The 181,864-nt window shown below is 67.3% G+C and carries 148 protein-coding genes and 4 pseudogenes (1 of these 152 cut by a window edge); 77 read left to right on the top strand and 75 right to left on the bottom strand.

Translation table 11 applies throughout. From position 1 onward, the window contains the following. Positions 1 to 81 precede the first annotated feature (81 nt). Positions 82 to 1,211 (top strand): annotated as a pseudogene (locus CEK29_RS12915) (IS481 family transposase). A 116-nt stretch (positions 1,212 to 1,327) separates the two neighbouring features. Here the strand turns inward: CEK29_RS12915 and CEK29_RS12910 are convergent. From CEK29_RS12910 to CEK29_RS12880, 7 genes are all read right to left on the bottom strand, one after another. Then, entirely contained in the window at positions 1,328 to 2,452 is a 1,125-nt protein-coding gene (locus CEK29_RS12910; protein WP_094858357.1) for an AMP-binding protein, read from the bottom strand. 57 nt (positions 2,453 to 2,509) lie between these two features. Next, positions 2,510 to 3,289, bottom strand: a complete 780-nt coding sequence (locus CEK29_RS12905) for a GGDEF domain-containing protein (RefSeq protein WP_094858356.1) — start codon at positions 3,287 to 3,289, stop codon at positions 2,510 to 2,512. A 334-nt stretch (positions 3,290 to 3,623) separates the two neighbouring features. Further along, positions 3,624 to 5,435 (bottom strand): sensor histidine kinase, encoded by a 1,812-nt coding sequence (locus CEK29_RS12900; protein WP_094858355.1) that lies wholly within the window; start codon positions 5,433 to 5,435, stop codon positions 3,624 to 3,626. A 3-nt stretch (positions 5,436 to 5,438) separates the two neighbouring features. Continuing rightward, a complete protein-coding gene (locus tag CEK29_RS12895) occupies positions 5,439 to 6,323 on the bottom strand; it encodes a response regulator (RefSeq protein ID WP_094858354.1) in 885 nt (294 codons plus the stop codon). Between the two features lie 711 nt (positions 6,324 to 7,034). Continuing rightward, positions 7,035 to 8,423 carry a tripartite tricarboxylate transporter permease gene (locus CEK29_RS12890; RefSeq protein WP_094799934.1) on the bottom strand — a complete coding sequence of 463 codons (1,389 nt, stop codon included), beginning with the start codon at positions 8,421 to 8,423 and terminating at the stop codon, positions 7,035 to 7,037. After that, positions 8,420 to 8,968, bottom strand: coding sequence for a hypothetical protein (locus CEK29_RS12885; RefSeq protein ID WP_255176149.1), 549 nt, complete (start codon positions 8,966 to 8,968; stop codon positions 8,420 to 8,422). Before CEK29_RS12885 ends, CEK29_RS12890 begins: the two co-directional genes overlap by 4 nt. An 84-nt stretch (positions 8,969 to 9,052) precedes the next feature. Beyond that, positions 9,053 to 10,339 carry a hydroxymethylglutaryl-CoA reductase, degradative gene (locus CEK29_RS12880; protein WP_094858353.1) on the bottom strand — a complete coding sequence of 429 codons (1,287 nt, stop codon included), beginning with the start codon at positions 10,337 to 10,339 and terminating at the stop codon, positions 9,053 to 9,055. 112 nt (positions 10,340 to 10,451) lie between these two features. On the opposite strand from CEK29_RS12880, the gene CEK29_RS12875 reads away from it, so the two are divergent. Next, a complete protein-coding gene (locus CEK29_RS12875) occupies positions 10,452 to 11,879 on the top strand; it encodes an aminotransferase-like domain-containing protein (RefSeq protein ID WP_094858352.1) in 1,428 nt (475 codons plus the stop codon). A 159-nt stretch (positions 11,880 to 12,038) separates the two neighbouring features. Further along, positions 12,039 to 12,677 carry a GTP cyclohydrolase II gene (locus tag CEK29_RS12870; RefSeq protein ID WP_094800242.1) on the top strand — a complete coding sequence of 213 codons (639 nt, stop codon included), beginning with the start codon at positions 12,039 to 12,041 and terminating at the stop codon, positions 12,675 to 12,677. A gap of 35 nt (positions 12,678 to 12,712) precedes the next feature. Here CEK29_RS12870 and CEK29_RS12865 read toward each other — a convergent pair whose 3' ends face one another. Together CEK29_RS12865 and CEK29_RS12860 are read right to left on the bottom strand one after the other, a co-directional pair. Next, on the bottom strand, positions 12,713 to 13,126 hold the full coding sequence (locus CEK29_RS12865) for a PRC-barrel domain-containing protein (RefSeq protein ID WP_094799938.1): 414 nt from the start codon (positions 13,124 to 13,126) through the stop codon (positions 12,713 to 12,715). Between the two features lie 164 nt (positions 13,127 to 13,290). Then, positions 13,291 to 18,648: an autotransporter domain-containing protein gene (locus CEK29_RS12860; RefSeq protein ID WP_217903884.1), complete on the bottom strand. Its 5,358-nt coding sequence runs from the start codon at positions 18,646 to 18,648 to the stop codon at positions 13,291 to 13,293. Positions 18,649 to 19,067: 419 nt separating this feature from the next. Here CEK29_RS12860 and CEK29_RS12855 point away from each other — a divergent pair, with 419 nt between their 5' ends. Together CEK29_RS12855 and CEK29_RS23925 are read left to right on the top strand one after the other, a co-directional pair. Further along, a complete protein-coding gene (locus CEK29_RS12855) occupies positions 19,068 to 19,490 on the top strand; it encodes a tetratricopeptide repeat protein (protein ID WP_094858350.1) in 423 nt (140 codons plus the stop codon). A 389-nt stretch (positions 19,491 to 19,879) separates the two neighbouring features. Beyond that, entirely contained in the window at positions 19,880 to 20,017 is a 138-nt protein-coding gene (locus CEK29_RS23925) for a hypothetical protein (RefSeq protein WP_170948444.1), read from the top strand. Positions 20,018 to 20,291: 274 nt separating this feature from the next. Here CEK29_RS23925 and CEK29_RS12850 read toward each other — a convergent pair whose 3' ends face one another. Genes CEK29_RS12850 through CEK29_RS12835 form a run of 4 tightly spaced genes read right to left on the bottom strand, consistent with a single transcriptional unit; the run spans position 20,292 to position 25,927 of the window. Continuing rightward, positions 20,292 to 21,695: a DUF3526 domain-containing protein gene (locus CEK29_RS12850; RefSeq protein WP_094858349.1), complete on the bottom strand. Its 1,404-nt coding sequence runs from the start codon at positions 21,693 to 21,695 to the stop codon at positions 20,292 to 20,294. Then, entirely contained in the window at positions 21,692 to 23,107 is a 1,416-nt protein-coding gene (locus tag CEK29_RS12845; protein WP_094858348.1) for a DUF3526 domain-containing protein, read from the bottom strand. Before CEK29_RS12845 ends, CEK29_RS12850 begins: the two co-directional genes overlap by 4 nt. Further along, a complete protein-coding gene (locus CEK29_RS12840) occupies positions 23,104 to 23,823 on the bottom strand; it encodes an ABC transporter ATP-binding protein (protein WP_094858347.1) in 720 nt (239 codons plus the stop codon). The genes CEK29_RS12845 and CEK29_RS12840 overlap by 4 nt, the downstream gene beginning before the upstream one ends. Before the next feature lie 16 nt (positions 23,824 to 23,839). Beyond that, positions 23,840 to 25,927 carry a TonB-dependent receptor gene (locus tag CEK29_RS12835; RefSeq protein ID WP_255176148.1) on the bottom strand — a complete coding sequence of 696 codons (2,088 nt, stop codon included), beginning with the start codon at positions 25,925 to 25,927 and terminating at the stop codon, positions 23,840 to 23,842. A gap of 779 nt (positions 25,928 to 26,706) precedes the next feature. Between CEK29_RS12835 and CEK29_RS12830 the strand changes: the two genes are divergently transcribed. From CEK29_RS12830 to CEK29_RS12780, 11 genes are all read left to right on the top strand, one after another. Beyond that, a complete protein-coding gene (locus CEK29_RS12830; protein WP_176456901.1) occupies positions 26,707 to 27,612 on the top strand; it encodes a LysR substrate-binding domain-containing protein in 906 nt (301 codons plus the stop codon). Between the two features lie 286 nt (positions 27,613 to 27,898). After that, complete coding sequence (locus CEK29_RS12825; RefSeq protein WP_094858344.1) at positions 27,899 to 29,203, top strand: NAD(P)H-dependent oxidoreductase; 1,305 nt, start codon at positions 27,899 to 27,901, stop codon at positions 29,201 to 29,203. Further along, on the top strand, positions 29,200 to 29,523 hold the full coding sequence (locus CEK29_RS12820; protein ID WP_094858343.1) for an antibiotic biosynthesis monooxygenase family protein: 324 nt from the start codon (positions 29,200 to 29,202) through the stop codon (positions 29,521 to 29,523). The genes CEK29_RS12825 and CEK29_RS12820 overlap by 4 nt, the downstream gene beginning before the upstream one ends. Positions 29,524 to 29,676: 153 nt before the next feature. Beyond that, positions 29,677 to 30,615 (top strand): tripartite tricarboxylate transporter substrate binding protein BugE, encoded by a 939-nt coding sequence (locus CEK29_RS12815; RefSeq protein ID WP_094858342.1) that lies wholly within the window; start codon positions 29,677 to 29,679, stop codon positions 30,613 to 30,615. A gap of 482 nt (positions 30,616 to 31,097) precedes the next feature. After that, a complete protein-coding gene (locus CEK29_RS12810) occupies positions 31,098 to 31,508 on the top strand; it encodes a hypothetical protein (RefSeq protein WP_094858341.1) in 411 nt (136 codons plus the stop codon). 621 nt (positions 31,509 to 32,129) lie between these two features. Beyond that, positions 32,130 to 33,434: a DUF1214 domain-containing protein gene (locus CEK29_RS12805; RefSeq protein ID WP_176456899.1), complete on the top strand. Its 1,305-nt coding sequence runs from the start codon at positions 32,130 to 32,132 to the stop codon at positions 33,432 to 33,434. Positions 33,435 to 33,582: 148 nt separating this feature from the next. After that, positions 33,583 to 35,022, top strand: coding sequence for a DUF1254 domain-containing protein (locus tag CEK29_RS12800; protein WP_094858339.1), 1,440 nt, complete (start codon positions 33,583 to 33,585; stop codon positions 35,020 to 35,022). 199 nt (positions 35,023 to 35,221) lie between these two features. Then, a complete protein-coding gene (locus CEK29_RS12795; RefSeq protein ID WP_094858338.1) occupies positions 35,222 to 36,496 on the top strand; it encodes a carboxylesterase/lipase family protein in 1,275 nt (424 codons plus the stop codon). A 32-nt stretch (positions 36,497 to 36,528) separates the two neighbouring features. After that, complete coding sequence (locus CEK29_RS12790; RefSeq protein WP_094858337.1) at positions 36,529 to 37,491, top strand: Bug family tripartite tricarboxylate transporter substrate binding protein; 963 nt, start codon at positions 36,529 to 36,531, stop codon at positions 37,489 to 37,491. A 74-nt stretch (positions 37,492 to 37,565) separates the two neighbouring features. Continuing rightward, positions 37,566 to 38,510: a LysR family transcriptional regulator gene (locus CEK29_RS12785; protein ID WP_094858336.1), complete on the top strand. Its 945-nt coding sequence runs from the start codon at positions 37,566 to 37,568 to the stop codon at positions 38,508 to 38,510. Between the two features lie 191 nt (positions 38,511 to 38,701). Then, positions 38,702 to 39,169 carry a Rid family hydrolase gene (locus tag CEK29_RS12780; protein ID WP_094799957.1) on the top strand — a complete coding sequence of 156 codons (468 nt, stop codon included), beginning with the start codon at positions 38,702 to 38,704 and terminating at the stop codon, positions 39,167 to 39,169. Positions 39,170 to 39,186: 17 nt separating this feature from the next. Here the strand turns inward: CEK29_RS12780 and CEK29_RS12775 are convergent, their stop codons facing one another. Further along, complete coding sequence (locus CEK29_RS12775; protein ID WP_217903883.1) at positions 39,187 to 40,098, bottom strand: LysR family transcriptional regulator; 912 nt, start codon at positions 40,096 to 40,098, stop codon at positions 39,187 to 39,189. A 265-nt stretch (positions 40,099 to 40,363) separates the two neighbouring features. Between CEK29_RS12775 and CEK29_RS12770 the strand changes: the two genes are divergently transcribed. From CEK29_RS12770 to CEK29_RS12750, 5 genes are all read left to right on the top strand, one after another. Beyond that, positions 40,364 to 41,407: an SMI1/KNR4 family protein gene (locus CEK29_RS12770; protein WP_094858334.1), complete on the top strand. Its 1,044-nt coding sequence runs from the start codon at positions 40,364 to 40,366 to the stop codon at positions 41,405 to 41,407. Positions 41,408 to 41,457: 50 nt separating this feature from the next. Continuing rightward, positions 41,458 to 42,846 (top strand): S41 family peptidase, encoded by a 1,389-nt coding sequence (locus CEK29_RS12765; protein WP_094858333.1) that lies wholly within the window; start codon positions 41,458 to 41,460, stop codon positions 42,844 to 42,846. Between the two features lie 255 nt (positions 42,847 to 43,101). Next, positions 43,102 to 43,614, top strand: a complete 513-nt coding sequence (locus tag CEK29_RS12760) for a sigma-70 family RNA polymerase sigma factor (protein ID WP_094858332.1) — start codon at positions 43,102 to 43,104, stop codon at positions 43,612 to 43,614. After that, positions 43,611 to 44,603: a FecR domain-containing protein gene (locus CEK29_RS12755; RefSeq protein ID WP_094858331.1), complete on the top strand. Its 993-nt coding sequence runs from the start codon at positions 43,611 to 43,613 to the stop codon at positions 44,601 to 44,603. Before CEK29_RS12760 ends, CEK29_RS12755 begins: the two co-directional genes overlap by 4 nt. 131 nt (positions 44,604 to 44,734) lie before the next feature. Continuing rightward, on the top strand, positions 44,735 to 47,212 hold the full coding sequence (locus tag CEK29_RS12750; RefSeq protein ID WP_176456898.1) for a TonB-dependent siderophore receptor: 2,478 nt from the start codon (positions 44,735 to 44,737) through the stop codon (positions 47,210 to 47,212). Positions 47,213 to 47,244: 32 nt separating this feature from the next. Here CEK29_RS12750 and CEK29_RS12745 read toward each other — a convergent pair whose 3' ends face one another. The 7 genes from CEK29_RS12745 to CEK29_RS12715 form a co-directional block, all read right to left on the bottom strand. Beyond that, positions 47,245 to 47,625: a hypothetical protein gene (locus CEK29_RS12745; protein ID WP_141217915.1), complete on the bottom strand. Its 381-nt coding sequence runs from the start codon at positions 47,623 to 47,625 to the stop codon at positions 47,245 to 47,247. 54 nt (positions 47,626 to 47,679) lie between these two features. Continuing rightward, positions 47,680 to 47,922, bottom strand: a complete 243-nt coding sequence (locus CEK29_RS12740; protein WP_094858329.1) for a hypothetical protein — start codon at positions 47,920 to 47,922, stop codon at positions 47,680 to 47,682. Positions 47,923 to 48,101: 179 nt separating this feature from the next. After that, positions 48,102 to 48,704, bottom strand: a complete 603-nt coding sequence (locus tag CEK29_RS12735; RefSeq protein ID WP_094858328.1) for a hypothetical protein — start codon at positions 48,702 to 48,704, stop codon at positions 48,102 to 48,104. 77 nt (positions 48,705 to 48,781) lie between these two features. Then, on the bottom strand, positions 48,782 to 50,755 hold the full coding sequence (locus CEK29_RS12730; protein WP_094858327.1) for an aconitase family protein: 1,974 nt from the start codon (positions 50,753 to 50,755) through the stop codon (positions 48,782 to 48,784). A gap of 9 nt (positions 50,756 to 50,764) precedes the next feature. Further along, positions 50,765 to 51,745 carry a Bug family tripartite tricarboxylate transporter substrate binding protein gene (locus CEK29_RS12725; RefSeq protein ID WP_094858326.1) on the bottom strand — a complete coding sequence of 327 codons (981 nt, stop codon included), beginning with the start codon at positions 51,743 to 51,745 and terminating at the stop codon, positions 50,765 to 50,767. A gap of 232 nt (positions 51,746 to 51,977) precedes the next feature. Further along, the gene (locus CEK29_RS12720) at positions 51,978 to 52,880 is read right to left on the bottom strand and encodes a LysR family transcriptional regulator (protein WP_094858325.1); all 903 of its coding nucleotides are present in this window, start codon (positions 52,878 to 52,880) and stop codon (positions 51,978 to 51,980) included. A gap of 45 nt (positions 52,881 to 52,925) precedes the next feature. After that, a complete protein-coding gene (locus tag CEK29_RS12715) occupies positions 52,926 to 56,432 on the bottom strand; it encodes an indolepyruvate ferredoxin oxidoreductase family protein (protein WP_094858324.1) in 3,507 nt (1,168 codons plus the stop codon). A gap of 99 nt (positions 56,433 to 56,531) precedes the next feature. Between CEK29_RS12715 and CEK29_RS12710 the strand changes: the two genes are divergently transcribed. Then, positions 56,532 to 57,437, top strand: a complete 906-nt coding sequence (locus CEK29_RS12710; protein ID WP_094858323.1) for a LysR family transcriptional regulator — start codon at positions 56,532 to 56,534, stop codon at positions 57,435 to 57,437. Between the two features lie 23 nt (positions 57,438 to 57,460). Here the strand turns inward: CEK29_RS12710 and CEK29_RS12705 are convergent, their stop codons facing one another. The 5 genes from CEK29_RS12705 to CEK29_RS12685 all read right to left on the bottom strand — a co-directional run bounded on the left by CEK29_RS12705 (position 57,461) and on the right by CEK29_RS12685 (position 66,851). Continuing rightward, positions 57,461 to 59,869: an autotransporter domain-containing protein gene (locus tag CEK29_RS12705; RefSeq protein WP_176456897.1), complete on the bottom strand. Its 2,409-nt coding sequence runs from the start codon at positions 59,867 to 59,869 to the stop codon at positions 57,461 to 57,463. Between the two features lie 153 nt (positions 59,870 to 60,022). Next, on the bottom strand, positions 60,023 to 61,168 hold the full coding sequence (locus CEK29_RS12700; protein ID WP_217903882.1) for a BamA/TamA family outer membrane protein: 1,146 nt from the start codon (positions 61,166 to 61,168) through the stop codon (positions 60,023 to 60,025). Next, a complete protein-coding gene (locus CEK29_RS12695) occupies positions 61,165 to 63,729 on the bottom strand; it encodes a fused MFS/spermidine synthase (protein WP_141218345.1) in 2,565 nt (854 codons plus the stop codon). Before CEK29_RS12695 ends, CEK29_RS12700 begins: the two co-directional genes overlap by 4 nt. Before the next feature lie 70 nt (positions 63,730 to 63,799). Then, positions 63,800 to 65,446: an arylsulfatase gene (locus tag CEK29_RS12690; RefSeq protein WP_094858321.1), complete on the bottom strand. Its 1,647-nt coding sequence runs from the start codon at positions 65,444 to 65,446 to the stop codon at positions 63,800 to 63,802. A 262-nt stretch (positions 65,447 to 65,708) separates the two neighbouring features. Further along, positions 65,709 to 66,851 (bottom strand): formylglycine-generating enzyme family protein, encoded by a 1,143-nt coding sequence (locus CEK29_RS12685; RefSeq protein WP_094858320.1) that lies wholly within the window; start codon positions 66,849 to 66,851, stop codon positions 65,709 to 65,711. A 269-nt stretch (positions 66,852 to 67,120) separates the two neighbouring features. On the opposite strand from CEK29_RS12685, the gene CEK29_RS12680 reads away from it, so the two are divergent. The 14 genes and pseudogenes from CEK29_RS12680 to CEK29_RS12615 all read left to right on the top strand — a co-directional run bounded on the left by CEK29_RS12680 (position 67,121) and on the right by CEK29_RS12615 (position 82,566). Then, a complete protein-coding gene (locus CEK29_RS12680; protein WP_094858319.1) occupies positions 67,121 to 68,074 on the top strand; it encodes a SphA family protein in 954 nt (317 codons plus the stop codon). A gap of 201 nt (positions 68,075 to 68,275) precedes the next feature. Then, positions 68,276 to 68,551, top strand: a complete 276-nt coding sequence (gene frmR, locus CEK29_RS12675; protein WP_094799987.1) for a formaldehyde-responsive transcriptional repressor FrmR — start codon at positions 68,276 to 68,278, stop codon at positions 68,549 to 68,551. Positions 68,552 to 68,609: 58 nt separating this feature from the next. Continuing rightward, the gene (locus tag CEK29_RS12670) at positions 68,610 to 69,722 is read left to right on the top strand and encodes an S-(hydroxymethyl)glutathione dehydrogenase/class III alcohol dehydrogenase (protein ID WP_094858318.1); all 1,113 of its coding nucleotides are present in this window, start codon (positions 68,610 to 68,612) and stop codon (positions 69,720 to 69,722) included. 772 nt (positions 69,723 to 70,494) lie between these two features. Next, positions 70,495 to 71,640: a formylglycine-generating enzyme family protein gene (locus CEK29_RS12665; protein WP_094858317.1), complete on the top strand. Its 1,146-nt coding sequence runs from the start codon at positions 70,495 to 70,497 to the stop codon at positions 71,638 to 71,640. A gap of 51 nt (positions 71,641 to 71,691) precedes the next feature. Further along, positions 71,692 to 72,660, top strand: a complete 969-nt coding sequence (locus CEK29_RS12660) for an AAA family ATPase (protein ID WP_094858316.1) — start codon at positions 71,692 to 71,694, stop codon at positions 72,658 to 72,660. A gap of 52 nt (positions 72,661 to 72,712) precedes the next feature. Next, on the top strand, positions 72,713 to 73,615 hold the full coding sequence (locus CEK29_RS12655) for a DUF58 domain-containing protein (protein ID WP_255176147.1): 903 nt from the start codon (positions 72,713 to 72,715) through the stop codon (positions 73,613 to 73,615). Then, complete coding sequence (locus tag CEK29_RS12650) at positions 73,612 to 74,124, top strand: DUF4381 domain-containing protein (RefSeq protein WP_094858314.1); 513 nt, start codon at positions 73,612 to 73,614, stop codon at positions 74,122 to 74,124. The genes CEK29_RS12655 and CEK29_RS12650 overlap by 4 nt, the downstream gene beginning before the upstream one ends. Beyond that, a complete protein-coding gene (locus tag CEK29_RS12645; RefSeq protein WP_094858313.1) occupies positions 74,111 to 75,148 on the top strand; it encodes a vWA domain-containing protein in 1,038 nt (345 codons plus the stop codon). Before CEK29_RS12650 ends, CEK29_RS12645 begins: the two co-directional genes overlap by 14 nt. Then, positions 75,133 to 76,661, top strand: a pseudogene (locus CEK29_RS12640) (VWA domain-containing protein). Before CEK29_RS12645 ends, CEK29_RS12640 begins: the two are co-directional and overlap by 16 nt. Beyond that, positions 76,658 to 78,031 (top strand): BatD family protein, encoded by a 1,374-nt coding sequence (locus CEK29_RS12635; RefSeq protein ID WP_094858312.1) that lies wholly within the window; start codon positions 76,658 to 76,660, stop codon positions 78,029 to 78,031. The pseudogene CEK29_RS12640 and the gene CEK29_RS12635 overlap by 4 nt, the downstream one beginning before the upstream one ends. Beyond that, positions 78,028 to 79,062: an HAD family hydrolase gene (locus CEK29_RS12630; protein ID WP_094858311.1), complete on the top strand. Its 1,035-nt coding sequence runs from the start codon at positions 78,028 to 78,030 to the stop codon at positions 79,060 to 79,062. Before CEK29_RS12635 ends, CEK29_RS12630 begins: the two co-directional genes overlap by 4 nt. A 42-nt stretch (positions 79,063 to 79,104) precedes the next feature. Continuing rightward, positions 79,105 to 80,736, top strand: a complete 1,632-nt coding sequence (locus CEK29_RS12625) for an arylsulfatase (RefSeq protein WP_094858310.1) — start codon at positions 79,105 to 79,107, stop codon at positions 80,734 to 80,736. 67 nt (positions 80,737 to 80,803) lie between these two features. Beyond that, positions 80,804 to 82,063, top strand: a complete 1,260-nt coding sequence (locus CEK29_RS12620) for a cation:proton antiporter (RefSeq protein ID WP_094858309.1) — start codon at positions 80,804 to 80,806, stop codon at positions 82,061 to 82,063. 125 nt (positions 82,064 to 82,188) lie between these two features. Then, a complete protein-coding gene (locus tag CEK29_RS12615) occupies positions 82,189 to 82,566 on the top strand; it encodes a hypothetical protein (RefSeq protein ID WP_094858308.1) in 378 nt (125 codons plus the stop codon). Between the two features lie 34 nt (positions 82,567 to 82,600). Here CEK29_RS12615 and CEK29_RS12610 read toward each other — a convergent pair whose 3' ends face one another. The 7 genes from CEK29_RS12610 to CEK29_RS12585 all read right to left on the bottom strand — a co-directional run bounded on the left by CEK29_RS12610 (position 82,601) and on the right by CEK29_RS12585 (position 87,989). Further along, positions 82,601 to 83,485, bottom strand: a complete 885-nt coding sequence (locus tag CEK29_RS12610) for an FxLYD domain-containing protein (protein ID WP_094858307.1) — start codon at positions 83,483 to 83,485, stop codon at positions 82,601 to 82,603. Continuing rightward, a complete protein-coding gene (locus CEK29_RS12605) occupies positions 83,475 to 84,353 on the bottom strand; it encodes an FxLYD domain-containing protein (RefSeq protein WP_094799992.1) in 879 nt (292 codons plus the stop codon). Before CEK29_RS12605 ends, CEK29_RS12610 begins: the two co-directional genes overlap by 11 nt. 142 nt (positions 84,354 to 84,495) lie before the next feature. Further along, positions 84,496 to 84,906, bottom strand: a complete 411-nt coding sequence (speD, locus tag CEK29_RS12600) for an adenosylmethionine decarboxylase (RefSeq protein ID WP_094799993.1) — start codon at positions 84,904 to 84,906, stop codon at positions 84,496 to 84,498. Continuing rightward, the gene (locus tag CEK29_RS23920; RefSeq protein WP_170948462.1) at positions 84,903 to 85,040 is read right to left on the bottom strand and encodes a hypothetical protein; all 138 of its coding nucleotides are present in this window, start codon (positions 85,038 to 85,040) and stop codon (positions 84,903 to 84,905) included. The genes speD and CEK29_RS23920 overlap by 4 nt, the downstream gene beginning before the upstream one ends. 1 nt (position 85,041) lies before the next feature. Continuing rightward, positions 85,042 to 86,490 carry a DUF4178 domain-containing protein gene (locus tag CEK29_RS12595; RefSeq protein ID WP_094858306.1) on the bottom strand — a complete coding sequence of 483 codons (1,449 nt, stop codon included), beginning with the start codon at positions 86,488 to 86,490 and terminating at the stop codon, positions 85,042 to 85,044. A 16-nt stretch (positions 86,491 to 86,506) separates the two neighbouring features. Then, complete coding sequence (locus CEK29_RS12590) at positions 86,507 to 87,565, bottom strand: SPFH domain-containing protein (RefSeq protein WP_094799995.1); 1,059 nt, start codon at positions 87,563 to 87,565, stop codon at positions 86,507 to 86,509. Between the two features lie 37 nt (positions 87,566 to 87,602). Next, positions 87,603 to 87,989, bottom strand: a complete 387-nt coding sequence (locus tag CEK29_RS12585) for a DUF350 domain-containing protein (protein WP_094799996.1) — start codon at positions 87,987 to 87,989, stop codon at positions 87,603 to 87,605. Between the two features lie 73 nt (positions 87,990 to 88,062). Here CEK29_RS12585 and CEK29_RS12580 point away from each other — a divergent pair, with 73 nt between their 5' ends. After that, complete coding sequence (locus tag CEK29_RS12580; protein ID WP_094799997.1) at positions 88,063 to 89,574, top strand: polyamine aminopropyltransferase; 1,512 nt, start codon at positions 88,063 to 88,065, stop codon at positions 89,572 to 89,574. Beyond that, positions 89,574 to 91,196 (top strand): NAD(P)-binding protein, encoded by a 1,623-nt coding sequence (locus CEK29_RS12575; RefSeq protein WP_094858305.1) that lies wholly within the window; start codon positions 89,574 to 89,576, stop codon positions 91,194 to 91,196. The genes CEK29_RS12580 and CEK29_RS12575 overlap by 1 nt, the downstream gene beginning before the upstream one ends. Positions 91,197 to 91,504: 308 nt before the next feature. On the opposite strand, the gene CEK29_RS12570 is transcribed toward CEK29_RS12575, so the two are convergent. From CEK29_RS12570 to CEK29_RS12555, 5 genes and pseudogenes are all read right to left on the bottom strand, one after another. After that, positions 91,505 to 97,264 carry an AIDA repeat-containing protein gene (locus CEK29_RS12570; RefSeq protein WP_255176146.1) on the bottom strand — a complete coding sequence of 1,920 codons (5,760 nt, stop codon included), beginning with the start codon at positions 97,262 to 97,264 and terminating at the stop codon, positions 91,505 to 91,507. Positions 97,265 to 97,306: 42 nt separating this feature from the next. Further along, a pseudogene (locus tag CEK29_RS24185) lies at positions 97,307 to 97,444 on the bottom strand (ESPR domain-containing protein); the annotation flags it as partial. A 366-nt stretch (positions 97,445 to 97,810) separates the two neighbouring features. Beyond that, positions 97,811 to 98,233 carry a YgiW/YdeI family stress tolerance OB fold protein gene (locus CEK29_RS12565; RefSeq protein WP_094800000.1) on the bottom strand — a complete coding sequence of 141 codons (423 nt, stop codon included), beginning with the start codon at positions 98,231 to 98,233 and terminating at the stop codon, positions 97,811 to 97,813. Between the two features lie 154 nt (positions 98,234 to 98,387). Next, positions 98,388 to 99,764: an ATP-binding protein gene (locus CEK29_RS12560; RefSeq protein WP_094858303.1), complete on the bottom strand. Its 1,377-nt coding sequence runs from the start codon at positions 99,762 to 99,764 to the stop codon at positions 98,388 to 98,390. 133 nt (positions 99,765 to 99,897) lie between these two features. Then, positions 99,898 to 100,554, bottom strand: a complete 657-nt coding sequence (locus CEK29_RS12555) for a response regulator (RefSeq protein WP_094800002.1) — start codon at positions 100,552 to 100,554, stop codon at positions 99,898 to 99,900. A 171-nt stretch (positions 100,555 to 100,725) separates the two neighbouring features. Between CEK29_RS12555 and CEK29_RS12550 the strand changes: the two genes are divergently transcribed. After that, positions 100,726 to 101,673 carry a sensor domain-containing diguanylate cyclase gene (locus CEK29_RS12550; protein ID WP_094858302.1) on the top strand — a complete coding sequence of 316 codons (948 nt, stop codon included), beginning with the start codon at positions 100,726 to 100,728 and terminating at the stop codon, positions 101,671 to 101,673. Between the two features lie 79 nt (positions 101,674 to 101,752). Here CEK29_RS12550 and CEK29_RS12545 read toward each other — a convergent pair whose 3' ends face one another. Further along, a complete protein-coding gene (locus tag CEK29_RS12545) occupies positions 101,753 to 103,075 on the bottom strand; it encodes a hypothetical protein (RefSeq protein WP_094858301.1) in 1,323 nt (440 codons plus the stop codon). Between the two features lie 359 nt (positions 103,076 to 103,434). Here CEK29_RS12545 and CEK29_RS12540 point away from each other — a divergent pair, with 359 nt between their 5' ends. Further along, complete coding sequence (locus CEK29_RS12540) at positions 103,435 to 109,344, top strand: autotransporter domain-containing protein (protein WP_094858300.1); 5,910 nt, start codon at positions 103,435 to 103,437, stop codon at positions 109,342 to 109,344. A gap of 92 nt (positions 109,345 to 109,436) precedes the next feature. On the opposite strand, the gene CEK29_RS12535 is transcribed toward CEK29_RS12540, so the two are convergent. After that, the gene (locus CEK29_RS12535) at positions 109,437 to 109,907 is read right to left on the bottom strand and encodes a MarR family winged helix-turn-helix transcriptional regulator (protein ID WP_094858299.1); all 471 of its coding nucleotides are present in this window, start codon (positions 109,905 to 109,907) and stop codon (positions 109,437 to 109,439) included. A 73-nt stretch (positions 109,908 to 109,980) separates the two neighbouring features. Here CEK29_RS12535 and CEK29_RS12530 point away from each other — a divergent pair, with 73 nt between their 5' ends. Continuing rightward, entirely contained in the window at positions 109,981 to 110,415 is a 435-nt protein-coding gene (locus CEK29_RS12530) for a cupin domain-containing protein (protein ID WP_094858298.1), read from the top strand. 2 nt (positions 110,416 to 110,417) lie between these two features. Here CEK29_RS12530 and CEK29_RS12525 read toward each other — a convergent pair whose 3' ends face one another. Beyond that, positions 110,418 to 111,962, bottom strand: coding sequence for a hypothetical protein (locus CEK29_RS12525; RefSeq protein ID WP_094858297.1), 1,545 nt, complete (start codon positions 111,960 to 111,962; stop codon positions 110,418 to 110,420). Between the two features lie 169 nt (positions 111,963 to 112,131). Here CEK29_RS12525 and CEK29_RS12520 point away from each other — a divergent pair, with 169 nt between their 5' ends. Beyond that, positions 112,132 to 113,352, top strand: a complete 1,221-nt coding sequence (locus CEK29_RS12520) for an MFS transporter (RefSeq protein WP_094800009.1) — start codon at positions 112,132 to 112,134, stop codon at positions 113,350 to 113,352. Between the two features lie 37 nt (positions 113,353 to 113,389). On the opposite strand, the gene CEK29_RS12515 is transcribed toward CEK29_RS12520, so the two are convergent. After that, positions 113,390 to 114,199 carry an SDR family oxidoreductase gene (locus CEK29_RS12515; protein ID WP_094858296.1) on the bottom strand — a complete coding sequence of 270 codons (810 nt, stop codon included), beginning with the start codon at positions 114,197 to 114,199 and terminating at the stop codon, positions 113,390 to 113,392. Between the two features lie 203 nt (positions 114,200 to 114,402). On the opposite strand from CEK29_RS12515, the gene CEK29_RS12510 reads away from it, so the two are divergent. From CEK29_RS12510 to CEK29_RS12490, 5 genes are all read left to right on the top strand, one after another. Continuing rightward, positions 114,403 to 114,852 (top strand): PA2169 family four-helix-bundle protein, encoded by a 450-nt coding sequence (locus tag CEK29_RS12510; RefSeq protein WP_094800011.1) that lies wholly within the window; start codon positions 114,403 to 114,405, stop codon positions 114,850 to 114,852. 166 nt (positions 114,853 to 115,018) lie between these two features. Beyond that, positions 115,019 to 116,053, top strand: a complete 1,035-nt coding sequence (locus CEK29_RS12505; RefSeq protein ID WP_217903880.1) for an acyl-CoA dehydrogenase family protein — start codon at positions 115,019 to 115,021, stop codon at positions 116,051 to 116,053. Then, positions 116,041 to 116,802, top strand: coding sequence for a PIG-L deacetylase family protein (locus CEK29_RS12500; protein WP_170948445.1), 762 nt, complete (start codon positions 116,041 to 116,043; stop codon positions 116,800 to 116,802). The genes CEK29_RS12505 and CEK29_RS12500 overlap by 13 nt, the downstream gene beginning before the upstream one ends. Next, positions 116,799 to 117,383, top strand: coding sequence for a class I SAM-dependent DNA methyltransferase (locus tag CEK29_RS12495; protein ID WP_094800012.1), 585 nt, complete (start codon positions 116,799 to 116,801; stop codon positions 117,381 to 117,383). The genes CEK29_RS12500 and CEK29_RS12495 overlap by 4 nt, the downstream gene beginning before the upstream one ends. Beyond that, the gene (locus tag CEK29_RS12490; RefSeq protein ID WP_094858295.1) at positions 117,380 to 118,069 is read left to right on the top strand and encodes a glycosyltransferase; all 690 of its coding nucleotides are present in this window, start codon (positions 117,380 to 117,382) and stop codon (positions 118,067 to 118,069) included. The genes CEK29_RS12495 and CEK29_RS12490 overlap by 4 nt, the downstream gene beginning before the upstream one ends. Before the next feature lie 18 nt (positions 118,070 to 118,087). Here CEK29_RS12490 and CEK29_RS12485 read toward each other — a convergent pair whose 3' ends face one another. From CEK29_RS12485 to CEK29_RS12425, 13 genes are all read right to left on the bottom strand, one after another. Then, positions 118,088 to 119,407 (bottom strand): MFS transporter, encoded by a 1,320-nt coding sequence (locus tag CEK29_RS12485; protein ID WP_217903879.1) that lies wholly within the window; start codon positions 119,405 to 119,407, stop codon positions 118,088 to 118,090. A gap of 59 nt (positions 119,408 to 119,466) precedes the next feature. After that, positions 119,467 to 119,940: a RidA family protein gene (locus tag CEK29_RS12480; protein ID WP_094858294.1), complete on the bottom strand. Its 474-nt coding sequence runs from the start codon at positions 119,938 to 119,940 to the stop codon at positions 119,467 to 119,469. Continuing rightward, positions 119,937 to 121,004, bottom strand: coding sequence for a DUF4392 domain-containing protein (locus CEK29_RS12475; RefSeq protein ID WP_176456895.1), 1,068 nt, complete (start codon positions 121,002 to 121,004; stop codon positions 119,937 to 119,939). Before CEK29_RS12475 ends, CEK29_RS12480 begins: the two co-directional genes overlap by 4 nt. A gap of 27 nt (positions 121,005 to 121,031) precedes the next feature. After that, positions 121,032 to 122,033: a threonine ammonia-lyase gene (locus CEK29_RS12470; RefSeq protein WP_249279024.1), complete on the bottom strand. Its 1,002-nt coding sequence runs from the start codon at positions 122,031 to 122,033 to the stop codon at positions 121,032 to 121,034. A gap of 217 nt (positions 122,034 to 122,250) precedes the next feature. Further along, positions 122,251 to 123,174, bottom strand: a complete 924-nt coding sequence (locus tag CEK29_RS12465; RefSeq protein ID WP_094858293.1) for a LysR family transcriptional regulator — start codon at positions 123,172 to 123,174, stop codon at positions 122,251 to 122,253. Between the two features lie 62 nt (positions 123,175 to 123,236). Next, positions 123,237 to 123,647, bottom strand: coding sequence for a hypothetical protein (locus CEK29_RS12460; RefSeq protein ID WP_094858292.1), 411 nt, complete (start codon positions 123,645 to 123,647; stop codon positions 123,237 to 123,239). A gap of 101 nt (positions 123,648 to 123,748) precedes the next feature. Beyond that, complete coding sequence (locus tag CEK29_RS12455) at positions 123,749 to 124,159, bottom strand: Zn-ribbon domain-containing OB-fold protein (RefSeq protein WP_094858291.1); 411 nt, start codon at positions 124,157 to 124,159, stop codon at positions 123,749 to 123,751. 2 nt (positions 124,160 to 124,161) lie between these two features. Next, complete coding sequence (locus CEK29_RS12450; protein WP_094858290.1) at positions 124,162 to 125,319, bottom strand: acetyl-CoA acetyltransferase; 1,158 nt, start codon at positions 125,317 to 125,319, stop codon at positions 124,162 to 124,164. A gap of 37 nt (positions 125,320 to 125,356) precedes the next feature. Continuing rightward, a complete protein-coding gene (locus tag CEK29_RS12445; protein WP_094858289.1) occupies positions 125,357 to 126,496 on the bottom strand; it encodes an acyl-CoA dehydrogenase family protein in 1,140 nt (379 codons plus the stop codon). 30 nt (positions 126,497 to 126,526) lie between these two features. Then, a complete protein-coding gene (locus CEK29_RS12440) occupies positions 126,527 to 128,056 on the bottom strand; it encodes an AMP-binding protein (protein WP_094858288.1) in 1,530 nt (509 codons plus the stop codon). A gap of 5 nt (positions 128,057 to 128,061) precedes the next feature. Then, positions 128,062 to 128,937 carry a MaoC family dehydratase gene (locus CEK29_RS12435; protein ID WP_094858287.1) on the bottom strand — a complete coding sequence of 292 codons (876 nt, stop codon included), beginning with the start codon at positions 128,935 to 128,937 and terminating at the stop codon, positions 128,062 to 128,064. A gap of 51 nt (positions 128,938 to 128,988) precedes the next feature. Beyond that, positions 128,989 to 129,972: a Bug family tripartite tricarboxylate transporter substrate binding protein gene (locus tag CEK29_RS12430; RefSeq protein ID WP_094858286.1), complete on the bottom strand. Its 984-nt coding sequence runs from the start codon at positions 129,970 to 129,972 to the stop codon at positions 128,989 to 128,991. Between the two features lie 82 nt (positions 129,973 to 130,054). Further along, the gene (locus tag CEK29_RS12425; RefSeq protein WP_094858285.1) at positions 130,055 to 131,020 is read right to left on the bottom strand and encodes a tripartite tricarboxylate transporter substrate binding protein; all 966 of its coding nucleotides are present in this window, start codon (positions 131,018 to 131,020) and stop codon (positions 130,055 to 130,057) included. A 221-nt stretch (positions 131,021 to 131,241) separates the two neighbouring features. Between CEK29_RS12425 and CEK29_RS12420 the strand changes: the two genes are divergently transcribed. The 10 genes from CEK29_RS12420 (at position 131,242) to CEK29_RS12375 (ending at position 143,665) form a co-directional block, all read left to right on the top strand. Then, positions 131,242 to 131,994 carry a beta-ketoacyl-ACP reductase gene (locus CEK29_RS12420; RefSeq protein ID WP_094858284.1) on the top strand — a complete coding sequence of 251 codons (753 nt, stop codon included), beginning with the start codon at positions 131,242 to 131,244 and terminating at the stop codon, positions 131,992 to 131,994. Positions 131,995 to 132,034: 40 nt separating this feature from the next. After that, a complete protein-coding gene (locus tag CEK29_RS12415; protein ID WP_094858283.1) occupies positions 132,035 to 132,532 on the top strand; it encodes a MaoC/PaaZ C-terminal domain-containing protein in 498 nt (165 codons plus the stop codon). Next, positions 132,529 to 134,658 (top strand): acetate--CoA ligase family protein, encoded by a 2,130-nt coding sequence (locus CEK29_RS12410; RefSeq protein WP_094858282.1) that lies wholly within the window; start codon positions 132,529 to 132,531, stop codon positions 134,656 to 134,658. The genes CEK29_RS12415 and CEK29_RS12410 overlap by 4 nt, the downstream gene beginning before the upstream one ends. Positions 134,659 to 134,703: 45 nt before the next feature. After that, positions 134,704 to 135,858, top strand: a complete 1,155-nt coding sequence (locus CEK29_RS12405) for an acyl-CoA dehydrogenase family protein (protein WP_094858281.1) — start codon at positions 134,704 to 134,706, stop codon at positions 135,856 to 135,858. A gap of 49 nt (positions 135,859 to 135,907) precedes the next feature. Beyond that, entirely contained in the window at positions 135,908 to 136,645 is a 738-nt protein-coding gene (locus CEK29_RS12400) for an IclR family transcriptional regulator (RefSeq protein WP_094858280.1), read from the top strand. A gap of 32 nt (positions 136,646 to 136,677) precedes the next feature. Then, complete coding sequence (locus CEK29_RS12395) at positions 136,678 to 137,808, top strand: CaiB/BaiF CoA transferase family protein (protein ID WP_094858279.1); 1,131 nt, start codon at positions 136,678 to 136,680, stop codon at positions 137,806 to 137,808. Between the two features lie 58 nt (positions 137,809 to 137,866). Beyond that, the gene (locus CEK29_RS12390) at positions 137,867 to 138,694 is read left to right on the top strand and encodes an enoyl-CoA hydratase/isomerase family protein (RefSeq protein ID WP_094858278.1); all 828 of its coding nucleotides are present in this window, start codon (positions 137,867 to 137,869) and stop codon (positions 138,692 to 138,694) included. Between the two features lie 846 nt (positions 138,695 to 139,540). Then, positions 139,541 to 140,542, top strand: coding sequence for a hypothetical protein (locus CEK29_RS12385; RefSeq protein ID WP_094858277.1), 1,002 nt, complete (start codon positions 139,541 to 139,543; stop codon positions 140,540 to 140,542). Positions 140,543 to 140,585: 43 nt separating this feature from the next. Further along, the gene (locus tag CEK29_RS12380) at positions 140,586 to 142,550 is read left to right on the top strand and encodes a LodA/GoxA family CTQ-dependent oxidase (protein WP_094858276.1); all 1,965 of its coding nucleotides are present in this window, start codon (positions 140,586 to 140,588) and stop codon (positions 142,548 to 142,550) included. Continuing rightward, entirely contained in the window at positions 142,550 to 143,665 is a 1,116-nt protein-coding gene (locus tag CEK29_RS12375) for an NAD(P)/FAD-dependent oxidoreductase (protein WP_094858275.1), read from the top strand. The genes CEK29_RS12380 and CEK29_RS12375 overlap by 1 nt, the downstream gene beginning before the upstream one ends. A 361-nt stretch (positions 143,666 to 144,026) precedes the next feature. Here the strand turns inward: CEK29_RS12375 and CEK29_RS12370 are convergent, their stop codons facing one another. Further along, positions 144,027 to 144,737, bottom strand: coding sequence for a hypothetical protein (locus CEK29_RS12370; RefSeq protein ID WP_094858274.1), 711 nt, complete (start codon positions 144,735 to 144,737; stop codon positions 144,027 to 144,029). A gap of 433 nt (positions 144,738 to 145,170) precedes the next feature. Between CEK29_RS12370 and CEK29_RS12365 the strand changes: the two genes are divergently transcribed. From CEK29_RS12365 to CEK29_RS23910, 3 genes are all read left to right on the top strand, one after another. After that, positions 145,171 to 145,467 carry a hypothetical protein gene (locus tag CEK29_RS12365; protein WP_249279025.1) on the top strand — a complete coding sequence of 99 codons (297 nt, stop codon included), beginning with the start codon at positions 145,171 to 145,173 and terminating at the stop codon, positions 145,465 to 145,467. A gap of 277 nt (positions 145,468 to 145,744) precedes the next feature. Next, the gene (locus CEK29_RS23915; protein ID WP_176456894.1) at positions 145,745 to 146,002 is read left to right on the top strand and encodes a hypothetical protein; all 258 of its coding nucleotides are present in this window, start codon (positions 145,745 to 145,747) and stop codon (positions 146,000 to 146,002) included. A 244-nt stretch (positions 146,003 to 146,246) separates the two neighbouring features. Further along, positions 146,247 to 146,402: a hypothetical protein gene (locus tag CEK29_RS23910; protein ID WP_176456893.1), complete on the top strand. Its 156-nt coding sequence runs from the start codon at positions 146,247 to 146,249 to the stop codon at positions 146,400 to 146,402. 455 nt (positions 146,403 to 146,857) lie between these two features. On the opposite strand, the gene CEK29_RS12355 is transcribed toward CEK29_RS23910, so the two are convergent. Further along, positions 146,858 to 147,754 (bottom strand): LysR family transcriptional regulator, encoded by an 897-nt coding sequence (locus CEK29_RS12355; RefSeq protein ID WP_094858273.1) that lies wholly within the window; start codon positions 147,752 to 147,754, stop codon positions 146,858 to 146,860. A gap of 148 nt (positions 147,755 to 147,902) precedes the next feature. On the opposite strand from CEK29_RS12355, the gene CEK29_RS12350 reads away from it, so the two are divergent. Then, entirely contained in the window at positions 147,903 to 149,021 is a 1,119-nt protein-coding gene (locus CEK29_RS12350; protein ID WP_094858272.1) for an NADH:flavin oxidoreductase/NADH oxidase, read from the top strand. A 141-nt stretch (positions 149,022 to 149,162) separates the two neighbouring features. Continuing rightward, on the top strand, positions 149,163 to 149,684 hold the full coding sequence (locus CEK29_RS12345) for a DUF421 domain-containing protein (protein WP_094858271.1): 522 nt from the start codon (positions 149,163 to 149,165) through the stop codon (positions 149,682 to 149,684). A gap of 7 nt (positions 149,685 to 149,691) precedes the next feature. Here the strand turns inward: CEK29_RS12345 and CEK29_RS12340 are convergent, their stop codons facing one another. Next, complete coding sequence (locus CEK29_RS12340) at positions 149,692 to 150,588, bottom strand: LysR family transcriptional regulator (RefSeq protein WP_094858270.1); 897 nt, start codon at positions 150,586 to 150,588, stop codon at positions 149,692 to 149,694. A gap of 146 nt (positions 150,589 to 150,734) precedes the next feature. Between CEK29_RS12340 and CEK29_RS12335 the strand changes: the two genes are divergently transcribed. The 5 genes from CEK29_RS12335 (at position 150,735) to CEK29_RS12315 (ending at position 156,085) form a co-directional block, all read left to right on the top strand. Next, the gene (locus CEK29_RS12335) at positions 150,735 to 151,742 is read left to right on the top strand and encodes a tripartite tricarboxylate transporter substrate-binding protein (protein ID WP_094858269.1); all 1,008 of its coding nucleotides are present in this window, start codon (positions 150,735 to 150,737) and stop codon (positions 151,740 to 151,742) included. Between the two features lie 38 nt (positions 151,743 to 151,780). Then, complete coding sequence (locus tag CEK29_RS12330) at positions 151,781 to 152,728, top strand: amidohydrolase family protein (RefSeq protein WP_094858268.1); 948 nt, start codon at positions 151,781 to 151,783, stop codon at positions 152,726 to 152,728. Between the two features lie 139 nt (positions 152,729 to 152,867). Then, a complete protein-coding gene (locus tag CEK29_RS12325; protein ID WP_094858267.1) occupies positions 152,868 to 154,643 on the top strand; it encodes a putative bifunctional diguanylate cyclase/phosphodiesterase in 1,776 nt (591 codons plus the stop codon). 44 nt (positions 154,644 to 154,687) lie between these two features. Further along, positions 154,688 to 155,323 carry a DUF2625 domain-containing protein gene (locus tag CEK29_RS12320; RefSeq protein WP_094800259.1) on the top strand — a complete coding sequence of 212 codons (636 nt, stop codon included), beginning with the start codon at positions 154,688 to 154,690 and terminating at the stop codon, positions 155,321 to 155,323. Between the two features lie 123 nt (positions 155,324 to 155,446). Then, positions 155,447 to 156,085, top strand: coding sequence for an ankyrin repeat domain-containing protein (locus CEK29_RS12315; protein ID WP_255176151.1), 639 nt, complete (start codon positions 155,447 to 155,449; stop codon positions 156,083 to 156,085). A 27-nt stretch (positions 156,086 to 156,112) separates the two neighbouring features. On the opposite strand, the pseudogene CEK29_RS12310 reads toward CEK29_RS12315, so the two are convergent. Next, positions 156,113 to 156,928, bottom strand: a pseudogene (locus CEK29_RS12310) (SDR family oxidoreductase); the annotation flags it as partial. A 93-nt stretch (positions 156,929 to 157,021) separates the two neighbouring features. Here CEK29_RS12310 and CEK29_RS12305 point away from each other — a divergent pair. Next, positions 157,022 to 157,999 (top strand): LysR family transcriptional regulator, encoded by a 978-nt coding sequence (locus CEK29_RS12305; protein ID WP_094858265.1) that lies wholly within the window; start codon positions 157,022 to 157,024, stop codon positions 157,997 to 157,999. Between the two features lie 84 nt (positions 158,000 to 158,083). Here the strand turns inward: CEK29_RS12305 and CEK29_RS12300 are convergent, their stop codons facing one another. Next, the gene (locus tag CEK29_RS12300; RefSeq protein WP_094858264.1) at positions 158,084 to 158,971 is read right to left on the bottom strand and encodes a LysR substrate-binding domain-containing protein; all 888 of its coding nucleotides are present in this window, start codon (positions 158,969 to 158,971) and stop codon (positions 158,084 to 158,086) included. Between the two features lie 193 nt (positions 158,972 to 159,164). On the opposite strand from CEK29_RS12300, the gene CEK29_RS12295 reads away from it, so the two are divergent. Both CEK29_RS12295 and CEK29_RS12290 read left to right on the top strand, forming a co-directional pair. Next, on the top strand, positions 159,165 to 159,950 hold the full coding sequence (locus CEK29_RS12295; RefSeq protein WP_094858263.1) for an SDR family oxidoreductase: 786 nt from the start codon (positions 159,165 to 159,167) through the stop codon (positions 159,948 to 159,950). Between the two features lie 17 nt (positions 159,951 to 159,967). Next, positions 159,968 to 160,906 (top strand): dihydrodipicolinate synthase family protein, encoded by a 939-nt coding sequence (locus tag CEK29_RS12290; RefSeq protein WP_094800035.1) that lies wholly within the window; start codon positions 159,968 to 159,970, stop codon positions 160,904 to 160,906. Between the two features lie 72 nt (positions 160,907 to 160,978). Here CEK29_RS12290 and CEK29_RS12285 read toward each other — a convergent pair whose 3' ends face one another. The 5 genes from CEK29_RS12285 to CEK29_RS12265 form a co-directional block, all read right to left on the bottom strand. After that, positions 160,979 to 162,640, bottom strand: a complete 1,662-nt coding sequence (locus CEK29_RS12285; RefSeq protein ID WP_094858262.1) for an ABC transporter permease — start codon at positions 162,638 to 162,640, stop codon at positions 160,979 to 160,981. A gap of 19 nt (positions 162,641 to 162,659) precedes the next feature. Continuing rightward, positions 162,660 to 163,610: an ABC transporter substrate-binding protein gene (locus CEK29_RS12280; protein ID WP_094858261.1), complete on the bottom strand. Its 951-nt coding sequence runs from the start codon at positions 163,608 to 163,610 to the stop codon at positions 162,660 to 162,662. Between the two features lie 57 nt (positions 163,611 to 163,667). Next, entirely contained in the window at positions 163,668 to 164,363 is a 696-nt protein-coding gene (locus tag CEK29_RS12275) for an ABC transporter ATP-binding protein (protein ID WP_094858260.1), read from the bottom strand. Further along, positions 164,363 to 165,484, bottom strand: a complete 1,122-nt coding sequence (locus CEK29_RS12270) for a porin (RefSeq protein ID WP_094858259.1) — start codon at positions 165,482 to 165,484, stop codon at positions 164,363 to 164,365. Before CEK29_RS12270 ends, CEK29_RS12275 begins: the two co-directional genes overlap by 1 nt. Positions 165,485 to 165,824: 340 nt before the next feature. Further along, positions 165,825 to 166,466 carry a LysE family translocator gene (locus CEK29_RS12265; protein ID WP_170948466.1) on the bottom strand — a complete coding sequence of 214 codons (642 nt, stop codon included), beginning with the start codon at positions 166,464 to 166,466 and terminating at the stop codon, positions 165,825 to 165,827. 220 nt (positions 166,467 to 166,686) lie between these two features. On the opposite strand from CEK29_RS12265, the gene CEK29_RS12260 reads away from it, so the two are divergent. Both CEK29_RS12260 and CEK29_RS12255 read left to right on the top strand, forming a co-directional pair. Beyond that, positions 166,687 to 167,862 (top strand): DUF1624 domain-containing protein, encoded by a 1,176-nt coding sequence (locus CEK29_RS12260; RefSeq protein WP_094858258.1) that lies wholly within the window; start codon positions 166,687 to 166,689, stop codon positions 167,860 to 167,862. Positions 167,863 to 167,909: 47 nt separating this feature from the next. Then, positions 167,910 to 169,025, top strand: coding sequence for a porin (locus CEK29_RS12255; RefSeq protein ID WP_176456892.1), 1,116 nt, complete (start codon positions 167,910 to 167,912; stop codon positions 169,023 to 169,025). Positions 169,026 to 169,087: 62 nt separating this feature from the next. Here CEK29_RS12255 and CEK29_RS12250 read toward each other — a convergent pair whose 3' ends face one another. Both CEK29_RS12250 and CEK29_RS12245 read right to left on the bottom strand, forming a co-directional pair. Beyond that, positions 169,088 to 170,245, bottom strand: a complete 1,158-nt coding sequence (locus CEK29_RS12250; RefSeq protein ID WP_141218343.1) for a hypothetical protein — start codon at positions 170,243 to 170,245, stop codon at positions 169,088 to 169,090. Continuing rightward, positions 170,238 to 170,783 (bottom strand): hypothetical protein, encoded by a 546-nt coding sequence (locus CEK29_RS12245; RefSeq protein WP_255176145.1) that lies wholly within the window; start codon positions 170,781 to 170,783, stop codon positions 170,238 to 170,240. The genes CEK29_RS12250 and CEK29_RS12245 overlap by 8 nt, the downstream gene beginning before the upstream one ends. Here CEK29_RS12245 and CEK29_RS23905 point away from each other — a divergent pair. Then, positions 170,782 to 171,045, top strand: a complete 264-nt coding sequence (locus CEK29_RS23905) for a hypothetical protein (RefSeq protein WP_176456887.1) — start codon at positions 170,782 to 170,784, stop codon at positions 171,043 to 171,045. The genes CEK29_RS12245 and CEK29_RS23905 overlap by 2 nt on opposite strands. Before the next feature lie 125 nt (positions 171,046 to 171,170). On the opposite strand, the gene CEK29_RS23900 is transcribed toward CEK29_RS23905, so the two are convergent. Together CEK29_RS23900 and CEK29_RS12235 are read right to left on the bottom strand one after the other, a co-directional pair. Next, complete coding sequence (locus CEK29_RS23900) at positions 171,171 to 171,641, bottom strand: DUF6644 family protein (RefSeq protein WP_094858255.1); 471 nt, start codon at positions 171,639 to 171,641, stop codon at positions 171,171 to 171,173. 2 nt (positions 171,642 to 171,643) lie between these two features. Then, on the bottom strand, positions 171,644 to 172,036 hold the full coding sequence (locus tag CEK29_RS12235) for a DUF6152 family protein (RefSeq protein ID WP_094800044.1): 393 nt from the start codon (positions 172,034 to 172,036) through the stop codon (positions 171,644 to 171,646). Positions 172,037 to 172,171: 135 nt separating this feature from the next. Here CEK29_RS12235 and CEK29_RS12230 point away from each other — a divergent pair, with 135 nt between their 5' ends. After that, on the top strand, positions 172,172 to 173,632 hold the full coding sequence (locus CEK29_RS12230) for a hypothetical protein (RefSeq protein ID WP_141218342.1): 1,461 nt from the start codon (positions 172,172 to 172,174) through the stop codon (positions 173,630 to 173,632). A 47-nt stretch (positions 173,633 to 173,679) separates the two neighbouring features. After that, positions 173,680 to 174,018 carry a hypothetical protein gene (locus CEK29_RS12225; RefSeq protein ID WP_094858253.1) on the top strand — a complete coding sequence of 113 codons (339 nt, stop codon included), beginning with the start codon at positions 173,680 to 173,682 and terminating at the stop codon, positions 174,016 to 174,018. An 18-nt stretch (positions 174,019 to 174,036) separates the two neighbouring features. On the opposite strand, the gene CEK29_RS12220 is transcribed toward CEK29_RS12225, so the two are convergent. The 3 genes from CEK29_RS12220 to CEK29_RS12210 all read right to left on the bottom strand — a co-directional run bounded on the left by CEK29_RS12220 (position 174,037) and on the right by CEK29_RS12210 (position 177,587). After that, a complete protein-coding gene (locus CEK29_RS12220; protein ID WP_094858365.1) occupies positions 174,037 to 174,975 on the bottom strand; it encodes a S66 peptidase family protein in 939 nt (312 codons plus the stop codon). Between the two features lie 265 nt (positions 174,976 to 175,240). Next, positions 175,241 to 176,215 (bottom strand): Bug family tripartite tricarboxylate transporter substrate binding protein, encoded by a 975-nt coding sequence (locus tag CEK29_RS12215; protein WP_094858252.1) that lies wholly within the window; start codon positions 176,213 to 176,215, stop codon positions 175,241 to 175,243. 40 nt (positions 176,216 to 176,255) lie between these two features. Next, the gene (locus CEK29_RS12210; protein ID WP_094858251.1) at positions 176,256 to 177,587 is read right to left on the bottom strand and encodes an arylsulfatase; all 1,332 of its coding nucleotides are present in this window, start codon (positions 177,585 to 177,587) and stop codon (positions 176,256 to 176,258) included. Positions 177,588 to 177,687: 100 nt separating this feature from the next. Between CEK29_RS12210 and CEK29_RS12205 the strand changes: the two genes are divergently transcribed. Both CEK29_RS12205 and CEK29_RS12200 read left to right on the top strand, forming a co-directional pair. Further along, the gene (locus tag CEK29_RS12205) at positions 177,688 to 178,581 is read left to right on the top strand and encodes a LysR family transcriptional regulator (RefSeq protein ID WP_094858250.1); all 894 of its coding nucleotides are present in this window, start codon (positions 177,688 to 177,690) and stop codon (positions 178,579 to 178,581) included. A gap of 183 nt (positions 178,582 to 178,764) precedes the next feature. Next, positions 178,765 to 179,046, top strand: coding sequence for a peptidylprolyl isomerase (locus CEK29_RS12200; RefSeq protein ID WP_094800050.1), 282 nt, complete (start codon positions 178,765 to 178,767; stop codon positions 179,044 to 179,046). 178 nt (positions 179,047 to 179,224) lie between these two features. Here the strand turns inward: CEK29_RS12200 and chrA are convergent, their stop codons facing one another. The 3 genes from chrA to CEK29_RS12185 form a co-directional block, all read right to left on the bottom strand. Then, entirely contained in the window at positions 179,225 to 180,595 is a 1,371-nt protein-coding gene (chrA, locus tag CEK29_RS12195) for a chromate efflux transporter (RefSeq protein ID WP_094858249.1), read from the bottom strand. A gap of 46 nt (positions 180,596 to 180,641) precedes the next feature. After that, positions 180,642 to 181,337, bottom strand: coding sequence for a nitrogen fixation protein NifQ (locus CEK29_RS12190; RefSeq protein ID WP_094858248.1), 696 nt, complete (start codon positions 181,335 to 181,337; stop codon positions 180,642 to 180,644). A gap of 142 nt (positions 181,338 to 181,479) precedes the next feature. Beyond that, positions 181,480 to 181,864: the 3' portion of a DedA family protein gene (locus CEK29_RS12185; RefSeq protein ID WP_094800053.1), read on the bottom strand. It continues 152 nt past the right edge of the window; only the last 385 of its 537 coding nucleotides appear in the window; its start codon lies off the right edge, out of view — the gene reads right to left on this strand; its stop codon occupies positions 181,480 to 181,482.

The raw sequence follows: 181,864 nt of genomic DNA, 5'->3' as shown, positions 1-181,864 counted from the left end.
GTGTATGGACCGGACAGATAGGTAACAGGTGTACGAGGACATGGGTGACACTTTTCCGGACTAGATGCCCGGGAGAGTTCCATGCCTTGGAGTGCTGTTACCGTGAGCGATCAGAAGACGGAGTTTGTGGCGTTAGCCACACAGCTCGGCGCCAACGTGAGCGAGTTATGCCGACGTTTCGGCATCAGTCTCAAGACCGGATATAAGTGGCTGGGCCGCTACGAAGAGCGGGGGTCAGCCGGACTGGAGCCCTTATCGAGGCGCCCTAGGCGTACGCCTGGGCGCACATCTGAGGCGCTTGAGGCGCTGGTGCTCGAGGTCCGGCAGCGTCATCCCGCCTGGGGCGGCCGCAAGATCGCTCACGTATTGCTGCGCGATCAAGGGGTGATGCTGGCACCCAGCACTGTCACGGAGGTACTTCGCCGTCATGGCCGCTTGGCAGATACGTCTTCTGGTGCAGGACGACCCTGGCAGCGGTTCGAGCATGAGGCGCCCAACGACCTATGGCAGATGGACTTCAAGGGTCACTTTGCCACTGATCGGCAGCGATGCCATCCGCTCACGGTCATCGACGATCACTCCCGCTACAACATCGTTTTGCAGGCCATGGCTGCCGAGCGCTTCGAGCCCGTTCAGGCTGCGCTGGTGCAAGCGTTCTCCCGCTACGGTCTGCCCAGGCGCATCAACACCGACAACGGCACGCCCTGGGCGGCCTCAGGCATGGACACGCTGACGCGGCTGGCCGTCTGGTTCATCAGGCTCGGCATTGATCTCTCACACAACAGACCGGCGCATCCGCAGAGCAATGGCAAGGACGAACGGTTCCATCGCACCTTCAAGGCGGAAGTGCTAGGCACCCGGCGCTTCCGTGACCTTGACGATGCCCAGCGTCAGTTCGATCCCTGCGCTGGATCTACAACCACGAACGCCCGCACCAGGCACTGGATATGCAAACGCCTGCGCAACGATACCGACCCAGCCCGCGCACGATGCCGCGCGTTCTGCCGCCCGTCGTTTATGCCCCGGACACCCTGGTACGCAAGGTGCAATATGGTGGCTGGGTCGATCTGCAGGGCAGGCAGCTGCGCCTATCGGTCGGCCTGCGCGGCCAGTACGTCGCCTTCAGGCCAAGGGCGCAAGCAGACGGCACGTTCGATATCTTCTTCTGCCATCACTGCCTCGGGCAGATCGATTTAAGGACCGTAAAGTAACCTGGTCAACCTGTTACCCATGTCCCCGCACACCTGTCACCCATGTCCCCGGTCCATACAGCGCGCCCCCTCGGGGGGCAGCAAGCGCGCAACGCGCGCGCGGCGTGGGGGCCACCTTATTCAGGGGTCGACGACTGGGCCTGCCAGAAGACGAGGCCGCGCTCGTCGATCATGCCCCAGTGGCCGGTGCGATACGCGGGCCGGCCGCGGTGCTGGAACATGCGCACGCGGTTGATGTCGGGCGCATTGATGTAGCCGCGCATCACGGTAGGCCCCGCGACGCAGATCTCGCCGTTGCGCAGGAACACCTCGCCGCAGGACCGCGCATGACCCAGCGTGTAAGTGTTGGCGAGCGGGTCGTGCATCGAGGCGTCGATCTCGCTCCACGTGGCCGCGCCTGTCACTTCGACCCGGTCGTAGTTGCGGACGATGCGCACGCCGGGAAAGCGCTGGCGCAGCGCCATGAAATGCGGCGGCGTGATCGGCTCGGCGCCCAGGATCAGGGTGTGTAGCGCCGGCAGATGATGGCCGCCGAAGGCGGGATCCTTGAGCTGCTGGCGCAGGAACGACGGCTTCGCCACCAGCACGCTGACATGGTGGAGAGCGAGGTGGTGCGCAAACGTGCCGTGCTGCGGCTCGTCCACGGCGGGCCGCAGCACCAGCGTGCCTCCGGTCGCCATCGGGCCGAGCAGGTCCAGGATCGAGCGCCCGCACATGAACGAGGCGGGGCCCATGAACACCGGCGTGGGGCCCAGGCGGGCCTGACGTCGCAGCCATTTGGCCTGGGCGGCAATGCTTTCGCGGCCGATCTGCGCGCCCAGCGGCTCCTGCCCGCCCGAGGGCGAGAACATGATGCAGGCGAGCTTGGCCTCGGTGAGCGGCCGCGCACCGGCCGGGCCGACGATGAAGCGGTCGGTGGCGGTGTCGTAGATGAGCGAGGCGCAGGAATGGTCCACGATGCGGCGGATGCGATCCACGGTGTCGCGGCTGTCGGCCGGCACGTAAGGCACCCCCAGCACCAGGCAGCCCAGCATGGCAGTCACGATCGAAGGCTCGTTGTGCCCCAGGATCACCAGGGCCTGATCGGTGCGCGCGCCGGCGGTGAGCGCACGATGAATCCAGCCGCGGGTCTGCGCATGCAGCGATTGCCAGCTGAGCACCCCGTCCGCGTGGACGACAGCGGGGGCCTGAGGGGCGTGGCGCAGATGGCCGAAGGTGCCATTGTCGAAGTCGAAGTGCATGTGCCGTCGTTCAGGGTTGTCAACGTCGCGTCACGCGCCCGGCCGCCGCCGGCCAGGCTAGCCGAGGGCGCGGCTGGCGATATCCCAGACGGGCGCGTCCGCCGCGCGGCCGGACATGACCTGCAATCGCACGCGATTGCGGCCTTCCTGCTTGGCGGCGTACAGCACGGCGTCGGCCGCCGAGTAGATCTGCTTGGCGTCCACGCCATGCGCGGCCGGCGTGGCATGCCATGCCAGGCCGAAGCTGGCCGTCAGAAGCTTGTGCTGCCCGCCGGGATGCGCGATCCGCAGCGCATCGACGGCGGTCTGGAAGCTGCGCGCCCGCTCGAGCGCCTCTTCGGCGCTGGCGGCACGGAACAACACGCCGAACTCGTCGCCGCCGAAGCGGAACAGCCGGTCGGATCCGCAGCGCAGCATGTTGGCCACCGCGTGGCTCACCGCCTGCAGCGCCATGTCGCCGCGGGGGTGCCCGAAGGTGTCGTTGTAGGTTTTGAAATAGTCGATGTCGAACAGGCACAGCGCGATCGCATCCCCGCGCGCCGCGGGCGCGCCGCTCAGATGCACCAGCTGCGCGTAGCTCGTCGAGAAGTGGCGGCGATTGAAGGCGCAGGTGAGTTCGTCGGTGATGCTCAGATGGCGCAGACGCCGGTTCTGCGATTCGAGCTGCCGGATCCGGGCCAGCATGTCCTGCGTGGCGGGGTCGTCGGCCGGCTGCATCTCGGGATCCGTGTCGCGCACGCCGCCGGGCAAGAGGGCGCGCAGTCCGCCGGGCGTCAGCAGCACGTCCTGACTGGTCAGCGAGAAAAAGGGTTCATGTCGCGGGTGAATGTCTTTCATGGTTTCCCTACCGGCCTGATAAAAGAACTTTCAAGACGTCGCGGACCTGCCGCACTGCAACGCCAGCGTCATGGCATGACAACGCGCCACGATGCGAGTGTTGCGTCCGGGGCCTGCGCCCCCCTTTTTATGGCGGGCAAAACACTTTGCCCGGCCGAAGTTTTTGTCGATACCTACACGCGGGCGCGCGCGCGGGCCGATCGGCGCACGCCGATACTTGAAGATTGAACGAAATAAAGCCGGGGTGATAACGCTGCCAGCGAGCACCGGGCAGGCAAGCCCGCGGCGATGAGGCGCGCGCCGGCGGCGCATACCGTCAGGCGAAACGTGGACCTCAGCCGCGCGCCGTGCCGTGCAGCGCGAGCGTCTCGAGCCGGTGCAGATCCAGCGACTCCATCGCCTTGTGCACTTCGTCGTAGAACGCGTCGAAGCCCGGGTGGGCCTGCGCGGTGCGCGGCAGCCACTCTTCGATGTCGCTCAGCTGGCCATCGCGCGCCAGCATGGCGAGCTCGAGGCGGGCAGGCGCGGGCGGCGCGTGCGGCGGCGGGGCGAAGGGGAAGGGCGCCGTGATCACGGCATCGTCGCTGGGGTGGGTCGGCGCGACGACCAGCGTGCCGTCGATCTCATCGACCTCGATGGTGAACGAGAACGTGCTGCCGGCGCCGGGCGCGCTGCGCACGTGCAGGCTGCCGCCCATGTTTTCGACGATGCGCTGTGCGATGAACAGGCCCAGCCCGACGCCGCTGCGTGAGCGCTCCAGCTGCAGGAAGGCGTCGAAGATGCGATCCTGCAGCTCAGGCGCCATGCCGATGCCGTCGTCCTCCACGCTGAAGCACAGCTGCCACGCGCCGCGGTCTGCCTGGGGCCGAGCCTGCAGCCGCAGGATGATGGTGCCGTGCGGCGTGAACTTCGCCGCATTCGACAGCAGGTTGAGCAGCACCTGTTGCAGCCGGTTGCCGTCGAGCGCCACGCTGGTCGGCAGCACGGGCGGCGGACGTAAGCAGAACCGATTGCCCGTGGCGGTCGCCAGCATGCTGGCATAAGGCACGACCTCATCGAGCAGGTCGGTGAGGCGGGTGGGTGCGGGCGCCAGATGCAGCGGCTCGAGCTCCGCCTTGGCGTAGTCGAGCACATCCTCGATCAGGCTGAGCTGGAATGCCACCGAGCGGTCGATGGCGTCGAGATGTTCGGATTTCGGCGGATTGGCGCTCTCGCGCAGCAGGCGCACATAGCCCTGAATCGTGGCGAGCGGCGCACGCAGATCGTGGCCGACATAGCTCAGCGTCTCGATCTTCTGGCGCGTGAGCGCGTCGTCGGCGCTGCTCGGCGCGTGCTCGGCCGACACGATCTCCAGCGGCGCCGCGGCCGGCGGTGCAATCCGCTGGGGCGCGAGCTCGGTGGCCCTGCCGAGGCGGCGGAACCAAAGCGTCAGGATGGCGAGGTTGAACACCGCGCTGAGCAGCCGCGCCTCGAGCGTATCGCCCAGGAACCACAGACGCTCGGCGTAGCCCTCGCCGAGCATCTGCGCATCGAGCCGGGGCAGCAGGTTCACCAGTGCCGCGACGGCGGTGGCGATCATCAGACCCGCCACGTTGCTGCTGCTGCGATGCCGTACGAACAACAGCAGAAAGCACACGCAGGCGGCGATGGTCGCGAGCAGCCCCCATTGCCCGAGCTCTTCGGAGAGCCACCAGGCCGAGATGTTCATCGCCACCAGTGCCATCGTGGCAAACGCGAGTTGTGGCAGGGCCGCGAACCGGCACACCCGCCGCCCCGACAGGCTGCAGAACAGGCCCATGAGGCTCAGCACGACGAGCACGCCGGCCGCGGGTTCGACGAACGGCGCCAGCGACGCGAGCGCTGGCGAGAGGCCGGGGTTGTCATTGGCCATCGCGAACTGGAACAGCGCGGCCGCCAGCGCGGCCAAGGCCAGCCATGCGAAGGGCCAGGCGCGCGAGTGCGCGAAACTCACAACCGCGCCGCAGGCGAGCGCGGCGAAGGCGCCGCTGAAGGCGCCTTGCACCATCAGCGGCAGGATCTCCACCTCCGCCATCACGGGCGCCGGCGCGAACGCCAGCACGCGCAGCGCCATCATGGCGGAGGGCGCGTGCACGGCGGCTTCGGCGGCCAGCGCATGGTGCGGCATCGTCTAGCTCGCGTCCGGCAGACCGGTGGTGCAGGCTTCGTCCGCGTCGCTTCCATCGCCGTCGTGACGATCCTCGTGCCCATGTCCCGCCGCGTCGATCAGGCCCACATGCGCGGTCGCGCCCGCGCCGCAGAGGCCGGCGCGGAACTCCGTGGGCGTGAGCCCCGCCTTCTTGCGAAAGGCGGTGGCGAAGTTCGCCGCATTCGAGAACCCCGTCTCGGCGGCGATGTCGGTCACGCTGAGCCGCGTGTCCGACAGGAGCTGTTGCGCACGATCGAGGCGCGCATCGCGCAAGTGCTCGAATACCGTCTTGCCCAGTTGGCGCCGAAAGGCGAGCGAGAGCTTCTTCTCGTAGGTGCCCACCTTGCGCGCGAGTTCGGCGAGCGTGGGCGGCGCGGCCAGGCATTGCGCCAGATAGCTCTTCGCGGCGTTCACGATGACTTGCTCCGCGCTCAGCCGGGGCCGCGCGGAAGGCTGGACGGCCTGCTCGCGCCGCTGGGCGCCGCGCTTCAGATGGATCTGAATGCGCGCGAGCACTTCCGACGGCGCGAAGGGCTTCTGAATGAAGTCCACACCGCCGTTCTGCAGCACGTTCAGACGCTCGTCGAGACTGCGGCTTGCCGACAGGAAGATGATCGGAATGTTCGCCGTGACCGGGTCATGTTGCAGCAGCCGGCACGCGGCGAAGCCATCGGTCTGCGGCATGCGCAGATCCATCAGGATCAGATCGGGAGAGATCGCGGCGGCGCGCTTGTATCCCTGGGTGCCATCGAAAGCGAGCGCGATGCGAAAATTCGCGCCACGCAACAGTTCGATCAGAAGTCTCAATTCGTCAGGGTTGTCATCGACCAGCAGTACGTGGTCGCGATGGGCACTTGCACGTAACATCGTCCGGCATCCTTGATATTCACATTATCGAACACCTGATTTTCAGTCTGTCACATGATAGGCCGGTCGTGCGGGCCGCGCTGCGCTTAAAACGGCTAGTCCTTTTGGGCTGCACCTAAATCACAACAATGGGCCAAAAGGTTGATTGCCGCGATTATTCGCAGGCGTTGCAACATGTTCTGCGAGACAGGTGTCGCATAAGCGCGGGCTGGCGCGCCTCGCGCAAAGTGTGTCGCAGCGCAGCGTGCGCGACGAATGCGTGCGGGGCGGGGGCAGCTACGCGGAGGAGCGGGCTGGCCCGGCGAGGCGACGCCGCCGCCTCGGTACCGCGCAAAGCCTTATAGGACGTGGCTTGCCGACGCGGTGGCCGCGAGCGGCCCGGCAGCCTGCGCCGCGGACGAACGATCTTTTGCAGCGCCGCGACCGATGCCGTTCGGGGCCCGCGCGGCCACCACCGAGCGCGCGAAACGCGTTATGCAAATGCGATAGGATCGGTAATCTTCGTAGGTTTTTGAATATAGGTCGGGCGAGATAATGCAATGTTTGAGGACATCAGTTTCAAAAGTTGCACTTCCGATAACTGTGCCCGTCAAACGCTGAAATAAAAAAGACCCGGCAGGCCGGGTCATAAAAATGTTGCTCTGGTCCGCCAGGGCCTGCGCGGCCGTCCGGAGCGTTGCTCCGCGCCAACGGCCGCGCCCACGGTCACGGTCAGGCGATCAGCTTGACCAGCGCCGGCACGGTCAACACGGCCGTGTAGTAGCCCATGAACTGCACGCCGGTGTTGAAGCCGAAACGGCGCGACAGCAGCCCGCCGAACAGGCCCATGGTCAGGATCACGAGCAGACCGAGCAGCTGGCCTTCCCAGACGCTGATCACGATGATCAGACCGACGAAGGTGGCGATGATGGCCTCGTGGCTGACCCGGCGCGACACGAACAGCGCGGCGCGGCGGGCGAAGTTCATGGCGAACGGATAGGACACGATGGCGGCCAGGATCACGGCCATCATGCCGTAGCCCAGAAACTCCCAGTGGCTCAGCAGGTTGTGCAGATTGTGGGTCTCGCCGGTGGCCGCGTCCACCGTGAAGCGGGGCGGTGCATTGAAGAGCGGCGCGGCCGGGCCCGCGGCCACCGGGCTGAGCGGCAGGCCGAACGCGATCAGCGGGATCAGGGCTTCCGCCACGTAGGTGGCCTCGGTCACGCCGTTGCGCGCGCTCAGCACGGTGGTGAGCCGGTGATAGGCGTGCTTGATGCGCGAGCCCACGAGTTCGCCCAGCACCACCGTCATCGCGACCGGGCTGAACACGAAGGTGGCGCTCGAGATGGCCGCGGTCGTGAGGGTCCAGCGCGTCTGCACGGCGTCCATCACCTTGAGCGGGTTCGGGAAATATCCCGACCAGCCTTTTACGTCCGGCGCGAGCGAGAACGTGCGCACCTTGTCGCGGCGCATCTTCTCGCGGCCCTGCGGCGAGCTCACCGAGAACAGATCGGCGATCAGCGGCCCGATGGCGATGCCCAGAAAATAGCTGATGCTGAGTTTCACGCCATACTTGGCGGTCAGGCTCTGCAACGCCACGATCACGACGACAAAGGGCACGAGCAGGGCCACCGCGGCCCAGCGTCCGGCGGAGAAGTACGCGATCAGCAGCGCGGCCGCCAGGAAGATCCAGGGCGCGGTCTGCGTGATCACGCTGCCGAACGGTGCCAGCAGCACGGCGAACAGCACCGCGAGCGGCACGGCGACGAAGGCCGCCACGATGCCGCCGGACACCATCTTGCGCAACGCAATGTGCGGCACGCCCAGACGGCGCAGCGTGTTGGCGTCCTGCAGCAGCGGCGTGGCGAGCGTGTCGCCCGGGATCCCGAGCAGGGCGGTCGGCACCGCATGGGTCATGTGCTTGGCGACCGCGCCGGCCAGAAAGAACGTGAAGACGCCGGCGGGCGGCACGCCCAGCAGCACAACGAGCAGCGTGAGCGGCGCCAGCGTGGTGGTCTCGTCCGTGCCGCTCACGAGGCCGATCGCGGCGAAGACCACCGCGCCGATCAAGCCCATCGCGAGCGCGACGAGAAAGGTGTCGATAAAGGCGGGATCGCTCATGTCAGGGCCTCCTGGCGGGTGGCGCGGGCCGTGTCGCCCGACGGGGCCGCGGCGGTGCGTGCCGCTTCCTGGCTGGCCGCATTGGCGGCCACCGCGCCGGCAGCCGCCGCGCCGGCGGCCGCCCCATCCGGCTGCTCGGCGAAAAGATCGTAAAGCCCAAGCTCGCGCAGTTCCTGCACGGTGGCGGGCGGCAGGTCGGAAGCGCGCCCCAGGCCACCGGGTTGCGCGGCCAGCTCGGCCAGCACCTCGGCGCGCCAGGCGGGATCGCTCGCGGCATTCTCTTCGTTGACGATGCGCTTGGGCGGGAAGCGCCTGGCGCAGATCACGCCCGCGAGCACGCAGCCGCCCAGCCCCGCCAGCATGGCGTAGGCATGCGCGAGCTCCGGCGTGGCCACGACCGTCCGCAGCCAGCGGCTCGCCAGAAAGAACGCGGTCACGCTGATGCCGACGCCGATCACGATGGCCCAGGCCAGCTGGCGCAGGTCCACCGTGTCATTCCAGACTTCGGCCAGGCGCCACTCGGACGCCCCGTTATCTTGCTTCATGCTTGGTCTCCTCTCGGTGCGGACGCCTTCTGCGAGGCGTCGCGGGATGGGCGGGCGCTGAAGGCGCGCCGCCCGGTCGTGCTGCTAAACCGTCTGGCGCAGTTCCTCCAGCAATGCGAGCGCACGGTCGGTGCGCACATCGTGTTCTTCGGCCATGCGCCGCGCCACCGTATCGACCTCCGCGCCGGTCGCGCCGGCGGTCAGTGCGATGTTGCGGGCGTGCAGGGCCATGTGGCCGCGCTGGATGCCTTCGGTGGCCAGCGCGCGCAGGGCGCCCAGATTCTGCGCCAGACCGACGGCCACCGCCACTTCGCCCAGCTCCTGGGCCGACGACACCTCCATCATGCGCAGCGCGAGGCGCGCGAGCGGATGGGTCTTGGTGGCGCCGCCGACCAGACCGACCGGCATGGGCATCTCGAGCGTACCGACCAGCGCGCCGGTGCTGTCTTTTTCCCAATGGGTCAGCGAGGTGTAGCGGCCATCGCGGCTGGCATAGGCATGGGCGCCGGCCTCGATGGCGCGCCAGTCGTTGCCGGTGGCCACGATCACCGGATCGATGCCGTTCATGATCCCCTTGTTGTGCGTGGCGGCGCGGTACGGGTCGACGGCGGCGAAGACATAGGCGTCGAGCACGCCCTCGATGATCTCGGCGCCGCTGCGTTCGGGCGTGTCCAGCACTTGCGGAGTGAGGCGCACGCGCGCCCGCGACAGGCGCAGATCGGCCAGATTCGACAGGATGCGCAGACGCACCCGGCCACCGGTGATCTCTTCGACCAGCGGCGCGACGGCCTCCGCCATTGTGTTCACCGTGTTGGCGCCCATGGCGTCGCGCACGTCCACGATCAGGTGCATGACCAGCATCGGGCCGCGCGGCGTGTCCGGGAACACGTGCACTTCGATGTCCTGGCAACCGCCGCCCAGCTGGATCAGAACCTTGTCGCGGCTGTTGGCCAGGGTCAGGATGCGATCGCGTTCGCGCAGCAGCGCCAGGCGGGCGCCTTGCGGATCGCCCAGCCCCAGCACCTGGACCTGCGCCCGCATCAGCGGCCGCGTGCTGGACGTCTGAAAGCCTCCGCAGGCGCGCGCCAGCTTGGCCATGTACGAGGCGGCCGCCACGACAGAAGGCTCTTCCACGGCCATGGGCACGAGCACGTCGCGGCCATTGATCTGGAAGTTGCCGGCCACGCCCAGCGGCAGCTCGAACGTGCCGATCACGTTTTCGATCATGCCGTCGGCGCGCGCGAGCTCGAGCGCGCCCGGACGAGCCAGCAGGGCCTGCTCGTCGGCGGTGAGACCGAGCTTGGCGGCGAGGGCGGACAGGCGCTCGGCGGGAGCGAGCGCACGGAAGTTGGGGAGGCGGGAATCAGCCACGGCCTTATGTCTCCTTGTGAGTATCGTGGGCCTGATTCTAGGTAGACTGTACCAATCAAGAGAGGTACAGTTTGCGCAAACAGTACCGCTGCACTGCACCAATCAAGCCGCCATGAACGCTCCGCTGGATCCCTCCGACAGCCGCCCGCGTCGCCCCGCGCCCATCGCGGAAGGCCTCGCGCGACTGATCGGCGAGCAGATCGCCGAGGGGGTGTACCGCCCGGGCGACAAGCTGCCCTCGCTGCGCGAGCTGGCACAGTTGCACCGCTATGCCAAGAACACCGTCGTCGTGGCCTTCGAGATCCTGGTGGCCCGGGGGCTGGTCGTGCCGCGCCGCGGCGCCGGCTTTTACGTGTCGCCGCAGGCGCAGGCGCGCAAGGGCCAGGACGAAGAGGCGGGCCAGTTGAGCCGGGCCATGGACATCGTGTGGCTCATGCGCGAACAGTTGCGCACGCAACCGGATGCCGTGGCGGCGGGCGATGGTTTTCCGCCGGTCGAGTGGCTGGCCGACATGCGCATGGATCGTTATCAGCAGCGCGTCACCCGCACCGGGCTCGGCGCGTTGTTCCGCTATGGCAGCCGGTTCGGCTACCGGCCGCTGCGAGACAGCCTCGTGCGCAAGCTGGGCGACGTGGGCATCAGCGCGGCGCCCGGGCAGTTCGTGCTTACGCACGGCGCCAACGAGGCCATGGACCTGGTGATCCGCTACTTCCTTCAGCCAGGCGCGGTGGCCCTGGTGGACGACCCCGGCTACTACCCGCTGTTCGGCAAGCTCAAGCTGGCGGGCGTGCAGATGGTGGGCGTGCCGCGGCTGGCCGACGGTCCGGACATGGCGGCGCTGGAGGCGAGCCTGCACCGGCACAAACCGCGGCTCTTCTTTACCCAATCGATCGCGCACAATCCGACCGGCTCGGACCTCGCGCCCGCCAAGGCCTACAAGCTGCTGCAGTTGGCGGAGCGCCACAACCTCATGATCGTCGAAAACGATCCGCTGGCCGATTTCAAGCCCACGGCGGCCGTGCGTCTGGCCGCGCTCGATCAACTCGAGCGCGTGATCTACCTGGGCAGCTTCTCCAAATCCTTTTCCGCCGCGTTGCGCGTGGGCTTCATCGCCTGCGGCGGGGCGCTCGCCAGCGACCTGGCCGATCTGAAGGCGCTGGTGCACGTGAGCAGCTCCGAGTACAGCGAGCGCATGGTCGACGTGATGCTGCGCGAAGGCCACTACGCGCGCCACCTGGTGCGCTTGCGCCAGCGTCTCGAACAGGCGACGGCGCAGGCCCTGCAGGTGCTCGACGGGCTGGGCGCCGAGGTGTTCACCCGCCCGGCCAGCTCGCTCTATCTATGGTGCCGCTTTCCGGGGCAGGACGACTCGCTCGCGCTGGCCCAGGGCCTGATGGAAGAAAAAGTGATGATGGCGCCCGGGCGGGTCTTCAGTGTGGATTCGAACGCGCGCTCGCCGTGGTCGCGCTGCAATGTCGGCGCCGTGATCGAGCCGCGCTTCGAAGCGCGGGTGGCGGCATACCTCGAACGAGCAGAATAGAGCGTCATGCGTTACGCTGTCGGCTCGCCGCGGTACCCATGACGGCCGCGGCCACCCGACCAGACCTTATTGCGGTCGTGGCGCGCGGGCATTTATCCGCGTCCCGCCGCTGGCGCCCGGTCTTTTCTTACCGAGTTGTTGTTTGCCGTGAATCCCGTATTGCCTCCCCGAGATGCTGCGCCGCAGCCTGCCGTTTCCCTCCGTGCCACGGTTCAATTGCCCGTGCGCCTTGCCGACGGAACGGAGGCGCACGCGCTGGCGCACAGTTTCCATGGCCTGATCGACGGCAAAGAGCATATGGCGCTGCAGTTCGGCGAACCCGGCGCGCTGCCGCTGGTGCGCATGCATTCGGAATGCCTGACGGGCGATGTGTTCGGCTCGTTGCGCTGCGATTGCGGGCCGCAGCTGCAGGAGGCCCTGCGCGTGCTGAAGGAAGAGGGGGGTTATCTGCTCTACCTGCGCCAGGAAGGCCGTGGCATCGGGCTGTATCCCAAGCTCGACGCGTACCGGCTACAGGAGCAGGGGCTGGATACCTATGCAGCCAACGTGCATCTGGGCCATGGCCAGGATGATCGCGATTACACCGCCGCCGCGCAGATGCTGCAGGCGCTCGGGGTGTCGCGCATCGAGCTGCTCAGCAACAATCCGGATAAAAAACAGCAGCTCGAGCGGCTCGGCATCGAGGTCGCCGCGTGCCGGCAGACGCGCGTGCACGCCAACAAGCACAACCTCGGCTATCTGCGCGCCAAGGTCAACCTCACGCACCATCTGCTGCAACTCGATCACGACGATAGCTGACGGCGGGGCGCCTGCGCGCACCCGCCGCGTCAAACTCAGTCCTTGGCGTAGCGGAATTCCGCGAGCGCCTTCAGGCTTTCCTTGGTGGCGCCGTCCATGTGCAGACGCTTGTCGGCCACCTTCAGCTGCTTGAACGGCACCGCCACCAGGCGCGTGCCCATGCCGAGGAAGCCGCCCACCGAGACGATCGCGTAGGGCTGCTGGTCCGTGCTCACGATCACGTCGTCGACGGTACCGATCTTGTCTTTGTCGTTATTGAAGACGTCGGCGCCGATCAGCTTGGACGCGCGGTAGCCCGTCGCCAGCTGGACGACGTCCACACGCTGGGCGGTGACCGACTGCGGCGCGCCCTGAGCCAGGGCAGCCCCGGCCGGCAGACCGATGGCGAGTGCCAGGGCAAGGGCGCAGCGGCGCATGGCGATCGAGGAATGGCTAGTGTTTTTGTTCATGAGGACTCTCCCTGCGGGACGGCACGCTCGGTGCCGAAGTTGCCGGTATCACCCTCGCGCGGGGCGTGCGGGGTGCCGGCAAAATCGCATAGAGCAAGTATCGGGCCCGACCCGCGCCAGAGGGTGCGGGGAGGTCGGGGCAGCCCGGGGGGCCGCCCCACGCCTCAGAAGCGCCAGCGCAGATTCACCTGGGCCCCGTGTTCGCGGCTGTCGCGGGCCAGTTGTCCGGTGTAGCTCACCCCCAGCGTCGTGTTGCGGCCCACGGCCACATCGGCGCCCAGCTCGAGCAGCGCCGCGTCACGGGCGATCGGCGCGCCGGCCACGGTAAAGGTCTGGCTGCCCTCGAAGGCCAGCCGCGACGACGGGCTGAGATCGCCGAACGCATGGCGCCATCCCAGCGTGGCGCGCAGCTGACCCGCCATGCCGGCCGCCTCGAAGCCCTGCGTGCCGCGCAGGCCCAGCGTGGTGGTGGTCTGAGTGGTACTCGTGGACTGGCCCGACAGCGCTGCCGCGCCGCCCGACTCGGAGAACGAGCGCGTACGCAGATCGCTCCAGGCCACGCCGGCGAAGGGTTCGAGCGTGGCGCGGTCCGTCACGCGCCAGCGGTAGCCCAGCTCGGTGAAGAGCTGCGCCGTGCTGGCGCCGTAATCGGCGGTCAGCTCGGCCGTCTGGCTCAGCGTGTTGCGGCGCGTCGAGATATCGTGCCAGGTGTAGCCGCCGCCCAGCATCAGATTCCAGGCGCCCGGGCCGGCCTCGAATGCGCGGCCGCCGTAGATCAGCGCGCTGTAGCTCGACACGTCCGCCTGCGAGGCGCGGTCGCGGACCTTGACCTTGCTGTCGGTATAGCCGAACGCGCCGCCCAGACGCCAGCCGGCGCCGATCGGCTGGTCGGCGCCCACGAACACACCGCCGGTATGTTCGCGCACGCTGGCCGCGTTGCCGTTACCGTCCTGCGTGCGCCAGTTGCCGATGATCTCGGCCCAGACGGGCTGGGCAGCCGAGGTGGGCAGGGCGCTGGTGGCGGGAGCCAGGTCCGACATGCCTGCCGCGGCGGTGGGCGCGCCCGCCGTCATACCGGCATTCAGATTGTTGCGCAGGCGCGCCATGGGCAGCTCGCGCACCTTGGGCGCGCCCTGCGCCAGCGTGGCGCCGAGCGCCGCGTGGGCCTCGCCCGACAGGCTGTTGAACACCGCGGGCGGCGCGCCGTCCGGCAGGGTGAGCACGAATTCATGCAGGGCAGAGCCCGCGGGCAGACTCTCCAGTGCCCGGGCCACCGAGCGCTGATTGCCACTGCGTGCGGCATCCTCGAAGGCGATGGGACGGGTCGGCGCCGGCTCGGGCGGCGCGGGGGTGACGGGCGGCTCCGTCGGGACGGGCGGGACCGGCGGGGCCGGCGGGTCGACCGGGTCGACCGGGACTTCGGGATCGACCGGCACGCCGGGCTGGCCCGGATCGACCGGCACCGCCTTGCGCTCGAGCGTGAGCTTCACGTTGTGCGCGTCGTAGCTGAGCGCGGGCGTCAGGAACGCGAAGTCGGAGCTGACCGCGCCAAACGTGCCTGCAATCGTATTGGAGGTAAGGATGGTGTACTCGCGGCGGCTGCTGAAGCCCCCATCGGGACCGACATGCAGGACCGAGCCCGCCAGACTCGAATGGCCCGCGACATCGATCCGATCGCTCGTGCTCGAGTCGGGGTCGGCTTCGACCTCGTAGACGGCGCCCGCTCCGAACGTCAGGTTGCCATTCACGGTCAGGGTGCCGATCCCGTTGCCGGGTTTGATGCGCGCGCCGTTCGCCAGGGTGGTGTTGCCCACGGTGCCGGAGCCGGCAATAGCGCCGCCGTTGGCGACCAGGAGCGTGCTGCCCAGAGCGCCCGCGCCGCCCGCGCCCACCACGAGCGTGCCCGCCTGGACCAGGGTGGTGCCGGAGAATGCGGTGCTGTCTCCGGTGAGCGTCAGGGACGCGCCGCCGGTTTTGATGAAAGCGCCCGTGCCGCCAAGCATGCCGGCGTAGGTCGCCGGCGACGCGCTGGACAGGTTGAGCGTGGCCCCTCCGTCGATATGGGTGTCACCCGTGTATTGCGTGGCGTCGGCAACGAGCGTGCCGGCCTGGATATCCCATCGCCCGGCACTGGGGCCGCCCAGCGTGAGGCTGCCGATGCCGCGCTTGTACAGCGTGCCGTTGCCGGTGATCGCGCCCGCGAAGGTGGCGTTGCCGCTTTCCTCGAACTCGACGGTCCCGGCATTGTAGAGGTTGCCGCGGATGGAGCGCGCGTCGCCGATGAGCGTTCCATCCGCCACGTAGGTGTCTCGATACTGCTGATTCCCGGCGAGGCGCAGCGTGCCGGCGCCGAACTTCGACAGATCGCCACCGACCAGCACCTGATCCACCAGAAAGGTATGGCCGGGCTCGGCGATGTCGAAGCCCCCGCCGTTGGCGCTCCAGTCGATGCCCGCCGTCAGCGTGGGCAAGAGGGTGCCCGCGATGCGCAAGGTGCCGCCGTTGAACTGCACCCGGGTGCCGATGCCACCGAGATTCTCGCGCCGATCGATCTCGAGCACGCCGCCGCTCAGCAGGGTGCGGTCGCCGTAGGTGTTGGTGCCGCGCAGAACCAGCGTGCCGCCTTCGGTCTTGTCGATCCCGCCCGCGCCGACGATGGGCGTGTCGATGACGGCCCTCGCGCCGCTGAGCACGCGGATCTCGCTGCCGGCGGCCGCGGTCTGCAGCGTGCCGCCGTAGAGCTGATTGCCGTCGCTCACGAACTGCAGTCCCGCGAAAGCCTGCGTGCCTGACACGTTCACCGCATCACCGCCGGCGGCGTTGAAGACGGCATGGTTGCCGGCCCAGGTGGTTCTGAGCGGGCTGCCGTCGTCGCTCCAGTTCGTGCTGCTCGCGTTCCAGGTGCCCGAGCCGCCTTGCCAGGTCTGCAGCAGATTGCTGCCCGCGGCGCCGACGCGCAGGTCTACGTGACCCGCGAGATCGTAGAGGATGTCGACGGGCTGGTTCGCCAGGCTGGGCGCGTAGTTGCCGGGCTGAAGCCCGCCGCCCAGGCGCGAACCCGCGTGGGTCATGAGCCGGTAGTAACCGACCCGCCCCAGTCCGCTCGGATCGTTCAGATCGAGCCGGCCGTCGAGCGTGACATTGCCTGCGACAAACATGTGCACGCCACTTTGCGGGTCGCTTGGTGCCAGCGTCGGGCTGCCCAGCGTGTAGACGTAGCGCGACTCCGCATTCATCACGAGGTTGCCGTTGATCTGCATTCTGTCGGCAAGCAGGGCGCCCCCGGCGTTCACGGTCAGGTTGTTCACGCTGCCGTCGCCCATCAACGTTCCCCCGCTGTTGACCTCGACGTTGCCCTGGTGGGAGCCCATGATCTGCACTCCGCCCGCTTCGACGCGCACCGCGGCGGCTGCGGCGGACGTCACGCCCGTGAGCGCCAGCCACCCCGCACCTCGCTTGATCAGCGTGCCTGTGCCCGTAATCGTGCCGGAGTAGGCGGCCTGCGCCGTGTCGGACGTGACGATCAGTTCGCCCACGTCGGTGATCGTGCCCCCGCCGGCGAGCGTGGATACCGTCTGCGTGGTGCCCCCGAGGTGCAGCGTGGCGCCCGCCGTAACGTCGAGCGTGCCGCTGCCGAGAACCTCGGACGCCGTGGTCCACAGGGCGCCGCTCTCGACGCGGGTCCCGCCCCGGTGGATACTCGAACCGCCCAGGCGTACCGATCCGATCGTCGAGATGGCGCCGTCACCGCTGAAACTGCCGTTGAAGTCTGTCTGATTGAGCGACCCAAAAGTCAGTCGGCTGGCGTTCAGGACGACGCGCGTGCCGGTGTCGCCCGTAAGCGCACCGACCTGGCGCGCGCCATCCGCTGCGCTCAGATCGAGCGTCGATCCGGCGTTGAGCAGGGCGACGGCGCCCGCCTGGGGCAGCGCCCCACTCGTCGTCAGCGCCAGGGTGCCGCCGGTGATAGTGGTCCCGCCGGTGTGCGTGTTGGCGCCGCCCAGTCGCACCGTGGCGGCGCCCTGTTTGACGATGCCACCCGTGCCGGAGAAAGCGCCATTGAACTGCGACGAGCCCGCGGGGCCGCCGAACGTGAGACTGTTCGCGCCCAGCTGAATCTGCGACCCCGTTGCGCCCGCCAGCGCCCCGATCGTGCGGCCGCCCGAGGCGCCGCCGATGGCGAACACCGAACCGGGGCTGGACAGCGTAAGCCCGCCTTCCGGCGCCAGGGTACCCGCACCGTCGAGCGCTACCGTGCCGGCCGTGATCGTCGTGCCACCCGAATACGTATTCGCACCGGTCAGGGTCGCGGTGCCTCCTCCGTCCTTGCGCAGGCTGCCCGCCCCGGTGATGGCGCCGCCGAGCGTATAAGTGTTGTTCTGTACCAGCGTGAGCGCCGATCCGGTGGTCAACGTCATGTCGCTCGGAAACACCAGTCCGTCGGCGACCCGCAAGTTGGAGCTGCCGCCGACCGTCAGGGCGCCGCTCCCGATCGCCTGGGCATTGGACACGCTGATGCCGCCGTCGGTGAGATAGGTGCCGCCGGTATAGGCATGTGCCTCGGAGAGAAACAGCAGGCCCGAACCGGTCTTGCGCAGCGCGCCCGTACCCGTGATGCCGCCGTTCAGCACCGAGATATCGCCCGCGCCGAAGGTCGTGATGCCGCTCTCGAGCGCGAGTCCCTTGGTGAAGCCCATCGTGGAGTTCGTCACCGAACTTTCGATGGCCCCCCCGCGCGACGTGACCGTGCCGGCGGTCAGCGCATCACCGGAGGCAATGCGCACGGTGGCGCCGTTGAACAAAGTCGTCGCGGGAGTCGACGCGTTGCCGGACAAGCTCCAGATGCCACCTTCGACATCCATCGTGGAGAAGTTGAGGTAATTGCCGACGTCCATGACGCCGACGGTTGTCCCGCCCTGGATCAGCCGCAGTCGGCTGTTGCCCCCCGCGCCAGCGTCGACCACGCCCCGGCGGGCGAAGGCGAGATTCTGGCCGCCGTACATGAGCGATGCCGCGGCGGCGGAGCCGCCTCCGGTCGTCACCGACGAATCGGTACTCGCGACAAACTGGTGTCCGCCACCCGGCCCGAGATGCACGCTGCCCTGGATGATGCCGAGGTTGTTGACGGTGTTGCTGCCGGTGCTGGACAACGAAACACGCCCCGTGATCGTGCCTCGGTTGATCAGCGTGACCTGGGCCCCCCCGAACGCCGCGATCGCAAGAGCGTCGGACGGCAGGATATTGGACTCGTTGCCACTGGCCTTGGCCGCGATCACCCCGCCACTCGCATTCTCGATGACAGTTCTGCCGCCCGCACCGTTCCTGACCACCATTGCCAGGCCGTCCACGCTCTGGTCGCCGGTATACGCGCCAAAGATCTTGCCCTGGTTGAAGATGATCTGATTGCTGCCCGCCGCGTTACTCATGAACACGCCCTGGTGTGGCACGGGCAGCGCGGTCAGCGCCTGGGGATCGATGACGCCGCCATTGGTAAGGGTCAGTCCCGTGCCTGTCAGTTGCAATGCGCTGTTTCCGCCCATTGTCGGCGAGGCGAGTACGCCGTCGCTCGTCACCGTGAGGAACAGGTTACTTAACGAGCTTTGGAAATTCGGCTGTACGGGGTCAGGCGCGCCGGAACAGGTCGCGGTGGAGCCCCCCACGGTGCATGCCGCCTGGACGGGCACCCAGGCCAGGGCCGCGAGGGCCGCGACGAGGGCGCTCAGGGCGAAGGGGGTGGCGGACAGACGACTGGCGGTCGGGCGCGGGAAGGGCATGAGGTCGAAGCTCCGGGGCAAAAGCGGGCAGGCGGCACGGCCAGAGCGGAAGGGGGCGGCGCTGGCATTTTTCAGATGACGGTTCGGCCATGAGTAACGTGCGACGCGTATTCGTTCCATCCGCCGCTACACTGTCGCCTCTTCCCGAATCCCTAAGTGATAACCCCATGCAGCTCGACGACGCCCTCCACGAACAGATCAAGACCCTCTGCGCCCAGGGTGACGCCTGCGTCGAAGCGGGCGAGCTGGACGACGCGCTCGATGCCTACGACGAAGCCTGGGACCTGCTGCCCGAGCCCAAGCAGCGTTGGGAAGCCGCCACCTGGATCCTCGTCGCCATCGGCGACACCTGCTTCATGGCGGGCGACGAAACGGCCAGCGCCGAAACCTTCGGCCTGGCGCTGCAATGCCCCGGCGGCGTGGGCAATCCGTTCATCCACCTGCGCCTGGGCCAACTGGCTTTCGATGCCGACCAGCTCGACACGGCCGCCGACGAGCTGATGCGCGCCTACATGGGCGCCGGCGCGGAGATCTTCGAGGGCGAAGCGCCGGAGTACCTGGCGTTTTTGAAAACCCGCGCGGACATCTGAGGCGGGGAAGGGCGCAGCGAGGTCGACGCTCCGGCCGGTGCCTCCGGTGCGCAATGACGGCGTCGGCCAGCCAAGACGCGCCTGATGGCCAGGCGCGTCACCGCTCCGGGGGCGGCCGGAGCAGCTCTGCATGTAGGGACATTTTCCAGGCTGGTCGTGGCTAAAATGCATACAAGAATGAAAATTCAACAACTTGTATGGATTGGGCGGTAGAATTTGTCGAATGCATGGCGCCTGGAAGGCCGCCGCCTACAGACCGGCTCGGTCAGGCGGCCGCTTCAGCAGCCTCGCCATGCCACCGCGGGCCCAAGCCGCGCCGGCGCCGGCGCTGTCCCGGCCAGGCTCGCGCCGGGTAGATGAAGCTGCTGACGCAGCGTGTTGAGGAAGTTATGAATTTTTGGATCCCCGTCATCTTCGGTACCTTCAAGCTCGCCGTGCTGGGCACGTTCGGCTATCTCGCCATCAAATCTCACTACGACGGCGAGAAAGAGGAAAAGGCGAAGAAGAAAGAAAGGGAAGGCCGGTAAGACCCGGCTTCGTCGCCAGGGGGCAGAGTCTCTGCCTGACGACGGAAGCAGGTCGGGGGGCGGGGCGCTCGTACATTGGCAGCGAGCGCGGCCTGCCTCGAGATCGCGGAGTAGGCTCACGCCACGCACGCCTGACCCCGAACTCGGCTCTCGTCACGCACGCGTTACCGCACAGCCGGCTCACGCCACGCACGCGCGATCGCGGATTCGCCTCACGTTACAGCCTCACGGCAGCGTAGACGCCACGTCCGTCGCGCGTGGCCCGTGCCGCGTGTCATACACGGCGCCCCAAGCGCGTCCTGAGCAGATACAGCAGCGTCGTCAACGCTGCCGCCGCCACTAACAGTTGCACGGCCAGCCACGCCACCGCGTGCGAGGGGGCGCGCTGCGCCGCTTCGAATGACGGAATCCGCGCGTAGTCCGCGCTCGACAGCCCCCGATAGCCCATGATCCGCGGCACGAAGAAGCCGCGCCACGTCGCTTCGTACGTATCGACGGCGTCCAGGAACGCGCTATGTTGCCCGGCGCCGATGCCCGCCAGATCGTCCGACACCTGCAGCAACGCCAAGGGCGGAGACAGCCACGCCCAGCGTTGCACGAACTCGGTTTGCGCCAGCCGTTGCCGATCGAAACGCCGCAGCGCGGGATGGATCAGACTGTCCTGGTGCTCGAAGCGGGGCAGGAAAGTCACCGGCCAGGTATGCCGGCCCGTGAACAGCGGCGCCGATTCCGGGTGGTTGGCGTACCAGCGCTTGGTCAGGGCAGGCATGCGGACTTCCGCTTCCTGCTGCGCCTGACGCAGTTCCACGATGAAGGCCAAACGCGACGGCATGGGATGCCGCGCGCCGGCCGCCGTCTGAAGGCCCGCGGGAACCACGAAGGTCAGCAAGAGCCACCCGGCCAGCGCGGTCAGCAGGGCCGCGCCGGACGAGATCGCCAACGCCGCCAACGCGCCGCATAGCGCCACCCAGAACCCCGCGTACGCGGCCAGGCACAAGGCCCACCACGCCGCGGCCGGCGCGGCGCCCGCACTGGCGCTCGCAGCAATTGCCACGCTGCAGGTCAGCGCGGCCGGCAACCACAGCACCAGCGCGCGGATGCCCAGAGCGGCATAGGGCGGCCGCCACGGCCGCACGGTCTGAACGAGCGTCGTGCGCCAGATGCCGCGTTCGCGATCTTCCTGGAATGCGCCCGCGCACAGACCGATCGCCACCAAGGGCAGCAGCAGCGCCAGCACGGCGCCCAGATCCAGCGCGCGATACTGCGCGAGCATGGGATTGCTCAGCGCATCGCTGCGCCGTCCGTCCGCCTGACGACTCTCCACGGAGACCGCAATGCGGGTGGGCAGGGTGCGGTAGGGCGACAGGCTCAGCGCGAGGCCCGGGCCGGGCGGCAACTGGGCCAGGCCCGCCGTCGACCGGCCCAGATTGAATGCCTGCGCGGCCCGCCCGGGATCGACGGGCGCGTCCGCGCCGCCGGCTGGGTGGCTCGCTCGCGCCTGCTCGATCACGGCGTGTTGTGCGGCTATCTCCCGGTCATCGGCAAGGCGCTTGTCGCGCGCGCCCTGCATCGACCAAAGCGCGCAAACCGCCAACAGCAAGCAGTAGCTGAACGTGATCGCGAGGTTGGCGCGGCTGCGGCGAAAGCGCAGCCACTCGGCCCAGAGTATCAGCCTCATGGTCGCCACCGCCTTGCGGCCAGGGCCAACAGTCCTGCCGAAGCCACGACCCAGGCGGCCAGCGACAGCAGGTCGGGCCCGGCCCGCCTGACCGCGAAGCCCAGCGAGGGCGGCGCGTACTGGAACTCCGGAATGCTCTGCCACAACGAGTCTGCCGCATACTGAGTCTCGTAGGAGACGTTGCCTCGGGTATGGGCCACGTCCCACTGGTCGAGCGCCGTATTGACCTCGCGCCGGTAGTGCTCCGCCGCCTCCTCGAAATGGCCTTGATGCGCCAGCGATGTGCCCGAGAGCGAGGCCGACGAGGCCATCAGCGCGAGGGTCGGGCTGAACAGACCCGCCCAGCGCAACAGCTGCTGCTGCCGTTCATAGCGAGCCCACAGCGCGTCGAAATGATGCGCATGGACCCGGTCGGCGTGCGCATCGCGCACCAGCCGCCTCGCGGCATTCACGCCGATCGGCACCTCGCTGAGCGAGGCCACCCCATACTGACGCAGGAGTCCGGCCTCGAACGCCCGCACCTGGGTCGCGAGGCTTTCGCCACCGGGCAGACCCTGCGTGTAGTCGTGGGCGATGTCGGCCCAGAATTGGGACGAGGAGGGCAGGGGCACACGGGCCTGCGCCACGGCGCTGGCAACGCGCGGCGCGGCCAGCACGAACAGGGCCCACACCAGCACCAGCACGAACAGCGCGCCGCGGCTGCCGGCGCTGAGCGCGCCAACGGCGAGGCCGAGCGTGGCAAGGCACAGGTAGTAGAGCAGATACACGCCCGCCAGGCTGGCGACGCGGAGCGTCAGCCCGGCGGATTCGGGCAGCCAGAGGGCGCCGATGCCGAGCAAACCGAAGATGGGCAGAAACGCCAGCGCGACGCACGTCATGATGGCGATCAGCTTGCCGCCCAGCAAGGCGGCGTTCGACACCCCCATGCTCTGCAGCATGCGCAGGGTGCCTCGCTCGCGCTCCTGCGTTGCCTGGCTGAAAGACAGCGCCATGATCAACAACGGAAACAGCCCGGCCAGCAGATAGGCCGGCACGATCTGGCCGAAGCGCGCGCCCGGTCCGCTATCTGCGTCGGGATTGAAACGCGCCATGTTGCGTCGGTGCGGTTCGAGCCATATCGCTTGCCCCACATAGGGCTCGATGCCGGGATCGAAGGCCCACAAGGGGGCGTCCGGACGAAACACGTAGATGCCGAAGTGGGCCCCGCGATGCGGATGCTTGATGCCCTGTTTTTCCCATTGCGCCCGGGTGGTGTCGCCGATCTGCACGCGCTCGGCGTGCAGACGGCTTTGCTGCGCGAGCGCGGCCACGTACAGCGTCGCCCACATGGCCAGGAGCGCCACGGCAAGAATCAGCACACGGCGGTCGCGGTACAGCCCCAGCAGTTCCTTGCGGACAATCACGCCGATCATGGCACGGCTCGCGCATGCGCCAGATAGGTCGCTTCGAGCTCCGCATGGCTGACGCGGTGCGCGTCGAACTCGTCCAGCAGACGGCCGGACCGCATGATGCCGATGCGGTCGGCGACCTCGACCGCGTTGAACAGGTCATGCGTGGCCATCAGGATGCCCAGGCCATCGGCCGCCGCACGGCGCAGCTGCGTCGAGAAGTCGTGCGTGGCGGCCGGATCCAGGCCCGAGGTCGGCTCGTCCAGCAACATGGCCACGGCGCCCTTGGCGTAGGCGATGGCCAGGCCCACCTTCTGGCGCATCCCTTTGGAGTAGCGCTCGACCCGCTGGCCGTGGGCGCCGCACTGCAGACCCGCCTGCTCGAGCCGGGCGGCGGCCTCGACCGCGGACAGTCGCAAACCCGCCAGCGCACTGAAATAACGCAGGTTCTCGATGCCGCTAAGGTAGGGGTACAGGGCCACGTTCTCGGGCAGATAAGAGACCAGGCGCCGCGCCGCGTCGGGATCTTTGTCGACCCGCGTGCCGCCCACATGCACCTCGCCCGCGGACGGCGGGACAAAACCCAGAAACACGCTGAGCGTCGTGGTCTTGCCCGCCCCGTTGCCGCCCAGCAGGGCATAGATGCACCCCGCGGGCACGGTCAGGCACAGGCCATCGATCGCACGCCTGGCCGCGAAGTCCACGGTCAGATCGTGCGCTTGCAGCGCAGGGGCGCTCATGGCGATCTCCCGCGCGTCAGAAGAAGTAGCGCACGTTCACGCCGACGAGATTCTTGGGCTGCGGCGAGATCCAGAGCCCGGCGTTGGTCGCATAGGCCGCCTCGCTGGCGTAACGGTGCGGCTGCAGAATCCAATACGCCGACATCTGGTAGCGCTGGTAGTCGTAGGTCACGCGGAAGTCGTAGCGGGTGTAGGTCGGCATCGACTTTTCCGCCAGGGGCGAACCGCTGTAGTACGGGATGCCGCGCGTGAGATAAGCGTCGGCGTTGAGCGTGAGGTGCCCCTGGGCAAGCGGCATGCCGTACTCCACGCCCGCCTTGATGATGTCCTTGGGCACGGACAGACGCGCGCCGGTGCCGGGGAGGGGGTTCTTGATCTCGGCTTCCAGGATGCGTCCATAGCTGGCATACACACTGAAGCCGCGCGTGGCACGCCAGCGCGCTTCCAGTTCGAAACCCTTGCGTGTCGTCTCGCCCACCGACGAATACGTGTCGGGCGCGGTCAGCACGATCTCGTCTTCGTTTTCCGTGTAGTAGACGGCGCCGGCCACGGCCAGATTCTCGGAGGGCGACGCGGTGAAGCCCAGGTCATAGGACCGCACCTTGGACGGCGCGATCGACGTATTGGCGGCGCCGCCGCGCGCGCCGAGCGGGCCCAGCGTGCCGCTGGGGCTGATCTGCTGCGCCGCCGGCGAACGAAAGCCCTCGGCCACGTTCGCATAGAGGTCGAGCGTGGGCAGGGCGCTCCAGACCACGCCGAGCTTGGGCGTCGCCACGGAATCGCGATACTTGGTGGAAGCGTCGGGCAGCTTGCGGTTCTCGATGTCGTAGTCGAACGCGTCGTAACGCAAGCCCGCCAGCAGCTTCAGATTCTCGGTGGGCTTGTACTGCCCCTGCGCGAACACGCCGTAGGTCACCAGATCCATGTTCAGGTTGACCAGATAATTGTCGGTGGGATCGCCGTTGACATAGCGCTGGCGGATGCCATCGCCCTTGTCGCGCCGAAAATCGGCGCCCACGAACAACGCGCCCCGGTCGCCGAACACAAAGTTGTTCGCGACGCGGCCGCCCGCGAAATAGCGGTCGTCGCTGCCCACGTTATGCTGATCCACAGCGGCGGCAATGCCACGCTCGCGCTCGAGCTTCTGCGCATAGACGGTGGTGTAGAACCCCGCCTCGCTGTTGAGCGGACGGCGGTTGAACACCAGACCGGTCTGCGTGTTGCGTCCGAAGCCCGGCGTGTCGTACTGCACATCCCGAAAATCCGCCGCGCCCGACTGCAGGCTCGACTGCAGCAGGTATCCCGCCGCATGAAAGCGCGCGTGATAGTGGTTCACGCTCAGGCTGTATCGGCCGCCGTCATAGGGCGTGGACAGCTTCCAGAAGAAATTCTGCCGTTCGGTGTCGGCCTCGTCACGGTAACTATCGGCGCGATACACATCGGCCACGAACAAGGATTGGATGTCTTTGTATTCGCCCGAATGGACCAGCGAGGCGCGTCGTCCGCCGTAGCTCTCCACCGTCAGCCCGATGCTCGAAGGTACCTGGCCCCACGGCGAGCTGATGTCCACGGCGCCGGCGCGATGCTGATCGCCATATAAGGCGGACACCGGGCCTTTGATCACCGCGACGTTGCCGATCATGTCCGGCGTGAGCCACTCCAGAAAGGCCGGCCCGTGTCCCGCGCCCGCCTCGCTCGAAGGCAGGTTCTGCGGGACGCCGTCGACGTAAACCGCCGTGTCGGCGCCGTGCGTGCCCTGGGTGGCAAAGCCGCGCATCCGGAAGCCGTTGCCGGTATCGCCCTGATCGATGTTGTTGGCCACTACACCGGGCACGCGCCGAAAGATGTTCGAGATATCCCGGCCCACGTTGATCGTCTGCAACTCGGCCGGGGTGATCACGGTCATGGCGGCCGGCAGGCCGGTGCTGTCCAGCGTGACCCGATCCCGCTCGCCCAGCAACTCCCGCGCAACGTCCTGCCCGCTGACCTCGATCGGCGCCAGCGTGGCGGTGGAGGAGGAGGGCGCCGCGCGCTTCTCCTCGGCCCAGGCTTCGCCGGCCGTCAGGCCGGTGGCCATGGAGAGGACGACAAAAGCGGTGCGCAAAGCAGGGTTGTCGCCAGGAATGCTGCAGGAAGGTCGCGTGGACATAGGGTCGGAGTGGAGTTCGATCGGGGATGAGCGCGGGATGAAACCGCGTGAGTGCGACCGGGGCCTAGGCAGCCTCGGCGCAAAATTAGAACGTTATATTATTCTATTTCGTGGCGGTGCGGAGGTGGGCGGTGGTCTGTCCGAGGTTTGGGTGAGGGCGCGTGTATGCCTGGCGCGGAGCTCGGTCGAGAGAGGGCAAGCGGATGGGACGGCCCCGGCGTGGCCTCGCGGCGCGATCAACGCCGGCGAGCACGCTAGCGCCCACCGGCGACAAGGGCTGGCCTTTGTGGCCCCCGAACGCGTCGGTGTTACAGCAGCCGGGCAGTCGGTGTTTTGCCGTGACGGCCAAGGCTATGACGTCACCGAGCGAAGGAAGGCCTGCCTGCTAGATAAAGTGGATCAACTTCTGACGCTAGGCATGGCCGCTTAGAACTTTATGCGGTTGCGGGCGTTGGCATAATTGCGTGTGCCGTGCGCAAACCAAGAACGACGAAAGTCAAAACGGGTCTGTGCGGCGGTAATTGCTACGTATCGCACAAAAACAATAGAAATAATCTCGCTGTTATTGTGTGTCTTTGGTTTTTCAACATACTGCTAATCAGCGACACCGCGTCATTTTCCCGCCCGTAGCTTCACGGCCTTCTTCACGCTTGATGACAACACTCCACGCTTTAATGCCTACTGTAAGATGAACCCCATCTCGCCGGCATGATGGCATGCATCTCAGGACAGTAATGGCCTTTAAGCTGCGTCAAATGGAAGTTTTCCGCGCCGTCATGCTCACAGGGAGTGTGAGCGGTGCCGCGCGCATGCTATATGTTTCGCAGCCAGCAGTGAGTAAGCTATTGGCTCATACCGAGACTAGTTTGGGGATCAAGCTTTTCAATCGTATTGGCGGGAAACTACAAGCGACAGCCGATGCGCACTTGCTGTATGAGCAAGTGCAAACAGTTTATTCGGCGGCTCAAAAAGTGGATCGCTTTGTCGAGAATTTGGCTGTAGCGCATGCCTCTGAGATAAGCATCGGCAGCAGCCCAAGCCTCGGCTTGTCATTGATGCCCAAGATCATCGACCGTTACCTGCAACGGGACCCCGGAGTCCGAGTCCACTTCAACACAACCATGGTCCAAGACGTTCCGTTGGAAATTTTGAGCGGAACCTTGGATGCCGCAGTCACGGTTCTACCCGTTGAGAACGCAGGGCTAACCGTTGAGCGTTTATTCTCGGGCAGAATGGTCTGTGCTATGCGATTGCAACATCCATTAGCGGCAAGACCCGCTATTCGACTCCGCGACCTGACCGCGCACAAAACCATTTGTTATTCACTCAGCATTCCATTTGAACGACTCATACGCGAAACAATGGAAGCGCATGGTTTTGACATAAAACCGGCGATTGATGTGCCGCGCGCCGAGTTGGCCTGCGCCATGGCCCAGCGAGGCCTCGGCGTTGCGATAGTTGACGAATTTTCCGTCGCGGACAAGCTCTGGAGCGAGATAGTCGTACGCCCCATCGTTGAAGAAATAAGTTTCGACGTCTACTTGATCACGCCGCGATTTCAATCCATTAGCCCCTCACTGAACATCTTCGTCGAAGTACTCCGTGAATGGGCGAAAGACCTCCCGCAAATTTCTTCATAGCAAGGCAGACTTCGCTACCGAATGGCCTATGAGCAAAGGTTATAGGTCACGATAATCCGATATACGACAGTTGTGGTTGTGCTTGCTAGCATCCTCACATCAACGAGCCCATCGGAATTATCGCGCAGCGGCATGAGGTCGACATGCGCAATCGCTATATTTTCTTGATCGAAAATATCCGTCGCACTAATTAATGCTTTCCCGGGCGATTTTCATCGACGCGGGGGAGGGCCCGCGACCCCATTGCGCCTATCGAAAATCACCAGAGATCAGACGGAGATAGCATATGAGTTTTAGCTACGGTTTTGCTGGCGAATCAAATGGTAGACCGGTACGAGTCGGGTTGATCGGAGCAGGTAAATTCGGATCGATGTTTCTCGCGCAAGTTCCGACAAGTAAAGGTTTGACGGTTACGGTGATCGCTGACCTGGACGAGCATCGTGCACGTAATGCCTGCCTGAACGTAGGCTGGACCGAAACGATGGCAGACAGGGTGCGCTTTACCGCGAATGCTCTATCACTTATCGAGGATCCCGACGTCGACGTAGTGATCGAAGCCACAGGTCACCCGTCAGCCGGCATACGACATGCTCGCGCAGCTATCGCTTCACGCAAGCACATTGTGATGGTGAATGTAGAGGCGGATGTTCTCGCTGGCCCACTGCTGGCCCGACAGGCGCGTGAAGCGGGTGTTGTTTACACGCTGGCATATGGCGATCAGCCAGCGTTGATTTGCGAAATGGTCGAGTGGGCGCGGGCATGTGGATTCGAAGTGCTCGCGGCAGGAAAAGGCACACGCTATCTACCTTATTTTCATCAATCAACTCCTGAGACGGTTTGGCAGTATCGAGGAGTTAGCCCGGATGATGCCAAGAAAGGTGGAATGAACGCGCAGATGTTCAATTCATTCATTGATGGAACAAAATCGGGCATCGAGATGGCCGCAGTCGCAAATGCGACTGGCCTTGCACCTGCGCCCGATGGGCTTGGTTTCGTACCTACATCAGCTGAAGAGCTTGCCAATCGAATCAACCCAAGTACGTTGCATCATCGCGGACAAGTCGAAGTCGTCTCAAGCGTCGAGCGCGATGGTTCTGTGATTCCTGGCAATCTACGCTGGGGCGTCTATGTTGTTTTCGCAGGCGGCAACGACTACACGAGGCGATGCTTTAAAGAGTATGGCGTCAAGACTGACCCCACAGGGGATGTGGCGGCACTTTATCGACCATTCCACCTCATTGGGCTGGAGTTGAACGTATCCATCTTCTCGGCCGCGTTACGCGGGCAAGCGACCGGCGCACCCACTGGATTTGTCGCTGATGTAGTGGCCACCGCCAAGCGCGATATTTCGCCGGGGGAGATTCTTGACGGTGAAGGAGGCTATCTCGTGTGGGGAAAGCTCATGCCTGCTCGCGACAGTCTGCTCAAAGGCGGGCTACCTATCGGTCTGGCGTCGAATGTTCGCGTTAAACGAAAGGTCTCGGAAGGGCAAACGCTCACATGGGAGGACGTTGAAATGAACGCTGACGACGAAGCCTTTCGCTTCAGAAAACAGATGGAGCGTGAATTCTCAGCGGAGAGCACAGCATGATTCTCGAGATCGCGGATATCAGTATCAAACCGGAGATGCAACGACAATTCGAGCAAGGGGTCGCCCAAGCCTTGCCAATATTTCGTAGCGCAAAGGGATTCGTTGACCTCGAACTTAGGCGCGGAATTGAAGACCCTTTTCGTTATCACCTGATGGTTAACTGGAATAGCGTCGCGGACCATGTCGAACATTTCCAAGCCTCAGAAGGGTTTCGGGAGTGGCGTAAGCTGGTAGGAGCATGTTTCTCCAAGCCACCTTTGGTCGATCACAGCGAGCGATTATTGAGTACGGCAATCTCCGATTCTTCGGAATCAAGATGAATATGCTGACACTTAAAACTTCATAAACGGCGGCGCGTAGTTCTGCCATCCGCAGTACTCGATGTCAGTTCGCAGCAGCTACAAGGGGAGACATCCATGAAACGCACACTGCAATATTCAAATTTAATAGCTGCAGTAACCGCTCTGTGTGCCATGAGCAGCACATCAATCGCGCACTCTGCACAGAGCTACCCGAGCCAACCGATCCGAGTCATAGTTCCTTTCGCTCCAGGAGGCTCGACCGACATTGTCGCGCGCATAGTGACGCAGCGAATGGCCAAAGAGTTAGGTCAGCCGTTGATTATCGAAAATCGAGCCGGGGCTGGCGGGGCAATCGGTGCCGCCGAAGCTGCCAAAGCCGCTCCAGACGGTTACACCCTATCTATCGCGACCGTCTCTACGATGGCCGTCAATTCAGCTTGTCGCCCCAAGGACTTACCGTATAACCCTATCGCAGACTTTGCGCCAGTGACGAACTTCGTGAATGTTCCTTTCGTCATTGAGGTTAATAATGGATTTCCGGCGCAGAACTTCGAGGAATTTCTGAAGGAACTCAAGCACAAGCCCAATCACTACTCCTACGGAAGTTCGGGTACATGTTCAGTGCTTCATTTATTCGGCGAGTCGTTTAAATCAGCTACCGACGTTGATATCATGCACGTTCCGTACAAAGGAGCTGCCCCAGCGGTCCAGGACACTGTCGCAGGCCAGATCCAGATTATGTTTGACAATCTGCCGGCTTCGATGAGCCAGATTCAGGCCGGAAACCTTCGTCCCATCGCTGTAGCTTGGCCAAATAGATGGCCGACGTTGCCCGATGTCCCAACGCTCGCGGAGGCGGGTTACTCCGAACTTAATCGCCTGGGCTGGTATGGACTGCTTGCCCCTAAGAATACGCCAACCGATGTCATCGATCGTTTGCGTAATGCCGCGGTAATAGCGCTGAAGGATGCGTCGGTCGTTGAGGTTCTCTCAAGTCAAGGAGCAGCCCCTTCGGGTAACACGCCGCAGGAGTTCGCCGTCGAAATCAAGAACCAGTACGACTGGGCACGTGACGTTGTACATCGCAGCAACATCAAACTGCAAAGATAAACGCTTGTCGGCCCCGAGGCTAAGAGCCTGTTGAAATACCGATCTATCGACAGGATGCACATCATCAGCGAAGACAACGCGTCCTGAATCAAAGAGAGGCGATAGAGGAATGGCGGGGCGACCATCGCAGCGACCCGTTGTTCAGGTTCGGCTCATTGAGCATGATGCGACGACTGAGCTTTTTACGAGACGGCCGGGATGGATCCGAAGTTCGCTTTATACGTGAACTCCAACTTGCTCAGCCTTGGCGCAGCGATAGTTGAGCTGTTGGTACAGCTTTTTGTCCACCGGCTATGGGCGTGGGATGGCGGGTTTCCGCCGGCGAAATGCATCCGTGGAGAGGTACCGGAAACCTCCACCCGTCTCTCTATCCATAACACGCATAATGTATATTATGTAAAGTAGCGGATAGAGGCAAACCGTGGAACTTCCGGGCTGGCCCTGTCACTCAGACCGGGTCAGGATCTTCACCGGAACGCTTCATGGCAATCGACTCCCTTCCCGGCGGCATGTCTTCGATTTACCTCGACGCGGCGAAAGCCATCGGGCCCGCTTCTCAGCTCCTGCCTGCGGCCATCCTGCTCGATCGTTATGAGCGTCTTCGTGGCCAAGTGATGGAGCAAGCCAGCCTGGTCAGCGGGCTGAACACCGAATTGCGCGGCCTCGAGCACCAGAAAGCGTTGCTGATGGAACAAGGCCTGCCCGCCGCGGAACTCGACCAGCGGCTCACCGAGCTCTACAGCCAGGGCGCCGAAATCGCCTCACGCGTGAGCGTCGAGATGGCGCGACTCCAGAACATGAGCCAGATGATGTCGCAGGCGTCGGACGAACTGGTACGTGGCATCAAGACGAGTTTCTTCGACCCAGAGGGCACGATTCGCAACCTGCGTTGACGATCGTTCCGGGGCGCGCCGCAGCTCCTGCCTCGTGTGTACGGCACAGTGTTGGCGTTCCGCGGCTTCCGCCTTGCGCCCACGGTTCAGCATCGGCGTTGCGCAGCTTCTACCTTGTGTGCACAGCTCGGCATGGGCGCCCCGAAGCTTCCGCCTCGTGTGCCCGCCTCAACACCCCGATATCCGTCTGAAATCCCGCCTCCGCGCCTTGACGCCAGTCTGCAAATTCTAGTTGACGGCAATATCCGCAAACTAAAGAATAAAAAGACGCGACGCTCGTCGCTTTGCTGGTGCCCAGCAACCCGATTGTTGGCAGTACGAACGCAAGGAACGAGGTCCGCCGCATGTTCATGCCGTCGTTGTATCGATCTCCCCGCCGGTGCCTGTCCGCCGGCGCGCTGCGCCGCCCTCCCCGCGCGGATTCTCTGCCGCCGTGGCGCACCGGCCCGTTCCTCCCGCCTCCCCATTTCCCAAGCGGCACCGCGCCCGCCTGATGATTGATCCTGGCCGCGTGTAAGCCAGGCGAGTTCGACATCGTGTGGGCCACCACGCACGCCAGCGTCGCCGCGCCCTCTCTGGTCTTGTTCACTGGAGCGTCACATGCACTTGAATCGCCGTGCAATGCTTGCTTTGATGGCCGCCGCCGGCACGCTGGCCTGGGGTCGCGTCGGGGCGTCGACGACGCCGCCCAGCGACGAGGTCATCGAGCAGGCGTATCTCTACCTGCTTGGCCGCATGCTGGTGATCCGGCAGGAGCACATGGACCGCGCCGCGCCGAAGTTCGCCTATAACGAGATCGCCTACAACCCGCTGGGGTCGGCGGATTTCGTGAATCCGAATTTCGATGTCGCCTATCTCGAAGCGTGGATCGCGGTCGACGACCGGACGCCGGCGATTCTGACCGTGCCGCAGGTGGCCGAGCGCTATTACACGGCCCAGATTCTCGACGAATGGGGCGAAGTCATCGCCAATATCAATGAGCGCACGTTTGCCTCCCAGCCCTTTGGGACCTACGCGCTGGTCGCGCCGGGATGGCGGGGTGACATCCCTCCGGGCGCCGCGCGCATCGAACTGCATTCGTCCAAGGCCAAGCTGCTCGGCCGCGTCGAGCTCAAGGGCGATCCGCTCGGCGCGGTATCGCTGCAGCGCGGCTTCGAGCTCCGCTCACTGGGCACGCCGCTGATTCAACCGCCCGTGGCCGTGCCGGCCTTCGACAACAAAACGCTGCTGGGGGCCGAGATCTTCGACGATGTCGATGCACGGCTCGGCAGCGCGTTCGATGTGTCGCCCGTGGCGGCCCAGATGCAACAGCAGGTGCGTGCCGTTGCCCGACATGTGGCGTCGTCGCCCGAGGCAAGAGAGGCCGTCGGCAAGCTGCTGCGCGAGCGGGTCGTGCCGCAATTCATCGAATACGCCTTCACCAAGAGCGCGCCCTATCGCAACCACTGGGTGGGCGGCAGCCCCACCGGCAATTACGGCGCCAATTACCGGCTGCGCACGGTGGTGAATTACGCGGGGATCTGGGCGAATACTCGCGACGAGGTCATTTATTTTGTGGCCACGCGGGATGCCAACGAAGAAACGCTGAACGGCGCGAACAGCTACGTGATGCATTTTCCGGCCGACAAGCTGCCGCAGACCGCGGTGAATGCGTATTGGTCGGTGATTCTGGTCGGCGTGCCGGACTATCGCGTCGTGCCTAACGATCTGAAGCGCTACAACTTCAATACCCATTCCGATCTCAAGCTCGAGCCCGACGGCTCCTTGAAAATCGCGATCGGCCCCACGGCGCCGGCCGGCGTGCCGGAATCGAACTGGTTGCCGGCCCCGGCCGGAAAGCCGTTTTCGCTCACCTTCCGCACCTATGTTCCGAAGGACAACGTGAAACAGGGTGACTGGGCCCCTCCTCCCGTGACACGTCTCTGACGTGCCGTCGCCGCGCCGCGGGGCCTGACATGTTTGCTGCCCACGATCGATGGCGCCGTCATCCGCTGAAGAAGCTCTGCCTGCGTATTTCCGGCATCGACCCGCCGGCTCCCCTCCACCGCAAGCCTCTGCTCGACGAGGTGTGCTCATGATCGTTCGCTCTGCCCTGCTCGCCCTCACCTGCATCGCCAGCGTCCAGGCGCAAACCCCCTCTCCGTATCGCTTTGAACGCGGATACCCGACGCCCGCGACCTCGCAGCAGGTGCGCGCCGACCAGCTCATGCAGCGCGCCCTGATCGCCTATCGCTATTGGTATCCCACCGTGTCGATGGAAGGCATCTTCAACGGCAATCGGAGCGCAGGCATCGCCGAGGGCCGGCAATGGGGTATCGCGGCGACCGGGCCGCGGCAGGTGGGCTTCACGCTCAACTCCGACACGCCGTACGGCTCGGCGGTGCTGGACCTGTCGAAGGGGCCGGTGGTGATCGAGCTGCCTCCCGGTCCGCTGATCGGTCTGGTCAACGACCACAACCAGGGATGGGTGCAGGACCTGGGGCTACCCGGGCCCGATGCCGGCAAGGGCGGCAAGCACATCGTGCTGCCGCCCGGCTATGCCGGACCCGCGCCGGCGGGCCATCACGCCGGCCGCTCTCCCACCATCAACAACCTGCTTGCCGTGCGCGCCATGCCGGTCAACGGCGACGTGCCTGGCGCGCTCGACGCGCTGCGCGCGATCAAAATCTATTCGCTCGGCCCCGACGGCACCCCTGGCCCCGCGCTGGCGGCGGTCGACACGACGCAAATGAAGATGGACAGCTCCTCCCTCAAATGGGAAGACAACTTTCAGTTCTGGGAGGTGCTCGACCGCGTGATCCAGCAGGAGCCGATCAACCCCGCGGCCAGCGCCATGTATGGGCTGCTCGCGGAGATCGGCATCGAAAAAGGCAAACCCTTCAAGCCCGACCTGAAGCTGCGCGAGACGCTCACCCAGGCTGCCCGGATCGGCCGCGACCAGATGCTGGTGGCGGCGTTCGACAGCGACCGGCCCGATCGGCGCGCCTGGCCCGACCGGCAGTGGGAATGGGCGGGCCTCGTGCCGGGCAGCGCCCAATTCGAGACCTCGTATGGCGTCGACCTGGACGCGCGAGAGCGGTGGTTCGCGCAGGCGATCGTCACCTCGCCCGCCATGTTCCGCCGTGACCCCGGGGCCGGCTCGCTGTATTGGCTGGGCGCGCGCGATGATCAGGGCGCGTTTCTTGATGGCGGCCAGCGCTACACCCTCACGGTGCCGCAGCCCGTATCGGGCAAGCTATTCTGGTCCGTCACGGTGTACGACAGCCAGACGCGCTCTCAGGTCCAGACGCCGCAGGACAAGGCGGCCTTGCGGTCGCTGTTCGAGTTGAAGGACGTGGACACGTCGCGGCCGCTCACGCTGTATTTCGGGCCGAAGGCGCCGGAGGGCCAGGAGAACCGCTGGATCCAGACCAACCCCGGGCAGGGTTGGTTCGCCTATATCCGCATCTACGGCCCGGAGGCGGCGGCGTTCGACAAGAGCTGGAAGCCCGGCGATTTCGTGCGGGCGCGTTGACCCGGGGCGTCACGCCCAGGGGGTGGAATGTCCTGGAAGTCCACATCCCGCCCTCCGGCCGTATCTGCTGACGGCGGCGGCACGCCGTAACCATTCCGTTTCTGCATGGCTCGGTTCGAAACCCGCATGACCGAGCCCGCGCGTTCGCTCCTACCATGGGACACGGCAGCCACGAGGCTGCGTTCCCGGGGAAGCGCGCATGAACGAATCCTGCACGGCTCGCCTGAAGGCGGGCACGGTCAACGGCCAGCGGCGCGGCGGCGTCTGCCGCTTCGACGCCATTCCTTATGCCGCGCCGCCGGTCGGCCCGCTGCGCTGGGCGCCGCCCCAGCCGGCCGCATGGCAAGGCACGCTCGATGCGACACGGCCCGGGCCGGTGGCGCCGCAGATGCCTTCGCGGCTGCGGGGGGCCATGGGCGACTTCGACGCCGCGCAGTCCGAAGACTGCCTGCACCTGACCGTGTGGACACCCGCGCCCGACGGCGCCCGCCGGCCCGTGGTGGTCTGGTTGCACGGCGGCGCCTGGCAAAGCGGTGGCGGTGCCCTGCCCTGGTACGACGGGGCGCCGCTGGTTACCGCGGGCGATGTGGTGGTGGTCGGTGTGAACTACCGGCTGGCCGCGCTCGGCTGGCTGTGCCTGCCGGGCCAGACCGCCAACGTGGGCCTGCTCGACCAGGAGGCCGCGCTCGACTGGGTGATCGCCAACATCGACGCATTCGGCGGTGATCCCGCGCGCATCACCGTGATGGGTCAATCGGCCGGGGCCTCGTCCATCTGCGCGATGCTGACCCGCGCGCCGCGATTCGATCGCGCCATTCTTCAGAGCGCCGCGCTGGGCCGCGGCTTTCGCGGTGCCGACCAGGCCGAAGCCATCGCGCACGCCATCATGCGCGCCTGCGGCGTCTCTCACCTCGACGCCCTGCGCGACGTGCCGGTGGCCGCGTTGTTGCACGCGCAACAGGACGCCGGCGTCCTCGCCGCCCTCGATGCCGAGGGCGCGCACCGCTCGCTGTTCGGGCCGGTGGCCGACGGTGCGGTCCTGCCGCAAGACATGCACGCCGCGCTGGACGCGGCCGCGGGGCTGGCCGACGTGCTGGTGAGCTACACGCGCGACGAGATGGCGGCCTTTCCCGGCATGGGTCGCGACGGCCCCGGCCAGGCGCTGGGCGAGTCGATCTTCGGGGCTCCCGCGCGAGCCTGGGCGGCCAACGCGGCGCGCCTGGGCCGCCAAGCCTGGCTGGCGCGCTTCGACGTGGCGCCCACCGAGCGCTTCGGCGCCTGCCACTGCATCGATCTGCCGTTCGTGTTCGGCACCCTGCCCGCCTACACGGGCGCGCCCATGCTGGCGGGCCTGGACCCACACGAGGCGCGTGCGCTGGCGGATCGAACGCAGCGCGCCTGGCTGGCCTTCATTCGCGGCGAGGCCCCCGACTGGCCCGCCGCGCCGCACCAGCAGCTGCTCGCGGCGCACTGACTTCACCTCAAACAACTCATAAGGGGAACATCATGATCAAACGGGCGATTCGCGCGGCCTTGGGCGCCGTGTTGCTGGCCGCCGCCGTGCCTGCGCTGGCGGCCTTTCCGGACAGACCGGTGCACATCATCGTGTCGAACCCGCCGGGCGGGCCGGTGGATGTGATGCTGCGCGTGCTCGCGGCCAAGCTGAGCCAGCAATGGAATCAGCCGGTGGTGGTCGAAAACCGGCCCGGCGCGTCGGGCATCATCAGCACCGGCGCCCTGCTCAAGGCGCCGGCCGACGGCTATACCCTCGGCATGGTGGTGGCCTCGACCGTGACCATCGTGCCGTTCGCGGTCGACAAGCTTCCCTTCGACCCACAGAAAGACCTGCAGCCGATCGCGCTGGTCGCCCGCACGCCGTTTCTGTTCATCGTGGCCGCGGACAGCCCGCTGCGCACCTGGCAGGACTTCGTGGCCGCCAGCAAGCAGCGCAACCTCACCATGGGCTCGTTCTCGATCGGCACGGCGTTTCATCTGGTCTGGGAGCAGACGGCACAACGCGCGGGCATCAAGGCTCTGTATGTGCCCTCCTCTTCGTCCGGCAAGACGCAGACCGATCTCGTGGGCGGGCAGCTCGACGTGGCGCTCGATGCATTCTCGAGCGCCAAGGGGCTGATCGACGGCGGCAAGGTGCGCGCCCTTGCAATCACCAGCCCGCAGCGCTTCGGCGGTCTGCCGGGCACGCCCACGCTGGCGGAATCCGGCCTGCCCGGCTACGCGCCGCAGCCCTGGATCGGCCTGATGGCACCCACGGGCGTGCCGCCCGAACGCGCGCGGCTGATCCAGCAGGCGGTTGCGCAGGCGCTTGCGGATCCCGCCATGAAGACCCAGATGGAGACGCTCGGGATGATCCCCATCGGCGGGACCGCCGAAGACCTGGCACAAACGATCACGACCGACCGCGCCGAGATGGAGCCGCTCATCAAGGCGCTGGGCATCCGCCTGCAATAGCGGCTGCGGGTTTTCGCGCCGTTGCCCGCGGCGGGCGGGCCGGGAATAATCGACGGTCAACTTCTCCGATGCCCATGACGCCGTTCAAAGGAAAACTCCGCACCCGCCACCTCGAGATCGTGCTCACGGTGGGCGACCTCGGCAATCTGTCCAAGGCCGCGGCGCAGCTGAACTGCACGCAGTCGTCGCTGTCTCGCGCCGTGGCCGAAATCGAGGATCTGGTGGGTGCGCGCCTGTTCGAACGCACGGTCAAGGGCACCACGTGCACGCCGCTCGGCCTGGCCATGTGCCGGCACGCGCGCCAGCTGCTCAGCGGCTACCGCAAGGCCGAGGTCGACCTGGCCGCGCTCGTGCGCGGCGAGGCCGGCAGCCTCACGGTCGGGTGCTTCACGCTGTTCTCGGGCTGGCCGGTGGCCGAGGCGGCGCTGCGCTTTCGCGAAAACCACCCGCGCATCGTGCTGTCGGTCGAGGTGGGCACGCACGAACGGTTGATCGAAGACCTGGACGCCGGGTCGCTCGACATCCTCATCAGCCGCTTCGCCTCCACCGTGAACCCCCAGATCTACCGCTCGGTCACGCTGATGCAGGATGCCGTGGTGCTGACCTGCGCGCCTTCTCATCCGCTCGTGGGCCAGCCGGACGCCACGCTCTCCGACTATCTCGCGCATCCCTGGATTGCCGCACTGCCCAGCAGCCGCATCCGCGGCGAGCTGGAGTTCGCGCTGCGCCGCCTCGGGCTGCCGATCCCGCGCATGGTCGGGGCGTTGTCGCTGGAGTTCGGCCGCGAGATGATGCGGGCGGGCCAGGATCTCTGGCTGCTGCCGGGCAGCGTGGCGCGCGTGTGGCAGGCGCGCGGCGAGCTGCATGTGCTGCCGGTCTTGCCGCCGGTCAAGCCCTCTCCCCTCGCCGCCATCTGGCGCCGCGACCGCCCGAGCAATCGGCAGATGCGCGCGTTCGCCACGCAGATCGCGCGCGTGATCCAGCGTTCGCCGCAGGCCCAGGGCGGAGCCGGCGCGTAGGCCACTGAGTCGGGCGCGGGACGCGCGCCCCGTGGGTAAACCCAGCGGGCCTCGGGTCGCAGTTCCGGTGCAATTCTGCGCCACCAGAGGCGCAAAATTGCGCGCCGTGCGCTTCGTACGCTTGATAGCCTGTCGTTTCTCAAATCCGTCCGCGCAGAACCCTCGCGGCGGCAACATCCCAAGGAACCGACATGGCCAACACCGCCCACCCGATCAGCAAGCAAACCGCCTATTTGAACGTGCCGTGGGAAGACGCCTACGGCTACGCGCAGGCCGTCAGAGTCGGCAACGAAATCTATGTGTCCGGGCAACTCAGCCACGACGATAGCGGCAATCTGGTTGCGCCCGCGGCGCTGGATGGTCGCGGTGCGCCCGAGGATTTTTCTGCCATGGAGGCGCAGATGCGCCAGACCTATGTGAACCTTTCCAAGGTACTCGCACAGTTCGGCGCCACGCTGGATAACGTGGTCGAAGAAACCGTGTATGTCCTGGACGTGGACGCCGCGTTTGCGGCGGCGGGCAAGGTGCGCAAGGAGGCGTACGGCACCCAGCGGCCGCAGTGCGCAAGCAATCTGATTGGCGTGTCGCGTCTGGCGATGCCCGCGCAGCTGATCGAGGTGGCTTGCAAGGCGATTCTCGGCCCGGGCGCCGATGCGTAATCGTCCGCTGGCCGGAATCAGACAGGCGTGGCGGGCGATCGCCCTTCGATCAGCGCCTTCTGTTCGCGCACCGCATCCGCGCAGAACTGCATAAAGGTCTGTACCCGTGGCGATACCCGGATGTCGGGATGGGTGAGCAGCCAGAGCTCGTCATCGAGCTCTGGCACGACGGGCCCCATGCGCATCAAGCCCGGCATGACATCGCCGAGCATGCAGGGAAGAAAACCGATCCCCATTCCCGCTGAGATGGCGCTGGAGATAGCTGCCACCGAATCCGCCCGATAGAGAATGTCGGACGCCGCGACGCGCGCGTCGACGTACGGCACCGCACCCAGGCCTGCCAATCGCCCTGCGTACGACACCCAGAGCTGTTCGTAGAGGCGGTCGCCTGCCGGCGTATTGTGGGGAAAGTCGGCCCGACGGCCGTACGCCGCCCAGGCGATCGTGGCAAGACGGCGTCCCGCCAGGGTATCGAGCGGATTCTTGGTGGCGCGAAGCGCGATATCCGACTCGTCGCGTGCGAGGTTCAAGGCGTCGTTGCCCACATACACCTCGATCCGTATTGCGGTGTGGCGCCTCCTGAACGCCGCGATGATGGGCGTCAGAAAATGGAGCAGAAGCGAGTCGCTGGTGGTGATTCGCAGGTTCCCGATGGGCTCCTGCGTGGCGCGGCCGACGCGCCGAGCCACGCTGACAATGTCCAGCTCGACGCGCTCGCTTAACGCCCGCAGTTCCTGGCCTTCCGCCGTGAGGGTGTAGCCCGACCGCCGCCGCGTGAAAATCGTGACTCCCAGCGCCTGTTCAAGATGCGCGATCCGGCGCGAGAGCGTAGATGCATTCAACCCCAGTCTGTCGGCAGCGGTCGCACGATTACCCGAATCGCTGAGAGCCTTGACGATCCGAAGGTCGTCCCACGACAGGCTGCTCACGTCTGAATCGCCCGCTCGCGATTGGCCTTCCTTGGGTGGCGCGGTGGCACGGGGGGGCTGATGTCGGACGTTCATAGGCGGTTCATCGGTAAAGTGGCAAGACGCCACTGGCTTGCGCATTCTACGCAACCCTGCCCTCTGCGGTGCCGCTGACGTTTGGCAATACAACGAGCAGAGGACCTGCGATACGATCCCGCATCTTGTGCGCTGCTCCGATGCTGATGCCAGCAAGGGGCGCTCGCACGAACCTTCTACAGGATTATTCATGGTCACCCGCCCGGCGCACGGCTCCGCTTTTGCCGATTTCGATATCGACACCTTCTGGGAAGACCACGCTTACTCACGCGAAAACTATGTCGAGCCCGCGCCCGACGACGCTCGGGTGGCAGCCATCGAGGCGGAACTGGGCTATCGGCTGCCGTCCGCCTACATCGAACTCGCCCGCCACCAGAATGGCGGCGTGGTCGCACGCAACTGCTTTCCGATGGACGAGCCCACGAGCTGGGCCGACGATCACGTCGCCATCACCGGCCTCTACGCCATCGGGCGCGACGCATGCTATTCGCTCTGCGGCGAACTGGGCTCCCCATTCATGATGCGCGAATGGGGCTACCCGGACATCGGCGTGGTGATCGCCACCTGCCCGAGCGCCGGACACGACGTGATCATGCTCGACTACCGTGATTGCGGCCCGCAGGGCGAACCGCGCGTCGTGCACGTGGATCAGGAAGACGACTATCGGATCACCGTCGTGGCGGCCAATTTCGCCGAGTTCATCCATGGCCTGGTCGGCGAAGAAGCGTTCGACGACAGCGAAGCCGAGCGGGCGCAGGCAATCGACATGACCGAGCAAGGATCGCTCTCGCCGATCGTGATCGCCGCGCTGGCCGCGGCCGGCGAGCGCCTGCCCGACGGAGAGCAGGTGCTGCGCGCGCTGGCGCGCCGCATCGTCGAGGCCAAGGGCCACTTCTCGCTGCACACCGACCCGGACTCCCATCTCATGTACGCCCTGATGTTCTGGTTGTACACGCAACTTGCCACGCCCGCGTCGTTCGAGGCCTTCGTGGCGCGGCCGCGCGGCGCCGAGACCTACGACGAGCCCAGCTTCGAGCTGATGATCGTGTTCAATCTGGTGAAAGAGCCGTTCGGGCTGCGCACCGGCGGCTACGCCCAGGACTTCGTGCGCGACTGGTGGAACGCGCGGGTTGCGGCCGGCGATATCGTGTCCGGCGCGGACGGCTTCCGGATGTCGGCGCAGGCCGAGCGCGCGCTGCTGGACGCGCTGACACCGCTGGCCAACCCGGCCTGAGGCCGACCCCCCAGCCCCTTCCGAATACCCTGTTTTGGAGCCTTTTGCCGATGATGCGCCAACGAGTCCTCGCCCTGCTGGTTTCCCTGGCCCTCCCGGGCACGGTGCTGGCCGGGCCGCGCGAAGACCTCGAAGGCAAGCTGACCGCGGCCGTCGTACAGATCCAGGCGCACTACGTCGATCCCATCGACACCCGCCGGGTGGTGATCGCGGGCCTGCGCGGACTGGCGCCGCTGGCGCAGGCGGCCGGCGCGGCGCGGGCCGCGTCGCTCGACGAGGCGATCCGGGCGCAGGACAAGGCGGCGGGCGTCACGCCGCAGGTGCGCCTGCTGACGGATGAGCTGATGCGGTTTCCGGCGCCGCAGGCGCGTGACGCCGCCGTGCAGACCGCGCTCAACGCCATGCTGAACGGGCTGGATCCGCAAAGCCGGCTCATCGCGCCGGTGGAGTTCAAGCCGCCGCCCGCCTCGGTCGGGCTCGAGCTCAAGATGGAGCAAGGCCGCCTGACGGTGGTGCGCGCGCTGCCGGGCGGGCCCGCCGAGAAAGCCGGCTTGCGCCCCGACGACGTGATCACGAGCGTGGACGGACGACCCACCGCGGGCATGGGTCTGGCGCAGGCCGTCTCGCTGCTGCGCGGCGAGGTCGGCACGCTCACGCAGTTGCGGGTGCAACGCGCCGGCGAGGCCGCGCCGCTCGAGATACAGGCCGAACGGGCGCCGGTGCCCGCGCCCGCCGCGCTCACCTGGGACATCGAGGGCCGCGTGGCGCTGGTGCGCATCACGGCGTTCAATGCCACCACCGGCGCCGACTTCCGCGCCGCGCTCGAGGCGGCCGCCGCACAGGCCGGCGCGCCGGTGCAGGGCCTGGTGCTGGACCTGCGGGGCAACGCGGGCGGGCTGCTCGATGTGGCCGAGCACCTCGGCAGCCTGCTGCTGCCGCCGGGCACGGTGATCGCCACGCTGCGCGGCCGTTCGCCCATGAACGAACGCCGCCTCACGGCGCGCGACGGCGACATCCTGCCCGGCGTGCAGATCAGCGTGCTGGTGGATGGCCGCACCGGCGCGGGCGCCGAACTCGTGGCGGGCGCGCTGCAGGACCATGGACGCGCGCTGCTGATCGGCGCGCGCACCACCGGCGCGGGCACGATCCAGACCGTCCTGCCGCTGCCGCGCGACGAGGGTGGCATGCTGCTCACCACCGCCCGCATGCTGCGTCCCTCCGGCACGCCGATCGATCAGGCGGGCGTGACGCCCGATCTGCTCTACGATGCGCCGACCGGCCTGTTCGCGGTGCGCGAGGATCTGGTCTCCGGCTTCAACAAGCGCATCGAACGCCGCATCCAGGCCGCCGTGGCGCGTGCCGAACCGGGCGCCGACCTGCCGCGCGTGGCGGCCGTGGCGGCGCTGGACAACGGCCGCGTGCGCGCGCTCGGTCGCTGAAAGCCGTGGCGGCGCCCGTCAGCACGGCGCCGTCGCTCGCCGCCCTGCTCGCCACGCCCGGCCACGGCCGCGTGCTGCTGGTCGAGGCCGGTGGCGCGGACGCGCCGCACGCGCCTGCCAGCCGGCGGCTGACCGGAGACGTCCGCCACTGCCCGTCGCCGCCAGCGCGGGCACTTGCACGGTTCAAACACAACTGGGGCGCTGATTTCTGTAAAATTAGCAATCATTCCCATTATCGTTTGAACGGAAGCGCCCTTGCCCCCCGCCGACTTTGCGTCCTCCGACGATTTCGTCAGCCTGTACCGAGAGCATCACGGCTGGCTGGTGCAGATGCTGCGCCGCCGGCTCAGCGGCAACACCGACAATGCCGCGGATCTGGCCCACGACACGTTCGAGCGCGTCATGCGCAGCGAGTCGCGCGCCGCGTTCGCCGAACCGCGCGGCTTCCTCACGACCGTCGCCAAGCGCCTCCTGATCGACCAATCGCGCCACCGCGCCGTCGAGCAGGCCTACCTCGACACGCTCGCCGCCCGCAGCGACGCGGTCGAGCCGAGCCCGGAGACCCAAGCCCTGGTCCTCGAGGCGCTGAACGCGGTGTGCCGCATGCTCGAGCAGTTGCCCACGCGGGCGCGCCGGGTGTTCGTGCTGGCGCAGGTCGAGGGCCTGCCCTACCGTGACATCGCCGAGCAGCTCGACATCTCGGTGGCCGCGGTGCAGCGCGACATCGTCAAGGCCTGGGAGCATTGCTATGCGGTGCTCTACTCATGAGCGCGGCCCGCGCCGAACGGCTGCATGCCGACATTGTTCGCGAGGCCGCCCGCTGGATGATGCGGACCGGCGATGCACCCGACGCGGACACCCTGGCGGCCTGTACCGCCTGGCGCCAGGCCGACGCGCGGCATGAGCTCGCCTGGCAGCGCCTCACCGGCATCGGCCAGGAAGTCGGCGGACTCACCGGCGGGCCGGTTTCCGAGACCACCGCCAGCCAGACCATCCTGCGCTATTGCGAGGGGCGCTCGCGTCGCAGCGCGCTGAAGTGGATGGTCGGGGGCGTCGGTCTCGGCGGCCTGACATGGGCCGGCCTGCGCGAGGGCTGGTGGGACGGCTCGACCGTCCATCGCACCGCCGTGGGCCAGCAACAGACCCTGACGCTGGCCGACGGCACCCTGCTCACGCTCAACACCGACTCGACCGTGGCGCTGCACTACGACGCCCGCCAGCGCCGCGTCGACCTGCGCGCAGGCGAGATCCTGATCGCGACGGCGCCCGATCCGGCCGGCCGCCCGTTCACCGTCGAGACCCCGAACGGCCGGCTCACCCCGCTGGGCACGCGCTTCGTCGTGCGGCAACTGGACGACGACGGCGCGGCGACGCGGATCGGCGTGTTCGAGGGCGCGGTGCGCGTGGAACCCCGCGCCCACACGCAGGCAGCGCGGGTGGTGCACGCCGGAGAACAGCTCGAGTTCGATCGCCGCACGCTTGCCCCCGCGTCGCCCATCGAGGGTGGCACACCGGCCTGGGCCGCCGGCATGCTGGTGGCGAACCGCATGCGGCTCGACCGCTTCCTCACCGAGCTCGGCCGCTATCGACCCGGGCTGGTGCGTTGCGACGACGCGGTCGCGCATCGCGAGGTGACCGGCGCTTTCCGGATCGACGACACCGACAAGGCGCTCGAGGTGGTGGCCGGCGTGCTCGATCTCGAGCTGCGCTATCGCACGCGCTATTGGGTCACGGTCGGACCCCGGCAACCCGCCTAGACCTGGCCTCGAAGCGGGCGAAATTGTAACGGCGGCGAAGATTATCGAATCTGGTTCGTTAGACAGAGAGACAGACAGCGAGGCGCCCGCGGTCTGACCCACTCATTCGTCGAACCCCAGGAACTCCAGTCATGGCCGCTCGCCATTCGCCTTCTTCTCCCGCCGCGTCGTCGGCTCCCGGGATGCGCCCCGCGCGCCTGCACCTCGCCGTCCGGATCGCGCTGGCGGCCATCGTGCCGCTTGCCGCGCCCGCCCCGAGCTGGGCCCAGCCCGCCGCTGCGCAAGGCATTCCCTTCGCGATCGCGCCCGCGCCGCTCGATGAGGCGCTGGGCCAGTTCGGCGTCGCCGCGCAGGTGACCGTGGCCGCGTCGCCCGCCCTCACCCGCGGCGTCATGACCCAGGGCCTGTCGGGCCGCTACACGGCCGAGCAAGGGCTGGCGCGTTTGCTGGCGGGCACCGGATTGCAGGCCGTCGCCAACGCCAACGGCGAGGGCTACCACCTGCGCCGCGTGCCGCAGGACGGCGCCTCGATCCTGGCGCCCGTGACCGTGACGGGCCGCCTGGACACGGCCGCGACCGAAGGCTCGGGCAGCTACACCAGCAATGTCGTCACCATCGGCAAGGGCCAACAGACCCTGAAGGAGATCCCGCAGTCGGTCACGGTGGTGACGCGCCAGCGCATGGACGACCAGAATGCCAACTCGCTCGACGACGTGCTCGCCAACAGCACCGGCATGACGCTGTACAAGAGTCCGATGGGCGGCAACTACGTCTTCTCGCGTGGCTTTCGCGTCGACAGCTATCAGTTCGATGGCGTGAACCGCGCCTTCTACTACCCGCAGGCCAACAGTTTCACGAGCAGCACCGTCATCCTGGATCGCGTGGAGATCATCCGCGGCGCCACCGGCCTGTTGCAGGGCGCGGGTTCGCCCAGTGCCGCGGTCAATCTGGTGCGCAAGCGTCCGCTCGCCGAGAACCAGCTCGAGGTGATGGCCAGCGGCGGATCATGGAACAACTATCGCGCCGACATCGACGCGACCGGTCCGCTCAACGAGTCCGGCTCGCTGCGGGGCCGCGGCGTGGTGAGTTACAACGATCGCGACTATTTCTACGATGCCGCGAAGAGCCGCACCGGCGTGCTGTATGGCGTGCTGAGCTACGACCTGAGTCCGTCCACCACCCTGACGGGTGGCGTGAGCTATGAAGAGCTGCGCTCCACGCCGTTTTTCCACGGCCTTCCGCACTATGTGAACGGCGACGATATCGGCCTGAAGCGGTCGACCTCGCTCTCGCAGGACTGGAACCGCTGGAACGGCAAGCAGACGACCGCTTTCGCGGAACTGGCGCACCGCGTCAACGACGACTGGTCGCTACGCCTCACCGGCACGTCCACCCAGGAATCGAACGATTCGAAGTATGCGTTCACCGAAGGCGCGGTCAACGCGATCACGCGGCTCGGCCCCACGATGTACGCGGGGATCTTCGACTTCTCCACCCACAACAAGGCGCTCAATCTCGATGTGGACGGCGCGTTCGAGGCCCTGGGCCGCAAGCATTCGATCAGCGTGGGCGCCAGCATCAACGAGCTCACGAGCAAGAACGACTTCGCGACCGCCCGCCTGAATCGCGCGGTGAATGTCTGGGATCCGGACCACCACGTGCCCGAGCCCTCCGACGACTGGCTGCGCGAGAACGCCTACCGCGGCGCCGCCACCATCATCAAGATGAAGCAGACCGGCGTGTACGGCGTGGGCCGATTCAGCCTGGCCGACCCGCTGACCCTGGTGGCCGGCGCGCGCGTGAGCTGGTACGAGAACACCGGCCGCTACCGTGACGGCGGCGCGGCGTACACCGACCCGTACAAGGAGAACGGTGTGGTCACGCCCTACGGCGGCCTGATCTATGCGTTCAACCCGCAGTGGTCCGGCTATCTGAGCTTTGCAGAGATCTTCGAACCGCAGAACTCGCTGGATGCCTCGGGTCAGCTGCTCGATCCCATCGTGGGCAAGAACTACGAAGCCGGCATCAAGGGCGAGCTGCTCGACGGCCGGCTCAACACTTCGTTCGCCGTGTTCCGCATCGATCAGAAGAATCGCGCGCAGCAGGACCTCACCAGCACCTGCACGGTAGGCGATATCTGCTATGTGTCGAGCGGCAAGGTACGCAGCCAGGGCTTCGATGCCGAGATCAGCGGCGAGATCGCGCGCGGCTGGCAGCTGTTCGCGGGGTACACGTTCAACACGCTCAAGTTCCTGAACGACACCGAGGTGTCGAGCACCAACTTCGGCCGCACCATGACGCCCAAACACATCTTCCGCCTGTGGTCGGACTACCGGCTGCCGGGAGAATGGTCGGCCTGGACCCTGGGCGGCGGCGTGAACTACCAGACCGGCAGCTACACCGAGACGCGATCGGTGCGCGTCTCGCAGGCTCCCTACGCCGTCTGGAACGCGCGGGTCGGCTACCAGATCAACAAGAACTGGTCGGCCGCGCTGAACGTGAACAACCTGTTCGACAAGACCTACTACCAGACCATCGGCGCACCCGGCTGGGGCAGCTTCTACGGCGAGCCGCGCAGTGCCACCTTGACGGTGCGCGGCACCTTCTGACGCAAGGCCCGCGGTGTGCGCGCAGGCATGCGCTAGCGCGGCGGATCGAACGTGACCGTGACCGGGCCCTTGCGGTCCGTCTGCACCGACGGCGGCCAGTACGAGGGCTGCGCGTGCCGCACGCGCAGCTCGGTGTTAGAGACCCAATCGAGCTGCAGCTGCTCGACGGGCCGGGGGCTCAGGAACATGAAAAGCACCGGCGGCATCGCCGAATAGCACTGCTCGTCCGCATCAGAACGCGTGACGATCACTTCGAAGCGGGTTTCAGGCGTGAGCGACCCGCGCACCTGACACTCGCGGATCTGCGCGTGATACTGCCCGTCGGGCGACGGCACCAGCTTGACCTGCTTGTTGGTATTCAGGCAACCCGCGAGCAGCAGGCAGGGCAACAATCCAATCAGAAGTTTCTTCATCGTTGAGCGAGTGATGTCGTCGGTGTGAAACAGGCGCGCGCCCTGCGGCGCGCGTCAATGGCTGTTGACCCAGTCCTGAGTGTCCTGCACGAACCAGGGCAGATTGAGCTTTTCGCCTTCGCCGGACTCGATGGTCAGGCGTTGGCCCGAGCTATCGGGCGAACGCTGTTGCGCCGAAGGCGACGGGCTGCGGTAATCCACGCTCGACGAGCGCGTGCGCTGATCCGCGCAGGCCGTGATCGACGCGCAGGCGATGGCGGCTAGCAGGAGCCGCGGGGCTGAATGAAGGTTCTTCATGGTGTGGATGATCCGGGGCGGCACACGGGCATTGGGCCCGACGATCGGCGCCCTCAGCCCTCACCATACTCGCAATGCGGTATCTGCGTCAGCGCCGCCTGGCGCTGCCCGGTCGGCACTGGCCCATCGGTCCTGCCCCATCCGCCCGCGACCGACACCGGCGCGGGCAGACGGCGTCCTCAGAAGCTCGGCTTGCGGCTGCGGGTTTGATCCATATACGCGATCCGCGCGTGCATCCACGCGGGATCGTTGAGCTGGATGCTCACGCCGCTGTACTTGAGGACCGCCTGGTTCTGGTCGGGCGAGCAGCCCATGCCGGGATTCGTGCTGGCCTTCAGGCACCACTCGAGATTCAGGTCATTGGGGTAATTCGACTGGCGGCCGTACTTGGCGATCACGGCCTCGGCCATGGCGCTCTTGTTGGCCGGCGTCCAGGGCATCTCGTAGCGGATCTGGGACACCGCCAGCGGGCGCTGCTTGTCCACCGGCACGCGCGGCTCGAAGTGCACCAGCAGTTCGACGCCGTCCTGCTTGAAGCTGAAGTTCATCGGCCGCTTGACGTTGTTCACCGGGTCGAGCGCGGCGTAGCCGATGCGAATGTCTTTCTTCGAGACCTTGAAATGCTGGGCGGCCGCGGCCAGGGCTTCGTCGAAGTCCATGCCGGTCTTGACGCCGGCAACATCGAAGGTTCGTGCATCCACGGAGCGCGGGCCCTGGGCCTGCACGGGCGATGCCGTGGCGAAGACAAGGGCAGAAATCAGGAAAGCGGCTTTCAACTTCAAAATGACATCCTAGGTAAGTAGCGCCCGGGATTATGCGATTGGAGCTGTAAGCCGTCCCCTAAAAAAAGCTACAAAATTTAACCCGCCCTCGCCCGCAGCTCCTCGAACGACACCAGCTCTCCCGCGAGCGCGCTGGCCATGACGGTGGGCGGGCTGGCGAGCCAGACCGAGCCTGGGCCCGAGCGGCCGGGGAAATTTCGGTTGATGGCGCTCACGGTGACCTGGCCCGCGTCGGTGGACGAGCCCGGTCCGCAGTTGGCACAGGCGCCGCACGAGGGTTGCAGGATCCGTGCGCCGATGGCGGCGAAGGTCTTGTCGTAGCCGCGTTCGGCGCAGTAATCGCGGACCGCGGTGGTGCCGTACTGCAGGAAGAGCGACACGCCGGGGGCCAGCGCGAGCCCGCGTGACAGCGCCCAGGCGAGCACCTCGTGGTAGTGGTCGAAGTCTTCGCGCTTGCCCGCCGTGCATGAGCCGCCGTAGGCGATGTCGATGCGGGGCCGCTCGCGCAGCGCGCCCAGCGGCATGCCGTTGCCCGGGTCGCCGGGGGCGGCGACCCACGGTGTGAGCGCCGCGCAGTCGACGTGCAGCGTGGCCGCATACGACGCGCCGGGATCGCTCTGCATCCAGGGCTCGATGTCGAACGCGACGCCGCGGCGCTCGCGCAGGAATTGCTGCGTCTGTGCGTCGGGCGCGACGATGCCGGTAAGCCCGCCCAGCTCGGCGACCATGTTCGTGAGCGTGGCACGCTCGTCGATCGCCAGCGCGGCCACGGCCGGCCCGGCGAACTCGAACACTTTGCCCACGCCGGCGCCCGCGCGGATCTCGGGCAACGCCAGCAGATGCAGCACGATGTCCTTGGCCGTGACGCCCGGCGCCAGCGCGCCATCGAGCTCGATGCGCAGACTGGCGGGCAGCGTGAGGCGCACGGCACCCGTGACGAAGGCGTTGGCCATGTCGGTGGTGCCGACGCCGAACGCGACGCAACCCAGCGCGCCGCTGTGCGGCGTGTGCGAGTCGGTGCCGACCACGACCTGCCCTGGCAGGGCGTAGTGTTCGGCCATCATGGCGTGCGAGATGCCGGCGACGTTGCCCTGCCCCTGCGTCACGGCTTCGGCGTCGGTCAGCGTGCGGTGCTGGCGCAGCCCATAATTCGCCACGAAGTCGCGCTGCGCCTGGCACATGGCGCGCACGTTCGGCACGATGCCGCCGCGCACGTGGTTGGGGCTTTCTTCGACGTAGGAGGTGTGGTCTTCGAACACCACGATCCGCTCGGGGTCGACCAGCGCGAGCGGTCTGCCGAAGCGCGCATGCAGCATGTGCGCGGCCATGCCGGTGTAGTACTCGTGGATGAAGCGCCAATCCGAGCGCAGGAACACGCCCTCCCCTTGTCGCGGATCCGCCGGCGTGACCGGGGTGGGCAGCAGGTGCCGGCGCACGATTTTTTCGAACAGGGTGAGCGGGCCGGTGGGTGCCGTGTCGCGCGCGTCGACGCGCTCGCGCAGATGCGCTTCGCCGAAGGCCAGCAGGCCACCGGCCCGCAAAATGGAGGCCGCCAGCGCATCGCGGCCCGCGACCAGCTCGTCGACCGTCACCGTCTCGCCCCGCTGCAGGCGTTCGGGCAGACTCAGGTCGGTGCTGGTAAATAGCCCGATATTGTCGGCATTCTGCCGGTAGATGCGTTCGAAGCTTTCCGCGATCACCAGCCGCACGCCGGCCAGCTTCTCGGCCATCGGGCTGTGTTCGCGCGACGAGCCCTTGCCGTAGCGCCTGCCCGCCACCACCACATTGATCCCGGATGCCAGCAGATCGCCCGCGCCGATCGGACGCTCGCCGCCGGCCACGAAGCCGGTGTAGGGATAGCGCCCGAGCTTGTCGTCGAAGTGCGTGAGAATGGGCACCGGCGTGATCTCGTCGGTGGACACGTCATCGCGCAGCGGCGCTGTCTCGGCGGCCGACGGCCGGGCGCCGCCCACTTGCGCGCGCACGCAAGCGGCATCGTTGGACAGGAACAGCAGGCGCGCCGGCGCGCCCTTCAGGAAAGACTCAGGCATGGCGAGGGTTCATTCAGGCTTCAGCCCGGCCGCGCTGACCAGGCTCTGGGTTTTTGCGATTTCGTCTTTCAGCAGCGTGGCGGCCTGCGCGCTGTCGCCGCCCAGCGACACGAATCCCTGCGGATCGAGGGTCTTGCGCAGCTGCGCATCGGCCATGGCCTGCTGCGTGGCGGTCTGGATCTTCTGCACCAGCTCGGCCGGCATGCCCGCGGGGCCGATCAGCGAAATCCAGGCGTCGTAGGCGTAGTCCTTGACGCCCGCTTCGGCGAGCGTGGGCACGTCGGGCAACACCGCGAGGCGCTTGGGCGTACTCACGGCCAGCGCGCGCAGCTTGTCCGCCTGGATCTGAGCCAGCACCGAGGGCACGGCAAGAAAGGCGGTCTGGATCTGGCCGGACATCACGTCCGTGATCAGCGCACTGCCGCCGCGATACGGGATGTGCACCATGTCCACGCTGGCCTTGGACTTGAGCAGTTCGCCCGCAAGGTGCAGCACGCTGCCCGTGCCCGACGAGCCGTAGTTGATCCGGCCGGGCTGCGCGCGGGCGGCGTCGAGCAGCGCCCCGATGTCGCGATACGGGGAATTCTCGGCCACCACGACCACCAGCGGCGTGGTGCCGATGATGGCCAGCGGCGTGACATCCCGCACCGTGTCGTACGGCATGCTCTTGTACAGGCTGGGATTGATGGCGTGATTGGACGACACCATCGCCAGGGTGTAGCCATCGGGCTTGGCCGACACCAGCTGCCGGGTGCCCGGGATGCCGGCGGCGCCCGCCAGATTCTCCACGATGAGCGGCTGGGCCAGCACCTGGCCGAGCTTGTCGGCCACGATGCGGGCGACCACGTCGGCGGTGGAGCCCGGCGAGGTCGGCACGATGAGCCGGATCGGACGGTCGGGATAGCCGGCGGCGGCAGCGGGCATGGCGCCCGCCGACAGCAAGGCCGCCGCGCCCAGCGCACAAGCGGCCAGGGATGATGCGATCTTCATGGTGTCTCCTCATGTCTGAGCGGAGTCTGTTGCTCCGCCTTGGCGCAAAACGCGCCTTGACTATAAGGAGGACCCGCGGCCCGCCGAAGTACCGTCTGGGCATGGCGGCCATCGCCAAACGAGATGGCTGGGGTGTGGCGGGGGCGCCGGCGTGCCGCGCGCACCGCTGCGGGCCACGGCCGGGTACCCGGAAGCCCGCTGCCGGACGCCCGGTGCCCGCCGCACCGGGCCGCTAAGGCATCTGCCCCAGGAACCGCACCAGCGCCGACGCGCTGGCCGAGAGCGGAGCTTCGGGCACGGACACGATGCAGATATCGCGCTGGGCCCAGGGGTCGGCCAGCGGCCGCACCACCACGTCCAGCGCCTGCACGTACAGCTCGGCCACCTGCTGCGGCATGATCGCGATCCCCAGGCCCGCATGCACCATGCGGCACAGCGCGTCCAGGCTCGCGACGCGGATCTTCACGGCGAGCCGCGTTTCCATGCCTTCGGCATGGGCGGCCAGCAGCTGCGTCAGCGCGCTGTTCTCGCGCAGGCCGACGAAGGTCTCGCCGACCAGCTCTTCGAAATGAAACTGGCGCTGCCCGGCGCGAGGATGCCCCGACGGCAGCATCACGGCCAGCCGGTCGCGCCGATACGGCGTGAGCTGCAAGGCCTGCGTTCCCGCGATGCGATTGCAGATGCCGAAATCGGCGCTGCGTTCGCGCACGCAACGCAGCACGTCGGGGCTGTGCTGCTCTTCGATGTCGATGTCCACATCCGGAAACAGCCGCTGGAACGCCGCGATGTCTTCGGGCAGGAACTGCACGATGGCCGACAGATTGGCGACCACGCGCACGTGCCCCTGCACCCCGCTGTACAGGCGCGAGAGCTCGGCGCCCATCGCCTCGACATTGCCGATGATGCGCTGCGCGTGCTGCAGCACCGTCTGTCCGGCCGGCGTCACGGTTACGCCGCGGGCATGGCGCCGCATCAAAGGCAGGCCCACCAGCGCCTCCATCTCGGCCAGCCGCCGGCTCACCGCCGAAGGCGCGATGAACTCGCGCTCGGCGGCGCGCGCGATGCTGTTCTCCTGGCACACGGCCACAAAGAGCCGCAGCGTCGTGAAATCGAGGCGGCGAAGCAGGTTTTCCATGAGGCAGAGCGTACTACAGCGGGCCGCCGCGCCCCGGCCGCCGCATCACGCCGCCAGGCGCGCGGGCGCCGCGCCGCGGTACGCCGCCAGCAATGCGGCGCGCCGCGCCCGCACGCGCTCGACGTTGCGTTCCTTCACATGCCCGTAGCCGCGGATCTCCTCGGCCTGGCGCGCCAGGTCCACTGCCTGCGCGTGGTTGGCGGCCGTGAGCGTGCGGGCGAACTCGTCCACCAGCTCGAGGTATTCGGCCGCGAGCGCCCGCTCCATGCGCCGCTCCGCCGTGTAGCCGAACAGATCCAGCGCCGTCCCGCGCACGCGCTTGAGCGGGGCGAGCGCGCGGAACACCCATTTCACCCACGGGCCGAACGCGCGCTTGCGCGGCTTGCCATCAGCGTCGCGCAGACCGAGCACGGGCGGCGCGAGGTAGTAGCGCACGCGATAGTCCCGGCCGGGCTCGCCGGCGAACTGCGCCCGCAGCCGAGCCTCGAAATCCGGATGCAGATGCAGACGTGCCACCTCGTACTCGTCCTTGTAGGCCAGCAGCCGGGCCAGTTGCACCGCCACCACGCGCGTAAGCGGCAGCGCCGCCATCGAGAGCGCGGATTCGCGTGCCCGCAGCGCCTGTAGCGCGGCCAGATAGCGGTTCGCCAGCGCGTCGTCCTGGTAGTCGCGCAGATGCGCCGCCTGACGGCGCACGAGCGCGTCGATGCCCTCCGGCAGCGCCACCACGGTCTCGCGGCGCGGCAGCAGCGCGTCCGGGCCGTGGTGCGCGGCCTGCCGGCCGAGCTCCAGCGCGGCGAGGTTCTTTTCGACCGATACGCCGCTGCGCCGGACCGCCTCGCGCAGGCTCTCGAGGGCCAGCGGCAGCGCGCCGCGCTGCCAGGCAAAGCCGAGCAGCATGGGATTGGCGTAGATCGCGTCGCCCAGCAAGGCCTCGGCGAGTCCGCCGGCGTCGAGCCATTCGCACTGGCCGTCGGTGGCCTGGGCCAGCGCCTGCTCGGCGCTCGCGCCCGGGAAGCGCCAGTCGGGATCGGACAGGAAGGCCGCCGTCGGCGCCGCGGTGCGATTGACCACGGCGCGCGCGCCGTCGGGCCGGATGCGCGAGAGCACCTCCGGCGATGCCGCGACGAGCGCGTCGCAGCCGATGACCAGGTCGGCCTCGCCGAGCGCCACGCGGGTGGCATGCAGGTCCTGCGGCCGCGCCGCGATCTGCACGTGGCTCAGCACGGCGCCGCCTTTCTGCGCGAGGCCCGCCATGTCGAGCGCCGTCACGCCCTTGCCTTCGGCGTGCGCGGCGGCGCCGAGCAAGGCGCCGATCGTGACCACACCGGTCCCGCCCACGCCCGCCACCACGATGCGATAGCCCTGCCCGGCGGCTAGACGCGCCGGCTCGGCAAGCGGCGGCTCCGCCAGCGGCGCGGCCCGTGACGGGGCCTGCGGCTTGCGCGGCGTCGCGCCCTCGGCCATCACGAAGCTCGGGCAGAATCCGTCCACGCAGGAGAAGTCTTTGTTGCACGACGACTGGTTGATCCGCCGCTTGACGCCCAGCGGGGTGTCGATGGGCTCGACCGACAGGCAGTTCGACTTGCTCGAACAATCACCGCAGCCTTCGCACACGGCCTCGTTGATGAAGGCGCGCCGCGCCGGGTCGGGATAGGTGCCGCGCTTGCGCCGGCGGCGCTTCTCGGTGGCGCAGGTCTGGTCGTAGATCAGCACCGTGGTGCCTTCCAGATCGCGCAGCGTGCGCTGCACCGCGTCGAGCTCCTGGCGCGGGTAAACGGTCACCGCCGCCGGCAGCAGGCCGGCCGCGTATTTGTCGGGCTCGTCGGTCACCACGACCACCCGCGCCACGCCCTCGGCCAGCGTCTGGGCCGCGATCTGCGGCACCGTCAGCGTGCCATCGACCGGCTGCCCGCCCGTCATCGCCACGGCGTCGTTATAGAGAATCTTGTACGTGATCCGCGCGCCGGCCGCGACGGCCGCCCGGATGGCCAGGATGCCGGAATGGAAGTACGTCCCGTCGCCCAGGTTGGCGAAGATGTGCTGCTCCTGCGTGAAATCCTTCTGGCCCAGCCACGCCACGCCCTCCCCGCCCATCTGGCTGAAGGTGTCGGTATTGCGGTCCATCCACATGGCCATGTAATGGCAGCCGATGCCGGCCACCGCGCGCGAGCCCTCGGGCACGCGGGTGGAGGTGTTGTGCGGACAGCCCGAGCAGAACCAGGGCTTGCGCTCCTCGATCATCTGCGGCCGGCGGGCATCGCGCTCCTTGGCGTCGATCACGGCGAGGCGCGCCGCCACGCGCGTGCGCAGCGCCGGCGGCAGCTCCGCCTTGTCCAGGCGCGCGGCGATGGCGCGGGCGATCAGGGCCGGCGAGAGCTCGTAGCGGCCGGGCAAGAGCCAGTCTCCGCGCGGCGTGGACCACTCCCCGCCGCCGTTGTCGCGCTCGTCGAACTTGCCGTAGACGCGCGGCCGCACATCGTCGCGCCAGTTGTAGAGCTCTTCCTTGAGCGCATATTCGAGGATCTGGCGCTTCTCCTCGACGACCAGGATTTCGTCCAGGCCGGTGGCGAACGCACGCGCATCCTGGGCGTCGAGCGGCCAGATGCAGCCCACTTTCATGAGCCGCAGCCCGATGGCCCGACAGGCGTCGTCGTCGAGCCCGAGGTCGAGCAAGGCCTGGCGCACATCGAGGTAGGCCTTGCCGGCGGTCATGATGCCGAAGCGCGCGCGCGGGCTGTCGATCTCGATGCGGTTGAGCCGGTTGGCCCGCACGTAGGCCAGCGCCGCGTACCACTTGTGATCGAGCAGGCGCGCCTCCTGCGCCAGCGGCGAGTCCGGCCAGCGGATGTTCAGCCCGCCCTCGGGCAAGGCGCCCTCCGGCAGCACGATCGACACCCGGTCCGGCGACACCGACACCGAGGCGCTGGACTCGACCACGTCGGTCACGCATTTCATCGCCACCCAGAGGCCGGTATACCGGCTCATGGCCCAGCCATGCAGGCCGTAGTCGAGATACTCCTGCACGTTGGCCGGATACAGCACGGGAATGCCCGCGGCGATCAGGACATGCTCCGACTGGTGCGCCACCGACGACGACTTCGCGGCGTGGTCGTCGCCCGCCAGCAGCAGCACACCGCCATGCGCGGCGGAGCCCGCCGAGTTGGCATGCTTGAGGACGTCGATCGAGCGGTCCACCCCCGGGCCTTTGCCGTACCACATGCCGAACACGCCATCGCGCGTGCCGCCGGGAAACAGGTTCACCTGCTGGCTGCCCCACACGGCCGTGGCCGCGAGGTCTTCGTTCAGGCCCGGCTGAAACACCACGTCGTGCGCGGCCAGATCGGCCTTGGACTTCCACAGGGCCATGTCCAGCCCGCCCAGCGGCGAGCCGCGATAGCCGGAGATGTAGCCGCCGGTGTCGAGCCCGGCCGCCAGGTCGCGCTGTTTCTGCAGCAGCGGCAGCCGCACCAGCGCCTGCGTGCCGCTCAGGTACAGGCGGTCCTGCGGCGCCTGCACGGTGTCCAGTTCCGAAAATCGCGGCATATCCATGGTGTTGTCTCCTCGTTGCCGATCTGTTTCGAGGCAGTGTAGGAATCCGCGCGGCTATCGTATATTCACATTTTCTGCTGCCAGGTATCCGAAAAACGCATGAGCAAGGACGTCACCCTGCGCCAGTTGCGCTACTTCGCCGCCGCCGCCCGCACCGGCCGCCTGTCCATGGCCGCCGCCGACGAGCACGTGTCGCAGTCGGCCATCACCAACGCCGTGCTTGCGCTCGAGGGGCAACTCGGCGTGCGGCTGTTTGACCGGCATCCGCACGGGGTCACGCTCACCCCCGAGGGGCATCAGTTTCATCAGCGCGCCCGCGACGTGCTCGACACCCTGGACGACGCCCTGCGCGAGCCCGGATTCCAGCGCCATGCGCTGCGGGGTTCGGTCAGAATCGCGGCCTCTTACACGGTGCTGGGATACTTCCTGCCGGAGTTGCTGGCGCGCTTTCGCCGGCGCTATCCCGAGGTGGTGCTCGACCTCGTCGACATGGACCGCCCCGACATCGAAAAGGCGGTTGCCAGCGGCGAGATGGAGCTCGGCCTGGCCCTGCTGTCGAACACGGCGAAACGGGAGCGCTTCGGTCATCAGGTGCTGGTGCGCTCGCGCCGGCAGCTCTGGACGGCCGCGGATCATCCGCTGGCATCGCTCGCCGCGCCCACGCTGGCCGATGTGGCGCGGCATCCGTACATCCTGCTCGAGATGGATGAGGGCGAACGCTCGACGCTCGCCTATTGGCAGGCCCACGGCACACGGCCGGATATCGCGTTTCGGACCCGATCCATGGAGGCACTGCGCGGTCTCGTGGCCCATGGGTTCGGCGTGACCATCCTGTCGGACATGGTCTACCGTCCGTGGTCGCTCGAAGGCCGCAAGATCGAGGCGATACCCGTGGCGGACGCGGTACCGCCGATGGAAATGGGCCTTATCTGGCATCCGCGGGCCGCGCTCAGCCGGCCCGCGGATGCATTCAGGCAATTCATGATCTACGCCTGCGGCGCCTGAGCGGCGGCATCAGCAGGCAGCGCTCAGAATCGCATGCTCAACCCCACCAGCCCCTGCAGGCTGGGCACGCGGCCGCCTCCTGCGCCGGCGCCGATCTGCGTGACGACCCGCGTGGCCGGCGTGGCCTGCCAGCCCAGGCCCAGGGCGAATTCGCCCGCGTTGCGCGGCGCGCCGGTGGCGGGCTGGCTGACGTCCCCCACACCGATGAGCGTGGCGTTCGGCGCCTGCTGCCTGCGCGAGAGCGTGTGCCGCCACGCGGCGGACAGCGTGGCGTCGACGTCGGGCGTGATCTGCCATTCCCATTCCGCGCCGAGCCGGCCGGCCGATTCCGTGACGCCAGACGCGCCCCAGGCGATCGGAAATGGTCCGCCGGATTCCGCGTAGCCGCCGAGCCGGGTGCGTTGCCACTGCAGCTCGGCAAACGGCCTGACGATCACGTGCTCGGTGAGCCGGAACCCCCACCCGACATTCGCCAGGGCGCCCAGCCCCGTGCCGTCGCCGCTGCCTTGCGACGACACGATCCGATCCACGCCATCGAGCGTGCGGCGCTTGCTGTCGACATCGATGCGGCTGGCCGACACGGCCAGCAATGCGCGCGGGCCGGTGGCGTCCGGCACATACTTGGCGAACAACACCGCGCCGGTCATGTCCGCGTCGGAGGCGCCGCCCCGCCGCAATTCAAAGCGATCGAAATTCTGATAGAGCGTCGCGCCCACGCTCAACCCGGCCCGCACCGGCATGTCGAGCGTCACGCTGCCATAACCGCCCTGCCCGCCGCGTTCGCCGCGCCATTTGGCGGCAGCGCCCGTCACCGCCACACAGAGTGTGTCGCCGGATTGCGGCCTGCATTGCCGGTACGCGATGAAGCGCTGGTGGGTCAGTGCGGACATGCCGAGCGACTGCAGCCGCGCCGCGGCGGCCGAGCTGTCGGCGATGGATGCCCCCAGCTCGTTCGCGGACAGAAAACCGACCACGGGCTGAGCGGCCGCCGGACCGGGGCCGGTGGGGTCGGTGGGGTCGGCGGGGCCCGTGGTGCCGGTGGGGCCCGTGGGGTCGGTGGTGCCGGTGGGGCCCGTGGGGTCGGTGGGGCCTGTGGGGCCCGTGGGGCCCGTGGGGTCGGTGGGGCCGGTGGGGCCGGTGGGGCCGGTGGGGCCGGTGGGGCCGGTGGGGCCGGTGGCGCCGGGCGGGCGTGCCGAGACGAGGCGCGCCCACCATCCCTGGGCGTTGCCGGCGGGATCCGTGCCGCCGCCGGCAATCACCGTGCCATCGGCGGACACGCTGGTGCCATCGGTGAGCTGCCAGGTGCCGAGCGCCACGCCCGCGTTTCGCAGATAATTCTGCACGGATTGCATCCGGCCCTGGGATGTCCAGACGAACGCCTCGCGCACACCATTGCCGATGTTGGTCCCCACCACGACGCGGCCGTCGGCGTTGACGGCGTTGGCGACACTCTCTTCACCGGCGACGCCACCGTGCACGAAGCCCAGCCCCTCCATCCGGCCGCCCGCCCAGCGGAACGCCTCGCTGGCGCCCGCGGCGTTGGTGCTGTTTCCGATCACCACCATGCCATCGGCGCTCACGCCCGCGGCCTCGCTCGACGGGCGGCTCCCACCACCGCCGATGAAGCCCAGCCCCTGCATGAGGCCTCCCTGCCAGCGGAACGCCTCGTTCTGATCCTGCGCGTTGCTGCTGGCACCCACGATCACGCTGCCATCCCGGCTCATCGCACGGGCGGCGCTCCACGGGCCGCTTCCGCCACCCGCGACAAAACCCAGGCCCTGCATGACGCCGCCTTCCCAGCGGAACGCTTCGCGCCGATCCTGGGCATTACTGCTGGTTCCTGCCACAACGGCGCCGTCCGCGCTGACAGCCGTGGCTTCGCTCCACGGGTGCGTGCCGCCGCCCGCGATCGTGCCCAGGTCGTGCATCGTGCCGTTTTCCCAGCGGAATGCATGAAAGTCGAAGTCCCAGGTGCTGCCGGCGTGCGTGCTGACACCAACGGCCACGCTGCCATCGGCGCTGACCGCGGTGGCCACGCTGTTGGCCGGCTCAGGACCGACGCCCCGCCCCAGGACACCCAGCCCGGTCATGGCGCCGTTCTTCCAGAGAACGGCTTCGTTCCAGTTCGTAAAGGTCGAGCTGCGCCCCACCACCGTCGTGCCATCGGCACTGATGGCGAGAGCGCTGCTGCTTCGCGGATACAACGCCCCGTCGTTGGGCAGGAAACCCAGGTGCCGAAGCTGCCCGCCCGTGACGATGAACGCCTCGTCGCTGCCGTTGTCGGTGCCAGCCAAGGCATTGCCCGACGCGCTGATGCCGACGATGGTGCCGGGCGCGCCGCTCATCGATGCCTGCGCGGCAAGAGCGGGCGGGGCCCACGCCAATTGGATCATGGCGGCCAGGACCGCCAGGCGAGGAAGATCGGTTTTCATGATGCACACCCACAAAACGAGAGAGGACGATCTCATCTTGTGCGTACATGCATCGTTCTTCGATCGAATAAGTTCTAATTCATCGAAATCCTTCTATCCAATCCCGGTGCCGACGATCACGACCGGCCCCGTCGCGATCAAGGCTGCCCGACCTCAACGCCAGGCGCTGCCCACCTGGATATAGAAGGCGTTCTGATCCTTGCTGTGCGCCACGTCCACCCCGACCGACAGCCCGAGCTTGCGCGCGATCAGATAACGGAAGCCGGCGCCCACGCTCACCACGTTGGAAGCTTCGCTCGCGCTCTTCCAGTTGCCATAGGCCTTGCCTACGCCGGAAAAGCTCAGCAGCGACCAGCGCGGCGTGAGGTTGTAGCGCAGCTCCACCTCGCCCACGAGCACGCTGCGATCCTGATAGCGCCCGCGCGAGACGCCGCGCAGGTCGATGTAGGGCTGGGCATAGAAAGGCACCGTTCCGCTCGTGGTCTGGCCATCGGCGCGCAGGCCGAGATTCCAGCGCGGCGCCACCGGCTGCCAGGTGTAGGCCTTGAGCCGGTAGCTGTCGAAATTCTGGTCGCTGCCCACCCAGCCCCGCGCCCACTGCGCCTCCAGCTCGGCATAGCTGCCGCGCGACGGGAAGAACATGTTGTCGCGGCTGTCGTAATCCACCACGAGGCCCAGCTTGCCGATGCGCTTGTCGAGCTGCGCCCCGGAAAGCTCGCTGGCGCGCTGGCCCGTGAAGCGGGTGTCGGAATGCATGTAGGTGTAGCGCGGCCCCACGTACCAGCGGCTGTCGCCGATACGCGCGAGCAGTTGCTGCATGAAGAAGGTGCCTTTGATCTCGTAGCTGCGGGCCTGGTTGGTGAGCCCGTAGTAATCGAGGTTCATGCGGCCTTGCGCCAGCGCACCCAGATAGCGGTAGCGGTCGCCGTCCCAGGTTCGGAAATGGAACAGACCGCCGCCGCGCGAGCCGTTTTCGGTCATCATGCCGGCCACGCCGGTGATGTTGGGCGGCGCGGGACCGGCGCCGCGCGCCTTGGCCTCGGCGCCCGCCTCCGCCATCGACGAGGAGAAGTACAGCAACATCAGCGCGCCGCCGTAGCCGACCGCGGGCTCCGTGATGATGGCCGGCACCGGCATCACGCCGCGGTGGTTCAGCAGAAAGTCGCTCACATCGAAAGCGCCGTCTTCGGGGTCGCGCAGCGACAGGCCCTCGGCGCCAGCGCCGGCGCTCGCGAGCGCCGCCAGCAGCCACGCCGTGCCCGCCCGCCGCCGCCCGCGGCCCATCCGCGGCAAGCTCATCGCGACTGCCCCCGCAGGAACCAGGCTATGTAAGGGTTGTCGCCCGCCTGGCGCGACAGCGCCACCGCGTCGCGCGCCCACGCTTCGCGGTCGCCGCGATAGGCGGACAGCGCGCTGCGGTAGAACAGATCCAGCGTGACGCGCTCGCGGCGCATGGCGTCGTCGAGCGCGGTGTCACCGCCCTGCAGCGGCGGCGACTCGCGCAGCGCCATCAGTGCGGGCAAGGCGCGCGCGATCTCGCGTGGCCGCACCCAGTCGGCGTATTCGATGGCGGGCCGGTCGTCCGTGACGGGCGCCGTGTCGGCCGCAAAACGCGCCAGCCCTTCGCGGCCGGTCACCCAGGTCGCCAGCAATGCCGCCGGGCTGCCCACGCCGACCTCGGCCAGCGCGCTTTGCACCAGCGGCTGCTCGAGGCGCTGCGCGATACGGGCCACGTCCAGCGTCACGGGTTGCAGCGAGCCGACCAGCAGCATCTCGTGCATCTCGGTGGTCCAGAGCGAGGCGTGCGGAAAGACATCTAGAAAGCTCGCCACGAGCGCCTGTGTGTCTTCCACGTTTTGGGTCGGCAGCGGCAGCCATTGCGCCACGATGCCCTGCGGCTCCAGCCGGCTGGCGGCCAGCGCGTAGAAGTCGCGCGAATAGAGATTGACCACGCCCGCGGCCGACGGCGGCGGTGGCTCCAGCGTGATGAGATCGTAGCGCTCCGCGCTGCGCAGCAGCTCGCGGCGGCCATCGCGCAGCCGGATGTCCAGCCCCGGATCCCGGCTCGCGCCGTAGGTGCCCGAGAACATCGGCCCGGCGTCGACCACGGCGGGCAGCAACTCAGCCACCACCCGCCGCTGCAGGCCGGCATAGCGCGACAAGGCGCCGGCCGTGATGCCCGTGCCGTAGCCGATGACCAGCGCCGCGCGCGGCTCGCCGTTGTGGATCACGAGCGGCAACAGCGCCTGCAGGCGCATGTAACGCAGCGAGGGCATGGCGTCGCCCGAGTTCGACACGCCCTGGATATACAGGCGGCTGAAGCGCCGTTCGCCCTCCCCGCGCTGCACCACCGCCACCGTGCCACCATGCCCTTCGCGGTAATACACGAGGTCCGCGCCCTGCGCACCGGGCAACAGCCGCGCCAGATGGTCGGGCGGCAACCACGCGCCGAGCACGAGCACGGCCGCGCCGAGCGCCAGCGCCCCGCCGCGCGCGGCACGATGCGCGCCCGGCGCACGCCACACCGCCACGGCGCCTACCGCGCAGGCCAGCAGCGCCAGTAGCGCGAGCGTGCGCACCACGCCGAGGCCCGGCAGCAGCACGAAGGCCGTGAGCAAGGTGCCGGCGATGCCGCCGAGCGTGTTGGCGGCCAGCACCGCGCCCGCGGCACGGCCCTCGCCGCCCGCCTGACGCGACACGATGGCCAGCACCGCCGGAAAGGCCGCACCGAGCAAAAAGGTGGGAATCAGGACCACGGCCCCGGCCGCCACGGCGAAGCGTGCGCTCATCCCGGCCAGCCGGCTGTCGCTCGCGCGCAGCACGGTGGCTTCGGCCACGCTCTGCGCGTGGATCAGCCATCGTCCGAGCAAGGCCGCTTCGGCGAGCGCGACGGCGCCCGCCAGCGCGATCAGCAGACCGAACACGCGCCATGGATTCCGTGGCTGCCAGCGGGCATACACCGCGGCGCCGGCGGCGAGACCGGCGAGATACACGGCGAGCACCACCGAGAAGGCGAAGGCGCGGGTGCTCATGAACGGCACGACCATCTGCGACCACACGATCTCGTAGCCCAGCGCGAGCGCACCGGCCACGCCGTACAGCACGATGGCCCAGCGCGCGTCGGCGCAGAGCGGCTCGGCCGCCTGCGCTGGCGCGGCGGGCGGCGCCTGCGTGCGGGTCAGGGCCAGCGCGCCCAGCGCCGCGAGCAGGTTGAGGCCGGCGGCCACGCAGGCCGTACCCCACACCCCGAACGCGGGAATCAGCAGGAATGCCGGCAGCAGCGCGCCCGCGATGGCGCCCGCCGTGTTGGCGGCGTAGAGCGTGCCGCCGGCGCGCGCGGCGGGTGCGCGTCCGCGCACGGCCTGCAACAGCGCCGGCAAGGTGCCGCCCATCAGAAACGGCGCGGCGCCCACCGCCAGGAACAGCAGCATCCACGTCAGCGGGCCTTCGTTGGCCGCGAACCACGGCGCGGCCCGCGCCAGCCCGGCCGTCACGCCCAGCCCGAGGATGGCGATGCCCGCTTCGAGCGCGGCATAGAGACCGAGGCCGCCGGCCGCGCGCCGCCAGCGCGCACGGCCACCTGTGCCGGCCACCGTCGCGCCGGCCCGGTCCGACAGCCGGCCGGACACACGGCCCAGCGCAAAACTGCCCAGCGCCAGGCCCAGGAAAAAGGCGCTCACCGCGGTGGCGATGGCATGCACCTCCACCCCCACGATGAGCGATAACTGCTTGATCCAGAGGATCTGATAGATCAGCGAGGCCGCGCCCGAGACCAGCAGCAGCGCCGCGGGCCAGGCCAATCCCGGCACGCGCTCCCCTGCCTGCACCTTCGCCACACCCGCCATCGTTGCCGTGCGCATCGGCGCATCCTCTGTTGAACGATGACCGCGGCGAGCCGAACCGCGGTCATCCGGTTGGCGCGTGCGCGCCTTACGAGCCGGTCTTGCCCTTCGCCTTGGCCTGCTCTTCGAAGTGCTTCTCCATCGCGCGGTTCACCCGCTCCTGCACCTGATCCACGCTGAAGCTGGCCGGTTTCTGGCTCGGCGGATACTCCATGAAGGTTTCCAGGAATGTGGACGCCTTCATGGTGGCGATGGCGGTCAGGTAGGAATTCTTCGCCAGCCAGTCGTTGTACTGATCCGAGGTGATATCGGCGCGCTCGTAAGGATCCATCCGCAGGTTGAAGATCTTGGGTACCCGCAGGCAGACGAACGGGTCCTGCCAGATATTGAAATTGCCGGGTGCGCGCTGCTCGCAGAACACCGCCTTCCAGTCGCCCCAACGCATGGCCACCAGCATGCCGTCGTCGTTGAAGTAATAGAAGTCGTCGCGCGCGCTCTTGTCGTTCTTGCCGCGCAGATAGTCCAGCTGGTTGTAGCCATCCAGGTGGACCCGGTAGTTCTGCTTGCCGCCCGAGGGTGTCCAGCCCTTGAGCAGGCGCTGCTTGATGTCGGTATCGCCCACGGCGGCCAGCAGCGTCGGGAACCAGTCCAGCCCGGAGACCATGCCGGTCTTCACCTGCCCGGCCGGGAATTGCCCCGGCCAGCGCACCATCGCCGGCACCCGGAACGCGCCTTCCCAGTTCGAATCCTTCTCGCTGCGGAACGGCGTGGTGGCGGCATCGGGCCAGGTGAACTGGTTCGGCCCGTTGTCGGTCGTGTAGACCACGATGGTGTTGTCGGCGATCCCCATGTCGTCGAGCTTCTTGAGGAGCTTGCCCACGTCCTGGTCGTGCTCCCACATGCCGTCGGCGTAGTCGTTGCCCGGCATGCCGCTCTTGCCACGGTGTTCGGGCCGGATGTGGGTGTAGATGTGCATGCGCGTCGTGTTCATCCACACGAAGAACGGCTGCTCGCCCTTGCCGTGCTTGTCGATGTAGTCGATGGCCGCACCCACCGTCTCGTCATCGATCGTTTCCATGCGCTTGGCCGTCAGCGCCCCGGTGTCTTCGACCTTGCCGTCCGCCGTGGCCTTGATCACGCCGCGCGGAGAAAAGTTCTTGACGTAGGGGTCGTTGGGATCTTTGGGCCAGTACGGACGCTCCGGCTCTTCCTCGGCATTGAGGTGATACAGGTTGCCGAAAAACTGGTCGAAGCCGTGCCGGGTCGGCAGATACTCGTCTTTGTCGCCGAGGTGATTCTTGCCGAACTGGGCCGTCACGTAGCCCTGCGACTTGAGCGCCTGTGCAATCGTGATGTCGCCCACCTGCAGGCCCACCGAGGCGCCCGGCGCACCCACCTTCGAGAGCCCGGTGCGCAGCGGCGTCTGCCCGGTGATGAACGACGAGCGCCCGGCCGTGCAGCTGTTCTCCGCGTAGTAGTCGGTGAACATCACCCCTTCCTTGGCGATCCGGTCGATGTTGGGCGTGCGATAGCCCACGACCCCGTGCGTGTAGGCGCTGATGTTCGCCTGCCCCACGTCATCGCCGAAGATCACCAGGATGTTCGGTTTCTTGCTCGCGGCGCCGGCCGCGGGTGGCGGGGAGGTACTCCCCGCCGTCTGTGCGTGCGCGCCGCTGGCGAGCGCGAGCCCGCCCGCCGCGAGCAGCATGCTGCCCATCCACTGTCTGACTTTCATGACTGCTTCTCCTTTGCCCCGCGGGCATACTTGCAACAATCACGGTGTCTCAAAAACGTAGATCCATCGCCGCGCGACACGATTCAGGTCTTGAAGTCGTGCCGGCGCAGGTAGTACGGCAGCCCGGGCGTCGGGGCACAGGCCATGGCGGGTGCGACGCCGCCAGCGCCCGCGCTGGGTCCAATCTCCGTGCGAGATGCCATATCTACCCTCAGGGGAATGCAGGGGCCGGCCCGCGACGGGCCGGCGCGGGGCTGTCGTGTCAGCGGCTGGCGAGTGCGCCCTGGCGGGCGCGGGCCACTTTCCATTGCTCGGACGTCATCACCGTGCGAAAGCCCAGGTGCGACATGCCGTTGAGCGGGTCCGTGCCGCGGCGGGCGCTGGCGCGGTAACTGATGCAGTACGTGTCGCTACACAGGAAGGAGCCGCCGCGCGTGACACGCTTGGGCGCGGATGCCGGCACGTTGCCGTCGTCGGGGTCGAAACTCTGCGTGGGGCCGGCCGGATCGAGCGGCGGCTGGCGATACTGTGCCTGCGCCTGGAAGGCGTCGACGCGATACCAGTCGGCCGTCCACTGCCAGACGTTGCCGGCCATGTCGTACAGCCCGTAGCCGTTGGCCGCATAGGCGCCGACCGGCGTCGTGCCGACCTGCACCTTCTCGTCCTTCACGACCGGAAACGGTTGGGCCTGGCGCGTGTCCCAGATGTTGGCCATGGCCTGGCCCTGCGGCATGGGCTCGTTACCCCAGCTGTAGGTGGCCTGCTCGAGCCCGCCGCGCGCGGCGTACTCCCACTCCGCCTCGGTGGGCAGACGCTTGCCGGCCCAGCGGGCGTAAGCCTGTGCATCGTCGTACGACACCTGCACGACGGGATGATCGTCCTTGCCCTCGATCGAACTGCCGGGTCCGTTCGGATGGCGCCAGTTCGCGCCCGGGACGAAGCGCCACCAGCGGCTGTAGTCGCGCAGCGACACTTCGCTCTCCGTGCCGACGAACACCATGGCGCCGGGTACCAGCAGGCTGTCGTCGGGCCGCGGCGTGCCCGCGGGGAGCTGCGGTTGCAGATCCTCCCAGCGCGGCTTCTGTTCGGCGGTGGTGCGATACCCGGTCGCGTCGACGAAGCGGCGGAACTCGGCATTGGTGACGTGATGCACGTCCATCCAGAAGCCGCTCACTCGCACGGTGTGCGCGGGGCGCTCGTTGGGCTGCGACATCTTGTGATCGTTGCCCATCAGAAACGGGCCGCCTTCGATCCACGCCATGCCGGCAGGGCCTGCCTTGCCGTCACCCAGCTTCACCACCGGTGGCTGGGGCGTGGCGCCCTGATGGCTGGCATAGGCGCCTATGGCGACGGCCGCGAGCAGCGCCGCGGTGAAACCCAGACCGACCTTCAACTTTTGCTTCATGCCTTCTCCACATCTGCTACTGACAGCAATGTCTTGCGGCGTGGTAAAGCGATGACGAATCAAGCAGGATCGTGCGGTAACAACGCAGACTTCGCGGCTCAAAGCCTGGGCTCAAGATAATAAAAATGCGATCAAATTTCTAGAGGGTTTTCGATATTTTTGTGATTATTTTCTTGACCGTCGAAATTTTGTGCGGGCACACTACGTTGCATCCGGGGCCAGTCGCGCCCGCTCGAATTTTTGCGAATCCGTACCCGTCTGGAGTCGACGTGAATCTTCCGCAGCGTGGTGTTTCGCTTCTGTCGTTGCTGCTGTTTTCGGGCGCGGCCCATGCCACCGAGGGTGCGCTGGGCCGGCAGGTCACCGGGGCGGTGGTCCAGCCGAACATCGGCATCGTGTCCCCCGAGCCCATCACCGTCATCAGCCTGAGCGAGCTCTATCTCGACGGCAAGATCAAAGGCGGCCGCGAGACGCCGGTGGGCGGCAACACGACGCTGGGCCTCGACGGTCAGGTGGCGTTCACGCTGGCCACGCTGATGAAAACCTGGGACACGGGCGAAGGCCGCTGGAACTTCGCCTCCAGCATCACCGTGCCGTACGTCTGGACCAAGGTATCGGCCACGCTGACCGGCCCGCGCGGTAACAGCGGCAAGACCAGCGACACGGCGTCGAACCTGTTCGACCTGTACTTCACGCCTGTGATCGCCGGCTATCACTTCTCGAAAACCCAGCACATGGCCCTCAGCCTGAACATCTGGGCGCCCACTGGTAAATACGACCAGAACAATCTTGCCAATCCCAGCCTCAATAACTGGACCTTCGTGCCGCAGGTGGCCTATACCGGCATCTTCCCGGATTCGGGCATGCAACTGGATGCGGTGGCTAACGTGCAGTTTTATACGCGTAACAGTGCCACCGATTATCGCAACGCGCCCGTATTCGGCCTCGACGTGATGGGCCGGAAGATGTTCGGCAATGGCGTGGGGCTCGGGCTGGTGGCCGGCACCCAGATCCAGCTGGGCGACGACAAAGGTCCGACCGCCGACCGGCTGAATGGCTTCCGCGGCCACGACTTCGCGCTCGGCCCGATCGTCACGTACGACCGCAAGCTCAGCGACAAACGGTCGATGTCGCTCAGCCTGCGCTGGGTGCCCACGGTCGCCAGCACGCGCCGCCTCGACAGCGACGCAACGGTGATGGCGACCGCCGCCCTGCTCTTCTGATTCCGCTCCGCTCGCAGGGGCCGAGCGACTTGCCTGGCTGCCGAGCTGGGCCGCGCCGGTGCAAGGTCGTTTCTGCTCGGCGTCGCCGTACACGCCTCGAGATCGACCAGGTATAACGGGAACACGCGCTGCCCGGTCGGGCCGCCACCCGAATCGGGTATACTCCCCCCCCTGTATGCAAGAACGCCCGAGCGTCACCTTATGCCCCACTCACCCGAAGAGAAAAAACGTGTCCTGACACGCGTGCGCCGCATCCGCGGCCAATGCGATGCGCTGGAGCGTGCGCTCGAGGCCGGCGCCGATTGCGGTCCGGTCCTGCAGCAGATCGCGGCCATCCGCGGCGCGATCAACGGGCTGATGTCGGAAGTGCTCGAGTCGCATATCCGCGAAGACCTCGGCAGTCCGGCCGTCTCGCAGGCTCAGCACGACGAGCGCGTGCAGGATCTGCTCGGGCTGGTCCGCGCCTATCTCAAATGAACGACCGCGCCGCGGCCGCCTTGCCGGCAGCCGTGGCCATCTTTACGGAGCTCCACCCATGAAATCCCGCGCCGCAGTCGCTTTTGCCGCAGGCCAGCCCCTGCAGATCGTCGAGATCGACGTCGAACCGCCCCGCAAGGGCGAAGTCCTGATCAAGATCACGCACACCGGTGTGTGCCACACCGACGCCTTCACGCTGTCGGGTGAAGATCCCGAGGGTCTGTTCCCGGTCGTGCTGGGCCACGAAGGCGCCGGCATCGTCGTCGAAGTGGGCGAAGGCGTGACCAGCGTGCGCCCCGGCGATCACGTCATTCCGCTCTACACTGCCGAGTGCGGCGAGTGCCTGTTCTGCAAGTCGGGCAAGACCAACCTGTGCGTGGCCGTGCGCGCGACCCAGGGCAAGGGCGTGATGCCCGACGGCACCACCCGCTTCTCGTACAACGGCCAACCCATCTATCACTACATGGGCTGCTCGACGTTCAGCGAATACACCGTGGTGGCCGAGGTCTCGCTCGCCAAGATCAACCCCGACGCGAACCCCGAACACGTGTGCCTGCTGGGCTGCGGCGTCACGACCGGCATCGGCGCCGTGCACAACACCGCCAAGGTCCAGGAAGGCGACTCGGTCGCGGTGTTCGGTCTGGGCGGCATCGGTCTGGCCGTGATCCAGGGTGCGCGCCAGGCCAAGGCCGGCCGCATCATCGCCGTCGACACCAACCCCGACAAGTTCGGCCTGGCCAAGGTGTTCGGCGCGACCGACTGCATCAACCCCAAAGACTACGACAAGCCCATCCAGCAAGTGATCGTCGAGATGACCGAATGGGGCGTGGACCACTCGTTCGAGTGCATCGGCAACGTAAACGTCATGCGTGCCGCGCTCGAATGCGCGCACCGCGGCTGGGGTCAGTCGGTCGTGATCGGCGTGGCCGGCGCGGGCCAGGAGATCTCCACCCGTCCGTTCCAGCTCGTCACCGGCCGCCGCTGGCTCGGCACCGCCTTCGGTGGCGTCAAGGGCCGCAGCCAGCTGCCGGGCATGGTCGAAGACGCGATGGCGGGCAAGATCGAGCTCGAGCCGTTCGTCACGCACACGATGGATCTCGAAAAGATCAACGAGGCGTTCGACCTGATGCACGACGGCAAGTCGATCCGCAGCGTGGTGCACTACGCCTGATGCCGTCCTGCCCGCGCGCCGGTGCCCCCCGGCGCGTGGATGGACGCATGCACACGGCCCGCTTCGGCGGGCCGTTGTCTTTATGCCTGGCCGCCAGGAGACGAGGCCATTCAACGGCTCTGCCCTGACCAGCGCAGCCACGTATTACACGGGCGACTCTTTCAAAAACTTACGAATAATCCCATTTACACGAATTTCGAACCTATTTAGAGTTGGTCACGTTGCGCTGAACTTCGTCGAAACATTGCCCCGAGCCGGGTAACAGCGAGGAGTTTTTATGCATGCCGCACGAGAAAAAATTGCCGATGCCGCGGTCGAGCCGACCTCAAGCCAAAGGGGCGGCATCGCGATGCGAGCCAGCATTACCGCACCCGAATATCGACGCGTAGCACGCGCCGATCGCCGTCAATAAAGTCCGCCTTCCGGGACGCCCTTCAAATCGATCCTCGACGTCTCCCCGTCCGCACGGAGAAGCGCCGATTGTCGTTCCTCGAAGAATCGTCAGCGGCCTGGCGGCTGGCGAGTCCCTTTGCAAAGACGCGTCGGGCGGCTTCACATGCCGCCAATACACCGCTCTGCAGTTCGCTGGGCATGCGCCAGACGCGAGAAATGCTTGTCTGCCCACTGACCAGATAGCTGTCGCCGTACCCGTTTCGTGACTTGTCCGTAAGCGCGTTATAGGCCCATCGCGGCCGGCACTCTCGGGGCCCATCGCCCGTCGGGCTGCGTGCCGCGTCGTTCGATGTCTCGAGCGTTTCCTATGAGGTGGCATGTGAAGCAATCACTGAAAGTCATCTTCTCGGCAGGTGTCATTCTTGCAGCCGCCGGTGCATTCGGCGCCTATGTTTCGGGATCCTCCCCGGGCGAGGAAAACACGTCGCATGTCAAAGTCGGCGATGGCAAAACCGGCCCGGCGGGCATGGCGTGGGTTCCCGCCGCAGACTTCCTCATGGGCAACGACCATAAGATGTCTCAACCCAACGAACGGCCTGCGCACAAAGTCCGGGTGAGTGGGTTCTGGATGGACGTACACGACGTCACCAACGCGGAGTTTCGGCGTTTTGTCCAGGCCACGGGTTATGTGACCACGGCGGAGCAGAAGCCGCGCTGGGAGGACCTGAAACCGCAACTCCCGCCCGGCACTCCCCGCCCTGCTGAAAACCTGTTGGTTCCCGGCGCCATGGTGTTCGTCGGAACAGAATCCGAGGTGTCGCTGCGGGACCTGAGTCGTTGGTGGCGCTTCATCCCGGGCGCGAACTGGCGACACCCGCAAGGGCCGGAAAGCTCGATCGAAGGCAAGGATGATCATCCCGTCGTACAGGTCTCCTATGAGGACGCGCTGGCGTATGCGAGCTGGGCTGGCAAGCGCTTGCCCACCGAGGCGGAATGGGAGCATGCCGCGCGCGGGGGCCTCGAACAGGCGACATACAGCTGGGGCAACGAGCTCAGCCCCGCCGGGCAGCCCATGGCCAACATCTGGGACACCCAGCAACAGCAGCCGTTTCCTGTCGTCAAGGACGAAAAGATTCAGGTCGGCACCACGGCAGTCGGCAGCTTTCCCGCCAACGGCTACGGCCTTTACGACATGGCCGGCAACGTCTGGCAATGGACGGCCGACTGGTATCGGGCCGACGCCTTCGCCATTCAGTCGCAGTACCGCCGGCCTCCCCTCGATCCCTCCGGCCCCGCCGACAGCTTCGATCCGAGCGATGGCAACGTTCCCGCATCGGCGCCGAAGCGCGTCACGCGCGGCGGGTCGTTTCTCTGCAGCGACACCTATTGCATCAGCTACCGCGCAAGCGCCCGGCGAGGCACGGACCCGCTGAACGGCATGTCGCATCTGGGCTTTCGCACGGTCATGACGCCCGAACAATGGAAAGTCGCGCAGGCCCGGAAGAACAGCATCGCCATTCGATAAAGAAGCGCCGCGGCGCCTGCGCCGCGCTATGACACAGGGGCGGGGAACCTCATGGCTGACAGAGAAGGCGTATTGGAGCTGGAAAAGGCAATCTGTGGGGCGGTGCTGGGCCAGGCATCGGTGGTCCGGAATATTTTGATAGCGCTTCTTGCCGACGGGCATGTGTTGCTGGAAAGCCTGCCAGGCCTGGCCAAGACACGCACGGTCAAAGCGCTGGCCTCGTATCTCGAGGCGGACATGAGCCGCATACAGTTCACGCCGGACCTGCTGCCCTCCGACATCATCGGCGCGGAAGTGCTCAAGCCAGATGCGGAGGGACGCAATCGCATCGAGTACCAGCCAGGCCCGCTCTTTGGAAACCTGATCCTGGCCGACGAAATCAATCGTGCGCCGGCCAAGGTTCAATCCGCCTTGCTCGAAGCGATGGAGGAAAGGCAGATCACGGTCAGCGGCGTGAGTCGCAAGATGCCTCGGCTCTTCATGGTGCTGGCCACGCAGAACCCGATCGAACAAGAAGGCACCTATCCGCTCCCGGAAGCGCAAATGGATCGCTTCCTGATGAAGATCGTTCTCGACTATCCGCCGGTGGACGACGAAGTTGCCATGCTGACGTTGCTCCGGGAGCCGCCGCCCTCCGCCGGCGTGCAGGCGCCACGCATGTCGCAGCAGGCCTTGTTCGAGTGCCGAAACGCGATTTCCGCCATCCACACATCGTCCGCCGTCGATCGTTACATCGTTGATCTGGCCAACGCCACGCGACATCCTGCGGACTATGACGCCGACCTCGCCCGCTGGATACAGATCGGCGTCAGCCCGCGCGGCTCGATTGCGCTGGACAAGGCCGCACGGGCGCACGCATGGTTGTCCGGGGCGGCGTTCACGTCGCCAGACGACGTCCGTGCGGTCGCGTACGCGGTGCTGCGCCATCGGTTCCACCTCTCCTATGACGCCGTCGCAGACGGGATCGATAGCGAAGCCGCGATAGACCGGCTCCTCGACGTCGTGGCCGTGCCCGCGTAAGGCCGATCAGATGCGCGACGCTCACCCGGTCCACCCGTCGTTGAACGAGCTCATGTCGCTGCAGGGCGCCGTGAGCGGCCTGTCGTTCGCTGAGCGTCAGCCGCAGAGAAGCGTGCTGGCGGGCCAGCACGGATCTCGACTGCGAGGCCGCGGACTGGACTTCGCCGAAATCCGGCGCTACGTGCCAGGCGACGACCTACGACAGCTCGATCCGAGAGCCTCACTGCGCTACGGAAAGCCGTATGTGCGCGCGTACACCGAAGAGCGGGATCGTCCCGCGCTGCTTCTCGTGGATCAGCGCATGAGCATGTACTTCGGATCCGTAAGAAATTTCAAGTGCGCCGCGGCGGCGAGGCTGGCGGCACTGACGGCGTGGATCGCCTACCGCGCAGGAGATCGGGTCGGCGGCCTGGTCTTCGATGACGACGGCGTCAGATCCTTCAAACCGTTGCGAAGCCGAGAGCGCGTGCAGACATTGCTCGCCGAAGTGGTGCGCGCGAACTCGCTACTGTCCGCCGAGCGCCCGGATAGGCCGTCGGAACAAGGTCTGAACGACGCGCTGCGCGCCGCGACAGCGCACGCGGCGCACGATTTCCTTGTCTGCATCATTAGCGACTTCGCCGGCGCCAACGCGGAAACCGTCCGTCTCCTCCGACATCTTTCGGCGCACAACGACGTCATCGCGGCGCTGGTTTTCGACCCCATGGCGCAGGATTTTCCGCGCCGAGGCCGTCTGGTCGCGACCCAAGGCGTACTTCAGCTGGAAGTCGCGGTCGGGCGCGCGCGCGAGCGCCAGCCACTGGCGGATTACTTCAGTGGACGTCTGCGAGACGTGGCCGATCTTCTGCGACGATCTCAAGTGCCTTTGCTGTCGATTCACACCGCAGAGGATGAGCTTGCACAACTGCGCCAGGAGCTGGGGCGCAGCACGCGATCGCGACGAGGTTCTCCATGACCCCGGCAACCGATGCATTGCCGGGCCTGGACCAGTTGCGCGACCTGCCACTGCCGCCTCCACCGCCCTACTGGCCCCAGACCTGGGGTTGGATCGTTCTTGCGGCCATCCTTGCCGCGCTGACGATTTACACGGCCTGGGCCTATAGGCGCAATCGCCGGCGCAATCTTTATCGACGGGAAGCGCTGAGAGAGCTGGACGAAATAGCCCTCGCCACCGACGACAACCCGCTGGCTGCGCGAAGTCTGCCTGGCTTACTGAAACGCACCGCGCTGTCGGCAGAGTCACGCACCGGGAAAAACCGCGTTGCCCCCATGAGCGGCCACGGCTGGACGGAGTTTCTGGTGCGCTCCGCCCGCCCTGCCACGTTCCCGCCCGATGTCGCCGCCCTGCTCTCGACGCTTGCCTATGCACCGGACGGCACCGTGCTGGAACTCGACAGTGTGCGCGTAAAACAAGTCTTCGCTGCGAGTCGGCAGTGGATCGAGCGACACCATGTGGCGCCTTGAGTATCCCTGGGTCTTACTGGCCGCGCCGCTGGCGTGGGTTGCCTATCGTTATCTGCCGCCATATGTGCAAGGTCGCACTGCACTGCGCGTGCCCTTCTTCTCGCAGATGGCGCAGGTGACCGGCAAAGCCCCCACGAACCCGGGTGTCCAAATCCGGCGAGCGCAGTTATGGCTGAGCGTCGCGGTGTGGTTGCTCGTCACACTCGCCGTCGCCCGCCCGCAATGGGTCGAGCCGCCGCTGACGCATTCCGAACCCATGCGTGACATCCTGCTCGCCGTGGACATCTCCCAATCGATGGACACAAGAGATTTTCGTGACGCCGCGGGACGCGTCACGAGTCGATGGGATGCCGTTCGACTCGTCGTCGGAGACTTCATCGAGCAACGGAAAAGCGACCGGCTGGGCTTGATCGTCTTCGGGTCGGGCGCGTACCCCCAGGCCCCGCTGACCAAGGACCACCAAGCACTGCGCTTGCTCCTCGACCAGACAGCCGTCGGGATGGCCGGGCCAAACACTGCGCTCGGAGACGCGATCGGCCTGGGCATCCGGATGCTGGACCAAGCCAAAGAACAAGAGAAGGTGCTGATCCTGCTGACGGACGGCAATGACACCGGCAGTGCGGTGCCGCCCGAGCGAGCCGCGGCGCTCGCGCAGGAACACAAGGTCACTGTGCACACGATCGGCATCGGCAATCCCGACGCCAGGGGCGACGATCGCGTGGATTTCACTGCCCTGCAAGACATCGCCAAGGAGGCTGGCGGGCAGTTCTTCCGCGCGCAGGATCTGAACAGCCTGAAGGACGTCTACGCCACGCTGGACCGCATCACTCCCCAAGAGGTTCGTACGCTGACCCATCAGCCCAAGCACGAGTACTTCTGGATTCCGGTCGGGCTCGCCATGCTCTTGCTGACCCTGTGGAACGGCCTCTGCGGCGTGCGCGATTGGAGAAGCCGGCATGCCGACGCCAGGCCAGCAGAAAGCGGCAACTTGGACAGTAAAGGTGGCTCATGGAAGTCGACCTGAACGCGTTCCATTTTTTGCGACCATGGTGGCTGCTGGGGCTGATTCCGGCGGTCCTGATCTGGTGGGCGCAACGGCAGCAGCGCGCGTCGGCGCGACACGGGTTGACGGTGAATCCCACACTGCTACCGTTCCTTACCGTGCGAAGTGCAGGCACTCGCGGCCCGCGGCCCGTCGACCTGCTAGCGCTGACCCTCTCTTTGAGTGCGCTCGCAGCGGCCGGCCCCACCTGGGAGCGCGACAAGCCCGGATATCTGGATGACGTGGCCCCGCTCGTGGTCGCCGTGGACATCTCGCGCTCCATGGACGGGACGGACGTGCCGCCCTCCCGTATCGATGCTGCCAAGAGGCTCGTGCGAGATCTGGGAGCGCATCGAGCAGGCACGAAGACGGGGCTCATCGCCTACGCCGGCAGCAGCTATCTCGTGCTGCCGCCCACGGAAGACACCGAACTCCTGGACCTGTTTGCCCAAGCCCTCGCAACAGACCTGACGTCGCACGAGGGTCGGGACATTGCCGGCACCATCTCACTCGCGGCGAAGGTCCTGTCCACCGAGCGGGCGGGAGGTTCGCTCCTGCTGCTCACGGACGGCGCGAATCCGCAGAACCTGCCCGAGGTGCGCAAGCGCGCCCAGGCTGCCCCGGACTTGCAGATCCTGGTGATGGCGGTGGGCCATGCTGGCGATCCTCCGACCGGCATCGACACGGCGGCAATGCAGCAACTCGCGCAAGCGGCCGGGCTCCTTTGGGCAGCCTCACCGGCACCGGAGATGACCTCGACTGGGTAACGCTGCATGCGGACCGGCACTTCCGCGAAGTGCAGGATGACACTGACCAGTCTGTTCACTGGAAGGACGCCGGCTACTGGCTGTGTTGGCCTCTGGCGATTGCCGCGCTGCTGGCTGTCCGCCGCGGCTGGAGCGTGGCATGGACGGCAACGGTGCTGGTCGTGGCGTTTTCCGTCCCGTCGGCGGACGTCCATGCTGGCCGACTCGCCGATGCCTTCATGACGGCAGACCAACAGGGCCGGATGGCGTTCGACAAGGGCCGCTACGAAGAAGCGGCTGCCCATTTCGAAGACCCCTATTGGAAAGGCCGCGCCGCATACGCGGCCGGCAATTACGCTCTCGCATTGAAGGAGTTTTCCACCCTCCAGACCGCCGAGGCAATCTTCTATGTGGGCAACTCGCAAACCCGTCTGCGGCGCTACGACGCAGCGCTCGCGGCATACGATCGCGCGCTCGAGCTCAGGCCCGGCTGGGAGCCCGCGGTCGTCAACAGAGGCATCGTCACACGACTGCTGGAGGCGATGAGCCAAGAGCAGCAAGGTGAGCCGGCAGAACCACCCGACCAGACCATCATGGACAAATCGGCTGCCGCGGGAAAGCAGGTGCAGGTGCCGGTGGCGAAGGCTGCTTCCGAAGACGTCTGGCTTCGTAACCTGACGATTTCGCCTGCGCGCTTTCTGCAAGGGAAATTTGCTGCGCAAGACAACGCGGCCGGGGTCACACCATGAGCCCATTGCGGAGACTGCTCGCGAAGGCCCTTCTGACACTCGGTGTGGCGGGGGCTGCGACGGCGCAGGATGCCGCCGAACTGCGGGCCCGCGCCAGCCTCACGGACGCATCCACTGCACAGGTAGGCGCGACCATCAAACTCGAGGTCGAGGTGACGACCACCACATGGTTCACCCAGCCCCCCAAATTACCCCCACTGGATCTGAAGGGCATTCTGGTAACCCCTCCTTCGGGCCAAGGTGAGATCGTCCGCAGTACAGAAGGCGCAAAAACCTATAACGGATTGCGATACACCTACTTGCTCAGTCCCACGGTACAGGGCCGGGTTGAGATCCCCGAAATGGAGGTCAGCGCGCAGATCGGACCTGGAAAGACCGAGCTGACGGCGCGCACTGCGCCGCTTAGCCTGGAGGTCGCACCCGGCAAAGGCAACGGGAGCGCCACAGAGGTGGCGGGCGCCGACGTCAGCGTCACGCAAGCCTACACACTGGCGCCCGATCCGTTGGTGGTCGGAGGCCGAGTCACTCGCAGCGTGACGCAGCGCGCAGACGGCGTGGAGCCCATGCTGATCCCGGCGGCGCCGCTTGCCGACGTTCCCGGCTTTACGCGCTACATGCGCGAACCAGAGATCACGGTGCTCAACGACGGCCGAGGCGCGTTCTTGGGCGGCCAGCGAATTGATCGCGCCGACTATATCGCCACGCAGGCCGGCGAGGCGACGTTTCCCACTATTTCCGTGCCGTGGATCGACAAGAGCGGCAATCCTCGCCGCCGGGATCTGGACGGCCGGACTCTGACCGTGCAGCCGGCGCCCGTGACGGCCCCGCCCTTCTCGCTGTCCGACGACCTGGCGCAATTGCGACAAGGCTTGCGCTGGTTCGTCCCGCTTCATTGGATTGCCTGGACGAGCATCGCGTTAGGCGCGCTGGTCGTGCTTTGGTTTGGCCGTCCGTGGCTTGCCCGGGGGTGGCGGCGCGCAGGTGTTTGGGCACGATCCCGGCTGGCGCGTTACCGCATGAGCGAACGTTGGCACTGGAAGGCTTGGAAACGTGAAGCGCATCGTGACGAAGCCGGGCTCACCGCCTTCTATCGCTGGCTAGCCGTCGCCACCGGATCGGCCACCCTGCGTTTTGCGGTAACGCCCCTCGGACCTGCAGAGCGCGCTGCCGGCGAGGACCTGCTGAATCGGCTGTACGGAGATGCGCAGCCGGATTGCGCCACGGCACGCTCTGCACTCCTGGCGGCCTCGCGCTCATGGCGGCGTGAATGGCGGCCGCGCCGCAAACGCGGTGGCGCCAGCGGGCTGCGCAGCAAGCTCAATCCCGCCCTCGCGTCGGGCACAGAAGTATCTGAAAAGGGGAAACCATGAAAGCCGGAATTTTGGATGGAGCTCGGCGCTGGACGGCATCAGCGCTTGCGGCACTCATGACCGTAGTGCTGACCGCGTGTTCGGCTCCCGGGACCACCGGACTGAATCGCGAGCCGCTGCCTTCATGGCGTGAGGGCGCGTCGCGCACGTCCATCATCGAGTTCGTCAGCGCGGTAACCACGGTGGGCAGCCCCGACTTCGTCGAAATCGAAGACCGCGTTGCCGTATTCGACAACGACGGCACATTGTGGAGCGAACAGCCGCTCTACTTCCAGGGCATATTTGCGCTGGATCGGCTCAAAGCGCTCGCACCCAAACACCCGGAATGGAAGACTCAACAGCCTTTCAAGGCAGCGCTCGAGGATGACCAGGAGGCCCTCGCGAAGGCCGGGGACACCGGGCTGCTAAAGATCGTGGGCGCAACGCACGCAGGCGTGTCTACCCAGGCGTTTTCCGAAAGCGTCGCGGCCTGGACCGCATCCGCCAGACACCCTCGCTTCGGTCGCCCATATACCGACCTGACCTATGTGCCGATGCGTGAACTGCTGGATTACCTCCGCGCGCACGATTTCAAGGTCTACATCGTGTCTGGCGGGGGCGTCGAGTTCATGCGCGCATGGGCGACCTCGGCGTACGGCATTCCGCCGGAGCAGATCATCGGCAGCCGTCTGGAAAACCGCTTCGAGTTCAACGACGGCCAACCGCAGATCATGCAAGACCCGAAGTTGAGCTTTCTCGACGACGGGCCGGGCAAACCGGTAGCCATCAATCAACACATCGGGCGCAGGCCGATCCTGGCATTCGGAAACTCGGACGGCGATCTGCAGATGCTGCAATGGACCGCCGCAGGAACGGGCAAGCGCTTCGCCGGCCTGGTTCACCACACCGATGACAAACGTGAATGGGCTTACGACCGGACTTCCAAGATCGGGCGCCTCGATCGCGCGCTGGATGAAGCACGCAGCCGAGGCTGGACAGTTGTCGACATGGAGAAGGAGTGGGAGCGAATTTTCGTATTTGAAGAACCTTGATGTGTTTCTACTTTCGGCCCTCGCGGGGCAAGGAGAGCAGTGATGAAGGCAAGGAAATGGTTGAGGGCGGCACTATTTGCCGCCAGCGGGCTTGCACTCATGAGCGGCGCAAGCGCCCAGACTCAAAGTGCTCAGTCCAAACCCCAACAATCTCAAAGCAACGGAAAGAAGCCCAATATCCTGGTGATCTTCGGTGACGACATCGGCCAGACCAATATCAGCGTGTATGGCGGCGGCGTGGTCGGCTACAAGACGCCGAACATCGACCGGCTAGCCAAAGAAGGCACACGGTTCACGGACTATTACGCTGAGAACAGCTGCACGGCGGGCAGGTCCACCTTCATCACCGGTCAGGTGCCCCGGCGCACGGGTCTCTCAAAGGTCGGCATGCCGGGCGTGCCGGTGGGACTGCAAGACCGCGACATCACCATCGCGCAAGCGCTCAAATCCCATGGCTATAACACCGCTCAGTTCGGTAAAAACCACCTGGGGGACCGCGATGAGTATCTGCCCACCAAGCACGGTTTTGACGAATTCTTCGGCAATCTCTATCACCTGAATGCCGAAGAAGAGCCCGAGCGCCCCTATTGGCCCAAAGACTCTTCGGGCGTAAACATTCCCAAGCCTCGCGGCGTCATCAAGGCGTCCGCAGACGGGAAAATCGAGGACACCGGTGCCCTGACATCGAAACGCATGGAGACGATCGACGACGAGACCGTCGGCGCTGCGCTGGACTATCTGGACAAGCATGGCAAGGGTGAAAAGCCGTTCTTTGTCTGGATGAACACCACGCGCATGCACGTCTACACCCACATCCGCGACGCGCACAAAGGCAAAAGTGGCATGCCAGGCAACGACTATGCGGATGGCATGTGGGAGCATGACCAGGACGTTGGAAAGCTGCTGAAAAAGCTCGACGACCTGGGCATCGCCGACAACACGATCGTCATTTACACCACCGACAACGGGCCTAATCAGTTCAGTTGGCCTGACGCCGCCACGACACCCTTCCGAAACGAGAAGAACTCGAATTGGGAAGGTGCGTACCGGGTCCCGGCCATCATCCGCTGGCCGGGCCAGGTTCCTGCGGACCAGATCAAGGACGGCATCATCTCCGGGCTTGACTGGTTTCCCACCCTGCTCGCGGCAGTGGGCGACACCGACGTCAAGGAAAGGCTGCTCAAGGGATGGACGCCGAATGGGGCGAATAGAAGCTTCAAAGTTCACCTCGATGGCTATAACCAGCTCGATTACCTGACCGGCAAGAGCGATAAAAGTGCTCGAAACGACTTCTACTACTTCAACGACGATGGCATGTTGGTGGCCATGCGCTACGGAGATTGGAAGGCCGTCTTCTGCGAGCAGCAGGCGCCCGGGGGGTTTGCAGTATGGAAGGATCCCTTCGTGTGCTTGCGGGTGCCCAAGCTCTACAACCTGCGCATGGACCCGTTCGAGCGGGCTGATGTCGTATCCAACCAATACTACGACTGGCTGGTGAAGAACGACTATCTCGTGCTGGCTGCATCGATGAAGTCTGCGGAGTTCCTGCAAACCTTTGTCGAATGGCCGCCCAGCCAACGACCCGCCAGCTTCAGCGTCGATCAGATACAGGAAGAGGTCGATCGAAAGGTCGAGCAGTACTTCGAAGACCAAGCCAAGAAGCAAGGCAAGTAACGGCCCGAAGACGAGCGGGGTTTACCTCGCTCGTCTTCCTGCTTCGACGAACAGATGGACTATCCCCATGACCTGGACACAAGCCGCGGTAGACATGTTCTTGCAGCTGGCCCCGTTCACGCGATTCGTCCTTTGGCTGCTCTTTTTCCTCATCCTGCCACTGCTATGCGAACGCCTGCGAATTCCGGGCGTGCTGGGATTTCTGGTGATGGGATTTCTGCTAGGACCTTCCGGCTTCAATCTGCTTCAGCCGGAGATGCCGATCGCGGAGCTGGCGGCAGAGTTGGGGGTGGCGTTGCTGCTCTTTTTTGTCGGATACGACATCGATTTCGCCCTGTTGCGCCGGGCCAAGGCTCAGGTTCTGCTTTTTGGCGTTCTGACATTTGCGCTGCCCATGGGTCTGGGCTACGGGATCGCGCGCTCCGCGGGATACAGCGTCAATGCCGCCTTGTTGATCGGATCACTCATCGCCTCGCATACGCTCCTGGCTTATCCCGTCGTAAATCGCCTCGGTCTGAGTCAGCGCGTGAGCGTCATGGTGGCTTGCGGTGCCACCGTATTCACGGACGTGGCCGCCATGCTCGTGCTGGCGATGTGCCTGATCACCCATGAGCGGGGATTCTCGATCGCCGCAATTGAATTGCAGGTGCTGCAGATCGCGTTCTTCATACCGGCGGTCGTCGTGGGCGGCCCCTGGCTCTTGCGCAGGATTCTGGCGCGCATGAAGCGCGACGAGTCGAGAATCATCGTCTTCTTTCTCGCGGTTGCCGTGGCCAGCCAGGCGGCCGAGCTGTTCGGCCTGGACGGAATCGTTGGCGCATTTCTTGCGGGGATTGCCGTCCGGCAGGCGGCACCTGAGTCCAGAAATGCGGGCGTGATGAAGTTGATCAGCGACACGTTCCTGATTCCCGCATTCTTCATGACGACCGGCATGCTATTGCATCCCATCGATGCACTGATGACCTTCGTCCGCCAACCGCTGCTTGCGTTCGGTCTGCTTTTCGCCCTGGTCGTGGGCAAGGGGCTTGCTGCGTTCGCGCTACGCCCCATGTTCCGCTACGAAACGGCGGACGTCATGCTGGTCTGGAGTCTCACGTTGCCGCAGGTGGCCGCCACATTGGCTGCGGCGACGGTGGCTTATCGCACGCTGAGCCCCACGGGAGCCCCTCTGCTGGATGAGTCACTTCTGAACGTCGTGCTGATGCTCGTCGTGCTGAGTTCTCTGTGCGCACCGTTGCTGACGCAAAGATTTGGCAGGGAATGCCGGGTCCACCCCACCGCCGTCGAGACGGGAGGGCCGCCGCCATCCTCGCGCTTGAGCCCCTGATCCGAGTGATGTCTCGTCCCGATTCGGCTTTGAGCATGACCAGCAAGTGGCATCGCGCAGGCCATCCCGATCAACTCTCGCTCATCCGAGCGAACCATAGTCGTCTCTACGCAAAGGAGAGAAAGATGCGCAGTACCCGATTACTTGCCGGCATCCTGCTCGCTGCAGGCGCAAGCTCGCTCAGCTTCGCAGCACCCACGACCTTTCTGAATTACACCATCATCAACAACATTCCGAAGCAGGATCGGGCCGGCTTCAGGTCCGCAGTGGCGCAGGCGCTGAATGACTCCGCTGACGGCCAAACGACGACCTGGACGAGCTCGCCGCCCCGCCGCGGGACGCCAATCAGCGTCACCCTGACCCCCAGACAAACGTCGCAAACGGAGAAGGCTGACAAGTGCCGCTTCCTCCAAGCTCATTTCGAACAAAGCGGCGGCAAAGAAAACTGGTCTTTCTGGTTCTGCCGCCAACCCGACGGTGGCTGGAAGGCAAGTAGTCATTGATGACTGAATTTCGCGATTCGACCGGCCCGCCGCCCTAGCGCGCCGGCACGTCGTACAGCACCGACACCCGCGTGAAATTCGCGCCGAACTGCTTTACGTCGTATTCGAACGGCGCGCTCTCGCCCGGCGCGAGCCGGGGCAGGCGCAGCGTTTCCGAACGGGTGCCGGTGAGTCGATCCTGCGCGTCGTAGAGCCCGATCCACACCCGCACCTGCTCGACCGGGGCGTCGCCGGTGTTGCGCACCCTGCCCTGCACGGTCACGTACTTGTATCGATACCGGTAGGTGAAGTTCAGCGTGCCGGTGCCGATGCCGGCTTCGGTCTTGTCCACGCTCACGTCGAGCGCGGGACGCGCGCCCGGCAGCGGCGCGCGCCGGGCGGGCTTCCAGTCGGTCTTGATCTCCGTGAACCGCGCGAAATCGCGGCCCACGAACTGCACCGGGATGCGCTCGCCCGGATAGAGCAATGCCGGCAGCGCGCTGTCGAGCCGCAGGTTGAGCGGTTGCGCGCCGTCGAACACGGCCACGCGCAACTGCGGCGACACGGCGATGTACTCGTCGCTGCGATTGACCACCTCGGCAAACAGCAGCGCCCGGCCGATCTCGTCCTCCATCCGGCGCGGGTTGTCGAGCACGAGCTGGCTGCTGTCGAACAGCGCGAAGTTATCGTCCAGCAGCTCGGCAGTGGTCAGGCGCAGGTCGTCGACCACGCGCACGTTGGCTGGGTCCACGCGCACGATGCGCGTGCGCGGTGCTTCCGGTTGCGCTTCGGCCGCGGTCGGCACCGGCGCGGCTTCCACGGCGGGCGGCGGCGTCTGCATGCGCCACCAGGCGTACGCCCCGCCTCCGAGCAAGGCCAGACCGAGAATGCCCGCAATCACGCGCACGGCGGGCTTGGCGGCGCGGCGGTCAGTTTTCACTCTGCACCATGTAGTCATAGGAGGCGATGCGCGCCTCGTGATAGATGTCGCACCGCACATCGAACGACGTGCTGGCCTGCGGCGCCAGCTGATTGGCCGTGGCATAACCGCTACCCGTACCGATCACGCGGCCATCCTCGTCGTACAGCATGACGCTGATCTGGATCGAGCCGGCGACGCCGCTGGCGTGGTTGGTGACGAGCCCGACCAGACGATAGCTGCCGTCGTTGCGCACCAACTGCACTTTGCTGGTCCGCACATCGATCTGCTCCTTGCGCGCCGCGCGCGGCTCGGCCACCGACAGGGTGTACGCGTCGTACGGGTCCGAAGGCAGCATGATCAGCACCGGCGAATACTCACCATGCTGCAAGGTGCGCGCCAGCGGCGAATCGGAACGCGAACCCAGCGTGAGCTCGCCCTGCCGGAAGGTGGCCGTCACGCGCGGGGCATCGATCTTCTGCCCGGCTTCGTTGCGCACCGTGAGCAGCAGATACGAGCGGCCGTTGACCTTCACGTCCTGCGCGGCGCTCAGGCGCACCAGGCTCGCGTCGATCCCGGTTTCGAGGGGCGGCGGCTCGGGCACCACGTCGCGGCCCATCAATCCGATCAGCAGCGGCACAAGAAAGATCGCCGCCACGACCAGCGCGATCGTCAGCAGCACGGCGGGGTGCGGCCGCTGCGGCTGGGCCGGTTGCTGGATGCCGCGCAGGATTTTTTCGAGGCGCTGCGCCACGTCGTCTTCCACCAGCGTGGTCGCATGGCAGTGATTGCAGCGGTACTCATTGAGCGCGATCTTGGTGAACGCGCTGCTGCCGCACGCCGAGCAGGTCAGCGTGACGGTATTGATGGTGGTGGACTTGGACGCCATGGGACGTACGTGAGCGGCACGCGGTGGCGCACCGTGCGGAAGTCTGAACAGGGACGGAAGAATACCGTGCGCCCGGCGTGCATCAGGCGTACGAGCGCATCCATTTATTACCAGGCATGACGAGGCGCTGCCCGGGTCCGGCTCAGCCGCGTTCGACCAGCGTGACCCGCGCGTCGCCGACGGCCAGCGCCTCGCGCACGTGCGCCAGCGCCAGGCGCGGGTCGGCCGCGCCGCACATGAACACGTCGAGCGCCGCATAGCCCACCTCGGGCCAGGTGTGGATGCTGATGTGCGATTCGCTCAGGATCACCACGCCCGTCACGCCCGCCCCGGCGTTGGCCGGTGTGCCGTCGTCGAAACCATGGAAATGCGCGCCCAGCACGTGGGCGCCCGCCGCGCGCGCGGCGGCGATGAGCACCGCCTCGAGCCGGGCCGCGTCGGCCAGCACCGCGGGGGCGATGCCGTCCAGATCGGCCAGCAGATGATGGCCGCGCGTCGGATGCCGGCCCGCCGCCGGTCGCCCGGCTGCCAGAGCGTCGGGTTCCAGGCTCATTTGTGCGATCCGCTCGATGACCAGCCGGAGTGGCTCGAGCTGGTGCCCCAGGTGCTACCGCCACCCGAAGAGCCCACGCCGTTCGAGATGATGATGACGATGACCGCATAGACGGTGTAGAAGAAGCGTCCCATGTCAGTCTCCGGCTCCGCTCAGTTTTTCGGCGATGAGCGCAGGCGCCCACAGGAAAAACAGGCCTGCGATGGCGCTGCCCGTGCCGTTATCGTTGGACAGCACCAAAAAGATCGACGCCAGCAGGGCCAGCGACGAGTAACTCCATTTGCTCTCGGAACGGGCGCTGGACAGCTTGGCCAGCTCCGGTTGCTTGAACCACTTGGCGAGATCGGCGCCGCTCACGCGCTGGCTGGCCGACCAGCCCAGTTCGTTGTCCGCGAGTTCGCTCGACAGACCCGCGCCCTTGCTCGACTGGTAGTCGGTGATCTTGGTCTGGTCGCCGACCCTGACGCGCCAGTTGAAGGCGCCCAGCGCGACATCCACGCGCGAGATGTAGTCCCAGCGCTTGCCGTAGATCACGTTGTTGTAGCGCATGTGTTTGCCGGCGTGCGCGGGCCAGGTGTCGCACACGCGCACCCGGTCCCAGCCCTCGTCGGACTCCACCAGCCACAGAAAGCCCGCCTCCACCGAATACAGCAGGTACTCGACCCAGGACGATCCGTCTTCCGGATCGGGGTCGGTGCATTTGAGCAAGCCGATCAGCGTGTAGTCGGCCCCGTCGATGGTGGCCGTCTGCCCGAGCCTGAGCGTAGTCTCGATGCGGTCGACCTTCTTCTTCTGGGCGATCACGTAGGCCGTGTCGCCCGCGCAGTCCACGGTGGAGCCGCAGCTCGGGCACACCACCTGGGTCGCCATCGCGGTCACGATGCTGATCGGGCCGCCGCAGTTCGGGCAGGCCAGGGCCGTGACGGCGCCACGCACACGGCTGGCGCGCTCCAGCACCTGATCGCGCGTCTTGAGCGTGGCGCGATCCATGAGCTTCAGATCGTAGGCCTTGCCCACGTAGATCACGGCCGGCCCGTCGGAATAATCCAGCGTCAGGAAGGCGTCGATACTGCGGAAGTCGGCCACCTTGGCCTGCCAGCCGCCGGCGAACGCGAACGGCAGCTCGCCTTCGGCCGAGGTCGCGTGGCAGGTGCGGATATCCGCCGCCACGAAGCGCTGGCCATCGAGCTTGAACTCGGAGCCCGGCGCGATCGCGTCGAACGCGGGCACGGGCTGGCGCATCTGGGCGCGGCGTTGATGCGTGATCGCATACTGACCGCTGGCATCCGACAGCCAGCCATCGCTGCCGTCGTCGAACCAGAGATACCACTCGTTCCAGAAGCCGGCCTCGTAGCGCAGCTGAATGCGCCCCACGATCGTGAAGCGGCGGCGCTCGAACGACCCCGCCGCGCCGAGGCACAGCGGGCTGTAGTCTTCGAGCAGCTCGCCGACCTCGCCGATGCGCCGCACGCTGTCGGCATCTTTGAGCAGCGTGCTGCGGCAGGCCCCGCACACGGCCATGACGGACGCGGCCGACAGAAAGCTGACCGGCGCGCCACACTGCGGACACAGAACCTGCTGCATCGGGTCGTCCGCCGCCTCAGCTCGTGAGCTTTTTCAGGATTTCGGCCTTGGCCGCGTCGTACTCGGCCGCCGTGATCAGATTCTGATCGGCCAGCGCCTTGAGCTGCTGCAGACGCTGTACCGGATCGGCCTGCGTCGCGGCACCCGCGGCGGCGCCTGCGGCCGCGCCCGCGGCCGGCGCTGCCGCCGGATTGGCGGGCATGGTTGCAGGCGCAACGGCCTGCCCCAGGCCCTGCGCCATCGTATGGCCGAGCGCGGCGCCCGCCGCCAGACCGGCGCCGATGCCGGCGATGCCGCCCTCGTTCTGCGCGGCCAGCGGGATCGAGCTGGCGGTCTGGTACTGCGTCAGCTTGCCCAGGTCGCCCGACATGCCGATCGAGATCCGCGTGTCCAGCGCCTTTTGAAGCTCCTCGGGCAGGGAGACGTTTTCGACGGTGAAGTTGTCGAGCTTGACGCCATAGCGCTCGAACAGCGGCGCCAGCGACGCCGCGATGCGCTCGGACATCTGCCCTTGATTGGCGGCCATGTCGATGAACGGCACGCCGGAGCTGCCCAGCGCCGTGGTCATGGCGGCCACGACCATGTTGCGCAGTTGCGCCTCGAGATCGTCCACGGTGTAGACGTCGCGCGTGCCGCTTATCTCGCGATAGAACAGGCCCGGATCGGCGATCTGATACGAGTACACGCCGAACGCGCGCACGCGCACCATGCCGAACTCGGCGTCGCGCACCGTGATCGGCTGCGCCGTGCCCCAGCGCCGGCCGAGCTGCAGCCGGGTGCTGAAGAAGATCACATCCGACTTGAAGGGCGACTCGAACAGCTTGTCCCAGTTCTTCAGGTACGTGAGCACCGGCAGGGTCTGGGTCGTGAGCTTGTACATGCCGGGGCCGAACACGTCGGCCACCTTGCCTTCGTTCACGAACACCGCCATCTGCGACTCGCGCACGGTCAGGCTGGCGCCATACTGGATTTCGAAATCCTCCATGGGATGGCGCCAGGCAAGTACGCCCTCGCGATCCTCATTCCATTGAAGGATGTCGATAAATTGCTTGCGAATGAAAGAGCCCAGGCTCATGTCGATTCTCCTGCGTGTTGCGCTCGAGTGAGGCGGTTCAGGTCAGGCAGCCCGCATTGACCACCCCGGCCGCCAGCGAGCTGGCGCCGAGCAGTGCGCCCATGGCGAGATTGTTTTCTTCGATGGCCTGGTTCATGCCGCGCACGCAGAAGCTCAGGCCGGCATACACCACGATCTGCACGGCCATGGCGGCCACGCCCCAGACCAGGAACATCGTGAAGGTGGCGTGCACCGCGATGCCCACGCCCACCGTGAAGCTGAAGCCGATCAGCGCTCCGGCAAAGGACAGCGCCGCGGCCAGGTTGCCCTCGCGGATGAGGTCGAACTCTTTATGTCGGGTGACCGCCGTGTAGATGACGCTGAAGAGGCCCAGCATGAGCAGGCCGGTCACGATGTAGAGCAGGTATGCCAATGCAGGATGCATAGTTCTCCCCAAAGAGTCGCCGAAGTATATCGCCTCGTTCGATATACTGCGGCCACTTGTCACGGACACCCCCATGCGCGACCGCGTTCTTATTCTTTCGGTATTGATCGTCGCCTCGTGCGGCCTGGGCTACGAGCTCGTCAGCAGCGCGCTGGCCAGCTATCTGCTGGGCGACTCGATCCTGCAGTTCTCGTCCGTCATCGGCTGCTACCTGTTCGCCATGGGCGTGGGGTCCTGGCTGTCCAAGTATATTCCCGAGGATCAGGTGCTCGAGCGCTTCATCGACGTGGAGCTGCTGGTCGCCTTGATCGGCGGGGTCTCCGCCGCGGCGCTCTTCATCGTGTATGCCTGGATGGCGGCGCCGTTTCGCACCGCGCTCTATGCGGGGGTGTTCCTGATCGGCCTGATGGTGGGCATGGAGATTCCGCTCGTGATGCGGGTCTTCAACCAGCGCAAGGCCGAGTTCCGCGACATCGTCAGCCGCGTCCTCACCTTCGATTATCTCGGCGCACTGGCCGTCTCGCTGGTGTTTCCGCTGCTGCTCGCACCGCGCCTGGGTCTGCTGCGCACCTCGTTCCTGTTCGGCATGCTCAATGCCGGCGTGGCGCTCTGGACCACCTGGCTGTTCCGCAGCGAGGTGCGCCGCCCGGGCACGCGTGCGCTGCGCGCCAGCATCGTGCTGGGCCTGCTCGGTCTGGGCCTGCTGTACTCCGGCCACATGACGACCTGGGCCGAAAAAGGCCTGTACGGCGATGACGTGATCCACGCCGAGACCACGCCCTACCAGCGCCTGGTGGTCACGCGCTGGCACGACGACATGCGGCTCTACATCAACGGCAACCTGCAGTTTTCGTCTCGTGACGAACATCGCTATCACGAGTCTCTCGTGCATCCGGGTCTGGCCGCCCTGCCCTGGGCGCGCCGTGTCCTGATCCTGGGCGGCGGCGACGGCCTCGCGCTGCGCGAGGTGCTCAAATACCCCGGCATCGAGCACGTCACCCTGGTCGACCTCGACCCGTCCATGACGGGCTTGTTTTCCCGCTCGGAGCCGCTGGTGGCCCTGAACCAGGGCGCGCTGAAAGATCCGCGGGTCACGGTGATCAACACCGACGCCGGCCGCTGGCTCGAAGAGCACAACGACATCTACGACTTCATCGTGGTCGATTTTCCGGATCCGTCGAACTTCGGCCTGGGCCGGCTGTACTCGGTGCCGGTCTACCACCTGATGACACGTCACCTCGCCGAGAAAGGCTATATGGTGGTGCAGTCCACCTCGCCCTACTTTGCGCCGCGCTCGTTCTGGAGCATCGACGCCACCCTGAAGGAAGCGGGTCTGCACACCTGGCCGTATCACGCCTACGTGCCCTCGTTCGGTGATTGGGGCTTCATCCTGGCCGGCAAACGCGACGATTACACGGTGCCCGAGCGTCTGCCCGTGGCCACCCGCTATCTCGACCCCACCACCACCCGCGAGCTGTTCCACTTCCCGGCCGACATGCCGCGCCTCGCCATGCCGCCCAACCGGCTCAACGAGCAATCGCTGGTGCGCTACTTCGACGAAGACTGGCGCAAGGTCATCCGCTGATGCAGCGCCGCACGTTATTGCTGGGTGCGGCGTGGACGGCCACCGTGGGCCTGGGCGGTGCGTTGGGCTGGCACCAGCGCCGGGTAATACGCGCCCAGCCCGAGCTGCGCTATCCCGGCATGGAGGCCGGCCACGCGCTGCGCGATGGCGCGCCGCTGCCAGCCGCAAGCGGCACGCGCGACACCGGGGTGGCCATTCTGGGCGCCGGCGTGGCGGGGCTCGCCTGCGCCTGGAAGCTGGCGCGCGAAGGCCGGCGCGACTTCGTGGTGGTGGCGGGGCCGGAGTTCGGCGGCAATGCCAACGCGGGCGAACGCAACGGCCTCGCCTATCCGCGCGGCGCCCACTACCTGCCCCTGCCCTCGCGCGAATCCACCCATGTGCGCGAGATGCTGGCCGATTTCAGGCTGATCGAGCGCGACGCTCAGGGCGCGAGGCCCTATTACGACGAGCGCGTGCTGGTGCACTCGCCACAAGAGCGCCTGCTGCGAGATGGCCGCTGGGAAGACGCGCTGCTGCCCATGACCGGCCTGCCGCCCGAGCACCTGGCCGAGCATCACCGCTTCGAGGCGCTGGTCGAGCGCCTGCGGACCACGCGCGGCAACGACGGCCGCCGCCTCTTCGCGGTGCCGCTGGTTGCGTCCTCAACGGATCCCGCCTGGCGCGCGCTCGACACGCTGCGCTTCGATGACTGGCTCGATCGCGAGGGCTACCGCTCGCCCGCGCTGCGCTGGTACCTCGACTACTGCTGCCGCGACGACTACGGCGCGGGCACCGACACCGTCTCGGCCTGGGCCGGACTGCACTACTTTGCCAGCCGCGACGGCCACGCCGCCAACGCCGCGGGCGGCGCGGTACTGACCTGGCCGGGCGGGCTCGGCCCGCTGGTGCACCAGCTGCGCGAGGCCATCACCGCCCGCCTCGGCCATGCCGATTGGCTGGTCGGCGGCCTGGCCGCGCGGGTCCGGCTCACGGCCCCGGGCGCGCGCGTGCATTGTGTGGCCGACGGTGGCGCCAGCGAGATCGCGGCCCGCCGCGTGGTGTGCGCCATGCCGCTCGCGGTGGCGGCACGCGTGTTGCCCGATCTGCGCGAGTGGGGCTACGACGCGCGTGCGCACGCCAGCCCGCACGCGGCCTGGCTGGTATCGAACTTCATCATGAAGGGCTACCCGGCCGAGCAGCCGGGCGAATCGCTCGCCTGGGACAACGTGGTGTATCGCGGGCAGGCGCTGGGCTACGTCGTGTCCACCCATCAGCTGCTGCGGGTCGCCCCATCCCCGCGCACGGTGTTCACGGCCTACCATGCGCTGTCACGCCTTGGGCCCACGCAGGCGCGGCAATGGCTGCTCGAGGCCGATCCCGACGCGCTGCGCGACGCGGCCGCCGTGGATCTGCTCACCGCCTACGGCGACGATCTTTGGCGCGAGGTCGAATCCCTGGAGATCACGGCGCGCGGCCACGCCATGGCCATCCCGGTGCCGGGTTATCTGTCGAACCCGGGGCTGGCGGCGCTACGCGACGTGGACGGCACGGTGCTGTTCGCCCATGCCGATCTGTCGGGCTACTCGGTGTTCGAGGAAGCTGCGTGGTGGGGTGTCGCGGCCGCGCAGCGATTGCTGAGCTGATCCGGGCATTCGCCGTCGCCGGGCCAACCGCACAGACGCGGGCGTAGCCCGAAGGCCCTCCGGACTAGCCCCACAACCGCAATCCGATCCGCATGGCCTAGCCGGCGCGCGACGGCCCGACAGGCGCGGCTGGTGGACGGTTCTGCTCGACGCGATCGGTCTCTCTTCAAGCACGCTCTCCCCAAAACAGGCAGACCTCTCCAGAACAGGCAGACCTCTCCAAAAGAACGAGGCCTCCCCAAAAATGAGGAGGCCTCGCCACAGACTAGCGGGCCTCCCCAACATCGGGGAGGCCTGCGTGCCCTCGACTACTTGCTCAGCGGGATCGCCACGTTCAGATTGAGCGAGTAATCTCCACGGTCCGACTTGCCCGCGTAGTCCTGGCTGATGCGGATCTGCGAGGCGCCCGGCCCTTGCATCTCGTAGCCCAGGCCGAAGCGCGTGACCACCCTGCCCGGCTGTGCACCGTTTACCGAGAAGGAGGCGCCGGCTGCGTCCCTGGCGTCGAGCTCGGGCTTCCTGGCCAGGAAGTCGTAGCCCACGCCGCCGTAGGCCGTGACGCGCTGATCGTCCGCAAGCTCGTAGCGATACTTCAGCCCCACGAGCGGCGTCAGTGTCTGCGCATCCTGCTTGCCCACGCTCAGGTTGGACCATCCCGCGCCGCGCTCCTGATACGCGCCCACGCCCGCGCGGCCATACTCGAGCGCCAGCCACGGCGTAACCGTGTGCTTGCCCAGCAGGTGATCGCGTTCGTAGTTCAGCGACAGCACGGCCGTGCGCCCGTTCGGGTTCGACTTGGCATGCGCCTCGTCGCCGATCGTGTCGCGCCGGCTTGCGCTGTTGCGGTCCAGGCCCACCTTGCCGATCACCGACATCCGGCCCAGCGTGCCCAGGTCGTGGCTTGCGTAGCCGGCGAGCTGATAGCTCGCGCCACTGGCCCGATCTTCCGTCGCGCTGTCGCGGCCCTTGGTCGATGCGCCCTGCACCAGCAGCGCCGCGCCGACCCGGGTCTTGTCGCCAAGCGCCCGGTCGGTGCCCACCGCCAGGCCCCCGACCTTGCGATCGAAGCCGGGCGTGGCGGCACCTTGCGAGCCCGTGGACCAGCCGCCGTAAGGCGTCATCCACACCGTGTTGGCGGCGTTGGTACCGAGATACGCGGGGCCCGACATGCGGCTCATGCGATCGCGCACCACGCTCATGCTGGCCTGGGCCTGCTCGAGCGACATCTGCGCGAAGTTGCCGCCGAAGAGCGGCGTCGACAGCGTCGGGCCGCTTGCCCCGGTGACGACCAGATCGAGCTGGTTGCCGTTGCGCTCGATGTAGTAGTTCACGCCACGATACGAGCCACCGCCGTAGGTGCCGTTCAGCCCACCGTGTGCGCGCAGGAAGCCGCTGTAGCGCTCACCCGGCTTGAGCGGCGCCGTCGACGGATTCAGCTTCAGGGCCGCGCCGGCCGCCAGCGTGGCCGACTGGCTCACATCCAGCACGCCGTACTGACCCGCGGCGGTGCCCACCATGGCCAGGTCCAGCACGCCGTTGGCGGTCTGCACGTAGTTGCCGGCGACCTTCAGGGTCTGGTCCGCGCCGATGTGCACCGTGCCATCGTTGGTGAGCGTGTCGGCTTTCAACCCGGCGGCACGCAACGACGGCATCAGGCTCATCAGACCGCCGCTTGCCACCGTGAATGTGGACGCATTGCCTTGCAGCGCCAGATCCCCGCCGAGTTCGACCTCGCCGCCGCTGCCGGCCGTGATCCTGTTCCAGCCCTGCACCGCGATCACACCCGCGCTGCCCGACGTGGAGGCAGTCAGCTTCTGCTTCTCGCCCACGGTCAGTTGGTTGGCATTGGTGGTGTCGCGCAGCACGGACTCGCCCAGCTGCGTCTCGGACTCCAGCATCAGGGTGTTGCCGGATCCGCCCACGTCGATGTCACCGGCCAGCGTGGCGCCGCGCAGTGTGACGGTGTTGGCGTCGCCCTGCACCTGAATCGCGGCCGAAGCCTTTTGTGCCAGCACGGTGTCCTGCGCCTGTACATTGCCGCCGCCGGTCAGCACGGTGTCCACCAGCTCGGAACCCGGCTGCGCGTCGACCACGCCGCCACTCGAGACGGTGTTCGCCTCGGCACGACCGCCCGACGACACCTGCTGCAGGCCCTGCACCGTGGTGTTGCTCACCCGGCCTTCGACCTGCTGCAGGCCACCCGCGAGAATCTTGCTGTCTTCGTCGAGGCCACCCGAGTGCACGCGCTGCACGCCGCCCGAATGGATCGTGGCGCGCGGCCCATAACCGCCCGACAGGATTTCCTCTCGGCCACCGTCGTAGATATCGGTGTCGTAGGCGCTGCCGCCCGACGACACATACTGCACGCCGCCCTGATGGATCTGCGAGCTGTCGGCTCGACCGCCCGACGTCACCAGGTTCGACCCACCCGAGGACACCGTCGTGGCCGTCGCCGTACCGCCCGCGGAGATCGACTGAACACCGCCGGACTGGATTTCCGTGCCGGAGACGCTGCCATGCACCGCCGCGCTACCGCCCATGCTCACGACCGTGGCGTTGGCGGAGCCGCCGGACGACACGGTTTGCACGCCACCGGAGGACACGTGCGTGTCGTTCGCTTGAGCGCCGCTGACCAGGAGCTGGCTACCACCCTGACTGATCGTCGTGGACGTAGCCGACCCGCCCGTCGCCAAGAGTTGAATGCCCCCCGAGGAGACGTTCGTGTTGCTCACGTGGCCGCTGCCCCAGACCGACTGCACACCGCCCGACGACACGTGCGTGTCGATGGCCCGGCCCGAGCCTTCGACCCTTTGAACACCGCCAGCGCCAACGATGGTGGATGTGGCCGTGCCGTCGGTTCCGACCGATTGGGAGCCACCCGATGACACCTGCGTGTTGTTGGCCTGGCCGTGAACCGCTTGGTTACCACCGTCGCCGACGGTCGTCGACGTGGCCGTGCCGCCAGCCGACACAGTTTCACCACCGCCCGAGCCCACTTGCGTATGGATCGCCTGGCCGCCGTCCTCCACGTCCTGATGACCGCCGTCGCTGAGTGTAGTGGACGTCGCTGTGCCACCCGACCCCACGTTTTGACGCCCTCCGGACGAAAGGTGCGTGTGGATCGCCTGGCCGCCACTTTGCACGATCTGCCTGCCGCCATCGCTGACGGTCGTGGACGTGGCCGTGCCGCCCGACGCAACGGTTTGACTACCGCCGGACGACACGCGCGTGTGGATCGCCTGGCCCCCGCTCTGCACGCTCTGCCTGCCGCCATCGCTGACGGTCGTGGACGTGGCCGTGCCACCCGACGAAATGGTTTGAATACCGCCGGAAGACACCTGCGTGGCGATCGCCTGGCCGCCGCTCTGCACCTCCTGGCTGCCGCCGCCAATCAACGCCGTGGACGTGGCCGTGCCGCCGGACGAGACCGTTTGAACACCGTTCTGGAACACCCACGTGTCGCTGGCCGTGCCACCGCCCTGGACCCCTTGGCTACCGCCGCCGACCAGGTTGGACGTCGCCAGGCCACCGGACGACACCGTCTGATTACCCCCGGATGACAGCTGCGTATTGCTCGCCACGCCGCCGCTCTGAACACCCTGGCTACCGCCACTGTTGACAACCGTTGTCGTCGCCGTGCCGCCAGACGACACCGTCTGAGTACCACCTGAAGACACCTGCGTATTGCTCGCCACGCCGCCGCTCTGCACACCCTGGCTGCCGCCGTCGCTCACCGCCGTGGACGTGGTCAGACCGCCGGACGAGACCGTCTGAACAGCGCCGGAAGACACTTGCGTGTCGCTAGTCGCGCCGCCGCCCTGCACGCCCTGGCTTCCGCCCTGCTTCACGGACGTGGACATGGCCTGGCCCCCGGACGACACGGTCTGGTTGCCGCCGGAAGACACTTGCGTTTCGTTGGCCGCGCCGCCGCTCTGCACGCCTTGGCTGCCGCCGTCGCTCAACGTCGTCGACGTGGCCCCGCCGCCGGATGAGACGGTCTGAACGCCGCCGGAAGACACCTGCGTGCCGGTGGCGTGACCATTGGCCTGTATGCCTTGGCTACCACCGCTACTTACCGTGGTGGACATGGCCCTGCCGCCAGACGACACGGTTTGCACGCCACCCGTGGACACTTGCGTGTTGCTTACCCGGGCGCTGGCCCCGACCGATTGGCTGCCGCCCGATGACACGTGCGTGTCGAAGGTCTGGGCAAAGCCGGTCACCGTTTGAACACCGCCATCGCGGACGATGGTGGAGGTGGCGGAACCGCCGTTGCCAACAGACTGGGACGCACCCGACAACACCAGCGTGTTGTCGGCCTGACCGTAGACCACCTGACTACCGCCATTACTCACGGTCGTGGACGTGGCCGTGCCGCCATCCCCCACGGTTTGACTGCCACCCGAGGATATTTGCGTGCCAATGGCCTGGCCGCCGCCCTCCACGCCCTGGCCGCCGCCGCTACTAATGTTTGTGGACGTGGCCGTACCGCCGGACGAGACCGTTTGTACGCCACCCGAAGACACCTGCGTGCCGCTGGCGCGACCGCCGCCCTGCACGCCCTGGCTGCCGCCATTGCTCACCGTTGTGGACGTGGCCGTGCCGCCCGACGATACCGTCTGGTTACCGCCCGAGGAGACCTGAGTTCGATCGGCCTGGCCCCCTTCCGACACGCCCTGGCTGCCGCCATTGCTCAAGGTCGTGGACGTGGCGGTGCCGCCGGACGACACCGTTTGCACGCCGCCGGATGACACCTGCGTGTCGGTCGCCTGACCGCCGCTTTCGACCCCCTGCCTGCCGCCATCGCTGACGATCGTGGAGGTCGCCGTGCCGCCAGACGAGACAGTCTGCACGCCACCCGACGACACCTGCGTGTTGTTCGCCTGGCCGCTGTTCTGCACGGTTTGGCGGCCGCCACTGCTGACGGTCGTGGAGGTGGCAACCGCGCCGCTGTCCCGCACCTCCTGCACGCCGCCCGATGACACCTGCGTGTAGCTGGCCTGACCTTCTGCCCATACCAACTGCGAGCCGCCCGACGAGACCCGCGTACTGATTGCTTGACCGAAGTGCAATATTCGCTGGGAGCCGCCCGACGATATATGCGCGTCGACGGACCGGCCCCTTACATCTTGCAGACCGCCATTGATGGTCGTGGAGGTAGCCGTGCCACCGGCATTTACCCACTGCTCACCACCCGATGACAGCTGCGTGTTGCTGGCCTGACCGGCGCTCTCGACTTCCTGGACGCCGCCACTGGTGACAGTCGTGGACGTAGCGGTGCCGCCTGAAGACACCGTCTGCGTGCCACCCGAGGAAACCTGCGTGCTGGTGGCATCGCCCTGCACACCCTGGCTGCCGCCTTTCAGAGTCGTGGACGTGGTCCGGCCACCGTAAGACACCGTCTGGTTGCCGCCGGAAGACACTTGCGTGTTGCTCGCCGCGCCGTCCCTCTGTATGCCCTGGCTACCGCCGCTGCTCACCGTGGTGGAGACGGCCGTGCCGCCAGACGACACGACTTGCTGGCCACCCGTGGACACGATCGTGTTGCTCACCGTAGCGCTGGCGCGGACCAACTGCTGGCCGCCCGACGACACGTGCGTGTCGGTGGCCTGACCCAAACCACGCACCGTTTGAACCCCGCCATCGCGGAGAATGGTGGAGGTGGCACGCCCCCCGTCTTCGACGGACTGCGCGCCACCCGAGGACACCCGCGTGTTGTCGGCGCGACCGTAAACCCCTTGGCTGCCACCACTGTTGATGGTCGTGGAGGTGGCCGTGCCGCCGTCATACACGCGCTCCTGACCGCCCGATGAGACTTGCGTGTTGCTGACTTGACCGTCGCGCTCGACCGTCTGGATACCGCCATCGCTGACGGTGGTGGACGTGGCCGTGCCGCCCCTGCTGACGGTCTGCCGGCCGCCCGAGGAGACTTGCGTATTGTTCGCCTGGCCTCCGTTGGACACGACCTGGCTGCCGGCGTCGCGCAGCGTTGTGTTGTTGGCGGTGCCGAACACGATCTGCCCACCCGTCGACACGACGCTTCCGGACACCGTCGATCCCGCGGACACGGTTCTGTCCTGCGCGAGGGCCGCAGCCTGAAGCGTCAACCCGAGCGCCACGCCGACGACGCTGGAAGCCGTGCGCACCGACTTCGATGCCTTGCCTCGCCGGGGGCCGTTTTCACTGATGACGACCCATGTTCCTCGCACCACACTCCAGATGACGCGATAAATTCGATTCAAGCCCATAGTTTTCTTTTGCGGATGGATTGTCAGAGCATCCTGAAATCGACGGGGATCTCAGGCTGGCGTGCGGTATGCGTATGGCGTCGTCTCGACGGCCAATAGCTCCTGGAATTCTGAGATACGTGCCAGATCGACGATTTAGAAGATGCTCTAAAACGGAAACCGCACCGAACGAGACGTTCGCCCAAATGACACCCTTCGCGACTGCCCGAACTCACGCGGAGGTGATCGAGGGCAGCGAAGCGTGGCGCGGACGGTGTCTCCACGCGCAGGCGGCGGGCATGAAAAAACCCCCGCAGCCCGGAACGACGTCCGGACTGCGGGGGTCAGCGTGTCGGCGGTGGGCCGCCGTGCTGTGATTCGAAGGGCTTACATCACGCGGATCTTGTCCACGTCGAACTCGACACCCTTGCGCTCGACATCGATCTCGCCGTGCAGCTCGACCTGGGTCTTGTCGTCGATCTTCACGCCGGCCGGGAATTTGTCGTCGTCGATATCGACGCGGATCTTGCCGGTGCCGTCGTCGAAGGTGTAGTGGTCATCGCCATCGTGCGACACGATGCGGCCACGCAGGATCGCGTGCTGGTCGTCCTTGCCCTTCTCGAGCACGTCCTTGACGGACATGACCGGAATCGAGCTGGGGCCCGCATAGCCTTGCTGGGCCGAAGGCTGCGCGGAGCTGGGCCCGGTGTAACCCTGGGCATGCACACCGCCGAAGGCGAGCGCGCCGGCGATGGCGGCGCTGGCCAGCAGGGTGCGGGTGAACGGCTTGCGGATCGTGGACTGGGACATGGTGTGGCTCCTCGCGCTCATCGCGCACTAAGTGTTGAACACAGAACCCATTTGACCCGCCGAAGATTAAGAGAATCTGAGCCGGGTCACTGCTAGTCAAGCATAGCGTCCCGAGTGGCGCCGCACGGCTTTCGCGCAGGCCGCGGTTCGGTCCTCAGCGCGGCTGCGGCAGCGCGAGCACCGCGCCCAGGCCGCGGCCGTCGATCCCCTCGCCGAACCGCAAGGCGCCGCCGTGCAGTTGCGCCACCCGCGCCGCGATCGACAGGCCGAGGCCGCTGCCCTGCACCTGCGTGCCAAGCACGCGGAAGAAACGTTGCGCGAGCCGCTCCCGGTCTTCGGGCGTCACGCCCGCGCCATCGTCGCGCACGCTGAGTTCGAGCTGATTGCCGCGCGCCACGGCGGCGATCTCGACGCGCCCGCCTTCGCGGCCATACACGATGGCGTTGTGCAGCAGATTACGCAACGCGGTACACAGCGCCTCGTGATTGCCCTCCAGGCTCGTCACCCGGCAATCGACGCGCACCGTCACCTGCCGCGCCGCCGCCGCCGGCGCGCAGAGCTTGACCACTTCATCCAGGAGCGCCTGCACGGCGACCGGCGCCACCGGCAGCATGTCGGCCGACTGCGGATCGAGCCGCGCCAGTTGCAGCAGATTTTCGACCAGTGCCGTGCTGCGATTCACGTCGTCGCGCAGACGGCGCAGCTGGTTGACCTCGGCCGGCGGCGCGTCGGCCGGCAGGCTGCGCTGCATCAGCTGGATGCGGGACGCGAGCGCGGCCAGCGGCGTGCGCAGCTCGTGCGCCGCGTCGGCCGTGAAGCGCCGTTCGCTTTCGAGCGCGCCGGCGAGCCGGGCAAACAGGAGATTCAGCGCGTTGACGATGGCGCGCACCTCGTTGGCACGGCCGTCGTACGACAGGGGCGTCAGGTCGGCCGACGACTTGGCCGCCAGCCCGCGCGTCATGCGCTCCAGCGGCGCGAGCAGCCGGCGGATCAGCCACCAGTTCACCAGTCCGAGCAGCAGCCACAGGCCGACGAGCGGCCAGGCCAGCGACTCGAGCATGTCGAGGATCAGGTCGGTGCGGTCGTCCAGCTCCTGGCCGATCTGCACCGAGAACCCCAGCTTTTCATGGCGGCGCACGTACACGCGCCAATCCTCGCCCTCGGCCCGCACCTCGTAGAAGCGCTTGTCGCGCCGGTCCGGATCCACGAAGGGTTTCTTCGGGGCATCCTCGCCCCGCCGCAGCACCTCGCCCTGCGGCGAGACGATCTGATAATCCAGCCGCAACTGCGGGCCGGTGTCGTCGCGGTCGCGCGCGGGAAGCGCGCTGCCCGTGCCCTCGCCCAGCGCCAGCACGAGGCGCGCGCCCTCTTCCAGCGTGTCATCGAATGCGTCGCTCACTTCCTTCCAGGCGATCGCCAGCACGATCACCGTGCTGACGAGGCCGACGATGATGCTGGAGCCGAGCGTGGTGGAGATCAGCCGGCGGCGGATGGAATAGCCGCTGGCGGCCGAGACGGCGGAAGGAGGCATGGCCGCAGGGGAGCCTGCCGCCGGGGAGCCGGCCGCAGGGGAACCTGCCTGCGCGCGTGTGCTATCTGTCGGCGCGCGGCGCGGCCAGCGCAGCGCCTTGATCCGGGCGAGTAGTTGTCGAACCCCGCCCATTTCAATCCGCCAACCGGTAACCCTGGCGCCGGATCGTCTTGATCACGTCGGCCGACAGTTTGCGTCGCAGGTTATAGATGTGGACCTCGATGGTGTTGCTCTCGACCTCGTCGCCCCAGCCATACAGGGCCTCTTCGAGCTGGTCGCGCGACACGACATGGCCGGGCCGGCGCATCAAAGCGTGCAGGACCGCGAACTCATGCGCCGTGAGATCCACCGGCTGCCCCTGGAAACGCACCTGCTTGGCGGCCTCGTCCAATGCCAGCTCGCCATGCACTAGCGCCGTGTCGGGGCGGCCATCGTGGCGCCGGACGGCCGCGCGGATCCGCGCCGAGAGCTCCTCGAGGTCGAAGGGCTTGACCAGATAATCGTCGGCGCCCAGGTCCAGCCCTTCGATCCGGTCGCGCACCGCGTCGCGGGCGGTGATCATGATCACCGGCACCGTATCGCGGCGCGTGCGCAAGGCGCGCAGCAAGGCATCGCCGGTCAGGCCGGGCAGCCCGCGATCGAGCAACACGCATTGATAGTCGTGGGTGGCGAGCGCCGTCTGCGCCAGATCGCCGCGCGTGACGCGGTCGACCACATAACCGTCGAGCGCCAGCCACGACTCAATCGATTCGCCCAGGGAAACGTCGTCTTCGGCCAGTAGGATGCGCATGCCTGGACTATACGCGAGAGGATGAAGCGAATCTTAAGCCGCGCGAGCGCGGGTTTCCCGTGATGGCGCGGCGCGTGCGACCGACTCAGAATGGCTTGCCCCGGCGCAGTGCCCGGGGTCCGCGCCGCGCGCCTGGCATGGCGCCGTTATCCGATCGATGAGAGCGAGTGCATGACCGACGTAAACCCGATTTTCGAAGACCACGCGGTCTACCGCACCCTGCTGGAGTCGACCAAAGCCATTCCCTGGAAGCTCGATTGGGCCACCATGAAGTTCGCCTATATCGGCCCGCAGATCGAGGCCCTGCTCGGTTGGAGCACCGAAAGCTGGGCCACCGTCGAAGACTGGGCGATGCGCATGCATCCCGAGGACCGGGAATATGTGGTCAATTTCTGCGTCAGCCAATCCCGGGCAGGCGTCGACCACGAGGCCGACTACCGCGCGCTGACTAAAGACAACGGCTACGTCTGGATTCGCGACGTGGTGCACGTGGTGCGCAATGACGCCGGCGAGGTCGAGGCGCTGATCGGCTTCATGTTCGACATCACCGAACGCAAGAAAACCGAGGAGAAGCTGCTCAGCCTGCAAAAGGAGCTGGAGGTGCTGTCGTTCAAGGACGGGCTGACCAACATCGCCAACCGGCGCCGCTTCGACGGCAGTTTCGAACTGGAATGGGACCGCGCCGCCGCCGCGCGCACGCCCTTGTCGATCCTGATGTTCGATGTCGATTTCTTCAAGCAATACAACGATCTGTATGGCCACACCCAGGGCGACAACTGCCTCATTGAGATTGCGCAGGTCCTGAGCCTGGCGCTGGACGGCCCGCGTGACCTGGTGGCCCGCTACGGCGGCGAAGAGTTCGTGGTGCTGCTGCCCGAGGCCGATCAGGCGCTGGCGATGAAGGTCGCGGAACGCTGCCAGCGGCTGCTGCAGAAAAAGGCCATCGTGCATGCCCTGTCCCCGCATGGCCGGAGGGTCACGATGAGCATCGGCGCGGGCACCGTCATGCCCAACGGCCACGCCACTCGCGCCGGCTTCATCAAGGCGGTGGACGAGCAGCTCTATCTCGCCAAGAACAACGGCCGAGACCGGGTCGAGCACGTGGCGTTGCCGGCCTGATTTCGACGGCTGAGACTGCGCCGCGTGCAGGGGCACTCGGCCCGCGACGGGTCTCGTTCGAGGCCGGTCCGAGTCCGCGCTAGGGCTGCAACTGGCCCAACACCGCCGCCAACTCGCTGCGCGCCTCGCTCGGCCGGGCGCCGGCGAGCGCGGCTCTGACCGGCGCCACCGCGGCCGGACCGGAACGAACCAGCAGCCAGCTGACTGTCGAGCGCAGCAGCGGGTCGTCGCTGCGCAGCCAGGCCGCGGCCGACGCTTCGATCACTTCTCGGGTGACATCCTCGGGCAAGGGCCAGGTTTCGGCCGCGACCGAGGCCATCATGACGGCCTGGTCGACGAGCCTATCCGTGGACGATGCGGACTTGATGGAGGTGGCGAGGTAGCGGATGCCCTCCGGGCCCGTCTGCGCGATCGCGCGCCATGACACGCGGGACGGCTTCGTAGCCTGCCCCGCGGCCTCGATCAAGGCCGGCCGCACCGTATCGCCGCGCTGCGGAAAGCGGCTGAGTGTCACCATGAGGCGCTCTCGCTCCGGATCCGACGCGGCTTGTTTCAGGTCGGCGATCACCTTGCGCACCACGTCGTCGTAGCCCGAGGCGTCCGGTCCCAGGGTCTGGGCGATCTGCACCTGGATGGCGAGCGAGGATGACGCGGCGCCCGTGGCGTCGAGCTTGCGGCGCACGTCGTCGGGCAGCGCGATCCCGCGTGCGGTTTCGGCGAGGTCGCCGAGCAGGCGTTCGTCGCTGGAATTCCGGATCGCCGATAGGAGGAGCTCGGGCGTTTTGCGGGAGGCCGCCGACAGGGCCGTGCGCGAAAACGCCCTGTCGGAATCGTTTTGCGCCTGGCGCAGTCCGGTCAGCGCCGCGTCGGCCATGCGCGCGCGCCCCGGCGCGTCGAGCAGGATGATGATGCCGATGAGGCCGTAGCGGCGCCCCTCCGGCACCGGGGCGGCCACGTCCGCCGCCAGCGCCTGGACCAAGGCCTCGGGCAAGGTCAGCCCCTGCTGCGGACGGGGTTTGAAGGCGGGTGCCGTGCGCAGGTGCTGGTTCAGCGCGATCGTGGCGGCGGTCTTGTCTTCACCCTCCTGAGCTTGCAGATAGCGGCGCATGACGTCGTCCAGGGCCGCGTCGGGATTCGCCGGCTCGCTGCCTGATGAGGCGGCTGCGTCGAGACGGGTCGGCTCGCTGCCGGACGAGGCCGCAGCGCTGGGACGCGCAGGCCCGCTGCTTGACAAGGTGGCGGCGCTCACACGCGCAGCTCCAGTGCCTGACGAGGCCGTCGCGCCAGGGCCGGCGCGCCCGGAATCGGCGATGGCGGTCCCGGCGGCGCCGAGGATGAGCGCGATGGCGAGCGCAAGCGGCCGGGACAGGCGGGCGGGATAGCGGTCGGGCGAGACGGGCATCGAGTGTCCTTGCAGAGGGTGCGCCCCCAATTTTCCCCGATGCGGGAGGCTCGGGTTGCAACCGTCGGTGAGCCGCCCCGCTGCAGCGTCGGGCTCAAGCGAACAAACAGGGAGGCATGGGGCGTCCGCCCGCGCGCATGGGCGACGCTCGGCGTCCGTCCGCACGGCCGCGCCAACCCGGCCTCTTTTGTTCATTTATTTGTCAGAAAGCAAGCCGCCCCGCGTGGAACCAATCCTTAGTCCGAGTTACTTACCGTAATATCACGGTCACTTTGCTCTGCGCTGGTGCACGGCGCGTAGCTCCCCCCTGTCTTTATTCCATCTGGTGAGCGCTGCTCGCCGCCCCTGGAGTCCGAAGCATGTCTTCCTTCGCCGCCCGCCCGACCTCCCGTGAGGTCAGGCACTTTGCCCTGTCCAGCTTGTGCGCGGCGATCGCCGCCGTGGCCGGCGCACCCGCGTGGGCAGCCTGCGACGATACGGCGGCAGGCGGCACGGATGTGATCTGTGATTCGACGGACCCGCTGCAACCGAATTACGCCAGTGCCCTCGACGAGGTGAGCATCAGGGTCAACCAGGGCGTGACGTTGAGCGCAAGCCAGTCGGGCATGCTCAACCCCCTCGATCTGTCGGGCACCGGCACATCCGTCACCAACTACGGGTCGATCAATCCGCAAGCATCCGGATCCCTGAGCTCCGTGCCCAGTATGGCGGGCGTGACAATGCAGAGCGATACGGCCAGCACAAAGAGCCTGTTCAACTATCAGGCCGGGACGATCTCGAACGCCTATAACAGCGCGACGTCCCCGAGCACGGCCGCGGTCGTGATCCATAACCAGCGCGCGGGCAATCAAGGCCGGACCACGATTTTCAACGGTGGCACGATCAGCGCCCGACCCCGGGTCGGTGTTACGGGCATCGCGGACGCGGACGCCATCGCCGTGGCCGCCACCGGCGGCGCCCAGGTGCTGGTGACGAATAACGGCACCATCATCGGCCGCGTCGGCCTGGGCGGATCTGCGCCGGGCAACACCTTTACCAACGGCGGCACCATCATCGGTAGCGTGTCGCTCGGCGCGACGGGCGGCAACCGGTTCGTCGCCAAAACGGGATCCAGCGTGGAGAGCGGCGGGGGCACGGCATCGAGCTACACCACCACCGTCGGCGCCGGCGCGCATCGGATCGATTTTGCGGCGGCCGGCAAGGTGGACGGCGGCGCGGCCGGCAACAACACGCTCGAGTTGAGCGCGGGCACCGGGACCGACGGCGCCATCGCGCTCGGCAATTTTGTGAATTTCGACAAGCTCAATGTCGATAGCGGCGCCTGGACGCTCTCGGGCTCGATGCCCAACGTTACCGAGACCACGCTGCGCGGCACCGCGATCATCACGGACTCGGCCGCGCTGGGGGACGCCAGCACCAGCGTCCGCGGCACCGGGGGCACCTTGATCAACGGCAGTACCTTTTTTCCGCTAGACCTGACGCAGGACATCGACCTGCAGACGGGCGGGCTGACGTTCGGCGAGGGCACCTTCACCGTGAACGGCCAAGTGTCCGGGACCGGCCAGCTCACGCGCACCGGCTCGGGCACCCTGTATCTGTACAAGGCCAACTTCTACTCGGGTGGCACGCTGCTGCAGAACAGCAACCTTTACGTCTTTACCAATCGCTCGATCGGCACCGGCGCACTGACTGCCGCCGGCGACGCCAGCCTCGACGTGCTGTCGGGCTTGAACGTGGACAACGCGCTGACCTTGAATGCCGCCAGCAATCTTGAGGTCAGGAGTACTGGGGACTTCAGCCTGTCAGGCCCCATCTCGGGCACCGGCGTCTTCACCAAAGCCGGCGCGGGCACGACGACGCTGCTGGGCGACATGACGTCGACCGGCGGCGTGGTGGTGGCGTCGGGCACGCTGCGCGTCGAGGGCGCGGGCCGACTGAGCAGCACGGCGCCGGTGTCGTTGACGAGTTCGACCTCGATCCTGGATCTGTCGCAGGCGGTCGCGGCGCCAACACTCTCCAATTTGTCGGGGACCGGCGGCGCCGAGGTCAGGGCTGGCGTCCATCGGCTCTCCGTCGACTCGACCTCGAGCTCCACGTTTGGCGGCCGGATCACCGGCACGGGCGGCCTGCTGAAACTCGGCACGGGCACCCTGACGCTGCTGGATACGCAAGCCTACACCGGCGGCACCGTGATCCGGGGCGGCACGCTCGCCCTGAGCGGCGTAGGCTCCCTGACTCCCGGGCAGCCGGTCACGCTCGACGGCGCCGGCGCGGCGCTCGACCTCACCGCGGCGGGCGGCGCCCGCGAGATCGGCGCGCTGTCCGGCGTGGCGGGTAGCACCTTGCGGCTGGGCGCGAACAACCTGATCGTGAACCAGGCCGATCCCGCCACCTTCGCGGGCACCTCGACCGGCACCGGCAGCATCGTCAAGCGAGGCGCCGGCACGCTGACGCTGAGTGGCGCCAACGCGACCGGCGGCCTGGTCATCGACAACGGCGATGTCACGCTGGCGCCCGGCGGCAGCCTGTCGGCGAGCACGCGCGTCGCGATCAACCGCGGCACCAGCACCCTGGATCTCAGCGCACCGGGCGCACGCACGCTGAACGCGCTGTCCGGCGTGAGCGGCTCCCGCGTTCTCATCGGCGCCAACACGCTCTATTTCGGCGGCCACACCCAGGAGACCTTTGCCGGCGTCATCAGCGGCACGGGGTCGATCAGTACGAGTGGCCGGGTTCTCCTGAGCGGTGCGAACGAGCACACCGGAGGCACCACCGTGGGCGATGGCGTCCTGACGGCGGGCGCCGACAACGTGCTCGGCACCGGCGCCTTCGGCGTTGCCACCCTGTCGACGTTCGACATGAATGGCACAACGCAGACGGTGGGCAGTCTGTCCGGCGCCGGCAACATCACGAACATCGGCCTGCTCACCGTAGGCGACGACAACGCCCCCGCCCTCTTCTCGGGCTCGTTCGCCGGTGCTGGCGACCTGGTCAAGACGGGGTCGAACAGGCTGACCCTGAACGGCCTGTCGACCGCGCATACCGGCCAGATCCGGGTGGCGGGCGGCGAGCTCCGCGTCATTGGCGTCACGAGCAGCGACGTGCGGGTGCAGGCAGGTGCCCAACTAACAGGCAGCGGCGTCGTCGGCAGTGCCACGCTCGAAGCCGGTGGCACGCTGCAACTCGGTACGTCCTCCGGGCTCAGCGTGACGCGCGACCTGTCGGTGGCGAGTGGCGCCACCGTCGCGTACACGCTCGGGCAAGCGCCCACCACACTGCGCCCCGATCTCGGCACGGCGCCCACCGTCGTCGGCGGCAATGTGACGCTCAACGGGACGTTCGACCTGCTCAATCCCGCGAACCACACCGGCCTCGGCTACTACCGGGTGCTTCGGTATGACGGCACGCGCACCGGCACGCTGCAGATGGGCACCATCGCCCCCGGCCTGTCCGGGCCGGCCAGCCTGATCTACGACGTGCCGAACGTCATCGATCTGCGCATCGGCGTGGGTGGCGCCGAGACGCTGCAACAATGGGCGGGCGGGACCACCTGGAGTACCACGGGGACCAACTGGTTCAACGACGGCGGCACCATCCCGATCGATTGGCAGGGCAACCACGCCGCCTTCACCACGGCGGGTGGCGGCAACGTCGCCGTCGCGGGCACGCAGTCGTTCGCCGGCCTGCAATTCACCACCAGCGGCTACACGCTCGGCGGCACCGGCACGCTCGAGACCAAGCCCGCCGGCAGCGAGATCCGCGTGTTGGCCGACGAGAGTGCCACCATCGGCACCGTGATCTCCGGCACCGGTGGCATCGACAAGACCGAGGGCGGCAAGCTCACCCTCACCGGCACCAATACCTATGCGGGCAGCACCGTGCTGTCGGGCGGCACCCTGTCGGTCGCGCGCGACAGCAACCTGGGCGATCCGGCCGCCGCGCTGCGATTCGCCGGCGGCACGCTGGAGATCACCGGCACGACCTTCACCAGCATCGCCCGGCCCATCGAGTGGACCGCCGCGGGGGGTACCGTCAATATCGCCGACCCGGCCAACACGTTCACGATTGGGCAGCCGCTCAGCGGCACCGGCGATCTGGTCAAGTCCGGCCTGGGCACCCTGCGTCTGTCGGGCACGCAAGCCTATGGCAACACGCGGGTCACCGAGGGCACGCTGATCGGCGATGCCGCCTCGATTCGCGGGGATCTCGTCAATGCCGGCACCGTCGTGTTCGAGCAGGACCTGCCGGGCACCTTCGCGGGTAGCGTGACCAACACCGGTACCCTGCAAAAGGCAGGGGCGGGCGTGCTGACGCTCACCGGCACCTCGTCGGGCAACTGGGATCTGTTGCAGGGCATGCTGGTGGCCGACGCCGGCCGGTTCCAGGGCAATGTGTCCATCGATCCGGTCGGCCTCTTGCGCTTCGAGCAAACCGGCACGGCGACCTACGCGGGCCAGATCAGCGGCGCCGGTAACTTCTCCAAGACGGGCTCGGGCGCGGTCACCCTGACCGGCGACAGCAGCGCCTTCGCGGGCAACACCCGCGTGGAGGCCGGCCGCCTGAATGTCGGCACGTCGGCGGGCGGTGCGTTGGGCGGCACGATCACGGTCGCCAGCGGCGGCACGCTCGGCGGCTCGGGCACCGTCGGCACCACCGTCTTGCTGGACGGCGCGCGCATCGCGCCGGGCAACAGCATCGGTACGCTCACCGTCGCCGGCGACCTGACCTTCGCGCCCAAGTCGGTGTACGAGGTCGAGGCCGATCCCGATTCGAGCGACAGCGATCGCATCGATGTCACCGGCCACACGACCCTCGACGGCTCGGTGCTGCACGTGGGTGCGGGCGGCGACTTCGGCGTGCGCCGCGAGTACACGATTCTCACCAGTGGCACCCTGGCCGGGCAATTCAAGACGGTCCAGTCGAATTTTGCCTATCTGGTGCCCAAGCTCGACTACGAGGCGCAGCGTGTCGCGCTCTCGCTCGAGCGCAAGACCATCCCGGTCGACCCCGTGAATCCGGTCGACCCGGTCGATCCGCCGCCCGCGCCGCCTCCCCCCGAGCCGCCGCTGCCGGGCGAGCCCGCGCAACCGGTGCCGCCACCCGCGCCGACGCGCCCGATCGTGTTTGCCGATCTGGCCCAGACGCGCAATCAGCGCGCCGTCGCCACCGCCCTCGAAACACTGCCCGCCGGCTCGGCGCTGCATGATTTCGTGCTGCTGCTGCCCGAAGGAGCGCCGCCGGCGGTGTTCAACAGCCTGACCGGCGAGGCTCACGCGGGCGTGACGGGCTCGCTGTCGCAGGGCGCGGCGCAACCGCGCAACCTGTCTTTCTCCAAGCTGCGGGCCAATCTCGATGCCGGCCTGCGCCCCGGCGCGCCAACCGCGGCGGCCGGTGTGTCGGACTCGGCGCCCTCGGCCAGCGTGCTGCCCGGCTCCAACGCCCAGCCCGCCTGGGCCGAGGTCTTCGGCAACTGGCGCACGCAGGACCGCACCGGCAACACCGCGAGCACGCGCGAGCGCACGGGCGGCGTGTTCGTCGGTGCCGACCATGCGGTCGGCGTGGGCTGGCGCGCCGGCGCGGCGCTGGGCTACACCGACAGCCACATCGACACCCGCGAGCGCGCCTCGCGCGCCGACGTCTCGAGCTATACCGCAATGCTGTATGGCGGCCGTTCGTTCGAGGCCGGCCCCGGCGCGTGGAAACTGATGCTGGGCGCGGGCTACACCTGGCACGACATCTCGACCGAGCGCAACGCGCTCAGCCAGACGGCCAAGCTCGAATCCGAATACGGCGCGAGCACCACGCAGCTCTTCACCGAGCTGGGCTACCGCTGGGACGCCACGGCGCGCACCACGCTCGAGCCGTTCGTGGGCGTGGCCTGGAGCGACCTGCGCAGCCGTGCGTTCTCGGAATCGGGTGGTGCCGCCGCGCTGTCCGGCAGCGCGACGCGCACCACCCAGACCACCACGACCCTCGGCCTGCGCGGCACGCAGGACGTCGACGTGGGCACGCTGGCGGGCCGGCTGAGCGCCATGCTCGGTTGGCGCCATCTGTTCGGCGACGTCACGCCGACCTCGCGGCTGGCTTTCGAAGGCAGTCAGGCCTTCACGGTGGCCGGTGCGCCGATCGCCCGCGACGCGGCCGTGCTGGAACTCGGCGCCGATCTCGCCGTGGGCCGCGCCACCACGCTGGGCGTGAGCTATACCGGCCAGCTCGCCAAGGACAGCCGCGAACACGGCGCCCAGGTGAACCTGCGCTGGCGCTTCTGATCGAGGCGTAAGGCAGCGCTCCGGGCCTCGCTGCGCCCGGGGCGCTGTCGCCGCGTACGCCCGGGGCGCTAGCCCGTCCGGGCGGGCGCCATTCAGGCGGCGTCCGTGAGGTCCTTCAGCACGGCATAAAACGTCTGGAACCGCGCGCTCCCGACCCGCGCCTCCCATTGCTGCTCGATGGCCCGCACGGTGGCACGCTGCAGCTCGGCCACGCGCCAACCCTTTTCGGTGAGCGACACCACACGCGCGGACGCGCCGTCGATGCTGTGACGCACGAGGTAGCCGGCCTCTTCGAGCTGCACCAGCAGATAGTTCATGGCCTGTTTCGACATGCCGGCGCGCTGCGCGAGATCGATGGGCCGCTCGTTTTCCGGTGGCGGAAACCGAAAGACCTTGAAGTGGGCCACTTGAATGTCGGCAAAGCCGGCCGCGGCGAGCGCCTCGCATAGCTGTTGCTCGACCTGTGTCAGGCAGAAGCGCAGGCGCGCGCCGATGAGCGGATCGTCCGGATCCGGATCTCCGGCAAAGCGCTGTTCGGATTGAGATTGACGAGGAGTAGTCATGTCGATAAAGTGTTCAGTAAAGTCACTTTACCACAACACCTTCGACAACCCGCATCACTCAGGGAGCCTTCTCATGGAAGCTCAGCGCAATGAACTCATCACCATCGGCTCTCTGTCGATGCGATTTCTGGTGGATGGCAACGACACCACGGGCCACATGGTGATGGCGGAAATGGTGGTCCAGCCGCAGGCCAAGGTCCCACCTCCGCATCGTCACACCGATGTCGACGAAACCATCCACATTCTCGAAGGCACCCTGACCTACCGCGTGGATGACTGTGTGCGCGTGCTCGCCGCCGGGGATCACTGTTTCTCGCCGCGCGGCAGCGTGCATCACTTTTCCAACCCCGGCGACGTGCCCGCGCGCGCACTGGTTGTGTTCTCGCCCGCGAACATCGGCCCCGACTACTTCCGCGAAGTGGCCCAGGTGCTGGGCGCGGGCGGCCCGCCCGACATTGCCCAGCTCAAGACGGTGATGACGCGTCATGGTCTGGAACTGAGCGCCTGAGCTCAGAAGTCCCGCACCTCATCCACCGCGCGGTCGAGCGCATCGCGGTCCAGCGTCGCCGCGCCCTCGCCGGCCACTTCGGCGAGCCGTGCCTCGGCGGCGTCCAGGATGCCCATCAACGCCATATAGATCTGGTCGCGCTCCACGGTTTCGATGAAGCCGGTGCGTCGGTCGAGCGCGTTGAAGCCTTCGGTGTAGGCCCGCACGACGGCCGACATCGCCGCCATCAGCGCGGCGGTGTCGCCGGCGTGCGTGGCGGCGGCCTTCAGCGCGTCGCCGCGGGTTTTGCGATACAGCGTGGCGGCCTTCTTGGCCTGCGCGGCGCCGATGTGTTCGCTGCCGTCCCACTCGCGGAACGGATTATCGAGATTGGCGGCGAGCCATTCGGCCTTGCGCGGCTTGCTCAGCTCCAGGTCCAGACCCGCCGCAGCGGCCTTTTTGTAGTCCTTTTTGGCCTGGGCGAGAATCTCGGCCGGCATGCTGGTGAGCCAGAGCGACTGCAGACGCGGCCAGGCGTCCGGGCCCGGCACGCGGGCGTCGGCTGGCGGAAAAATGTCGTTGAGCATGAGCATGGCCAACTCGCGCAGGCCGGCCAGACGCTCGATGCCCGATGCCACGCCTGGCGCGCCCCAGATGTACAGCGAATGCAGATGCGCGAACTCGCGCGCGATCTCGGCGCAGTCCAGCGTCTTCATCCCGCGCAGCGACAGCGTGCCCAGTCGTGCCAGCCCGGCGCCTGACGCAATGGCGTTCTCACGTTCGAGCCGCAGCCACGCGCCGTCGTCCTCGGCGTGCACGACCAGGTCCGGATGCACCTCCCCGCGCAGCGACAGCGCATCCAGCCCGTCGTTCAGATACAGCGCGCGCACGCCGGTCACGTCGATCGCGACCCGGCCGAACGAGGTGCCGCGCAGGTCGACGACCGGCTCGCCCAGGCTGGCGTAGTCCAGTTCGTTGAGGATAGGTCTGGTGCAGATCCAGTCCATCAGGCCGGCCACGGGCGCGTCGATCTGCAGCTTCATCAGCAGGGGCATGTCGTCGAACGTGGCGAGCGACGGCGCGGCGAGCAAGGCCGCGCTGTCCAGGCCCCGCATCGCGCGGGTGATCTTGCGGCCCGGCAGCTCCAGCAGCACGGTCTGGTCGGGCGTGTCGGCGTGGGCGGCGGCCTTGAAGCGTGCCCGGGCGTCGGCATCGATCGCATTCCAACGCCGCTGGTTCTCATGCGAGTCGCCGTCCGACCAGCCGCCCGCGTACGAGCGCGACTCCTCCGTCACGAGCGGTTCGCGCCAGCCCACGTGTTTTGCCTGCGCGGGGACCGGTCCCCGGATCCACATGTGCTCGACGCGGTCGCGCCAGAAATAGAAATCGAAATGGGCGGGTTTCATGGCCGCCAGTGCCGCCGCGTCGGGCAAATCGGCGCCGACCCAGTCCAGCGTCAACACCGCGATCTCACTGCCCTCGTCTTTCAAATGCGTGATCTGCGAGGCGGTCCAGGCCTGGAGGCGCTGATTGAACGTGACGTAGATGTCGCCGGGGGTGAGTGACATGCGGGGCTTCCTGGAGGCTGCGAGGAAGAGGCAGTATACGGTTGTGATCCGTCACCATGAGGCACGGGGCTCGCACCCGTAATCTCGCTGCCGTCACCTGAATGACAGCTGCCCCTACGTACAATGTGGCTGCTGCACCGCAGCAACCCGTTGTTCATCTCTGATTCCCATGTCGTACACCTCTTCTTATCAGCACCGGCCCGGCCTGGTGCTCCTGGCGCTTGCCGTCGGCAGCTTCGCGATCGGCACCACCGAATTCGCCACGATGAGCCTGCTGCCCTACTTCGCCCAATCGCTGGGCATCGACGCGCCGACCGCCGGCCACGTCATCAGCGCCTACGCGCTCGGCGTGGTCGTGGGCGCACCGGTGCTGGCCGTGCTGGGCGCGCGCATGCCGCGCCGCCGTCTGCTGATCGCCCTGATGGCGCTGTTCGCGCTCGGCAACGGTCTGAGCGCGATCGCGCCCAACTATCACTGGATGCTGTTCTTCCGCTTTTTGAGCGGCCTGCCTCACGGCGCGTACTTCGGTATCGCATCGCTGGTGGCGAGCTCGCTGGTGCCCGCCAACCGCCGCACCATGGCCGTGGGCCGGGTGTTCCTCGGCCTCACGGTCGCCACCATCGTCGGCGTGCCGATGGCCAACTGGCTGGGTCAGGTGATCGGCTGGCGCTGGAGTTTCGGCCTCGTGTCGCTGCTCGCGATCCTCACCATGATCAGCGTGCGGCTGTATGCCCCCGACTCGCCGGCGGACCCGCATGCCAGCCCGCTGCGCGAACTGAGCGCGCTCAAGCGCGGCCAGGTCTGGATCACGCTGGCGATCGGCGCGGTCGGCTTTGGCGGCCTGTTTTCGATCTACACCTATCTGGCCGATACGCTGACGGCGGTGACGCAGGTCTCGCCAGCCACCGTGCCGCTGGTGCTCAGCGTCTTCGGCGTGGGGCTGACCGTGGGCAATATGATCGTGCCGATCTTCGCCGACCGCGCGGTGATGCGCACGGCCGGGCTGCTGCTCCTGTGGTCGGCGGTCGTGCTCGCCCTCTTCCCGCTGATGGCCGACAACATCTGGCTCATCTCGCTGAATGTGTTCCTGGTGGGCGTGGGCGGCGCGCTCGGCACCGTGTTGCAAACGCGGCTGATGGACGTGGCCGGCGACGCGCAGGGGCTGGCCGCCGCGCTCAATCACTCGGCCTTCAATTTCGCCAATGCGCTGGGCCCGTTCCTGGGCGGGCTGGCGATTGCCGCCGGCTTCGGCTGGACCTCGACCGGCTGGGTCGGCAGCCTGCTCGCGATCGCGAGCATGCCGCTTTGGCTGTGGGCCGTGACGCTGGAGCGCCGCAAGGGCCTGCCGCAGACCGGCGAGCGCCTGGAGCCGCGGCCCCGGGCGCATTGAGTAAGCCGCGCGCCGGTCCGGCGCGCGGCAAGCACGATCAGTACGTGCCGGGGTACATCCCGCCGTCGATCAGCAGGTTCTGGCCGGTGATGTAGGCCGCCTGCTTGCTGCACAGGAACGCGCACAGCGCGCCGAACTCCGCGGGCGTGCCGAAGCGGCGCGCCGGGATGTCCTGCTTCTGCTCCGAAGCGACCTGCTCTTCGCTCTTGCCCGATTTCTTGGCGGCGAATGCACGCGACGAGGCCAGCCGGTCGGTGTCGAACTTGCCCGGCAGAATGTTGTTGATGGTCACGCCCTTGGCGGCGATCTCGGTGCGGGCCAGCCCCGCCACGAAGCCCGTCAGGCCGCTGCGTGCCCCGTTGGACAGACCCAGGATATTGATCGGCGACTTCACCGAGCTCGAGGTGATGTTGACGATGCGGCCGTAGCCGCGCGCCGCCATGCGGTCGACGGTCGCCTTGATCAGCTCGATCGGCGTGAGCATGTTCGCGTCCACCGCCTTGACCCAGGCGTCGCGATCCCATTCGCGAAAGTCACCCGGGGGCGGGCCGCCGGCGTTCGTGACGACGATGTCGAAATCCAGCCCAGGGCCGCCCGCCACCTCGAACACGGTGGCACGGCCCTCGGGCGTGGTGATGTCGGCCGCCGCGGCCAGCACCTGCACGGGCCGGCCGTTCGCACTGCCCAGCGCCTCGAGCCGCTGGCGCGCCTGCGCCAGCACGGCGGGATCGCGCGCGTTGATCACCACATGAACGCCCGCCTGCACCAGCGCCTCGGCGCAGCCGTAACCCAGGCCTTTGCTCGCGCCGCACACCAACGCCCACTTACCGGCGATTCCGAAATCCATTGTCGATTCTCCTCTGCGTGAGCCCCGGCGGGCACGCGGCGGACTGCCGCGCGCGCCGAGGGCGAAACGACCATCGTACCGGCTTTGCCCCCCGCGCTGGCACGCGGAGCCTGTAACCGGAGGGGTCAGGCACGCCACGTGCTAATGGATTCCATGACAAGTGGCGCTTGGACTGCTTGCTGGACCCTACAAGGAGATAGACCATGGCTGACAAAGTCATCGATGTGCTGAACGACCTGATCGAGGTCTCGAAGAACGGCGAGAAAGGCTTCGAAGCGGCTGCCGGCGATACCAAGAATCCCGAGCTGCAGGCCCTGTTCTCCGCCCGCGCCCGTGACTGCGCTTCCGGCGCGGCCGAGCTGCAAACCGTGGTGACCCGTCTGGGCGGCAAGCCCGAAGACAGCGGCACCGTCGCCGGCGCCGTGCACCGCGGCTGGGTCAACCTGAAGGCCGCCGTGGCCGGTCGTACCGACCTGGCCATTCTCGAAGAGTGCGAGCGTGGCGAAGACGTCGCCAAGGCCGAATACACCAAGGCCCTGAAGGAAACCCTGCCCGAAGACGTGCGTGTGATCGTCGAACGCCAGTACCAGGGCGTGCTGCGCAATCACGATCAGATCCGGGATCTGCGCGACCGCTTCAAGGCTTCGACCTGAGCTTGAGACGAGGGCGTCGCTCCGCCCCCCGGGCGGCACCCTAGTCTGACGGATCGGCCAGGTGGAAAGCGAGCCGCCTGACCGATTCCGGGGTGATCCCGGCCTGCCCGCGATCACCCCTTTTGTTGGTCCATTGCCCGTATTCCTGCCTGCCTTATCCCACACCATGAGTGACATTTCTGCACCCGCGGTCGCGATCGATACCGCGCGGCTGGACACCCTGCTCGACGCCTACGTCTTTCCGGACGCGCTGGACGAGGCCCTGCTCGCCATGCGCGCGGCGGGCTACGACCGCCTGCCCCTGCCCGGCGCCGGCGCCACGCTGCTGCGTTGGCAGATCCTGGCCACCGTGGCACGCCACGACCTGAGTCTGGCCAAGCTCTACGAAAGCCATACCGATGCGCTGGCCATCCTGCACGAGCTCGAAGGCGGTGAAGCGCCCGATGGCTTCTGGGCCGTGTGGTGTGCCGAGCCGCCGACGCATCGCGTCCGCGCCACGCCCACCGGCGACGGCACGCTGCTGAACCTGCAAGGCGCCAAGGCCTGGTGCTCGGGCGCGCGCCGCGTGAGTCATGCCTTGATCAGTGTGTGGGACGGCGAGCAACCGCGCCTGGCGGCGGTAAGCATGAGCCAGCCGGGTGTGCATATTACCGATCAAGGCTGGCATGCCACCGGCATGTCGGCCACCGAAAGTGTCGACGTCGTGTTCGACAACGCCACCGCGCGCGCGGTCGGCGCGCCTGGCGCCTATGTAGACCGCCCGGGATTCATGCACGGCGCCGCCGGCATCGCGGCGTGCTGGTACGGCGCAGCGAGCGCCATCGCCGATCCCGTTCTGGAAGCCGCGCGCCGGCGCGGCGAAGACCCGCACGCCCTCGCCCATCTCGGCGCGATCGACGTGGCGCTCGCCCAGGGCGCCAACGCGCTGCGCGCCGCCGCCAGCGACATCGACGCCCACCCGCGCGAGAGCTGCACCCGTTCGATCCGGCGCGCGCGCCTGGCCGTCGAAGCCGTGGTCGATAAAGTGCAATGGCATGCCGGGCGCGCGCTGGGCGCGAGCCCGTTCTGCAAAGACGCCGATTTTGCGCGCCGCGTGGCCGATCTGCCCGTCTTCGTGCGCCAGAGCCACGCCGAGCGCGACCTCGCCACCCATGCGCAAGAATTGCTGCGTCCCGCGGGGTCCTCACCGTGGCGGCTCTAGCGAACCCCCGGCACATCGCCGGAGAAGGCACCACCGAGACCGCCTGGGCGGACTGGTTTCAGCGCCATGCGCTGCCGGAAGCCGACCCGGCCGAGTTGCTGGCCGGCAGCGACACCCTGCATGTGCTCGCCCCGCATCCCGATGACGAAGTCCTGGCCTGCGCGGGCCTGATGCGCCGCGCGGTGCGGCTGGGCGTGGCCGTGCGCGTCTGGGCCGTCACCGATGGCGAGGCGAGTCACCCCGGCTCCACGCAGTGGCCGTCCGAACGGCTGCGCCAGGCGCGCGCCGACGAGAGCAGCGCGGCGTTGGCCACCCTCGGCGTCTTCGCCAGCCGCGTGCGTCTGGCCATCCCCGACGGCGGCGTGAGCGCGCGCGAGAAAGCGCTCGCCGAGGCCCTGGCGCGCGTGGTCGATCGCGGCGATACGCTGGTGGCGCCCTGGCGGCTCGATGGTCATCCCGATCACGAAGCCGTCGGCCGCGCCGCCGCCGAGGTCGCCGCGCGCCGCGAATGCCGCCTGCTCGAAGCGCCCATCTGGGGTTGGCACTGGGCCGACCCCGCCGATGAACCTTTGCCGCGCGACCGCGCCGTGTGCGTGCCGCTGGATCCCGCCGACCGTCACGCCAAGGCGCGCGCGATGCGCTGCTACACCAGCCAGTTGGCGGCGGACGCCTCGACCGGCCGGCCGCCGATCCTGCCGCCGTTCGCACTGGCCCGTTTCCATCGTCCGTTCGAGGTTTTTCTCCGATGACCGACTTCGAAGCGCTATATCGCGCCGACGCGGACCCCTGGCAGGTCGCGAGCGCCTGGTACGAGTGCCGCAAACGCGCCCTGCTGATGGCGAGCCTGCCGCAGCAGCGCTATGGCCGCGTGCTCGAGCTCGGCTGCGGCACCGGCATCACCACGCGCGAACTCGCGCAACGTTGCGACGACCTGCTCGCCATCGACAGCGCGCCCACCGCGGTATCGCGCTGCCGTGCCGTGCTCGAAGCGGCGGGCCTGGGTCACGCCCGCGTAGAGGAAGGCGAGCTTCCGCGCGCCTGGCCGGTGACGCCGGGCGCCACGGTCGACCTGATCGTGGTGTCGGAACTGGCGTATTACTTTTCCGACGCGGACCTGACGGCCTTCCTCGACCACTGCCACAACTCGCTCGCGCCGGGCGCCGACTGGCTGCTGTGTCATTACAAACGCCCGTTCCACGACCGCATGCAGGACACCGACGCGCTGCATCGCCGCGCGGGCGCCCTGCCCGGCATGCGGCATCTGATCGCCCACGACGAAGACGATTTCCGACTCGATGTCTGGCGCGCGGCCGGCGGGAGCGCATCATGATCGGCATCTGCATTCCCGCGCATAACGAAGAAGCCGACATCGACGCCTGTCTGGCGGCGGTGCAACGGGCCAGCCAGCATCCCGACCTGCACGGCGAACACGTCGAGGTGGTGGTCGTGCTGGATGCCTGCACCGACGGCACCGCGGCGTGCGTGGCGCGCTGGCCGGCGCTGGCGCTGAGCACGCAGCATCGCAACGTGGGCCTGGCCCGCGCCGATGGCGCCGCGCGGCTACTGGCCGACGGCGCCCGCTGGCTGGCCTTCACCGATGCGGACACGGTGGTCTCCGAACGCTGGCTGGTGGAACAGCTCGCGCTGAACGCCGAGGTGGTCTGCGGCACCGTCGCCGTGGCCGACTGGAGCAGCCACGGCACGCTGGCCGAACGTGCCCGCGCCGCGTTCGACGCGTCGTACCTGGATCAGGACGGCCATCGCCATGTGCACGGCGCCAACCTCGGCATCAGCGCCGGCGCGTACCGCGCCATCGGCGGCTTCGAAGCGCTGGCGTGCAGCGAAGACCAGGCGCTGGTCGACCGCCTCGAGGCGGCCGGGGTACCCATCGCCTGGAGCGCCCGACCGCGCGTCACGACGAGCGCCCGCCCCTATTCGAGAGTGTCGGGCGGCTTCGCGACGGCCCTGCGCCAGGGCTGGACCGGCCTGGCGGGCGACGAGGTTGTCGTCGCCTGACAGGCGCGGTCCGGTCGATCAGCGATTGACCAGCTTCTTGGGCAGGGTCAGCGTCAGCGCCGCCCCGACGATCGCCACGCCGGCGATGAAGAGCACGCCGTTGTCGGTGCTGCCCGTCATGTCCTTCACCACGCCCACCACGTAGGGGCTGACAAAGCCGCCGAGTCCGCCGAAGCAGTTGATCAGCGCGACGCCCGCCGCCATGCCCACGCCCGACAGAAAGAGGCCCGGTATGGTGAACAGCATCGACGTGGTGCTGTAGGCGCCGACCGCGGCCACGGTCAGGGACAGCAGCGCGAGACCCATCGATCCGTGGAAGTAGACGCTGCCGGCCAGGCCCAGGCACACGCAGGTGAACGGGCCCACCAGGTGCCAACGGCGTTCGCGCATGCGATCCGAGCTGCGGCCGATCAGGTACATCACGACGAAGGCGGCGGTGAACGGCACGGCCGTGTACAGGCCCACGTGCATCACATCGCCCACGTTGAGCTGCTGAACCAGCGTGGGCAGCCAGAACGAAACCCCATAAGAGCAGATGGCCGAGCAGAAGCAGATGGAGGTCATCTTCCAGACGCGGCGGTCCTGCAGCGTCGCCTTGAGCGATCCCGTGGACTTGTCGTGACGCGTCAGATCGCGCTCGGCCTGCAACTCGCCCTCGACGAGCTCACGCTCGGCGGGACTCAGCCAGCCGGCCACCGCGGGGCTGTCGGCCAGATACTTCAGGCACAACACACCGAGCAGCAGCGAGGGCACCGCCTCGATGATGAACATCCACTGCCAGCCTGCCAGCGAATGCGCGCCGTGGCCCCACTCAATGATGGCGCCCGACAGCGGCGCGCCGATCATGCCCGAGAGCGGAACCGCGCCCACGAACAGCGCCACCATCTTGGCGCGCTTGTTCGCCGGAAACCAGTAGGTCAGATACAGGATCACGCCGGGATAAAAGCCAGCCTCGGCGGCGCCCAACAGGAAGCGCAGCACGTAGAACTGCGTCGGCGTCTCGACGAATGCGAAGCAGGCCGAGATCAGGCCCCACAGGATCATGATCCGCGAAATGGTCTTCTTGGCGCCGATGCGCATCATCAGCAGATTGCTCGGCACCTCGAAGATCAGGTAGCCGATGAAGAACAGGCCCGCGCCGAGGCCATACACGGCATCGCTGAAGCCCAGGTCGTTGAGCATATGCAGCTTGGCAAAGCCGATATTGATGCGATCCAGATAGGCGGCCACGTAGCACAGCATCAAAAACGGCATGATGTGCAGCGCGATCTTGCGATAGACCGCGTTGCGATCCGCCGGATCGGCGGCGCGCACCGGTGTGTCAAGTGTCACTTGCATTGAATTTCCCCTTGGGTGTTATGTCGGAGCGCGCGGGCCGGCCTTCCGGCCCGCGCGCCTCACGTTCTGAGCTGCACGATGGCTTCGACCTCGACCGCCATGCCCGACGGCAAGGACGAGGCGCCGGTGGCGATGCGGACATGGCGTCCGCGCTCGCCCAGTACGTCGGCGAACAGATTGGAGGCGCCGTCGAGCACCTGCGCGTGCGCTTTGAAGTCTTCCGCGCAGTTCACGACGCCTGCGACGCGCACGAAACCCGCCACCCGCTCGAGGTCGTCGTCGCAGGCCTGGGCCAGATGCGCCAGCACATTGAGCCCGCACAGGCGCGCCGCGCGCTGACCGGCCTCTACGTCCAGGTCACGTCCCACCCTGCCCTCGAACTGCAGCACGCCATCGAGGCGCGGCGCCTGACCCGCGATGAACAGCAGATCCCCCACGCGCACCGAGGGCACGTAGCTTCCACGCGGCGGGTTGATGCCCGGCAGATCGAGGCCCAGTGCCCGCAGCCGCGCGCTGAAGGTGTTCGCGCTCATTTGAGCTGCCTCCAGTCGCCCTGCTGGCCCTGCCAGTTGACCGAGTGCCCCAGCGCACGCATCACGCTGCCGCGCAGGGCGCGGACCATGCCCGCGTACTCGTCCATGGCGATGCCGTCATGGGCGGGCTCCGGCGCCATGAACATACCGTCCACCCCGCCGTGCGCGACGCAAAGCTCCGTACTGCGCGTTTCGAGCTCGGGCGTATGGAACACCACGGGATTCTCGAGCAGCGCGGCCAAGGCGGCGACCACCCCGGTGGCACCGAAGTTCGAGACGTTGGCCACCACCAGCCAGTCGGCGGCCGTCACGGCCGCCACGCCGCCGCGCCCGGGCGTACCAGTGTCGCGCGCCTTGGGCGAGAACGTCGGCAGGTCTTCGGCGATCACGCCCATGCCGAGCTCATTGCCGCCATCGCCGATCCCGATAAAGGGAATCGCGGCGTCCTTCACCTTCTCGAACAGATAGTCGAGATTGGCGACCAGCCCGTCGAGCGGACGTCCGCCCAGGCCGTGATAGAGGCCCAGCGCATTGCGCCCGGGCCGTTCGATCGCGATGGCCGCGCAGGGCTGAGTCACTGCAAGCAGCGCGTCGCAGATCGCATGCGCACCCCGGTCGTCTTTCGGCACGGTGCGGATGTACACCGGGCGCAGGAATTCGACCGGCCGGATCACGCCATCCGCGGGGAACGGCATGGGTGCCAAGCCGGCGCCGCGCAGCGTGGCGATCATCATCTCTTCCCAGTCTTCGTCGATGACGATCACCGTCTCGCGGCGCAAGCCCAGGAAGAACGCGCGCGCGAGCAGGGCCGCGCCGATCGGACCATCCGTCTCGGGCGCGCCGCCGCCCTCCGGAAAACCGGTGGCGATCAGGATCGGGCCCGGCCGCTCCTGCGTCGCCTGTACCAGGCGCTCGGCCGCGCCCATGCAGACCGGCCCGGGCTGCCGCGTCTGCAGGGCATCGCTCAGATTGCCGATCAGGCCCACGCCGGTGTAGTCCAGGCGCATGAAGTCGTCGATCGTGCGCGCCACGCGCCGATAGGTATTGGAATCTCGTTTCAGCATGATGTGCGGGAATGAAAGTGTGGGGAGTTAGCTGTTGAGGGCGTCGCTGTAGACCGCGGGGTCGACGTTGCCACCGGAGAGGACCAGCACGACGGTCTTGCCGCGCGCCTCGATCCGGCCCGCCAGCAAGGCGGCCAGCGGCACGGCCCCGCCCGGCTCCACGACCAGGCGCAGATGCTGATAGGCCGCCTTCATGGCGCGACGGGTGTCGTCATCGCTCACGACCAGGCTGCCCGCGAGCAGATGCTGGTTGACCGGAAAGGTGAGCTTGCCCGGCCGCACCACCTGAAGCGCATCGCAGATCGACTGCGCACCCGGCGCGTTGCTCTCGGGTTGGCCCGAGGCCAGCGAACGCGCCAGCTCGTCGAACCCGGCCGGCTCGCCCGCATACACGGCCACGTCCGGCTGCAGACTCTTGACGGCCAGCGCCACGCCCGCGACCAGCCCGCCGCCACTGCATGCGGCGATCACGGCATCGATGCGCGCACCGGCGGCGTCGGCCTGTTCGACGATCTCCAGACCCACCGTGCCCTGGCCCGCCATGATGTGCGGGTCGTCGTACGGCGGCACGATCACCGCGCCCGTCCGGCCCGCGATCTCGGCACCGATCGCTTCGCGATCATCCTTCTGGCGGTCGTACAGAATCACCTCCGCGCCATTGGCACGGGCACCTTCGATCTTGGCGCGCGGCGCGTCGGCGGGCATGATGATGCTCGCCGGAATACCCAGCTTGCGGGCAACCGCCGAGGTCGCCAGCGCGTGGTTACCGGAGGAGAACGCCACCACACCAGCGCGCCGTTGCGCCTCGTCGAGTTGCAGCAGACGGTTGCAGGCGCCGCGGTACTTGAAGGCGCCCGCATGCTGCAGGCACTCCGCTTTGACGAGGATGCGGGCGCCGAACAGGTCGTTCAGCGTCGCGCTTTCCAGCAGCGGAGTACGCACGATGTGATCGCGGATGCGCTCATGCGCCTGCTGGATATCGCCGAGACCGACGGCGAAAGTGGGGGTGGGTTGAGTGACTGCGCTCACGAGAGCTCCTGGCTGAATGCGACATTGCGCAGCCATTACAGCGTGGGCTCTCGATAACCTCCAATCCCGATTTCGGATCGATATCGATTAGATTTTGTTATTCATGCAGAATCTTCCTGGGCGGCATGCGACCGGATGTCGGCCCTAACGATCATCAATCGGGGAAAGCCCTAGGCCGCCTGGGCGGCTCGCCGTGGGTGCCTCGGCAGCGCTCCTATCAGCGCGATGCGGGCGACTGGCGTCGGCGCCTGCGGCCGGCCGTGGAGGCTTTGGCGATGGTCTGCGCCAGCTGGGCGAGCGCTTGCTTGGCGAGCTCGTCGCTGCCCCGGGCATAGGCAACCGCGAAACTGAGGTCACGCAGTTGCATCTGCGTCTGGCGCACCTTCAGCCTGCCCTGCTCCACTTCCTTGAGCACGGCCAGACGCGGCACCACACACACACCGAAGCCGTCTTCCGCCATCCGCACGATCGTCGACAGAGACCAGTTCGTAAAAATGCGCGGCGCACCGCGATCCGGCGTCGTGAGTTCCTGATGGAGGTATGTGTACGGGTAGGTGCGCTTGGGAAACGTGATCAGCGGATGGGCCGCCACGTCTTCGTTCGAGAGCGGCTCTTTGCCGAGCTTGAGCGTGGGCGCGGACAGGAAGTTCAGCGCATAGCTGCAAAGCGCCGTCTCGACCAGATCGCCATCCGTCTGCGGGCCCAGCAGAAAGGCCATGTCGAGCTCGCCCGTGCGCACCGCCTCGCGCAGCGTCGGCGTGATGTCGACGACGATATCGATGATCAGATTGGGATACTGCTGCTGCGCCTGTTCAAGAAACTCGACCAGCCACGTGTGCACGATGGTTTCCGCCACGCCCAGCCGGATCACCCCGCTGACGGCCTGCTCCTCGGCGACCTTGTGCATCATTTCCGCGTGCAGGGCCATGAATCGTTCGGCGTAGTCGTAGAGCACACGACCCTTGGCGGTCAGCTTGACCGAGCGCGAGCTCCGGTCCAGCGCACGAATACCGAGTTCGCGCTCCAGCGTGGCAATACGCTGCGAAACGGCAGGCTGGGTCGTGTGCAGCTTCGCCGCCGCCTTGTTGAAGCTGGCGAGATTCACCACCCAGTAAAAGACTTCAAGACTTTTGAAGTTCATGCTTGCCTCTGCGGCTGCCCCACGGGCCGCCATTGTGGCACTTTCGATTGCGGCGCGGCCCCTCAGCCCGCCACTACCCGCCCGCGCCGCAGCTTCACGACGCCCACGATGATGAGCGCCAGCGACACCAAACCGCCCGGAATACCGAAAATCAGCATGAAGAAACCCAGCGCCGCGCGCTCGTCGCGGTGTAGCGGGCTGTCCTGAAACAGCGCAGGCGCAAGCGCCGCCAACAAATAGGCCGCGATGGTGAGCCCCACGATCACCAGCGCCCAGCCCACCCGCCGGCTGGGCACCACCCGCCGTGCCAGCAGCCAGATCAGCGCCGCGGCCAGACCCAGCGTGATCACACCGGCCACGGGCGTATTGAAGCCCGCCAGAACCTGCACCGGCCAGTAGCCCAGATAGGCGAAGACCAGACCGGTCGCAACCGGCACACCCCAATCGGCAATCGTCGACTTCGCGTGGTCCATGCTGTGCGTGGCTCCCTGTGAGAACGGATGGTGTTTCTTGCTGACGCAGTCTACCGCGGGGAGCCGTGTTGTTACCGCTGTCGAGCCACCGAAAGCGGGAACTAGGCCTCCAATTTGAACTGCGGCAACGTGATCTCGGGGGAGACCTGCTCGAAGCACACTCGCACCCGGGCGCCTATTCTGACCTCATCGACTGAACACTCTACGATGTTGGCCATCATGCGCACGCCTTCGTCCAGGTCGATCATGGCCACGACATATGGCACTTTCTCGCTCAGGGCGGCGTTGCTCGGGCGCCTGTTGACGGTGTAGGTGTAAATGGTTCCCTGGCCAGCGGACTCGATCCACTCGATGCGCTCCGACAGACAAGCGGTGCAGAATTCGCGCGGGTAAAACTGGCGCGTTTTGCAGCAGCCACATTGCTGCACGACTAGGCGATGGTCCTTCGCAGCATCCCAATAAGGCTGGGTGATGCGGGTCGGTTGCGGCAGCGGGCGTTGGGCTTGGTCCATGATCAGACTCCGAGTATCAGGGTGGTGTTGCAGGAGAAAACCAGGCCTGGCGCATGCACCAGGGCCAGCTCAGCCTTGGGCAGCTGCCGTTCGCCGCACTCCTTGCGTAGTTGATGCACGGCCTCGAGCAGCAGCAGCATGCCGAACTGACCGGGATGGTTGTAGGAAAGACCGCCGCCGGAGGTATTGATGGGAAAGTCGCCTGCGGGAGCCAGGCGTCCATCCGCCACGAAGGCGCCGCCCTCCCCGCGTTTGCAGAAACCCAGTTCCTCCAGCGACTGGATCACGCCAATCGTGAAGTGGTCGTAAATTTGCACCACGTCGATGTCCGCTCTCGTGACGCCGGCCATGGCCAGCGCGGCATCCGCCGTCTGCTTCACATTGGTGTCCAGCCAGTCCACCGTATTGAACGGCGTGTAGTGGTGAGAGAAGGACTCGGCAATACCCATCACGTAGACCGGCGGCCGCTTGAGCGTGCGGGCGCGGGCGGCGGACGTGACGATGATGGCGCCGCCGGCGTCGGTCACGAGGCAGCAGTCGCGCTGGCGCAAGGGGTCGGCAATCATTTTGGATGCCATGACTTCCTCGATCGAGGTGTCCTCGCGCCGGTAGGCCTTGGGGTTGAGCTGCGCCCACTTGCGCGCCGCCACCGCCACTTCGGCAAGGTCTTTATGGGTCGTGCCATAACGCTGCATGTGCAGCTGCGCCACCATCGCGTAATAGCCGATGGGGCTCAATTGCCCGTAAGGCGTGATGAACTGGCCGCGCGGCATGCGCATGTCTTCGGGCGTGCCACCCACCTTGCGCGTGCCGTCCGACAGCTGGGTGCTGCCGTAAGCCACCAGCGCCACCTCGCACATGCCGGCCTCGATGGCCGCCATGGCATGGCGGATATGCATGACGCTGGACATGCCGCCCACGCTGGTCGAATCCACGTAGCGCGGCCGTATGCCCAGGTACTCCGCCAGATGCAGGCCGGCGAACTTGTCGTCCACGTGCGCGAACACGCCGTCGACGTCCTGCAGCGTCAGTCCGGCATCGCGCAGGGCGCGGGCCGCCGCCTGCGCCTGCAGGTCCAGCGAGGTCATGCCGGGGACTTTCCCCAGGTCGGATTCGGCGGCGCCGACAATAGCGACCGATTTCGAAAGATGCTTGGTCATGAAGGGATCAGTTCCTGTCGAAGTCGAAGAAGAACGCTCAAAGCGTGCGGGCGATCAGCTCGCGCATGATTTCCGAGGCGCCCCCGTAGATTCGGTTGGGCCGCACGTCGGTGTAGGCACGGGCAATGGGGTATTCGCGCATGTAGCCGTAGCCCCCATGGAATTGCATCAGTTCATCGATCGCGCGGGTGGCTTCGGATGCCCACAGTTTGGCCATGGCCGCCCCGCCGGCGTCGAGTTCGCCGTCCAGGTACTGCTGCACACAGCCGTCGACGAAGGCGCGGGTGGCCGCGGCCAGGGTCTTGATATCGGCCAGCTTGAACCGGATGTATTGGTTGTCGATCAGGGCCTTGTCGAAGGCGCGCCGTTGCTTGGTGTAGTCGACGGTCCATTGCAGTGCGCTCTCCAGCGCCATGGCGCAGCGCACCGCGATCATCAGGCGTTCACGCACCAGTTCCTTCATCAGATAGCCGAAACCCTGGTCCGGCTCGCCCAGCATGTCCTCGTCCGGAACGAACATGTCCTGAAAGAACAGCTCTGCCGTGTCCTGCGCCTTCTGACCGACCTTGTCCAGCAGCCGCCCCCGCGTGAACCCGTTGGCCGTGGTATCGACCCAGAACAGGCTGATGCCACGCGCGCCGGCGCCGGGGTTCGTCTTGGCCACCACCAGCACGCGATCGGCGTGAAAGCCATTGGTAATGAACGTCTTCTGGCCGTTGATGACGTAGCCGCCCTGCGCCCTGACCGCCACCGTGCGTATCGCCTTGACGTCGCTGCCCGCTCCCGGCTCGGTCATCGCGATGGATGCGACGATGTCGCCGCGTGCCATGCCGGGCAGATCGCGTTGCTTCTGGCGCTCGGTGCCGAAGTTCAGCAGATACGGCGCCACGATGTCTGAATGGGTGGTGAAGCCGGTGACGCCCGTGGCCAGCGCGCGGGCGATCTCCTCCACCACGATGATGGTGTGCAGGAAATCGCCGCCTCCCCCGCCGTACTCCTCGGGGGTGCTGGGCAGCAGGATGCCGGCCGCGCCGGCTCGACGCCACAGATCTCGTGGCACCAGACCGTCCTGTTCCCATTGGTCGTGATGGGGCGTGATCTCGTCCGCGATGAAACGCGCCACGGTGTCACGGAACAGTTCATGGTCCGCGGAAAAAAGTCTGCGCTGCTGGTTCATGCCGTCTCCTGATCTGTCATGGTGGGCGGCCTAGGCTTGCGGCCAGTAGCGCTGCTTGACCAGGCGCTTGAGCAGCTTGCCGGTCTCGGTGCGCGGCATGTCGCCGGAAAAATCCACGCTCTTGGGGCACTTGACGGGCGAGATCCGGTCACGGCAATAGGCGATCAACTGCTGCGCCAGCTCGGGACTGGCGGCGGCGGGATCGCGCAATTGCACGACCGCCTTCACCTCCTCGCCGAACTCCTCGTTGGGCACGCCCACCACCGCCACGTCGGCCACCGCGGGATGCGTGCTGAGCAGGTTCTCCGCTTCCTGCGGATAGATGTTGACGCCGCCCGACACGATCATGTTGGACAGGCGGTCGGTCAGGTACAGATAGCCGTCCTGGTCCAGGTAGCCGATATCGCCGTAGGTGGCCCAGCCGCGCGCGTTGTAGGCGCCACGCGTCTTGTCCGGATCCTTGTGGTACTCAAAGGAACCGCCGCCGGAAAAGTAGATGACGCCGGGCTGTCCCACGGGCAGTTCGTTCAGCCCGTCCTCGCTCATGATGTGAGCCTGGCCGAACTCCGGCCGGCCGACCGAGCCGCGATGCGTCAGCCATTCATCGGAGCCCAGCGACGTGCGCCCCACCAGTTCCGTGCCGCTGTAGTACTCGTACAGGATCGGCCCCCACCACGCGATCATCGCGTCCTTGACGTCGGCCGGGCACGGCGCGGCCGCGTGCACGGCATAACGCAGCGTGGACAAGTCATGCTGCTCGCGCACTTCCCGCGGCAGGCGCAGCAGGCGGATGAACATGGTCGGCACCCACTGCGAATGCGTGACCCCATAAGTGGCGATGGCCTCCAGCGCCATTGCCGCGTCGAATTTCTCCATCATCACGCAGCTGCCACCCGCGCGCAGTGCCGCCATGTTCCAGCGCACCGGGGCTGCGTGATAGAACGGCGCGGTAGACAGATAGACCGTGTCGCGGTCGAATGCCTTCCACGCGCTGCTGGGCGCGTCTCCCACCCGGAAATAGCGGTTGGCGACCGATAGCGGACGCTTGATGCCCTTGGGCAGGCCGGTGGTGCCCGACGAATACAGAAAATCCGTGCCCTCCGGGGTTTCTGGCAGCGCCACATCGTCGGCGTGGCGGCCGATCCACGATTCGTAAGAGGCCGCGCCGGCGTCCGCGCCGTCCATGCGGACGCGCAACACGCCGCGCGCATCCAGGCTCTCGGAATCCGTTCCGGCCTGCGTATGGCTCGAATAGAACAGCACCCGCGCGTCGCAGTTGTCGATGATGTAGCGCGCTTCCTCGCGCTTCAGGTGGCGGCTGATGGTGGTGTAGTACAGGCCGACGCGATGCGCGGCCCACAGCAGCTCGAAAAAGCGCGGGTGGTTCTCCAGGAACACCGCGATCACGTCGCCAGCCCGCAGGCCGGCGTCCAGCAAGGCGGCCGCGCATTTGCGGCTGCGCAGCTCCAGCTCGCGCCAGGTCACCGTGGTTCCGGAGGGAATCATTCGATAGGCGATGCGGTCGGGCATCTCCTGGGCATAGGCTTCAAGTGCAGACATGGGTTTCACCTCTCGCTCGCGCAATACGCCAGTCTGGCGACGCCGTTGCTCAGCACTACCGTGCCGCGCTCGTCGGCCAGGGCACGAAATTGCAGGCTGTCGCCGTCGCGCCAGATCTCTACGCGCAGCGTCTCACCGGGGAAAAACGGCGCCGAAAAGCGCGCGGCGATCGCGCCGAGCCGGTGGGGCACTGCGCAGCCGCACGCCTGCAGCAGGGCGCGCGCCGCCATGCCATAGGTGCACAGGCCGTGCAGGATGGGCCGGTCAAAACCGGCGGCACGCGCCATATGCGGCAACGCATGCACCGGGTTCAGGTCGCCGTTCAGGCGATACAGCAAGGCTTGTTGCGGCAGCGTGGCCAGCAACACGACCTGATCGGGTGCGCGCGCCGGCGTAGCTGGCAAGGCCTCGGGCGATGCGTCGCCCGCGCCAAAGCCGCCATCGGCGCGGCAGAACGACACATGTTCGACGGTCGCCAGCGGCGCGCCGCTGTCGGCGTCCGAAATGTCGCGCACGGTCACGACCAGCGCGCCCTTGTCGGCGCCCTTGTCCACCACCCGCGTGACGCGGGTCTGGCTGCGTACCGCGCCGGCGGGAGCAAGCGCGGCATGGAACGTCATGCGATGCTCGCCGTGCAGGATCTTCAGCCAGTCGATGCCGGTGGCGGGATCCGCCGCCCAGCCGTTGGGCGCCCCGATGGTGGCCAGGAAAGTCGGCACCACGGCCGTTTCCTCTTCGAGCACGTAGCGCAGCTCGCTTTCATTCGCAGGATCACTGCCGTAGCCCAGCCCCAACGCATAGATCATGCAGTCGCGCGCGCTGTAGCGATCGACGCGGTCCTCGAACTTCCAGTTGCGCAGGTTTTGATAATCGATTGCCATGGATCATGCCTCCCTGTGCGAACCGGCGGCGCGTTGCCGCCGGCTCGTGGGTCATTCCACCTTGATGCCGGCGGCCTTGATGATTTTTTCCCAGCGGTCTTTTTCCGACCGGATGAAGCGGTCGAACTCGGCAGGCGTGCCACCCAACGGAATGCCGCCCTGCTGCGCCAGCTGCTTCCTGACCTCTTCATCGGCCAGAACGGCGTTGAGCTCCGTGTTCAGGCGCGCGACCACGGCCGGCGGCGTGCGCGCCGCGACCAGTACGCCCAACCAGGCGCCCACGTCGACATCGGGATAGCCCTGCTCCGCCAGGGTCGGCACGTCGGGCAGGATCTGGCTGCGCTCGCGGGTGGTGACCGCGAGCGCGCGCAGCCTGCCGGCCTTGACCAGCGGGGCCACGGTGATCACGTTCTCGACGGTAAAATCCACCTGCCCGGCCACCAGGTCGTTGGTCGCCGGCGCGGCGCCTTTGTAGGGCACAGTGACCGCCGTGAAATCCAGCCGGCTCTTCAGCAGCTCGCCGCCCAGGTGGCCGGACGTGCCGATCATGGAGACGGCCATGGAGAGGTTGCCCTGCTTCTTGCGCGCATAGTCGCGGAATTCCGCCAGCGTCTTGACGGGCGCGTTGGCATTGACGACCAGCGCGTTCGGCATGTTGATGATGCGGATCACCGGAGCGAAGTCGGACATCGCGTAGGGCAGCTTGCTGTACAGGGTGTAGTTGACCGCGTTGGGTCCGCTGCTGCCCATGACCATCGTGTAGCCGTCGGGCTCGGCGCGCAGCAAACCTTGCATGCCCAGGATGCCGGCCGCGCCCGCCATGTTTTCCACCACCACCGGCTGGCCCAGCCGTTCTGACAATTTCTTGCCTATCACCCGGCTGGTGATGTCCAGGATCCCGCCCGGCGAACTGGGCGCGATCAGCCGCAGGGGTTTGTTCGGATAGCCATCCGCCGCGCTCGCCATCTGCGGCAGGGCCAATGAGGTCATCAGGCCGGCCATCACTGCCTGCGCGACTCGCCTGCGTGTGTTCATGTATGTCTCCTGATCGTTTTGTGTTCGCGGGCTTGTGGCGCCCGTTGTGTCCGATCCTGTGAACGGATTCGTTACCGTCGCGTCAATCCACCTTCATGCCGGTGGCGTCGACGACGCCCTGCCACTTCTTCACTTCGGCCTTCAGAAATGCGCGGGCCTCTTCAGGGCCGCCGGTCAGGGGCCGGGCGTAGATCCGGTCCATGAACTCCTGCACGTCGGGCTGCTTGTTGATGTCGGCAACGGCGTCGGCCAGCGTCTTCAGAACCGGCGCCGGCACCTTGGCGGGCGCTGCCATGAAATACACCGCTTCGACGTCGTAGCCCTTGAGGCCGGCCTCCTCGATGGTGGGCAGGTCCGGCATCGCCTTCATGCGTTCGCGTCCGGTCACGGCCAGCGCCGTCAACTTCCTGGACTGCACCAGCGGGATCGCGGTGGAGACGCTGCCGAACATCATGTCGACCAGGCCCGACATCAGGTCCACCTCTGCGGGCGAAACGCCCTTGTAGGGCACGTGTGTCATGTCGACTCCGCCCATGACCTTGAACAGCTCGCCCGCCAGATGGATGGACGACCCCATGCCAGCCGAAGCGAAGGTCAGCTTGTTGCCCGGCGCGCGGGCCTTGCGGATCAGGTCGTCGACGCTCTGGATGCCGGAGCCGGGCGGCACGACCAGGATGTTGGGCGTGGACGCCACCATGCCGATGGGCATCAGGTCGCGCTCCCAATCGTAGGGATTGCGCTTCATGGCGGCGTTGGCCGCCACATAGTTGGCCGCCATCGCGAGGGTGTAGCCATCGGCCGGCGCTTGCGTCAGCGCCTGGATCGCGATGTTGCCGCCGGCGCCCGGACGGTTTTCGACGATGAACGTCTGGCTGAAACGCTCGCCCAACTTCTTCGCGTACAGGCGGGCGAGCAGATCGGTCGCGCCGCCCGGCGCGAATCCCACGTACACCCGCACCGGCTTGTCCGGATACGCACCGGCCCCGCTGGCCGTACCTACGGCAGCAAGCGTCAGTACCGCGGCCAACAATCCCTTCAACTTTGTCATGAGTCGGTCTCCTTCCATTTTTTTAGATAGGGGGATGTCGGGCCACCTAAATCCGACATGCCGAACAGTATACCGAGGTGCCGATATAAATGGTCAATAGTTCCGGCTGTGTGTATATTTCTTCGGAACCTCGGAATCTACTCAGCCCGGCCCGGTCCTCCCGAATATCGGATTTCGGATCGATGGGTCAGGACATTCACCAGCCATGGAAGGGGACGGAGATGGACTTGCAACTCACCGGTAAAGTCGCTGTGATCACAGGATCGGGCCGCGGCATCGGCTATGCGTCGGCGCTGGCCCTCGCGCAGGAAGGCGCCCGCATTGTGGTCACCGACATCAACCCGGAATCCGTGGAGCAGGCAGTGAGCAGCCTGAAGCAGGCCGGCCACGAGGCCATCGGTGCCGTGCTCGACGTCTGCGATCCCGAACAGGTCCAGACCATGGCCGATCTGGCCGCGCACGTCTTCGGCGGCATCGACATCCTGGTCAACAACGCAGGCTTCACCCGCGACAAATACCTGCTCAAGATGCCCGTGGAAGACTGGGATTCGGTGGTGGACACGATCCTGAAGGGGGCCTACTACTGCACCAAGGCCGCCCTGCCCTCGATGATGGAAAGGAAATGGGGCCGCGTCATCAACATTGCATCGCGCGCGCACTGGGGCAACCCCGGCCAGACCAACTACTCGGCCGCCAAGGCTGGCCTGATCGGCTTCACCCGCGCGCTGGCGTTGGAACAGGGCAAGTTCAACATCACCGCCAACGCCATTGCCCCTGGCTTGATCGAAACGCCGCTGGTGCGCGGCCTGTCCACCTACGAAACCCTGCGCACCAACGCGTTGGCGCGCCAGCCGGTGCCGCGCCTGGGTGCGGTCGAAGACATTGCCCACGCCGTGGCCTTTCTGGCTTCCGAGCGGTCCTCGTTCATCACGGGCGAACTGCTGCACGTGACCGGCGGTCGCTACGCCTCGTAAGCCGCCCCACCCGCGCCCCTACTCCGGAATCCGAACAGCCATGCAAAGCGCAAGCCCCGCCAACCCGCTCCCGCTGTCGCCGCCGACCTCCCTGCCATCGCTGGAGGTCGGCCACCGCTTCAAGTCCGCCGGCCGCACCATCACTGAGAGTGACATCGTCAACTTCGCCTGCCTGTCCGGCGACTTCAACCGCCTGCACGTCGACCATGAGTACGCCAGGTCCACGCCCTTCGGCCAGCGCATCGCCCACGGCCTGCTCGTGCTGTCCATGCTCTCGGGGCTGACCACCCAATCCAACGGCTACCGCCAGTTGGAGCCCTACGTGCTGGCGCTGATCGACATCAATTGCCGCTTTCCCAAACCCACCTTCATCGGCGACACCATCGTCGTGCGGGTGACGGTGACGGAAAAAACCGAGCAGTACCGCCCCGGCAAGGACAAGGTGGTGTTCCGGCGTGAAGCCGTCAACCAGCGCGGCGAAGTGGTGGTCCAGGCCGACTTCGCAATGGTGCCGCGGTCCTTGGAGGGCACGGCATGAAACCGTTTGCAGACCTGACCCGCTTCATCAATCCACGCAACGTGGCCGTCGTGGGCGCCTCCGCCCGCGAATCCAGCCAAGGGCGTCGTCTATACGACAACCTGGTGCTGCATTCGAGTGTCCCGGGCGAGGTGTACGCGGTCAATCCGGCCTATCAGGAGATCGGCGGCCGGCCTTGCTGGCCGTCGATCAGCGCCTTGCCCGAGGCCGACATCGACGTGGCCCTGATCATGATCAACGCCTCGCTGGTGCTGGATGCGTTGCGCCAATGCGCGGCGCGCGGCATCCCATTCGCGGTCGTCACGACGTCCGGCTTCTCGGAAGCCGGCGAGGACGGCCAGCGCCTCGAACACGAGATCGCCCAACTGTGCGAGACCACCGGCCTGCACGTCTACGGACCGAACTGCCCTGGCTTCGTCAACGTGCGCGACCGCCTGGGGATGACCTTCTCGCCCGCCTTCAAGGACGATCTGAACACCGGATCCATCGGCCTGGCGACCCAGGGCGGCGGACTGGGCCGCAACCTGCTGCAGGGCCTATCCTATGGCCAGGGTGTGGGTCTGTGGTTTTCCGCCGGTAACGAGGTCGACCTCGAAATCCCGGACTTCATCGCCCACATGGCGAACGATCCGAAGATCAGCGTGATCGCCCTGCTGATGGAAGGCGTGAAGCACGGCAGGCGCCTGACCGCGGCGCTGGAGCTGGCGCGCGCCCACAACAAGCCGGTCGTGGTGCTGAAGGTGGGCCGCTCCGAAGCCGGCGTGCGCGCCGCGCAATCGCACACGGCATCGGTGGCCGGCACGGCCGCCGTCAACAGCGCCGTGTTCCGGCAGTTCGGCGCGATCGAAGTGGATGACCTGGACCAGCTGCTGGCAGTCTCGCGCCTGATGACGCGCATCACCCGTAAAAGCGGCAACGGCCTGTGTATCCATACCTTTTCCGGAGGCACGGCCGCGCTGGCCGCCGACATTGCCGGCGCCGCCGGTCTGCCGATGGCCGTATTCGCCTCCGAGACCAAAGCCGCACTGCGCAAGCTGTTGCCGGATTTCGCCAGCATCGACAATCCGGTCGACACCACCGCCGACATCCTGCGCAACCCCCAAGCCACGGCCGCGTGCCTGCGCGCGATTTGCGCCGACCCGGCGGTAGGCACCGTGCTGTTTCCCATCCCCATGGATTACGGCAGCATCACGGACGACATGGCGCAGGCCGTCGCCACGGTGGCTGCCGAAACCGACACCCTGGTCATCCCGGTCTGGATGAGCCGACGCCTGGGGGGCGGATTCCAGTTGCTGGAAACCGCCGGCCTGCTGCCCTTCCTCTCCTTGTCAGACGCGATCGCGGCCCTGTCCAAAGCCATACCGTGGCAGCGACCCGAAGGCGGGGCGGCTGCTGTGGCCGGGCACGCAGATGGCCCCGTCGTGCAGGCACGCATGCTCAGCGAAGCCGCGGCCAAGTCCTTACTGCGTGAAGCGGGCCTGCCGATTCCTGAAGGGCTGGTGGTCACCAGCGCCGAGCAGGCGGCCCGCGAGGCCGAGCGTCTGGGCTTTCCGGTGGTAATGAAGATCGTGAGCGCACACATCGCGCACAAGACGGAAGCGGGCGGCGTCAAGCTCGGCATCGCCAGCACGGGCGCCGCGCGCGAGGCCTATGAGTCCATCCATGCGGCCGTCGCGCGCCATAGCCCTGGCGCCGTGATCGACGGCATCCTGGTGGAGCGCATGTTGCCGCCAGGAGGGCGCGAGGTGCTGATAGGCGTGCACAGCGATGCAGCCTTCGGCCTGGTGCTGACCTTCGGCCTGGGTGGCATCTTCGTCGAAACCATCCGCGACGTGGCCCACCGCATGCTGCCGCTGTCGCGCGACGATGCGCGCGCGCTGCTGCGCGAGCTCCGTTACGCCGAGGTGTTGCACGGCGTACGCGGCGAGGCACCTGCCGATCTCGCCGCGCTTGAGGCGCTGATCTTGCGGGTCTCGGACTTCGCCTGGAGCCACCGCGACGCCTTGCAGGAAATGGAGCTCAACCCGGTCTGGGTCGGCCCCGAGGGACAAGGCGTGATGCTGCTGGACGCGCTGATCGGCCTGCGGCCCGACGCCGACACCGGCCTGGGGCAGCGCCTGCCGTGACCGCCGCCGGATTCTCATCTCAGACCCCACCCGCCTAGGACCCGCATGGACTTCTCACTGGACTCCACCCAGATCGAATTGCGCGACTCGCTGCGTCGCTACCTGACGGCCGAGGTCGCCCCCATCGTCAACCGCTACGAGGCCGAAGCCCGTGTGGTGCCGCAGGAAATGGTCCGCGCGATGCGCGACTTCGGCCTCTTGGGCGGCATGCTGCAGGAAAAGGACGGCGGCTACGGCTTGCCGATGACGACCTACGGCATGCTGATCGCCGAGCTGGCGCGCGTCTGGCCTTCACTGCGCAGCATCGTCAGCACCAGCAATCTCGCCGCCTCGGTGCTGAGCGACGGCGGCTCGCCCTATCTCAAAGAAAAGTACCTGCCGCGCGTGCTGTCGGGCGAGGCGATCGCCAGCTTCGCGCTCAGCGAACCGAACATCGGCTCGGACGCCGCCAACGTCGAAACCCGCGCCGTCGAGACCGCCAGCGGTTGGCGCGTCAATGGCCGCAAGCTCTACATCAGCCTGGGCACGGTTTGCGAGTTGGGCGTGGTGTTCGTGCAAACCCAGCGTCGAAGCGGCGAACGCGGCGTGTCCTGCCTGCTGTTCGAGCGCGCGATGCCGGGTTTCTCGTCCAGCCCCATCGACAAGATGGGCATGCTGAGCTGCCCGCTGGGCGAGCTGCTGTTCGACGACGTGGATATCCCCGCGGCCAACCTGATCGGCACCGAGGGCAAGGGTTTCGCGCTGGCGAAGAAATACCTCAACATCGGCCGCTGCGTGGTGGCGTTCTCGGCGCTGGGCATTGCCGAGGCGGCCTATGAGGCAGCAGTAAAATATGCCGGCGACCGGGTCCAGTTCGGCCGGCCCATCGGCGGCTTCCAGCTGGTCCAGCATATGATCGCCGACATGATGACGCTGGTCGAAACCTCGCGCCTGCTGTGCTGGCGCGCCGCCGACGCGCTGGACCGCGACGCCGCCGACAGCCAGATGCTATGTTCCATGGCCAAGCGCCACGCCACCGAATCCGTGCTGCGCGTGGCGGAACTTTCGATGCAGGTACATGGCGGCGCGGGCTACACCACGTTGTTTCCCGTCGAGCGTTACTACCGCGACGCCCGCCACCTGAGCATCGCCGAAGGCACCAACCAGATCCAGGCCCTGCTCATGGCACAGAGCGTACTGGGCATTTCCGCGTTGAAATGACCAACTACGCAACCGCCCCGGGCAGGTTCCCACTCAATTCCGACATCCTATGCCGCAAATCCTCCCTACCGCGCAGCGTGTACTACAAGTCTTCGAAGTCTATGCGCGGGAACGCCGTCCCCTGACGAACTCGGAAATGGCGCGCTTTCTCGATCTGGCCGACAGCAGCTGCTCGGACCTGCTCTACACGCTGCGTCAGGCGGGCTACCTGTTGCGCACGCCGAAATCGCGCTACTTCCACCCCACCGGCAGGCTGCTCGACGTGGCCCAAGGCATCTCGGCGGCCGACCCGCTACAGGCCTTCGCTTCGGAAGCGCTGGAGATCCTGACGCGCCAATCAGGCGAATCATCGATGTGCGGCTTGCTGGACGGCAACAAGGTGAAGATCTACGCCAGCCAGGAGAGCCCGCGCGCTTTGCGCTACGTGGTGAAGCCCGGGACCACCTTCGATCTGCAGATTGCCGCATTGGGCAAGGCCCTGCTGGGCGAGATGGACGCGGCGGAACGCAACGCGCTCATCGATACGCTGCCGTTCGAACACGTCACGGCCAGGAGCATCACCGACCCCGGCACCTTGCGCGCGCAGATCGAATCGCAGCTACCCAAGCGCTACTTCATTAGCCGCGACGAAGGCAACGAAGGGGTCTCGGCCGTCGGCATCGCCGGGCGCGTGGGCGGGCAGCTGACCGCCCTTTCCATCGTCGGTCCCACCCACCGCATGGACGCCAACATGGAGAAGTACGTCCAGATCATCCTGGACGCGCGCGCCGAATTCTTCGAATCCTGAGAATCCCGATTCATCATGGAGTGACGATAGACATGGCTGGTCCCCTGGGCGGATTTACGGTGGTGGAAATGGCCGGCATAGGGCCCGGCCCCTTCTGCGCCATGATGTTGGCTGACATGGGCGCGGACGTGATCCGCATCGACCGGCTGACGCCCGGGTTCCTGGGCGGAGGCGGCACCCTCATCGACCGGGGCCGCCGCACGATCGCGCTGGACCTCAAAAAACCCGGGGCGACGGACATCGTGCTGCGGCTGCTGGACAAGGCAGACGCCTTGCTCGAAGGCTTCCGGCCAGGCGTCATGGAAAGGTTGGGCCTAGGGCCCGACGAGTGCCTGGCCCGCAACCCGCGGCTGGTGTACGGACGCATGACGGGCTGGGGCCAGGACGGCCCACTGGCGCAGGCCGCCGGCCATGACTTGAACTACATAGCCATCAGCGGCGCGCTTCACGCAATGGGCCACGCCGGCCTGCCACCGACGCCGCCGCTGCACCTGGTCGGCGACATGGGTGGCGGCGCCATGATGCTGGCCTTCGGCGTGCTGTGCGGCCTGCTCGAGGCCAGCCGCACGGGCAAGGGCCAGGTGGTGGACGCCGCCATCTGCGACGGTGCCTCGCTGCTGGCAAGCGCCTACCACGGCAAGCTGCAAGACGGCAGCTGGGTGAACCAGCGCCAATCCAACATGCTGGACGGCGGCGCCCACTTCTACGGCTGTTATGCCTGCGCGGACGGCAAGTATGTTTCCATCGGCGCGATCGAACCGCAGTTCTATCGCCTGTTGCTGGAACGCTGCGGCATCGACGACCCCGACTTCGAGCAGCAGTGGGAACGCGCGCAATGGCCGCAGCTGCGCGCCAAGCTGGCGGGCATCATCGCTGGCAAGACCCGAGAGCATTGGTGCACGCTGCTGGAGGGCACTGACGCCTGCTTCGCGCCGGTACTGGACTTTATAGAAGCGCCGCTGCACCCCCACCATCAGGCACGCGGCAGCTTCATAGAAACCGGCGGCATCGTGCACCCAGCCCCCGCGCCGCGCTTTTCGCGCACGCCGGGACGTGCGGGCACGGTGCCCGCCCCTGGCGCGCACACGCAAGAACTACTCGCGCAATTGGGCCTGGCGCAAGCCGAGATCCAGGCCTTGCGCGATTGCGGCGCCATCGCCTGACGGCGCGCGACAGCTTGCGGCCAGGCCCGCTTGGCGCGGCCCCGCCATCAAGGAACACATGGAGACCGATACGATGCAACCCAGCGCTAGCGAGTTCCAGACCCTGCTCTATGCCGTGGAAGGCGGCGTCGCCACCCTCACCCTGAACCGTCCAGCGCAGCGCAACGCGCTGGACATGATCATGCGCGAAGAGCTGGCCCATCTGGTGGGCCAGATCCGGCGCGACCGCGGCGTGCGCGTCCTGATCCTGGCCGGCGCCGACGGGGCCTTCTGCTCGGGCGGCGACATCGCCACGATGGGCTCGGGCGGCTCCGCCGAAGAAGCGCACCAGCGCATGGCCGGCCTGCTGCAGACGATAGAAGGCCTGATCACGCTGGACCGGCCGGTGATCGCGGCGGTCGACGGCCCGGCCTATGGCGCCGGACTGGGCCTCGCCCTGACCGCCGACCTGATCCTGGCGTCGCCGCGGGCGCGCTTCTGCCTATCCTTCCTGCGGCTGGGCGCTATCCCCGACTGCGCCACGATGTACACCCTGCCGCGCATGGTCGGCCTGCAGCGCGCCAAAGAACTGGCCTTCTCCACCCGCGAGTTCCAAGCCGAGGAAGCGAAGGAGATGGGCATCGTGTTTGAGATCCAGCCGCAGGAACGGATCCACGACCGAGCGCGGCAGATCGCCGTGTCCATGGCGGAACTGCCCATGGCGGCGCTGGCGATCACCAAGCGCGGCTTTAACGCTTCGCTCAACAGCGACCTGAGCGCCATGCTGGACTTGGAAGCTGCCGGCCAGGGTGTGGCCCGCTCCACTGAATACCACCGCGAGGCGGCAGGCCGCTTTCTGGACAAGGTTGCGCAACGCTTCCAATGGCCGGCCGCGGACGGCATGTAGCGCATGACCCGTCTGATCGCTTGCTTCGAGGGCTGGCGTTCAGCGGGGCGGCTAATAAACCGTGCTTCGCCAAACTGGAAATTAAACGGAGTGCCAGTGCAGACTGACCGCTTGGTTCCGGCGAAAAGGTAGTCTGACACGTTTGTTCGTTTGTTCTCGTTTGTTCGCCTGGGCGCTATCCCGGACTGCGCCACCATGTACACCCTGCTGCGCAGGGTCGGCCTCGAGAATAAGTGTCGGAGAATAAGTGTCAGACTGCCTTTTTACGCGCTCTGCTGCAGCGCGGGGCGCGCGCCAAAAGGTAGTCTGACACCACTGTTGTCCAAGCTTGAAACTGGAGAATATGTGTCAGACTGCCTTTTCTCCGCGCGCCGCTGCCGCGCGGGGCGCGCGCCAAAAGGCAGTCTGACACCACTGTTGTCCAGCAAGGTGTGCTCAGCGAGGTGTCAGACTGCGTTTTCGACAGTCTCGACAAATGCTTAGGCTGCGAGCAGCAAAAATGTAGTCTGACACCATTGTTCACGCGACCGCGCGGGGTCGTAGCGGAAAGGTAGTCTGACACCATTGTTCTGACACGGTCGCTATTCCGCCTGCGATCTACCCCCAGAATCGCCGTTCCATCTCACGCCGCAGCTACCGCGCACCTGCCGAGCGCATCGCTCGCCTACCTTTCAGCGCCCGCCCCCTGCCGATCGTCCTATAAACATCTCCATGATTAAAGGTGTGGCGATGACCCGTTGAATCGGCCCCTATACTCGCTGCCAATCGAATACAGGCGCACGAGCCGACAGCCCGGCACCGGGATAGGCTCGCTTAATAAATGGGCGATGAACAAGGAGTGTTCGCGTGACTGAGTATGCCAAGGCTGCAGACATCGCCTGCATCGAGAATGTCTTCATCGACCAAGTTCAGAAGAAACGTATTGCCGCAGGCCAATGCCCCGCGCGCCGCCCTGTCTTTCTGCGTCTGCACGGTATCGCCCACGCCTATCTCGACGTGTTGCCGGTTCCTGAGGGTATTGCGGCTATCGGGCTGTTCGCAAAGCCTGCCCGCCATACTGCCTGGGTGCGTTTTTCCAGTGATATTCCCGATGGCAAGCCTGACTTCAAGAGCACCGTGGGAGTTTCGTTCAAGCTGTTCGACGTTCCCGGAAAGAAAAGCCTTGAGCCGGACCAGCATGCGCCCACCGTGGATTTTCTGTTCCAGAACTACCCGGTGTTCTTCGTCGATGATGCCGCCGGTTTCTGCCGCTTTCTCCAGGATTCGGAATCCTATACTGCCCAGCACCCGGCGACCGGAAAAATCCTCGCAGAGATGGAGAAAGTCGTGCCCACGGTGCTGGGCGAAAAGGTCTGGAGCGTCATCCCGTTTCGCTTCGGCAATACCTACTGTAAATACCTGCTCGAACCGGAACACGTGCCAGACCCGGGAAGTCCCGATTACAACGATCCCGATTACCTCGCCAAAGACCTGCAGCTGCGGTTGGCCAACCAGTCGTTCCGCTATCGGCTGTTGATTCAACTCCAGCGAGATCCGCTCCGGATGCCGCTGGACCGGGCCACTCAAGACTGGGCCGAGAGCCTTTCCGCGCCAGTGCACGTCGCAACCCTCACTCTGCCGGCCCAGAATATTAATGCCCACAGCCAGGCCGTCTACGGCGAAGGTCTGGCATTCAATCCGGCACGGACGCTACGGGGCTTCGAGGCGGTCGGCAGCATTGCCGAGGCGCGCCAACTCATCTATCGGGTCTCGGCCGACCTGCGTCGTGATGTCAACGGCCAGGTTGTCGGCGAACCTCAGGTTCCCCGCCCCGAGGTGCTACCGGTGACCCCAGCGAACCAGCCATGAAACGGCCCGCCTGACCCGATCACCACGACACGAGGATACTGCCATGCAAGACCAGAACCAGACCCTGGCTCCGACCAGCCGAGCCATCCTGGACAGCGTGGTGCGTGCCGCCATTCACCCAGCGATCGGTATCGCTCGCCTGGGCAACAGCCGCGAGCCTGACGGCTACTTCATCGGACCGGAGGTCGACGACCCACGGCCTAGCGAAGCCGGCACGCTGCGCGATGACGCGGGCGCGATCAAACGCCAGGCGGCGCGCTTCCGGGTATATGGCTACAACGCCGCAGGCGAGGTAGTGGCCGAGCTCACCGGGCAAAACGCCTCGATCGAATGGCAGGTGCATCTGGCCAACCGCAAGGCCCAGTGGTATTCCTTTGTGCTGGCGCTGGACGTGCCCCAGGCCCGTGATCTGCAGGTGCCGCTGCGCAACCCCGACGTGATCGGCGACGCGCGCAAGGCGCTGGCGATTGACCCGGGGCCGCGCACCATCAGCGGCTTCGAGCAACAGGGCGAGGCACACCACTTCGACTCCGGTACATTCCTCGGCGTCCCCGTCCCGCTGGGTGAACTGCGCACCGACCAGGCCGGACGTTTGCTGGTGCTCGGTGGCTTCGGCAATTCGGGCTCACCGCGACATACACCGATCTTCGACCCGGCTAACCCGCAGACCTTTGCCAACGCGCCAGGTTGGCACGATGACACTGCCGATGGCCCGGTCCGCGCCAAGGTCTTCATAGGCGGGCGCTGCATCGAGGCCGAGTCCGCCTGGGTGGTTTGCGCCCAGCCGAACTTCGCGCCAAATACCGTTGGCTGGCGCACCATGCACGATCTGCTGTTCGACACCTATGTGCAGTACGGCTGGCTGCAGGCGCCCGAGCAAGTCTCTTTCACCCGCCACGTGCTGCCCGTGCTGCAGCGGATGAGTGGACTGCAGTGGGTGAACAAGGGGTTCGCGGCAGTATTCGGACCCGGCTGCCCATTCGATTTTCATAACCCCGAACTGCTGCTGAAGCTCTCGCAGAAGCCCCAGTGCGGTGGCTTCGACACCTATGGCCAGTTGCGCCGCAGCGTGTTCAACGCCTTCCGCGCCAGTGATAACGCCCTTTACGACCCGCGCTCCTGGCCGTGGATCTACGGCGACACCTTCGGAGAAGCCGAAACCGCACCCAGCCACATGCTCAGCCCTTCCAGCGTGCGCGGCCAGTTGCTGGCGCGCTGGGTGAGCGGCGACTTCATCGCCGACTGGTGCCCGCAGCGGGCGCCCGTGCACGAACTGGACCAGGTGCCCTTGGCCGACCAACCCGCCATGCTCGACAAGGCAGCGCTGGATTTTTGCGTCGCCGATGCCTTTCACCCGGGCATCGAAATGAGTTGGCCCATGCGCCATCTTTCGATGTACCGCGCGCCATGGCGCATCAAGGAGGCCCATGCGCACATCCCGGAGCCCGACTACGGCCCCCTGCTCTCTCAGAGTCAGGTGCTGTCGCCCGACGGGCCGCTCAATGCCCAGTCGCCTGGGGGCCTGAGCCGCTGGATGGCGCTGCCATGGCAGGTCGACGCCACCGGTTGCCGGTCAGGGTATGACCATACATACGATCCCTACCTGCCGACATTCTGGCCGGCGCGAGTGCCGAACCAGGTGCTGACCGAGGAAGACTACCTGGTGGCCGTGGATACCACACAGCCACGAGAGTTACGGCTCGCCGCGTTCAACCGGCGCGAGCACTGGGACCGCAACCTTGCCGGCACCACCTTCGCGGAAAAAGCCCAATGCATGGCGGAGCACTTCGGTGACATCGGCATCCTGGGCGTGCGCCCCGGCGTGGACGATGACCCGGATCTGCCATCGTGCATGCAGGTCGAGTCGCGCAATGCCGCTCTGCAACGGGCACCGCGCGTACCCGGCGCGCAGTCGACAGGCAATGCGGCGCTCGACAAGTCGCTGCACGAAGCGGGTTGGGAAAGCCTGGAGCACTACCGGCAGGCGCTGAGCCGGTTCCAGCGCTGATGCTCGACGTGCTGGTCATCGGCGCTGGCACCGCCGGCGCCGTTATCGCACGGCAACTGGCCCTGGCGGGTCTACAGGTGATGCTGGTGGGCGAGCCCACCGCTGGCTTCAAGCCCGGCGAAAGCCTGCCCGGCGCAGCCAGACCGTTGCTGCGAGACATGGGGCTCCTCGGCGCGCTGGACGACAGCGCGGCACTGCCCAGCTACGGAAATCTGGTCAGTTGGGAGGATGAAACGTTAAGGGAAACCGATTTCATTCGGGACCCCAACGGCTTGGGCTGGCACCTCGATCGCGCTGCATTCGACGCATACTTGCGGATCGCTGCACAAGATGCGGGCGTGTGCCTGCACCATGGCCGGGTGCGGCATGTGATACGCCGTGCGGATGGCTGGCAGGTGGCGTGGCAGGCCCTGTCTTTTCGAGATGGCCATGCCGCATTGCCGCTCCCGCAGCTCGACCCACGGCCAGGCCAGACTACCGCACGCTTCCTGGTCGACGCCAGTGGCCGTCATGGAGTATTGGGCCGCCGGCTCGGCATCACCCGTACCGTCGATCCGGGCCTCATTGCCGTGTATGCCACCGCCGCGATCGAGGGAGAGGATCTGCGCACGGTGCTCGAAGCCACGCCACAGGGCTGGTGGTACAGCGCCCCCCTGCCCGGCCGCAGGCGTATTGCCGTACTGCACACCGGGCCGCAGCAAGTCTCACGCTTGGCGCATCGACAGACCGAATGGCTGCGGGCCCTGGGTGCGACGCGCCATATCCAGCGCTTCTGCCCGCCAACAGCCGACTGGACCACACTATGCGCCACAAGCGCCGCAGGCTCGGCACTGGATGTGGTGCATGGGCAAGGGTGGCTCGCCGTAGGCGATGCCGCTCTGGCGTTCGATCCACTGTCGTCGCAAGGCATCTTCAATGCGCTGTACACCGCGTTGCGCGGTGCGCAAGCGGTGGTGGCGGAGTTCGAGGGGCGGGATGGCCCTGCGTCCGGTTACGCCGCGCAGCTACAGCGCGTGCGCGAACAGTACCTGCAGCGGGTTGGCCATTTCTACCGGGCTCAGCCGCGCTGGCATGACCAGCCGTTCTGGGCAGCGCAGCGAGCGCGGTACCTTTGAGGTGGACTGCGCGAGCTGGCGCGTTGCGCTGGCAGACATGCGGTCTGCAAGGCGTTGCTACGTGGGTCTTCGATTGAGGCTTGGGGTGATCTGGCTATCTCGGGTATCAGACTACGTTTTCGACAGCTTCATCGAAAAGGCAGTCTGACACCATTGTTCCGCGATGCAACGTAGGCCGTCGATTGCGGCCGGGGGTGATCTGGCTATCTTGGCTATCAGACTACGTTTTCGACAGCCTCATCGAAAAGGCAGTCTGACACCATTGTTCATTGTTCTCGCGACAGCCTCATCGAAAAGGCAGTCTGACACCATTGTTCCGGCTATCGCCTTTGCAATCGCTCAGGCTTCCCCGCTTGCGAACTCAGGCCAATGCCTTCTGAGCAGTCCGCCGAACCCGGCGGCGATACCACCAGCTGAGCCCCGCCCACACCAGCGCCCAAGCGCCAAGGATCGCGCCCATGAAGGGCCAGAAGATAAAGGTGGAGACATCCTCCCAGCCGGGCGCCGTCCGCTTGAGCCCGATGGGCGCGCTGATTTCCAGCTCAACCTGTTCGCCCTGAAGCGCCGGCCCGACTTCCTCCACCGTGAACGTAAGCTGCGAAGTCCCCTTCGCCAGCTTCGGAAAAGACGGCGTGGTCTCCAGCAGCGCGCCATCGGCATGGCTCTCAGGCCAGAGCTTGCGGTAGAAATGCGTGGCGCTGTTGCCGCTGCGCGGAGCCGCGACCACCACGACGTCCAGTCCCTTGCCATCGCGCACCCGAATCCGCACCGGCTCTCCGGGGTTGATCAAGCCCCGCTTCGCGTCCGGCGCGCCCACGCGTGTCGTGTATTCCCCCAATTCGGGCCGCTCCGTGCCCATCGGGCCGCCGAAACGCGCTTCCATCCACAGGGGCGCTTCGCGGATTCGATAAACCTCGGCATGTGCTGTCTGACCGACCGTAAGCGTGATCGGCGCCAGCGTCGCGTCGGCGGATGGTACATACCGGAACATGCCAACCGCGAACCACGCCATGGCGGTCAGCCAAAGCACCCAACCCGCCACCAGCGACATTTTGCAAAACGTGCGCCACATATCGTGCCATCCAGGATTTGCCAGCGACAGAGATTAACGCAATTGGAGGGGGAGATTCGGCGCGCAGCCATCGACGGACGCAAGTGCAATATTGCGGCTTGCAAATCGCGGCGCAGGCAGGATTATTGCCGAGCGAAAAGGTAGTCTGACACCATTGTTCCAAGGCCGCTGAGTGGCAGGCCTGATGCAACCGAAGTGCCTGGCGACAATGTTTCTGATACAGTGACGCGCAAAATAAAACAAGCTGGGGCTGCTTTGCGGCCAGGTTGCATCGGGCATGTCCGAGGCGCGCAATAAGGCATTTCAATGACGTGCCGCGCCAACACCCATCTCTCAACAATGAACCCTCGGGGTAATGGTCAAAATGAGAAAATTTGCGCTGTTTGTCGTCCTGCCTTCACTGCTCGCGGGATGTACTACTGGACAGATGAACATGCTGACGGGCACGCGGAACAAGACCTACAACGATGTCAATGCAGTCTGGGTCGGCAGCACGGAAGAACAGCTGGTTTCCAAATGGGGGCCTCCCAAGAAGAGCTACACGCTTGAAAGCGGGGCGAAAATTATTTCGTACGAGGACATCTGGGGCCCTATCTCGGCATATCACGTATGTTCAGAGAAATTCATGATCGAAAAGGGCATGGTGACCAAGTGGGGCATTTCGAATTGCCCTGACCGGATTTCGGGCAAGGTTCCGAAAGACACGCCGATTCCCCAGCCGACCCTGTAGCGGGAAGCGTCCTTGGGGTTGCCCAGCGCGTGATGAGGGGGCTGGTTATGCGCGCCCCTGTTCTGTTGGTGCTGTTTGTCCGAGCGGACGGTATGAGTCTGCGCCGGACAATGCAGCATCAGAGTGGGCGGTTTCCAAACCAGGCGGAAAAGCGCAACAGATAACCATCGGGGTCCTGCACTAAAAACTGTCGCGCCCCAATCTCGATTTGCTCGCTTCGACACCAGCACTGCGGCGGTTCCCCGTAAAGCAGCTAACCGGCGTCCAGTAAACGCTTGTGCAAGGCGTCGATCGTCTTCACCCTGATCTCGAAGTTCACGCCACGCCCGAAAGGCGCTTCGAGAGCTCCTGTGATCCAGCCGTCGTCGCCGCGGATCTCTGCGAGCATGAGCTGTGCACCCTCGCTGTCGAGGAAGAAAAACGCCTCCTCTTCGCGCTGATATACGACCTCGAACGCACAGAGATCGTTTCAGAATTGCCGGCTTCGCGCGATGTCTCGAACCATCGGTTCCGGGACCATGCGCGCACGGTGTGATTTGTCTTCCATCTTGTTCTCTTGTTGGTGTCGTAAGACGGCTGTGGATTCAAAGCGCGTTGGAAGAACCCACGTTTAGACCGAGAGCACACCCTTCTATATATTTTCCGTTCTCCACGCTATCCGCGGGCGTCTAACGGCGCGAGAAATATCTTCAAGCTGACGGGAACCTGAATGAGAGATTGCGGTCCATTCTCAACCCCGGCGTCGCCGTTCGCGCGGCGCGGGTTTGGAGAACGTCATCATGGTTGGATTCGGTATCGCGCTGGCACTGGTGGGCCTGGCGAGTTTTTATGCGGCGTGGAGCTCGCGTCGGGAAGGCTGCGCACGGCGCGACACGATGGCGCTGGGCGTGGTTGGGGTGAGTTCGTCGGTGGTCAGTGTGCCGTATTTGCTTTGAGGCTCGGGAGGCCGGTTGTCGCGGCTGGGGCGTGTCTGAGCCGTCGGCGGCGCGCCGGCCGCATCCAGGCGGCCCACCTTGCCGGCCTCACCCAGCTTGCCGCACCCTGGCCGACCGCATCTAGCCCGCGGCACCTCGCTGGCCTCGCCCAGCCGGCCGCACCCAGCGGCCTTAACTTAGCCGCTCTCACCAAGTCGACCTCACTTGCCCGCCCGCACTTGGCCGCCCTCACCTGGCTGACCTCACTTAGCTGACCTCACTTAGCTGACCTCACTTAGCTGACCTCACTTAGCTGACCGCACCTCGCCGTCCTCGCCTCGGCCGAGGTGAACGAGCTGATCTACGCCGACTATCTCTCTGCCTTCGCGCGCCCTGCCGTCGAGTAGACGCTCGGCGTGTATCAGCAGTCGGTGTTCCTCAAAGACGACATCATCCCTCGTCTAGCCCCCCTCCAATCACGCCGCACGCACCAGCGCTTGCGGCGCCAACATCCGCTCCTGCAGGTATTCGATCACGTGCCGCGCTCGCACCGACATCGGCCATTCCGCGCGGTGGATCCACCATAGGGTGTCCGCCACCGGCTTGCCGCAGTCCGAGACGTCGAGCGCGTCCTGATGCGCATAGCACTGCCGCGCGTGGCGGGGAATCACGGTGAAGCCCAGGCCGCGGGCGACGGGCTCGAGCAGGAGCGCGACCTGGTTGCTGTAGCCGTTTACGGGCATGCCGTGCATGCCCGGGTTGCCCGGAAAGCGCCGCGCCAGCAGGCGCGTGGCCATCGCCTGGCCGTCGGGATGGTCGATGAAGCCCAGGGCCAGCAGGTCGTCCCAGGATTTGGGGCAGCGCCCAGCGGGTGCGACGAGCTCGAGTGGCTCGTCGATGAAGCGCTGCGCCACGATGCGCGGGTCGTCGGGCTTGAGGGTGACGAGGCCGAGCTCGTATTGCTTGTCGAGCACGCCCTCGAGCGCCTCGGGATCGGGCGCGAAGCGATGACGCACGACGATGCCCGGCCGCGACTGCTGGAAATCGAGCAGCAAGGGATAGAGCGCGAGGCCGATGCTGCCCGGCGTGATGAGGCTGACCTCGCCGCGGCAGGCGTCGGCGTCGGCGAGCCGTCCGTGCAGGCGACGGTCGGCCTGCTCGAGCTCGCCGCAGTACTGCAGCAGCGCCTGGCCGGCGGGCGTGAGCTCGATGCGGCGGGTGCGGCGGATGAGCAAAGGGCCGAGTTCAGACTCGAGATGGCGGATGTGCTGGCTGACGGCGGCCTGGGTCAGGTCGAGGCGTTCGGCGGCGCGCGTGAAGCCGCCGGTCTCGGCGACGGTACGGAAGGTCTGCAGCCATTGCGTGTTCAACATAAGCGATTTTTATCAATTCGATAAGCTTCCATTAGTTCAAATATAACCCGCGCCCGCCTAGACTGCGTGCACTGGCCGCTTGCATGGGCCCCGGCCGCCGGCCGGTCCGTGCAGCGGCGTATCCCTTTCGCCGTAACGAGATTTCCGCATGTCTGCTCCCGCCCTCTTCACCCCGTTCACCCTCAAGGACGTGACGCTGCGCAACCGCATCGCCGTCCCGCCCATGTGCCAGTACTCCGCCATCGATGGCGTGACGAACGATTGGCATCAGGTCCACTATCCATCCATCGCCCGCGGCGGCGCCGGGCTGGTCATCGTGGAAGCGACGGCCGTCGCGCCCGAAGGCCGCATCACGCCGAATTGCACCGGTATATGGAACGACACGCAGGCCGAGGGGCTGGCCCGCATCGCCGCCGGCATCAAGGCGGCGGGCGCCGTGCCCGGCATCCAGATCGCCCACGCGGGCCGCAAGGCCAGCGCGAACCGACCCTGGGAAGGCGACGACCATATTCCCGACACGGATCCGCGCGCGTGGCAGACGGTCGCGCCGTCGACCATCGCCTACGGTCCGGGCCTGGACAAGATGCCGCGCGCGATGACGCTGGCCGACATCGAGCAGACCAAGGCCGATTTCGCGGCCGCCGCGCGCCGCGCCCGCGACGCGGGCTTCGAGTGGCTGGAGCTGCATTTCGCGCACGGGTATCTGGCGCAGAGCTTCTTCTCGGCGCACAGCAATCAGCGCGAGGATCAGTACGGCGGCAGTTTCGACAACCGCGCCCGTTTCCTGCTCGAAACGCTGGCCGCCGTGCGCGAGGTCTGGCCCGATAACCTTCCGCTCACGGCGCGTTTTGGCGTGATCGAATACGACGGCCGCGACGAAGAGACGCTGTCCGAGTCGATCGAACTGACGCGCCGCATGCGCGACGGCGGGCTGGACCTGCTGAGCGTGAGCGTGAACTTCAACATCCCCGACACCAAGATTCCGTGGGGCCCGGCCTTCCTGGCGCCCGTCGCACAGCGCGTGCGCCGCGAGGCCGGTCTGCCGGTCGCGTCGGCCTGGGGCATGGATGCGACCGCCGACGCCGAGCGCGTGGTGGCGCAGGAACAGCTGGATCTGGTCATGATCGGCCGCGCGCATCTGGCCAACCCGCACTACACCTATCGTCTGGCGCAAGAGCTGAAGGTCGACCGCCCCGACTGGATCCTGCCGCCGCCCTACGCCCACTGGCTCGAACGCTACAAGGGCCCGGGCAAGGTCGCTCGCTAAGGCCAACCAAGCGCTCGCTAAAGGTGCATTAGGCGCTCGCCGGGGGCTGGCCCTGGCCTCGACGGGCACAGGTCTTGCTTCCCGCTCAGCGATCGCGGGCGCGCCGGCGTGGGGCCGGCGCGTCCCGCCTGGGAGACGCTGATGAGTTGGCTGGGAGAGATCTTCGCGCTGCAGGCCGGTGTGGGCGAGATGATGCTGCGGGGCACGACCATTTATTGGGTGCTGTTCCTGCTGCTGCGGATTTCGGGCCGGCGCGACCTCGGCTCGCTTGGCACCGCCGACCTGCTCGTGCTGGTGCTGGTGGCGGACGCCGCGGGCAACGCGATGTCGGGCGACTCGGATTCGCTGGGCGACGGCATCATCGTCGTGTCCACGATCGTCGGCTGGAGCTTCGTGCTGGACCGGCTCACCTATCGCCTGCCGCTGCTGCGCCGCCTGTTGGAACCGAGCCGGGTCTGTCTGGTGCGGGATGGCCGCATCGATATCGGCGGGTTGCGGCGCGAGCACGTCAGCCGCGCCGAGCTCATGGAGCAGTTGCGGCTCAAAGGCATCCCCGCGCTCAGCATGGTGTATCGCGCCTATATCGAGTCCAACGGCGAGTTCAGCGTCATCCGCACGGAAGACGCGAAATCAGGCAACGACTCCACGCTCGAGGAAGGCTGAGCGCGAGTCACGCAGCATCGTCGGTGTGGTCCAGCTCATGCAGCAGCCCCGCCTCGAGCTGGCGCGCCACGCGGCCCAGGCCGCGGTTCAGTGGCCAGACGATGTCCAGATCCAGTCCGCCTTCCACGTCGACCGGCACGACAACCAGCCCGTGGCGTCGCGCGTAGAGGCCGCTCATGCTGTCGAGGATGGCCACGCCCAGGCCGCGCTCGGCAAAGGCGCAGGCGGCGGAATATTGATTCACCTCGATCACGGGTAGAAACGGCAGGCGCTCCTGTTCGAACTGCCGCGCGGTCAGCGCTCCGACCTGCAGATGGCGGCTGAGCGATATGTATGGCGTGTCCGCCAGATCGGCAAGCGCGAGGCGTTTGCGGCCGGCGAGCGGATGACCGGCCGGCATGACGGCCTGCAGGCTCAGGCGCGCCAGCGTACGCTGGCCGAGATTGGGCAGCGCGGCGGAGCCGATCACGATGCCGACATCGATGCGTTGATCGGCGGCCAGTCCGGCCACGCCCAGCGTCATGTCCGTGCGCACGCTCACCCGCAAACCGGGCTCGTGGGCCTGCAGCCAGGCCATCGCGCCAGGCAGGATGCTCGCGCCGACCGCGGCCACCGCGCCGATATCCAGGCGGGCGTGCGCCCCGCCCCGCATGCTGGCCGCCACGCGTTCGGCGTTGTCCATGGCCGCGAGGGCATGGACGATCTCGGGCAGCAGCAGGCGCGCTTCCGACGTGAGCGCGAGCCGGCGCTTGTCGCGCGTGAACAGCGCGAACCCCAGCTTGTCTTCCAGCGACTTCAACATTGCGCTCGCCGCGGGCTGCGACATGCCGGTGGCGGCCGCCGCCAGCGTTACCGACCCCGTGCGCCCGACGGCTTCGAACAGTGCCATTTCGCGTTTGTTCATGTGCCTCCGCTTTCATACATATCTCTGTATGAAATGACTCAATATATATATTTGACCATATCAACCGCGATCGCAGACACTTTGTCCACATCACAACAGTGCCCGCCGCCTCGACGCGGCGCACGCGATAAAGCGAGGAGACCACGATGGACAAGAAACCCGGCGTTTGCCCCCGCCAGCGGCTGGCCAGGCGAATCGCGCCCTGGCTGGGCGCCGCGCTGCTCGGTCTGGCGGCGCCCGTCCTCGCCGACAACACTTCGGCCGGTGGCACGATCCGCATCGTGGTCGGCGCGCCGCCCGGGGGCGCGCCCGACACCGTGGCCCGCATCGTGGCGCAGCACATGCAGGTTGGCGGCCGCGCCGTGATGGTCGAGAACAAGAACGGCGCCGCGTCGATGATCGCCGCGGCCTATGTGGCGCGCGCGCGGCCCGACGGCAACACGCTGCTGCTCGCCAGCCAGACCACGGTGGCCGTCGCGCCCACGCTGCAGAACGTGACCACGTTCGATCCGCTCAAGGACTTTACCGGCGTGGCGCTGGTGGGCAGCGCGCCGCAGGTCCTGCTGGCCGGGCCCAAGTTGCGCGCCAATTCCGTGCAGGAGCTGATCACGCAGGCCAAGGCCGCGCCGGGCGAGATCGACTTCTGCTCGGGTGGCATCGGCACCTCGCCGTATATGGCGGCGGTGCTGTTTGCGCAGACGGCCGGCATCGAGCTGCACAGCATCCCGTTCGCGGGCGAGCAGGCGTGCATCACCGAGATGCTGGCCGGGCGGCTGCCCTTCATGTTCGCCAACGCGTCGACGGCCCTGCCCTACATGAAGGATCAACGGTTGCGCGCGCTGGCCGTGACGAGCAAGGAGCGCGTCGCGTTCGCGCCGCAGTTGCCCACCACGGCCGAGGCGGGTCTGAAGGATTACGAGGTCGCCACCTGGCTGGGTCTGCTCGCGCCGGCCGCCACGCCGCCCGATGTGGTCAACGCGTTAAATGCCGAAGTGCGGCGCGTGCTGCGCCTGCCGGATGTGCGCGAGAAGCTCGAAGCGCAGGGCTATGCGCTGTCGGACGACAGCCCCGCGGCCTTCACCCGCTATTACCAGACCGATCGCGACAAGTGGGTGCGGCTGATCCAGTCGGCCGGCATCAAGCAGAACCCCTGAGCGTCGCCCCTCCCATCCGTATCGCAGCAGAGCCTTCCATGAGCCGTACCTTGCCCACGCCTTCCTCCGACGCCGCGCGCACCGTGCTGGGTGTGCACCACAGCCCCGTCGCGGGCACGATCCCGCCCGGCACCTGCGACTGCCATGTGCACATCTTCGGGCCGTTCGACCGCTACCCGCTCGCCGAGAACCGCGTGTTCATGCCCGGGCTTGCCTCCACCGATGATCTGCTCGCACTGCATGCCGCGCTGGGCGTCGACCGCGCGGTCGTCGTGCAGGCCAGTCCGCAAGGCACCGACAATCGCTGCATGACCGACGCGCTCGACTCGCTGAACGCGGCCGGCCATGCTTCGCGCGGGGTGGCGGTGCTGGCGCCCGACGTCTCTCGCAACGACCTGCGTGCGCTGCACGAGGCGGGCGTGCGGGGTGCGCGCGTGAACCTGCAGTCGTTCGGGCAACACGATCCGGCGGTCGCGCGCGCCGCGCTCGCGCGTACCGCCGAGCAAGTGGCCGACCTGGGTTGGCACGTGCAGATCTACACCACGCTGCCGGTCGTGAGCGCCCTCGCGCCCGCGCTGCGCGACTGCGCCGTGCCCGTCGTGATCGATCATTTCGCGCTGGCGAGCGCGGTGGCCGGCACCGGTCAGGATGGCTTCGATGCGCTGCTCGAGACGGTGGCGGCGGGCAATGTCTATGTGAAGCTGTCCGCGCCCTACCGCCTTACGGTGTGGCAGGACGGCCGCCCGCCGATCGAGGCGCGCGCGATCGCGCGGGCACTCATCGACGCCCGGCTCGACCGCATGCTGTGGGGCACCGACTGGCCGCATTCCGGCGCCTGGCCCGGCGTGCCGCGCTCGCGCGATCGCAGCGAACCGCTGCATCCCATCGACGACGGCGAGCAGCTCTCGGCCTTCTGCGCCTGGGTGAGCGACGCGGAGAAGCAGGCGATCCTGGTCGACAACGCGGCGCGTCTGTACGACTTTTAGCGACCACGCCATGCGTTGCAGCCAGGCGACATCTGGTCGCGGATGGCGCGAGCGCGCGTGACGTGACACCGGCCGAGGCGATAACCTGAAACAAATGCACCCTTTGGGTGCGCCGATTCAACGCTTGCAGGCTGTATTCATGAGTATCACGCCGGCGCTTCCGCACCCGGCCAACGAAGCGGAACGCCAAGCCTGCCTCGATTTGTTCGACCTCGACGGCGAGCACGATGAAGTGCTCTCCGAGATCGTCGCGCTCGCCGCGCGCCTGTTCGACGCGCCCGTTGCACTGCTCTCCATCATCGACCGGCACCGCCAGTGGTTCAAGGCGCGCATCGGCACGTCGGTCGAGCACACGCCGAGGGGCGATGCCCTCTGCGAGCACACGATCGCCGGCGACGGCGTGCTCGAGGTGTGCGACGCGCGGCGCGACCCGCGCTATGCCCGGTCGGTGGCGGTCACGGGCGAGCTGCAGGCCGGCTATTACGCCGGCACACCCCTCGTCACACGAGACGGTTTCGCGCTGGGCACGCTATGCGTGATCGACCGCGACGCGCGGCAACCGATGTCCGCACGCGAGCGCGAGACGCTGGCGCACTTCGGACGCCTGGCGCTGGCGCGCCTGATGACGATCCGCCACACCCGCTACATCGATGAGCCCACCGGCCTCTTCAATCGGCTGCGGCTGGAGCAGGACGTGGCGCTGCTGCTCGGCGAGGGCCGGCCGCTCGAGGTCGTGACGGCCGACCTGCTGCCGATCGAGCTGGCCAACGCGTTCATCCGCACGCTGGGCTATCCCTTCTTCAATCAACTGATGGCGGACGTGCGCGACCGCATGCGCGGCGCGGTGCCGGCCGAGTGCGTGCTCTACAAGATCAGCCCCACGCGCTTTGCGTTTCTGGTGGTGGAAGGCAGCGGCGTCGATGTCGAGCGCGTGGCCGCCGATCTGCAGCGCGCGTTTCACTTGCCCGTGGTGTGTCAGTCGATTCCGGTGCGCACCGGCCTGGGCCTGGGCGTGCTGCCCCTGAAGCCCGGCATCGACTACGGCGACTGGATCCGCCTTGCCGTCAGCGCCGCCGAAGACGCGCGCCAGCACAATCTCGGGCTTGCCTATTTCCGCCCGGAGGTCGACCAGGCGCAGCAGCGCGCCCAGGCGCTGCTGGCCGCGCTCTCGGCCGAGGTGTCCGACTGCGCCAATTTCTCGCTCGCGTTCCAGCCCAAGCTCGTCCTGGACACGGGCCGCTGCGACTCGGTGGAAGCGCTGCTGCGCTGGAACCATCCCGAGCTCGGCTGCGTCAGCCCGTCCGAATTCCTGCCGCTGGCCGAGAACACGGCCTTGATGAACGACATCACGCGCTGGGTGCTGCGCGCGGCCGTCGACCAGCTCAGCCGCTGGCGCGAGGCCGGCGTGCCCCTCAGTCTGGCGGTGAACATCTCCGCGCGCGACCTCGAAGACACCACCCTGGTGGCGGACATCATGGCGCTGCTGCGCGAGGCCGGCGTGGATCCCGCACGGCTCGAACTGGAGTTCACCGAGAGCGCGTGGATCCAGGATGAACCCGCGGCGCTGCGCACGGTGCAGCACGCGCAAGGCGCCGGGCTTTCGGTCGCCATCGACGACTTCGGCACGGGCTATAGCAACTGGACCTATCTGCTGCGTTTTCCGGCCACGTCGGTCAAGATGGATCGCACCCTGATCGAAGACATCGAGACCTCCGAGACCCATCGCACCGTCGTGCGCACGGTCGTGCAGATGGCGCGGCGCCTGGGCTTGCGGGTGGTCGGCGAAGGCGTCGAGTCCGCCGCGCAACGCGACTTTCTGCGGGACTGCGGCTGCAACGAGGCCCAGGGATTCCTGTTCGCGCATCCGATGAACGCCACGCAGCTCGAGGCCTGGCTGGAGACCTGCGGCGCCTGACGGCCGCGCTGCAGCGAGGCGGGCCCGGCGTTATCATGCCCGCCATGAAAACGCTGACTGAACTGATTCACACCGACGATCCCGCGCTGCCGCTGATTAAAGAATGGGTCGCCTCCGCGGCCGTTTCCTGCGAGATCCTGCCGGCCGGGCCGCAGGCCGACGAGGTGCTGCTTGGCCTGCAGGTCAGCACGCGCTCGCCGCTGGGCGCGATCGCGCACGGCACCGGCGGGCTGCTGATCGACCACGGCTGGCTGCGCGTGCTGGGCTCGGGCCACCCGCGCCTGCCGCGCGATCTGCTGCGCTGGAATCACGGCCGCGCCGACGGCTTCCTGCTGGTGGCCGACGATGCCGCCGGCGGCTTCTTCGCACTGGACGGGGGCGCGTTTGGAGGCGAGCCGGGCACCTTGCACTATTGCGCGCCCGACACGCTCACCTGGGAGGCGCTCGACGTGGGCTACACCGATTTCGTGCAATGGGCCTTGAGCGAGAGGCTGGCCGACTTCTATGCCGACCTGCGCTGGGCCGGCTGGGAAGCGGACGCCGCCGCGCTCGGACCGGACGAGGCATTTTCTTTCTACCCCTTTCTCTGGTCCGCCGAGGGCAGCGCCGCCACCAGTTCGCGGCGCGCCGTGCCCGTGGCCGAGTTGTATGGCGCCAATGTGGAGCAGCGCGCCGCGTGATCCTGCTGCGTCGGGGCCGCGGGCGCTTGTGACGCTGCTACAGTGCGGTCAGAGGCCGTCCCGTCGGCGGCCCGCCTGTATGGAGACGCCGTGCCCGCCCTGCCCTTGATCCGCATGCTTGTGATGTCCTTCGCGCTGGGCGCGGTCGGCACGTCTGCCGCCGCCGCCGCCGATCCCGCCGCCTTGCTGGCCGCGGCTCAGGCCGGCGACACGCCGCGTGTCCGCGCCTTGCTCCAGGCGGGCACGCCGGTCGACCCGCGCGACAACAGCGGCAACACACCGCTGTTGCTTGCCACCGCGCAGGGGCACACCGAGGCCGCGCTCGCGCTGATCGCCGCCGGCGCCGACGTCAATCTCAAGAACGGGATGCAGGACAGCGCCTATCTGCTCGCGGGTGCCCGCGGCGAGCTCGCGATCCTGCGCGCCACCGTGGATCACGGCGCCGACCTCAAGAGCACCAACCGCTACGGCGGCACGGCGCTGATCCCGGCCTGCGAACGCGGCCACGTGGACACGGTGCGCTTCCTGCTCGAGGCGGGTGTCGATCCGGATCACGTCAATCGCCTGGGTTGGACCGGCCTGCTCGAAGCCGTGCTGCTGAGCGACGGCGGCCCGGCGCACCAGGAAATCATCAAGCTGCTGATCGCGCACGGCGCCGACGTCAATCTGCCCGACGGCGACGGCGTGACGGCGCTGGCGCACGCGCGCCAGCGCGGCCAGGAAGCGAGCGCCGCGCTGCTGGTCGCGGCCGGTGCGCGCTGAGCACGCCCACCCGCGCGGCTGCCCGGCTCATTGCCCCTGCTGCGTCGGCATCACGACGACTTGCTGCAGGTTGACGCGCTTGGGCAGGCCCGCCAGGAAGGTCACCACGTCGGCGACGTCTTCGGGTTGCAGGAACTCGATCTGCGTTTCGGCGGCGGCCAGCCAATCCTTGGTGCCCTGGAACGTCACGTGACTCTGCAGTTCGGTGGCGACGATGCCGGGCTCGATCATCGCAACGCGAATGTTTTTCGGGCCGAGCTCGATGCGCAGATGACGCGACAGATGGCTGACGTAGGCCTTGGTGGCGCTGTAGGTGGCGAAGTACGGGAACAGCGCCTGGGCGCAGATCGATGAGGTGTTGATCAGATCGGCCGGTCCGCCTTCGGCCGCCGCCTGGGCGAGTTGCGGCACGAAGGCATGGATCACCCGCATCACGCCGGTCACGTTCAGGTCGATCTGCTGCTCCCATTCGGCGAGTTTGCGCTCCTCGACCGCACCCGGCAGCATCACGCCGGCATTGTTGAAGACCAGGTCGGCGCGGCCCCAGGCCTGAGCCACCGCCTGGGCGGCGGCGTCGACCGAGGCCTGATCCGTGACGTCGGTCGCCAGCGCCATCGCCTCGCCACCCGCCGCGCGGATCTGCGCCACCGCCTGCTCCAGCCGCTCGGCGCGCCGCGCCAGCAACGCGACCCGCGCGCCCCGCGCCGCCAGCGCCCGCGCGCTCGCCAGGCCGATGCCACTGGATGCGCCCACCACGACGGCCACGCGGCCGGCCAGCGTCTGTTCCTGCTCGTGCTGTTGTTGCGTCATGTCATGCTCCTTGTGCGTTGTCGAAGTCGGATGTGAGCTTCGATGGAGCGAACTTTACGCAGCCTGAGTCGAATCCAGTAGTTGGCACTATGATGTTTCATTCTCTACTTTTAGTTGGCATCGAGCATGAACGAACTGCGCGCGATCGAGATCTTCGTGAGGGTGTCCGAGCTCGGCAGCTTCAATCAGGTGGCCCACGCGTTGGGCCTGAGCGCGCAGGCGGTCAGCAAGAGCGTGCGCCAGCTCGAACAGCACCTGGGCATGCGGCTGTTTCATCGCACCACGCGCAGCAGCACGCTGACGGAGGACGGCCAGCGCTTTCTCGATTCGGTGCGGCCGCGCCTCGATGCCCTGCAGCGCGTGCTAAGCGGCGCGCGTCAGGCCAGCGGCGAGGAGCACGGCCTCATTCGCATCAGCGCCGCCACGCCGGTGGGCCGCCGCATCCTGTTGCCGCTGCTGCACGCGTTCCGCGAACGCTATCCGCGCATCGAGGTGGATCTGGTGCTGGACGAAAAGTTTTCGGATCAGGTGATCGATCGGATCGACGTGGGCTTTCGGGCGGGCGGCCCGCCGGAAGCCCAGGTGATCACGCGGCGGCTGTTTCCGATCCAGGAAATCACCTGCGCCCCGGCCGCCTATCTGCGCGAGGCCGGCGTGCCGGCCGACCTCGACGCCCTCGCCGCGCACCGCTGCACCGGCTACCGCAGCCCGAGCACCGGGCGGATACTGCCCTGGGAATTCAAGATCGACGGCATGACGGTGCAGCGGACGATGGCGCCGGTGTTCACCGCCAACGAACCCGAGACCGAGATGGAGGCCGTGCTGGCGGGCTTCGGCATCGGCCAGATCGACAGCATCAACGCCGCCCCGCGCCTGCGCGCCGGCGACCTCGTACCGCTGTTCACCGACTGGACCAGCGACCGGCGCGGGCTCTACCTCTGGTACGCCAACCGCAGCAACATGCCCCGCCGCGTGCGCCTGTTCATCGACTTCGCGCTGGACCGGCTGCTCGACAGCACCGACCACACCCTATCGGCGCAGGAGCTGCAGACGCTGTCACGCAACGGGTTGAAGCAGCTGGGGCCTACACCGCGCCGTCGCTGAGCCGGCACACGAGGTAGCTTTTAAGGTGTCAGACTACCTTTTCGCAGGCCCGTCCAGCCGACCTCACTCTCCCGCCTAGCCTTTTCACCCCTGCCCCGCCAGCCACTCGCGGAACTGCGCCAGCGGGGGGTCGTTGGCGCGGTCCTCGCGGTAGACGAGGTAGTAGCCCAACGGATCGGGCATCTCGCCGGGCATGGCAATCGCCACCGTGCCGGCACGCAGCTCGTCTTCGACGAAGGCCTGCGGCACCAGGCCGATGCCGATGCCGGCGATGACGGCCTGGATCAGATGCGAGGTGAGTTCGAAGTCCGGGCCCGAGCGCAGCCGGCTGGCCGGGATGCCACGCGCCGCGAACCAGCGCGCCCAGTTTTCCGGGCGGGCTTTTACGCGCAGCAGCAGGTGCCGGGCCAGGTCGCGCGGCTCGTTCAGCGCGGCGCCGGCGCGCAGCGCGGGGCTGATGATGGGCACGAGGCGCTCCTCCATCAGCAGATGCGCGCGGCAGCCCGGCCAGAGCCCGTCGCCCACCGCGATGTAGGCGTCCATGCCGGAGCGCTCCAGATCGATCTGGCCGACCTTGGAGTGAATGTGTACCTGCACCTGGCCGTGGCGCTTGTAGAAATCGCTCAACCTCGGCAGCAGCCACTTGGTACCGAAGATCGGCAGCACGGCCAGATGCAGGTCGCCCGCGCCGTGGCGAAACGCGATGGCCTGCAGCGTGGCGTTGCGGATGCCGGCCAGCTGGTGCGCGAGCTCACGCTGGTACATGGCGCCCACTTCGGTCAGCTCGATGCGGCGGCCGGTGCGGATGAAGAGCTCCACGTCGATCAAGGCCTCGAGCGCCTGCACCTGCTTGCTGATCGCGCTCTGCGTGGTCGACAGCTCCTGGGCGGCGCGGGTGAAGCTCTGGTGGCGCGCGGCCGCCTCGAAGGCCAGCAGCAGCGACATCGAGGGGGTCAGCTTGCGCGGATTCATTCCATTTACTCTTGAAAATCCCGAAAAAGACTCGTTTGCCGCGTCTCACGCGACGCCGCAGAATAACGCACATCAAGGCCAATACGCAGCGCCATCCGCCGACAGGCGTCCGATCCATATTCTGTGGATTCGTGCAGGCATGGCGAGCCTACCCTCGCGGGGCGCGCGGCGCCTCGCCTTCTGGAGCAGCAGCATGGATCTCGGAATCAAAGACAAGGTCGCCCTGGTACTGGGCGCGGGTGGCGGACTGGGCGGCGCGATCGCCACGGCGCTGGCGGCGGAAGGCGCGAAGGTCGCCGTCGCCGACATCGACCCGCAGGCCGCGGCGCGTACGGCTGAAGCCGTTGTCGCGGCGGGCGGCAAGGCGCTGGCCCTGCCCTGGGACCTCGCCGACCTGGGCGCCATCGACGGGCACATCGGCCGCATCGAGGCCGAGCTCGGCCCGGTCGATATCCTGGTCAACAACACCGGCGGTCCCCCGCCCACGCCGGCCTCGGGCCAGCCCGCCGAAACCTGGCGCAAGTTCTTCGACAGCATGGTGCTGCCGGTCTATGCCATCACCGACCACGTGCTGCCCGGCATGCGTGAGCGTGGCTGGGGCCGCATTATCACCAGCACCTCGTCGGGCGTGATCGCGCCCATCCCGAACCTGGGTATTTCGAACTCGCTGCGCCTGGCCATCGTGGGCTGGTCCAAAACCCTGGCCCGCGAAGTCGGCAAGGACGGCGTCACGGTCAACATCGTGCTGCCCGGCCGCATCGCGACCGACCGCATCCAGTTCCTGGACGAGGCCCGCGCCAAGCGCGAGAATCGCAGCGTGGAGTCGGTGTCGGCCGAGAGCACGGCCAGCATCCCGGTGGGCCGTTATGGCAAGCCCGAAGAATATGGCAGCGTGGTCGCCTTCCTGGCGAGCCAGCAGGCCAGCTACCTGACCGGCTCGACGCTGCGCGTCGATGGCGGTTTCATCCAGAGCATCTGATCCGCGAGGAACCCGACATGCCTCTCACCGCCGACGCCAAGGGCGTCTATCCCATCGCGCCGACGCCGTTTTTCGACGACGGCCGCATCGACACCGCCTCGATCGACCGCATGATGGACTTCTATCATGCGTGCGGCTCCACCGGCCTCACGGTGCTGGGCCAGCTCGGCGAAGCCCAGAAGCTCGAGCATGCCGAGTCGCTCGCCGTGGCCAGCCAGGTGATCGGCCGCGCCGGCGAGCTGCCGGTGATCGTGGGTGTCTCGGCGCCCGGCTTCGCGGCCATGCGCGCGCTCACCCATGAGGTGATGGCGCGCGGCGCGGCCGGCGTCATGATCGCGCCGCCGAACACGCTGCGCACCGACGACCAGATCGTCAATTACTACCGCCAGGCGGTCGAGGCCATCGGCGCCGACGTGCCCTTCGTGCTGCAGGACTACCCGCTCACGTTCTCGGTGCAGATGAGCCCGGGCGTGATCAAGCGCATCGTCGACGAGCTGCCCTCGTGCGTGATGCTCAAGCACGAAGACTGGCCCGGTCTGGAGAAGATCTCGACCCTGCGCGGCTTCGAACGCGACGGCAAGATGCGCCACATCTCGATCCTGTGCGGCAACAACGGCCTGTTCCTGGATTACGAGATGGAACGCGGCGCCGACGGCGCCAACACCGGCTACTGCTTCCCCGACATGCTGTGCGACGTCGTGCGCCTGAATGCCGAGGGCGATCGCGAGGCGGCGCACGACCTGTTCGACGCGCACCTGCCCTTGCTGCGCTATGAACAGCAGCCGGGCGTGGGGCTGGCGGTGCGCAAGTACGTGCTGATGCGTCGCGGCATCCTGAGCTCGGCGGCACAGCGCAAGCCGGCGAGCCCGATGTCGGCGCAGGCCCGCGAAGAAGTGGATCACCTGCTCGCCCGCCTCGCCAAGAAAGACCCGCGCGCGGCGAATCTGGCGAAGTAAGCCCGCCACCTCCGCCAGAAAGACAAGGCCCGCCCGGCATGCCTGCCGCGCGGGCCTCGCTTTCTTGGGCGCTCAGGCGTGCGCCGTGCTGCGCGCCTGTAACTTGAGCCCCGCCAGCATCAGCGTCAGGCTCAGCAGCACCGCCAGCGTGGCCATCGCCATGCCGTTGCCCACCGAGCCCTGCTCGAACTGCCGCCACACATAGATCGAGACCGTCTGCAGGCCCGCGGGCGCGAGCAGCAGCGAGGTCACGAGCTCGCGCGAGGCGACCGCGAACACCATCATCATGGCGGCCACCACGCTGGGCGCGGTGAGCGGCAGCGTCACGTGCCAGAGCGCGCGCAGCACCCCGGCGCCGTGCACCCGCGCGCTGGCTTCGAGCGTGGGCCCGAGCTGCGCCAGGGCCGCCGACGCATAGCGCATCGGATACGGCAACAGCAGGCAGCTGTACGAGCACAGCAGGATGAACCAGCTGCCATACGGCGTGACCGGCCAGAACGGCTGGTTCCAGGCCAGGATCAGGCCCACCCCGACCACCACGCCCGGCAAGGCCGCCGGCAGCAATGCTAGCCCGTCGATCAGCGCCGCGCCCCGCACATGACGTCCCGCCACCAGCCAGGCGGCCAGAAAGCCCAGCACGCCGGTCAACACCGCCGCGCCGGCCGCCAGCGCCAGACTGGTGCCGAGCGCCTCATAGGCCTGCGCGTCGCTGCCGAACAGGCTGGCGAAGTTGGCCAAGGTGAAGTTGCCGGGCGCCAGGCCGCCCGACAGGGTGCGTTGCAGCGCGCTCGTGGCCATCGCGGCCAGCGGCGCCAGCGCGGCCACGCCCGCGACGAGCGCGAACAAGGCCAGCACCGGCCAGCGCCAAGGGCCGAGCTCGGCATGCGCGAGCGGCACCGGCTTGCCGTTGGTGGTGTCGAAGTTGCGGCCCGCCAGCACCGCGCGCTGCACCGTGAACGCCGTGAGCGCCAGCGCCACCAGCACCAGCGACAGCAGCGCCGCGCCGGACAGATCGATGGGCCAGTCGGCCAGTCGCCGCTCGATCGCGGTGGTGAGCACGGACACGCCGGCCTGCGCACCGAGCGCGGCCGGCACGCCGTACTCTTCGATCGCCAGGGTGAACGCCAGCAGCAGACTGGCGGCGATCGCCGGCAAGGCGAGCGGCAGCGTCACGCGCAGAAACGCGGTGCGCGCACCCGCCCCGCACACACGCGCCACCTGCGCCAGCCGCGCCCCGGTGGCCGCCATGCTGCGCGACACCGCGAAGTACACCACCGGAAACGTGCTCAGGCCCATGATGAGAATGACGCCGCCGCGCGAGTGCAGCACGGCGCCGAGGTCCACGCCCGTGAGCTGCGCGAGATAGCCGCGCGGCTGCAGGGCCATGGTCCAGGACAGCGCCGCGATATACGGCGGCAACAAAAACGGCAGCAGGAACATCAGGTCCCAGAAGCGCGCGCCGGGCAGCCGGCACAGGCCGCGCAGCGTGCCGAGCGGCAGGCCGATCGCGGCGGCCACCGCCGCCACGCCCAGGCCCAGCCCGAGCGTCTGGCCCAACAGATCGAACAGCGCCGGATCGCCCAGGGCCTGGCCCCAGACCCCGAAGGGTTCGCGCAGCGAGCCCTCGCCGAGGTAGGGGAAGATGGCCTGCAGGCCGACGAAGCCAATCGGAAGCGCGACGAGCACGACCAGGGCGGCTGCCACGGCAGCCGCCAGCAAGGAAACGCTTTTCATGGCGTTCGAGCCAGCGCGCTCAGTGCTTGCCGAACAACGTGGCGAAGCGGGCCAGCGCCTGCTCGCGGCCGCCTTGCGCCGTGCCGCCATCGGCCTCGAGCACCTTGATGTCGCGCATGTGCGGACGGCGCGCCGCCACGTCTTCACGCGCGGGGATCAGCCACGCGTCGGCCACGGCCGACTGACCCGCCTCGGACAGCACGTAGTCGATGAAGGCGCGCGCCTGATCGGGCGAACGGGTGGATTTGAGGATCATCATCGGCCGCGGCGCGATCACGGTGCCGCTTTGCGGGAAGATGACCTGCACGCTTTCGCCCTTCTGGATGCTCGTGTAGGCCACATAATCCACGCCGCCGAACACCGCCGCGCGCGCGCCCTGCAGCACCGGCGTCAGCGCCTGGGCATTGGGGCCCGACACGGTCATGCCGTTATCGCGCAGTTGCTCGAGCAGCTTCCAGGCGCCCTCGCCCTGCGCGTTCTGCAGGCCGAGCAGCAGATCGATCGTGGCGCCCGACAGCGCCGGATCCGGCATGGTGACTTGCTGCTTGTAGGCGGGCTTGGCCAGATCGGCCCAGTCGGTGGGCGCCGGCGTGCCGGTGGCGCCGTTCCAGACGATGCCCAGCGCCGAGACGCCCTGCGCCACGTACGTGGGCGTGCGCAGACGCTCGGGCACGTGGGCCCCGTTAACGCTCTGGTGCGCCAGCAGCAGGCCGCGCTTGTCCATGTCGAGCGCGGTGTCCCAGGAGGCGGAGATCAGCACGTCGGCGCGCGGATTGGCGGCCTCGGCCTCGAGACGCGCCATCACCTTGCCGGTGGTGGCCTGGAACACATCGACGCGCACGCCGGTCTGTTTCGTATAGCCCTCGGCGAGCTGCTTGATCAGGGTGCCGGGGCCGGCGGTGTACACCGTGAGGGCCCGGGCCGGGGTGTCCGCGTGGCTTGCGCCTGCGGCGCCGAGGGAAAGTGCCATAAGAAGACGAATCATCGTCCGGGAGGAAACGGGGGCGACCATTTTATGAACATTCCTTTAAGTATTTATGACAGCCGTCACACGCCCGGCTTCCATGCGCGCCACCTTGTGGGCCAGCGCATAGGCTTCGTCGTGGTCGTGTGTCACGTAGACGGCGGTCGTGCCGAGCCTGCGCAGGAGCGCACCGATTTCGGTGCACAGCGATTCGCGCAGATCACGGTCGAGATTGGAGAGCGGCTCGTCGAACAGCAGCAGCGAGGGCTGGGCCACGATCGCGCGCGCCAGCGCCACGCGCTGCTGCTGCCCGCCCGACAACTGGGCGGGACGGCGCACGCCCATGCCGGCCAGGCCGACCAGCGCAAGCGCATCGGCCACCCGGGCCTCGCGCTCGGCGCGCGGCACGCGCCGCATGGCGAGCGGGAACGCCACGTTCTGCGCCACGCTCATGTGCGGCCAGAGCGCGTAGTCCTGGAACACCATGCCCAGGTCGCGGCCTTCGGGCGCCACGAACGCATCGGGGGCGCACACCGTGCGCGCCCCGAAGGTGATCGCCCCGCTGTCCGGCCGCAGCAAACCCGCGAGCGCCTTGAGCAGCGTGCTCTTGCCGCAGCCTGACGGCCCCAGCAGCGCGAGCACCGTGCCGGCGGGCACTTCGAGGTCCACGCCGGCCAGCACCGTGTGCCCGTGGTAGGCGTGGCGCACGCCACGCACCACCACGTCGGCGCCGCGCTTGGGAGTGGGCGCCGCGGCCATCAGAAGCGATGACGCATGCCGACGGCCACGCCGAGCTGATTGCTGCCCGGTTCGACGTTCACACCGTAGCGACCGCCGATGACGCTGACCGACGAGCCGTTGTCGTTGAGCGCATACGAACCCAGCGCGTAGAGCGTGGTGCGCTTGGACAGGTCATATTCGCTGCCCAGCACGAGCAGGGTCGGCTTCTGGTCGCTGCCGGCGCGTTGGGCCGCCGGGCAGACCGACACGTTCATGTTGTCGCAGGTGGTGCCATCCATGTGATAGACCGCCGCCGACAGACGCGTGGCCGGCGTGGCCTGCCAGGCTGCGCCGACCCAGTACAGGCGGCTGGTGTAATCGCGCTGCGTGAGCTTCTGCTCGAGCCAGCGATAGCCGCCGTAGAGCTTCACGCCGTCGAAGTCGTAGGCCAGCGCGGCCAGCACGCGGTCTTCGCGGTTGTCGCTGGAGGCCGGCGCACGCGGCGCATCGACGCGCTTGGAGTGATACAGCACGGCCGCGTCCCAGCCGCCGCTCTGGTAGCGCAGGCCACCGCCGATCATGCGGCCGGTCTTGCTGTCGGCCCAGTTCTGTTCGTTGTTCCAGCCGAAGCTGTAGTACGCGCCCACCGACACGGCGCCGAACTTGTTGGTGTACTTGATGGAGTTGTCCATCCGGTCGGAGAACGCCGGATCGATACGCTTGCCGCCGTAGTTGGCGTTCTCGAACGGATTGAACTTGCTCATCCAGTCGATCATCAGCGTGTTGTGACGACCCAGGGTGAGCGTGCCCAGGCTGCGGTCGGACAGGCCCACATACGCCTGGCGGCCGAACAGACGGCCGCCCTGCAGGGTGTTGCCGTTACCGACGTCGAAGCCGGATTCCAGCGCGAACACGGCCTTCAGGCCATCGCCGAGGTCTTCGGTGCCGCGCAGGCCCCAGCGGGAGCCGTTCATGTTGCCGGACGACACGCCGGTCTTGCTGCGGCCGTCGGGTCCGTTGGTGAGGCTCTGGACGCCCACGTCGATCAGGCCATAGAGCTGAACGGTGCTGGTGGGCTGGGCTGCGTACACGGCGCAGGCCGGCAGCAGGAGAGCGGGCAGGCAAGCGCGTGCCGCCGCGGTGCGGATCAAGGTTTTCACAGGTTGTGTCCTCTTTGGGATTCAATCGGAGCGCACAGTCTAGGGAGCGACTGCTACAACCGCGTGACGGTGGCGCGCGAATTGCAGCGCCGTCGCCGCAAACAGGACGAGCGACGTTTGCGCCCGCAACCAATCTGCGGGGCGATGCCTGAGAGGAAGAGAGAGACGCCGCTTGGACGCCGTTTGGATGCCGTTCGGGGGCGCCGTTCGGGGGCACCGTTTGGGGGTGCCGTTTGGGGGCGCCGTTTGGTGGCGCCGCTTGGTAGCCCCGCTTAGGGGCGCGGTTTGGGGGCGCCGCTTGGTGACGCCGTTTGAGGAATCGGGGTGGACCCGCCCGGGCTCAGCGCGCGGGCTCGCCTCGGCTGAACACCAGATAGCCGGCAATCGCGATCATCGTCGCGCCCAGCACCCCTTCCTGCGCGCGCAGGAACCACGGGTTGCGCGTGAGCCATCCCCGGATGCGCGACGCGCCGTAGGCGAAGCCCGCGCCGGTGGCCAGGCCCATGCACTTGGAGAACACCGCCAACGCCAGCATCTGCAACCAGACCGGGCCACGTGACGGGTCGGTGAACTGCGGCAGGAAGGCGATCAGAAAGATGAAGACCTTGGGATTGAGCAGGTTGGTCATGAAGCCCTGCACATAGGCGTCGCGCCCTTGCCCGCGTGCGTTGCTGCTGGCGAGCGTGCCGCCGCGGCGACTGCGCAGGAGCGCCTTGACGCCCAGATACACCAGATAGCACGCGCCGGCCAGCTTCACGGCCATGAAGAGCTCGGGCGATTGCTTGAAGACCGCGGCCAGACCGAGCACGACGAGCGGAATCTGCACGATGCCGGCCGAAAAGGTGCCCAGCACGCTGAACCACGCCGTGCGAAAGCCCTGTGTCATGCCGCGCGTGAGCGTGAGCGCCATGTCCGGGCCGGGCGTGAGCTTGAGCGCCATGTCGGCGGCGAGAAACAGCAGAAAAAGTTGCAGCGAGGGCATGGATGAGGGCCAGAAGTCGACCCCGGCATTATGCCCCTGCGCCCGCGCCCGATCCTGACAGCCAGCTTGCCGTTGATATGTTATTACATTACACTCGCAGCCCTTCGGCGCGGCTCATCCGCGCCTTGTTCGCGTCCTGCCCGGCATGACGGCTCGCCCGGCGGCCCCAGGCGCGGCGCGTTCCGTTCACCCTGCCCTCCGGCCTTTTGCTGCATTCTGTATGACCGGTATCCCTGTTTCCGCTTCACCTTCCCCCGCCTCAACCCGGCTGCATTCCATCGACGCGCTGCGCGGCCTGGTCATGCTGATCATGCTGCTCGACCACGTGCGCGAGACCGTCTATCTGCATGCGCAGGTGGGCGATCCCATGAACGTGACCGACACGCCGCCCGAGCTCTTCTTCTCGCGTCTGCTCGCGCATATCTGCGCGCCGGTGTTCGTGTTTCTGACGGGCCTGTCGGCGTGGCTGTATGGCCAGAAGGCCGGCAGCCTGCAAGCCACCAGCGCCTTCCTGGCCAAGCGCGGTCTCTTTCTGGTGGCGCTGGAGTTCACGCTCATCAACTTCGCGTGGACCTTCCAGTTTCCGCCCAAGGTGATCTATCTGCAGGTGATCTGGGCCATCGGCCTGTCGATGCTGGCGCTCGCGCTGCTGGTGCACCTGCCGCGCGTATGGCTCGTCATCGTGGGCGTGGCGCTGGTCGCCGGCCACAACCTGCTCGACGCCATTCATGTGGCGCCGGGCGAACCCGGCTTCGTGATCTGGGCTATCCTGCATGATCGTGGCTGGCTCGAGGTGAGTGAGTCGCTGCGCCTGCGCACCTCGTATCCGGTGCTGCCGTGGATCGGCGTGATCGCGCTGGGCTACGCCTGCGGGCCGTGGTTCAGCCGCGCGGTGGAACCGGCAACGCGCCGTCGCTGGCTCTGCGGCGCGGGCCTGGGCGCGATTGCGCTGTTCGTGGTGCTGCGCGCGTTCAATGCCTACGGCCAGGCCCAGGGCTGGAGCCCGCAAGACGACGCGCTGCGCTCGCTGATGAGCTTCGTGAACATCACCAAGTACCCGCCCTCGCTGTTCTTCCTGCTGCTCACGCTCGGCCTGGGCCTGCTGCTGCTCGCCTGGCTCGAGCGTCTGGGCGACCGCGCGAGCGTGCGCGCGCTGTGCGTGTATGGTGCCGCGCCGCTCTTCTTCTACATCCTGCACCTCTACGTGCTCAAGGTGCTGTACCTGGCCGCGGTGGCGGTCTGGGGCACCACGCATGGCCAGTACTTCGGCGTGGACCACGTGTCGACGCTGTGGCTGATGACGGTGATTCTGGCGGCGGCGCTCTACGCGCCGGTGCGCGCCTTCGGCCGGCTCAAGGCCCGCCGCCGCGACATCGCCTGGCTGAAATACCTGTGATTCGCGCAGTCCGCGCCGATCGGCCGCGCGCGTTTCGGCGCGTGGCCGTGAGCCTGAACGCCGCCCGGCTCACCGGCATCGTCTGCGCGCTGCTGGCCCTGCCCGCGGCGCAGGCGAGCGCGCAATCCCCCGCGAGCAACGCCTCGGTGGTGTTGTACGGCGTGGTCGACCTCGGCCTCGCCGGCATCGACGACACGGATCTGGGCAGCTCGCACGGCATGCAGACCGGCATGCAGTCGGGATCGCGTTGGGGCCTGCGCGGCCGCGAGGATCTGGGCGGCGGAATGTACACGCGCTTTCAGCTCGAGAGCGGCGTGCTGGCCAACAGCGGCCGCAGCGCGCAGGGTGGACGCCTGTTCGGCCGGGCCGCGTGGCTCGGCATCGGTGGCGCCTGGGGCGAGCTGCGCGCGGGCCGCCAGACCTCGATGTCCTCCGAGCTGCTCGCCGAGTTCGATCCGTTTCTGGCCTCGTACCTCAATCTGGGCGCGCAGACGGCGCTGCTGCCGTTCAATGCCAACCGCGCCGACAACAGCCTGTCGTGGCGCGCGCCGCTTGCCGGCGGCTGGCGCTTCGCGCTGGACCATAGTTTCGACACCGGACCGGGCGGCGGTTTCGCCACCCACGACAGCAATCGTCTGAACAGCGCGGCGCTGGCGTACGAGAGCGGGTCGACCGCGCTGGCCCTCACCTACGAGGGCGCGCGCTGGGCCGCGAATACCACCGAAGGCCGCGCGATGGCGGCGGCGGGCGGCGACGCGCAGCCCTGGGCCGTCACGCTCGCGGCGCGCCACACGCACGGACCCGCGACGCTGTATCTCGCGTATTCGCACATGCGCAACGGCTCGACGATCCCGGCCGTGCCGTCTCCGGGCCAGACGCCCTATTTCCCGGGCAGCACCGTGCACGGCGTGCTCGCCGGCCTGGGTTGGCGCGTGGGCGCCGGCACGATCATGGCGTCATGGCAGGTGAGCCGGCCCGGCGATGGCGGCGCGCTGCGCCGCCAGGGCGCCACGCACACGCAGCACATCCCCTCGATCGGCTACTCGCACGATCTGTCGGCACGCACCAACGTGTATGCGATCCTGGGTCAGCTGCACGGCGCCTGGGACGATCCGTGTTGGCGTCAGACCCAATACGCGGTGGGCCTGCGGCATCGGTTCTAGGTTGCGGCGGCGCTGTCTGCATACGCCGGCGCCAGGGCGTTCGCCCGCCCCGGGGTATGAGTTCAACCGCAGGCGTCCGCGCGCGCCTGCGCCGGATCCAGGCAACGGCGCCAGGTCTCGGGCGTCAGCGCCTGCACCGGCTGCAGACGCGACATGGGATTGATGTAGAGCAGGATCTGACCCGGCGTCTGGCGCAGCGCCTCGCGCAGTTGCGCCTGCTGGGCGGCGCCGAGTACCACCTCTCCGCTCGCATTGGTCTTGCCTTCGAAGAGCAGCGTGTGCGTGTCCGGGTTCCACGATGCCTCGTCCGGCAAGGCCAGCACCTCGGCCGGAATGCGCACCACGCGCCAGGGCTCGTCGCCGATCTCGATGTTCAAGGGCGGCACCTTGCCCGCAGGCAATATCCAGAGCCGTTCTTTGGACGCGGTGGGCTCGGCGTACGCCGACACGCCGTCGGCGGAGGGATGCGCGCGCAAGCGCACCATGCTGCCGTCCGCGTCGTATCGGCGCACCTCGGCGCCCTCGACACCCGCGCGCAGATCAATGCGGCGCAGGATGCGGCCCGACGATGCATCGCGCACGAAGTGCACGGTCTGGGTCGGGCTTTGGGTCACCTCCGTGGCCCCCTGCCCGGCCGGCGCCACGCAACCGGCTTCGTGCAGGGCGACGATGGCGCCTGCCTCATTGCGATCCACGCAGGCCTGCCGCGCCACCGCTAAGCGCCCGCCCTGGCCCGCCACGTATTGCACATAGCCGGCCACCCGGCCCTGCGCGTCGTAGGTCAGCCGATACGCGCCCGTCTCGATGCGCTTGCCGCGCAGCGACACCGATTGCAGGATCCGGCAGATCGCGCCGCCGCTGGCGCGCTCGAACACGGTATTGGTCTCGCTGCCATCGGCCAGCGTATAGGGTGACCAGTCGACCGCATCGGGCCAGAAGCGCGGCTCGGGATCGGGATCCGACACGGTGAACAGCGCCAGCGGCGCCGGCACCCGCTCGCCGCGGTGGCCCAGCAAGATGGCACCGCCGTCGAGGTTTTCGCGTATCGACTGCATCCGCGTGCCCTCGCCCCGCACGGCGGCATCGATGGGCGTGGCGAGTGGCGGGCACGGCAGCGGGGCCAGGCTGCGGGCCGAGGCCTGCCCGGCAAGGGCAAGCAGCGCGAAGCCCAGCATGCTCGCCAGGCTGGGCGCGATGCGCCTCGTGCAAGGGTTACGCATAAGGCAGGTTTTCCAGGAAACGCAGCATGTTCCAGAACTCGCGCGGCACCGCGCCCAGCCGCAGCCGCGGCCCGTCTTCGAACAGCAGGAAGGGATAGACATCGCGTTCGAACGTGCCGTTGTCCGGAAGGCGGTACGGCTTGAACGCCTCGGGATCCGCGAAATAGCGTTCGAGCTGTTCGCCGCCCGCCACGTGCAGGTACCACACGCGCAGCACTTTAGGCTCGAGATCGGGCGGCGTATCGGTGTACGTGCCGCCATCGCCCGCCACGACCGCGCCGCGCATCAGCGCGATCAGCAGCCCGCCCGACAGGTTCGACAGATCGTTCTGGCGCAGCTCGTTGAGCTTGCGCACCAGCACCACGGCGCGCGATCCGGGCACCAGCGTGTCGGCGAAGATGCGTTCCACGTCGGCGTTGGTGGCCTGCGGCACGCTGCGCAGGCGGCGGAAGTCCCGTTCGAACTCATCGAGCCACTGCCGGTAGCGCTGCGTGCTGGTCTGGCGATCGAAGCCCTCCGCGCGTGCGGGCGTCGCCATGACCAGCATCGCGAGCGCGAGCAGCCACGCCGACACAAAGGCACGCAGGCAGGCCGCGACGGCGCCGCTCGACGCGGCCACAGTGGAAAAGGCCGCCGTGGAGACGGCCCCCGTGGAGACGGCCGCCGTGGAGACGGCCGCCGTGCCTGCGGCCGCCCTTCCCCTGCCAGCAAAAGGCAAAAACCCAGCCGCGGGCAGACTCATGCGAAAACGCGAAGACGGTTGCAAGCGCAACGAAGGCATGCGGGACAGGCTCCTGTGAGGTGGCGGTATTGCCCTGGCGCGCGCCGCGGAAAACACCGCGCGCCGGCAAACCCGCCCGCGATTATGCGCAGCGCCGGCTCGGAAGTCATGCGACGCGGCGTTACGGCTGTATCGAGGCGTAGCTCAGATGAACCCGATCCAGCGCCCCGCGAGCACACAGCCCAGCCACAGCAGCAAGGACGCGCCCGCGTGCAGCCGCATGGCGGGCGAGGCCCGGCCTTGTGCCAGCGTGTCGGCCCAGGGTCTGCCGCGCCGCACCCACAACGCATTCAGGGTCGCCAGCACGAGCAGGCCCACCTTGATGAGAAAGGCCCGGTTGTCGACGTACTCGACGGGCTGCACCATGAAGAGCCAGGCCCCGGTGAACACGGCGAGCCCCAGGCCCACGGCCGCGCCCCGCGCCAGGATCGGCGCGAGCACCGCGAGCGGCCCCGGCGGCAGCAGCCCGAGGATCCGCAGGTCCAATGGCACGATGGCGCCGATCAAGAGGCCGATCGCGACGATGTGGGCCGCGTTGACGACGATATAGAGCGAGCCCCACGCGCGCAGCCACGCACCCGGCGGGGCCCCCGCCAACCATTCGAGCAGCGCCATGCTCAGCGCTTGATGCGGCTCGGATAGATGTCGTAGGTCTTGCCGCCGACTTCGATCTGCACGGCCTTCATGCGCTTGTTGGACTTGTCCTGGTCACGATTGCCGGTGGCGCGGATGGTGTCGCCCGGCTTGGCCGAGCCTTCGACGAAGCCGGCCTCGCGGGTCTGGGTGGGATTGCCCAGCTCGACGCGCCAGGTGCCGTCGTCGGTGCGCACGTCGAGCCAGGGATGCGGCGGCGCGACCTGCACTTTTTCGACGGTGCCGCGCAGCTCGATCTGCTCGGACTCGGCCCAGGACCAGCCGTGGTGCGCCATGGCGGGCGCGGCGAAACCTGCCATCGCGGCCAGCGCGATCAGGGCGGCGCCCGCGCCGGTGCGCAGGCGGGGGGTCGTCATGCGTAGAACATTCATGCGTAGCTCCCAGTCGTGATCTCGTTCGTGCCTATAATCTCGCCCAACTTCAGCCGGGCCGCAAGCGTGTCCGGGCCGCTGCCGGCCCAGCGGGCGAGCCCCATTCCGAGGAGCGGGCGCATGCCCCAGCAGCACACTGCACTGCCCACAGCGTACAACATGACCGCGCGCGCGCAGCGCCGCCGCCCGTTTGCCTTTGCCCGTGCCGCCGCGAAGGCGCTGCTGACGGCCGGACTGGCGAGTGCCGCCCTGAGCCTGCCGGCCGCCGCCGAGCCGCGGCTCATCTCCGATTACCTGATCACCGGCGATCTGCGCGCCTTCGTGTACGCCGAGCCCCTGAACAACGCGCGTGGCGAACAGCGCCTCACCGTGGTGGCGGGCGACCAGGACCCGCAGGTGCTCGGCGTGGTGAGCGACGAAGAGATCGACGTGTTCGACAGCCCCGATATCGATCGCGACGGATACAGCGATTTCGTCATCGGGCAATCCGGCGGCGTGCAGAACGTCATCACGCGGCTGTTCCGCTATCGGCCGCAGACACGCGACTTCGTCGAGATCGAGCACCCCGGTGGCGCCGCCAGTCCGTGCCGGGGCTTCGTGTCGCTGTCGATGCCCGAGGATCCCGACGAGCGGGAGTTTTACGGCAGCTGCCGCTACGGCGCGGGCGCCTACGGCATCGAACGCTACGGCTTCGCCCCCGATGGCACCCTGCGTGTCCTGCAGTGGCAGATCCCGGTCAGGCTCGATGGCATGGAGACGACCGACGTGATCACGCGCTTCAACGATGACGGCACGGTGGCCGAGATCGTGCTCGACAGCCCGGATCTGGCGCTCGGCCCCAAGGGCGAGGTGCTGGTCGGCCGGCTCGACCTGTACGATGCCCCCGATCCGACCCGCCGCAACGGCCAATCCATGGCGCGCGGCGATCTCGTCAAGATCCTCGACGGGCGTCCCGGCTGGCTTAAGATCGGCTATCGCAGCCCGCAGGGCGGCGCGGCCGACCTGCAGAAGTGGGTGCGTTACGACGACATGCTGTTCGACAAGTATGCGTATGCCGGCCCGGCCAGCACGCCGCAGGCGCTGTCGCTCTCGGTATTCGACTATTTCGGCAAGCCCGGCGAGGCCCTGCGCACGACGTTCACGCTCACGGTCGACAATCCGGGCAAGACGCCGGTGGCCTTGCAGTCGCCCAGCATCCGGCTGCTGTTCATCGACGAAAAAGGCAACCGCACCGTGCACACGCTCTACGAGCGCGAGCCCGTGACGCTGGGGCCGCGCGAGGACGACAAGCCGGGCCGCGCCAGCGGCCGTGCGACCGGTGGCAAGCGCTACAAGCCCGGCGCCACCTGGGACGACAACCCGGTGCAGTGGTTTCCCGCGCCCGACGGCAGCCGCCGGTACGTCATCGACAACAACGGCATTCCCGCCACCTTCCTGCCCGCGCTCGCGCCCGGCCACTACCGCATGATCGCGGTGCTGACCGATCCCGCGCTCGAAGGTCCGGTGTACGCCAATGAGGTCACGTTCGACTATCCGCTCGAAGCCGAGCAGATCGAAGAGCCGGGTGAAAGCGCGGGTTGATGCAGGCCCGATTGAACCGCCCCTGATCTCATCCACCGGAGTTCGCCATGATCCGCTTGCCCGCCGCGCGCCGCGCCACGTTTACCGCCCTGCTGGGCCTGGCCCTGGCCAGCGCGGCGGGCGCGGCCCGCGCCGAGAACGAGCTCGATTGTCCCGAGCTGGCCCAGGCCTTCGCCAAAACGTATTTCGCCTTTCCAACGCTCAAGACCGACACGATCGAACGCCTGGTGACCTGGCGCGCCTCGTGCAGCGCCAAACCGCCCAAGGGCGACGGCAACGTCAGCGCGCTGTGCCAGGCGGACCTGCCCGAGGGCGGCCAGGTGTTCTACTGGATCAAGACCGGCGTGAACGCCGAGTCCAGCGGCTACCAGATCTGCGACGAATAAAGGCCGCGCCGGGCCGGGTCAACGCACCACGGCCTGCTCCAGCTGCAGTCCGCCCTGCGCCGTGTCGAGCGTCACGCGCGCACCCAGGGGCAGAATCAGATTGGGATCGCCGTGGCCGCTCGGCCACGCGCCCAGCACCGGCACGCCCAGGTCGCGCAGGTTCGCCATCAGCAGCGGCTCGATCAGGGCCTGCGCTTCTTCGTCCGGCATGCGCAGCCCGAGCCGCGTGAAATTGCCCAGCAGAACGCCCTTCACCCCGTCGAGCTTGCCGGCCGCGCGCAGCTGCGCCAGCATGCGGTCGATCCGGGCCGGGTGTTCGTTCACGTCTTCGATGAAGAGAATCGCGTCGCGCGTGTCGATCTCGTAGGGCGTGCCCATGAGCGCGCTGATCAGCGCCAGATTGCCGCCGACCAGACGGCCGGTGGCGCGGCCCGCAGCCAGCGCACGCGGGGCGAATTCGGGCGGCGGCACGATCCAGCTGCCCGCGCCCACCGCGCCGGTGAGCATGGCGAAGGCCAGCGATTCGGTCGGCTCGGCTTTGCCGGCCAGCAGGTCCTGCGCCAGCATGGGCCCGTGGAAGGTCACGAAGCCGGCGCGCGCCTGGATGGCGAGGTGCAGTGCCGTGATGTCGCTGTAGCCGATGAAGGGCTTGGGGTTGGCGGCGATCAGTGCGCCGTCGAGGCCCGCCAGCAGACGCCACGATCCGAACCCGCCCTGCAGGCACCAGACCGCGCCGATGTCGGGCGCGCGAAAGGCATCGTGCAGATCGTCGAGCCGGGCCTCGTCGGGACCGCCCAGGAAGTCGTACGGCGCCTCCATGCGCAGGCGCGTGGCCGGCATCGGGACGGGCTCGTAGCCACGATCGAGCAACCACTGCACCGCTTCGTCGGCCGCCACGGGCGACCCCGAGGCCGGCGCCACGATCGCGATGCGCGCGCCCGGCTTGAGCGCCGGCACCGGCGCGCCCGCCGGCCCGCTCAACGCGTTGGGCGAGGCGGGGCGGGCCTGCCCCTGGCGCGAGCGGGCCGGCGCCGCGCACCCGGCAAGCAGCCCAGACAGGCCGAGCGCGGCCGCGCCCAGCATGAGACGGCGGCGCGGCGACGAAGAGAGTGTGGCGACAGCGGGCGCGACGGCGGCGCGGCGATCGAGTTCAGGCACGGGTGCGGCTTCCTGCATGACGATGATGCAGCGAGCCTAGCACGAGCGCCCTGCCCTCGCTGGCTCAGTCGCCCAGCTTGATCGCGCCGCTGTCGAGCAGCTTCTGCCACTTGGCGGTGTCATCGGTCACGAAGCCTTGCAGCGACGCGCGCGTGCCGCCCCCCGCCACCATGCCCGCGTTGAGCACCGCCGCCTGGAAGGCCGGCGCACGCACCGTCTGTTGCAACGTGGCATTGAGCGCGTCGAGCACGGCGGCATCGATGCCGGGCGACGCGGCCACGGAAAACCATTGACTCGCGTCGTAATCCGCGAAGCCCGATTCGGCGACGGTCGGCACGTCCGGCAAAGTATCGAGCCGCTGACGCGTGGTCACCGCGTAGGCCTTGAGGGTACCGGTCTTGATCTGCGGCAGCACGGGCGCCGAGCCGAGGATGGCGAGCGGAATCTGGCCGCCGGCCACGTCCGACACGGCCTGGCCGCCCCCCTTGTACGGGACATGCACGATGCGCGTGCCGGCAGACTGGTTGAGCAGTTCGCCCGCCAGATGCTGCGAGGTGCCGTTGCCCGAGCTGCCATAGCTCCAGGCCTGCGGCCGCGCTTTGGCGTCGGCCAGCACGGCCGCCAGGTCGGGCAGCGCACGCTGTGCCGGGCCCACCACCACCATCGGCCCCTGCGCCAGCAACATGACCGGCGCCAGCTCGCGGCCGATGGTGGGCTGCGGCGTCGGGTACACGAGCGGACCGGGCACAGTGATCAGGTAGCCGTCGGCGGCCTTGCTGCGCGCCACCTGCTGCAACGCGATCGCGCCCGAGGCGCCCGGCTTGTTTTCCACGACCACGTTCAGGCCGGTGCGGCTGGCGAGATCCTGCGCGGCGACACGCGTGAGGACGTCGGCCGTGCCGCCCGGCACGAATCCCACCACCCAGGTGATCTGCCGCGCGGGCCAGGCCAGCGCGGGCTCCGCCAGGGCCGGTGCGGTCAGCGTGAGCGCCGCGACGAATCCCCAGCCGAGGGCACTGCGACGGAAGCGATGTTTCATGTGTTCCCCTTGTATGCGAACGCCCGTCTGCGCGGGCGCGTCAGTCCAGGTCGGCTCGACCCGGCGTGGTGTTGGGATGCGCGGCGCACGACTGATTGAAGGCTTGCACCATCTTCAGCATCGGGCCCAGCACCCAGGTGTTGAAAATCAGGATGTCGCTCTCTTCCTTGGGATCCTGTTTGAGGTTGAAGAGGTAAGGCGATTCGAGCTTGCCCCGTCCTTCGTTGACCTCGGGCTCCCAGTAAAAATGCAGTTTCCAGTCGCGCCATTTCAGCGCGCGCAACTCGTTCTTGATGTAGAAGAGAAAGCCCTCGCGCGCCGAATCCGGCCGCGTGCCGCGGAAAAAGTCGGTCTGGTCGATGCCGTCGATGGGCCGATCCTGCGGGATCTGCGCGCCGCCGATGTGCGACAGCGTGGTGAAGAGGTCGGTCACGTGCACCATCTCGTTCGACACGCGGCCGGGTTCGACGGCGCCCGGCCAGCGGATGATGAACGGTACCCGCAGGCTGCCTTCCATGGCCGTGTGATAGGTGCCCGACCAGGGGCCGGCCGTGCCGCGATAGGGCTTGCGATACTCCGGGCCGTTGTCGCTGCAGAAGATGAACACCGTATCGTCGCGCAGCCCCAAGGCATCGACCTCGGCCATGATCTGGCCGACGCGATGATCCATCTCGACCATCGAATCGGCGAAGTCGCCGGCGCCGGTGCGGCCCGCGAAGTCGGGATGCGGCAGAGTCGGAAAGTGCAGATGCACCAGCGGCAGGTACAGGAAAAACGGACGGCCGGTCTCCGCATGCTCGCGCATGAAGGTCTGGGCATGCGTCACGAGGTCGGCGTCGATGCCGCGCCGGCTGTCCAGGTCGTAGACCTTCACGTTGGTCGACGCCTGCCCCGCCCGCCCTTCCATGATGTGGGGGATGTCCGCCACGGTGGGATCGAAGCCGATGGACGCGGTGAACTGGCTTTCGTCGGTGGTGCGCGGAATGCCGTACCAATGGTCGAAACCGCGATCCGAGGGATAGCGGCCCGGGATGTCGCCCAGATGCCATTTGCCGTAGTGCGCGGTGGCGTAGCCCTGGCCGGAGAGCTGCTGGGCCAGCGTGATCTCGTCGCGCGTCAGCCCTTGCGGCAGCCCCGGGGGCACGGACTGCAGGCATCCCGTGCGTATCGGATGGCGCCCGCTCATCAGGGCCGAGCGGGTCGGCACGCAGTCGCTCTCGACATTGAAGTTCTGCAGCAGCAGACCTTCGCGGGCGAGCTGATCGATGTGCGGGGTCGGCGCGCCGCGCAGTGCGCCCCCGCCATAACAGCCGAGCTCCCCCCACCCCAGGTTGTCGGCAACGATCAGGACGATGTTCGGTTGTTGAGGCATGGCGGGCACAGGTCTCCAGGTCGCGGGTATATCCCCGGATTCTAGGAGCGCCGCCGGGGCGTAATATTCCTGAAGCTATTGAGTCAGATTACTTTTATTCATGAATCTTTCCCTGCGAGACATCGAGTATTTCCTGGCCGCGGTGGCGCATCACAACCTCGAACGCGCCGCCGCGGCCTGCGGGGTCAGCCAGCCTGCCTTGTCGAAGTCGCTGCGTCGGCTCGAGGCGGACACGGGGCTGGTGCTGATGCGGCGCCACGGCCGCGGGCTGGAGCTGACCTCTGAGGGCACGGTATTTCTGGAGCACGCCAACAAGCTCTGGGCCGAGTATCGCGACGCCGTGCGCCACGCGATGGAGCTGCGCGTGGGCGAAGCGGGATTGCTGCGGGTCGGCGCGACCGGTGCCACGGTGGACAGTGTGGTCATGCCGGCCCTGCAACACCTGCTGCCGCGCAGGCCGGCGCTGCGCTTCCAGCTGACCCAGGGGCTCTCCGACGACCTCAATGCCCAGGTCGAAAGCGGCAGGCTGGATCTGGCCGTGACGCCCATCTACGCCGAGGGGCCGGCCACGCTGCGCCACGAGATCATGTTCGAAGACGGGCTTTGCGTGGCCGCGGGCCCGCGCCATCCGCTGGCGACGCGCGCCCGCATCAAGCTGCGCGATCTGAGCGGGCAGCGCTGGATCCTGCCCCGGCCCAGCTCCGTGGCGCGGCAGATGCTCGATGCGCGGTTCGCCGAGGCCGGGCTGCCGCTGCCCACGGCCGCGCTTGAGGTCGAGCATTTCTCGGCCGGGTCGTTGCGGCTGCTCGGCCGTTCGTCGATGCTGGCCGTCCTGCCGCGCAGCGCCGTGGTGGCGGGCGTCATCGTGCTGCCCGTTGCGCTCGATCCGCCGCTCCGGCGCAGCATCGCCCTCATTTCGCGGCGGGGCACGACCTGGTCGCCGCTGATGGACGAGTTTCGCGTGGCGGTGCTGGCCGCGGGCGCGCCGCCCTGAGCCGTGCCCCTCGCCGGCCCGGCCGCGCATAAAGACGTAAACTCGACAGACGGGGACGGCCGGCTGGCCGTTCCAGACGCCCGCCGTGATACTCGGTGGCCGGTCTTTGCGCGAGGGCCCTGCCCCGCGGACCGCGGCCCGAAGTGCAGTATCATCCCGGCACCTTTTTCAGGAGCAAGAACCATGGCACAAGCTACCGCCCGCCACATCCTGGTTTCGACCGAAGCCAAGGCCAACGAACTGAAGGAAGCCATCGCCAACGGCGCCGACTTCGCCCAAGTCGCGAAGGAAAACTCGTCCTGCCCGTCGGGCCGCAATGGCGGCGACCTGGGCTCGTTCGGCCCCGGCCAGATGGTCAAGGAATTCGACACCGTGGTGTTCAGCGCCCCGGTCAACGAAGTGCAAGGCCCGGTCAAGACCCAGTTCGGCTACCACCTCGTGGAAGTCACCAGCCGCCGCGACTGATCGCGCGCGCCTGACTGGCACCAGGGCCCCGCCGGCATCGTCCGCGGGGCCATTTTTATCGACGGCCCGACACCGCTGGCTGGCCCCGTGCGGGGCCGACCCCCGCCACTCAGGTGGTCGCGGCGGCTCGCGCCCCGGCCCGTCAAGAGCGGCGCGTCCGCGGACCACCCCGCCGCGCTCAGGCCAGCAGCCGCAGCGCCACCCCGACCGCGCCACACACGGCAATCACCTCGATCACGCCCCGCTTTGCCCACACCAGCGCCACGAAGGCGGCGATCGCGATGGCGGCCGCGGCGAGGTCCAGCCCGCCGGCCAGGCCCGTGGGCCACAGCGCGTGATAGCCGAAGAAGACGGCCAGGTTCACAATCACCCCGACCACGGCGGCCGTGATGGCGGTGAGCGCCGCCGACAGTTTGAAGTCGTGCTTGGTGGCCTCGACCAGCGGGCCGCCCGCCAGAATGAAGAGGAACGACGGCAGGAACGTGTACCAGGTGACCACCACGGCGCCGAGCGCGCCGGCCAGGACGGGACTCGCTTCGCCCAGGAGCTGCTGGCCGTAGCCGCCGAGAAAGCCGACGAACGCCACCACCATGATGAGCGGCCCGGGCGTCGTCTCGCCCAGGGCCAGGCCGTCCATCATCTGCGTGGCGCTCAGCCAGCCATAGTGGTCGACGGCGCCCTGATACAGGTAGGGCAACACCGCGTACGCGCCGCCGAAGGTCAGCAACGCCGCCTTGGTGAAGAAGGTCGCCATGTGCACATAGCCGTGGGTCCAGCCGAAGGCAGCGGCGAGCAGACCCAGGCTCACGCTCCACAGCAAGGCCCCGGCGAGCGCGACGCGCAGCAAGCCGGCCCAACGGAAGCACGCGTGCGGCGGCGTGGGCGTGTCGTCGTCGATCAGGGCCGGGCCATACCCGGCTCTGCCTGCCTTGTGCCCGCCCTGTGCCGCGAACAGATCCGGCCGCAGCCGCCCGCCCACGTAGCCCGCCAGCGCGGCCAGCGCCACGATGAGCGGAAACGGCGTTCCGAGCGCGAAGATCGCCACGAACGCGGAGGCCGCGATGGCCCACAGGGTGGGATTGCGCAAGGTGCGTCCGCCGATACGCCAGGCCGCATGCAGCACGATCGCCACCACGGCCGGCTTGATGCCATAGAAGATGCCCGCCACCCACGGCACGTCGCCGTGCGCCAGATACACCCACGACAATCCCATCAGGATGAACAGCGAGGGCAACACGAACAGCGTCCCGGCCACGATGCCGCCCCAGGTGCGATGCATCAGCCAGCCGAGATAGGTGGCCAGCTGCTGGGCCTCCGGACCGGGCAGCAGCATGCAGTAGTTGAGCGCGTGCAGGAAGCGGCGCTCGCTGATCCAGCGCCGCCGCTCGACCAGCTCGGTGTGCATGATCGCGATCTGCCCGGCGGGTCCGCCAAAACTGATGAAGCCGAGCCGCAGCCAGAACCAGAACGCCTCGCGCCACGGCACGGTGGCCGGGCGCTCGGCGGAGGCATCGATCGGTTTCGTGTGAGTGCGTTCGGCGTCGGTCATGGCGGATCAGGGCGAGGCCCGCCCGTTGCGGACCTTGCGCGCGAGCTTACCGCGTCCGGATGACATCGACCGGCGCAGCCGGCTGCGCGGTCGCCATCGGATAGCACTGCGCCTCTTCCTCGCAGCCCGCGCAGCCCGGCGCCGCTTGCGGCGGCAGCCCGGCCCGCTCGCGCGCGGCGTAAGCCAGGAATTTCTTCCAGCGCAGGTTGTGCACGTTGCGCTCCGGCAGGCCGGGATAGTGACGCCGCAGCAAGGCCGTGACGTCCTCGCGCCCGGCCAGTCCGAGGTCGCGCCAGAGGTGGTCGGTGCGCAGACAGGCGTGGATCAGGATGCGCGACACCCAGGGCGTGGTGCCGTGCGGCGCGGCGTAGGCGTCCAGCAGCGCGCCGGTCTGCGCGACGAACGCCCGATGTTCCTCCCGGGGAGGCGCGCCGGTGCCCTGCCGCGCGACCTGTTCCAGCATCAGGCCGGCGGTGGGGTCATCGCTTTGAAGGACGTGCGGAAACACGGCGGCCAGCAGCTCGCGCAACGCGCCGCCCGCCAGCCCGGTCCGGCCCAGGTCGCCCCAGGCCAGGCTCTTGGCCAGCACCGCGGCGAAGAACGGCGCATCCGGGTGGCCTGCGCAAGGCAGCGCGGCGCGCGGCGTCCCGGCATCGGATTGCCCAGCGCCGGGCGCCTCGAGAAGCGCGCGGGCAAACTGGCCTGTCGCCGTGGCAGTACGAACCGGGGTATCGGCGTCCATGCAGTGTCTCTTCAGGCGGATCGAGGGAATACGGATATTGCACCACAGGGTGCGCGGCGAGTTGGCCGGCGCGCGCCTGGCGGAACGCCTGGCCATGGTCCGCCTCGCGGGCGCCGGCCTTCCTGCGAGCAGAACGACGCCGCTAGAACCCCGCCCACTCCCGCAACTCGGGCAATCCCAGCGCGCCCGGCGCCAGCATGCCGAAGGCCCAGATCATGGCCGATGCCGCGTTGGCGATCTGGAAGGGTCGCAGCGGCATGGCGCAGATGCCGGCGACGAGCGGAACCACGGCACGCAGCGGTCCAAAAAAGCGCCCGATGAAGATGCCCCAGGCGCCCCACTTGCCGAAAAAAGCATGGCCGCGTTCGGCGATGTCGGGGTGACGCGAGAGCGGCCAGACGGCCAGCGCGCGATACTGATAGCGCCGCCCGATGGCGTACGACACCCAGTCGCCCAAATACGCGCCGAGCGCCGCCGCGGCCCACAGCGGCCAGAACGCCAGCCCGCTCTCGCCGATCAGGCCGCCG

The organism is Bordetella genomosp. 5 (genome assembly GCF_002261475.1).
Taxonomy (GTDB): domain Bacteria; phylum Pseudomonadota; class Gammaproteobacteria; order Burkholderiales; family Burkholderiaceae_B; genus Bordetella.
Note: the sequence above shows the minus strand (reverse complement) of the source record. Positions and strands in the feature narration are given on the sequence as shown.

What these genes read in the sequence shown, in the direction of transcription:
- CEK29_RS12910 (WP_094858357.1), bottom strand. Translation starts at nt 2,452, where the DNA reads ATGCACTTCGACTTCGACAATGGCACCTTCGGCCATCTGCGCCACGCC.
- CEK29_RS12905 (WP_094858356.1), bottom strand. Translation starts at nt 3,289, where the DNA reads ATGAAAGACATTCACCCGCGACATGAACCCTTTTTCTCGCTGACCAGT.
- CEK29_RS12900 (WP_094858355.1), bottom strand. Translation starts at nt 5,435, where the DNA reads ATGCCGCACCATGCGCTGGCCGCCGAAGCCGCCGTGCACGCGCCCTCC.
- CEK29_RS12895 (WP_094858354.1), bottom strand. Translation starts at nt 6,323, where the DNA reads ATGTTACGTGCAAGTGCCCATCGCGACCACGTACTGCTGGTCGATGAC.
- CEK29_RS12890 (WP_094799934.1), bottom strand. Translation starts at nt 8,423, where the DNA reads ATGAGCGATCCCGCCTTTATCGACACCTTTCTCGTCGCGCTCGCGATG.
- CEK29_RS12885 (WP_255176149.1), bottom strand. Translation starts at nt 8,968, where the DNA reads ATGAAGCAAGATAACGGGGCGTCCGAGTGGCGCCTGGCCGAAGTCTGG.
- CEK29_RS12875 (WP_094858352.1), top strand. Translation starts at nt 10,452, where the DNA reads ATGAACGCTCCGCTGGATCCCTCCGACAGCCGCCCGCGTCGCCCCGCG.
- CEK29_RS12865 (WP_094799938.1), bottom strand. Translation starts at nt 13,126, where the DNA reads ATGAACAAAAACACTAGCCATTCCTCGATCGCCATGCGCCGCTGCGCC.
- CEK29_RS12855 (WP_094858350.1), top strand. Translation starts at nt 19,068, where the DNA reads ATGCAGCTCGACGACGCCCTCCACGAACAGATCAAGACCCTCTGCGCC.
- CEK29_RS23925 (WP_170948444.1), top strand. Translation starts at nt 19,880, where the DNA reads ATGAATTTTTGGATCCCCGTCATCTTCGGTACCTTCAAGCTCGCCGTG.
- CEK29_RS12850 (WP_094858349.1), bottom strand. Translation starts at nt 21,695, where the DNA reads ATGAGGCTGATACTCTGGGCCGAGTGGCTGCGCTTTCGCCGCAGCCGC.
- CEK29_RS12845 (WP_094858348.1), bottom strand. Translation starts at nt 23,107, where the DNA reads ATGATCGGCGTGATTGTCCGCAAGGAACTGCTGGGGCTGTACCGCGAC.
- CEK29_RS12840 (WP_094858347.1), bottom strand. Translation starts at nt 23,823, where the DNA reads ATGAGCGCCCCTGCGCTGCAAGCGCACGATCTGACCGTGGACTTCGCG.
- CEK29_RS12830 (WP_176456901.1), top strand. Translation starts at nt 26,707, where the DNA reads ATGGCCTTTAAGCTGCGTCAAATGGAAGTTTTCCGCGCCGTCATGCTC.
- CEK29_RS12825 (WP_094858344.1), top strand. Translation starts at nt 27,899, where the DNA reads ATGAGTTTTAGCTACGGTTTTGCTGGCGAATCAAATGGTAGACCGGTA.
- CEK29_RS12820 (WP_094858343.1), top strand. Translation starts at nt 29,200, where the DNA reads ATGATTCTCGAGATCGCGGATATCAGTATCAAACCGGAGATGCAACGA.
- CEK29_RS12815 (WP_094858342.1), top strand. Translation starts at nt 29,677, where the DNA reads ATGAGCAGCACATCAATCGCGCACTCTGCACAGAGCTACCCGAGCCAA.
- CEK29_RS12810 (WP_094858341.1), top strand. Translation starts at nt 31,098, where the DNA reads ATGGCAATCGACTCCCTTCCCGGCGGCATGTCTTCGATTTACCTCGAC.
- CEK29_RS12805 (WP_176456899.1), top strand. Translation starts at nt 32,130, where the DNA reads ATGCTTGCTTTGATGGCCGCCGCCGGCACGCTGGCCTGGGGTCGCGTC.
- CEK29_RS12800 (WP_094858339.1), top strand. Translation starts at nt 33,583, where the DNA reads ATGATCGTTCGCTCTGCCCTGCTCGCCCTCACCTGCATCGCCAGCGTC.
- CEK29_RS12795 (WP_094858338.1), top strand. Translation starts at nt 35,222, where the DNA reads ATGAACGAATCCTGCACGGCTCGCCTGAAGGCGGGCACGGTCAACGGC.
- CEK29_RS12790 (WP_094858337.1), top strand. Translation starts at nt 36,529, where the DNA reads ATGATCAAACGGGCGATTCGCGCGGCCTTGGGCGCCGTGTTGCTGGCC.
- CEK29_RS12785 (WP_094858336.1), top strand. Translation starts at nt 37,566, where the DNA reads ATGACGCCGTTCAAAGGAAAACTCCGCACCCGCCACCTCGAGATCGTG.
- CEK29_RS12780 (WP_094799957.1), top strand. Translation starts at nt 38,702, where the DNA reads ATGGCCAACACCGCCCACCCGATCAGCAAGCAAACCGCCTATTTGAAC.
- CEK29_RS12770 (WP_094858334.1), top strand. Translation starts at nt 40,364, where the DNA reads ATGGTCACCCGCCCGGCGCACGGCTCCGCTTTTGCCGATTTCGATATC.
- CEK29_RS12765 (WP_094858333.1), top strand. Translation starts at nt 41,458, where the DNA reads ATGATGCGCCAACGAGTCCTCGCCCTGCTGGTTTCCCTGGCCCTCCCG.
- CEK29_RS12755 (WP_094858331.1), top strand. Translation starts at nt 43,611, where the DNA reads ATGAGCGCGGCCCGCGCCGAACGGCTGCATGCCGACATTGTTCGCGAG.
- CEK29_RS12750 (WP_176456898.1), top strand. Translation starts at nt 44,735, where the DNA reads ATGGCCGCTCGCCATTCGCCTTCTTCTCCCGCCGCGTCGTCGGCTCCC.
- CEK29_RS12745 (WP_141217915.1), bottom strand. Translation starts at nt 47,625, where the DNA reads ATGAAGAAACTTCTGATTGGATTGTTGCCCTGCCTGCTGCTCGCGGGT.
- CEK29_RS12740 (WP_094858329.1), bottom strand. Translation starts at nt 47,922, where the DNA reads ATGAAGAACCTTCATTCAGCCCCGCGGCTCCTGCTAGCCGCCATCGCC.
- CEK29_RS12730 (WP_094858327.1), bottom strand. Translation starts at nt 50,755, where the DNA reads ATGCCTGAGTCTTTCCTGAAGGGCGCGCCGGCGCGCCTGCTGTTCCTG.
- CEK29_RS12725 (WP_094858326.1), bottom strand. Translation starts at nt 51,745, where the DNA reads ATGAAGATCGCATCATCCCTGGCCGCTTGTGCGCTGGGCGCGGCGGCC.
- CEK29_RS12720 (WP_094858325.1), bottom strand. Translation starts at nt 52,880, where the DNA reads ATGGAAAACCTGCTTCGCCGCCTCGATTTCACGACGCTGCGGCTCTTT.
- CEK29_RS12715 (WP_094858324.1), bottom strand. Translation starts at nt 56,432, where the DNA reads ATGGATATGCCGCGATTTTCGGAACTGGACACCGTGCAGGCGCCGCAG.
- CEK29_RS12710 (WP_094858323.1), top strand. Translation starts at nt 56,532, where the DNA reads ATGAGCAAGGACGTCACCCTGCGCCAGTTGCGCTACTTCGCCGCCGCC.
- CEK29_RS12705 (WP_176456897.1), bottom strand. Translation starts at nt 59,869, where the DNA reads ATGAAAACCGATCTTCCTCGCCTGGCGGTCCTGGCCGCCATGATCCAA.
- CEK29_RS12700 (WP_217903882.1), bottom strand. Translation starts at nt 61,168, where the DNA reads ATGAGCTTGCCGCGGATGGGCCGCGGGCGGCGGCGGGCGGGCACGGCG.
- CEK29_RS12695 (WP_141218345.1), bottom strand. Translation starts at nt 63,729, where the DNA reads ATGCGCACGGCAACGATGGCGGGTGTGGCGAAGGTGCAGGCAGGGGAG.
- CEK29_RS12690 (WP_094858321.1), bottom strand. Translation starts at nt 65,446, where the DNA reads ATGAAAGTCAGACAGTGGATGGGCAGCATGCTGCTCGCGGCGGGCGGG.
- CEK29_RS12685 (WP_094858320.1), bottom strand. Translation starts at nt 66,851, where the DNA reads ATGAAGCAAAAGTTGAAGGTCGGTCTGGGTTTCACCGCGGCGCTGCTC.
- frmR (WP_094799987.1), top strand. Translation starts at nt 68,276, where the DNA reads ATGCCCCACTCACCCGAAGAGAAAAAACGTGTCCTGACACGCGTGCGC.
- CEK29_RS12670 (WP_094858318.1), top strand. Translation starts at nt 68,610, where the DNA reads ATGAAATCCCGCGCCGCAGTCGCTTTTGCCGCAGGCCAGCCCCTGCAG.
- CEK29_RS12660 (WP_094858316.1), top strand. Translation starts at nt 71,692, where the DNA reads ATGGCTGACAGAGAAGGCGTATTGGAGCTGGAAAAGGCAATCTGTGGG.
- CEK29_RS12655 (WP_255176147.1), top strand. Translation starts at nt 72,713, where the DNA reads ATGTCGCTGCAGGGCGCCGTGAGCGGCCTGTCGTTCGCTGAGCGTCAG.
- CEK29_RS12650 (WP_094858314.1), top strand. Translation starts at nt 73,612, where the DNA reads ATGACCCCGGCAACCGATGCATTGCCGGGCCTGGACCAGTTGCGCGAC.
- CEK29_RS12645 (WP_094858313.1), top strand. Translation starts at nt 74,111, where the DNA reads ATGTGGCGCCTTGAGTATCCCTGGGTCTTACTGGCCGCGCCGCTGGCG.
- CEK29_RS12635 (WP_094858312.1), top strand. Translation starts at nt 76,658, where the DNA reads ATGAGCCCATTGCGGAGACTGCTCGCGAAGGCCCTTCTGACACTCGGT.
- CEK29_RS12630 (WP_094858311.1), top strand. Translation starts at nt 78,028, where the DNA reads ATGAAAGCCGGAATTTTGGATGGAGCTCGGCGCTGGACGGCATCAGCG.
- CEK29_RS12625 (WP_094858310.1), top strand. Translation starts at nt 79,105, where the DNA reads ATGAAGGCAAGGAAATGGTTGAGGGCGGCACTATTTGCCGCCAGCGGG.
- CEK29_RS12620 (WP_094858309.1), top strand. Translation starts at nt 80,804, where the DNA reads ATGACCTGGACACAAGCCGCGGTAGACATGTTCTTGCAGCTGGCCCCG.
- CEK29_RS12615 (WP_094858308.1), top strand. Translation starts at nt 82,189, where the DNA reads ATGCGCAGTACCCGATTACTTGCCGGCATCCTGCTCGCTGCAGGCGCA.
- CEK29_RS12605 (WP_094799992.1), bottom strand. Translation starts at nt 84,353, where the DNA reads ATGGCGTCCAAGTCCACCACCATCAATACCGTCACGCTGACCTGCTCG.
- speD (WP_094799993.1), bottom strand. Translation starts at nt 84,906, where the DNA reads ATGAGCCTGGAACCCGACGCTCTGGCAGCCGGGCGACCGGCGGCGGGC.
- CEK29_RS23920 (WP_170948462.1), bottom strand. Translation starts at nt 85,040, where the DNA reads ATGGGACGCTTCTTCTACACCGTCTATGCGGTCATCGTCATCATCATC.
- CEK29_RS12595 (WP_094858306.1), bottom strand. Translation starts at nt 86,490, where the DNA reads ATGCAGCAGGTTCTGTGTCCGCAGTGTGGCGCGCCGGTCAGCTTTCTG.
- CEK29_RS12590 (WP_094799995.1), bottom strand. Translation starts at nt 87,565, where the DNA reads ATGAGCCTGGGCTCTTTCATTCGCAAGCAATTTATCGACATCCTTCAA.
- CEK29_RS12585 (WP_094799996.1), bottom strand. Translation starts at nt 87,989, where the DNA reads ATGCATCCTGCATTGGCATACCTGCTCTACATCGTGACCGGCCTGCTC.
- CEK29_RS12580 (WP_094799997.1), top strand. Translation starts at nt 88,063, where the DNA reads ATGCGCGACCGCGTTCTTATTCTTTCGGTATTGATCGTCGCCTCGTGC.
- CEK29_RS12575 (WP_094858305.1), top strand. Translation starts at nt 89,574, where the DNA reads ATGCAGCGCCGCACGTTATTGCTGGGTGCGGCGTGGACGGCCACCGTG.
- CEK29_RS12565 (WP_094800000.1), bottom strand. Translation starts at nt 98,233, where the DNA reads ATGTCCCAGTCCACGATCCGCAAGCCGTTCACCCGCACCCTGCTGGCC.
- CEK29_RS12560 (WP_094858303.1), bottom strand. Translation starts at nt 99,764, where the DNA reads ATGCCTCCTTCCGCCGTCTCGGCCGCCAGCGGCTATTCCATCCGCCGC.
- CEK29_RS12555 (WP_094800002.1), bottom strand. Translation starts at nt 100,554, where the DNA reads ATGCGCATCCTACTGGCCGAAGACGACGTTTCCCTGGGCGAATCGATT.
- CEK29_RS12550 (WP_094858302.1), top strand. Translation starts at nt 100,726, where the DNA reads ATGACCGACGTAAACCCGATTTTCGAAGACCACGCGGTCTACCGCACC.
- CEK29_RS12545 (WP_094858301.1), bottom strand. Translation starts at nt 103,075, where the DNA reads ATGCCCGTCTCGCCCGACCGCTATCCCGCCCGCCTGTCCCGGCCGCTT.
- CEK29_RS12540 (WP_094858300.1), top strand. Translation starts at nt 103,435, where the DNA reads ATGTCTTCCTTCGCCGCCCGCCCGACCTCCCGTGAGGTCAGGCACTTT.
- CEK29_RS12535 (WP_094858299.1), bottom strand. Translation starts at nt 109,907, where the DNA reads ATGACTACTCCTCGTCAATCTCAATCCGAACAGCGCTTTGCCGGAGAT.
- CEK29_RS12530 (WP_094858298.1), top strand. Translation starts at nt 109,981, where the DNA reads ATGGAAGCTCAGCGCAATGAACTCATCACCATCGGCTCTCTGTCGATG.
- CEK29_RS12525 (WP_094858297.1), bottom strand. Translation starts at nt 111,962, where the DNA reads ATGTCACTCACCCCCGGCGACATCTACGTCACGTTCAATCAGCGCCTC.
- CEK29_RS12520 (WP_094800009.1), top strand. Translation starts at nt 112,132, where the DNA reads ATGTCGTACACCTCTTCTTATCAGCACCGGCCCGGCCTGGTGCTCCTG.
- CEK29_RS12515 (WP_094858296.1), bottom strand. Translation starts at nt 114,199, where the DNA reads ATGGATTTCGGAATCGCCGGTAAGTGGGCGTTGGTGTGCGGCGCGAGC.
- CEK29_RS12510 (WP_094800011.1), top strand. Translation starts at nt 114,403, where the DNA reads ATGGCTGACAAAGTCATCGATGTGCTGAACGACCTGATCGAGGTCTCG.
- CEK29_RS12505 (WP_217903880.1), top strand. Translation starts at nt 115,019, where the DNA reads ATGAGTGACATTTCTGCACCCGCGGTCGCGATCGATACCGCGCGGCTG.
- CEK29_RS12495 (WP_094800012.1), top strand. Translation starts at nt 116,799, where the DNA reads ATGACCGACTTCGAAGCGCTATATCGCGCCGACGCGGACCCCTGGCAG.
- CEK29_RS12490 (WP_094858295.1), top strand. Translation starts at nt 117,380, where the DNA reads ATGATCGGCATCTGCATTCCCGCGCATAACGAAGAAGCCGACATCGAC.
- CEK29_RS12485 (WP_217903879.1), bottom strand. Translation starts at nt 119,407, where the DNA reads ATGCAAGTGACACTTGACACACCGGTGCGCGCCGCCGATCCGGCGGAT.
- CEK29_RS12480 (WP_094858294.1), bottom strand. Translation starts at nt 119,940, where the DNA reads ATGAGCGCGAACACCTTCAGCGCGCGGCTGCGGGCACTGGGCCTCGAT.
- CEK29_RS12475 (WP_176456895.1), bottom strand. Translation starts at nt 121,004, where the DNA reads ATGCTGAAACGAGATTCCAATACCTATCGGCGCGTGGCGCGCACGATC.
- CEK29_RS12465 (WP_094858293.1), bottom strand. Translation starts at nt 123,174, where the DNA reads ATGAACTTCAAAAGTCTTGAAGTCTTTTACTGGGTGGTGAATCTCGCC.
- CEK29_RS12460 (WP_094858292.1), bottom strand. Translation starts at nt 123,647, where the DNA reads ATGGACCACGCGAAGTCGACGATTGCCGATTGGGGTGTGCCGGTTGCG.
- CEK29_RS12455 (WP_094858291.1), bottom strand. Translation starts at nt 124,159, where the DNA reads ATGGACCAAGCCCAACGCCCGCTGCCGCAACCGACCCGCATCACCCAG.
- CEK29_RS12450 (WP_094858290.1), bottom strand. Translation starts at nt 125,319, where the DNA reads ATGACCAAGCATCTTTCGAAATCGGTCGCTATTGTCGGCGCCGCCGAA.
- CEK29_RS12445 (WP_094858289.1), bottom strand. Translation starts at nt 126,496, where the DNA reads ATGAACCAGCAGCGCAGACTTTTTTCCGCGGACCATGAACTGTTCCGT.
- CEK29_RS12440 (WP_094858288.1), bottom strand. Translation starts at nt 128,056, where the DNA reads ATGTCTGCACTTGAAGCCTATGCCCAGGAGATGCCCGACCGCATCGCC.
- CEK29_RS12435 (WP_094858287.1), bottom strand. Translation starts at nt 128,937, where the DNA reads ATGGCAATCGATTATCAAAACCTGCGCAACTGGAAGTTCGAGGACCGC.
- CEK29_RS12430 (WP_094858286.1), bottom strand. Translation starts at nt 129,972, where the DNA reads ATGAACACACGCAGGCGAGTCGCGCAGGCAGTGATGGCCGGCCTGATG.
- CEK29_RS12425 (WP_094858285.1), bottom strand. Translation starts at nt 131,020, where the DNA reads ATGACAAAGTTGAAGGGATTGTTGGCCGCGGTACTGACGCTTGCTGCC.
- CEK29_RS12420 (WP_094858284.1), top strand. Translation starts at nt 131,242, where the DNA reads ATGGACTTGCAACTCACCGGTAAAGTCGCTGTGATCACAGGATCGGGC.
- CEK29_RS12415 (WP_094858283.1), top strand. Translation starts at nt 132,035, where the DNA reads ATGCAAAGCGCAAGCCCCGCCAACCCGCTCCCGCTGTCGCCGCCGACC.
- CEK29_RS12410 (WP_094858282.1), top strand. Translation starts at nt 132,529, where the DNA reads ATGAAACCGTTTGCAGACCTGACCCGCTTCATCAATCCACGCAACGTG.
- CEK29_RS12405 (WP_094858281.1), top strand. Translation starts at nt 134,704, where the DNA reads ATGGACTTCTCACTGGACTCCACCCAGATCGAATTGCGCGACTCGCTG.
- CEK29_RS12400 (WP_094858280.1), top strand. Translation starts at nt 135,908, where the DNA reads ATGCCGCAAATCCTCCCTACCGCGCAGCGTGTACTACAAGTCTTCGAA.
- CEK29_RS12395 (WP_094858279.1), top strand. Translation starts at nt 136,678, where the DNA reads ATGGCTGGTCCCCTGGGCGGATTTACGGTGGTGGAAATGGCCGGCATA.
- CEK29_RS12390 (WP_094858278.1), top strand. Translation starts at nt 137,867, where the DNA reads ATGGAGACCGATACGATGCAACCCAGCGCTAGCGAGTTCCAGACCCTG.
- CEK29_RS12380 (WP_094858276.1), top strand. Translation starts at nt 140,586, where the DNA reads ATGCAAGACCAGAACCAGACCCTGGCTCCGACCAGCCGAGCCATCCTG.
- CEK29_RS12375 (WP_094858275.1), top strand. Translation starts at nt 142,550, where the DNA reads ATGCTCGACGTGCTGGTCATCGGCGCTGGCACCGCCGGCGCCGTTATC.
- CEK29_RS12370 (WP_094858274.1), bottom strand. Translation starts at nt 144,737, where the DNA reads ATGTGGCGCACGTTTTGCAAAATGTCGCTGGTGGCGGGTTGGGTGCTT.
- CEK29_RS12365 (WP_249279025.1), top strand. Translation starts at nt 145,171, where the DNA reads ATGCTGACGGGCACGCGGAACAAGACCTACAACGATGTCAATGCAGTC.
- CEK29_RS23910 (WP_176456893.1), top strand. Translation starts at nt 146,247, where the DNA reads ATGGTTGGATTCGGTATCGCGCTGGCACTGGTGGGCCTGGCGAGTTTT.
- CEK29_RS12355 (WP_094858273.1), bottom strand. Translation starts at nt 147,754, where the DNA reads ATGTTGAACACGCAATGGCTGCAGACCTTCCGTACCGTCGCCGAGACC.
- CEK29_RS12350 (WP_094858272.1), top strand. Translation starts at nt 147,903, where the DNA reads ATGTCTGCTCCCGCCCTCTTCACCCCGTTCACCCTCAAGGACGTGACG.
- CEK29_RS12345 (WP_094858271.1), top strand. Translation starts at nt 149,163, where the DNA reads ATGAGTTGGCTGGGAGAGATCTTCGCGCTGCAGGCCGGTGTGGGCGAG.
- CEK29_RS12340 (WP_094858270.1), bottom strand. Translation starts at nt 150,588, where the DNA reads ATGAACAAACGCGAAATGGCACTGTTCGAAGCCGTCGGGCGCACGGGG.
- CEK29_RS12335 (WP_094858269.1), top strand. Translation starts at nt 150,735, where the DNA reads ATGGACAAGAAACCCGGCGTTTGCCCCCGCCAGCGGCTGGCCAGGCGA.
- CEK29_RS12330 (WP_094858268.1), top strand. Translation starts at nt 151,781, where the DNA reads ATGAGCCGTACCTTGCCCACGCCTTCCTCCGACGCCGCGCGCACCGTG.
- CEK29_RS12325 (WP_094858267.1), top strand. Translation starts at nt 152,868, where the DNA reads ATGAGTATCACGCCGGCGCTTCCGCACCCGGCCAACGAAGCGGAACGC.
- CEK29_RS12320 (WP_094800259.1), top strand. Translation starts at nt 154,688, where the DNA reads ATGAAAACGCTGACTGAACTGATTCACACCGACGATCCCGCGCTGCCG.
- CEK29_RS12315 (WP_255176151.1), top strand. Translation starts at nt 155,447, where the DNA reads ATGTCCTTCGCGCTGGGCGCGGTCGGCACGTCTGCCGCCGCCGCCGCC.
- CEK29_RS12305 (WP_094858265.1), top strand. Translation starts at nt 157,022, where the DNA reads ATGAACGAACTGCGCGCGATCGAGATCTTCGTGAGGGTGTCCGAGCTC.
- CEK29_RS12300 (WP_094858264.1), bottom strand. Translation starts at nt 158,971, where the DNA reads ATGAATCCGCGCAAGCTGACCCCCTCGATGTCGCTGCTGCTGGCCTTC.
- CEK29_RS12295 (WP_094858263.1), top strand. Translation starts at nt 159,165, where the DNA reads ATGGATCTCGGAATCAAAGACAAGGTCGCCCTGGTACTGGGCGCGGGT.
- CEK29_RS12290 (WP_094800035.1), top strand. Translation starts at nt 159,968, where the DNA reads ATGCCTCTCACCGCCGACGCCAAGGGCGTCTATCCCATCGCGCCGACG.
- CEK29_RS12285 (WP_094858262.1), bottom strand. Translation starts at nt 162,640, where the DNA reads ATGAAAAGCGTTTCCTTGCTGGCGGCTGCCGTGGCAGCCGCCCTGGTC.
- CEK29_RS12280 (WP_094858261.1), bottom strand. Translation starts at nt 163,610, where the DNA reads ATGGCACTTTCCCTCGGCGCCGCAGGCGCAAGCCACGCGGACACCCCG.
- CEK29_RS12275 (WP_094858260.1), bottom strand. Translation starts at nt 164,363, where the DNA reads ATGGCCGCGGCGCCCACTCCCAAGCGCGGCGCCGACGTGGTGGTGCGT.
- CEK29_RS12265 (WP_170948466.1), bottom strand. Translation starts at nt 166,466, where the DNA reads ATGCCCTCGCTGCAACTTTTTCTGCTGTTTCTCGCCGCCGACATGGCG.
- CEK29_RS12260 (WP_094858258.1), top strand. Translation starts at nt 166,687, where the DNA reads ATGACCGGTATCCCTGTTTCCGCTTCACCTTCCCCCGCCTCAACCCGG.
- CEK29_RS12250 (WP_141218343.1), bottom strand. Translation starts at nt 170,245, where the DNA reads ATGCGTAACCCTTGCACGAGGCGCATCGCGCCCAGCCTGGCGAGCATG.
- CEK29_RS23905 (WP_176456887.1), top strand. Translation starts at nt 170,782, where the DNA reads ATGACCAGCATCGCGAGCGCGAGCAGCCACGCCGACACAAAGGCACGC.
- CEK29_RS12245 (WP_255176145.1), bottom strand. Translation starts at nt 170,783, where the DNA reads ATGGCGACGCCCGCACGCGCGGAGGGCTTCGATCGCCAGACCAGCACG.
- CEK29_RS23900 (WP_094858255.1), bottom strand. Translation starts at nt 171,641, where the DNA reads ATGGCGCTGCTCGAATGGTTGGCGGGGGCCCCGCCGGGTGCGTGGCTG.
- CEK29_RS12235 (WP_094800044.1), bottom strand. Translation starts at nt 172,036, where the DNA reads ATGACGACCCCCCGCCTGCGCACCGGCGCGGGCGCCGCCCTGATCGCG.
- CEK29_RS12230 (WP_141218342.1), top strand. Translation starts at nt 172,172, where the DNA reads ATGCCCCAGCAGCACACTGCACTGCCCACAGCGTACAACATGACCGCG.
- CEK29_RS12225 (WP_094858253.1), top strand. Translation starts at nt 173,680, where the DNA reads ATGATCCGCTTGCCCGCCGCGCGCCGCGCCACGTTTACCGCCCTGCTG.
- CEK29_RS12215 (WP_094858252.1), bottom strand. Translation starts at nt 176,215, where the DNA reads ATGAAACATCGCTTCCGTCGCAGTGCCCTCGGCTGGGGATTCGTCGCG.
- CEK29_RS12210 (WP_094858251.1), bottom strand. Translation starts at nt 177,587, where the DNA reads ATGCCTCAACAACCGAACATCGTCCTGATCGTTGCCGACAACCTGGGG.
- CEK29_RS12205 (WP_094858250.1), top strand. Translation starts at nt 177,688, where the DNA reads ATGAATCTTTCCCTGCGAGACATCGAGTATTTCCTGGCCGCGGTGGCG.
- CEK29_RS12200 (WP_094800050.1), top strand. Translation starts at nt 178,765, where the DNA reads ATGGCACAAGCTACCGCCCGCCACATCCTGGTTTCGACCGAAGCCAAG.
- chrA (WP_094858249.1), bottom strand. Translation starts at nt 180,595, where the DNA reads ATGACCGACGCCGAACGCACTCACACGAAACCGATCGATGCCTCCGCC.
- CEK29_RS12190 (WP_094858248.1), bottom strand. Translation starts at nt 181,337, where the DNA reads ATGGACGCCGATACCCCGGTTCGTACTGCCACGGCGACAGGCCAGTTT.